The organism is Streptomyces sp. NPDC051109, assembly GCF_044455885.1.
Lineage (GTDB): Bacteria > Actinomycetota > Actinomycetes > Streptomycetales > Streptomycetaceae > Streptomyces.
Window position 1 is genome coordinate 54,937 of the sequence record NZ_JBITFF010000004.1, and the last position, 228,804, is coordinate 283,740.

Here is a 228,804-nt window from a genome sequence, read left to right on the forward strand (position 1 = left end):
CCTCGGCGGTCATCGCGCGCGCCGCGTGCAGGGCGGCGTGCGGGCCGAAGGCGTCGCGCCCGTAGTCGGCCGTACGGAACAGGGCCCGCTCCCAGAAGTCCGTGATCCGGGGCAGGTGGGCCTCCAGGTCCGTGCCGGCTATCTCGGTGAAGAACGGCCCTATCCGCCGGTCGGCGAAAGCGGCGGTGTAGAAGCGGCGCAGCACGACGGTGAGGTCGGCGCGGCCGGAGATGTCGTTGTCCGCGGCGAACTGGTTCATGGCTTCACCATCCTGGCGCACGCACGGGTGTTCCAGGGCGGAAAGTCCCGCCGTTCGTCACTTCGTGCGGATCGCGGGCGAACCGGTCGCCCGCGCGGGCGACCGATCGTACGACCGGTCCGGGGCCCTCGTCGGCGGCATCGGCCGGCCGGCCGGCCGATGCCGCCGGGTCAGGAGGCCACTGCTCCGCCCCTCAGCAGCGCGGCCCCCAGCGGGGTCACCGTGTGCAGAACGGCGTTGCCCCGGCGCAGGGTGGTGACCAGGCCCGCCTCGCGCATCACGCAGGCGTGCTGGCTGGCAGAGGCCAGCGAGACCCCGGCCCGGCGGGCCAGCTCGCTGGTGGTGGCGCCGTCGCCGATGGCCCGCAGCACCACCGAGCGGGTGTGCCCGACGAGCTTGCCGAGCGTGCGCTGGCGCTGCTCCTCCAGGGGCCGAATCGATTCGCCCGCCGCGGACGCCGAGGCCAGCTGCGCGGCAGCCGGGTAGACCAGTACCGGGGGCAGCTCCGGGTCGTGCAGGGTCACGGCGGTGCGCCGGCAGAAGAACGACGGCTGGAGCAGCAGCCCGCGCCCCCGCAGCCGCACGTCGCGGTCCACGGGGTAGTCGCACTCCAGGACCGGCGCCCGCCAGCGCAGCATCGGCGGCAGTGAGGCCAGCAGCTCGTCCGCGCCCCCGTCCAGCAGGGCCCGGCCGCGCGCGGCCCGCTCGGCCTCGATCTGGGCCTGGATGTGGGTCCAGTACGGCTCCACGGCCGCCCGGTGGTAGCCGCGCAGCTCGCCCAGCAGCCTCGGCAGGTGCTTGGTACCGCCCTCCATGAAGTCCCGCAGCCGCCGCGGGACCGGCGCGTCGACGCCTCCGCTGACGGCCGCGGGCATGCCGAACGCGGCCCCGACGCCGGCGCCCGCGCCCAGCAGCGCGAGCTCGCGCCGCATCCGCTCGGGGCGGATCCCGCGCAGGGCGTCCAGACCCACGTCCCACCCGTACTGCCCCTCCACAGGGGTCAGGAAATCGGGAAAATAACCACGACTCGGTATGAGCGCACCGAGCAAGCGTGTTTCACTATTCAACCTGCTCCGGGTTTCCGTACGCCATTCACCGAAGAGCCGCGCATCACGCCGGTCTCTTAAGCGGTGAAAACTCAGAATCGTTTCCCACAACGCATCGGGACGCCCTGCCATCCGTACGCGTGCCAGGTCCACTCCAGTGAAATGGATACGCAGCACCGAACCCCCACCTGTGCAACCGCAATCCCCCCGCCCCATGAGTATGCATGCCGTCACACGACGTCACCACGCCCTTTCAGCCACAGTTGAAACCCCTTTCGGCGGGGGCGTGACAACCGAAATCCTGTACTCCGCCAGGCACACTCCGGTGCGACCGAAACGCTCCGTGAAGGCCGTGGGGGGCTTTGCGGGGCCTGGCGGTCGGTCGCACCGGGAAGCGCCGACGTGTCTGGCAGATTGGCAGCAGGCGGTGGACGGGTGGGGATCCGTCCACCGCCTGCTGGCGTAAAGATTTGTTGAACACAAAAAGTGGCGCGTCCGCCCTCGGGGGTCAGGGAACCCGGGGGCGGACGCGCAGTCAGCGGGCCTTGTCAGGCCTGGAGGGACTCAGCGGCTGTCGCTGCCCTTCGCCTCGGCGGCGGCACGGCCGGCCTCCAGGCGGGCCACCGGAATCCGGAACGGCGAGCAGGAGACGTAGTCGAGCCCCACCTCGTGGAAGAAGTGGACGGACTCGGGGTCACCACCGTGCTCGCCGCAGACGCCGAGCTTCAGGTCGGGGCGGGTCGCCCGGCCGGCCTGGGCCGCGCTGCGGACCAGCGCGCCGACGCCGTCCTTGTCGATGGTCTCGAACGGCGAGACACCGAAGATGCCCTTCTCCAGGTACGCGGTGAAGAAGCTGGCCTCGACGTCGTCGCGGGAGAAGCCCCACACCGTCTGGGTCAGGTCGTTCGTACCGAAGGAGAAGAACTGCGCGGCCTCGGCGATCTGCCCGGCCGTGAGGGCGGCGCGGGGCAGCTCGATCATCGTGCCGATGGTCAGCTTGAGGCTGGTGCCGGTGGCGGCCTCGACCTCGGCGATGACCGCGTCGGCCTCCTCGCGGACGATCTCCAGCTCCTGGACGGTGCCCACGAGCGGGACCATGATCTCGGCGCGCGGGTCGCCCTTGGCGTTCTTGCGCTCGGCCGCGGCCTCGGCGATCGCCCGGACCTGCATGGCGAACAGACCGGGGATGACCAGGCCGAGGCGGACACCGCGCAGACCCAGCATCGGGTTCTGCTCGTGCAGCTTGTGCACGGCCTGGAGCAGGCGCAGGTCGTTCTCGTTGGCGTCCTTGCGGGCCTCGGCGAGGGCGACGCGCACCGACAGCTCGGTGATGTCGGGCAGGAACTCGTGCAGCGGCGGGTCGAGGAGGCGGACGGTGACGGGCAGCCCGTCCATGGCCTCGAACAGCTCGACGAAGTCCTTCTTCTGGAGCGGCAGGAGGGCACTCAGTGCCGCCTCGCGCTCCTTGTCGGTGTCCGCGAGGATCAGGTGCTCGACCAGCTCGCGGCGCTCGCCGAGGAACATGTGCTCGGTGCGGCACAGGCCGATGCCCTGGGCGCCGAAGCGGCGGGCGCGCAGCGCGTCCTCGGCGTTGTCGGCGTTGGCGCGCACCCGCAGCCGGCGGACGCGGTCCGCGTAGGCCATGATCCGGTGGACGGCCTGGACCAGCTCGTCGGCGTCGTCGGCGCCGGCGTGCATGCGGCCCTCGAAGTACTCGACGACCGGGGACGGTACGACGGGTACCTCACCGAGGTAGACCTTGCCGGTGGAGCCGTCGATGGAGACGACGTCGCCTTCCTCGATCACCGTGCCGCCGACCGTCATGCGGCGGCGCTTGGTGTCGACTTCGAGGTCCTCGGCGCCGCAGACGCAGGTCTTGCCCATACCGCGGGCCACGACGGCGGCGTGCGAGGTCTTGCCGCCGCGCGAGGTCAGGATGCCCTCGGCGGCGATCATGCCGTCCAGGTCGTCCGGGTTGGTCTCGCGGCGGATCAGGATGACCTTCTCGCCGGAGCGCGACCACTTGACGGCCGTGTACGAGTCGAAGACGGCCTTGCCGACGGCCGCACCCGGGGAGGCGGCGATGCCGCGGCCGAGCAGCTCGGTGGCGGCGCCCTCGTCGAAGCGCGGGAACATCAGCTGCGCCAGCTGGGCGCCGTTGACGCGCTGGAGCGCCTCGGCCTCGTCGATCAGGCCCTGGTCCACGAGCTGGGTGGCGATGCGGAAGGCGGCGCCGGCCGTGCGCTTGCCGACGCGGGTCTGCAGCATCCACAGCTGGCCGCGCTCGATCGTGAACTCGATGTCGCAGAGATCCTTGTAGTGGGTCTCCAGCGTCGTCATGATCGTCATGAGCTGGTCGTACGAAGCCTTGTCGATCGACTCCAGGTCCGCCAGCGGGACCGTGTTGCGGATGCCCGCGACGACGTCCTCGCCCTGGGCGTTCTGCAGGTAGTCGCCGTAGACGCCCGCGTGGCCGCTGGCCGGGTCGCGGGTGAAGGCGACGCCGGTGCCGGAGTCGGGGCCGAGGTTGCCGAACACCATGGAGCAGATGTTGACCGCGGTGCCCAGGTCGCTCGGGATGCGCTCCTGGCGGCGGTAGAGCTTGGCGCGGTCGGTGTTCCACGAGTTGAAGACCGCCTCGACGGCGAGGTCGAGCTGCTCGCGGGCGTCCTGGGGGAACTCGCGGCCGGCCTGCTTGGCGACGATCTTCTTGAAGCGGGTGACCAGCTTCTTGAGGTCGGCGGCGTCGAGGTCGGTGTCGACGGCGACCTTCTTGGCGGCCTTGGCCTCGTCGAGGGCTTCCTCGAAGAGCTCGCCCTCGACGCCGAGGACGGTCTTGCCGAACATCTGGATGAGGCGGCGGTACGAGTCCCACGCGAAGCGCTCGTTGCCGGCCTGGGAGGCAAGGCCGGCAACGGACTCGTCGGAGAGGCCGATGTTGAGGACCGTGTCCATCATGCCCGGCATGGAGAACTTGGCGCCGGAGCGCACGGAGACCAGCAGCGGGTCGTCCGACTGCCCGAGCTTCTTGCCCATCTTCGCCTCAAGGGCGGCCAGGTGGGCGCTGACCTCGTCGCGCAGGGCGGCCGGAGCCTCACCGCTCGCGAGGTAGACCTTGCAGGCCTCGGTGGTGATGGTGAAGCCGGGAGGGACCGGCAGACCCAGGTTGGTCATCTCGGCGAGGTTGGCCCCCTTGCCGCCGAGAAGGTCCTTGAGGTCGCGGTTTCCCTCGGTGAAGTCGTAGACGAACTTCTGATCTTTGTTTTCCGACACGGGTCTCGACTCCTCGAGGACTCGGTGGCTGCCCTGACGGCCAGGAACATACCCAGATCGAAGGCTTCTGGGTACGTCCACTTGGCCGTCATGTGGCTGTAACCACTCGTGCGCCACCAGATCGAAAGTAACCAATGAGTAGCCAGAACATACGAAGAGCGTTCACCTCCCGAAGACGGAAGGGCCCCTTGAGGCCTGTTCCCGCTCGGATGAGCGATCATCGATACATTTGCGTTCAACTCTTGAACGAACAAAGGGTGGCACCCAGTGCCACCCTTTGGAAGTCATACCCGTGATTTTCGCGCTCATGTGAGCGCAACCCCACCCATGCGTGGCGTATGTCACGCCGCCCACGGCACAATTTGTCAGCTGATTCTCAGCCCCCGGACGTGTCCAGTTCGGCATCCTCGCTCACGCCCGCGCAGTCGTACGGATCCTTCAGCCAGCCATCCGGGAGGACAACTCGGTTGTTTCCGGACGTCCGGCCGCGCGGGCCGTCCGCGCTCTCCGGCCACGCCTGGTCCAGGTCGAGCTCGCTCAGATGAGCGTTCAACTCGGCCAGCGACGACGTGACCGCAAGCCTCTTCCGCATCTCGGAACCCACCGAGAAGCCCTTGAGGTACCAGGCCACGTGCTTACGGAAGTCGATCACCCCGCGCGCCTCGTCGCCGATCCACTCCCCCAGCAGCTGGGCGTGCCGGTGCATCGTGGCCGCGACCTCGCGCAGCGTGGGCTTGTGGAAGTCCTCGGGGCGCCCCTCGAAGGCCGCGACCAGGTCGTTGAACAGCCACGGGCGGCCCAGGCAGCCGCGCCCGACGACCACGCCGTCGCAGCCGGTCTCGCGGACCATGCGCAGCGCGTCCTCGGCGCACCAGATGTCGCCGTTGCCGAGCACGGGGATCTCCGGCACGTGCTCCTTGAGCCGCGCGATGGCGTCCCAGTCGGCCGTGCCGCCGTAGTGCTGGGCCGTGGTGCGCCCGTGCAGGGCGATGGCGGTGACGCCCTCCTCCACGGCGATGCGGCCGGCGTCCAGGTAGGTGAGGTGGTCGTCGTTGATGCCCTTGCGCATCTTCATGGTGACGGGCAGGTCGCCGGCGCCCGCGACCGCCTCGCGCAGGATCGCGCGCAGCAGGTTCCGCTTGTACGGGAGGGCGGAGCCGCCGCCCTTGCGGGTCACCTTGGGCACCGGGCAACCGAAGTTGAGGTCGATGTGGTCGGCGCGGTCCTCTTCGACGATCATTCGGACCGCCTTGCCGACCGTCGCCGGGTCGACTCCGTACAGCTGGATCGAGCGGGGTTTCTCGGTCTCGTCGAAGTGGATCAGCTGCATGGTCTTCTCGTTGCGCTCGACCAGGGCGCGGGTCGTGATCATCTCGCTCACGAAGAGGCCCTTGCCGCCGCTGAACTCCCGGCAGAGGGTGCGGAACGGGGCATTGGTGATGCCGGCCATGGGGGCGAGCACCACGGGGGGCTGCACGGTGTGAGGGCCGATCGCGAGCGGCGGAGGGAGCGTGGTCATCCCCCCATTGTCGCCCAGCCGAACCGGAGCACACATCTCTTTAGTTAGGCGTACTATCGGAACCATGCCGGAGTTGAGCCGCCGACGGAGGATGCTGGTCCTGGCGATCTGCTGCATGAGCCTGCTCATCGTCAGCCTCGACGTGACCGTCCTGAACGTCGCCCTGCCCTCGATGCGCCGTGAGCTGCACGCCTCGGTCTCCGGGATGCAGTGGACGCTCGACGCGTACACGCTGGTCCTGGCCTCGCTGTTGATGCTGGCGGGTTCCACGGCGGACCGGATCGGGCGCCGCAGGGTCTTCACCGCGGGCCTCGTGGTCTTCACGGCGGGCTCGCTGCTCTGTTCGCTGGCGCCGACGCTGGAGTGGCTGATCGCCTTCCGGATGATCCAGGCCGTGGGCGGCTCGATGCTCAACCCGGTCGCCATGTCGATCATCACCAACACCTTCACGGACCCGCGCGAGCGGGCCCGCGCCATCGGCGCCTGGGGCGCGGTGGTCGGCATATCCATGGCCGTCGGGCCGCTGATCGGCGGGCTGCTGGTGGAATCCGTCGGCTGGCGGTCCATCTTCTGGATCAACCTCCCGGTCGGACTGCTGGCCCTGGTGCTGGCCCTGCGCTTCGTCCCCGAGTCGCGGGCCGCGCGCCCGCGCCGCCCCGACCCGGTGGGCCAACTGCTGGTCATGGCCCTGCTGGCCTCCGTGACGTACGGGATCATCGAGGCCCCGAGCGCGGGGTGGACCGCTCCGGTCATCCTCGGCTGCGCGGCGCTGGCGGTGGCCTCGCTGGCGGGGCTGCTGCTCTACGAGCCGCGGCGGGCGGAGCCGCTGATCGACCCGCGGTTCTTCCGGAGCGCTCCGTTCAGCGGCGCCACGCTGATTGCGATCAGTGCCTTTGCCGCGCTGTCCGGGTTCCTGTTCCTGAACACCCTGTACCTGCAGGACGTACTGGGGCTCAGCGCGCTCGACGCCGGGCTGTACATGCTGCCGATGGCGCTGCTGACCTTCCTCTGCGCCCCGCTGTCGGGCCGGCTGGTCGGCAACCGGGGGCCGCGGCCGTCACTGCTGATCGCCGGGACCGCGATGGGGGCGAGCGGGGTGCTGTTCGCCGCCTTCTCGGCGCAGACCTCGACGCCGCTGCTGTTCACCGCGTACGTGCTGTTCGGGCTGGGCTTCGGCATGGTGAACGCGCCCATCACCAACACGGCGGTCTCCGGGATGCCCCGGGCCCAGGCGGGCGTGGCCGCCGCGGTGGCCTCGACCAGCAGGCAGACCGGCGGCACGCTGGGCGTGGCCGTGATCGGCGCGGTCCTGGCCTCGGGGACGGCGGCCGGCGCCGGTTTCGTCGAGGCGGCGCGTCCGGCCTGGTGGATCATCGCGGGCTGCGGGCTGCTCGCGCTCGTGGTGGGGGCCGCGACCAGCGGCCGGTGGGCCATGGGGACGGCGGTGCGGACGGCCCGCACGCTGGAGCAGGCGGCGGGGCCGTCACGGGCCGCGGCTCCCCCGCGCGGCTGAGGCCAGGCGGGCGGCGGTGCGGCTCCGGAGGGTGCCGTCCTCTACTCGCCGCACTCGAAGTGTTCGGGGTTCGAGTCGATCCGGCCCAGCAGTCCGCGCAGCGCGTCCTGGTCCTGCTGCGAGAAGGCGGAGAACAGCGAGAGCTCGACCTCGTCGAGCGCCGCGTTCGTCTTGGCGAGGGCGGCCGATCCCGCCTCGGTGATGGCCACGTTGTGGCGGCGGCGGTCTGCGGGGTCCCGGCGGCGGACGGCCAGGCCCTCGCCCTCCAGGTCGTTGAGGATGCCGACCAGCACGCTCGGATCCACCTCCAGCCGCTCGGCGAGTACCCGCTGGCCGAGGGGGCCGTCCTCCAGGTGCATCAGCGTCATCGCATGCCGGGGGGTGAGTCCGGCCGTGCTGAGCGCCTTCTTCATGAGGGTCTCGGTGATCGAGCCGTGCCAGGCCAGCAGCAGGCCCAGCCGCTGCGGGGGGTGCGGGGATTCCTGAGCTGCCGTCATATCGGACATCGTAACAATCAGGGAATGGTTGCAGAGTTTCGATCGTTGACGCGATTCAATGATTTGAAGCCTTCGATCATTGGAGTTCATCATGTTCATTGCGTACGCCGTCGTCGCCGGCCTGCTCGCACTCGTCCTGGCCGCGTCCGCCACGTTCACGCTCCAGCGGAACGAGGCGGTCATGGCGAGCATGCGGAGGGTCGAGGTCCCGGATGCCTGGCTGCCCCGACTGGCCGCGCTGAAGGCGGCGGGGGCGATAGGCCTGGTCGCGGGCCTGTGGGTGACTCCTCTGGGGGTGGCCGCCGCCCTCGGCGTGACCCTCTACTTCATCGGCGCGGTCGTCAGCCACCTGCGCGTCAAGGACTTCGAGCTGGCCCCGGCGGCCGTGCTCGCCCTGGTCGCGGCGGGGGCGCTGGTCCTGCGCGTGGCGGCGTAGCACCCTGACGGGTGACAGATATTGAAATCTGTCACCCGTCATGCCATGGTTGTCCCATGACCACGAATGAGAACACCCGCACCCTTGGCTCGACCGGCCCCTCCGTCTTCCCCCTGGGGCTGGGCTGCATGGGCATGTCCGCCCTGTACGGGGAGGCCGACCGCACCGAGTCCATCGCGACCGTCCACGCCTATCTGGACGCCGTCCCCGACGGCGCGGGCGCGCTGCTCGACACCGGCGACTTCTACGGCATGGGGCACAACGAGATGCTCATCGGCGAAGCCCTGCGCACGGCGCCGGCCGCGGCCCGCGAGCAGGCGCTGATCAGCGTGAAGTTCGGCGCCCTGCGCACCGTCGAGGGCGGCTTCACCGGCTACGACGGCCGCCCCGAGGCCGTCAAGAACTTCCTGGCCTACTCGCTCCAGCGCCTGGGCCGGGACCACATCGACGTCTACCGGATCGCCCGCGTCGACCCGTCCGTCCCGATCGAGGAGACGGTCGGCGCCATCGCCGAGGCCGTCGAGGCCGGGCACGTACGGCACATCGGCCTCTCCGAGGTCGGCGCGGACACCCTGCGCCGGGCGGCGGCGGTGGCGCCGATCGCGGACCTCCAGATCGAGTACTCGCTCATCTCCCGCGGCATCGAGGCGGAGATCCTGCCGGCCGCCCGCGAGCTGGGCATCGGGGTCACGGCGTACGGGGTGCTGAGCCGCGGCCTGATCAGCGGGCACTTCAGCCGCGACCGGGAGCTGGCTCCGGGCGACTTCCGCGGGATGAGCCCCCGCTTCCAGGGCGAGAACCTGCAGCGCAACCTCGACCTGGTCGACGCCCTGCGCAAGGTGGCGGAGGACAAGGGGGTCAGCGTCGCCCAGACCGCCATCGCCTGGGTGCTCTCGCGCGGCGAGGACATCGTGCCGCTGGTGGGCGCCCGCCGGCGGGACAGACTGGCCGAGGCGCTGGGTGCCATGGCGGTGGAGCTGACCGCTGCGGACCTGGCGGCCATCGAGGAGGCGGTCCCGGCGGGAGCCGCGGCCGGAGAGCGGTACCCGCAAGCGCAGATGGCCCACCTCGACAGCGAGCACTGAGCGGGCGGTACGGTCGTACTCATGCCCCCCGCTGCTGCCGAGCCCCTGACACCCGAGCGCATCCTTGAGACCACCGAGGAGGTGCTGCGCCGCTACGGCCCCACCAAGGCGACCGTGGTGGACGTGGCCCGGGCCCTGGGCGTCAGCCACGGCAGCGTGTACCGGCACTTCCCGTCGAAGGCGGCGCTGCGCGAGGCCGTCACGGATCGCTGGCTCGCCAAGAGCGTGGTGCGGCTGGAGGAGATCGCCTCCGCCCCCACGGGCACCGCGCCCTCCAAGTTGGAGGCTTGGCTGGAGGCGCTCTTCGAGGCCAAGCGCCACAAGGCGGGTGACGACCCGGAGCTGTTCGCGACGTACACGGTGCTGCTCGCCGAGAACAGCGGCGTGGTGGACCACCATCTGACCCAGCTGATCGAACAGCTGGGCCGGATCATCGCCGAGGGCGTGGAGGCGGGCTCGCTCAGCGCGCCCGATGTACCGGCCGCGGCCCGTGCGGTGTTCGATGCCACCGGCCGTTTCCATGATCCGCAGTACGCGGCGGAATGGCTCAAGCCCACGATCATCACGGAGTTCGAGGCGGTCACCGCGCTCGTGATCCGGGGCCTGCGCGCCTGACCGGGGCCGCACCGTCCGGAACGAGCCACTCCGCACAGTTTGATGATCATTTTGGGTGTGGCTTACTTGTCCGTACCCCGTCAAACTCCATACGGTCCCCCTACCGCACTTCATCAGGCACGTTCCAGGGGGAACCTTGTCCGCTCAACCAACTCAGGCAGCGCAGCCCGCGCCTCCGGCCCGCTCCGGCGGCGCCGCTGCGATCGGCTGGATTCTGACCATCGGCCTCAACGTGGTCGCGCCGATCCTCACGTACAACCAGCTGCACGACCACGGCTGGAGCGAGTTCGGCGCGCTGCTGGTCAGCAGTGCCTGGCCAGTGCTCGACAGCGTGATCAGCCTGGCCTGGCGCCGCAAGCTCGACGAATTCGCCGTCGTCACCCTGGTGTTCCTGGTGATCACGGCCGTCGTCTCGCTCGTCGGCGCCCACTCGGCCCGCGCCCTGCTGATCAAGGACTCTGGTGTGACCGGGCTGTTCGGGCTCCTGTGCCTCTCCACCCTGCTCGCGCCGCGGCCGCTGATGTTCTACTTCGGCCGCAAGTTCGCCACCGACGGCACTCCCGAGAGCACCGCCTGGTGGAACGGCCTGTGGCAGTTCGACGGCTTCCGCCGCACGATGACCGTGATGACCACGGTGTGGGGCGTGGCCTACCTCGCCGAGGCGGCGGTGCGGGTCGTCCTGGCGTACGTTCTTCCCACCGACACCATGGTGGCCGTCAGCCCGATCATGATCTACGGCGTGCTCGGCCTGCTGGCCGCGTGGACCACGTTCTACGGCAAGCGCTCGAAGGCCGAGGGTGAGCGGCGCGCCGCCGTGGCGGCCGCCGAAGCCCAGGTGGCGAGCGCCTGAGCAGCGCCGCAAACGACGGTGGCCCGGTGCGCGGGACGCGCACCGGGCCACCTGCCGTTCAGCCCCGGTCGGGGCCGGCGCCTAGCAGCCGAGCAGGCGGCTGCCGAGGTAGCTCTGGATCTGGTCCAGGGAGACGCGCTCCTGCTTCATGGTGTCGCGCTCGCGCACGGTCACCGCGTTGTCGTCCAGGGTGTCGAAGTCGACGGTGACGCAGAACGGCGTGCCGATCTCGTCCTGGCGGCGGTAGCGGCGGCCGATGGCGCCCGCGTCGTCGAACTCGATGTTCCAGTTCTTGCGCAGGTCGGCGGCCAGGCCCTTGGCCTTCGGCGACAGCTGCGGGTTGCGGGACAGCGGCAGGACGGCGACCTTGATCGGGGCCAGGCGCGGGTCGAAGCGCATCACGGTGCGCTTCTCCATGGCGCCCTTGGCGTTCGGGGCCTCGTCCTCGACGTACGCGTCGAGCATGAAGGCGAGCATGGCGCGGTTCACGCCGGCCGCCGGCTCGATGACGTACGGGGTGTAGCGCTCACCGGCTTCCTGGTCGAAGTAGGTGAGGTCCTGGCCGGAGGCCGCGGAGTGCGCCTTCAGGTCGAAGTCGGTGCGGTTGGCGATGCCCTCCAGCTCGGAGAACTCGCTGCCGCCGAAGTTGAAGCGGTACTCGATGTCGGCGGTGCGCTTCGAGTAGTGGGACAGCTTCTCCTTCGGGTGGTCGTACCAGCGGATGTTCTCCTCGCGGATGCCGAGGCCGCGGTACCAGTTCCACCGCTCCTGCATCCAGTACTCCTGCCACTGCTCGTCCTCGCCCGGCTTGACGAAGAACTCCATCTCCATCTGCTCGAACTCGCGCGTGCGGAAGATGAAGTTGCCCGGAGTGATCTCGTTGCGGAAGGACTTGCCCATCTGCGCGATGCCGAACGGGGGCTTCTTGCGCGAGGTGGTCTGCACGTGGGCGAAGTTGGTGAAGATGCCCTGGGCGGTCTCGGGGCGCAGGTACGCCTTCGAGCCGGTGTCCTGGGTCGGGCCGAGGTGGGTCTCCAGCATGCCGGAGAACTGCTTGGGCTCGGTGAACTGGCCCTTCACACCGCAGTGCGGGCAGTTGATGTCGGCGAGGCCGTTCTCGGGCGGACGGCCGTGCTTGGCCTCGTACGCCTCTTCCAGGTGGTCGGCGCGGTGGCGCTTGTGACACGAGGTGCACTCGGTCAGCGGGTCCGAGAAGGTCGCGACGTGGCCGGAGGCCACCCAGACCTCGGGGGCCAGGATCACGGAAGAGTCGAGGCCGACGATGTCCTCGCGCCCGGTGACCATGGCCTTCCACCACTGGCGCTTGATGTTCTCCTTGAGCTCGACACCCAGCGGACCGTAGTCCCAGGCAGCCCTGGAGCCGCCGTAGATGTCACTGCACGGGAAAACGAAGCCACGGCGCTTGCTCAGGCTGACGATGGTTTCGATCTTGTCGGCGGCCACGGTGCTCTCTTCATTACGAGGACGAACGGCGAAGGCTTTAGGTTACCGGCGCCCGCACCCCCCCTATCAAATCGGTTCCCCGTTCACGGTGCGGTCCCCGGGCTCCTCACCTGGGTTTTTGACAATCGTTTCCATCTTTGATGAAAATGGATGTCATGAACGTACGACGCCTCATACCCGCCGCCGCCCTCGCCGGAGCCATGGCCCTCGGCGCCACGGCCCTCACCGCCTGCTCCGCAGGCGCCGCCGGAGGCGGCAAGGACGGCAAGCTCGACGTCATGTCGTCGTTCTACCCGATGCAGTTCCTCGCCGAACAGATCGGCAAGGACCACGTGAAGGTCGGCACCCTGACCAAGCCGGGCGTCGAACCGCACGACCTGGAGATCACCCCGAAGCAGACCGGGCAGCTGGGCGAATCCGATGTCGTCCTCTACCTCAAGGGCCTGCAGCCCGCCGTCGACAAGGCCGTCGCCCAGTCCGGCGTGAAGCACGTCGTCGACGCCGCCAAGCTCACGAAGCTCGAAGTCCACGGCTCCTCCGGCCATGATCACGCCCACGAGGGCGAGGAGGGCCACACCGAAGGCGAGGCCGGGGGCCACGACCACGGCCACGGCGAGGCCGGCGAGGACCCGCACGTCTGGCTGGACCCGGTGAAGTACGCCGAGGTCGCCAAGGGCGTCGGCGCGGCCCTGGAGAAGGCCGACCCCGACCACGCGGCGGAGTACCGCAAGAACACCGACGAGCTGCTCGGCAAGCTGACCGCGCTCGACACGGAGTTCAAGGACGGCCTGCGGAACTCCGCCTCCAAGACCTTCATCACCACGCACTCCGCCTTCGGCTACCTCGCCGAGCGCTACGGCCTCGACCAGGAGGGCATCTCCGGCGTCGACCCCGAGTCCGAGCCGAGCCCGGCCCGGATGAAGGAGCTCCAGGCCCTCGCGAAGAAGGACAATGTCTCGACCGTGTTCTTCGAGACCCTGGCCAGCGACAAGACGGCCAAGACGCTCGCCACCGACACGGGTCTGAAGACCGACGTCCTCGATCCGCTTGAGGGAATCACCGACAAGTCCCAGGGCGCTGACTACTTCGAGGTCATGCGGTCCAACCTGAAGAACCTGCAGAAGGCGCTCGGTAGCAAGTAATGGCAGTAACGGAGGCGCGTGCCATGGAGTCCCAGCCCGCGGAGGCGGCGGACCAGCCCGTCATATCCCTGCGCGGGGCCACGGCCTCGCTCGGCTCGCGCCCCGTGCTGCGCGGGGTCGACCTCACCGTCCGGCGCGGGGAGGTCGTCGCCCTGCTCGGCGCCAACGGCTCCGGGAAGTCCACGGCCGTGCGCGCGGTCGTCGGGCAGGTCCCGCTCTCCGACGGCGAGCTGGCGCTGTTCGGCACGGACTTCAAGCGCTTCCGCGCCTGGTCGCGCATCGGGTACGTCCCGCAGCGCACCACCGCCGCCAGCGGCGTCCCGGCCACCGTCCGCGAGGTGGTCTCCTCCGGCCGGCTCGCCCGCTCCCGCTTCGGCATCCTGCGCAAGACCGACAAAGCGGCCGTCGAGCGGGCCCTTGACCTCGTCGACATGGGCCAGTACGCCGACGCCTCCGTCAACGCCCTCTCCGGCGGCCAGCACCAGCGCGTGCTCATCGCGCGGGCGCTCGCCGTGGAGCCCGAACTCCTGATCATGGACGAGCCGATGGCCGGCGTGGACCTCGCCAACCAGGAGGTCCTCGCGAACGCCCTGCGCGAACAGGTGGCCGCCGGCTCGACCGTCCTGCTCGTCCTGCACGAGCTGGGCCCGCTGGAGCCGCTGATCGACCGCGCGGTCGTCCTGCGCGACGGCTGCGTGGTCCACGACGGCCCGCCCCCGGAGGCCGTGGGGCAGCACGCCCTGCCCGGCCACGACCACGTACACCCCCACGCGGCGCACGACGCCGAGCCGCTCCGGACGGGACTGCTGAGCTGATGGACCTCCTCGACTACGCCTTCATGCAGCGGGCCCTGCTCGCGGCCGTCCTGGTCGGCGTCACCGCCCCGGCCATCGGCACGTACCTGGTGCAGCGCCGCCAGGCCGTCATGGGCGACGGCATCGGGCACGTGGCCATGACCGGTGTCGCGCTCGGCTTCCTGTTCAACGCCAGCCCGGTGTGGATGGCGACCCTGGTCGCGGTCGTCGGCGCGGTCGGCATGGAGCTGATCCGCTCCCGCGGCAAGACCAGCGGAGACATCGCGCTCGCCATGCTCTTCTACGGCGGCCTGGCCGGCGGTGTGATGATCATCAACCTGGCTCCGGGCGGCTCGACGGCCAATCTGACCAGCTACCTCTTCGGCTCGATCACCACGGTCTCCGCCGAGGACGTCACCGCGGTCGTGATCCTCGCGGCCTTCGTCCTCGCCGTCACCCTCGGACTGCGCCGCCAGCTGTTCGCCGTCTGCCAGGACGAGGAGTTCGCCCGGGTCACCGGCCTGCCGGTGCGCTTCCTGAACCTGCTGATCGCGGTCACCGCCGCCGTCACCGTCACCGTGGCCATGCGGATCGTCGGCCTGCTGCTGGTCAGCGCCATGATGGTCATCCCGGTCGCGGCGGCGCAGCGCGTCACCCGCGGGTTCACCGCCACCCTGTCGGTGGCCATGGTGATCGGCGTACTGGTCTCGCTCTCCGGCACGACCCTCACGTACTACATCGACGCCCCCTCCGGCGGCACCATCGTGCTGCTCGCGATCGGCGTCTTCATGGTGATGACCGCACTGTCCACGCCGCTGGCCCGGCGCCGGGCGAACGCGGCCCGCGCCGCCGAAGGGGTCTGCACGCGCGATGATGTGAAGGTCTAGGAGGTACGGCCGCCTGGCACAATGGGCCGAGGCCGATACGAGGAGGAACCGGTGGCGACTGCGCCTGGCGAGATGAATACCGCGCCAGTACGAGGACGATCCACCCGGCAGCGGGCAGCCGTCGCCGCGGCGCTGGACGAGGTGGACGAGTTCCGCAGCGCCCAGGAACTCCACGACATGCTCAAGCACCGCGGTGACTCGGTGGGCCTGACCACCGTGTACCGCACCCTCCAGTCGCTCGCCGACGCCGGCGAGGTCGACGTGCTGCGCACCAGCGACGGGGAGTCGGTCTACCGGCGCTGTTCCACCGGGGACCACCACCACCACCTGGTCTGCCGCAAGTGCGGCAAGGCGGTCGAGGTGGAGGGCCCGGCGGTGGAGAAGTGGGCGGAGTCCATCGCGGCCGAGCACGGCTACGTGAACGTCGCCCACACCGTCGAGATCTTCGGCACCTGCGCCGACTGCGCGGCCGCCTCCGCCTAGATCGAACCAGGTCGAAGGGGCGGCCTAGAGCCGCCTCAGGTTCGCGTCCAGGAGCCCGCGCAGGCGGTCGACGTCCGCCGGGGCCTGGGCGCCGCGCTTGGGCAGGACCGTCATCGACACGGCTCCCTTGCCCTCGCTCAGCATGACGAACAGCTCGTCCGTCTCCGCGTACGTGGGCTGCACGGCCCAGCCGATGCGGGTGTCGCAGCCGGCCGCCGTCACGCGGACCCCGGAGCCGTCGACGACGGCCCGGGTCTCCCCCGCCTTCTCCAGCAGCCCGCGGAAGGCCCGGGCCTGCAGCCGGTGGCCGAGCGGCCCGAAGACCCACAGGAACGCGCCGCCCGCCAGGAAGCCCGCGGCCCTCGCGACATCCGGCGCCTCCCCCGTCAGCAGCAGGACGCCGCCGATCAGGGACAGCGTCCCGACGGTGCGGAACAGCCACGTCTTGCGGCGCACGGCCGCCGTGCGGCGGTTGCGGGCACGCAGGGCTCCGGCGAAGTCCGTCTCGGTCGTCCGGTAGACGAGCTCGACCGACGGGACGTCCACACCGCCGGTGTCCTGCCCCCTGCCCATTTCAGCCATGTCCATGACAGCCGACCCTACCGCCCGGCCGGGCCGGCTGTGCGCGCCGGCCCGGCCCGGCGGGGTCACGCCGAGGCGCCCGGCTCGGCCTGGTTCGGGACGGCGCCGCCGAAGCGGCGGTCGCGCTGGGCGTACTCCAGGCAGGCCGCCCACAGGTTGCGGCGGTCGAAATCCGGCCACAGCACGTCCTGGAAGACCATTTCGGCGTACGCGCTCTGCCACAGCAGGTAGTTGGAGGTGCGCTGCTCGCCGCTCGGCCGCAGGAACAGGTCCACGTCCGGCATGTCCGGGTAGTACATGTACTTCGCGAAGGTCTTCTCGTTGACCTTGGACGGGTCCAGCTTGCCCGCGGCCACGTCCCGCGCGATCGCCTGCGCCGCGTCCGCGATCTCGGCGCGGCCGCCGTAGTTCACGCAGAAGTACAGGGTCATCGCGTCGTTGTCGACGGTCTGCTCCTGGGCGACCTGGAGCTCCTGGACGACCGACTTCCACATCTTCGGCATACGGCCGACCCAGCGGATCCGGATGCCCAGCTCGTTCATCTCGTCGCGGCGGCGCCGGATGACGTCCCGGTTGAAGTTCATCAGGAAGCGGACCTCGTCGGGTGAGCGCTTCCAGTTCTCCGTCGAGAAGGCGTACAGGGAGAGGTTCTTGACGCCCATCTCCAGGCAGCCCTTGAGCACGTCGAGCACGACGCCCTCGCCGACCTTGTGGCCCTCGGTGCGCGGCAGGCCGCGCTCCTTGGCCCAGCGGCCGTTGCCGTCCATGACCACCGCGACGTGGTTGGGGACGAGCTCGCCGGGGATCTTCGGCGGGCGCTCACCGGACGGGTGCGGCTCGGGAACCTTGTACTCCCGGCGAGAGCGTCCCAGAATCCCGCGTCGTGCCATGTGTCCAGCTCCTATTTCTCGACGTATCGCAGGGAGCGTAGCCCGCGCTCCAGATGCCAGTGCAAATAGGCGGAGACGAGCCCGCTGCCCTCCCGCACGTACCGCGCCTCGCAGGCGTCCGCATGCCCCCAGTCGCCCGTCAGCAGCGCGCTGAGCAGGGCGATGGCCTCCGACGAGGGTACGACGCTGCCGGCCACCCGGCAGTCCCCGCAGACGACCCCGCCCGCGGCGACCGAGAAGTGCCGGTTGGGGCCGTGGATCCCGCACTTCGCGCAGTCCGTGAAGCTGGGCGCGTAGCCGTTGACGGCGAGCGAGCGCAGCAGGAAGGCGTCGAGGATCAGGTTCGGCTCGTGCTCGCCGCGCGAGAGCGTGCGCAGGGCGCCGATCAGCAGCAGGTACTGCTGTACGGCGGGCTCGCCCTCGTTCTCGGTGAACCGCTCGGCGGTCTCCAGCATCGCGGTGCCGGCGGTGTAGCGGGCGTAGTCGGTGACGATGCCGTTGCCGTACGGGGCGATGATCTCGGTCTGGGTGCAGAGCGGGAGGCTGCGGCCGACCAGCTCGCTGCCCCGGGCGAAGAACTGCACGTCGGCGTGGGAGAAAGGTTCCAGCCCGGCGCCGAACTTGGACTTCGTGCGCCGCACCCCGCGGGCGACGGCCCGCACCCGGCCGTGGCCGCGGGTGAGGAGCGTGATGATGCGGTCCGCCTCACCCAGCTTCTGGGTGCGCAGCACGATGCCGTCGTCGCGGAACAGACTCATGCGCCCATTGTCGCCTGTGCGGGCACGGTGGAAGGCCCTCCGCCCGGACACGCGTCCGGGCGGAGGGCCTTCGCCCCTTGGGAGGGTCAGGAGGCGGGCGCGGTCTCCTCGTCCGCACCGGCCTTCACGGCGGTGGCTGCGACCGTGCTCACGGCGGTGCCGACCGTGGCCTCGGCCACCGTCTCGGCCTCGGCCGAAACGGCCGCGCCGGTTTCCGCCGCGGCCGGGGCCGGGGCAGGGGCCGCAGGCGGGGCAGGGGCCGCAGCCGGGGCAGGGGCCGCAGCCTCGGCCTGCGGCTCGGCCGGAGCCGCCGCCTGGGCCGGCACCACGGCCGGGGCGGCGCCGTGCGCATCGTCCTTGGCCAGGCCGTTGAAGATGAGGTTGAGCACGATCGCGGCCGAGGCACCGAGCGTCACACCGCTGTTGAGCAGCGAGGAGAGGTCCGCGTTCATGTGGTCCTTGAAGAAGACCGGGACGGTCGCCGGGAGCAGCGCGAAGGCCAGGGAGACACCCACGACCAGAGCGTTCTTCTCTTCCTTGAGGTCGACCTTGGCGAGGGTCTGGATACCGGCCAGGGCCACCATCGCGAACATCACCGTCGCCGCTCCGCCGAGCACTCCGTGCGGGACGGCGGCGACGATCGCGGCCGCCTTGGGGATCAGCCCGAGCACGATCATGAAGACGCCCGCGGCGACCACGACGAAGCGGCTCTTGACCTTCGTCATGCGGACCAGGCCGACGTTCTCGGCGAAGGCCACGTAGGGGAAGGAGTTGAGGACGCCGCCGAGGGCGGTCGCGGCGCCGTCGGCGCGCAGGGCGCGGGCCACGGTCTCGCTGTCGATGTCCTTGCCGACGATGTCGCCGACGGCGTACGTGTCACCGGTCGTCTCGACCATGGTGATCAGCATGACGATCAGCATCAGCAGGATCGGGAACCAGGCGAACTTCGGCGCTCCGTAGTGGAACGGGGTGGTGACGCCGATCCAGTCCGAGCCGCTCACGCCGCCGAACTCGGCGTCTCCGAGGAGGAACGCGACGGCGGTGCCGCCGACCAGGCCGAGCAGGATGGAGATGCTGGAGAGGAAGGGCTTGCCGAGCTTCATCAGGACGAGGATGAAGAGCATCGTGCCGCCGGCGTACGCGAAGTTCTTCGGGTCGCCGAAGCCGGGGCTGCCGACACCGCCCGCGGCGTCGTTGAGGCCGACGGGGATCAGCACGATGCCGAGGACCGTGATCACCGTGCCGGTGACGACCGGCGGGAAGAGCCGCATGACGGCCCGGAACGCCTTGGGGGGCAGCCACGCGAAGGCGAAGGTCGCGATGCCTGCCGTGATGACCGCTCCGTAGATGACGAGCAGGCCCGCCGTACCGCCGCCGGCTCCGAGCCCGATGGCGATCATCGGGGAGACCGCGGTGAAGGTGACGCCCTGGATGAGCGGCAGGCGCGCGCCGATCCGGCCTATGCCCCACGCCTGGATGATCGAGGCGATGCCGCAGGTGAAGAGGTCGGCGTTGATCAGGTAGACCAGCTGCTCGGTGGTCAGGCCGAGGGCACCGCCCACGATGATCGGAACGATCACCGCACCGGCGTAGAAGGCGAGTACGTGCTGGAAGCCGTACAGCGCGAGCTTGGGGAGGGGGAGCACCTCGTCGACCGGGTGCGTGCTCTGCTCTCCGTTGGCGGAAAGCCGGGCGGCGACACGTGCCATCTCTGCCTTGCCCTTCAAGAGGTAGGTGAACGAGAGGAATCTGGTTATCCCTGGTGAAGTGGGTCGCTATCCCGTTGGTTCGCCAGGGTTGTCAGCGCGTTCACGTGAATCGAAGCCCCGCTGTGTTACCGGCGGCGTCTCGTCGTGTGACCGGAATTGAACGCCTGTGGGGGCGCTCACAGGTATCGTGGACTTCCACAAAGTGTTGAGCTCTGGAGAGCCGAGGTCTGTAGGTATCTCCAGTGGCGGAATGTCTCCGCAAGGGCGTAACGCCGACGGCCACGGAGTCCGTACGCGCAGGTCACGGGCCCGTCCGGGTGTCCAATGGGTGGACGGCCGAGGCCGGAACGCGCGAATCCCCCCTTCACGCGGAGTGTGAAGGGGGTGGATTCGGTCGCGCGAGGCCGGATCGTTACCCCGCCGAAGGCCTACCGAGCCCGTACCGAGCCCGTACCGAGGCCGAACCGAGGCCGTTTCGGCCGGCGTTACGGCGCCCGTACCGCCGACAGCAGGCGGGACACGTCTTCGGATGCGATCCGCAGGGCCGCACCCACCGTGGCGAGCACCTCGCGCTCGGCCGGGGTGTACGGACCGTCCGCGAGGGCGATCCGCGCCCCCTGCAGCAGGATCGACTCCCGCCCGGGCCCGGCCAGGTGCGGGGCCAGCGGCTCCAGGGCCTCGTGCAGCTCGATCGCCAGCGCGGCGCCGCAGCACTCGGGGACGTCGTACAGCCCGAGCCGGCCCTCGTCGGTGGCCAGCGCCTCCACCAGGGACTCCAGCTGCTCCTCCGTGCAGTCCTGGAAGCCCGCCGTCCGTACGGCCGACACGGCGGCCTCCAGCGCGCCGCGCGAGGCGGTACCGCCGGCCGCGAGCACGGCCAGCGTCACCGTGTGCACGGCGTCGCGCAGCATCGCTGAGAAGCGGGTGGTGGTCAGGTGGTCGAGGACCTCGGTGTCGAAGCGCTCCCGGCAGCCCTGGCACTCGATGACGGGCCCGGCCGCGCCGCGCGGCAGCAGCGGGACTCCGAGGACCGTGAACCGGCGGCGCCCGGTGCGCCGGCGGTAGTTGCGGTCGCCACCGCAGTCGGGGCAGAAGAACTCCCCGTCACCCACGGTGCTCCAGGTGGTACGGATGCCCCAGACCGTCAGCTTCCGGCCGTCCCCACCCCGAACTGGCAGCACGTCGCACCTCCGTCACGCCCCTGTGGTCCTTCGGACACGGGCGGGGCCCTCAGCCGGCAGCGGCGCCGGTTTGGCGTGATGTTAGCCACATCGGTGAGGATCCGTCAGTCGTGTGACAAGACAACCTGCGCCACCCAGGGGACTTGGCCGAACTGCGCCCCCGCCGGCCTCCGTTTTTCCCTACGCTCTGCCGCGTGAACGAGAAGTCCTGTCTGGTGACCGGGGCCGCGAGCGGCATCGGCAAGGCCACCGCCCGGTTGCTGGCCCGCTCCGGGGCCCGCGTCACCGCGGCTGACATCAATGGCCCCGGGGTGGCGCAACTGCGTACGGAACTGGCCGCCGAGGGCATCGGCATCACCGTGGTGGCGGGTGACGTGGCCGATCCGGAGGCCAACCGGGCGATGGTCGACGCGGCCGTGGAGGCGTACGGGAGGCTCGACGTCGCCGTGGCGAACGCCGGGGTGCTGCCTCTTTCGGACGTGAACGAGACCGGCCCCGAGGACTGGGACCGGGTCATGGCGATCGACGGCCGGGGCATGTTCTTGACCTGCAAGTACGCGATCGAGGCGATGACCGCGCAGGAGCGGCCCGGTGGGGCGCTGGTCTGCGTGTCCTCGGTCTCGGGGGTGGCCGGGCAGGCCCGGCAGGCCGCGTACGGGCCGGCGAAGTTCGTGGCGTCCGGGCTGACGAAGCACCTGGCGGTGGAGTGGGCGGCGCGCGGGATCCGGGTCAACGCGGTGGCCCCCGGCACCATCCGTACGGAGCGGGTGCTGGCGCTGAAGGACGAGCCGGGCGGGCCGGAGTACCTGGCGGAGGTCTCCGCGGCCCATCCGATGGGCCGCCTCGGCGAACCGGAGGAGGTGGCCCGGGTCATCGCCTTCCTGGCCTCCGACGCGGCCTCGTTCGTGACGGGCGCGATCGTGCCGGTGGACGGCGGCTACCTGGCCCGCTGACTCCGCGAACGGCGGAACCCCGCCCCTCCGCGGGGAGGGGCGGGGTTCCCGTACGAGGGGTCAGCGGCCCGCGCGGTTGACGGCGGAGATGACCGCCTTCAGGGAGGCGCGGGTGGTGTTGGCGTCGATGCCGATGCCCCACAGGACGCGGCCGTCGATCGCGCACTCGATGTACGAGGCGGCCACGGCGGAGGCGCCCTCGCTCATCGTGTGCTCGGTGTAGTCCAGCAGTCGGGCGTCGACGCCGATGCCGGCCAGCGCGTCGAAGAAGGCCGAGATCGGACCGTTGCCGGTGCCGTTCAGGACCGTCTCCACGCCGTCCACGACCGCCTCGACGGTCAGCGTGTCCGTGCCGTCCTTGTCGGTCGCCGTCGAGCCGGAGCGCAGCTGGATGCGGCCCCACGGGTTCTCGGGGTTGGGCATGTACTCGTCGGAGAACACGTCCCAGATCGCCTTCGGCGTGACCTCGCCGCCCTCGGCGTCGGTCTTGGCCTGGATGATCCGCGAGAACTCGATCTGCATGCGGCGCGGCAGGTCCAGCTTGTGGTCGTTCTTCAGGACGTACGCGATGCCGCCCTTGCCGGACTGCGAGTTGACGCGGATGACCGCCTCGTACGAGCGGCCGACGTCCTTCGGGTCGATCGGCAGGTACGGGACCGCCCACTCGATGTCGTCCACGGTCTTGCCCTGGGCGGCCGCGTCGGCCTCCATGGCGTCGAAGCCCTTCTTGATGGCGTCCTGGTGGGAGCCGGAGAAGGCGGTGTAGACCAGGTCGCCCGCGTAGGGGTGGCGCGGGTGGACCTCCATCTGGTTGCAGTACTCGCTGGTGCGACGGATCTCGTCGATCTGCGAGAAGTCGATCTGCGGGTCGATGCCCTGCGAGAACAGGTTCATGCCCAGCGTGATCAGGTCGACGTTGCCGGTGCGCTCGCCCTGCCCGAACAGGCAGCCCTCGATGCGGTCGGCGCCGGCCATCAGGGCCAGCTCGGCGGCCGCCACGGCGGTGCCGCGGTCGTTGTGCGGGTGCACGGAGATGCAGATGTGCTCGCGGCGGGTCAGGTTGCGGGCCATCCACTCGAAGCGGTCCGCGTGGGTGGAGGGCGTCGAGCGCTCCACGGTGGCGGGCAGGTTCAGGATGATCTCGCGGCCCTCGGACGGCTGCCAGACGTCGCAGACGGCCTCGCAGACCTCCAGGGCGAAGTCCAGCTCGGTGTCGGTGAAGATCTCCGGGCTGTACTGGTAGCCGAAGGTGGTCTCCGGGCCCAGCAGCTTCTCGGCGTACTCCATGACCAGGCGGGTGCCGTCGACGGCGATCTGCTTGATCTGCTCCTTGGAGCCGCGGAAGACGACCCGGCGGAAGGTCGGGGCGGTCGCGTTGTACAGGTGCACGGTGGCGCGCTTGGCGCCGACCAGCGACTCCACGGTCCGCTCGATCAGGTCCTCGCGGGCCTGGGTCAGGACGGAGATGGTCACGTCGTCCGGGATCGCGCCCTCTTCGATGATGGAGCGTACGAAGGCGAAGTCGGTCTCGCCGGAGGAGGGGAAGCCGACCTCGATCTCCTTGTAGCCCATGCGCACCAGCAGGTCGAACATCTCGCGCTTGCGGGCGGGGGTCATCGGGTCGATCAGCGACTGGTTGCCGTCGCGCAGGTCGGTGGAGAGCCAGCGGGGGGCCTTGGTGACGCGAGCGTCCGGCCAGGTGCGGTCGGGGATGTCCACCTGCTCGTACCGGCCGTACTTGTGGATCGGCATCCCGGAGGTCTTCTGGGTGTGGGTCGCGTTGGTGATGGGCGTGGGGCGACCGACAAAAGGCTGCTGGCTCATGGCGTTGGGCTCCTCGCGTGTCCGCGTGTAGTTCGCTGGAACGGCCGACGGCGGTCGTAAAAACCGCAACACCAAACTCCGCGGGGAGGGGGTCGGCCTACGACTACAGACCCTCGCCGCGGCAGCTAAGGAGAAGCAGCCCGAAACGCATGATGGGCCGAGCCTAACCGAGCCGCGCCGTAACGCGAGGACCTGTTTCAGTATGCGGGACCGCCCTGTCCGATTTGTACCTAATGTGAGCTACATCGCTTTTCTCGATACAGGTCCGGCCGATCCGTCAACGCGGTGTGACCGCTTTCAGACAACCGAATGAATCATGGTTGCGGGTAGTGACACAGTCGTGACCCACTGCCACATTGCCGGGATGGATGCCTCCCACGTTCACCGCCACCCCGTCTTCTGCACGGTGGTCCCGCCCCACCTGCTCGACAAGATCGCCCAGTCCGAGGTGCTCCGGCGCGCCGACGCCGCCCAGCGCACCCTCGAACACGACGCCCTGCTGCGCACCCGGCGCAGCGTCACCACCCTGCGCGGGATCGCCCCCGCTGCGGCGGCGCCCGTCCCCGACGAGCCCCGCCGGACCGTCTACGACGCCCAGCACCGCACCCGGCTGCCCGGGAAGAAGGTGCGCGGGGAGGGCGACGAGGCCGCCGGCGACGCCACCGTCAACCGCGCGTACGCGGGGCTCGGCGCCACGTACGAACTGTTCCTGAAGGGCTTCGGCCGACACTCGATCGACGACTCCGGGCTGGCCCTGGACGCGAGCGTCCACTACGGCCAGGACTACAACAACGCCTTCTGGGACGGGCAGCAGATGGTGTTCGGCGACGGGGACGGGGACATCTTCCTCGACTTCACCGTGTCGATCGACGTCATCGGGCACGAGCTCACCCACGGGGTAACCCAGTACACGGCGAACCTCGACTACCACGGGCAGTCCGGCGCCCTGAACGAGTCGATGTCCGACGTCTTCGGTTCGCTGATCAAGCAGTACTCGCTCGACCAGACGGCCCAGGACGCGGACTGGCTGATCGGCGCCGGGGGGCTGCTGGGCCCGAACGTCAGCGGGGTCGCGCTGCGCTCGATGAAGGCACCGGGCACGGCGTACGACGACGACGAGCTCGGCAAGGACCCGCAGCCGGCGACGATGGACGACTACGTGAGGACGTCGCAGGACAACGGCGGGGTGCACATCAACTCCGGCATCCCGAACCACGCCTTCTACCTCGTGGCGACCGAGCTCGGCGGCAAGGCGTGGGAGCGGGCCGGGCGGATCTGGTACGACACGCTGACGGGCGGCGAGCTGGCCTCGGACGCGGACTTCAAGGACTTCGCCCGGCTGTCGGTCGCGGCCGCGGTGGCCCGGTACGGGGACGGCGGAGCGGAGCACCAGGCCCTGCAGAAGGCGTGGTCGGCGGTCGGCCTGGGGTAGAAGGCAGGGCATGCGGATTCTGGTGGTGCGGACGGGCGGCTTCGCGGGCATCGAGCGGCGGGCCGAGGTGGACACCTCGGGCCGGCCCGATGAGGACGAGTGGCGGGCCCTGGCCAAGCTGGCGCTGCGGCCCGTCCCGCCCGCACCCGGGTCGGACCGGATCCGGGACGGGTTCTCGTACCGGATCACCGTCGACGGCCGGACGGTCTCCTGCCAGGAGCCCAACCTGTCGGAGGCGCAGCGGACGCTGATCTCCCGGCTGCTGAAGGAAGGCGCCTGAGCCGTGCCGTGCCTTCCGGCGTGTTGCCGGAACGGCAACGATGTTTGTCTGGCGGCGGGCCGCGGCGGAGCATCGGAGGACAGGCAGCCGCACCGGAAGAGGTCCCCATGTCACAGCAGCAGCGCCCGCAGCAGCACGCAGCCGCGCCCGAGTCCGCGCCCGAGTCCGCGCCCGAGTTCGTGGGCGAGGAGTTCTGGGACTCCCGCTACCGCGAGAGCGGCCGGATCTGGAGCGGGGAGCCCAACGCCGTGCTGGTCCGGGAGGCCTCGGACCTCGCGCCCGGGCGCGCCCTCGACCTCGGCAGCGGCGAAGGCGGCGACGCCGTCTGGCTGGCCCGCCGCGGCTGGCGGGTCACCGGGACCGACATCTCGGGCGTGGCCCTGGAGCGGGCCGCCGGGCACGCCGCCGGGGCGGGCGTCGCCGACCGGATCGACTGGGAGCGGCACGACCTCGCCGAGTCCTTCCCCGCCGGGGAGTTCGACCTCGTCTCCGCGTGCTTCCTGCACTCGTTCGGCGACTTCCCCCGCGCCCGGATCCTGCGCCGCGCCGCCGCGGCGGTGGCACCCGGCGGGACCCTGCTGATCGCCGGCCACGCCGGCTGGCCGGCCTGGCAGCAGGAGACCCGCCCCGAGGTCCACTTCCCGACCCCGGACGAGGTCGTGGCGCAGCTGGAGCTGCCCGACGGCGCGTGGGAGGTCCTGCTCGCCGAGGAACACGAACGGGTCCAGAACCTGCCTGACGGCACGCCCGGGACCCGTACGGACAACGCGGTGAAGGTACGCCGGCTCGTCTGAGGCCCCCCGGCCCCGCCGGACGGGATCCGGCGGCGCGGCGGCCCGGAGCCCCTGGGGCGCCCCCGTGCACCGGGCGGTGCGGGGGCGCCGAAGGATCAGAACCCCAGCTTGCGGAGCTGCTTGGGGTCGCGCTGCCAGTCCTTCGCGACCTTGACGTGCAGATCGAGGAAGACCGGGGTGCCGAGCAGCGCCTCGATGTGCTTGCGCGACTTCATCCCGACCTCCTTCAGCCGGGAGCCCTTCGGGCCGATGATGATGCCCTTCTGGCTGGGCCGCTCGATGTAGACGTTCGCGTGGATGTCCAGCAGCGGGCGGTCCGCCGGGCGGTTCTCCCGGGGGATCATCTCCTCGACCACGACGGCGATCGAGTGCGGGAGCTCGTCCCGTACGCCCTCCAGCGCGGCCTCGCGGATCAGCTCCGCGACCATCACCATCTCGGGCTCGTCGGTGAGGTCGCCCTCCGGGTACAGCGGCGGGCTCTCCGGCAGCAGCGGCGCGATCAGGTCGGCCAGGAGCTGGACCTGGGTGTCGCCGACCGCCGAGACGGGGACGATCTCGGCCCACTCGATGCCGAGCTCGGCGCCGAGCTGGTGGATCGCGAGGAGCTGCTCGGCCAGGGCCTTGGAGTCGACGAGGTCCGTCTTCGTCACGATGGCGATCTTGGGGGTCTTCTTGATCCCCGCGAGCTCCTTGGCGATGAACTTGTCGCCGGGGCCGAGCTTCTGGTCGGCCGGCAGGCAGAAACCGATCACGTCGACCTCGGCCCAGGTGGTCCGCACGACGTCGTTCAGCCGCTCGCCGAGGAGCGTGCGCGGCTTGTGCAGACCGGGCGTGTCGACCAGCACGAGCTGGGCGTCGGGGCGGTGCACGATGCCGCGGACGGTGTGGCGGGTGGTCTGCGGCCGGTTGGAGGTGATCGCGACCTTGGTGCCCACGAGTGCGTTGGTCAGGGTCGACTTCCCCGCGTTGGGGCGGCCGACGAAGCAGGCGAAGCCCGCACGGTGCGGGGCGGTGGACTCGGGGGAACGATCGCTCATACGGGCCATTCTCCCCGATGCGGGTCCCAGCGCCGACCAGCCCGCCGCGAGAGGGCGCGGACGGCCGCGGGAACGGCCGCGAGCGGGGGCCGGGAGGCTGGCCGTAGGCCTCCCGGGCGACGGCCGAAGCCGCCGTCGCGGGCGGTGTCGTAGGCGTCGGCGACGTAGAGGCGGAAGGTGCGGGGGCGGCGGGACGGCGCCGGCGTCCCGGGCACCAGGGCCGCGGCCCTGCCCGCGGGCCGGGTCGGGAGCCGCGGAGCGCGGGTCACGAGAGCGTGAGGGCCAGCACCGCCCGGTACGCGCCGGGCGGGGTGTACGGCGGCAGCGTGAGGGTCACCGCCGCGTCGATCGTGAACGTCCCGCCCGCCGGGGCCCCGCCCCGCGCGGACGCGAGCACCGCCCCCTCCGGCCCGACGACCCCGGCACTGCCCGCCACGCAGCGGCTCGGGCTGCCCGGCGCGGGCGAACACCTCGGGGTCCAGCGCAGCGAGGCCCCCGGGATCCGGACCCCGCCCGGGCCGGTGAATTCCGTGACCTTGCCGATCAGCGTCCATCCCGCCGGTCCGCCGCGGGCGTCCTCGACCGTGACCGTCCCGATCCGGCCGGCGACCGCGCCGCGCTCGCCGTACGGGACCGCGCCCAGCGTGATCGACCCGCCGGCCTGGGTCATGGTCAGCGCGCCCGGCTCGACCACCGCCGTCACCTTCTGCGTGCCCGGCGCCGTCACCTTCTGCGTGCCCGGCGGCGTCTGCGCCGCGGCGACGACCGTGTACGCCGCGGGGCCCGATCCCTGCTGCGCCGACCAGGCCGTGCCCTCGTACGCCACCACCGCCGTCGTCGCCCCGTCGGTGACCGGAAGCTCCGCCACGACCGCGCCCCGCGCGTCCGCCGTGGCCGCCACCCGGTCCGCGGTCTCGGCGGCGCCCGCGCGCCCGGCCACCGTCACGGCCGCGCCCGGGGCGAAGCCGGTGCCGCTGACCTCGACCGCGGCGCCCGGCTTCCCGTACGCCGCGCCGAGCGCGACCGACCGCAGGTTGGCCCGGGGCAGCGGGCTCGCGGTGAGCCGTTCGGAGACCGGTGCCCCGGAGACGGCGCAGGCGGTGTCCAGATCCAGCAGGTGGCTGGTGTGCAGCGCGTAGCCGCCCGGGGCCAGGGTGATCGCACCCGCCCCGGTGATGGTGAACGTGCCGGTCATGGTGACGGCCGGCAGCTCCGCCCCCGCCTCGACGGGGTCATTCCGCTTCGCTCCCACGACGGTGACCTCACCGCTCTGCGCACCCCCCAGCTGGATCCGCCCGGTCGGCGTCAGCACGTCGGCCGGGAGCTCGGCGGCGATCGGGTTCACGGCGGGGGTCCGGGCCACCTGGTACGTCACGGTGACCGTGTCGCCGACCTCCGGCGCCGGGTCGTCCACGGTGATCCGGGCCGTGGTCGGCCCGTCGGCGGGCGGTAGACCGGCCTCCCGCGGCGGCACGCAGTGCGTGGGGAACTCCACCTGCCCGGACGGCGCCTCCCCTTCGGCCGCGGCGGGCGGGCTCAGCGCGCCCCCCGTCGTCGCGGCGAGCGCGGCCACGCCGAGGGCCACCGACCATCTCCTGCTGCCCGCCCGTGTTCGCACGGCCCGCCCCCTGGGTTCCCTCGCGCCGACAGGGGGCCATTCACGAGCGGGCGGCGGGAGAAGTCAATGCGCGGACCCGGCATCAACTGATGGCCCATCAGGAGCTGGCAGGCTCCCCGTGCCCGGCGGCCGCACGGAACGTGCGGCGGTACGCCGTCGGACTCACCCCCAGTGCCGCCTGCACGTGCTTGCGCAGCGACTGCGCCGACCCGAACCCCGTCTCCCGCGCCACCTGTTCCATCGGCAGATCCGTCCGCTCCAGCAGCCGCCGGGCCCGTTCCACCCGCTGGCCGACGATCCACTCGCCGGGACTGACCCCGGACTCCTCCCGGAACCGGCGCGTGAACGTCCGTACCGACATGGCCTCCTGCCGCGCCAGGTCGACCAGCCGTACCGGCTCGTGCAGCCGGTCCAGCACCCACGCGCGGGCCGCCGCCGTACTGGCCAGCTGCGGCTGCGGCACCGGCCGGTCGATGAACTGGGCCTGCCCGCCCTCCCGGTGGGGCGGTACGACGGTCCGCCGGGCGACGTCGTTGGCGACGGCCGCGCCGTGGTCGCGGCGCACGATGTGCAGGCACAGATCGATGCCGGCGGCGACCCCGGCCGAGGTCAGCACGTCCCCGTCGTCGGTGTAGAGCACCCCGGCGTCCACCCGCACGGCCGGGAAGAGCCGCTGGAAGTGCTCGGCGTGAGCCCAGTGGGTGGTGGCCGGACGGCCGTCCAGGAACCCGGCGGCGGCCAGCACGTACCCGCCCGTGCAGATGGAGACGAGCCGCGTCCCGGGCCGGATGCGGGCGAGCGCCCCGGCGAGCTCGCCGGTCAGCCGGCCCTCCTCGTACACCGGCCCCAGCTCGTACGAGGCGGGCACCACCACGGTGTCCGCCGTGGCCAGCAGCTCGGGACCGTGCTCGACGTGGACCGCGAAATCGGCGTCCGTGCGCACCGGCCCGGGGGCGAGTGCGCAGGTGAGGATCTCGTACAGCGGCGCTCCGGCGGGATCCTTGGCGCGGCCGAAGATCCGGTGCGGGATGCCGAGCTCGAAGGGCAGCAGCCCGGTGAGCGCGAGGACGACGACGCGGTGAGGGGCCATGGCCCAATCGTATCGAAGGGTGTCGGTCAGGCCACTGTCGTACGGGGTCCTCCCGGCCGGAAGCTGTCTGCGTGACGCAGACAGCACCCAAGCCCCAGCCCTCCCCCACCTCCACCCCCACCCCCACGAGTCCGGCCCCGGCCGCGCCCGGGCGCATCCACCGCGCCTGGTTCGTCGCGGCCGTCGCGTTCGTGACGATCATCGGGGCCGCCGCCTTCGCCTCCCTGCCCGGACTGCTCATCGAGCCGCTGCACGAGGAGTTCGACTGGTCGCGCGGCACGATCGGCTTCGCCGTCTCGGTGAACCTCGCGCTGTACGGGCTCACCGCGCCCTTCGCCGCCGCGCTGATGGACCGCTTCGGCATCCGCAAGGTGGTGGCCCTGGCCCTGCTGGTCATATCCGGCGGCACGGTGGCCACCCTGTGGATGACGCAGTCCTGGCAGCTGGTGCTGTTCTGGGGCGTGCTGGTCGGGCTGGGCAGCGGCTCCATGGCGCTGGCCTTCGCGGCGACGGTGACCAACCGCTGGTTCACCGCCCGGCGCGGACTCGTCACCGGCATCCTGACCGCGGCCGGCGCCTCGGGTCAGCTGATCTTCCTGCCGCTGCTGTCCTGGCTGGTGGAGCACCACGGCTGGCGTCCGGCGGCGGTGACGGTCTCGCTGGCGGCCCTGGTCGTCGCCCCGTTCGTGTGGCTGCTGCTGCGCGACCACCCGGCGGACACGGGACTCGCCCCGTACGGGGGGACGTACGCGGAAAGGCCCGTCCCGGTGACGGGCGCGGCGCGGCGGACGGTGACGGTGCTGTTCAAGGCGGCCCGCACCGGCCCGTTCTGGCTGCTGGCGGGGACCTTCGCGATCTGCGGGGCCTCGACGAACGGGCTGGTCAAGACCCACTTCGTACCCGCTGCGCACGACCACGGCATGCCGGTGACCATGGCGGCCGGGCTGCTGGCGGTGGTCGGTGTCTTCGACGTGATCGGCACCATCGCCTCCGGATGGTTCACCGACCGCTTCGAGGCGCGCCGCCTGCTGGCGGTGTACTACGCGCTGCGCGGGATCTCGCTGATGTTCCTGCCGATGCTGCTGGCGCCGTCCGTGCACCCGCCGATGATCTTCTTCATCATCTTCTACGGGCTGGACTGGGTCGCGACCGTCCCGCCGACCATCGCGCTGTGCCGCGAGCACTACGGCGAGGACAGCGCGATCGTCTTCGGCTGGGTCCTGGCCTCGCACCAGGTGGGCGCCGCGGGGGTGGCCTTCCTGGGCGGCCTGGCCCGCGACGCCTTCGGCTCGTACGACCTGGTCTGGTACGCCTCGGGCGCGCTGTGCGCGATGGCGGCGCTGATGGCGATGGTGATCCGCCGCCGCCCTGCCGCGATCGCCGCCGCAGCGTAGGCGGCGGCGCGTGGGCGGCGGTGCGCTAGGCGGCGGCGCGTCAGGCGCCTGCCGGGGTGGTGGACTTGAGGCTGCCGTCCGGGCCGGCCAGCAGCACCGGGGTGGCCGGGCCGCCGAGGTCGCGGACCGCCGCGCGGTCGGCGTCGGCCACCGCCTCCGCCGAGCTGACCACGGCCGCGGCCTCCAGGGACTCGGCCCCGCTCGCCACCGCCATCGCGACCGCCGTCTGCAGCGCACTCAGCTTCAGGGAGTCCAGCTCCACCGTCCCGGCGACGTACGTGCGGCCCGTCTCGTCCCGCACCGCCGCGCCCTCGGGCACCCCGTTGCGGGCCCGGGCGCTGCGCGCCAGCGTGATGATCTTGCTGTCCTCGGGGTTGATCCCGGTGCTGTCGGTCATGGGCGAAAGCATATGGAGCGTCTCGGCGGGGCCGCACGACGGCCCCGCCGAGACGCTCTCCCCTCCGTCCCCCGCGGCCCCCTGGCTCTTGTGGCACGCGGGACCAAACCCAAGCGCCGGATGAGCGGATCCAGTGATCCGAAGGTCACGGAGACCCGGGACCTTCGCCCCCGCTGCGTACCACCCTCACGGCCGGTCGAGCCGCAGCCGCTCCGCCCTCGGCAGACCCGCGACCACCAGGTCGTACGAGTCCTCGACCAGCTCCCTCACCAGCGCGTCCGGCAGTCCGCCGACCGTCACCGTGTTCCAGTGCCGCTTGTTCATGTGCCAGCCCGGCACGATCGCCTCGTGCTCCGCCCGCAGCCGCACCGCCAGCTCCGGCTCGCACTTGAGGTTGACCTTCAGCGGGTCGGCGTCCAGCGCGCTCAGCGCGAACACCTTCCCCAGCACCTTGAACACCGAGGTCTCGGGCGTGAAGGGGAACTCCTCCACCGCCGCGTTGAAACCCAGGCAGAACGCACGCAGCTCCGCCGGCGTCATGCGCCCTCCCCGTCCTCGCCCGCCGCCTGGGCCAGCGGCTCCACCAGCACCGTCACGATCTTGTTCCGGCGGCCCGCCGGGGATTCGGCCGTCAGCCGCAGCGGGCGCCCGTCCGGCAGCTCCACGACAGCCGAAGCGCCCGCGATCGGCACCCGGCCCAGCGCCTTGGCCAGCAGGCCGCCGACCGTCTCCACGTCCTCGTCGTCGTAGTCCTCGACCTTGAACAGCTCGCCGAGGTCGGTGATGTCGAGCCGCGCCGTCACCCGGTAGCGGTCCTCGCCCAGCTCCTCGACGGGCGCGAGCTCGCGGTCGTACTCGTCGGTGATCTCACCGACGATCTCTTCGAGGATGTCCTCGATGGTGACGATGCCCGCCGTGCCGCCGTACTCGTCGATGACCACGGCCACGTGGTTGCGCACCTGCTGCATCTCCCGCAGCAGATCGCCCGCGTTCTTGGTGTCCGGTACGAACACCGCGGGCCGCATCGCCGTCGTGACCAGGTCGGCCTCCGCCTCACGGCTGATGTGCGTCTTGCGGACCAGGTCCTTCAGGTACACGATGCCGACGATGTCGTCCTCGTTCTCGCCGGTCACCGGGATGCGCGAGAAACCGGACCGCAGCGCCAGGGTGGTCGCCTGACGGATCGTCTTGTACCGCTCGATGCAGACCAGGTCGGTGCGCGGCACCATCACCTCGCGCACCAGCGTGTCGCCGAGCTCGAAGACCTGGTGCACCATCCGGCGCTCGTCGTCCTCGATCAGCGACTCCTTCTCCGCCAGGTCGACCATCGCGCGCAGCTCGGCCTCGGAGGCGAACGGCCCCTTGCGGAAGCCCTTTCCGGGCGTGAGCGCGTTGCCGATGAGGATCAGCAGCTGCGGGACGGGCCCCATGACCCGGGCGAGCGGGACCAGGACGTACGAGGCGGCCGTCGCCGTGTTGAGGGGGTGCTGGCGGCCGATGGTGCGCGGGGAGACCCCGACGGCCACGAAGGACACCAGCACCATCACGGCGATCGCGATGAGCAGCGCCTTCCAGTTGTCGCCGAACTCGTCGAGACAGACGTAGGTGACGAGCACGCCGGCCGCCATCTCGCAGGTGACCCGCACGAGCAGCGCCACGTTCAGGTAGCGGGTCGGGTCGGCGGCGACCTGCGCGAGCTTCTCGCTGCCGCGCCGGCCCTCCCGTACGGCCTGCTCGGCGCGGAAGCTGGAGATCCGGGCGATTCCGGACTCGGCGCACGCCGCGAACCAGGCCACCACCACCAGCAGCACCGCGCCGGTGATCAGCTGCGGGGCGGTCACGAGACGGTCGGGGCCGGGGACGGACCGGTCATGCCGCGCTCACCGCGCCAGCCGTCGACGATGGCCGCCTGGAGGCCGAACATCTCGGCCTTCTCGTCCGGCTCCTCGTGGTCGTAGCCGAGCAGGTGCAGCACCCCGTGGACGGTCAGGAGCTGGAGCTCCTCGTCCATGGAGTGCTGCGTCGGGGCTTCCTCGCCCTGCTTCTTCGCGACCTCGGGGCAGAGCACGATGTCGCCGAGGAGCCCCTGCGGGGGCTCCTCGTCGTCCTTCGCCGGCGGACGGAGCTCGTCCATCGGGAAGGACATGACGTCGGTGGGACCGGGCAGGTCCATCCACTGGATGTGGAGCTGCTCCATGGCGTCCTCGTCGATGACGATGACGGAGAGCTCGGACAGCGGGTGGATCCGCATCCGGGTGAGCGCGTAGCGGGCGATGTCGAGGATCGCCCGCTCGTCGACCTCGGTTCCGGACTCGTTGTTGACGTCGATCGACATGGTGCGCTGGGTTCTACTTCCGCTGGTAGCCGTTCCGGGACTGCTGGGCGTCCTGGCTGTCGTCGTACTTCTCGTACGCATCGACGATACGGCCGACCAGCTTGTGCCGGACGACATCCTCGGACGTGAGGCGCGAGAAGTGGATGTCCGGAACCCCTTCGAGGATCGCCTGGACCTGGCGCAGACCGGACTTGGCGCCGCCGGGCAGGTCGACCTGGGTGATGTCACCGGTGATGACGATCTTCGAATCGAACCCGAGCCGGGTCAGGAACATCTTCATCTGCTCGGTGGTCGTGTTCTGCGCCTCGTCGAGCACGACGAACGCCTCGTTGAGGGTGCGGCCGCGCATGTACGCGAGCGGCGCGACCTCGATCGTGCCCGCCGCCATCAGGCGGGGGATCGAGTCCGGGTCGATCATGTCGTGCAGTGCGTCGTAGAGCGGGCGCAGGTACGGGTCGATCTTGTCGAACAGGGTGCCCGGGAGGAAGCCGAGGCGTTCGCCCGCCTCGACCGCCGGACGGGTCAGGATGATCCGGCTGACCTGCTTGGACTGCAGTGCCTGGACCGCCTTGGCCATGGCGAGGTACGTCTTGCCGGTACCGGCGGGGCCGATGCCGAACACGATCGTGTTCTTGTCGATCGCGTCGACGTACCGCTTCTGGTTGAGGGTCTTGGGACGGATGGTGCGGCCGCGGCTGGAGAGGATGTTCTGCGTGAGCACCTCCGCGGGCGTCTCGTCCGGCCCGTTGCCGTTGCCGCTCGCCTTGAGCATGGCGATCGAGCGTTCCACTGCGTCCTCCGTCATCGGCTGCCCGGTGCGGAGCACCAGCATCATCTCGTCGAACAGGCGCTGGACCAGGGCGACTTCCGCCGCATCTCCGACCGCGCTGACCTGATTGCCCCGAACATGGATGTCGGCCTTCGGGAAGGCCTTCTCGATCACGCGCAACAGGGCGTCACCCGAGCCGAGCACCGCGACCATCGGGTGCCTGGCCGGAACGGTGAAGTGGGCTCGCGCCTGCCCCGGCGCCGGTGTCTGGGCTGTGGGTGTCTGAGTCATGGGCCGGCACTGTGGCCTGCACATACCTCCCGCTGAGGGGCCGCGCCGATCGACGACCTCCGGAGTACCAAGGGTACGACTCCGCAGCGCCATCCCCGAGGGGTTTTCCCCCGCCCCCTCCCGGCCCTTGCGCCGCCCCCTCCCGGCCCTTGCGCCGCCCCCTCCCGGCCCTCCGGCGGGCCCGTCCCCCCAAGGGGGTCGGAAGCCCTAGACCGGGTGGCGGAAGCCGATGGTCGGGACCGCCCTGCGCCGGGAGGCCGGCTCCGCGCGCGGCGGGACCAGCTCGTCCAGGAACCCGTAGCGCGGCCGCAGCGCCTCGGGGGCCGTGCGCCACCAGTGGGCCACCTCCGGCCAGCCCGGGGCCGAGAGGGAGCCGCCGAACTCCTGGACCGACAGGGCCGCCGTCAGGCCCGCGAAGGCCAGCCGGTCCGCCAGCGGCCAGCCCGCCAGGGTGCCGGTGACGAAGCCCGCCACGTAGACGTCCCCCGCCCCCGTCGGGTCCAGCTCCTCCACCGCGATCCCGGGGACCTCCGCCGTCTCCCCGGTCCGCCCGTCCACCGCGTACGAGCCCTCCGCGCCCATCGTCACCACCGCGACCGGCACCTTCTCGGCCAGCGCCCGGGCCGCGGCTCTCGGACAGTCGGTCCGCGTGTACCGCATCGCCTCCCCCGCGTTCGGCAGGAAGGCCTCGCAGTGCTCCAGGTCGGGCAGTGCCCCGAGGTCCCAGCGGCCGCTCTCGTCCCACCCGACGTCCGCGAAGATCCGCGCCCCGCACCGCGCCGCCTCGGCGATCCACGGCTCCGTCCGCCCCTGCGCCAGCGAGGCCACGGCCGCCCGGGTGCGCGGTGGACACTGCGGGAACGGCCCCGGGCCGGCCGGGGGCGGTGCCTCGTGGCCGTGCGAGACCATCGTGCGCTCGCCCTCGTACGCCATCGAGACCGTGACCGGGCTGTGCCAGCCCGCGATGGTCCGCGACATCGACAGGTCGATGCCCTCCCCCTGCGCCAGTGCGTCCCAGCAGTACTCGCCGTAGTGGTCGTCGCCGAACGCCGCGGCCAGCGAGGTGCGCAGGCCGAGCCGGGCCAGGGCGGTGGCCATGTTGGCCACTCCGCCCGGGCTGGAACCCATGCCGCGCGCCCAGGACTCCGTACCGCGCACCGGGGCCGAGTCGAGGCCGGTGAAGATGATGTCGAGGAAGACCGTGCCGGTCAGGTAGACGTCGAAACCCGGTTCCAGGGGGCTGCGCAGCGGACCGAGCGGGTCCACGGCCGCGGCGGCGCTGTCGAGCGGGTCCAGGGCTGCGCTGCGGCTGGTGCGGCTGTCCCGACTGGTCACGGTGATCTCCCCGGCTGGTGCGAAGGCTCGTTTCTGCAAGCGGGCGTGCAGTGGAAAGCTGCCAGCCTTGCCCGCCCCAGGCAGGGCCAAAACACAGTGTGGCGCACATCACTCTCGTGGCGCTCTTCTCCGGGTCGTTGAGCACTTGATAGACATGGGGACCGCGGCCTCGCGGAACATCCCGCCCCACCTGCGCACCACCGGGAAAGAGCCGTGTCCGACAACACCTCCGCGCCGCCCGCCGCCTGGCCCCTGGTGGCCCTCTTCACGGCGGGGTACGTCGCCCCCTACCTGCTTCCCACCGTGGTCGGACGCCTCGACTCCCATCTCCCGCTGAGCCCCGCCCAGGCCGGGCTCGTCGGCACGGCCCTGCTGCTCGGCTCGGCCACGGCCGGGTTCACCCTGGCCTCCCGCATCCCCCGCCGCGGTCCGCGCTCGCTGGCCCGGCTCGGGCTGCTGCTCGCCGCCCTGGGCTACGGCACCGCGGCCTCGACCTCGCTGCTCCCGCTGGTGGTCGCGGGCGTGGTGGTCGGCGGCTTCGGCTCCGGCAGCGCCACCGCCGTGGCCGCCGCCGGGATCGCCGGGCACCGCGATCCGCACCGCGTCTCGTCCCTCGGCCTGCTGTCGGTCTCGGCGACTGTGGGGGCCCTGTACCTGACCCTGCCGCACCTCGGCGGCGGACACGGGCTGCCGTTCGCGGCCATCGCCCTGGTCGCGGCACTGGCCTGGCCGGCCACCGGCCGGCTCGGCGGGCCCACCCGCCCGGGGCCTGCCGTACGGGGCTCCGGACGGCCTCCGTACCCGCGCGCCGGGGCGGTGCTGGCGGGCTGCCTGCTGTTCTGGTCCCTGACCCAGGAGGCCCTGTGGGGCGTCAGCGGCCGGATCGGCGCCGAGCAGGCCGGGCTGTCCGAGGCCGCGCTGGGCGCCGTCTTCGCGGTGGCGCTGGGCGCGGGACTGCTCGGGGTCACGGGCGCTTCCGCGTTCGGCACCCGGCTGGGGCGGGCGGTCCCGATCGGCGCGGGCACGGCGGCGATCGCGGGCTGCGTGGTGCTGACCTCCTCCGCGGACGGGCTCACCGGGTTCGCGGCCGGGGAGATCCTGTGGAACGCGGTCTACCCGGTCGTCCTCTCGTACGTGATCGGCCTCGCGGCCGCCTTGGACCCGCGCGGCCGCTGGGCGGTCTTCGCCGGGGCCGCCTCCTCGCTGGGCACGGCCTGCGGCCCCGTGGTGGGCAGCCTGCTCGCCGAGGCGTTCGGGTTCCCGGGCATGGGGCTCGTGCTGGGCGGGCTGCTACTCGCGGTGGCCGGGCCGCTGACCGTCGTCGCCCTGCACGCGGGCCGGAGCGCGGCGGACGGGACCGGGGTGCCGGACCTCCGCATCGAAGCCCCGGCCGCGGCGGTGCTTCCCGCTCCCGGTCCCGGGAAGCCCCGCCGGGTGCTGCTGCTCTCTCCGGCGGCCCGCCGCTCCCGCGACCGGCGCCGCGACGCCTCCGGGGTCTAGCTCCGCTTCGGCAGGGGCACCCGTACGAGGTCCGCGGCGATCGTCAGCTCGCCGTCGAAGCCGGCTGCGCGGGCCTGGCGTTCGAACTCCTGCGGGTCCGAGTAGCGCTGCGAGAAGTGCGTGAGCACGAGGTGCCGTACGCCCGCGTCCCGCGCGGTCCGGGCCGCCTGGCCGGCGGTCAGGTGCCCGTGGTCGGTGGCGAGCGCCTCGTCCTCGTCGAGGAACGTGGACTCGATCACCAGCATGTCGCAGCCCGCGGCGAGCTCGTCCACGCCGGGGCACAGCCGGGTGTCCATGACGAAGGCGAAGCGCTGTCCCGGCTTGTGCTCGCTGACGTCGTCGAGCGTGACCCCGCCCAGCTGCCCCTCGCGCTGGATCCGGCCCACGTCCGGCCCCTTGATCCCGTGCCGCGCGAGCAGTTCGGGCACCATGCGGCGCCCGTCCGGCTCGGTGAGCCGGTAGCCGAAGGACTCCACCGGGTGCGAGAGCCGGCGGGCTTCCAGGACGTACGAGGACCCCCGGGCCAGAGCCCCGTCCGCGGCCACGGGCTCCTCGCGGAGCGCGACGGTCTCCCGGTAGGCGGTGGCGTACCGGAGCCGGTCGAAGAACCTCTGTCCGGAGGCCGGGTAGTGCGCGGTGACGGGGTGCGGGACCCGGTCCAGGTTGATGCGCTGGATCACCCCGGCGAGCCCGAGGCTGTGGTCACCGTGGAAGTGGGTGACGCAGATCCGGTTGATGTCGTGCGCGGCCACCCCGGCGCGCAGCATCTGGCGCTGGGTGCCCTCGCCGGGATCGAAGAGGATGCCCTCGCCGTCCCAGCGCAGGAGGTAGCCGTTGTGGTTGCGGTGGCGGGTGGGCACCTGGCTGGCGGTGCCCAGCACCACGAACTCTCGTACGGACACGGTGTTATCCGGGGGGCCACTGGAGGCCGCGGCCGCCGAGGAGGTGCGCGTGCGCGTGGAAGACGGTCTGGCCGGCGCCGGCGCCGGTGTTGAACACGACGCGGTAGCCGTGGTCGTCGAGCTTCTCGTCGGCCGCGATCCGCCCGGCCTCGCGCAGCAGGTCGGCGGCGACGGCCGGCTCGGCGGCGGCGAGCGCGGCGGCGTCGGGGTAGTGCACGCGGGGGATCACGAGGACGTGCGTCGGCGCCTGCGGGTTGATGTCCCGGAAGGCGAACGTCGTCTCGGTCTCCCGGACCACGGTCGCCGGGATGCTCCCCGCGACGATCTTGCAGAACAGGCAGTCCGCCTGCGGTTCCCCGGCCATTGCTTCGCCTTCCGTGACAGCGGCGTTGACGGGCCGTCGACGCCGACGTTGATCAGTCCGGGCATCGTATCCGGCGCCGTCGGCGCCCTCATGTGCGTTTCAGGACCAGCGGCCGGTACGCGCCAGCAGGACCGCCGTCGCCGCGGTGCCGGCGGTGGAGGTGCGCAGGACCGAGGAGCCCAGCCGGTAGGGGTGGGCCCCGGCCTCCGCGAAGACGGCGAGCTCCTCCGGGGAGACCCCGCCCTCGGGTCCGACGACCAGCACGATGGAACCGCCGGCCGGGAGTTCGGCCGTGGCCAGGGCGCCCGAGGGGGTGTCCCGGTCCTCGTGGAGGACCATCGCCAGGTCGGCCCCGGCCAACAGCGCCGCGACCTGCTTGGTGGTCATGGCCTCCGCCACCTCCGGGAAGCGGACGCGGCGGGACTGCTTGCCCGCCTCCCGGGCCGTGGCCCGCCACTTGGCCAGGGACTTGGCGCCGCGGTCGCCGCGCCACTGGGTGATGCAGCGCGAGGCCTGCCAGGGGACGATGGCGTCCACGCCGGTCTCGGTCATGGTCTCGACGGCGAGCTCGCCGCGGTCGCCCTTGGGCAGGGCCTGGACGACGGTGATCCGGACCTCCGGCTCGGGTTCCTCCGCGATGGAGTGCAGGTCCATGACGACCAGCCGGTCCTTGCCCTCGGCGGCCTTGACCACGCCCTCCGTCCAGTGACCGCGCCCGTCGGTGAGGACCACGTCCTCGCCCGGGTTCAGCCGTTTCACGGAGACCGCGTGCCGGCCCTCCGGGCCGTCGAGCACGAACTCCGGCCCCGCGGGGACCTCTTCGACCACGAACACGGGGGCGGTCATGACGTACTCCTGTCGTTCATCGACTTCAACGCGGATCGGGCCTCGGCCAGTTCGGCCGCCAGCACCTCCACCAGCTCCCCCGCGGGCAGCGCCCGCGCCAGCCGGTGCCCCTGGCCCGCCCACAGGGCCATGCCCTGCGGGTCCCCCGCCGCGGCGGCCGCCTTGCGCAGTCCGCTGGTCATGTGGTGGATCTGCGGGTAGGCGGCCGGGGCGTACGGCCCGTGCTCCCGCATGAACCGGTTCACCAGGCCCCGGGCCGGCCGCCCCGAGAACGCCCGGGTGAGCTCCGTGTGGGGGAACAGGGGGTCCGTCAGGGCCTGCTTGTGCAGCGGGTGCGCCCCCGATTCGGGGCAGGCCAGGAACGCGGTGCCGAACTGCGCCGCCTCCGCGCCCGCCGCCAGCAGCGCCGCGATCTGCGAGCCCCGCATCAGCCCGCCCGCCGCGATGATCGGGAGCGCCACGGCCTCCCGTACCTGCGCCACCAGCGCGAGCAGGCCCACGCCCGCCGTGCCGTCGGCCTGCGGGTCGTCGCGGTGGGTGCCCTGGTGGCCGCCCGCCTCCACGCCCTGGACGCAGACGGCGTCGGCGCCCGCCGCCTGGGCGGCGCGTGCCTCGTCGGCCGAGGTCACGGTGACGACGGTGTACGTGCCCGCCTTGCGCAGGGCGGCCAGGACGGCGGGCGCGGGCACGCCGAGGGTGAACGAGACGACGGGGACCGGGTCTTCGAGGAGGATCGCGAGCTTGGCGTCGTAACCGTCGTCGCTGGTGCCGATGATGTCCTCGTCGGCCAGGGACAGCTCGTACCAGCTGGCCTCCCCGGCCAGCTGCCCGCGGTACGCCTCCACCGCGGCGGGGTCCACGTACCCGGTCTGCGGCATGAAGAGGTTCACGCCGAACGGGCGCCGGGTGAGCGCGCGCAGCTGCTTGATCTCCTGGTACATGCCGTCGGCGGTCTTGTAGCCGCCGGCCAGGAAGCCCAGGGCGCCCGCCTCGCACACGGCGGCGGCGAGCGGCGGACAGGAGGCGCCGCCCGCCATGGGAGCCTGCACGATCGGGTGGGGGGAGAGACCGTACGGTGCGGAGGACATGCCCTGCATCGTGCCACGTCCCGCTCACCGGGCCGAATCACGGCATTCGCCTGGCATAGTCCGCTTCCCCGGCGTCGTCCGGATCCATGCGGCGAGCCCGGTCCGGGGCTTCCCCGGACCGGGCTCGTACGTCTGCCGAAGGGCCGGTCAGCGGCCGTTGAAGGCGTCCTTCAGGCGGCTGAACAGTCCCTGCTGGCCCGGCGCGAACTGGCCCATGGGCCGCTCCTCGCCGCGCAGCTTGGCGAGCTGTCGCAGCAGCTCCTCCTGCTGGGCGTCCAGCTTGCCGGGGGTGGTGACCTCGACGTGGACGATCAGGTCGCCGCGGCCGCCGCCCCGCAGGTGCGTGACGCCGCGCCCGTGCAGCGGGATCGACTGGCCGGAGCCGGTGCCCGGGCGGATGTCGATCTCCTCCATGCCGTCCAGGGTCTCCAGCGGGCACTTGGTGCCCAGGGCCGCGGCCGTCATGGGGATGGTCACCGTGCAGTGCAGGTCGTCCCCGCGCCGCTGGAAGGTCGGGTGCGACAGCTCGTGGATCTCCACGTACAGGTCGCCGGCGGGGCCGCCGCCGGGGCCGACCTCGCCCTCGCCCGCGAGCTGGATCCGGGTGCCGTTCTCGACGCCGGCCGGGATCTTGACCGTCAGGCTGCGGCGGGAGCGGACCCGGCCGTCGCCCGCGCACTCGGGGCACGGGGTCGGGACCACGGTGCCGAAGCCCTGGCACTGCGGGCAGGGCCGCGAGGTCATGACCTGGCCCAGGAAGGACCGGGTGACCTGCGAGACCTCACCGCGCCCACGGCACATGTCACACGTCTGCGCCGAGGTGCCGGGGGCGGCGCCCTCGCCGGAGCAGGTGGTGCAGACGACGGCCGTGTCGACCTGGATGTCCTTGGTGGTGCCGAAGGCGGCCTCGTCCAGCTCCAGGTCGAGGCGGATCATGGCGTCCTGGCCGCGGCGGGTCCGCGAGCGCGGGCCGCGCTGCGAGGCCTGGCCGAAGAAGGCGTCCATGATGTCGGAGAAGTTGCCGAAGCCGCCCGCACCGAAGCCGCCCGCGCCCGCGCCGCCCCCCGAGGAGGACAGCGGGTCGCCGCCGAGGTCGTAGACCTGCTTCTTCTGCGGGTCCGAGAGCACCTCGTACGCCGCGTTGATCTCCTTGAAGCGCTCCTGCGTCTTCGGGTCCGGATTCACGTCCGGGTGGAGTTCACGCGCGAGGCGGCGGAAGGCCTTCTTGATCTCGTCCTGCGATGCGTCGCGGCGCACGCCGAGAACGGCGTAGTAGTCCGTGGCCACTTACGACTCCGCCAGGATCTGTCCGACGTAACGTGCCACTGCGCGTACCGCTCCCATCGTTCCGGGGTAGTCCATGCGGGTCGGTCCGACCACGCCGAGTTTGGCGACAGTCTCGCCGCCCGAACCGTAGCCGACCGAGACGACGGACGTGGAGTTCAGTCCCTCGTAGGCATTCTCATGCCCGATCCGTACGGCCATTCCCGACTCGTTGGCCTCGCCCAGCAGCTTGAGGAGCACGACCTGCTCCTCCAGCGCTTCGAGCACCGGCCTGATCGTCAGGGGAAAATCGTGTCCGAAGCGCGTGAGATTGGCGGTTCCGCCGATCATCAACCGCTCCTCGGCCTCCTCGACCAGCGTCTCCAACAGGGTGGAGAGCACGGTCGACACCGTGCCGCGGTCCTCCGGGTCGAAGGACTCCGGCAGGTCCTGCACGAGCTGCGGCACGTCGGTGAACCGGCGGCCGACCACCCGGCTGTTGAGCCGCGCCCGCAGATCGGCGAGCGAGGTCTCGCCGAACGGTGACTGGCAGTCGACGAGCCGCTGCTCGACCCGGCCCGTGTCGGTGATCAGCACGAGCATGAGCCGGGCCGGGGCCAGCGACAGCAGCTCCACGTGCCGGACCGTGGACCGGGTCAGGCTCGGGTACTGGACGACGGCGACCTGCCGGGTCAGCTGCGCGAGCAGCCGCACGGTGCGGCCGACGACGTCGTCGAGGTCGACGGCGCCGTCGAGGAAGTTCTGGATGGCCCGGCGCTCGGGCGTCGACAGCGGTTTGACCCCCGCCAGCCTGTCGACGAAGAGCCGGTAGCCCTTGTCCGTGGGGATCCGTCCGGCGCTGGTGTGGGGCTGGGCGATGTAGCCCTCGTCCTCCAGCACGGCCATGTCGTTGCGCACGGTGGCGGGCGAGACGCCGAGCCGGTGCCGCTCGGTGAGCGCCTTGGAGCCGACCGGCTCCTCCGTCCCGACGTAGTCCTGGACGATGGCGCGCAGCACCTCGAGTCTGCGTTCGCTGAGCATCGCGCACACCTCCAGCTGGTCGTCGTCGCTCGTCACGGTCGGTTTCATCGGCTTCGTTGGCACTCCGGGCGTTCGAGTGCCAGAGATCCCCCGGCCAGTGTACGGCCGGGTAGTCAGGCCCTGGCAAGGGCGGCCCGCCAAGGTAGCGTCGCGGCATGGACGTGCGTTGGGAAGAGGCGGGCTGGGAGCGGCTGACCGGGCGGACCGGACGGCGCCGGCTCCCGGTGTGGGACTGCACCGTGGGACTGGTGGTGGGGGACGATTCCGTGCTCCTCGTGGATCCGGGTTCGTGCGTGCGCGAAGGCGCGCAGCTGCGGGCCGAGGCGGAGCGGCTGACGGGCCGGCGCGTGACGCATATCGCATTCACGCACGGACATTTCGATCACGTACTGGGCGTGGCCGCGTTCGCCGGGGCCGAGGTGTTCGGGGCGGTCGGGCTGGACGCCGAGCTGTCGACCGGCCGGGAGGAACTGCGCGCCAGTGCGGTCCTGCAGGGGCTGGCGGAGGACGAGGCCGCCGAGGCGGTGGACCTGCTGGTGGTGCCGAAGCACTCCGTGTCGGGCGAATGGACGCTGGAGCTGGGCGGGGTGCAGGTGCTGCTGGCCAACGTCGGGCCCGGGCACACCCCGCACGACCTCGCGGTGTTCGTACCGGGCGAGCGCGAGACGGTGTTCTGCGGGGACCTCGTCGAGGAGTCGGGCGAACCGCAGGCGGGCGGCGACGCGGTGCCCGCGCAGTGGCCGGCGGCGCTGGACCGGCTGCTTTCGCTGGGCGGGGACGACGCGCTGTACGTGCCGGGTCACGGAGCGGTGGTCTCCGCGGGCTTCGTCCGTGAGCAACGCGACACACTGGCACGGCGGTTCGGCGTGTCGGGCCCGTGAGCCCGCGCTCTCTCCTACGCTCGGCCGGATGCGCGAGTACTCCCCCGACCTGACCCCGCAGTGGAAGCGCCCCAAGCCGGTGCCGGAGGTGCCGGCGGACACCGACCTGGTGGTCGAGGTGGCGGGTACGGACTTCTGCGGCGCGGTGGTGGCCTGCGAGGCGGGCACCGTGACCCTGGAGGACCGCTTCGGCAAGCGGCGGGTGTTCCCGCTGGAGCCGCGGGGGTTCCTGCTGGAGGGCGCCGTGGTGACCCTGACCCGCCCCTCACGGGCCCCTGCGGCGCCCTTGCGCACGGCGTCGGGCTCGGTGGCGGTCCCCGGGGCGCGCGCCCGCGTGGCGCGCGCCGGGCGGATCTACGTCGAGGGGCGGCACGACGCGGAGCTGGTGGAGCGGGTCTGGGGCGACGACCTGCGGATCGAGGGCGTGGTGGTGGAGTACCTGGAGGGCGTCGACGACCTCCCGGCGGTGGTCGCGGACTTCGCCCCGACGGCCGGCGCCCGCCTGGGCGTCCTGGTGGACCACCTGGTCCCGGGCTCGAAGGAGTCCCGTATCGCGGCGTCGGTGACCTCGTCGGACGTCCTGGTCGTCGGCCACCCGTACGTGGACGTCTGGCAGGCGGTGAAGCCGTCCGCGCTGGGCATCGCCGCGTGGCCGGTGGTCCCGCCGGGCCAGGACTGGAAGACGGGCGTCTGCAGGGCGCTGGGCTGGCCGGAGAACACCGGGGCCGCCTGGCAGCACATCCTGTCCCGCGTGCGGTCCTACAAGGACCTGGAGCCGGTGCTGCTGGGCCGCGTGGAGGAACTGATCGACTTCGTCACGGCGCCGGCCTGAACTACGGCAGCGTGCCGAACTCCGCGATCGTCCACGGCGGTCACCTCCGCGCCCTCCACCTCTGTCGCCGGGCATGCGGCAGAAGACGATGGACGGCCAGGCCGCACCTGCCCGCATGCGCAGCGATTCACCCCGTGGAGTGATCAGTCCACCAGGTCACGGACCACGGCGTCCGCCAGGAGGCGCCCGCGCAGGGTCAGGACCGCGCGGCCCGCCTCGTACGGGGCGGCCTCCAGCAGGCCGTCGGCCAGGGCGCGGCGGGACGCCGCGAGGCCGGCCGGGGCCAGCAGGGACAGCGGGACGCCGTCCACCAGGCGCAGCTCCAGCAGGATCCGCTCCACCCGGCGGTCCTCCTCGGACAGGAGCTCTCGGCCCGCGCCCGGGGAGCGGCCCTCCGCGAGGGCGGCGGCGTAGGCGCCGGGGTGCTTCACGTTCCACCAGCGGACCCCGCCCACGTGCGAGTGGGCTCCGGGGCCCGCGCCCCACCAGTCGGCCCCGCGCCAGTACAGCTCGTTGTGCAGGCAGCGGCCGGCCTCCGAGGTGGCCCAGTTCGAGACCTCGTACCAGGAGTACCCGGCCTCGGCCATCACCGAGTCGGCGATCAGGTACCGGTCGGCGTGCACGTCGTCGTCGGTCATCGGGACCTCGCCGCGGCGGATCCGTCGGGCCAGCTGGGTGCCCTCCTCCACGATCAGCGCGTACGCGCTGATGTGGTCCGGGCCGGCGCCGAGCGCGGCGGCCAGGGAGGCCCGCCAGTCCTCGTCGGTCTCACCGGGCGTGCCGTAGATCAGGTCCAGGTTCACGTGCTCGAAGCCCGCCGCCCGCGCCTCCGCGACGCAGGCTTCCGGCCGCCCGGGGGTGTGCGTGCGGTCGAGCACCTTCAGGACGTGCTGCTTGGCGCTCTGCATGCCGAAGGAGACCCGGTTGAAGCCCCCGGCCCGCAGCTCCGCCAGGTATTGCGGGTTCACCGACTCCGGATTGGCCTCCGTGGTGACCTCGGCGTCCTCGGCCAGCCCGAACTCGTCCCGGATCGCCGCGAGCATCCGTACGAGGTCCGCGGCGGGCAGCAGGGTCGGCGTACCGCCGCCCACGAACACCGTGCGCACGGCGCGCGGGTCGTCGCCGAGCACCTTGCGGGCGAGGCGGACCTCGTCGATCAGGGTGTCGGCGTAGTTCTCCCGGGAGGCGAGCACGCCGCCGGTACCGCGCAGCTCGGTCGCGGTGTAGGTGTTGAAGTCGCAGTACCCGCACCGCGTGGCGCAGTACGGGACGTGCAGGTAGAACCCGAGCGGCCGGTCTCCGCCGCCCGCCAGGGCATGCGACGGCAGCGAGCCGTCTTCGGGCATGGGTTCACCGTCGGGCAGTGCGGAAGGCATGCCCCCATTGTCCCGCACCCGGGCCGGGGGCCCGGCCGCTCGCCGCCGCCCCCGGGTCCCTCGTACCTCCCGCTGCCGCCCGCCGCCGCGCTACGCCTCGCGCGAGCCCTCGTACATCTCGTCGATCAGGTGCTTGAACTCACGCTCGACGGCCGGCCGCTTCAGCTTGAGGCTGGGCGTGAGGTCGCCGTGCTCCACGTCGAGGTCGCGGGGCAGGATCCGGAACTTCTTGATCGTCTGCCAGCGCTGGAGGCCCTCGTTGAGGGTCTGGACGTACGTCTCGATCAGCCGGTTCGTCTCCGCCGCGGCCAGGACCTCGGCGTACGTCTTGCCGTCCAGCCCGTTCTCGGCGGCCCAGACCATGATCGACGGCTCGTCGAGCGCGACCAGGGCGGCGCAGAAGTTCCGGTCGGCGCCGTGCACCACGATGCTCGACACGTACGGGCAGATCGCCTTGAACCGGCCCTCGATCTCGGCCGGCGCGACGTACTTGCCGTTCGAGGTTTTGATCAGGTCCTTCTTGCGGTCCGTGATGCGCAGGTAGCCGTCGGGCGAGAGCTCGCCGATGTCCCCCGTGTGCAGCCAGCCGTCCTCTTCCAGCACCTCGGCGGTCTTCTCGGGCTGCAGGTGGTAGCCCTGCATGATGCCGGGGCCGCGGAGCAGGATCTCGCCGTCGTCGGCGATGCGGACCTCGGTGCCGGGGAGGGGCTTGCCGACGGTGCCGGTGCGGTAGGCCTCGCCGGGGTTGACGAAGGAGGCCGCGCTGGACTCGGTGAGCCCGTAGCCCTCCAGGATGTTGATGCCGGCGCCGGCGAAGAAGTAGCCGATCTCGGGGGCCAGGGCGGAGGCGCCGGAGACGGCGGCGCGCAGCCGGCCGCCGAAGGCCTCGCGGAGCTTGGAGTAGACGAGCGCGTCGGCGATCTTGTGCTTGGTGGCCAGGCCGAAGGGGACCGCGGCGCTGCCGGTGCGCCGGTAGTTGTCCTGGGTGGTCTTGGCGTACTCGCGGGCCACGCCGACCGACCACTGGAAGATCTTGTACTTGGCGCCGCCGCCGGCCCGGGCCTTGGCGGCGACCCCGTTGTAGACCTTCTCGAAGATGCGGGGGACGGCCGCCATGTAGGTGGGCTGGACCACCGGCAGGTTCTCGATGATCTTGTCGATGCGGCCGTCGACGGCGGTGACGTGCCCGACCTCGATCTGGCCGGAGGTCAGGACCTTGCCGAAGACGTGCGCGAGCGGCAGCCACAGGTACTGGACGTCGGTGCTGGAGATCATGCCGGTGGCGACGGTGGCCTTGGCCATGTACGACCAGTTGTCGTGGGGGAGCCGTACGCCCTTGGGGCGGCCGGTGGTGCCCGAGGTGTAGATGAGGGTGGCGAGCTGCTCGGCGCCGATGGCCCCGATCCGCTCCCTGACCGCCTCGGGATGCTTGGCGAGGTACTCGTTGCCGCGCGCCTCCAGGTCGGCGAGGGAGAGCACCCAGCCCTCAGGATCGCCGGCGGCCGGTACCGCGTCGGCCGCCTCCAGGACCACCACGTGGGCGAGCTCGGGCAGGTCGGCGCGGCGCTCGCGGGCCTTGGCGAGCTGGGACGCGTCCTCGGCGATCAGCACGCGGCTGGCAGAGTCGGAGAGGATGAACGCCGACTCCTCGGCGTTGGTGCTGGGGTAGATCGTGGTCACGGCACCGCCGGCGCACATGACGCCGAGGTCCGAGAGGATCCACTCAACGCGGGTGTTGGAGGCGAGCGCGACCCGGTCCTCGGGCTGCAGGCCCAGGTCCAGCAGGCCGGCGGCGATGCCGAAGACCCGCTCGGCCGCCTGTCCCCAGCTCATCGACTTCCAGTCGTCGGGGCCGCTGCCGCCGGCCGCGGGCACCGGGAACCGGTAGGCCTCGGCGTTCGGCGTGGCGGCGACACGCTCAAGGAAGAGGGCCGCCACGGTGGGCGGGCGGTTCTCGATCAAGGTCTGTGTGTCGCTCACGGACGTCCTCCGGACCACGCGGCAGGGCCTGCCATTCAGGGGCTTGTAACTGGCGAGTAACCATCGAGCAGTGATCAGACTAGGTGCCCTCCGGCCAGGGCGTAAGAGTCCGCGAGCGGCCGATTCATAACGAAACAGGCCCCCGCGCTCTTGCGCGGGGGCCTGTTTCGCACGGCGTCGGTCGCAGCGGCTACTTCTTCTTGCCGGCGGACTCGTCGCTGGAGAGGACGGCGATGAAGGCCTCCTGGGGCACCTCCACCGAGCCGACCATCTTCATGCGCTTCTTGCCTTCCTTCTGCTTCTCCAGCAGCTTCCGCTTACGGGAGATGTCACCGCCGTAGCACTTGGCGAGGACGTCCTTGCGGATGGCGCGGATGGTCTCGCGGGCGATGACGCGCGAGCCGACGGCCGCCTGGATCGGCACCTCGAAGGCCTGCCGCGGGATGAGCTCGCGCAGCTTGGCGACGAGCCGCACGCCGTACGCGTACGCGGCGTCCTTGTGGGTGACGGCGGAGAAGGCGTCGACCTTGTCGCCGTGCAGCAGGATGTCGACCTTGACCAGGCTGCCGGACTGCTCGCCGGTGGGCTCGTAGTCGAGGGACGCGTAACCGCGCGTCTTGGACTTCAGCTGGTCGAAGAAGTCGAAGACGATCTCCGCGAGGGGCAGGGTGTAGCGGATCTCGACCCGGTCCTCGGAGAGGTAGTCCATGCCGAGCAGCGTGCCGCGGCGGGTCTGGCAGAGCTCCATGATCGCGCCGATGAACTCGGTGGGCGCGAGCACGGTGGCCCGGACGACCGGCTCGAACACGTCCGAGATCTTGCCCTCGGGGAACTCGCTCGGGTTGGTGACCTGGACTTCCTTGCCGTCCTCCAGGACGACGCGGTAGACCACGTTCGGCGCGGTGGCGATCAGGTCGAGGCCGAACTCGCGCTCCAGGCGCTCGCGGACCACGTCCAGGTGCAGCAGGCCGAGGAAGCCGACGCGGAAGCCGAAGCCCAGCGCCGCCGAGGTCTCCGGCTCGTAGACGAGCGCGGCGTCGTTGAGCTGGAGCTTGTCCAGGGCCTCGCGCAGGTCGGGGTACTCGGAGCCGTCGAGCGGGTAGAGGCCCGAGAAGACCATCGGCTTCGGGTCCTTGTAGCCGCCGAGGGCTTCGGTCGCGCCGTTGTGCAGGCTGGTGATCGTGTCACCGACCTTGGACTGACGGACGTCCTTCACGCCGGTGATGATGTAGCCCACCTCGCCGACGCCGATGCCGTCGGCCGGGGTCATCTCCGGGGAGGAGACGCCGATCTCCAGCAGCTCGTGGGTGGCGCCCGTGGACATCATCCGGATGCGCTCGCGCTTGTTGAGCTGGCCGTCGACCACTCGGACGTACGTCACGACGCCGCGGTACGAGTCGTAGACCGAGTCGAAGATCATCGCGCGGGCGGGGGCGTCCTTGACGCCGACCGGGGCCGGAACGGTGGCGACGACCTTGTCGAGCAGGGCGTCCACGCCGAGGCCGGTCTTCGCGGAGACCCGCAGGACGTCCTCGGGCTGGCAGCCGACCAGGTTCGCGAGTTCCTCGGCGAACTTCTCCGGCTGGGCGGCCGGCAGGTCGATCTTGTTCAGGACCGGGACGATCGCGAGGTCGTTCTCCATCGCCAGGTACAGGTTGGCGAGGGTCTGGGCCTCGATGCCCTGTGCGGCGTCCACCAGGAGGATCGTGCCCTCGCAGGCGGCGAGGGAGCGCGAGACCTCGTACGTGAAGTCGACGTGCCCGGGGGTGTCGATCATGTTGAGGATGTGCGTGTTGCCCACGCCCTCGCCCGTGGTGGGCGCCCAGGGCAGACGGACCGCCTGGGACTTGATCGTGATGCCCCGCTCACGTTCGATGTCCATGCGGTCGAGGTACTGGGCGCGCATCTGCCGCTGGTCGACGACACCGGTGAGCTGGAGCATCCGGTCGGCGAGCGTCGACTTGCCGTGGTCGATGTGCGCGATGATGCAGAAATTGCGGATCAGCGCCGGGTCGGTACGGCTCGGCTCGGGCACGTGGCTGGGGATCGCGGGCACGCAGTGTCCTGATTCTCGGGTCGCAGTCGGAAGCGTTTCCGGCTCTCGTCGGATCTGTACGCAGGCTCCCATGGTCCCATGGACGGGGCGATGCGCTCGGTTTGGGCCGGTCGGAGCGCGCCTGGTAGCCTGGGCAGCTGTGTCTCGTATGCCCTCTCAGCTGTCGGGACACAATCCGAAGATCAAACTCTGAACCTGAAAAGGCTCTTTCGTGGCGAACATCAAGTCCCAGATCAAGCGGAACAAGACGAACGAGAAGGCGCGCCTGCGCAACAAGGCCGTCAAGTCTTCGCTCAAGACCGCGATCCGCAAGGCCCGCGAGGCCGTGGCCGCGGGTGACGTCGAGAAGGCCACCGTGGCTTCTCGCGCCGCCGCGCGTGCGCTCGACAAGGCTGTCTCGAAGGGTGTCATCCACAAGAACGCCGCCGCCAACAAGAAGTCGGCGCTGGCCATCAAGGTTGCCACCCTCCAGGGCTGAGCTCTGATGTGATCGCCGGAACGGACCCAGCGGGCCCTCTCTCCCGCTCCTGACCGGCCCCCGCGCCGCACACGAAGCGTTCGCCACGCGGGTGCGGTGCAACAAGAAGTAACCGAAGGCCCCGAGAGCCACCCTTCCCCAGGGCGGCCCCCGGGGCCTTCGTCTTGCCCGGGCCGGCCCGGGCCGGGCCGGGAGGCCCGGGACGGTCGGCCGGCTGGATGGCCGGGCCGGCGGCTACCGGCGCTGGGGGCGCGCTGCGCGGGCCACGGCCACGACCGCCTTCTCCAGGGCGTACTCCGGGTCGTCGCCGCCGCCCTTGACGCCTGCGTCGGCCGCGGCCACGGCCCGCAGGGCGTCCGCGACGCCGTCCGCCGACCAGCCCCGCATCTGCTGGCGGACCCGGTCGATCTTCCACGGCGGCATCCCGAGGTCCCGGGCGAGGTCGCCCGGGCGCGCCCCGCGAGGGGCGGAGGCCAGCTTGCCGATGGCCCGCACCGCCTGGGCGAGCGCGCTGGTGATCAGCACCGGCGCCACCCCCGTGGACAGCGACCACCGCAAGGCTTCGAGGGCCTCCGCCGCCCGCCCCTCGACCGCCCGGTCGGCGACCGTGAAGCTGGAGGCCTCGGCCCGGCCCGTGTAGTACCGGCCGACCACGGCCTCGTCGATCGTGCCCTCGACATCCGCGCACAGCTGCGCGGCGGCACTCGCCAGCTCCCGCAGATCGCTCCCGATCGCGTCGACCAGCGTCTGGCACGCCTCGGGGGTCGCCGACCGGCCCAGCGTGCGGAACTCGCCCCGCACGAACGCCAGCCGGTCCGCCGCCTTCGTCATCTTCGGGCAGGCGATCTCCCGGGCCCCGGACTTGCGGGCCGCGTCCAGCAGCCCCTTGCCCTTGACCCCACCCGCATGGAGGAGCACGAGGATGATCTCCTCGAACGGCGCCGCGAGGTACGCCTTGACCTCCTTGACCGTGTCCGCGGACAGGTCCTGCGCATTGCGTACGACCAGCACCTTGCGCTCGGAGAACAGCGAAGGGCTGGTCAGCTCGGCGAGGGTGCCGGGCTGGAGCTGCTCGGGTGCGAGGTCGCGCACGTCCGTGTCGGCGTCGGCGGCCCGGGCGGCCGCCACCACCTCCCGTACGACGCGGTCGAGCAGCAGGTCCTCCTGCCCCACCGCGAGGGTGAGCGGGGCGAGCGGATCGTCGGTGGAGTTCTTCCTGGTGGCCATCGCCTCCAGCATCCCACGCCGCACTGACAGCCCCCCGCACCGCGGGCTCCCCCACCGCATCCCCGAGAATGTCCGGGTGAACGTGCGACATGTACTGGTGCTGCCCGACCGCGACGCCGCCGAGGAGGTGGCCCAGGAGGCGGTCGACCGCTTCGGCCTCCCCGAGGAGCCGCAGCTGTTCCGCGACGCCCTCGCCGGTGAGGACGACGCCGAGGACGCCCAGTGGCTGGTGGTCGTCGAGGACCCGCAGGAACGGCTCGACACCACGGTGCTGGACGGCCTCGCCGCCGAGTACGAGGGCTGGTTGGAGACCCCTTAGCCCTCGCAACGCCTAGCTAGGCCTTGTGCACGATCTGGACGTCCAGCACGACTTGCACGCTCGAACCGATCGCCGCTATCCCCTGGGCCAGCACGGACTGCCAGTTCAGGCTGAAGTCCTCGCGGTGCAGTTCGGCGGTCGCCCGGCAGGCCGCGCGCGGTTCGCCCTCCAACCCGGTGCCGAGGCCCAGGTACTCCGTGTCCAGCGTCACCGAGCGGCTGACCCCGTGCAGGGTCAGGGCCCCCGCGACGGCCCAGCGGCTGCCGCTGCGGTGGATGAACCGCTCGCTGTAGAACTCGACCGTCGGATGCCGGGCCGCGTCCAGGAAGTCGGCGGACCGCAGGTGGTCGTCCCGCATCCGCAGGCCGGTGTCGATGCTCGCCGCGTCGATGATCACGTGCATGGAGGAGTCCTCCATGCGGTCGGCTATCCGCACCCCGCCGGCGAAGGTGTTGAACCGGCCGCGGATCCGGGCGAAGCCGATGTGCTGCGCGGTGAAGGCGATGGACGAGTGCGCCGGGTCGAGCTCCCAGTGTCCGGGTGCCGGCAGCAGCGGCGGCTCCACCGCGTCGAGCACGATCTCCCCGGTGCCGGGCTGCGCCGGGTCCCCCACCAGCGTCGCCCCGTGGAAGGGCGCATAGCCCTCGGCGGTGACGGAGAGCCGGTACTCGCCCTCCGGCACGGCCGCGGTGAACCCGCCGTACGGGTCGGTCTCGCCGCTGACGACGCGCCGGCCGATCGGGTCCGTCACCTCGAACCTTGCCTGTCTGACCGGCTGGTGGACCGTGTCGAGAACACGACAACTGAGCAGCCGTGCCGTATGAGGCAGCGTCAGTGTCGCGGATGTGTGCTGACCGGCGTTTCCGGCCGTCTCCATCCCCCTTCGGCGACCGAACATGGTTGATGCACCCCCGTGCTGTGTGGACTTGTACCGCTCTGGCGAAGACGCATTCGATCATGCTGTCGGGTTGCGGGCAAACGGAAAGACGGTGTCCGGTATGCCCGTGTCGGCGCCGCCGCCGGCGCGAGGGGAACGCCCACACCCCCGGACCGCTCCCGGCCACCGCGATCGAACCGTCGGTATCGGTGCGCAGCACGGTCGCGCCCATGGCCCGCAGTCGGCCGAGCGTGCCCGGTGCGGGGTGCCCGTACCGGTTGCCCTCACCGACCGGGACGAGCGCGAGCCGGGGCCGGATCCGGCCCAGGAGGCCGGGGTCCTGGTGGGCGGAGCCGTGGTGGGCGACCTTGAGGACGTCCACCGGTCCCAGCTCCGGATGCGCCCTCAAAAGGGCTTCCTGCGAAGGCGGTTCGAGATCGCCGAGCAGCAGGAGGGTCAGGCCGGCGGTGCGCACCAGCAGGGCGACGCTGGCGTCGTTGGGCCCCTCCGGCCGCGGGCCGTCGGGCGAGGGCCACAGCACCTGCCAGTCCAGCGGCCCGGCCCGCCGCCGCTCCCCCGCCGAGGCCGCCACGACGGGGACGCGCGCGGCCGCCGCGGTCCGCCGGACGAACTCGGCTTGGGCGCTCGGCTCTTCCAGCGTGGTGGTCTGAATCACACCCGTGGTCCGGCCCCGCAGCACTCCGGACAGGCCGCCGACGTGGTCCGCGTGGAAGTGCGTCAGCAGGAGCAGCGGCACCCGGCGCACCCCGAGGGCGGTCAGGCAGGCGTCCACCGGGCCCGGTTCGGGGCCGGCGTCCACCACGACAGCCGTGCCCGGGCCGACGGCGAGTACGCCGGCGTCGCCTTGGCCCACCGCGCACTGCACGTAGCTCCAGTCGGGGGGCGGCCAGCGGGTGAGGGTACGGGTCAACTGCGGCGGCCGCAGTACCGCCAGGAGCAGCAGCACGGCCAGTGCGGAGCACACCCACGGCCGGCGCCGGATCCGCGCGCCGAGCCCCGCGACGGCCAGGGTGGCGGCGGCCAGCAGCAGCCCCCCGGTGAGCCCGCCCGGCCAGGCCACTTCCGCGCCCGGCAGCCGCGCCCCGGCCCGGGCCACGCCGGCGATCCACCCGGCCGGCACCCCCGCGCACCGGGCGAGCAGCTCGGCGACGGGCATGCACAGCGGGGCCGCCGCGAGCGCCGCGAAGCCGAGCACGGTCGCCGGGCCCGCCGCGAGTTCGGCGAGCAGGTTGCAGGGCACCGCGACCAGGCTCACCCGGGCCGAGAGCACGGCGACCACCGGCGCACAGACCGCCTGGGCGGCCGCGGCGGCGCCGAGCGCCTCGGCGAGCCGCGGCCGCGTCCCGCGCCGGCGCAGGGCCTCGCTCCAGCGCGGGCCCAGCGTGAGCAGGGACCCGGTGGCCAGGACCGAGAGCAGGAAGCCGGGGCTGCGGGCGAGCCACGGATCGTAGAGCACCAGCAGCAGGACGGCCGCCGCCAGGGCGGGGATCAGGGATCTGCGCCGCCCGGTGGCGATGGCCAGCAGGGTGATCGCCCCGCAGGCCGCGGCCCGCAGCACGCTCGGCTCCGGCCGGCACACCACCACGAACGCCAGGGTCAGCGCCGTCCCGCACAGGGCCGTCGCCCGCAGGGACAGCCCGAGGCGGGGTGCCAGGCCGCCCCGCTCGGCGCGCTGCGCGGCGGCGGGCGGGCCGATGAGCAGGAACAGCACCACCGTCAGGTTGGACCCGGACACGGCCAGCAGGTGCAGCAGGTCGGTGGCCCGGAACGCCTCGTCCAGATCGGGCGGGACCCGGTAGGTGTCCCCGACGACCAGCCCCGGCAGCAGGGCCCGGGCGTCCGGGGCGAGCCCCCCGGTGGCCTCGCGCAGCCCGGCCCGCAGCCTCCCGGCGATCCGCTGGACGGTGTCGGGCCCGCCGGTCACCCGCGGCGGGGTGTCCCCCGCGGGGCGCAGCAGCGCCACGGCCCGCTCCCCCGCCCGGCCCGGGGCCAGCCGGGCGACGACCACGACCCGGGTGGAGGGTTGCAGCCGGGCCCACTGCGGATGCCCGGCCAGCACCCGTACGGGGGTCTCGACCCGGGTCTGCGCCCCGTCGGGCCCGGTCACCCGGGTCAGCACCGCGTCCAGGGCCACCACGGGCGGCCCGCTCCCGCCGCGGGCGGCCCGCGGGTCGGAACCGACGGTGAGCTCGGCGAGGACCCGGGCGTGCTCCCCCGCGAGGCCCACCACCGGCCCGGCCCGCGCCTCGGCCCGCTGGAGGCCCGCCACCCCGGCCCCGGCTGCCCCGCAGAGCAGGGCGGCGGCCGCGGCCGTGCCGATCCGCCACAGCGGCTCGGGGCGCCGGCAGGCGGCCAGGAGCAGCAGCCCCGCGCCGAGGACCCCGAGCCCGGCCCCGGCCGCCGCCCAGCCGGCCGATGCGTCGAGGGCGAGGGCGGCAGCCGCCCAGGCGGCCAGCGCCGGCAGGACCAGGCGCAGGTCCAGCGGGCCCGGCCCCTCGGGGCGCTTCACGGCCGGACCAGCTTGCGCAGATCGGCGAACCGCCGCTCGCCGATGCCGGCGACCTGCCGGAGCTCCTCCACCGAGCGGAAGCCGCCGCGGGCGGTCCGGAACTCCACGATGTGCTGCGCCAGTACCGGGCCGACCCCGGGCAGGCCGTCCAGCTGCTCCACGGTGGCCGTGCCGAGACTCAGCGGCCCGGCAGCGCCGCCGGCGCCCGCCCCCGGCCCGGCGCCGGAACCCGGCCCGCCCACGGCGGGCTGCGCCGGGGCGCCCACCACCACCTCCTCGCCGTCGACGAGCACCCGGGCCCGGTTGAGCCCGCTGGTGTCCGTACCGGGCCGCACTCCCCCCGCGGCGGCCAGCGCGTCCTCGACCCGCGATCCGGCGGGCAGCCGCCGCACACCGGGGTCACGCACCTTGCCGCTGACGTCCACCACGATCCGCGCACCGCCACCTCCGGCAGCGGCGGCCGAGGCCCCGGGGCTCGGGGCCGGTGCCGGTGCCGTCGCCGGGGTGACCACCGCGGGCGCGGTCACCGGCTGCGGCCGGGCGGTCCAGAACTGCTGCGCCCCGAAGGCGACGGCGGCGGCCAGCACCACCCCCACGGCGGCCACCGTGCGCGGCTCCACCGCACACCGGGCCTGCAGCCACACCGGCAGCCGCTCCCGCACGGCGAGCCGCAGCACTGCTCCCCCGGACAGCGGGGTCGGCCCGGGCAGCGGGATGATCCCCACCGGGGTGTCGCCGGGCGGCGGGTCGGCCACGGACCGGATGGCCGGTCCCGGGCCGGGCGGCGTCTGCGGCACCGCCCCGACCGGTGGCGAAGGCGGTGGCGAAGGCGGTGGCGCGGGCGGTGGCCCACCGGCGCCGCCGAGCAGGGCTTCGGCCCGGCGGCGCACCACGGCGGGCTCGGGGTGGTGCGGTCGCGGACGTCCCCGGCGGTGGCGCAGCCGCCCGTCCGAGAGGCGGGACCGGCCGGGGCCGCCGGTGGCTCCGGAGGAGGGCGAGGTACGTGTGCGTAGAGTCATGGCACGACGGTAGGGGCGAATCCCGACCGCGGTTCGGACTTGTCAATTCCGGTGGAAATCCCAGCCGTGTGGATAACTCAGCCACTCGTTCCGGTGATCAGCGAGGTGATACGACCGCCGCCAGCAGCCCCGGCCCGGTGTGCGCGCCGATCACCGCGCCGACCTCGCTGACGTGCAGTTCGACCAGGCCGGGGATGCGTTCGCGCAGCCGCTGCGCGAGCTTCTCGGCCCGTTCGGGCGCAGCGAGGTGGTGCACGGCCACGTCGACGCTGCCCGCCCCGGCCCGCTCCACGGCCAGCTCCTCCAGGCGGGCGATGGCCTTGGAGGCGGTGCGCACCTTCTCCAGCATCTCGATCCTCCCGCCCTGCAGGGTGAGCAGCGGCTTGACGGCGAGGGCCGAGCCGAGGAGGGCTTGGGCGGCCCCGATGCGGCCGCCGCGGCGCAGGTAGTCGAGGGTGTCGACGTAGAAGTACGCGGACATGTCGGCGGCCCGCTTCTCGGCGGCGGCCACGGCCTCGTCGACGGAGCCGGCGCTTTCGGCCACCTCTGCGGCGGCGAGGGCGCAGAACCCGAGGGCCATCGCGACCATGCCGGTGTCGACGACGCGGACGGGCACGGGAGCGGTCTTGGCGGCGACGACGGCGGCGTCGTAGGTGCCGGAGAACTCCGCGGACAGGTGCAGGCTGACGATGCCGGTCGCCCCGGCCTCCGCGGCCGCCTGGTAGGCCCGTACGAACTCCTCCGGGCTGGGCCGGGAGGTGGTGACGGGGCGGCGCTTCTGCAGCGCCAGGGCGAGGCTGCGGGCCGAGATCTCGGTGCCCTCTTCGAGGGCTTCGTCGCCGAGGACCACGGTCAGCGGGACGGAGGTGATTCCGTGCCGCGTCATGGCCGGTTGGGGCAGGTAGGCCGTGGAATCGGTGACGATCGCGACATGGCGGGACATGAGCCGGAGGTTACCGCCCGTGGGGGCGTGACGGCAGCCCGACCCTGGCCAGGGGGACAGGAAGGGTGCCGCGCCGCCGCCGCTCAGCGCCCGCGGCTCAGGTCGTCGTTTCCGGCCGCGGCGCCTTCTGCCACGGGTAGCCGGCCTTGGGGGACGTCGGGTTCAGGGCCGCCGGGGGCTCCGGAACCCGCCCCGCGGACCCGGCGGAGCCGGGACGCCCCGCGGGCCCCGCGGGCGGCTGCTGTGCGTCCCACGCCGCAGCCGCGGCCGCCAGGTCGTCCACCGATTCCCGGGACCAGTCCCGCAGCGCCCCCGATTCGACCTCGATCTGCGCCGACAGCGCCGACAGCTCGTCCTCCGCGAAGCGCCGTGCCCGCTCGCGGGCGGCCCACCGCAGCGAATCCGCCGCCTCCGTGATCTTGGCGGTCCGTACCTTCAGCTCGGGCAGCATCGCGCCGATCCGGCCCCGGTCCGGCTCCTGCTCCAGCCGCTTCAGCTCGTCGTCCAGCTCGTGTCCGTGCGCGCTCAGCCGCTCGAACAGCCCGATCGACTCCTTCAGCGAGGCGTCCGTCTGGACCCCCTGGTACAGCGCCTGCTGCGTGGCCCGCATCGACGTCCGCAGGTCCAGCCGCAGCTGCGCCAGCGCCCCCGCCACGCCCACCTGCCCGAAGCTCTTCGCCTTCAGCGCGGTGTCCTCCACGGTCCGGCGGGCCTGCGTGATCGTGCGGTCCACGCCGCGCTTCGCCGCTCCGACCGCCTTCACGGTGGCCCAGGCACCCAGCCCCAGGAAGGCGAACAGCACCAACAGGGCAAAGATGATGATCAACGCGCCCGCCTCCATAAGAGGCTCCCTTCCCCTGCCGTTTCCGTCCCCTCCACCGTAAACGCCACGGGCAGGTCGGGGGTTCCAATCGAACCCCCAACCTGCCCGTACGGGACAACCCCTAGACCCCGGCCGGCAGGGTCATACGTGACACGGATCTGTCACACGCCCTGCTCACACGCCCTGTCACGCCCTGCTCACGCGACCTGTCACAGGGCCGGCCTCGCGGCCCGGTCTCGCGTCCGGTCTCGCGGCCGGTCTCGCGGCCCGGTCTCGCGGCCCGGTCTAGCGGCCAGTCGCCAGAGCGTCACACGACGATGTTCACCAGCTTCGGCGCGCGCACGATCACCTTGCGGATCTCCGCTCCGCCCAGCGCCGCCACGACCGCCTCGTCGGCCAGCGCCAGCTTCTCCAGGTCGCCCTCGGAAATCGTCGGCGGCACCTCCAGGCGGGCCTTGACCTTGCCCTTGATCTGGACCACGCAGGTCACGCTCTCGTCCACGACGTACGCCGGGTCCGCGACCGGGAAGTCCTGGTGGACGACCGAGTCCGTGTGGCCCAGGCGGTGCCACAGCTCCTCCGCGATGTGCGGGGCCAGCGGGGCGATCAGCAGCACCAGCCGCTCCGCGACCGAGCGCTCCAGCGGGCGGCCGGCCTTGGTCAGGAAGTTGTTCAGCTCGGTGATCTTCGCGATGGCGGTGTTGAACCGCAGCCCCGCCATGTCCGCACCGGCCCCGTCGATGGCCTTGTGCAGCGCGCGCAGGGTGTCCTCGCCCGGCTCGCCGTCCACGACGGTGACCGCGCCGGACTCCTCGTCCACGATGTTGCGCCACAGGCGCTGCAGCAGCCTGTACTGGCCCACCACGGCCCGGGTGTCCCACGGACGGGAGACGTCCAGCGGGCCCATCGCCATCTCGTACAGGCGCAGGGTGTCCGCGCCGTACTCCTCGCAGATCTCGTCCGGCGTGACGGCGTTCTTCAGGGACTTGCCCATCTTGCCGTGCTCGCGCTTGACCGGCTCGCCCTGGTAGAAGTAGCCGCCGTCGCGCTCCTCGACCTCGGCCGCCGGGACGTAGACGCCGCGCGCGTCGGTGTAGGCGTACGCCTGGATCATGCCCTGGTTGAACAGCTTGTGGAACGGCTCGGCCGAGGAGACGTGGCCCAGGTCGAACAGCACCTTCGACCAGAAGCGCGCGTACAGCAGGTGCAGCACCGCGTGCTCGGCGCCTCCCACGTACAGGTCGACGCCGCCGTGCGGCGCGCCCTCGCGCGGACCCATCCAGTACTGCTCGATCTCCGGGTCCACCAGCGCCGTGGCGTTGTTCGGGTCCAGGTAGCGCAGCTCGTACCAGCAGGAACCGGCCCAGTTGGGCATGGTGTTGGTCTCGCGGCGGTACGGGCGCACCCCGCGCCCGTCACCGAGGTCCAGCTCGACGTTGACCCACTCTTCGTTCCGCGACAGCGGGGTCTCCGGCTTCGACGCGGCGTCGTCCGGCTCGAAGGTGCGCGGCGAGTAGTCCTCGACCTCGGGCAGTTCCAGCGGCAGCATCGAGGCGGGCAGCGCGTGGGCCACGCCGTCCTCGTCGTAGACGATCGGGAAGGGCTCGCCCCAGTAGCGCTGGCGGCTGAACAGCCAGTCGCGCAGCCGGAAGTTGACCGTCCCCTCGCCGATGCCCTGCTCGGCCAGCCAGGCCGTGACGGCGGCCTTCGCCTCGACGACGCCCAGGCCGTCCAGGGAGATGCCCTCGCCGGTCGAGTTCATGAGGGTGCCGTCGTACGAGGAGAACGCGTCCTCCCACTCCGCCGGGTCGGCGTCGCGGTCGTCCGAGGGCTCCACGACGCAGCGCATCGGCAGCTCGAAGGCGCGCGCGAACTCGAAGTCGCGGCCGTCGTGCGCCGGGACGGCCATGATGGCGCCGGTGCCGTAGCCCATCAGTACGTAGTCCGCGATGAAGACCGGGACCAGGTCGCCGCTGACCGGGTTGACCGCGTACGCGCCGGTGAAGACACCGGTCTTGTCCTTGGCCTCGGCCTGCCGCTCGACGTCCGACTTCGCGGCGGCCTGCCTGCGGTACGCGTCCACGGCCTCGCCGGGGGTCGCGGCGCCGCCGGTCCACAGCTGGTGCGTGCCCTCGGGCCACGCGGCCGGGACGATCTTCTCGACCAGGCCGTGCTCGGGCGCCAGCACCATGTAGGTGGCGCCGAACAGGGTGTCGGGGCGCGTGGTGAACACGGTGATGGCGTCGTCGCCGACCGCGAAGTCGACGCGCGCGCCCTCGCTGCGGCCGATCCAGTTGCGCTGCTGCAGCTTGATGGCCTCGGGCCAGTCCAGCGCGTCCAGGTCGTCCAGCAGGCGGTCCGCGTAGGCGGTGATCCGCATGTTCCACTGGCTCAGCTTGGCCTTGAAGACCGGGAAGTTGCCGCGCTCGGAGCGGCCGTCCGCGGTGACCTCCTCGTTGGCCAGTACGGTGCCCAGCCCGGGGCACCAGTTGACGGGCGCGTCCGAGGCGTACGCCAGTCGGTACTCGTTGAGCACGTCGGCCCGCTCGCCCGCGGTCAGGGCGGCCCAGGAGCGGCCCCCGGGGACCTCGCGGGAGCCGTCCTCGAAAGCGGCGACCAGCTCGGCGATCGGGCGGGCCTTGGCCGCGTCCGCGTCGTACCAGGAGTTGTAGATCTGCAGGAAGATCCACTGGGTCCACTTGTAGTAGTCCGGGTCGATCGTCGCGAACGAGCGGCGCTTGTCGTGGCCCAGGCCCAGCCGGCGCAGCTGGACCTTCATGTTCTCGATGTTCGCCTCGGTGGAGACGCGCGGGTGCGTGCCGGTCTGCACGGCGTACTGCTCGGCCGGCAGGCCGAAGGCGTCGAAGCCCAGGGTGTGCAGGACGTTGTGGCCGCTCATCCGCTGGTGGCGGGCGAAGACGTCGGTGGCGATGTACCCCAGCGGGTGGCCGACGTGCAGGCCCGCACCGGACGGGTACGGGAACATGTCCATGATGAACTTCTTGGGGCGCGCGACGACCGCCGCGTCACCGGCCAGGTCACCGGTCGGGTTCGGGGCCTCGTACGTGCCCTGCGCGTCCCATACGTCCTGCCAGCGTGCCTCGATGTCGGCGGCCATGGCAGCCGTGTAACGGTGCGCCTCGGCCGCCTCGGGGGCCGGGGTGTTCGTCTCGCTCATGATTTCTGAAGCTCCATCGATCGTCTCTGCCGTCTCTGCCTGCCCAAACGAAAAAACCCCTCGCACAGGAGGGGGCGCCGCGCCGATGCCGACCGTCTCGGAGGGTCGGTACTGATCAGCGCGGCTCGGTAAGCAGAAGGCGTACGGCACGCATGGCGCCAGGGTACCGCAGCGGCCCAGACCGGCGCTCGACCGTTCCGCACAACGAGAAGCGGGCCACCCGATCCGGGTGGCCCGCTTCTCTTCTGTGGAGCTAAGGAGAATTGAACTCCTGACCTCCTGCATGCCATGCAGGCGCTCTACCAACTGAGCTATAGCCCCTTGCTTCTCTGCCGCCGGGCCCCTGCTCGGTTTCCCTTGCCGGTTCCCCCTGGCGACATCGAGAACATTACACGGTCATGGCCCAGGTCCAAAAATCGGTTTCCGGGCGCTCGATCTCGCCCGGTTCGTCCCTCTTCCGTGCAGTGGCTCCGCGCCCCGGACGCCGTCGCTACGCTCTCGCGAACTGGTAGAACCGCTTGAGCGTGCAGTGCTCGTCGAGCAGCCGCCCGTAGATCGGCTCCCCTTCCAGCTCGCGGTACGTCTCGATCGGGTCGCCTTTTATGATCAGCGCCCGCGCGCATTCCTCGCACCAGTACTGGTAGTCGGGGTTGACCGGGTCCATGTCCCGCACGATCGGCGTGCCGTTGTTGCACCAGTCGCACCGCCGCCGGTGTGCACCCATCCGTCAGCGACTCCCTCCCACGTCGGGCCGTCGACTCCCCCTCCGGCGGTCCCGATTCTGCCACGCGGGTACGGGCCAGGTCAGCAGGCACCGAAGGAACAAACGGAAGGATCCCGCCCCCTGTTGGGGACGGGATCCTGATTGTGGAGCTAAGGAGAATTGAACTCCTGACCTCCTGCATGCCATGCAGGCGCTCTACCAACTGAGCTATAGCCCCGCTCTCCGCCGCGCTCCCCCCGTTTCCGGTGTTCCGCGCTGCGAACAAGAAGAACTCTAGCCTGTGACCAGCCGGAAAGTGAAATCCGGGTGGGAGCCGCCCTGAGGCGGGCTCAGTCGTCGTCGCCGAGCACCGGTTCCGGCAGCGTGCCGGCGTTGTGCTCCATCAGACGCCAGCCGCGGGCGCCCTCGCCGAGGACCGACCAGCAGCAGTTGGAGAGCCCGCCCAGGCTCTCCCAGTCGTACGCGTCCAGGCCCAGCAGCCGGCCGATCGTCGTACGGATGGTTCCGCCGTGGCTGACCACGACGAGCGTGGCACCGTCCGGCAGCCTGTCGGCGTGCTCCAGCACCACCGGCGCCGCCCGGTCGGCGACCTCGGTCTCCAGTTCGCCGCCACCGCGGCGGACGGGCTCGCCGCGCTTCCACGCCGCGTACTGCTCGCCGTACTTCGCGATGATCTCTTCGTGCGTGAGGCCCTGCCACTCACCGGCGTACGTCTCGCGCAGCGCGGCGTCGTGCGTCACGGGCAGGCCCGTGACGGCGGACAGCTCGGCGGCCGTGGCGGAGGCCCGCCGCAGGTCCGACGCGACGATGGCGGCCGGCTTCAGGGAGGCGAGCAGCCGGGCGGCGCGGCGCGCCTGCGCCACACCCGTCTCGGTCAGCTCGATGTCCGTGGAGCCCTGGAAGCGGCGCTCCAGGTTCCACGAGGTCTGACCGTGGCGCCAGAGAACGATCTTCCGGCCCGTCTTGCGGGTGGCGGTCGCGCTCAGAACAGATCACCGTCCAGGTCCTCGTCGCCCGCCGCCTCGCGCAGCTTGGCGTGCTCCTCCGCCTTGCCCTTGGTGAGCTTGGCGTCCTCGGGCAGCTCGATCTCGGGGCAGTCCTTCCACAGGCGCTCCAGCGCGTAGAAGACCCGCTCCTCGCTGTGCTGCACGTGGACGACGATGTCGATGTAGTCGAGCAGGATCCAGCGGGCGTCGCGGTCGCCCTCGCGGCGCACCGGCTTGGCGCCGAGCTCCTTGAGCAGGCGCTCCTCGATCTCGTCGACGATCGACTTGACCTGGCGGTCGTTGGGCGCCGAGGCGAGCAGGAAGGCGTCGGTGATCGACAGCACGTCGCTGACGTCGTACGCGATGATGTCGTGCGCGAGCCGGTCGGCCGCGGCCTGGGCGGCGGCGGTGATGAGCTCGATGGAGCGGTCCGTGGCGGTCACTGGCCATGCTTTCGGGTTGGCGGGCAGATCCATACAAGGGTCTCATGTACCGCCGACCCCGCCCGCGCGGAACGTCCCGCGCGGGCCGGGGCACCGCCCGAGAGCCGGATCAGGCCCGGCCCCGGGCCTGGTCAGGACGGTTTGTAGTCCTTGCCGAGGGTCACCACGACGTCGGCGTTGACCGCGTTCTCGCCCTTCTTCACGACGGTCTCCGGCAGGCCCAGCGTCTTGGCGACGTCGACCGCCTTGGTCCGCTGCGCGTCGTCCTGGTACGTGATCTGCGTGGCGGACTGGGCCTTGTCGGCCTTGCCGCCGTCCACGAAGGTGTAGCCGCCGTTCAGCAGCGCCGCCTTCGCCGCGATCTGCGTCTTGTCGTCGCCGGTGGCGTCCTTCAGGCCCACGCGCGGCGCGGTGCCGGCCTGGGCCGCCGTGAAGCTGCCGCCGAGCACCTCCTTGACGACGTTCTTGTTGGCGTCGTCGGTGAGCGTGCCGTCCGGCTTCACCGCGAGGACGTCCGTGCGGTACGCGCCCTCCTTGGCGTGCTCGCCCAGCTTGGCCAGCAGCGAGCCGAGGGTCTGGGCGTTCAGGGAGGGGTCGAGGATCTGGCCCATGCTCTCGACGGTGACGGTCGCCGACTTCGCGTCGCCGGGAACCTTGCGCAGCACCCCGTAGAGCACCTTGCCGAGCCGGTCCAGCTGCTTGGCCTCGGGCTCGCCCTGGCCGCGGTACGTGGCGTACGCGACGGCCATCGCCCCGCTGAGGTGCTGCTTAGGGCCCTGCCCCACGGCCGGGACCTTGGCCGCGTCGTCGGCCGGGACCGCGACGTCGGTGTCGGTCTCGATGCCGCCGACCAGCTCGACCAGGTTCTCCAGGAAGGGGGTGTCCAGGCGCCAGGTGCCGCCGATGCGGGTGCCGAGCACCGAGTCGAGGGAGTCCTTGACGCCCAGGCCGCCCTCCTCGACCGCCTTGCCGAGGGCCGTGCCGGTCCCGTCGTCCTTCGTGACGCCCAGCGTGTTCGGCAGCAGGACGGTGGCGCCCTTCTCGGTGGTGACGTTGTCGACGAGCAGCGCCGTGGAGGTGCCGCCCTTCTTGGTGTTGTGCAGGTGGACGACGATCATGTCGCGCTTCTGCGGGCCGGCGGCGGCCGCCGCGCCCCCCTTCTTGCCGGGGCCTTCGAGGAACGGCAGCTTGCCCGCGTACCAGAGGTAGCCGGCGCCCGCGACGACGAAGAGGGCGAGGACGACGATCAGGGCGACGACCCGGTTGCGGCCGCGGCGCCGGGCCTCCTCGCGGCGCTCGGTCCGGCTCTCGGTGAACTTGAGCCAGTCGATGACGTCCTCGGAGTCCTCGTCCGGCTGGTCGATGAACGCGAACTGCTCGGTGCGGTAGTCCGGGTCGGACGTCCCGCCCTCGGGCCGGCGCGGCTCGGGGACCCGGTCGGGGCGCGGCGGCTCCGGCTCGGCCTCGCGGGCCGGGGCGGGGGCGGGCGGCTCGGGGGCGGCCTGCTGCGGGACCCACTGCCCGGTCTGCTGCGCCTCGTACCCGTAGGCGGGGGCCTGGGGGTACTCCTGCTGCCCGTACTCCGGGGCGGCCGGCTGATGCGGCTGCTGGTAGTACGCCTGCTGTGCCTGCTGACCGTAGCCCTGGGGGTCGTAGCCGTACTGCTGCTGCTCGTACGCCTGCTCGTACTGCTGCCCGGGGGCGGGCTGCGCGGGCACCTGGCCGTACACCGGCCGCCCGTACGGGTCGTAGCCGATGAGCTGCTGCTCCTGGGCTGCGTGCGGATCGTACCGGTCGTACTGATCCTGTCGGTCGTTCACCGCGGGGCCCCTCTCTCCGGAAGCTCAGGCTCCCCGGTACAGCTCACGCTTGTCGATGTAGCGCACCACACCGTCGGGCACCAGGTACCAGACAGGATCCCCCTGGGCGACCCGGGTGCGGCAGTCCGTGGACGAGATCGCCAGCGCGGGCACCTGTACCAGGGAGACGCCGTCCTCCGGGAGCCCGTCGTCGCTGAGCACGTGGCCCGGCCGGGTGACTCCGATGAAGTGGGCGAGCGAGAAGAGCTCGTCGGCGTTGCGCCAGGTCAGGATCTGGGCGAGGGCGTCGGCACCGGTGATGAAGAAGAGGTCGGCGTCTTCGTTGAGGGCGCTCAGATCACGCAGGGTGTCGATCGTGTACGTCGGCCCGCCGCGGTCGATGTCGATGCGGCTCACCGAGAACTGGGGGTTCGAGGCCGTCGCGATGACCGTCATCAGATAGCGGTCCTCGGCGGGGGACACGGCGCGCTGCGACTTCTGCCACGGCTGGCCGGTCGGTACGAACACCACCTCGTCGAGGTGGAACAGGGCGGCCACTTCACTGGCGGCCACCAGGTGTCCGTGGTGGATCGGGTCGAATGTCCCGCCCATCACGCCGAGCCGGCGCTTGACCGGGCCGGTAGGCATCTCCTGCTCTCCCATGAGCGCAGAGCCTACTGGCCCGGCGGAGCGGTGCCGACCCGCGATCGAGCGGGTGCGTGGCGACCGGTTCAGCGGTCGCGGTTCAGGCGCGTGGTCACCCAGAGCATCAGGAGCAGGATGAACAGCGCGCCGCCGCCGGTCAGGTACGGGTTCAGGCTGTCGTGGTTGCCGCCGTGCTGCTCGGCGCCCTCCGACGCGAGAACGACCAGGTTGTGGGCGGTGGAGGAGAGGCTCATCAGGCAGATACCTATCGAGTCGGGGAGCGAGCGGAGACTTCGCCCACATCGTATGCGGGGGCCTGGGGCACGCTCACGCCGACTCAGGCGTTGGAGAGGATAGACGCAGAAGCACTCAGGCCGATCAAGGGGGAGGGCGTTATGACGGAGACCGGGTTCGAGAAGGTGCCGGCGAGGGACCGCAGGAGGTTCCCCGGTATTTCCTCACGCGCGTACGAGCACCCGGCGGACCGCTCGGCGCTGGTGGCGCTGCGCAAGCTGACCGGGTTCGACACCGTGTTCAAGGCCCTGAGCGGACTGCTTCCGGAGCGGAGCCTGCGCCTGCTCTTCCTGTCGGACTCCGTCCGGGTGGGCGAGACCCAGTTCCCGCACTTGTACGCGATGCTGCGCGACGCCTGTTACATCCTGGACCTGGAGAAGGTCCCGCAGATGTACGTGCAGCAGGACCCGAGGCCGAACGCGATGTGCATCGGGCTGGACGAGCCGATCATCGTGGTGACGACGGCCCTCGTCGAGCTGCTCGACGAGGAGGAGATGCGGGCGGTCGTGGGCCACGAGGTGGGCCACGCCCTGTCGGGGCACGCGGTGTACCGCACGATCCTGCTGTTCTTGACGACCCTGTCGCTGAAGGTGGCGTGGATCCCGCTGGGCAATGTGGCGATCATGGCCATCGTGACCGCGCTGCGCGAGTGGTTCCGCAAGTCGGAGCTGTCGGCGGACCGGGCGGGGCTGCTCGTCGGGCAGGACGTGACCGCCTCGATGCGCGGCCTGATGAAGCTCGCGGGCGGCAACCACCTCCACGAGATGAACGTGGACTCCTTCCTGGCCCAGGCCGAGGAGTACGAGGCGGGCGGCGACCTGCGCGACTCCGTGCTGAAGATCCTCAACATGCTGCCGCGGACGCACCCCTTCACCACCGTGCGGGCGGCCGAGCTGAAGAAGTGGTCGCAGAACCGGGACTACCAGCGGATCATGGACGGCCACTACCCGCGGCGCGAGGAGGACAAGGACACCTCGGTGACGGACTCCTTCCGGGAGTCGGCCTCGCACTACGCGGACGCGGTGCGCAACAGCAAGGACCCGCTGTTCAAGCTGGTCGGCGACATCGCGGGCGGAGCGGCCGATGTCGGCGGCAAGCTGCGCGACAGGTTCACGGGCGCGGCCGGCGGGGGCGCGAACGGGGCCGGCGAGGCCAAGGGCGGGGCTACGGAGCAGGGCTGACGGGGGCGGTACCGGCGGGCGTGGGCGGCGCCAGTACGCCGCACAGCCCGGCGGTGCGCCTCGGGGTGCCGCTGGCGTACGGGTCGCTCGCGGCCGGGCCGACCGTGGTCGGTCCGGCCCCGGCCAGGACCGGGCGGAAGCCCTCGGCGGGCTCGGTGGAGCAGGCCTGCGGCCCGGCCATCACATAGGCCGAGACCAGCTCCGCGCGGCGGGTCGTGAGGTCTTCCGCGTCGAAGCGCATCCGCAGCTCGCGCCGGATGGTGAAGAGCGAGGCGCCGTCGGCGGCGGCGGGGGATCCGGTGGCCGGGCGCACGGCGTACACGAAGGTGTGGTCGGTGGTCACTTCGAGGACGTCCGCGGAGATCTCCTCGAAGGCGAGGGTTCCGCTGACCCGGACCCGGGTGTCGGCCACGGTGGCCGTGCCCGGATCGAAGCGGACCAGCCAGCCGGTGGCGGCGTGCCGGCCGTCGCCGGCCGGCGAGGTCATGCTGCGGTCGAACTGCGCCAGCTGATCGGGGTCGAGCAGGACCCGCACGGGCCGGGTGGCGGCCCCGGCGAGCACGTCGGGGTCCAGCGAGGACTGCACGAGGTAGTCCTTGGCGATGGACAGCGCGGTGACGACCTGCCCCTCGGTGAAGTGGTGGGTGCGGCGCGCGGCGGGCAGGCTGATCCCGGCCGCCCCGACGCGGTAGTCGGCTGCGGGGCTGCTCGCGTACAGGTCGACGGGACGTCCGCCGGGTACGGCGGCGGCGGGCGCGAGCGGCACGATCGTGCTGGTCAGCGGATCGGTGCGGCCGGCGTCCACGGGCATGGTCGGGTTGCTCAGGCCCATGTAGACGGCCACGGCGAAGGCCGTGGCGATGAGCAGCACCAGCAGCATGCCCTGGCGGGCGCTGCGGCCGGGCGTGCTGGTCCCGGGCTTGCCGGGGCCGCCTCCGGACCAGATGGACCGGCTGCGTACGGCCCGTGCGTGTTCGCCCATGCGCTCCTGGGCGGAGAACTCCTGGAGCCGGGCAGCCCGGACGAAGTCCTCGTCGAACACCACCGACCGGTACTCGTCCGACCGGAATTCCTCGTCGCCCCCGCCGATGCCCTCGGGGGTGCCGTCGGGTGGATCTCCTGGCACGGCCATCGCTTCTCCCCGCTGTCCCCGCTTCAGAGAAGCCCCCTGGCTCCGGTGAACGCGAGAGGGGTCGTACCTTCAGGGTTGGCGGCCGACGGGGTACGTAAACGCTCCGGCGCCACTGACTTCCGTGAGCGGGGTGGTGGCGGGAGCGGGCGTGTGGTCCGCGTCGCTCGATGCGCTGCGGTAGACGGCGCTGAAGGCCAGGGCGACCATGCCGAGGCCCATCACGAAGGCGAGCACCCAGGCGACCGGACGCAGCCAGGGAGAGCGGCCGCGATAGGGCCGCAGCGCGCCGCCGTAGGCCCCGTAGGGACCCTCCGCGTAGCCGGGGCCGTGGTCCCAGCCCGGTTCGTCGATGCCGTACCCGCCGGGGCGGCCGTAGCCGTAGCCGTCGTAGTCGTCGTCGGAGGTCCAGCCGCCGGCGACGGCGCGGGCGGCTTCCGCCTCCGCGCGCGCCCGGTCGGCGGCCCGCTGGCGTTCCACGGCGCTCGGCTCATGGATCTCGGCGCTCCGGACGAAGTCCTCGTCGAACACCACGGAGGCGAAGTCCTGATCCGCGCCTCCGCGGTCGTCGTTGTCGGGCTCCCCGTCGTCCGGGAACTTGCCCCCCACGTCGTCCGGCACGGCACCAGCGTAGACCGGGGGAACCGCTTTGGGCAGGGTGTGCGAGAAATCCGGCCACCCGGTGTGTGGGGTCCGACTACCGGACGTGACCGTCGCCCGTGACGATGTACTTGGTGGAGGTCAGCTCCGGAAGGCCCATCGGGCCCCGGGCGTGCAGCTTCTGGGTGGAGATTCCGATCTCGGCGCCGAAGCCGAACTGGCCACCGTCCGTGAACCGGGTGGACGCGTTTACGGCGACCGTGGTCGAGTCGACCAGCTGGGTGAAGCGGCGGGCGGCGGCCTGCGAGGTGGTGACGATCGCCTCGGTGTGGCCGGAGGTCCAGCGGCGGATGTGGGCGACGGCGTCGTCGAGGGAGTCCACGACCCCGGCGGCGATGTCGTACGAGAGGTACTCGGCGGCCCAGTCCTCGTCGGTGGCGGGCAGAGCGGTGGCCTTGGAGTGCTCGGCGGCCGCGAGGACCCGGGCGTCGCCGTGGACGGTGACGCCGGCGTCGGCGAGGGCGTCGAGGGCGCGCGGCAGGAAGGCGTCGGCGATGTCGCGGTGGACGAGGAGGGTTTCCGCGGAGTTGCAGACCGAGGGCCGCTGGGCCTTGGAGTTGACGAGGATGTCCACCGCCATGTCGAGGTCGGCCTGGGCGTCCACGTAGACGTGGCAGTTGCCGGTACCGGTCTCGATGACCGGAACGATGGACTCCTCGACGACGGTCTTGATGAGGGAGGCGCCGCCGCGCGGGATGAGGACGTCGACGAGGCCGCGGGCGCGCATCAGCTCGCGGACGGAGTCGCGGGACTCGCCGGGGACGAGCTGGATCGCGTCGGCGGGCAGGCCGGCGCCTTCGACGGCGTCGCGGAGGATGGCGACGAGGGCGGTGTTGGAGGCGTAGGCGGAGGAGCTGCCGCGCAGCAGGACCGCGTTGCCGGACTTCAGGCAGAGGGCGGCGGCGTCGACGGTGACGTTGGGGCGGGCCTCGTAGATGATGCCGACGACGCCGAGGGGGACGCGGATCTGGCGGAGGTCGATCCCGTTGGGGAGGGTCGAGCCGCGGACGACCTCGCCGACGGGGTCGGGGAGGGCGGCGACGTCCCGGACGTCGGAGGCGATGGCCGCGACGCGGTCGGGGGTGAGGGTGAGGCGGTCGATGACGGTCTCGCTCGTGCCGGCCTCGCGGGCCTTGGCGGTGTCGGCGGCGTTGGCCTCGACGATCTCGGCCGTACGGGCCACCAGCGCGTCCGCGATGGCCAGCAGCGCGGCGTCCTTGGCGGACCGCGGGAGTGGGGCGATGGCCGCGGCGGCGGTACGGGCGGCTTGCGCGGTGGCGATCACGGGCGAGGCGGGGGCGTCGAGCGAGGTCATGCCGCCCAGGGTAGTCCCCGGCCCCGCCGGGGCGGACGGGGTTCCACCCCCCGAGACGCCCCCACGACCCGGCGTTCTCGCCTCGGACGCCTGCCGACCCGGTCCGGGGATCGTGCGCACCCGACCCCGCCGGCCAGACCGGACTGACGACACCCCCTAGTACGGGTGGACTCCCACGGGGTGCGCCGGGGGCGGCCCGTACCCCTCCGCGACCCGGAGGTGGTAGGTCGCGCGGTCGATGACCTCCAAGCCGACGATCTCCCACGGCGGGAGCTGCGCCGAGGAGCGGTGTTCACCCCACAGGCGCAGGGCGACGGCCGCGGCGTCGTGGAGGTCGCGGGCCTCCTCCCAGTACCGGATCTCCGCGTGGTCGTCGGCGTACCGGCTGGTCAGGAGGAAGGGGTGGTCGTGCGCGAGCTGTTCCAGGCCGCGCCGGACCTCCGACAGCGGCGCCGGCTTGCCGGAGACGCTCAGGGTGACGTGCCAGAGACGGGAGGCTTCGCCCTGCTCGTCGTCCCCGCCGCCGCTGATGCTGGTCAGCGCTCGTCTCACCAGCCCGCCTCCTGTCTGCGCCATGCCTGTCCGCCCCTCACAGTTGACCAGTCCCCGGGCCGCCGCGCGGCGGTTTTACCGAACCTCAGCCCTCCAGCAGGACCAGATCGTCGCGGTGTACGACCTCGCGCTCGTACGCCGGGCCGAGTTCCTTCGCCAGCTCCCTGGTGGAGCGGCCCAGCAGCTGCGGGAGTTCCTTGGCGTCGAAGTTGACCAGCCCGCGGGCCACGGCGCGGCCGTCGGGCCCGCGCAGCTCCACCGGGTCGCCGGCGACGAAGTCGCCCTCGACGGCCGCGATCCCGGCGGGCAGCAGGGAGCTGCCGCGCTCGGTCACCGCGCGTACGGCGCCCTCGTCCAGGACCAGGTGCCCCTGCGGGGTCGAGGCGTGCTGGAGCCACAGCAGCCGGTCCGCCGAGCGCCGGCCGGTGGCGTGGAAGTGCGTACCGGTGAGCCGGCCCGCCAGGGCGTCCGCCGCCTGGCTCGCCGAGGTGAGGACGACCGGGATGCCGGCCGCGGCCGCGATCCGCGCCGCCTCGACCTTGGTGACCATGCCGCCGGTCCCGACGCCCGCCTTGCCGGCGCTGCCGATCGAGACGTGCGCGATGTCCTCGGGGCCGCGCACCTCGTCGATGCGGGTGGTGCCGGGCAGCGACGGGTCGCCGTCGTAGAGGCCGTCCACGTCGGACAGGAGCACCAGGAGGTCGGCGCGGACCAGGTGGGCGACGAGGGCGGCGAGCCGGTCGTTGTCGCCGAAGCGGATCTCGTCCGTGGCGACGGTGTCGTTCTCGTTGACCACCGGCAGGGCGCCCATGGCCAGGAGCTGGTCCAGGGTCCGGTACGCGTTGCGGTAGTGGGCGCGGCGGCTGGTGTCGTCGCCGGTCAGCAGCACCTGCCCGACGCGGACCCCGTACCGGGCGAAGGAGGCCGTGTAGCGGGCGACCAGCAGGCCCTGTCCGACGCTGGCGGCGGCCTGCTGCCGGGCCAGGTCCGTGGGGCGGCGGCGCAGGCCGAGCGGGGAGAGCCCGGCGGCGATGGCGCCGCTGGAGACGAGGACGATCTCCTTCTCGCCGCCGCTGCGCGCCTTGGCCAGTACGTCGACCAGGGCGTCCACCCGGTCGGCGTCCAGTCCGCCGGCCGCGGTGGTCAGGGAGGAGGAGCCGACCTTGACCACGATCCTGCGGGCGTCCACGACACCTTGCCTAGCCGCTGACACGTCTGTCCCCTTGCCCCTTGCCGGTACGTCTGCCCACCTCAATCTACGGGGTGGTGCGCCGCGACCGCGCAGGGGTTTCAGACGGTGGACTCAGGCCCCTGAGCCGCTGCGGGCCGGCTCCGGGTCCTCGGCGGCGGCGGCCGCGCCCGGGACGAGGATCTTGCGGGAGAGCAGGTACGTGAAGGGGATGGCCACGACCGCGGCGACGAGCGGGGCGATCCGGGTGTCGAGTCCGGCCCAGGTGACCAGGGCGTAGAGCCCGACCGACTGGATCACGTAGTTCGTGATGTTCGTCAGCGGGAAGAGCAGGAACTTCTTCCAGGTGGGCTTGGTCCGGTAGGTGAAGTACGTGTTCATGAAGAACGAACCGACCATCGCCAGCAGGAAGGCGAGGGTGTAGGCCAGGAAGTACGGCATCCACGGGTGCAGCAGCAGGTAGATGACGAAGAAGGTGCCGGTGTTGACGGCGCCTACGAGGCCGAAGCGGAAGATCTGGCCGAGCTGGCTGCGCATGGTTCAGCGCACCTCGTGCTCGGCGGAGACCGTGGGGCGCGAGGCGGACAGGCCGCCTCGCTCGCGGGCGCCGGGCCGGACCCCGGGGGCGTCGGGCCGGGCCTGCGGGTCCGCGCCGTGCGCCTCCTTCACCAGGAAGTGCGGGCGGCGCTTGGTCTCGTAGTAGATCCGGCCGATGTACTCGCCGATCAGACCCAGCATGATCATCTGGACGCCGCCGATGCCGGTGATGATCGCGACGAGGGTGACGTAGCCGGGTGCGGTGACCCCGTTGGTCATGGCCATGATGGCGATGACCATGGCGTACAGGACGGTCAGCCCCACCAGCGACACGCCCGCCCAGATCCCGATCCGCAGCGGCCGGTTGTTGAAGGAGATCAGCCCGTCCATGGCGTAGTTCAGCAGCGAGCCGAACTTCCACTTCGTCTCGCCCGCCTCGCGCTGGGCGTTGCGGTAGTCGAAGTGGACGGTGTCGAAGCCGATCCAGGAGAAGAGCCCCTTGGAGAAGCGGTTGTACTCGGGCAGGGACAGCAGCGCGTCCACGGCCGGCCGGGACAGCAGGCGGAAGTCCCCGACGCCGTCGGTGAGCTCCACGTCGACCCAGCGGTTGACGCCGCGGTAGTAGAGGCGGCTGAGCGCGGAGCGGACCTTCTTGTCGCCTTCGCGGGTGCGGCGGGCGATGATCTGGTCGTGGCCCTGCCGGTAGTAGTCGAGCATGGTGGCGATGAGCTCCGGCGGGTGCTGGAGGTCGGCGTCCATGATCACGACTGCGTCGCCGGTGGCCTCGCGCAGGCCGGCGAGCATGCCGGCCTCCTTGCCGAAGTTGCGGCTGAAGGAGACGTACCGGGTGCGGTCGCCGTGCTCGGCGGCGATCTCGCGGAGCTTGGCGAGGGTGCCGTCACGGCTGCCGTCGTCGACGTAGCAGACCTCGTACTCGACGGGCAGGGAGTCCAGGACCCTGCGGATCTCCAGGTCGAAGCGGTCGATCACGGCTTCTTCGTTGTAGCAGGGGACTACTACGGACAGCTTCGTCATGAACACTTCCTGCTGGGTCCGAACGGGTGATTGTCGGCGACCGGACCCGCCACACACCTCTACCTCAGAAGTATGCACGCCGGGGGTCGGTCTGCCGGATCCGCACGCGGCACACGGTAGCTTTGACGGGTTAAGCGGAATGGAACAAAGGGATCGAGGTGCACGTGCCTGACGTCTCCGTGGTCGTCATCGTCTACAACGACGCAGAGCGTCTGCCGACAGCCGTCCAGTCGGTTTTGGACCAGACCCTGCACGGGGTCGAAGTCGTGATCGTCGACGACTGCAGCAAGGACCGGTCGTACGCGGTCGCCCAGGAGCTCGAAGCCGCACACCCGGGGAGAGTGCGCGCCTTCCGGCTGCCGGAGAACAGCGGCGGCTGCGGTGCCCCGCGCAACCACGGCATCCAGCAGGCGACCGGTACGTACGTCATGTTCCTGGACAGCGACGACGTGCTGGAACGAAACGCCTGCCGGAACATGCTGGCCGCGGCCGAGCGGACCGGGTCCGACCTGGTCTCCGGCATGTGCGTGCGCGTGCACCTCGACAACCGGTGGGGCAAGACCACCGAGTGGTACCCGTGGATCTACTCGCGCACCCGCACGCTGGAGTCGATCACCGAGGACCCGGACCTGCTGGTCTACGACACCCTCTCCACGAACAAGTGCTACCGGCGCGCGTTCCTGCTGGAGCAGGGCCTGGAGTTCCCGGTCGGCATCCACTACGAGGACCTGCTCTTCTCCGCGCAGGCCTACGTCGCCGCCCGGCGCATCACGCTCATCCCGAACCACGTCTACTACTGGAACGTGATCGAGAAGGCCGCGTCGAAGTCGATCAGCAACCGGCGCCACGAGATCGCGAACTTCGTCCACCGGATGGAGATCCACCGACGCGTCGACGAGCTGCTGGCCGCCAAGGGGCACACGGACATCAAGTCCGCGAAGGACGCCAAGTTCCTCAAGCACGACCTGGTGCTGCACCTGCGCGACCTGCCCCTGCTGGGCGACGCGTACCGCCAGGAGTTCGCCCGCCTCGCCAACGGCTACCTGGCCGGCATCGACCCGGCCGCGTACGAGAACGTCACGTACCTCCAGGCGATCTGCGCCTACCTGCTGGGCAAGGAGGACTGGGACAACCTGCTCCCGGCCGCCGACGCCATGACCAACAAGGGCCGGCTGTCCTCGCCGCTCGCCGAGCGCGACGGCCGCGTCTACTGGTGTGCGGCGCACATCGACGACGAGCGCGACGGCGAGGAGGCCCGCCGGATACTGGACGTCACCGAGCAGGGCTTCCACACCGCCCCGCTCTCCTCGCTCGCGCTGGGCAACCGTCTGACCTCGTACGAGGACGACGGGCGCGGCACCGTCACGCTCTCGGGCTCCGTGGTGAACCCGCTGGGCCGGATCAGCCCGGAAAAGGAGCTGACGGCCACGCTGGAGTTCCGGGCCCGCCGGCAGATCGGCGTGCGGTCCTTCAGCTTCCCGGTGGCAACCGTGCGGCACGCCGGGCACACGATCGAGTGGACCGCCACGGCCGACATCGGCAGCACCGTGCGCCCCCTGGGCATCATCGACGCCGTCTGGGACGTCCGCCTGAAGCTGACCGCGGGCGGCAACCGCATCACCACCCGCGTCTCCGTGGGCGGGGTCGACCTGGATTCGGCGGCCCGCCTGCGCGTACGCCCGCGGCTGACCCGGCTGGTCTCCGACCGCTTCGCGCCGGAGGTCACCAAGAAGGGGAACCTCTCCTACGTCCTGACCGCCGAGGGCGCCGCCTCCGTCCGCACGCAGACGCTGATCACCAGCGCGATGCACGGCAAGGCGGCCGGCGTGGTCAAGCGGGGCCTGCGCAAGGCCCTGCGGGCCCGCCGCAACCTCGGCTCGGGCGAGCAGAAGGTGAAGGTCTACCACGAGGTCTTCTCGAAGCTGCCGATCAAGAAGGGCACGGTCGTCTTCGAGAGCCACATGGGCAAGCAGTACAGCGACAGCCCCAAGGCGATCTACGAGGAGATGGTCCGCCAGGGCGTCCCGTTCGAGGCGATCTGGTCGTACGCGGGCGGCAAGCCCACCGGCTTCCCCCAGGACGCCACCCTGGTGCGCCGCTGGAGCTGGGCCTACCTGCGCGCGCTGGCGCAGGCCGAGTTCTGGGTCGACAACCAGGGCTTCCCCCTGGCCCTGGCCAAGCGCGAGGGGACCACGTACATCCAGACCTGGCACGGCTCCGCGCTCAAGCGCATGGGCTTCCACGAGCCCCGCACCAAGGCCCAGGGCAAGGCAGGCCAGGACCGCTTCCAGGCGGCCGTCAACCGCTTCGACCACTTCCTGATCCGCTCCGAGCACGACGCCCGCACCCTCGCCAAGGGCTTCCGGCTGCGCGACGAGGTGCTGCTGCGCACCGGCTACCCGCGCAACGACGCCCTCGTCGAGGCGCACCGCGCCGAGTCGCAGAGCGGGGAGCGGGTGCGCGGGCCGCTCGCGGCCGAGCTGGGGATCGACCCGGAGAAGAAGGTGCTGCTGTACGCGCCGACCTTCCGGGCGACCGCGGACGGCGCGGTGGAGGGCTTCGAGTTCCCCTTCGACGTGGAGGAGTTCGCCGAGCGGCTCGGCGACCGCTTCACGCTGCTGGTGCGCACCCACTACCTCAACAGCGTCTCGCTGCCGCCGTCGGTCGCGGGCCGGGTCATCGACGTCTCCCGCCACCACGACATCACCCCGCTGCTGGCGCTGGCCGACGGGCTGATCACCGACTACTCGTCCGTGATGTTCGACTACTCGGTCCTGGACCGGCCGATGCTGTTCTTCGCGTACGACTACGAGAAGTACGCGACCGACATCCGCGGCACGTACTTCGACCTGAAGGAGAAGGCGCCCGGCCCGGTGGTGGCCACGGCCGACGAACTCCTCCAGGCGCTCGCCGCCTTCGACGAGGCGGACGTCAAGTACGCGGAGGCGCGGCAGCGTTTCCTCACCGAGTTCGGCGAGTACGACCGCGGGGACGCGGCCCGCCAGATCGTAGAGAAGTTCTTCACCGGGAGCGGCAAGTGAGCCGGGACATCTTCATCGTCTCCAACAGTGTCGACGAGCTCGGCGGCGTGACGACCTGGTCGCACCAGATGGCCAGGCTGTTCACGGACCGCGGGCACCGGGTGCACATCGTCGGCATCGCCCCGGTCGCCGAGGAGATCCGGCAGAAGCTGCCGCAGGACCTGCCGTACGGGATGACCACCCTGTACGACGCGCACCCGCCGAAGGCGCGCCGCCTGCGCGGGATCAAGGGCAGGCTGAACGCCCCCGAGCGGCGCCGCCAGGCGGCCCGGCGGGCGAAGATGCGGGCCAAGGCGGAGCAGTTGAACGAGCTGCTGCGCGCGGCCCGCCCCGGGGCCGTCGTGATCGTCACGCAGGTCTGGGCGATGGAGTGGGTGGCGCTCGCCGACACCAAGGGGATCAGCGTCATCGGCATGAGCCACGAGTCGTTCGAGGCCAGCCAGAAGTCCACCCGCGGCGAGCGGGTCCGCCGCCACTACGGGGAGGTCGACCGGCTGCTCGTGCTGACCCCGGAGGACGCGGACCTGTGGATCCGGGCCGGCATGGAGAACGTGGGCAGCATGCCGAACCCGCTGCCGTTCATGCCGGACTCCCCCGCGCCGCGCTCGGAGAAGGTCGTCGCCAGTGTCGGCCGCCTCGCCTTCGAGAAGGGCGTGGACCTGCTGCTCGACGCGTGGGCCGACGCCGCCCCGCACCACCCCGACTGGGTCCTGCGGATCTACGGGGCGGGCGTCGAGGAGCCGGCGCTGCGGGCGCACGCCGCCACGCTCGGGCTCACCGACTCCGTGGAGTGGATGGGCAGCACCGACGACGTGCTGGGCGCGCTGCGCGGGGCCTCGGTGTTCGCGCAGGCCTCGCGGGCCGAGGGCTTCCCGATCACGCTGCTGGAGGCGATGGCCGCGGGCGTGCCGGTGGCCGCGTTCGACTGCGCGCCGGGCGTACGGGAGATCGTGTCGCACGGCGAGGACGGGCTGCTGGCCCGGCTGGGCAACACGATGGAGCTGGCCGGGCACCTCGACGTGCTGATGTCGGACCGCGAACTGCGCGACCGGCTCGGCGACAACGCCTTCCGCAGCGTGCAGCGCTACTCCAGCGCCGAGATCACCGACCGCTGGGAAGAGCTCTTCGCGTTCCTGGAGCGCTGAGCCGTCCGCGTACGAAGCCGCCCGCCCCGGACGCGTTCCGGGGCGGGCGGCTTCGTACGCGGCACGTGCGGGGGATCAGCGCGCGACGTGGGGCACGGCGCCCTTGCGGTTGGCCTCCCAGCCCGCCCAGGCCGAGGTGATCATCTCGCGGACGTCGTGCTTGGCCTTCCAGCCCAGCTCCGCCGCGATCTTGTCGGCCGAGGCCACGACCTTCGCCGGGTCGCCGGGGCGGCGCGGGACGACGACGGGCTCGTACGTGTGCCCGGTGCCCTCGTTCAGCAGCTGCGCCATCTCCCGTACGGAGACGCCCTCGCCGCGGCCGATGTTGACGGTGAGGTCCTTGTAGTCCCCGGTCGCGCCCCACTCGACGAGCTTGCGGGCCGCCACCACGTGGGCCTCGGCGAGGTCCTCGACGTGGATGTAGTCGCGGATGCAGGTGCCGTCCGGGGTCGGGTAGTCGTCGCCGAAGATCCGGGCGCCCTCACCCATGTCGAAGCGCTCGAAGACCATCGGGACCAGGTTGAAGACGCCGGTGTCCGCGAGCTCGGGGGTGGCCGCGCCCGCCACGTTGAAGTAGCGCAGGCAGGCGGTGGAGATGCCGTACGCCTTGCCGGCGGAGCGGACCAGCCACTCGCCGGCCAGCTTCGTCTCGCCGTACGGGCTCAGCGGCGCGCACGGGGTCTCCTCGGTGACGAGCTCCACGTCGGGCATGCCGTACACGGAGGCGGAGGAGGAGAAGAGGAAGTTGCGGACGCCGGCGGCGGCCACCGCGCCCAGCAGGACCTGAAGGCCCTCCACGTTCTCGTGGTAGTAGTACAGCGGCTTCTCGACGGACTCGCCGACCTGCTTCTTGCCCGCCAGGTGCACCACGCCGGTGATGTGGTGCGCGCGGATGGTCTCGTCCAGGGTCAGCCGGTCCAGGACCGAGCCGATCACCAGCGGGACGCCCTGCGGGACGCGGTCCTCGTTGCCCGTGGACAGGTCGTCGTAGACGACGACCTCCTCCCCGGCGGCGAGCATCGCGCGGACGACGTGGGAGCCGATGTAGCCGGCGCCACCAGTGATCAGAAAAGTCATGCGTATCTCCCTGGGGTCCCCGGACCGGGTCCGGGGTCCTGTCCGAAATCTTAGGCGGCCTGACGGTCGCCGGCGGTCTTCACTCCGATCCGCGGCCTGCCCGGGCCCGGTGGAGACGGTTGCGGACGAGACTCAGCGCGCCCGCGGCGCCCGGCGCGAGCCGCAGGGCCAGTGATCCTCCGCCCGTACGGAACGGCTGCGCCAGCAGAACACCGTACCTGCTGCTCGGCAGCGCGCGGCGGTGCAGGAGGTCTTCGAGGGGGCGCGGGGAGGTGAGCAGGGAGCTCCCGTCGGCGAACTCCACGCCCACCTGGACGCCCCACGACTGCATGCCCCGGCGGCCCTGGCGGCGGCCCGCGGCGGCCACGCCGGTGAGCCGGAACGGCAGTTCGGCGGTCCAGCCGTCGCCGTCGGCGGCGGGGCGCAGCTCCGCCGGCCGGTCCTGGACCGGCTGCCCGCCCGAGCGGGGTACGAAGCTCAGCCGGGCGGTGCGCGGCCCGGCTTCGGCGAGGCGCCCGTACAGGTCGCGCACCCGGATCCGGAGCCGGCCCGCGCCCAGCGGTTCGGCGTCGACGCTGACGGGCAGTTCGGCCACCGGCAGGCCGGCCAGCCCGTCCAGGACGACCGGGAGCTCCTCGCTCCACACGGGCCGCCCCTGCGGGCCGGTCGCGTACGGGGGCAGCAGCCGCGGCGGCTCGGCGGCGAAGCGGGTGAGCCGCTCGACGTCGGCGGGCGGGTTCGCGGTGGCGCGCAGCAGCCGGACGATCCAGCGGGCGTGCGCCCCGGCGGCTTCGACGGCGGCCTCGTCGAACCCGGCGACGTAGTCACGGGTCAGCGTCCACCACGCGGCCTGGTACTCGGGGTCCTTGCCGAGCTCGCGCAGGTACATGCGCAGGTCGTACTCCAGGAACTTCACCTGGCAGGCGAGGCCCAGCTCCGGGGAGGACCCGGTGATGATCCGGCGGGCCTCGCGGTGGGCCTCGATCCGGGAGCGCCAGTTGCCGACGTCCTTGCGGTCCAGGGAGATCGACACCTGGGCGGCGTCGCGGCGCACGTGCCAGACGTAGACGAGGTCGCCGATGACGGCGATGCGCGGGGCGGCGGCCAGCACGCGCGCGGTGAAGACGAAGTCCTCGTAGGTGAACCGGCCGTCGGGGAAGCGGATCGCGTGCTCGTCCAGGAAGGCCCGCTCGTACAGCTTGTTGACGCAGAGGGTGTCCCGGACCAGCTCGGGCCGGTCGGCGGGCCGCTCGATCACGTCGCCCGGGGTGTACAGCCCGGGCATCCACGGCACGTCGTGGTGGAGCGGCAGCTCGCGGCGGACGCACGCGCCGACGGTCACCGGCGCCCGGTGCTCCTCGGCGGCGCGCACGAGGGCGTCGGCCGCCCCCGGGGGCAGCACGTCGTCGCTGTCGAGGAAGAGCACGTACGGGGAGCTCGCGGCTGCGATCCCGTCGTTGCGCGGGGTGCCGCAGCCGCCGCTGTTCTCCGTGCGGTGCACGACCTTCAGGCGGGGGTGGACCGCGGCCAGCTCGTCCAGCACCCGCGCGGTGCCGTCGGCCGAGGCGTCGTTCACGGCGATCACCTCGGCGACGACCGGGCCCTGGGCGAGAGCCGAGGAAACGGCCTCGCCCACGAGCACGGCGTCGTTGTACGCGATCACCACGACGGAAACGCTGGGAGTGTTGGTGCTGCTCACCCGTGGATCCTAGGCGACCGGGGTAAACATCACTTCAACTCCGCCGTCCGGGGCACGGACGCGGCAAAGCAGCAGATCAGAACGGCCGGAACTCGTCGTACTCCTTCTGCGCCGAGTCGCCGCGCTGGGCTTCCCTGTCCTTGCGGCGGGTGGTGGCCGGACGGGGGGCGTCCAGACGGTGGTCCTCGCCGCGGCGGCCCAGCATCTCGGCGCCGGCCATCACGGTCGGCTCCCAGTCGAAGACGACCGCGTTCTCGTCGGAGCCGATGGCCACGCCGTCGCCGGCGCGGGCGCCGGCCTTCTTCAGCGCGTCCTCGACACCGAGGCGGTTGAGACGGTCGGCGAGGTAGCCCACGGCCTCGTCGTTGTTGAAGTCCGTCTGGCGGACCCAGCGCTCCGGCTTCTCGCCGCGCACCCTGTAGACGTCCTCGACCTCGTCGTAGGTGACGGTGAAGCCGGCGTCGTCCACGGCCTTCGGGCGGATGACGATGCGGGTCGCCTCCTGCTTCGGCTTGCGGGCGCGCGCCTTGGCGATGCCCTCGGCCAGGAAGTACGAGAGCTCCTTGAGGCCCGTACGGGCGACCGCGGAGACCTCGAAGACCTTGTAGCCGCGGGCCTCCAGGTCCGGGCGGACCATGTCGGCGAGCTCCTGGCCGTCGGGGATGTCGACCTTGTTGAGGACGACGAGGCGCGGACGCTTCTCCAGGCCGCCGCCGTAGAGCTTGAGCTCTTCCTCGATCACGTCGAGGTCGGCGATCGGGTCGCGGTCGGACTCCAGGGTGGCGGTGTCCAGGACGTGCACGAGGACCGAGCAGCGCTCGACGTGGCGCAGGAACTCCAGGCCGAGGCCCTTGCCCTGGCTGGCGCCCGGGATCAGGCCCGGGACGTCGGCGATGGTGTAGACGGTCGAGCCGGCGGTGACGACGCCCAGGTTCGGGACGAGGGTGGTGAAGGGGTAGTCCGCGATCTTCGGCTTGGCGGAGGAGAGCACCGAGATCAGCGAGGACTTGCCGGCGGACGGGAAGCCGACGAGGGCCACGTCCGCGACGGTCTTGAGCTCCAGGACGATGTCGCCGGTGGCGCCGGGGACGCCGAGGAGCGCGAAGCCGGGGGCCTTGCGGCGGGCGGAGGACAGCGCGGCGTTGCCGAGGCCGCCGCGGCCGCCCTCGGCGGCCACGTACGTGGTGCCCTGGCCGACGAGGTCGGCGAGGACGTTGCCCTCCTTGTCGAGGACGACGGTGCCGTCCGGCACGGGCAGGACCAGGTCCTGGCCGTCCTTGCCGGAGCGGTTGCCGCCCTCGCCGGGCTTGCCGTTGGTGGCCTTGCGGTGGGGGCTGTGGTGGTAGTCCAGCAGCGTGGTGACCGCCTGCTCCACCACCAGGATGACGTCGCCGCCGCGGCCGCCGTTTCCGCCGTCGGGGCCGCCGAGCGGCTTGAACTTCTCCCGGTGAACGGAGGCGCAGCCGTGGCCCCCGTTACCCGCGGCGACATGCAGCTCGACGCGGTCCACGAAGGTGGTCATGGTTGTTCCTCCAGATACATACGGGAATGTCCCGGGCAGGCCTAGCTGCCCATTAAAACGTGGTCTGTATGACAACGCGCCGAGGGCGGACCTCTCTTCCCGGCTCGCGCCGGGAAGAGCTGAGATCCGCCCTCGGGAGGTTACGTACCGCTGATCAGCAGGAGCTGGATCAGGCGGCCGGAACGATGTTGACGACCTTGCGGCCACGGTGCGTGCCGAACTCGACGGCACCCGCCTGCAGCGCGAACAGCGTGTCGTCGCCGCCACGGCCCACGCCCGAGCCGGGGTGGAAGTGGGTGCCGCGCTGGCGGACGAGGATCTCACCAGCGGAAACGACCTGACCGCCGAAGCGCTTCACGCCGAGCCGCTGAGCATTGGAATCGCGCCCGTTCCGGGTGGACGATGCGCCCTTCTTGTGTGCCATGTGTCAGTCCCTCTTACTTCGCAGCCGCGGGGATACCGGTGACCTTGATCGCCGTGTACTGCTGGCGGTGACCCTGGCGACGGCGGTAGCCGGTCTTGTTCTTGTAGCGCAGGATGTCGATCTTGGCGCCCTTGTGGTGGTCCACGATCTCGGCCGTGACCTTGATACCGGCCAGGACCCACGGGTCGCTGGTCACGGCGTCGCCGTCGACAACGAGCAGGGTCGAGAGCTCGACCGTGTCGCCAACCTTGGCAGTGGAAATCTTGTCAACCTCAACGATGTCGCCGACAGCAACCTTGTGCTGGCGACCACCGCTGCGCACGATGGCGTACACGCGGATCTCTCTCTCACTCGGGACGGATGCTCCTGAAGCCAGCCGCTCAGGCAGACCCCTCTTGCGGGGGGACCGAACTGATCCGGATTGGACGAGCGGCCTCTCCGGCGGGCGGGGCCCGGCCGGAGGAAGGTGCTCAGGAGCGCGACGCGCACTAGACGTATTCATCTAGGACATGCCGACGGTCTAGGTTACGGGGCCGGTTCCGGAGGGTCAAACCGGGCCCCGCACAGGCCGTGGGCCCCGCCTCTGAGCGGGGTCCACGGCCGTGCGGCGGATCAGGCTTCGGTCGGAGCCGAGACGGAGGGCAGCGACTGCTGCTCGGCCGCCGCGGTCTTCTTCGTCGCCCGCTTCGCCACGGTCTTCTTGGCCGTCGCCTTCTTCGCGACGGTCTTCTTGGCTGCCGTCGTCTTCTTGGCGGCGGTGGCCTTCTTCGCCGGGGCCTTCTTGGCGGCCGTCTTGCGGACCGCCTTCTTGGCCGGCTTCTCGGCCTCCTCGGGGGCCTCCGCAACCTCGGCCGGGGCCGGGGAGGCCTCGGGCTCGGCGGCGGCGGTCTCGACGACCAGGACGGCGGCCTCCGCCGCGCCGGCCGGGGAGCCGGCGGGTGCGGTGGCCTTACGGGTGGCACGCCGGCGGGGGCGGGCCGGTGCGGCCTCGGCCGCGGGGGCCTCCTCGACCGGGGCCTCGACGACCGGGGCCGGGGCGACCGGGGCCTCGGCCACCGGGGCCGGGGCGACGGCCTCGGGCTCCGGTGCGGACTCCGGCTCGGCAGGGGCCTCGGCCACCGGGGCCGGGGCCGTGGCCTTGCGGGTGGCCCGGCGACGGGTCCGGCCCTTGGGCGCGGCCTCGACCGTCTCGGCGGCCTCCACGGCCTCCGCGACGACCTCGGTGGCCGGCTCCAGCACCGTGTCGGCCGGCTCGGTCACCGGCTCCGCCTCGACGACGGGCTCGACGACGGCCTCCACCACGGGCTCGGCCACGGGGGCCGGAGCCGGGGCGGCCGCACCGCGCGGGGCACCCGCCGGGGCGGTCGCCTTGCGGGTGGCACGGCGGCGGTTGCGGCGGCCGCTCAGGCCGGCCGCGGCCTCCGCCTCCGCCGGGCTGCTGTAGAGCTCCTCGTCCGCGACGAACGCCGGCTCGGGCAGCGCCACGGGCGCCGCCAGCTCGGCGGCCACCTCGGCCTCGGTCTCGGTCTCGATCTCGGCTTCGAGGACCTCGCCAGTCAGGGCGCCCTCGATCTCGTGGTCGTGCTCGTGGCCGCGGCCGCCGCGGCGCTTGGCGCGCTTGCCGTTGCCACCGCCGCCGACCGCGGTCGGCGTCTCCATGTGCACGATCACACCGCGCCCGTTGCAGTGGACACAGGTCTCGGAGAAGGACTCCAGCAGACCCTGGCCCACGCGCTTGCGGGTCATCTGGACCAGGCCGAGCGAGGTCACCTCGGCGACCTGGTGCTTCGTACGGTCGCGGCCCAGGCACTCCAGCATCCGCCGCAGGACCAGGTCGCGGTTGGACTCCAGGACCATGTCGATGAAGTCGATGACGACGATGCCGCCGAGGTCGCGCAGCCGCAGCTGGCGCACGATCTCCTCGGCCGCCTCCAGGTTGTTCCTGGTGACGGTCTCTTCGAGGTTGCCGCCCTGACCGGTGAACTTGCCGGTGTTGACGTCGATGACGATCATCGCCTCGGTCTTGTCGATCACGAGGGAGCCGCCCGAGGGCAGCCACACCTTGCGGTCGAGCGCCTTGGCGAGCTGCTCGTCGATCCGGTACGTCGCGAAGACGTCGACCTCGGAGGTCCAGCGCGACAGCCGGTCGGCCAGGTCCGGGGCCACGTGGTTCACGTAGCCGTGGATGGTCTCCCAGGCGGTGTCACCGCTGACGATGACCTTCGAGAAGTCCTCGTTGAAGATGTCGCGCACGACGCGGACGGTCATGTCCGGCTCGCCGTACAGCAGGCTCGGCGAAGAGGTCGAGATCTGCTTCGACTTCTTCTGGATGTCCTCCCACTGGGCCTGCAGACGCTCGACGTCGCGGCGCAGCTCGTCCTCGCTCGCACCCTCGGCGGCGGTGCGCACGATGACGCCCGCGTCCTCGGGGACGATCTTCTTGAGGATGGTCTTCAGGCGGGCGCGCTCGGTGTCGGGCAGCTTGCGGCTGATACCGGTCATCGAGCCCTCGGGCACGTAGACCAGGTAGCGGCCGGGCAGCGAGACCTGGCTGGTCAGGCGGGCGCCCTTGTGGCCGATCGGGTCCTTGGTGACCTGCACCAGGACCGACTGCCCGGACTTGAGGGCGGACTCGATGCGGCGCGGCCCGTTGGCCATGCCGAGCGCCTCGAAGTTGACCTCGCCGGCGTACAGGACCGCGTTGCGGCCCTTGCCGATGTCGATGAAGGCGGCCTCCATCGACGGCAGCACGTTCTGGACCTTGCCCAGGTAGACGTTGCCGACGTACGAGGTGGCTTCTTCCTTGTTGACGTAGTGCTCGACGAGCACGTTGTCCTCGAGGACGCCGATCTGGGTGCGCTCGCCGGCCTGGCGGACGACCATCACGCGCTCGACGGCCTCGCGGCGGGCCAGGAACTCGGCCTCGGTGATGATCGGGACGCGGCGGCGGCCCTGCTCGCGGCCCTCGCGGCGACGCTGCTTCTTCGCCTCCAGACGGGTCGAGCCCTTGATGGACTGCACCTCGTCGGACGGCTCGGCCTTCTCCCGGGCCGGGCGCGGCTCGCGGACCTTGACGACGGTGCGTACGCCGTCGTCCTCGCCCGCTTCGCCCTCGGTGCCGCTGTCACCGCTGCGGCGGCGACGGCGACGGCGGCGACGGCTGGAGCTGGAGCCGAGGGCGCCGGTCTCCTCGTCGTCCTCCTCGGCGGAGTCCTCTTCCTCCGCCTCCTGCTCGGCGGCCTCGGCCTCCTCCTCGGCGGACTCGTCGAGGTCGGCGGCCTCACCGCGGCGGCGGCGACGGCCACCGCGACGGCGGCGGCGGGACGGGCGCTCGCCCGACTCGTCGCCCTCTTCGAACTCGGCGCTCTCCTCGTCGAGCTCCGCGGCCTCGGCCTCGTCCTCGACGCGCTCCACGTCGGCCAGGGACACCGGCGCGGATTCGGCGGCCGGGGCGGCCTCGACCGCACCGCGGCCACGGCGACGGCGACGGCCGGCCGGCTGCGCGGCGGGGGCCTGGACGACCTCGGCCTCGGCTTCGAGCTCTTCCTCTTCCTCGACCTCTTCCGCCTCGACGGCTGCGGCGGCGGCCGCGGCGGCCATGGCGGCGGTCTCCGGGGTCTGGAACATCGGCTCGGCGAACACCGGAGCCTGGAAGACGGCGACGGCGGGGCGTACGGCGCGACGGCCGCGAGCCGGAGGGGCGGGCTCTTCCGCGGCGGGCTGCACCGGCGCGGCGGCCGGGGCCGCCGGGGCGGCGGGCGCGGCGGAGCGGGTGGCGCGGCGGCGGCCGCCGCGCTTCGGCGAGTCCACGGCGTCGGCGACGGTGACCGTGGCCTTCGGCGCGGGCTCCTCCACGACGGGCTCGGCGGCGGGCGCCTCGGGAGCGGCCACGGCACGGGTGGCACGGCGACGGGCACGCGGCGCCGGAGCAGCAGGCTCCTCGGCAACCGGAGCAGCGGCCTCCACGACGACCTCGGCGGCAGCCGGGGTCTCCGGAGCGGCCACGGCACGGGTCGCACGGCGACGGACACGCGGCGCCGGAGCAGCAGGCTCCTCGGCAACCGGAGCAGCCGGAGCAGCGGCCTCCACGACGACCTCGGCGGCGGCCGGGGTCTCCGGAGCGGCCACGGCACGGGTCGCACGGCGACGGGCACGCGGCGCCGGAGCAGCGGGCTCCTCGGCAGCCGGAGCAGCGGCCTCTACGACGGCTTCCGCGGCGGCCGGAGCTTCCGGAGCGGCGACGGCACGGGTGGCACGACGCCGGGCACGCGGCGCCGGAGCAGCGGGCTCCTCGGCCACCGGAGCAGCAGCCTCCACGACGACCTCGGCGGCAGCCGGGGTCTCCGGAGCGGCGACGGCGCGGGTCGCACGGCGGCGGGTACGGGCCGGGGCGGCGGCCGGGGCGGCCTCCTCGGCGGCGGGTGCGGCCGGGGCGGCCTCGGTCACCTCGGCAGCGGGTGCGGCGGCGGCCGTCGCACCGGGCGGTCCGGCGGGTCGCGACGCGGCACGGCGACGCCTGCGCGGAGGCAGGTTGTCGCTCGGGCTGCCGCTGTCGGCGCCACCGGTGGTGTTGTTGGTTTCGTTGTTGAGCATGCGGGCGGTTCTCCCGTCACGCTCCCGGGCGCCGCGGCTGACTTCCGGTCCGGCACGGCTTCGCGCGTCAGCGCGGATCCGGCCTCCGGGGCGCGTTCGCCACACGGGAGCTCTGGTCCATGGCCGCCGGTTCCGTACGTCTTGTCCGTACGGCCTGGCGGAAGTCTTCAGGTCTGTGCGCGGCCCGACCCAGGTGGCTCCGAGTGCCAGGGCTGCGCGACGACGACGATCCCTACGCGGCGGGACCTTCCGGCGCCTTCGCGTCGGCTGCTACGGCGGCCGTGGGTGGGGCGGCCGTGACAGCCTCGCGGTCGGGCGCGAGCGGGTCGGTCACCGTGCCGGACTCCTCGTCGAAGAGCCCCTGCGCCAGCCTGGTCACCGCTGCGGGGACCGGCGGCGCCAGGTCGGCCACAGCGTGGAGACCGGACAGGACGTCGTCGGGTCGTACGGCAGGTGTCAGATGCCGAACAACCAGCCGCAGTATCGCACAGGCATTGTCCGGCGTCCTATCAGCCGGAGCAGGAACTGCTTCGAGGCTGACCACGGCGCCGCGGGTGTCGAAGGTGCGCATGCCGTTCTTGGTGCGGCGCTGCACCTCCACCGCCTCGGCGGCGAGGAAGGCCTCGACCGCCCGCTGGGCGTCGGCGCCCTCCACGCCCTCCAGCCGCAGCTCCCACACGGAGGCGGTCAGCCGGTCGGCGAGTCCGGAGGTGCGGGCCTCGACGGCCTCGGTGATGTCGAGGCCGACCGGCATCGACTCGTCGAGCAGCTCGCGGAGCTTCTCGGGGTCGCGGGGCTCGGCGAGGGCGATCTCCAGGTACTCGGCCTCGCTGCCGGTACCGGTCGGAGCGGCGTTCGCGTAGGACACGCGGGGGTGCGGGGTGAAGCCCGCCGAGTACGCCATGGGCACCTCGGCGCGGCGCAGGGCCCGCTCGAACGCGCGTTGGAAGTCTCGGTGGCTGGTGAACCGGAGGCGGCCGCGCTTGGTGTAGCGCAGTCGGATGCGCTGCACCACCGGTGCGGGGGGCGGGCCTTCGGGCTGTCGCTTGCCCAGTGGTTCTTCTCCTTGTGCGGGGCTCCGCGGCTCGCGCGTCGCCCTGAGGTCTGGTGAGCCGGCGCTCTCCGGCTCACCCTCGCTTGCGCCAGGAGATCTCGGGAGCGGAGGGCGTCTCGCCCACGGCTGTCGTACTACCCAGAGTACGCGCCCGTGACCTCGCCGGTTCCCGGGCGGGGCCCCCGAGCAGCGCCTTTCGCACCTCGGCCCGGACCTCGCGGACGGTGGTGCGGACGGTCCGCCACACGTCCCGTACGACATGTCCGACAGGTGTCAGCACGTGCCGGTACACCTGCGCCGCGGGCCAGCCGACGAGCACCCACCCGACCAGCCGGACTGCGCGCCACACGGCCCGCACGATCCGCCCGGCGACGTGCCAGGCCCAGGCGAGTGCCTGCCCTAGCGGCGCGAGCAGGTACCGGTACAGGGCGGTGGCCAGCCAGGCGGCGCCGAGCCCGACGGGCCGCAGCAGGTACCGGTACAGGGCGACCACGAGCCAGGCGAGACCCAGCCCGACGGGCCGCAGCAGGTACCGGAACACCGCGATCGCCAGCCGTACGAAGCCGTGCCCGATGGGGGTCAGCACGTACCGGTAGACCGTCTCGGCGAGCCACGTCACCCCGCGGCCGACCGGATCGAGCACGTAGCGCCACAGCGCGACCCACGGCCAGACAAACAGCGTCATGCCGAGGACCCACCCGATCCACAAGGCGCCCTTGGCGAGGGGCGCGAGCAGGTAGCGCACGCCGCCGCGGCCGAGCCAGGCCAGCGCCTCCCCGAGCGGACGCAGCACGTACCCGGTCACGAACCGTCCGGCCGGCGCCAGCACCTGGTCGCACAGGCCGCGCCACACCAGTGCCACCCCCTGCCCGACCGGAACGAGCAGGTACCGCCACAGCCCGGCCCAGGGCCAGACGAACACCAGCTTGAGCAGCACGGTCAGCACCCGGCCGATGCCGCGCAGCACCGGCTGGAGCACGTACACGGAAAGGGGCCCCAGCACGTGCCGCCGAGCGGCCCGGCCGAACGCGACGAGCAGCTCCCAGACCACCCGTACGGGCAGTACGACGATCAACGCCACGATCTTGACGGGTACCCGGACGACGCCCACCAGGCATCCTTCGCCGCCGTCGCCGGGAGGCCGCTTGTCGAGTTCCATACCCGTAGGACACGAGCGAGGCCCCCACCCGTTGCGGGTGGGGGCCTCTCGTGACTCAAGGGTTACTTCTCACTTCACGACCGTGAGGGGGAGGAGCTTCTTGCCCGTGGGGCCGATCTGGATGTGGGTGTCCATCTGGGGGCAGACGCCGCAGTCGAAGCACGGGGTCCAGCGGCAGTCGTCGACCTCGGTCTCGTCGAGGGCGTCCTGCCAGTCCTCCCAGAGCCAGTCCTTGTCGAGACCGGAGTCCAGGTGGTCCCAGGGCAGGACCTCCTCGTACGTGCGCTCGCGCGTGGTGTACCAGGCCACGTCCACGCCGTAGGCCGGCAGCGTCTTCTCCGCGGCCTCCATCCACCGGTCGTACGAGAAGTGCTCGCGCCAGCCGTCGAAACGGCCGCCCGACTCGTACACGGCGCGGATGACGTCGCCGATGCGGCGGTCGCCCCGCGAGAGGAGGCCCTCGACGATGCCCGGCTTGCCGTCGTGGTAGCGGAAGCCGATCGAGCGGCCGTACTTCTTGTCGCCGCGGATCTTGTCGCGCAGCTTCGCCAGGCGCGCGTCCGTCTCCTCGGCGGACAGCTGCGGCGCCCACTGGAACGGGGTGTGCGGCTTCGGCACGAATCCGCCGATCGACACCGTGCAGCGGATGTCGTTCTGGCCGGAGACCTCGCGGCCCTTGGCGATGACGTTGACCGCCATGTCGCCGATCTGGAGCACGTCCTCGTCGGTCTCCGTGGGCAGGCCGCACATGAAGTACAGCTTCACCTGGCGCCAGCCGTTGCCGTACGCGGTGGCCACCGTCCGGATCAGGTCCTCTTCCGAGACCATCTTGTTGATGACCTTGCGCATGCGCTCGGATCCGCCCTCGGGGGCGAAGGTCAGACCGGAGCGGCGCCCGTTGCGGGTCAGCTCGTTCGCCAGGTCCACGTTGAACGCGTCCACGCGGGTCGACGGCAGGGACAGGCCCACCTTGTCGTCCGTGTAGCGGTCCGCGAGGCCCTTGGCGATCTCGGCGATCTCGGTGTGGTCCGCGGAGGACAGCGAGAGGAGGCCGACCTCCTCGAAGCCCGTCGCCTTCAGGCCCTTCTCCACCATCTCGCCGATGCCGGTGATGCTTCGCTCCCGCACGGGGCGCGTGATCATGCCGGCCTGGCAGAAACGGCAGCCGCGGGTGCAGCCGCGGAAGATCTCGACGGACATCCGCTCGTGGACGGTCTCGGCGAGCGGGACCAGCGGCTGCTTCGGGTACGGCCACTCGTCGAGGTCCATGACCGTGTGCTTGGACACGCGGTACGGGACGCCCGACTTGTTCGGCGCGACGCGCGCGATGCGCCCGTCGGGCAGGTAGTCGACGTCGTAGAAGCCCGGTACGTAGACCTGGCCGGTCTTGGCCAGGCGGAGGAGGACCTCCTCGCGCCCGCCCGGACGGCCTTCGGCCTTCCACGTGCGGATGATCTCGGTCATGTCGAGGACGGCCTGCTCGCCGTCGCCGATGACCGCGCAGTCGATGAACTCCGCGATCGGCTCGGGGTTGAAGGCCGCGTGGCCGCCCGCGAGGACGATGGGGTGGTCGACCGTGCGGTTCCTGGCCTCCAGCGGGATGCCCGCCAGGTCCAGCGCCGTGAGCATGTTCGTGTAGCCCAGCTCCGTGGAGAAGGACAGGCCGAACACGTCGAAGGCGCCCACGGGGCGGTGGCTGTCCACGGTGAACTGCGGCACCTTGTGCTCGCGCATCAGCTCTTCGAGGTCCGGCCACACGCTGTAGGTGCGCTCCGCGAGCACGCCCTCGCGCTCGTTCAGCACCTCGTAGAGGATCATGACGCCCTGGTTGGGCAGCCCGACCTCGTACGCGTCCGGGTACATGAGCGCCCAGCGGACGTCACACGAATCCCACGGCTTGACGGTGGAGTTGAGTTCACCGCCGACGTACTGGATGGGCTTCTGCACATGCGGGAGCAGAGCTTCGAGCTGTGGGAAGACCGACTCGGACATCACGCGACTTTCGTGAAGCTGGCAGGGGGCGACTCTCAAGCGTAACCCGAGGCGCAGCCGCCGCCTGCCGCCGTGATCGCCCGGCTAGGAGCGGAGCTCCGCCCGGAGAGCGGGGTCCGCGGCTTGCCCCCATACGTCCGGAAGCTCCCGCTCACCCTGTGCGGCCAGGGCTTCCTCGCGGGCGTAGAGCACGCCCCAGGTGAAAGCGGACTCCCCCGCTCCGGCCGCCTGGGTGCCGAGACCGAGCAGGGCCTCGCGCGCGACGACGCTGTCCTGGTGGTCGCCGAGCAGGCTCTGGACCGACTTGATGGCCTTGGCCAGGTGTTTTGCCGGTTTGCCGAGCTCTGGGGTGGCCGCCTCCGCCGCGTAGCGGGCCCGTTTGGCGGCCTTGCGCGCCCCGTGGAGGGCCAGATCGCGGGATTCGCCCGGCTCCAGGTCCAGGGCGCCGGCGACCCGGGTGGCGAGCCGCTCGTAGTCCTTGAGGACGGCCTTGGGCAGGGCCCGGGCGGCAGGCTTGGCCGCGCCGGGGCGCAGGGGCGGGTCGGCCAGCAGCGCGTCGAGGGCGTCGAGCAGGGCCGCGTACCGCTTGCCGTCGAGGGCGGCGAGCGCGCGGCGCCGGGTCGCCGAGCGGCGGGCGTTGTTCCACGTCCGCAGGCGGCCGCGGACGGGCCCGACCACGAGGGTGCGGGGGAGCTCGGTGAGGTGGGTCTGGATGCGGTCGAACAGGACCTCCTGGTCCCGGTCGAGACCGAGCTCGGCGGCCAGCCAGCGGAGCTCCTCGCCGAGCGGGTCGGTGGCGGCGCGGTCGAGGACCTTGCGGTACGTCTTGAAGGCGCTGCGCATCCGGCGGCAGGCGACCCGCATCTGGTGGACGGAGTCGGGCAGGTTGCGCCGGACGGCGGGGTCCTGGGCGACGAGTGCGTCGCGCTGTTCGTGCAGGTACGAGAGGACCAGCGCGCCCGCGGTGCCCTCGGCCGCGGCGGGTCCGGGCCGGGCCGGCGGCTCGGTGCCCGTCTCGGTGAGGGCGCGGGCGAGTTTCGAGGGGGCGTCGGAGACCTTGAGCCCGGCTTTGCGGAACTTCTTCTCGACGGCGTCGAGGAGGCCGGGGTCGACGCCGTCGGCGAGTTCCACCTCGACCTCGGTCCAGGCCGCGGCGGCCTCGTCCCGTTCGGCGCGGACGGCGTCGGTGGAGAGCTCGGCGAGGAGGGCGCCCTCGGCGTCGAGGAGGTGGCTCACGCGGCGGGAGGAGACCAGCCTGACCTGGGGTTCCAGGGCGAGGTCGCGGACGCGGGAGCGGACGAGGGCGGCGAGGGCGCGCGGGACGGTGTCGCTGAGGGGGGCGGCGACCTCGTCGCGTACGCCCGGGGAGACGGGCAGTTTGAGGTGCCAGCCGGCGTCCGCGCCGCCGGTGCGCCGCCTGAGGGTCAGGCCGTCGGCGGCGAGCCGCTGGTCGGGGGTGTCGTAGTAGACCGCGTCGAGGTCGACGGTGCCCTGGTCGGCGACGGCCGCGATCGCGGCCGTGCCGGTCAGGTCCGGGACTCCGCGGCGCGCGGCCTTGCTCGTCGTGAACTCGAATTTGCGCTCGATCTCGCGTTTCGTGTCCGCCATGCATCGAACTTAATCCTGAACGGATCACCACGGCACGGTGAACGGGGAATCAACGGCGGAACCGGCCGAAGATCGGCCCCGCTAGGCCGACATCGGCCGTTGCACCCTGATCGATTGCAGCAGTCCGACCGCCACCCACACCGCGAACATGGACGAGCCTCCGTAGGAGACGAACGGCAGCGGGAGCCCGGCCACCGGCATGATCCCGAGGGTCATCCCGATGTTCTCGAAGGCCTGGAAGGCGAACCAGGCGATGATCCCGGCGGACACGATCGTCCCGTACAGCTCGGTGGTCTCCCGGGCGATCATGCAGGCCCGCCAGAGGATGATGCCGAGCAGGACCAGGATCAGCCCGGCGCCGAGGAAGCCCAGCTCCTCCCCCGCCACCGTGAACACGAAGTCGGTCTGCTGCTCGGGCACGAACTGGCCGGTGGTCTGCGAGCCCTTGAAGAGCCCGGATCCGGTCAGCCCGCCCGAGCCGATCGCGATCCGCGCCTGGTTGGTGTTGTAGCCGACGCCGGCGGGGTCGAGTTCGGGGTTGGCGAAGGCCGCGAAGCGGTTGATCTGGTACTCGTCGAGCACGCCGAGCTGCCAGATCAGGACGGCCCCGGCCGCGCCGGAGCCCATCAGGCCGACCACCCAGCGGTTGGAGGCACCGGACGCGAGCAGGACCCCGAGCACGATGACGACCATGACCATGACGGAGCCGAGGTCGGGCATCAGCATGACGATGCCCATCGGCGCGGCGGCCAGGCACAGCGCCTTGACCACGGTGCGGTGGTCGGGGTGGACGAGGTCGCCCGCGTCCACCCGGGTGGCCAGCAGCATCGCCATGACCAGGATGATCGTGATCTTCACGAACTCCGAGGGCTGGAGCGAGAACCCGCCGCCGATCACGATCCACGCGTGGGCGCCGTTGATGGTGGCGCCCAGCGGGGTGAGCACGGCGAGGATCAGCACCAGGGAGAGCCCGTACAGGATCGGCACGGCGCCGCGCAGGGTGCGGTGGCCGAGCCAGACGGTGCCGATCATCAGCACGAGGCCGATGCCGGTGTTCAGGGCGTGCCGGACCAGGAAGTAGTACGGGTCGCCCTGGTTGAGCTGGGTGCGGTTGCGGGTCGCCGACCAGACCAGCAGGGCGCCGATGAAGGACAGGGCGAGCGCCGAGAGGAGGATCGGCCAGTCGAGCCGGCGCAGCACCGAGTCGCGCGAGGTCAGCTTGGCCATCGCGCCGCGCTCGGGCGCGTACCGGGATACGGAGAACTTGTTCGCGGTCTGCATGTCGGTTTTCGGTCCTCAGTCGTGCCGTGCGGGAGACGCGGCGGGCGGCCCGGCGAGCGGGGGGGCCGGCTCCTCCGGCGACGGCGGCACGTACGGCCGGATCTCGGGGGATTCGATGGAGCCGTCGGCGTCGATCTTGGGCAGTTCGGTCTCCGGTCCCAGCAGCAGGGCCTTTTTCAGGTCCTGCTTGCCCTCCATGTCGAGACCGTAGATGGCGTTGTAGAGGTTGCGGACGGCGGGGCCCGAGGCTCCGGAGCCGGTGCCGCCCTGGGAGATCGTCATGACGATCGTGAAGTCCTTGGTGTAGGTCGCCAGCCAGGACGTGGTCTGCTTGCCGTAGACCTGGGCGGTGCCGGTCTTGGCGTGCATCGGGATCTTGTCCATCGGCCAGCCCGTGAACCGCCAGGCGGCGGTGCCGCCGGGCTCGACGACCATGCGCAGGCCCTTGTCCAGGTTGCCGATGGTCTTGGCGTCGATCGGCAGCCTCCCGTGCGCCCGCGGCTTGATCATCTCCACGCGCTTGCCGTCGGGGCTGATCACGGCCTTGCCGACCGTGGGGTTGTAAAGGGTGCCCCCGTTGCTGATCGCGGAGTAGGCGGTGGCCATCTGGATGGGGGTGACGAGCACGTCGCCCTGCCCGATGGCGAAGTTGATGCTGTCGTAGGCCTTCAGCTGATTGCCTTCGAGGCAGCTCTCGTAGGCGATCTGCTCGACGTAGGTGCCGCCCTTCTTGCCCTGCTTGCACCAGGAGTCCTTGTTGGCCTTCCAGAAGCTCTGCTTCCACCTGCGGTCGGGGATACGGCCGGTGACCTCGTTCGGCAGGTCGACGCCGGTCTCGGCGCCGAGTCCGAACTCCCGGGCGGTCCGGTAGAACCAGTCGTGGGCGTCCTTCTTGGGCGAGAGGCCGCCGTCGCGCTGCCACTCCTTGTGCCCGAGGGCGTAGAAGACCGTGTTGCACGAGAACTTGAGGGCTTCGCCCAGGGTGATGGGGCCGTGCCCCTTGGACTCGAAGTTCGCGAAGCTCCGGCCGCCCATGTTGTAGGAGGCGCTGCAGTTGTACTTGCCGTCGAAGTCGTAGCCGGCCCGCACGGCGGCGCTCGCCGACACCACCTTGAAGATGGAGCCGGCGGGGGCCTGGCCCTGGATGGCCCGGTTCAGCAGCGGGTAGTTGGAGTTCTTGCTGGTGAGCCTGGCGTAGTCCTTGCCGGAAATGCCGCCGACCCAGGCGTTGGGGTCGTAGTCGGGCTGGGAGGCCATGGCGACGATCCGGCCGGTCTTGGCCTCCATGACGACGACGGCGCCCGAGTCGGCCTCGTACTTGCGGCCGGTGATGTTGTCGGTCTCGTTGCGGACCACCTTCATCGCCTGCTGGAGCTCGTACTCGGCGACGGCCTGGACCCGGGCGTCGATGCTGGTGACGAGGGTGGCCCCGGCAATGCCCGGATCGGACTTGGTCTGGCCCATGACCCGGCCGAGGTTGTCGACTTCGTACGAGGTGACTTCCGCCTTGCCGCGCAACTGCTTGTCGTAGGTGCGTTCGATCCCGGAGCGGCCGACCTGGTCGGAGCGCAGGTGCGGCGAGTCGGTGTCCTTGGCCTTCTGGATCTCGTCGTCGGTGACCGGCGAGAGGTAGCCGAGCACCTGCGCGGTGCGGGCCCCGCCGGGGGCCGGGTAGCGGCGGACGGCGGTGGGCTCCGCGGTGATGCCGGGGAACTCCTCGGGGCGTTCGCGCAGCTGCAGCGCCTGCTGCGTGGTGGCTTCGAGGGTGACCGGGATCGGCTGGTACGGGGAGCCGTTCCAGCAGGGCGCGGGGGTCTGGGAGTCGCAGAGCCGGACCTTTTCCATGACCTCCTTGGGGCTCATGTCCAGGACGTCGGCGAGACGGGTCATGACGCCCTTGCCCTTGTCCTTCATCTTCATGAGCTTGGTGCGGCTGGCGGAAACGACCAGGCGGGTCTCGTTGTCGGCGAGCGGGATCCCGCGGGCGTCGAGGATCGAGCCGCGCACGGCCGGCTGGACGACCCGCTGGACGTGGTTGCTCTTCGCCTCGTGGTAGTACTCCGCGCCGTCGCGGATCTGGAGGAACCAGAGCCGGCCGCCGAGGGTGAACAGCGTGGAGAAGACGAGGACCTGGATCATCATCAGCCGGATGTGCACCCGCGGGGTGCGGCCGGTTTCCGGATTGTTGGTCACGCCTGCTCCTCCCTCACAGCTTCTTGACGCTCTTCACACCCTTGACCGGCTTGACGCCCTTTATCCGGCCGGCCTTGTTGGCGCGGCTGCGGGCCGTCTTCAGCCGCAGGCCGCCGCGCTGGCTGCCGATGCGCAGGCCGGTGCCGCCGGAGAGCCAGCCGGAGGACACGTCGGCGGTCTTGGCCTGTCCGCCGTTCGCCTCGACGGCCATCGGGTCGTTCTCGGCGCGCCGGGCCAGCGCCATGATGAACGGCACGGTGAACGGGGCGAGCAGCAGGTCGTAGAGGGTCGCCGTGAACAGCAGCCCGGTGAGGCCCACGTGGCGGGCGGCGGTGTCTCCGACGAGGGCGCCCACGCTCGCGTAGAGCAGGGTTGAGCCGATCGCGGCGGCGACGACGGTCAGCATCGGGCCCCAGGCGGAGCGGAACCGCCCCGAGTCGGGGCGGGCCAGCCCGGCGGCGTACCCGATGACGCAGAGCACCAGCGCGTACCGCCCGGCGGCGTGGTCGGCGGGCGGGGCCAGGTCGGCGAGGAGTCCGGCGGCGAAGCCGATGAGCGCGCCGCTGAGGTGCCCGTACACGAGGGCGAGCGCGACGACGGTGAGCAGGACCAGGTCGGGTACGGCGCCGGGCAGTTGCAGCCGGCCCAGCACGGAGACCTGGACGACGAGGGCGACCACGACGAGCGTGGCCGAGAGCAGGATCCGGTTGAAGCGCATGACGGTGGGCTCCTACTCGTCGGCCGGCTTGGCGGGCACACTGGCGGACGGCGACGGCGTGACCGTGACGGTGACCGTCGGGGTGGGCTTCACCTCGGGCTTGGGCGGCAGTACGGCGTCGCGCGGGTCCTCGCGCGGGGGCATCACGACGACGCCGACGATGTCCAGGCGCGAGAAGCCGACGAACGGACGCACCCAGATGGTGCGGGTCAGGTCGCCGCGCGAGGGGTCGACCTTGACGACCTCTCCGATCGGGACTCCGGGCACGAACGGCTTGTTGCCGCGGGAGCCGAAGGTGACGAGCCGGTCGCCGGGGCTGACCTTGGCCTTGCCGTTGAGCATCTGGACGGACAGGGCGCGGTCGCCCTGGCCGGTGGCGAAGCCGAGCTCGCCGGTCTTCTCCAGGCGGGTGCCCACGGTGAAGTCGGGATCGTTGGCGAGGACGACCGTGGCGGTGTCGGGGCCCACGGTGGCGACCCGGCCGACGAGTCCCTCCCCGTTCAGCACGGTCATGTCGCGCTCGATGCCGTCCTTGCTGCCGGCGTCGATGGTGACGGTCCAGGAGAAGCCCTGGGCCGCTCCTATGGCGATGACCTCGGCGCCCTTGATGCCGTACTGTCCGGCGCCGGCCCGCTTGAGCATCTCGTCGAGCTCGTGGATCCGGCTGCGGGTCTGGTCGTCGCTGCCCAGCTTCGCCTTCAGGGCGGCGTTCTCGCGCTCCAGCGTGGCGATGCGGTTGTGGCGTTCGCCGGAGTCCCGTACGGCCCCTATCGCGTTGGCGACGGGGTCGACCGCGGTCGCGACGCTCTTCTCGACCGGGCCGAAGACCGCTGCGGCGGCCTGCCGGGCGCCGTCGACCGGAGACTCCTCGCCTGCCCTGATGTCCACCGTGATCAATGCGAACGCGATGGCGATCAGGAGCACCAGGAGCAGCCGGCTTTCTCGTGTGTCCCTCACGTGCGGCGGCCGTGCCTTCCTCGTCGGAAACTTCTTGGTCTGTATATCAACGATCCGCCGCACGGGTGCGGCAGCACCCGTACGGCGGATCCTTGTGTTCCGCATGGCCCCCTGACGGGGGTCTGTATCAGCGCCGGGGCTGGGCGTCCAGAACCTGCTGGAGCGCCTCGAACTCCTCCACGCACTTGCCGGAGCCGAGGGCGACGGAGTCGAGCGGATCCTCGGCGATGTGGATCGGCATGCCCGTCTCGCGGCGCAGCCGCTCGTCGAGGCCGCGCAGCAGGGCGCCGCCGCCGGTCAGCACGATGCCGCGGTCCATGATGTCGCCGGAGAGCTCGGGCGGGCACTTGTCGAGGGTCGTCTTGACCGCGTCGACAATGGCGTTGACCGGCTCCTCGATGGCCTTGCGGACCTCGGCGGCGGAGATCACGACCGTCTTCGGGAGGCCGGAGACCAGGTCCCGGCCGCGGATCTCGGTGTGCTCGTCCTTGTCGAGGTCGTACGCCGACCCGATGGTGATCTTGATCTGCTCGGCGGTGCGCTCACCGAGGAGGAGCGAGTACTCCTTCTTGATGTGCTGGATGATCGCGTTGTCGAGCTCGTCGCCGGCCACCCGGATGGACTGCGCCGTGACGATTCCGCCGAGGGAGATGACGGCGACCTCGGTGGTGCCGCCGCCGATGTCCACGACCATGTTGCCGGTGGCCTCGTGGACGGGCAGGCCCGAGCCGATGGCGGCGGCCATGGGCTCCTCGATGATGTGCACCTGGCGGGCGCCGGCCTGCGTGGACGCCTCGATGACGGCGCGGCGCTCCACTCCGGTGATGCCGGAGGGGACGCAGACCACGACGCGCGGACGGGCCAGGTAGCGGCGCTTGTGGATCTTGAGGATGAAGTAGCGGAGCATACGCTCCGTGATCTCGAAGTCGGCGATCACGCCGTCCTTGAGGGGCCGTACGGCGACGATGTTGCCGGGCGTCCGGCCGATCATCTTCTTCGCCTCGGAGCCGACCGCCAGAATGCCGCCGGTGTTCGTGTTGATGGCGACCACGGACGGCTCGTTCAGGACGATCCCCCGGCCCCTCACGTACACCAGCGTGTTGGCGGTCCCGAGGTCGATCGCCATGTCACGGCCGATGAACGACATGTTGTTCCCCTTGTTCCCCATGAGGAGCGTCTGGCCTTCCAGTTGATAGCGGCTGCTGTCAGGTCGGCGAGGTGGGTGTGTGGGTGGAGGCCCCATCGTAGTGCCGCAAGTATGAACACCGCGCGACGGGACTCCGGCAATCCCGCCGGAACGGAAACCCGCCCCCTAGTGGTGACGACGTGTCCTGCACATGCGTTCCCGCTCGCGACCGGTAATACCGAGGGGCGACCGAAATTACTTCGGTCGCCCCAGGTCATGAGCGCTATTCGGCTGATGTTACGTCAGGAAGGACTCATCACAGGGAGGGGAAGAACAGCTTCAGCTCGCGCTCGGCGGACTCCTCGGAGTCCGAGGCGTGGATCAGGTTCTCCCGGGTGATGGTGCCGAAATCCCCCCGGATGGAGCCGGGCGCCGCGGCGATCGGGTCAGTGGGTCCGGCCAACTGGCGGACACCCTCGATCACGCGTTCCCCTTCCACCACGAGGACCACGACCGGGCCGCTCGCCATGAAGCCCATGAGGGGCTCGTAGAAGGGCTTGCCCTTGTGCTCGCCGTAGTGCGCCTCCAGGGTCTCCTGGTCCAGCGTGCGCAGCTCCAGCGCGGGAACGGTCCAGCCGGCCTTCCGCTCGATGCGGCCGATGATCTCGCCGATCAGGCCTCGACGGACGGCGTCGGGCTTGAGGATGACGAGCGTGCGCTGGGTCATGTTGCGGCTCCTTGCGGCATACGGGTGCGGTCCGACGAGGCTACAGGGAGTCAGCGGGGCCCTTGCGCGGAGCCCCGTGCCCCCGGCGGCAGGGGCCGGGGGTCGGGGTCGGGGGTCGGGATCCGCGTGCGCCGGGACGGCCTCGGGGCTCGGGCCGGGGAGAGCAGGGCAGGGCAGGGCAGGGCAGGACTTCGGGGATGCCCCCTCAGGCCTGGGCCTCGCTCTGGGCCGCCCAGCGGGCCTTGATCGCGTCGATCTTGGCGCCGTAGTGCACCGAGCACCACCACAGAGCCGCGAACACCGCGCCGAGGAAGAACATCATCGGGACGACGAACCCGCTCAGGATCAGCCCGATCTGCAGCGCCCAGCCGATCTGGACCGCGCCCGGACGCGAGAGCATCCCGCACAGCAGAACCGACAGCAGCATGGCGATCCCGCAGACCGTCCACACCGTGGCCTGGGTCAGATCCGGGTTCTTCATGGCCACCAGCCCCGCGAAACCGATCACGAAGAACTCGCCGATCAGCGTCGAAGCACACAGCGTGCGCATCCCTCAGCCCCTCTTCAGCAGCAGGCGGGCCTCGCCCACCGTGATCACGGAACCGGTCACCAGGACCCCGGCCCCTCCGTACTCGGCCTCTTCCTCCGCGAGGGTGATCGCCGCTTCCAGGGCGTCGTCCAGCCGCGGCTCCACCTGCACCCGGTCCGGCCCGAAGACCTCGACCGCCACGGCCGCCAGCGCGTCCGCGGACATCGCCCGGTGGCTGGAGTTCTCCGTCACGACGATCTCCGCGAAGATCGGCTCGAAGGCCTCCAGGACCCCCTTGACGTCCTTGCCCTCGCTCGCGGCCACGACCCCGACCAGCCGGCTGAAGCCGAAGGCCTCGGTCACCGCCTCCGCGGTGACGCGTGCGCCCGCCGGGTTGTGCGCCGCGTCCAGGACCACCGTCGGGCTGCGCCGTACGACCTCCATCCGGCCCGGCGAGGTCACCGAGGCGAAGGCCCTGCGCACGGTCTCCAGGTCCAGCTCCCGCGACTGCTGCGCGCCGACCCCGAAGAAGGCCTCGACCGCCGCCAGCGCCACCGCCGCGTTGTGCGCCATGTGGGCCCCGTACAGCGGCAGGAAGATGCCGTCGTACTCGCCGCCCACGCCGCGCAGCGTCAGCATCTGCCCGCCGACCGCCACCTCGCGCGAGACGACGCCGAACTCCATGCCCTCGCGGGCCACGGTCGCGTCGACCTCGACGGCCTTCTTCAGCAGCACCTGCGCCGCGTCCACCGGCTGCTGCGCCAGGATCACGGTGGCGTCCTGCTTGATGACGCCGCCCTTCTCCTGGGCGATCTCCGCGGGCGTGGAGCCGAGCCGGTCCGTGTGGTCCAGGCTGATCGGGGTGATCACCGCGACCGCGCCGTCGATCACGTTGGTCGCGTCCCAGGTGCCGCCCATGCCGACCTCGACGACGGCCGCGTCCACCGGGGCGTCCGCGAAGGCCGCGTAGGCCATTGCGGTGAGCACCTCGAAGAAGGACAGCCGGTACTCCTCGGAGGAGTCGACCATCTCCACGTACGGCTTGATGTCGTAGTACGTCTCGACGAAGCGCTCGGCGCTGATCGGGGCCCCGTCGAGGCTGATCCGCTCGGTGACCGACTGCACGTGCGGGCTGGTGTAGCGGCCTGTGCGCAGCTCGAAGGCGTTGAGCAGGGCCTCGATCATGCGGGCGGTGCTCGTCTTGCCGTTGGTGCCGGTCACGTGGATGGAGGGGTACGCGTGCTGCGGTTCGCCCAGGACGTCCATCAGCGCGGCGATCCGCGTGACGGAGGGCTCCAGCTTGGTCTCGCCCCAACGGGTGGAGAGTTCCTGCTCCACCTCCTGGAGCGCCCGCGCCACCTCAGGGTCGAGGGGCTGCGACAGTACCGGGTCGCCCTGGGGCGGTCCGGCCTGGGCGCGCAGGGTGCGGCTGCCGGCCTCGATCACCGCCAGGTCGGGGTCGCGGTCGGACTCTTCGGCCACGATCCGTTCGAAGAGATCGGAGGTCTCGTCGCGGTCGTCGGGTCCGTTGCTCTCGGGCTGCTGCTCACTCACGGGCCCAGTCTACGGACGGGGGGCCCGGGGACTTTCGACCCGGCCGTTTCAGGACGTTCGGCGGCCAATGCGACCGGATCGTTATGCAAGCCTTGCGGGCAGGAGATAGGGGAACAAATGCCGCAGGCCAGCACCAACAAGTCCGCTTCCAGCCGCGACATAGGGATCGACTTGGGGACCGCGAACACCCTGGTCTACGCCCGGGGCCACGGAATCGTCCTCAATGAGCCGTCCGTGGTCGCCGTGAAGGCGGGCACCACCACCGCCCTGGCCGTGGGGACCGAGGCCAAGGAGACCATCGGCCGCACCCCCGGCTCCATCACCGCGATCCGCCCCCTGAAGGACGGGGTGATCTGCGACTACGAGGCCGCCGAGGAGATGCTCCGGCACTTCGTCCGCAAGGCCGTGCCGGGGCGGCGGCCGCGCACCCGGATGGTGATCTGCGTGCCTTCCGGGGTGACCCCCGTCGAGCGGCGGGCCATCGTCCACGCCTCGACGCGGGCGGGGGCCAAGGCCGTCCACCTGATCGAGGAGCCGATGGCGGCGGCGATCGGCGCGGGGCTGCCGGTGGCCGAGCCGCGCGGTTCGATGGTGGTGGACATCGGCGGCGGCACCACCGAGGTCGCCGTCATCTCGCTCGGCGGGATCGTCACGTCCCGGTCCCTGCGGGTCGGCGGGGACCGGCTGGACGGCGCGATCATGGACTACGTGCGCAAGGAGCACGGGCTGCTCATCGGGGAGCGCACCGCCGAGGACGTCAAGGTCGGCGCCGGATCGGCCTGGCCGGTGCCGGACCGGCCGGAGCTGGAGACGCGGACCTTCACGGTGCGCGGCCGGGAGCGGGTCGGCGGCATGCCGAAGACGCTCTCGCTGGGCGCCTCGGACGTACGGGCCGCCCTCGACGAGCCGATCGAGGCGATCATCGCCGCGGTGCGCACCACCTTGGAGGAGTGCCCGCCCGAGCTGTCGGGCGATGTGATGGAGCACGGCATCGTGCTGACCGGCGGCGGGGCGCTGCTGCCGGGGCTGGACCTGCGGATGGCCTCCGCGACGGGGATCCCGGTCTTCGTCGCCGACGCCCCGCTGGACTGCGTGGCGCTGGGCTCGGGCAGGTGCGTGGAGGACCTGGACACGCTGAACGGCCTGCTGGTCCCGGCGAAGGCCTGAGGCCAAGACACCCCCTAGCCGCGGGGGAGGACCGCCACCACCGTGTAGGAGTCCTCCGTGCGCGTCGCCGTCAGGGACCCGCCCAGGCTGCGCACGCGCTCGGACATGCTGGCCGTGCCCGAGCCCGCCGAGACGGGGGCCCGCACCGGCGTCCGGACGGGCAGGCCGTTGCGCACCTCGATCCGCAGCTGCGCACCGTCCGCCGCGATGGACACCTCGATGGTCTCGCCGCAGGCGTGCTTGGCCGCATTGGTCAGGCATTCCTGCACCACCCGGTAGACCGCGGCCTGGCGCAGCGGGGACAGCCCGTGCACGTGCGGATCCAGGTTCAGCCGTACGGGCGAACCCGCCCGTCCGCTCTCCTCCGCGAGGGCCGGCAGCCCGTCGACCCCCGGGGTCGGGGCCCGCTCCCCGCGCTGCACGATGATCTCGTTGAGCACCAGGTGGGCGCGGCGCGCGGTGTCGGCGAGCTCCTCGAAGTCCTTCGCGTACGCCGTCTCGCGCGCCCGCGTCGACAGCACCTCGGAGCGCACCGTCAGCAGGGTCAGCTCGCGGCCGACGAAGTCGTGGACGTCGCGGGCGACCGAGGTGCGCTCCTGCTGGACGGCCTGGAGTACGGCCGACTCGGCGCGCCCCGCGGCCAGCTCGCGCACCAGGTCGTGCCGGTAGGCGGCGATGCCGACGGCCGAGGCGAGCACCCCGATCGGCACGACGAGCCCGAGGAAGGCGCTGAGCGTCTGGGCCCGCGGTTCGGGCCAGCCCGGCACACTGAAGACGATCAGCGCGAAGGCGATGTACCCGAGGGTGGCCAGGACTGCGGGCCGCCGCCCCCGGTGGCGGCCGACCGAGTAGAGCGCGAACTGGATCAGCGTCAGCTCGTGCAGCCAGCCGATGAAGAGCAGGGCGGTGAGGTACGCGACCCAGGGCGCCCGGCGCCGCACCACCAGGGTGGAGCACCCGGCGGCCAGGACGACGGCGGCCATCGGCCCGCTGAGCGAGTTGTCCGCGGCGGCCAGGCCGGGCAGGTCCAGCGCCATCAGCGCCAGGCAGCTGAGTGCGGTGAGCACGTCAAGCGCGCGGGGTGACCCGGCCCAGCTCGCGGCGAGCCGGCGACCGGCGGCCGCGGCCCGGTGGAGCGCCGAGGCGACGGGCGGGACGTACATGCCTCCCATCATCCGTGCTCGGCATGCGCTATCGGATCAGCTGACCCGACCGAAGACGTGATGTGCGACACTCCGGACAACTCGGGACACAGCGGGTCAGGGCATGGAAGCGGCGCCCGGCCCCGCGTAGTCGGATCCGAAGCAGGCCCGGATCTCCCGCTCCGAGTCCGGGCGTCCCGCGAAGTTCAGCCGGGAATCGTGTTCCTTGGGAGCCGCCTTGGGGTCGGCGTCGAAGGTGACCGACCACCAGTAGACGCCCGTCATCTTCCGCTCCCGGACGACCTGGCAGACCGCCTTGTACCAGTTCGCCTGCACCGTGGGGTTGAGCCTGCGCCGCGCATAGAAGTCGCCGGGCGCGTGATACGCCCCGTCCATGGCGCTGATGCCCGCCTCGGCGAGCACGATCCGCGGCAGCGGCCCCTTGCTCTTCTTGTCCAGCCAGGTGTTCCAGCCGTCGACGAGCTGGTCGACCGGTGCGTCGTCGGGAACCTTCACGGGGAAGTACGCGTCGACGCCGAGCCGCTCGACGGGCACGTCGATGCGGCCGCCCACGTAGTTGTCCCAGTTGGCGTCGTAGGACACCTCGCCCTTGAACCGCTTCTCGGCCGCCGCGATCAGGGCCTTCCAGCCCGGATGGCCCTCCATCGAGTTCAGCTCCGTGCCGATCACGAACGTCGCCGCCTGCTGCCGCTGGGCCACATCGAGGTACGGGACGAGCAGGGCCTCGTACGCATCGAACCAGGCCTCCTTGTCGGTCGGCTTGATGTTGCCGCGCCAGCCCTCCGGCGGAACGAGCACCGCCTCGTCCAGCGTCGGGCGGACGGTGGTGCGCAGTCCGGCCTCGTGGAAGACGCGCAGCACCGTTTCGATGTGCTCGGGCGTGGGGGTGCCGGGGCCGGCCGCCAGCTTCGTCGACGTGCGGCCCTCCGTGTAGAAGGGGAAGGAGACGGAGACGGCGTTCGCCTTCAGCCCGACGAGGTAGGCGGCCTGCTTGTGCGCCTGCTTCTCGATGTACGCGTCGTCGTGGTCCTTCTTGTCCTCCCAGAAGATCTGGACGCCCCACTCGGGCATGCCGGCCTTCCAGGGCTTGTCCACCTTCGGCGCGGGCCCGGCGGGCAGGGCCTGCTCGGTCTCCTCAGCCGCTGCCCCGCCGGCGGCGGGGGCGGTGGCGGAGCCGTGGGCCGCGGTACGGGTGGGGTCGGAGGCGGAGTCGCGCAGGACCAGGGCCGGCTCCAGGGAGCCCGGCCGCCAGCGCAGCGGATGGTCCCCGACCACGAACGGCAGGCCTATGACCAGGGAGGTCACGGTCACCGGCAGGATGGCGAGCAGAGGGACCTTGGAACGCCGGGCCGCCTTCCCCTTCTTGCTCCCGCTCCCGCTCTCCCTGTTGCTCTCGTTCTCGTTTTCGTTCTCGTTGTTCATCTCGTCGTTCACGAGGGACTCTCGGCTTCTCACGCGGGCTTGGCGATGACGACGAACTTGTTCTCTTCGCGCTTGATGAACTTGATCAGCCCGCGCAGGCCGCCGAGTCCTTCCATCACGGAGAAGACGGGGATGAGGCCCAGCACGACGATCGGCTCCCACCAGCGGCGCCGACCGTTCGCGGAGACCAGTGCGTTGAGCCGCAGCCCCTCCCAGTACGTCCAGATGACGTACGCGAAATTCAGCGCCCACATGATCACGACGGTCTGGGCCACGGGGGAGGTGTTGAAGTCTCCGATGAGCCAGGCCACGAAGAGCACCGTCGCGACGTGCTGGAGCGGACCGAAGACCCAGGTGGCCACGCAGAGCAGCAGGAACCAGCGGTAGCGGAAGGGCACCGTGCGGTTGAAGCACAGCGCGACGAGCCCCCAGGCCCAGCGCTCGCGCTGCTTGATGAAGTCCCTGGTGGTGGCCGGGGAAGCGCCGTAGCAGCGGCCGTTGAACCAGTCGCTGCGGCCGGGGTACGTACGGCAGAACGTCAGCGCCAGCTGCGCGTCCTCGACGATGGCCTTCGGGCCGAAGTCCCAGCCGATCGTCGCCTCGATGGAGGCGCGGAGCAGCAACAGCTCCCCGTGCACGCCGGCGACCGGGGTCCCGAGACCGGTGAGGGCGCGGAACCGGGCTATGTCGTCGGCGGGGCGGACCGCGTCGGCCAGCCAGGTGAAACGGTTCACGGCGTTCTCGCGCGGGTAGGCGAGGATGCCCTGCGCCATGTGCTTGCCCTCGTCCCCGGCCCGCCGCTGGCGGTTGACGAACTGGGCCATGGAAGCGGCGGTGTCGGGGCCGACCCCGGTGTCGTCGTCCATGTGCAGGACCCAGATGTCGTCGAGGGCCTCGCCCTCGTCGATCCGCAGTTCGTGCGCGTAGTGGTTGGCGCGGGCCTTGAACCGGGTCCCGTTCGCCGTCTCGTACGCCTTCGGCACCGTGACCACGCGGATCAGCGGATGCATCGCGGCCAGTTCGTCGATCTGCTCGGTCGCCTCGCAGCCCTCCTCGGTGAGGACGTCGACCCGCATCAGCGGGAAGTACGGGGGCAGGTGCTCCACGTAGCTCAGGACCGAGCGCTCCAGCGCCGGGTACGTGTCGTGGCGGCCGATGGTCGGCACGAGCACGATGAGGAAGTCCTCCTCCACCGGCGTCGGCGGGACCATCTCGTGCGACTTCCGCAGCCTGCGGCGGATCAGCAGAGCGCCCTGGAGACCGACCATCACGCCGACGCCGGGCAGTGACCAGACGACCGACAGGGTCCAGCCCAGCGGGGTCGGATTCGGCTTGTACGCCCACAGGCCGAATCCGGCGAGGAGCAGGAAGGGCAGCAGGAAGGGCAGCACGCCGGGCTTCCACTCGGCATGGCGCTGCACCAGTTTCGCATCGCGCCGGGTGGCGGGCGCGACCTCTTGTACGGAGGCGGAGGTCATGGAAGAGGTCCTTCGGGGTTCCTACTACTGCTGTTGCTGCGGCGGCGGCGACTGCCGGGGCTGCTGGGGGTGCTGAGGCTGCGGCTGGGGCTGCGGCTGTTGCTGCTGCTGGGGCCAGGCGGGCTGATGGCCGTACGGCCCGGGCCCGTAACCGGGCTGGGGCTGCTGCGACTGCTGGGGCGGGTAGGGCTGGGGCTGGGGCTGCGGCTGCGGCTGCCCGTAACCCGTCTGCGGCAACTGAGGGCCGGGCTGCGCCTGGTAGACCGGCGCACTCCCGAACCCGTTGGCCGGCTGCGGCGATTGCTGCTGCGGCAGCTGCTGTGCCTGCCGGGCCTCGTTGGCCTGCCGGGTCCAGGGGTTCGCCGGCGGCTGCCACGCCTCGTACACCGCGAAGTCCCGCAGCAGCAGGACGATGAGGGTGCAGGTCACCAGGGCCCCGACGGCGAAGGTCGCCAGCTTCAGGCCGCCCTGGACGGTCGTGGTGAAGTACTCGGCCTGCTTGTCGTCGAAGAGCGCACCCGACAGGCTGCGCACCCGGTTGTAGCCCTCGATGGCGGCGCCGCCGATGATGATGCCCCGCCCGAGGGTGTTCCCGCGCAGGACCAGCAACCCGCCCGCCACATAGACGACACCCCAGTTGAGGTTGAACGTCTCTGCGGTTCCGGATCCGTCACCGGTGCCGTAGTACACGATGCCCTGGAGGAAGTCGGCGACGCCGACCTGCCAGAAACAGTTGTACACGGCCCAGAGGAGCAGGATGCCTGCCCAGCCCATGGCCACGAAGGCGGCCACACGGTGGGGGCGTGGCGTTGACGCGCTCAACTTCACTCCTATTCGAATGTTCCGTCGTGCAGGGCGGGCCACTGCACGCCCACGGGGCCGGATTCACGGCCACCGGTGATCGTCTTGGGGTCGTCGTACGTCTGTCGCACATCGGCGTCCGAGTTCTTCGCCGTGAGTCCGTCGCCCCACACGGTCCACAGGACCCACGGGGCCTGGTCGAGCGTCGTGCGCTGCGCCGAACCCAGCGGTACGTGGAAGGACTCCGCGAGGATCCGCGGCTTGCCGTAGTCCGCGAGGCCGCGGTGCCAGGTCGTGGTCCAGCCGCCGGGGTCGAAGGGCCGGTCCGGCGTTCCGCTGTAGTCGTCGACCCCGACCACGTCCACGTACTCGCCGCCCGGGTAGAAGTCCCAGGGCTCGCTGCCGTGGACGCCGTCCCAGGCGGTGGGGGCCCACACGAAGATCAGGTTGTGCAGTCCGCGAGAACCCACCAGGTAGTGGTGGAGCAACTCCCACAGCGCCGTGTACTGCTGGGGCTTGAGCCCCGCCCACCAGAAGCTCTGCTCCCCTCCGAGCGAGTTCATCTCGTGGTACGGGCGCAGCAGTACGGGGACGTCGTACGCGGCCAGGTAGCCGAGGTGGTCCGCGAGGAAGGAGAGGTCGAGCAGGAGCGCCGCGTGTTCCGGGGTCCCGGGGGTGAGCACCCGGTCGATCCAGCCGGGGTCCTTCGCGGAGGGCGCGTTGCGGCGCAGCGTCTGGTCGTAGCTCTTGACGGGGCTGCCCGGCCACGGCTGGTGGAACGACATGCCGACCAGGCCCGCGGGCGCTCCCCCGTTCTCCGGCAGCACGGTCTTGGTGCCGTTCCAGAGGCGTTCCGTGCCGGTCGGGTTGTACGAGCCGTCGTCCTCGCGGGGCAGTCCGTGCCAGACGCCGAGGGCGAGGTCCACCACGTCGTTCGTGTAGGTCCAGAACTCGCGGCGGGCGGGCCAGGCGGCGCGCGAGTAGTCCCGTGCCTCCCCCACGCCCCAGCCCTGCTGCTGGTAGCCGGGGCCCAGGTCGAGTTCGAGGAAGGCCGGCAGCTTGCCGGTGATGTCCCGGGGTTTGCGGTAGTAGTAGCCGGGCGGTTTGGGGCCGGTGTGGTCGCCGTACTCGGGGTTGTACCGCTCGTTGTGGACCTCGGCGTGCTGGCCCATGAGGGTGCCTCGGCGGCGGCCCGCCCGGGCGTCCGTCTCCAGGGCGACCAGGAGCCGGTACACGGCCTGGGCCGTCTTGGAGGCCTTGGGATCCCGGCCCAGCAGATCCTTCTGGAGGCCGGTGGCCGGCGCGCGCGAGGTGTTCAAGGCGGCAACTCCGGCGAGGGCACCGCCGGTCGCGACCGTGGCAGCCGCGCCGAGGAGGAGGTTGCGGCGGTTCAGCTCGCGGCTTAACCCGCGAGTCCGCAGGTCACGACCCCACACTCCGAGACCCCCCTCGGTCGACAGCCGGCAGGCTTTCGGCCCCTGTGGGTTGCGCGGAACCTCTGGGGCCGGATTCACCCTACGCGTCGGCCCCCGGGCGATGTGCCCGGGGGCCGATGGTTCACAGTTTGTTACACGTCACGTGGTGCGCGATACGCGCTACGCGGCGGGCAGCGTGTCCAGTTGGGCCTGGATCCGGGCGATGTCCGCCTCGGCCTTGGCCAGTCGACCCTTGATCTTGTCCACGACGTTGTCGGGGGCCTTGGCCAGGAAGGCCTCGTTCCCGAGCTTCGCCTCGGCCTGCTGCTTCTCCTTCTCCGCGGACGCGAGGTCCTTGGAGAGGCGCTTGCGCTCGGCGGCCACGTCGATCGTGCCCGACAGGTCGAGCGCGACCGTGGCACCGGCGACCGGCAGGGTGGCGGTGGCGGTGAAGCCCTCGCCCTCCGGCTGGAGGCGGAGCAACTGGCGCATGGCCGCCTCGTGCGCGGCGAGCGCCGTACCGGTCAGGTCCAGGCGGGCCGGGACCTTCTGGCCGTCCTGGAGGCCCTGCTCCTTGCGGAACCGGCGGACCTCGGTGACGACGGCCTGGACGCTCTCGATCTCGGCCTCGGCGGCCTCGTCGCGGAAGCCGCTGTCCTTGGGCCACTCGGCGATGACCAGCGACTCGCGCCCGGTCAGCGTGGTCCACAGCGTCTCGGTGACGAACGGGACCACCGGGTGCAGCAGCCGCAGCATGACGTCGATGACCTCGCCCAGCACCCGGCCGGAGACCTTGGCCTGCTCGCCGCCCGCGAAGAACGTCGTCTTCGACAGCTCGACGTACCAGTCGAAGACCTCGTCCCACGCGAAGTGGTAGAGCGCCTCGCTGAGCTTGGAGAACTGGAAGTCCTCGTAGTACCCGTCGACCTGGGCGACCGTCTTGTTGAGGCGGGACAGGATCCAGCGGTCGGTCGCGGACAGCTGCTCGACCGGGGGCAGGTCTCCCTCGATCGTGGCGCCGTTCATCAGCGCGAAGCGCGTGGCGTTCCAGATCTTGTTGGCGAACTTGCTGGAGGCCTGGACCCAGTCCTCGCCGATCGGCACGTCGGTGCCCGGGTTGGCGCCCTTGGCGAGGGTGAAGCGGACGGCGTCGGAGCCGTACTTGTCCATCCAGTCCAGCGGGTCGACGACGTTGCCGAAGGACTTCGACATCTTCTTGCCGCGCTCGTCGCGGACCAGGCCGGTCAGCGCGATCGTCTTGAACGGCGCCTCGCCGTCCATGGCGTACAGGCCGAACATCATCATCCGGGCGACCCAGAAGAAAATGATGTCGTGGCCGGTGACCAGGACGTCGGTGGAGTAGAACTTCGCCAGGTCCGGGGTCTTCTCCGGCCAGCCGAGCGTGGAGAACGGCCACAGGCCGGAGGAGAACCAGGTGTCGAGGACGTCGGTGTCCTGGTGCCACCCCTCCCCGCTGGGCGCCTCGTCGTCCGGGCCGACGCAGACGATCTCACCGTCCGGGCCGTACCAGACCGGGATCCGGTGGCCCCACCACAGCTGCCGCGAGATGCACCAGTCGTTGAGGTTGTCGACCCAGTCGAAGTAGCGCTTCTCCATCTCCTTCGGGTGGATCGTGACCCGGTCGTCGCGGACCGCGTCGCCGGCGGCCTTGGCAAGGGTCTCGACCTTGACCCACCACTGCAGCGACAGGCGCGGCTCGACGGTGGTGGAGCAGCGGGAGCAGTGCCCGACGGAGTGCAGGTACGGGCGCTTCTCGGCGACGATCCGGCCCTGCTCGCGCAGCGCGCCGACGACCGCGGAACGGGCCTCGAAGCGGTCCAGGCCGAGGAAGGGGCCGTGGACGGTGATGGTGCCGTGCTCGTCCATGATCGTCATGTGGGGCAGGCCGTGGCGCTGCCCGATGGCGAAGTCGTTCGGGTCGTGCGCCGGGGTCACCTTGACGCAGCCGGTGCCGAACTCCGGGTCGACGTGCGTGTCCGCGACGACCGGGATGGAGCGGTCGGTGAGCGGCAGCTTGATGAGCTTGCCGACGAGGTGCTTGTAGCGCTCGTCGTCCGGGTGGACGGCGATGGCCGTGTCACCGAGCATCGTCTCGGCGCGCGTGGTGGCGACGACGAGGGTGTCCTCGCCCTCGCCGTACTTGATCGAGACCAGCTCGCCCGCGTCCTCCTGGTACTCCACCTCGATGTCGGAGATGGCCGTGAGGCAGCGGGGGCACCAGTTGATGATGCGCTCGGCGCGGTAGATCAGCTCGTCGTCATAGAGCTTCTTGAAGATCGTCTGGACGGCCTTGGAGAGGCCCTCGTCCATGGTGAACCGCTCACGGGACCAGTCGACGCCGTCGCCGAGGCGGCGCATCTGGCCGAGGATCTTGCCGCCGTACTCTTCCTTCCACTGCCAGACGCGCTCCACGAACTCCTCGCGGCCCAGGTCGTGGCGGGACTTGCCCTCCTCGGCGAGCTGCTGCTCGACCTTGTTCTGGGTGGCGATGCCGGCGTGGTCCATGCCGGGCAGCCACAGCGACTCGTAGCCCTGCATCCGCTTGCGGCGGGTCAGGGCGTCCATGAGCGTGTGCTGGAAGGCGTGCCCCAGGTGCAGGGAGCCGGTGACGTTCGGCGGCGGGATGACGATGGTGTACGCGGGCTTCTCGCTCGCGGGATCCGCCGTGAAGTACCCACGCTCTACCCAGCGCTCGTAGAGCTTCCCCTCTACCTCGGCCGGAGCGTACGCGGTCGGCAGTTCGGAGTTGGGGCTGCTGGGTGTCTGCGTGTTCTCGGTCACGAGACACAGTTTAGAGCCGTAACAGTCCAGTCATGAAACCGGTAATCAGGGGGCCCGGCGCCGTGCGCGACTCCGCCTTCCGTCAGGATGTCTGAAACGCATAAGGGATTCCTGAAGGGGGACGCGGGCATGAGCTACAACCAGCCGGGACCGTACGGAGGCCAGCAGCCGCAGCAGCCGGGACCGTACGGGGGCCAGCAGCCGGGACCGTACGGCCAGCCCGCGCCGCAGCCCGGCTACGGCTACCCGCAGCAGCCCCCGCCGCCGGGCATCCCCCCGCAGGGCTACCCCCAGCAGCCCCAGCTGGGCTACGGCTACCCGCAGCAGCCGCCGTACGGCATGCAGCCGCAGCAGCCGAAGAAGTCCAAGGCGGGCGTGGTGATCGCCGTGATCGTCGCGGTGGCGGCCATCGCGGGCGCCGGCTGGTACTTCACGAAGGGCGGCGGCGCCTCGGGCGCGGTCTCGTCCGCCACCAAGGGCTACAAGCTGGTCGCCCCGGAGACGGTGGACGACTTCAAGAAGAACCCGAATTACAAGGAGAAGCCCCTCGCCGACAAGGACCGCCAGGAACTGGAGGCCATCGGCATCAAGAACCCCACCAGGGTCGCCATGGACTACAGCTCCGGCGACCCGGCCAACCCGCTGACGACCAAGGGCCTGAGCTTCCAGGGGCTGTACGGCGAACTCGCGGATCCCGAGAAGTCGGTGGACGCCTACTTCGCCACCGCCAAGCTCAACGCCGGCAAGGACAAGTCCGCGACGGTCGAGATGCTCGGCAGCCCGAAGTCGATGTCCCCCTCGGGCTTCAGCGGCGCCGTGATGAAGTGCCAGGAAATGAAGATCTCGTCGACGAGCACCACGGCGTCGAAGGGTCCGAAGGAGCTGACGCTGCCGATCTGCATCTGGGGTGACTACAGCACCCTGAGCATGGTCAGCGCCTCGGACGCCGCCTCCATTCTGGCGGGCAAGCCGGGCTACACCCTGGAGCAGACCGCCGACCTGACGGCGAAGCTCTACAACACCGCCCGCGTCAAGAAGTAGCGGCCGGTCCACCTCGTGCAGAAGGGGTGCCCCCTCGGGGGCACCCCTTCTGCACGAGCGCTGTTCAGGCGGCCGTCAGGCCGACTTCTCCTGCGGGCCCTGGTCCTTCGGGACGATGCGGGGGACCAGCGTCGGGTTCACGTTCGAGCGGACGACGTCCGCGCTGATGACCACGCGGGCCACGTCCTTGCGGGACGGGACCTCGTACATCACCGACATCAGGACCTCTTCCATGATGGCGCGCAGTCCTCGCGCACCCGTCTGGCGGAGGATCGCCTGGTCCGCGATGGCTTCCAGCGCCTCGCGCTCGAAGTCCAGCTCCACCCCGTCGAGTTCGAACAGCCGCTGGTACTGCTTCACCAGCGCGTTCCGCGGCTCCACCAGGATCTGCAGCAGCGCCTCGCGGTCCAGGTTGTGCACCGAGGTGATGACGGGCAGGCGGCCGATGAACTCCGGGATCATCCCGAACTTCACCAGGTCCTCCGGCATGACCTCCTGGAACTGGTCGCTCGCCTCGATCTCGCGCTTCGAGCGGATCGTCGCGCCGAAGCCGATGCCCTTGGCGCCGGCCCGCGACTCGATGATCTTCTCCAGGCCGGCGAACGCACCGCCCACGATGAACAGCACGTTCGTCGTGTCGATCTGGATGAACTCCTGGTGCGGGTGCTTGCGGCCGCCCTGCGGCGGGACCGACGCCGTCGTGCCCTCCAGGATCTTCAGCAGGGCCTGCTGCACGCCCTCGCCACTCACGTCGCGGGTGATCGACGGGTTCTCGCTCTTGCGGGCGACCTTGTCGATCTCGTCGATGTAGATGATCCCGGTCTCGGCCTTCTTGACGTCGTAGTCGGCCGCCTGGATCAGCTTGAGCAGGATGTTCTCGACGTCCTCGCCCACGTACCCGGCCTCCGTCAGCGCCGTCGCGTCGGCGATGGCGAACGGGACGTTGAGCATGCGCGCGAGCGTCTGGGCCAGCAGCGTCTTGCCGGAGCCCGTCGGGCCCAGCAGCAGGATGTTGGACTTCGCGAGCTCGATCGCGTCGTCGCGGCCCTGCGCGCCGCCGTTCTCGCCGGCCTGCACACGCTTGTAGTGGTTGTACACCGCCACCGAGAGGGCCTTCTTCGCCGGCTCCTGGCCGACGACGTAGCTCTCCAGGAACTCGTAGATCTCACGAGGCTTGGGGAGTTCCTCCCACCGGACCTCGGAGGTCTCCGCGAGCTCCTCCTCGATGATCTCGTTGCAGAGGTCGATGCACTCGTCGCAGATGTACACACCGGGTCCTGCGATGAGCTTCTTCACCTGCTTCTGGCTCTTTCCGCAGAACGAGCACTTGAGCAGGTCGCCGCCGTCACCGATGCGTGCCACGAGGTGCTTCCCCTTCGCCTGGGAGACGCCTGGTTCAGCGCTCCTGGTGCCTCATATCCGACGGTACCTTGCCGGGGGCCCCGTACGGGGCCCCCTTGACGTGGTTCACATCGCCGATTGTGACGACGTGCCCACGCCAACTGGTGGCAAGGATCAGTGGGAGTTCTTGCGGGTCGAGACGATCTGGTCGATCAGGCCGTACGCGAGCGCGTCCTCGGCCGTCAGGATCTTGTCGCGCTCGATGTCCTCGCGGATCTTCTCGATCGGCGTGGTCGAGTGCTTGGCCAGCATGGTCTCCAGCTGGTCACGCATGCGCAGGATCTCCTTGGCCGCGATCTCCAGGTCGGAGAGCTGCTCGCGGCCGGTGCCGCCGGAGGGCTGGTGGATCAGCACGCGGGCGTTCGGCAGCGCCATGCGCTTGCCGGGGGTGCCGGCGGCCAGCAGGACGGCGGCGGCGGAGGCCGCCTGGCCCATGCAGACCGTCTGGATGTCCGGCTTCACGAACTGCATCGTGTCGTAGATGGCCGTCAGCGCGGTGAAGGAGCCGCCGGGGCTGTTGATGTAGATCGAGATGTCCCGGTCCGGGTCCATCGACTCCAGGCACAGCAGCTGCGCCATGACGTCGTTGGCGGAGGCGTCGTCGATCTGCACGCCGAGGAAGATCACGCGCTCCTCGAAGAGCTTGGCGTACGGGTCGTACTCGCGCACGCCCTGCGAGGTGCGCTCGACGAAGCGCGGAACGACGTAGCGGTTGTCCACCGGCGCGCCGGTGTAGAGGCCGCTCGCGGGAGAGAGGTTGTTCATGTGCATCTGGGTGTTCACCATCCTGGTGGCGTTCTGCGGGCTGGGGCTTGCCGGGTGCGGGCGGGCGTACGGGGCCTCGTACGAGGCCCCGCGCGCCGGGGCCGGGGTCAGGCCCCGGTGCCGCCGCCGCCCGGGACCAGCGACGCGGCGGAGATGATCTCGTCGATGAGGCCGTACTCCTTGGCCTCCTCCGCGGTGAACCAGCGGTCGCGGTCGCCGTCGCGGATGATCGCCTCCACGGTCTGGCCGGAGTGGTGCGCGGTGATCTCGGCCATGCGCTGCTTCGTGCGCAGCAGGTACTCGGCCTGGATCTTGATGTCCGAGGCGGTGCCGCCGATGCCGGCGGAACCCTGGTGCATCAGGATGTCGGTGTTCGGGAGCGCGAAGCGCTTGCCCTGGGCGCCGCCGGTGAGCAGGAACTGGCCCATGGAGGCCGCCATGCCCATGCCGATGGTGACGACGTCGTTCGGGATGTACTGCATGGTGTCGTAGACCGCCATGCCCGCCGTCACCGAGCCGCCCGGGCTGTTGATGTACAGGTAGATGTCCTTCTCCGGCTCCGCGGCCAGGAGGAGGAGCTGCGCCGTGATCTTGTTCGCGATGTCGTCGTCGACCTGCTGGCCGAGGAAGATGATGCGCTCGCCGAGCAGCCGGTTGTAGACATGGTCGCCGAGGCCGCCACCGATGGACGGCTCACCCGCGGCGTAAGGCTTCAGATTCGTCACGTATCCACCTGCTCGTCTCCGACGGCCACTTGCCGTCTCAGCGTCTCGTTCTGGGGCGCGGACCGGTCGGGGCGGCGGTGGCCGCCGCGTCCGGGTACTCCCGTGCCCTCGTATTCATGGACCCTAACGCGCAGGTCGGACAACGCCATCCCGCTTCCCGAACTGTTCGCTCGGAGCGCAAGGTCCGCGGGGGCTCCGAGACGTGCGGAGAGGCCCGCACACGGCTGTGTGCGGGCCTCTCCCGATGCTGCTCAGCGGGTGCCGCGCAGGGCGGCACCCAGGGTGTTACTTGGCCTCGTCGGCCTGCGCCTCGGCGTCACCGTCGACGGCGGCCTCGACGGTCTCGGCGGCCGTCTCCTCGTCCTCGTCGGACAGGTCCACGACCTCACCGTTGGTGTCGACGACCTTGGCGGCCTCGACGACGACCGCGAGGGCCTTGCCGCGGGCGACCTCGCCGACGAGCATCGGCACCTGGCCACCCTCGACGACGGCCTGGGCGAACTGGTCGGGGGACATGCCGGAGGAGGCGGCACGGCGCATGAGGTGCTCGGTGAGCTCCTCCTGGTCCACGCCGAGCTTCTCCTTGTTGACGAGCGCGTCCAGGACGAACTGGGTCTTGATGCCCTTGATCGCCTGGTCCTTGGTCTCGGCGTCGAACTCCTCGACCGTCTTGCCCTGGAACTCCAGGTACTTCTCGATGGTCAGGCCCATCTGGCCGAGCTGGTGGTGCTCCAGGTTGTGCTTGCGGGTGTTGACCTCGTCCTCGAGCAGCTTCTCGGGGATCGGCACCTCGACGAGCTCCAGCAGCTTCTCCAGGACGCGCTCCTGGGCCTGCGTGGCCTGGTCGTACTGCTTCATGTTCTCGAGGCGCTTGCGGCTGTCCGCCTTGAGCTCCTCGAGGGTGTCGAACTCGCTCGCCATCTGCGCGAACTCGTCGTCCAGCTCCGGGAGCTCCTTGGCGGAGACCTTGGTGACCTTGACGGTGACCTCGGCGTCCTTGCCCTCCGCGGAGCCGCCCTTCAGCTGGGAGGTGAAGGTGGCCTCGCCACCGGCCTCCAGGCCCTTGACGGCCTCGTCGATGCCGTCGAGGAGCTCGCCCGAGCCGATGGTGTACGAGACGTCGGAGGCGACGCCGTCGGGCAGCACCTCGCCGTCGACCTTGGCCTCCAGGTCGATGGTGACGACGTCACCCTCGGCGGCGGCGCGCTCGACGTCGTTCGTGGACGCGAAGCGGCCGCGCAGCTGCTCGACCGACTTGTCGACGTCCTCGTCGGAAACCTCGACCGCGTCGACCTCGACCTCGATGCCGGAGTAGTCCGGGATCTCGATCTCGGGGCGGACGTCCACCTCGGCGGTGAAGGCCAGCAGCTCGCCGTCCTTCAGCTCCGTGATGTCGACCTCGGGCTGGCCCAGCGGGTTCAGGTCGGCCTCGTTGACCGCCTCGGTGTAGAACTTCGGGAGGGCGTCGTTGACGGCCTCCTCCAGCACCGCACCGCGACCGAAGCGCTGGTCGATGACCCGGGCGGGGATCTTGCCCTTGCGGAAGCCCTTCACCGTGACCTGCTGGTTGATCTTCTTGTACGCCGCGTCGAGGCTGTCCTTGAGCTCCTCGAAGGGCACCTCAACAGTGAGCCGAACCCGAGTCGGGTTCAGGGTCTCCACGGCGCTCTTCACGGTTCGGTCTCCTTGTGGCTGACTGCTTGGGGTCTGCGTCCACGCTGCGATTCAGCGGTTCTGCGGATTCGGCCCGGTACATCAGACACACGGGCACGCAGCTTGCATAGTAACCGCAAGCGGCAATCAGCCCACAACGCGATCTTGTGATGGCGGTGGTGGTGGTCGGGGTGGCCGGATTCGAACCGACGACCTTCCGCTCCCAAAGCGGACGCGCTACCAAGCTGCGCCACACCCCGTCGGTGCGACACGTAGGGTACATGGCCGGGGACACTCTGATGCGCGGGGTTTTGAGCGAACGTTTCCGGACGCCGCGCCGCGACCCCTCAATGGGGTGTGCGCTCCCCCGGCCCGACCCGCTAGGATGCTGTCCGTGCCGCGGTCCCCGGACCTGCGGCGCACGCGTTGCGGGCGTAGCTCAATGGTAGAGCCCTAGTCTTCCAAACTAGCTACGCGGGTTCGATTCCCGTCGCCCGCTCTGAACGACGAAGGGCCAGGTCAGAGGACGTTTCCTCCGCCTGGCCCTCAGTCATTCCCGGGGCCTGCGATCAGTCCTGCATGCCGCTTGCCTTTGCGCGTGCCCTTCCGCGCGCCCCACACGAGCTTGCTCAGCGCGTCGGCGATCAACCAGTCCCGATCGGCGCTCGCATGCTGGTAGATCACTGCGGCGCCGGCGGTGCTGTGACCCATCCGGGCCATCAACTCCCGCGTACTCGCGCCGGTTGACGCGGCCAAGGTGTTCCCCGTGTGCCGAAGATCATGGAAATGCAGCCCTTGATCCCTGCTTCCCGGCAGGCCTTCTGCCACAGCCGGAGTAGCCCCTTTGACCCCGGCGAACACCCGCCGGTCGGCGCCGGCCTCTGCATACGTGTCCAGGTGCTGCCGGATTTCCTGGACGATCACCTCGGGAATGGAGACGGCACGCCGGACCCGCACTGCCCGGTGGTCGAGATCAATCGAGGTCCCGGCGTTGCAACCCGATCAGCTCACCCCAGCGCAGCCCGAGGAACCCGGCCATGCGCACGAGCACCCGGTACCGCGGCTGAACGGCCCCGGCCAGGGCGTAGACCTCTTGCACGGTGGCGGTCGACCGCTCCGGGGCGTGGACCGTACTGGCTCCCTTGGTCGGGCACGGGTTCCGCCTGATCATCCGGTCAGACAGCGCCGTCCCGAGAATGGCCCTGAGCAGGGCGTACGCCTTAACCACGGTGGTCGAACCCGGGAACCGTACGAACTCACCGCGGGCACGCTCGTCGTGCTGCCGGAGGGCGGGCCGCATGCGGGGGTCGGCGTCGTGAACCCGATGGCCGCGATCGGGATCGCCGTCAGCCATGCCGTGGAGCAGCCGGGGCCGCGGCAGGCGACTGCCGGGGAAGCATCGCTCCTCGGGATCCAGAAGGCCGCTCTGGTCACGCACATCCGGCGGACGTACTACACCGACGAGGGACGGCCCGTGGAGACGGCTGACATCGTCATCTCCGCCGCACTGTGCGAAATCGTCTACGAAGATCCCGGTCGGTCGCCAGAGCGGTCGGTGGAGGAGGGGGTACCGCCATGGACGCGGAGCGAGAGGCTCACATAGCCGAGGTGGCTGCGAGGGCGCGGCCTGTTTGGGCGGAGCACCACGACGGCGGGGTACTTCAGGAGTTCCTGAAGGAGATCGGCTGTGACGGCGTGGACGCGGTCATGGTGACCAGGCAGGTGGTCGGGTGCAGTCTCCTCGGCGAGGCTCAGGCGACACCTGATCCGTCGGTCGCACTCCCTACTGCTGTGGGATCCCGTCCGACCTGCGTACGCCGGCACAGGCCACCAGTTCGCCGCTGTCTGCCGTGAGGAAGAACGTGTAGACCCATGACCTGTCGGACGTTGCAACGCTGCCTCCAGGACTCAGAGGGCCGAACGGGTGCGGTTGTGCGGGGGCTCGGGGAACGTCGGGGACCCGAGCGGGAACGTGCAGGTCAGGGGCTTGACTGATCGTGGGTGGCGGCACGTACGCGATCTTCCAAACCAGCTACGCGGGTTCGATTCCCGCGCCTGCTCTGAGCATCAGTAGTGGACCGATGCGCAGGTGACGGTGGTTTTGCCGTCGGCCGTCTTGACCACGTACTTGGACCCGCTCAGGCCGCCGAGGTCGAACCTTCCCGACTTGTCGATGGGGACCGAGCCCGAGGTGGAGCCGGAGTAGGTCACCGTCGTGCCTGCCGGGAATCCCTCTCCCCAGACGTGGTACTTGCCGGCCGAGTCCACCTCCACGTTGCACTTCGCGGCCGCGGGGGCCGCGGCGTGTGCGGCGACCGCAGGGCCCAGTGCGAGAGCGGGGGCCACGAGGAGTCCGAGTGCTGCCAGGCGACGTGTTCGGTTCATCATTCAACCTGCCTCGAATGCTGCCCCCCATGCCCCTTTCAGCCTATCGGCCGGCTTCTCGGGCGGCATCTTGGCGGCGGGCGAGGGAGGTTGTGCACTCACATCCGCTTCGAGACCTGCACCGGCCCGTACGCCGGGCGGTCAGGTGAACTCGGACCGGGAGTACCGGAGCGCTCCCGGCACCCCTTGAGCGGGTTCCGGCTAGAGCTTGATTCCCGCGATGGTGTCCGCGAGGGAGTTGAGGAAGCGGTTGACGTCCGGTGCGATGGAGCTGGACGCCAGGAAGAAGCCGAAGAGGACCGCGACGATCGCGGGGCCGGCCTTGATGTGGTTGCCACGGATCAGCACCACCAGGATGACCGCCAACAGAACCACCACTGACAGCGAAATGGCCACTACTGATCACACCTTCGGTCGTCCCCTGGTCGGCCTGGGGCACACGGCCACGCGCACCCCCACATGGACCATCCTCCCACCAACGGGCGTCGGCTATCCGTCCCGTGGCGAATCGACGTCGGCGCTTTCCCGCCAACCGGCGATGCGCCGGGCATATTTCGGGCATGGGGCCCGGGTCATGGCGCGGTGAGGCCGAGGAGGGAGCGGACATACGCGTACTTCGCGGACAGCCGTTCCCGGGTGGGGTCGTCCAGGACGGAGAGCCGCACGGGGTCCGCGTTGTGCGCCAGATCCGCCTCCTTCACCAGGAGGGCGCCCGGGGTGGCGAGGATCCGGGCCGCGTACTCCTCCACCGGCTCGCCGGCGCGCTTGGTGACGGCCAGCACCATGTCCTTGACCGACTGGGGCAAGGCGGCGGAATCCAGCCAATCCCGGCTGAGCGCATCGTCCTCGACGGCGTCGTGCAGCCAGGCCGCCGCCTGCTGGTCCGGGCTGCCGCCGCGGGCGCGGACTCCCTCGGCGACGGCCGCGAGGTGCTCGGCGTACGGCCGGCCGGCCTTGTCGGTCTGGCCCTCGTGCGCGGAGCGCGCCAGTGCCTCGACCTCCATCAGGGTCAGCGGTTGCTGCTGCGTCATACCGTCCCCTTCGCCGCCGTGCGGAGGGCCTGCGCGGCCCGGCGCACATCCGCCTGCGTCGTACGCCAGTTGCAGAACGCCGCGCGCAGGCCGGGGGTTCCCGCGTGGACGGTCGGGGTGACGAAGACCTCCTCCTGCGCCGCCTCGCGCAGGGCCGCCAGGCGGGCCGGGGTGGGATCGCCGGCGAGGGTGAAGCAGACGACGTTCAGGCGGACCGGGGCGAGGAGCCGGAAGGAAGGGTCCTGCTCCAGCGCCACGCCCAGCGCCCGGGCGCAGGCGATGTCGCGTTCGACGATCTCGCGGTGGCCTTCTCGGCCGTACGCGCGAAGGGTGAATCAGGCGGCGAGGGCGCGCAGCCGGTGCGAGTTCTCGGGGGTGAGATGGACGAGGTCGGGGTGGTCGCCCAGGGGGCCGAGGTAGGCGGCGGCGTTCTGGAAGACGCGGGCCTGGAGGTCCTGGCGGCGGGTGAACTGGACGGCGCTGTCGTAAGGGACGTTCAGCCATTTGTGCAGGTCGACGCAGACGGAGTCGGAGGCGTCGAGGCCCTCGACGAGGTGGGCGTGGTCCGGGGAGAGCGCGGCGAAGGCGCCGAAGGCGGCGTCGGTGTGGAGCCAGAACGCGTGGCGTTCGCGGAGGGCGGCGATGGCGCGGAGGTCGTCGAAGTCCACGGTGTTGACGGTGCCGGCGTTGGCGACGACGACGGCCGGGCCGGGCGTGTCGGCGAGGGCCCGGTCGAGGGCGGCGGGGTCGACGGCCTCGCGGCCGGGGAGGGTGGGGACGGTGACGAGGGAGCTGCGGCCGAGGCCGAGGACGGAGAGGGCCTTGGCGATGGAGGAGTGCGGGGCTCCGGACAGGACGCGGACCGGGCCGAGCGCTGCCGCGCCGTCCTCGGAGGGGGAGACGCCGAGGCGTTCGCCGAGCCACTCGCGGGCGATGGCGAGGCCGGTGGTGTTGGACATGGTGGCGCCGCTGACGAAGGTTCCGGTGTGGGCGTCGGTGAGGCCGAAGAGGTCGCGGAGCCAGGTGACGGTTTCGCGTTCGAGTTCCTGGCCGGCGCCGTCCAGGGCGGAGTTGGAGTTCTGGTCGTGGACGGCGGTCAGCCAGTCGCCCGCGAGGGCGGCGGGGGTGGCGCCGCCGGTGACGAAGCCGAGGTAGCGGGGGCCGGCGGAGGCCGACAGCCGGGGCGCCCAGCGCTCCGCGAAGGCGGTGAGGGCCGATTCCGCCCCGGCGGCGCGCTCCGGCAGGGGCTCGGGGTCCCGCGCAGGCGCGGCGGACGGTACGACGGGACGGGCGTCCAGGGCTCCGAGGGTGTCGGCGGCGGTGCGGCGGGTGGCCTCCAGGAGCTCGGGGAGGCGGGCGAGGTCGGTGGCGAGCGTGCGGTCCATGGGGGCACGGTAGGGACCCCGCCGGGCCCGGCGGACCGGCCAATCGGGGGTGATTGGCCCGGCTCGGCTCCCGGGGTGCCGTGGGTGCGGCGCGGCTGCGCCTGGGCCCCTGAGCTCCGCCCCGGATCCCACGCCTCAGGCGCCGGCGGGGCCGGGCTGTGACGAGGGGGACTCGGCCGGAGTCGGCATGCGCTGGGGCCGGAGTCGGTGCCCCGGGCCGGAGCCGCCGTGCGCGGGCGGGTCCCGGGTCGGAGTCGGTGTGCCCGGGCCGGAGTCGGTGCCCCAGGCCCGGAGTCGGTGTGCGAGCCGAGTCGGTGTCCCGGGGCCGGAGTCGCCGTGCGCGGCCCGGGTCGCCGAGTCGGAGTCGGTGCCCCGGGCCAGAGTCGCCGTGTGCGGGCCGGGTCGCCCGGTCGGAGTCGGTGCCCCGGGCCGGAGTCGCCGTGCGCGGGCGGGTCCCGGGTCGGAGTCGGTGTGCCCGGGCCGGAGTCGGTGCCCCAGGCCCGGAGTGGGTGTGCGAGCCGAGTCGGTGCCTCGGGGCCGGAGTCGCCGTGCGCGGGCCGGGTCGCCCGGTCGGAGTCGGTGTGCCGGGCCGGAGTCGCCGTGCGCGGGCCGGGTCGCCGGGCCGGAGTCGGTACCCCGGGCCGGAGTCGCCGTGCGCGGGTCGGGTTGCCGGGTCGGAGTCGGTGTGGCGGGCGCCGGGATCGGGCCGTGCGGGGCCGGAGTTGGGCGGCGTAGGGTCGGGGGATGACTCGGTCGGTGGTGGGGGTTGTTGTCGGGGCGGTCGTGGCGGGGGGGCTGGTGGGGTGCGATGTGCCGCCTGCGCCTGCTGCTGCGCCGGGGCCCAGTGGGGTGCGGTCCCCCGCGCCCGCCGTGGTCGCGTCCCCGCCCGCGACGAAGGCGCCCGCGTGCCCCGAGGGCGGGGTACGGCTGCTCGAAGGGGCCGGGGACGCCGCCATGGGGCTCCGCGTCGCCGACATCCAGCTGGTGAACTGCGGTACGCAGCCCTACGTACTGGAGGGCTATCCCGAGATCCGGTTGCTGGACGGGAAGCGGGCACCGGTCGAGGTGGCCGTCGTGCACGGAGCGGACGGGATCACCAGCGCGCCGACCGGCGTGGAGGGCGTCCCGCAGAGACTGGAGCTCCGGCCCGGCCAGGCGGCCGCCGTCGCCCTGGTGTGGCGGAACCTGGTGACCGACTCGACGGTGCCCGCCGCCGAGGGGTGGGTGCTGGACGTGACCCCGCGTGCCGGTGCGCCCCGCGTGGAGCTGGAGCTCCGCCACTCCGTCGACCTCGGGAACACCGGGAAGCTCGGCATCAGCCCCTGGAAGGCGGCCGCCCGGTGATCATCTGGCTCAACGGGCCCTTCGGGGGCGGGAAGACGCAGACCGCGTACGAACTGCACCGGCGGCTGCCCGGCAGCGTCGTGTGCGATCCGGAGCACGTCGGGTTCGGGCTGCACCGCATGATGCCGCCGTCGCTGCGCGGGGACTTCCAGGACCTGCCGGCGTGGCGGCAGGGCGTGTTCGAGGTGCTGGAGCTGGCCGCGGAACGGCACCCCGGGCCCGTCCTGGTGCCGATGACCGTCACGGAGCCGCGGTACTTCGCCGAGACGGTGGGGCGGCTGCGCGAAGCGGGGCACGACGTACGGCACTTCGCGCTGCTGGCCGAGCGGGGGACCGTACTGCGCCGGCTGAGTGAGCGCGGGCTCGGGCGCGGGCTGAAGCGGGAGAGCTTCGCCGTGGCCCGGCTCGACGGATGTCTGGAGGCATTGCGCGGACCGGAGTTCGCCCACCACCTGGTCACCGACCACCTCACGGTGCCCCAGGTCGCGGGCCGGATCGCGGCCATGACCGGTCTGCGGGCCGCCCCGGACACCGACGGCCCGCTCCGCGCAAGGCTGCGGCGCGCGCTCGTCGGTGTCCGGCACATCCGGTTCGACTAGTTCGACTGGTTCGACTGGTTCGACTAGAGCGACTGGGCCCCGCGGCGGAGCGACCAGCGGGCCGGGAGGGCCGTGGCCGTCAGGCCCAGGGTCAGGGCGGCCGCCGCGAAGGAGGCGTACAGCATCGGCGGGATGTGCGGGGGCGCCCCCGTAACAGCCTTGGTCAGCGGGAACAGCGTGGCCAGGGCGATCGCGCTGCCCAGGGCGACGCCCGCGCCGCCGATCAGGAGGGCCTCCCAGCGGAGCATCCGCAGGACCTGGCGCCGGGTAGAGCCGACCAGGCGCAGCATCCGCAGCTCGCGGCGGCGGTCGAGGACGGTCATCACCAGGGTGTTGGCCGCGGCGACGGCCGCGAAGCCGCCGAGGACGGCCGCCATGACGGCATTGGCCCAGGCGTTGACCTCGCGGTCCGTGTTCTGCGCGGTGGTCCAGTCCGAGGGGGACATCGCCGGCCCCAGTCCCGCCGGGAGCGGGCCGCGGACGAGGAGTTCGGTGGCGCGCCCCGCCGTGGTGTGGCCGGTCAGGTCGGACGCCGGGAGGGTGACCTGGCCGAGGCCCAGGCCCCGGGTGTAGACGGCCACGATCTCGGGGTTCGCCGGGGCCCCGTCGGGGAGGCGGAGTTCGACGTGGTCGCCGACGCCGAGCCGGGCGGACTCCGCCACGCTGCGGTCCACGGCGATCGTGCCGGGGCGCAGCGCGCCGAGGCTGCCCTCCCGTACGCCCAGGTCCTGGACGGTGGTGACGTCCCCCGCGACGCCCTGGGCCGAGGTGGACTGGAAGCGCCGCTCGGCGCCCTTGCCGAACACCGCCAGCACCGAAGTGCGGGTGACCGCGACTCCCCCGCGCGCGTCGGCCGGCGGGTCGCTGATCACGTGGTCGGCCAGAAGACCCGCGCTCTGCTGCCGGCGCGTCGCGTCTTCCTCGCTCGTCTGCAGGAAGACGAGGGTGGAGGAGAAGGCCATGGCGAGCACGATCGGGGTGATCGCAGAGGCGAGCCGGCGGGCGTGGGCCCGGGAGTTGGCGGCGGCGAGGGAGCCGGCCGCGCCCGCGGCGCGCAGCGGGAGGCCGAGCAGGCCGGCGCAGCCGCGGGCGATCAGCGGCCCCAGCAGGGCCACGGCCAGCATGAAGAGCATGACCACGCCCAGAGCGGCGTTGGCGGCGTCCTCCCCGCCGGAGGTGGCGGCCAGCCCCGCGCAGGCGGTCCCGCCGGCCAGGGCGGCGATGCCCAGCGGTGTACGGATCCATCCCGGCCGCACGCGTTCCACGGCGGCCGCGGCCAGCGCCTGGCCGGGCCGGATCCGGGCGGGCCGGCGTGCGGCGGCCCAGCCGGCGAGCAGCGCGGTGACCAGACCGATGCCGGCGGCCGAGACGAGCGGGATCCAGGAGACGGCGAGTTCCACCCCGTCCGGGATCGCACCCTTGGCCTTCAGCTGTCCGAACCACCATGCGGCGAGGCCGAGGCCGGGTACGCAGCCCAGCACACCCGCGGCGGGCGCGACGAGCAGCGCTTCGGTGGCGACGATGCGCCGGATCTGCCGCGGGGTGGCTCCGACGGCGCGCAGCAGGGCGAACTCGCGGGAGCGCTGCGCGACGCAGAGGGCGACCGTCCCTGCGGCGGTGAAGACGGCGACGAGGGTGGCGATGCCGCCGAAGGAGCCGCCGAGGCCCGTCAGCAGATCCCGGGCGCCCGCGAGCCGCGGGTCCACGGCGCGGGCGCCCCCGGTCAGCACCTGGGCGCTGCCGTCGACGGCGGCGCGGACCCGCTCCGGGTCGGCGTCGAACAGCACGACCGCGTCGAGTGCGCCGGGGTGCCCGGACAGGGCGCGGGCCTCGGCGTCTGAGAACCAGACTCCGGTGCCCTCGGCCCGTCCCACGACCCGGAATTCCCGCTTCCCGACCGGGGTGTCGAGCGACACCCGATCCCCCGCGAACCCCGCACCCGCACCCAGGACGACCTCCCCCGGAGCCCCCGGGGCCCGGCCTCCCGCGAGCGCCGCACCCGTGAAGGCGGACGCGCCCCAGCCGGAGGCCTCCACGGAGCCGGAGCCCGCACCGCCCCGTACGGGGAACACCACGTCGGGGACGGCCCGGCCGAGCGGGGCCAGCCGCTCCAGCAGGGCGGCGTCGACCCTGGCCCGCTCCGGGACCCGTACCGATTCCTCGTAGGCGCCCTCCCCGCTGCCCGCCTCCCAGTGGATCTGCTGGTCGGCGGCCACGACGACGGGCGCCTGCGCGTAACGGGCCGGCGGGAGGCTCGCCCGGACCCCGCTCTCCAGCAGGATCCCGCAGGCGGAGACGATGGCGACGGTCATGAGCAGGGCGACGAAGGTGCCGGCGAAGGCGGCGGGGCGGAACCGCACGGCGGCCCGGGCCAGGCCATTGGGGTGGAGCAGCATCAGGCGGCCGCTCCTGCGTAGGCGGGGGCCGTGAGGGCGGTCATCCGGGCGGCGATGGCCGCGGCGGAGCTCTGCGGCAGCCGGTCGGCGATGAGGCCGTCGGCGAGGAAGAGCACCTGGTCGGCGGCGGCCGCGGCGGCCGGGTCGTGGGTGACCATGACGATGGTGGCGCCGAGCGAGTCCACGGCGGACCGGAGCAGTCCGAGGACCTCGGCGGCAGTGGTGGTGTCGAGGGCGCCGGTGGGTTCGTCGGCGAAGACGACATCGGGCCGGGTGACCAGGGCCCGCGCGATGGCGACGCGCTGCTGCTGGCCGCCGGAGAGCTCGGCGGGGCGGCGGCCGCCCTTGCCTTCGAGGCCGACGCGGGCGAGCAGGTCGGCGGCCCGGTCCCGGCCCTGCCGCGAGGATCCGGCGCCGGCGAGCCGCATCGGGAGCAGCACGTTCTGCTCCACGGTGAGGGAGGGCAGCAGGTTGAAGGCCTGGAAGACGAAGCCGAGGCGGCTGCGGCGCAGTTCGGTGAGCTCGTTCTCGTTCATGCCGGTGATCTCGGTGCCGCCGAGGCGGACGGAGCCCGCGGTGGGCACGTCCAGTCCGGCCGCGCACTGGAGGAAGGTGGACTTGCCGGAGCCGGAGGGCCCCATCACGGCGGTGAAGCTGCCGCGCGGCAGGCTGAGGTCGATCCCGCGCAGCGCGTGCACGGTGGCGGCCCCCCGGCCGTACTCGCGCCGTACGCCGCGCAGCTCGACCGCGGCCGTGCCGTCGTACCCCGCCTGGGTGCCGCCGTACCCCGCCTGCCCCGTGCCGCCGGACCCCGCCGGCCTGCTGCCGCCGTACCCCGCCCGCCCCGTGCCGCCGTACGCCGCCGGCCCGGTGCCGTCGTACTCCGCCCGCGTGCTCTCGCGCTGCCGCCTGCTCCGCCGGAGCCCCATGGTGTGCCGCCTTCCGTACCCGTCGGTGATCGTGGTCCCGACGCTACGGACGGGGGTACGGGTGCGGACATGGCGGAGCCAGGCGGATCGGTGGTGGGGAAAACCCCCGTACGAAGGTCAGGGGGAGCGGCGGATGAGCAGCAGGGCGCGGTCGTCGTTGACGTCCTTGGCGACCTTTTCGATCAGGTGCCAGGCCGCGCCCTCCCACCCGGCGGCGACGTAGCGGTCGGCCTCGCCGGTGAGGCGGTCGATGCCCTCGCTGATGTCGCGGTCGGCGGTCTCGACCAGCCCGTCCGTGAAGAGCATGAGGACGTCGCCGCGGCGGAGGTTGCCGCGGGCGGGTTCGAACTCGGCGCCGTCGTACACGCCGAGCAGCGGGCCCTCGCCGGACCGCTCCTCCCAGCGGCCGGTGCCCGCGGAGAGCTGGAGGGCGGGCAGGTGGCCTGCGGAGAGGAGCTCGTAGTCGCCCGTCTCCAGGTCCAGGACGAGGTGGATGGAGGTGGCGAAGCCCTCGTCCCAGTCCTGGCGGAGCAGGTAGCCGTTGGCGGCGGGCAGGAAGCCGTGCGGGGGCAGGGCGCCGAGCAGGCCGCCGAAGGCACCGGAGAGCAGCAGGGCGCGGGAGCCGGCCTCCATGCCCTTGCCGGAGACGTCGGTCAGGACGATCTCCAGGGTGCGGCCGCCGTTCGTACGGGCGGCGACGACGAAGTCGCCGGAGAAGGACTGGCCGCCGGCCGGGCGCAGGGCCATCTCGCGGTGCCAGCCGCGCGGCAGGGCGGGCAGCTTGCTCTGGACCCGGATGCGTTCGCGAAGGTCGAAGAGCATCGTGCCGCCGCGCCGCCAGGGCACGCCGACGCGGCTGCGGAACTGCGCGATGACCAGTCCGAAGAATCCGCAGGCGGCCACGACCAGGACGGTGCCGGGGGTGACCCGGGCGGGGCCCTGGGTGTACGGCCCGAGGACCAGCGCCTCGACGATGAGGGCGGCCGCGGAGGCCGCGTACAGCGCGAGCAGGCTCGCGGGGCGCAGCAGCAGGCCGCCCGCGACGATGGGCAGGACGAGGGCGGAGGGCGAGAACCAGACGGGCAGCATGAGCGTGCCGCAGGCGATCGCGGGCACGGTCAGGAGGAGTCCGGCGAAGGCGAGCCAGTCGGAGGCGTCGCCGCGGAAGTAGTCGACGGCGGATTTGCGCAGGGCGGTGCGGGCCCGGTGCGACAGCATGCGCGTCCGGGCCATGAGCGTCTCCATGCGTGCTCCGGCCATTGCTTCGGGACCCTATCCATCCTGGCTGTGCGCGCGCAGGGGGACCCCCGGACCGGGGGCCCGGGCGGCGGCCGAAAAGGCTTCGACTGGGACGGAAGGCCCTGATAGGGATGGCCGTATGGCTCTTGAGATGCGCGAATTGCAAGCCAATGAGTGGGATGTCTGGTACGACCATCTGGAACTGGCGTTCGGCGGCGTGCCCGACTCCCCTGCGGAGCGGAAACTCTACAAGTCACTGACCGAGACGGAACGTTCCCTCGGGGTCTGGGACGGCGAGAACTGCGTGGGCTCGGCCGGGGCCTTCAGTTTCCGGATCTCCGTTCCGGGCGGCGCGCTGGTTCCGGCCGCCGGGGTCACGACGGTGGGCGTCTCCCCCACCCACCGCCGGCGCGGGGTGCTGACCTCGATGATGCGCCGCCAACTGGACGACATCCGGGCGGGTGGCGAGCCGATCGCGGTGCTGACGGCATCGGATCCGGCGATCTACGGGCGTTTCGGCTACGGCACCGCGACGTACGCGATGTCCGTGGACATCGACACGACGCGGGTACGGCTGTCCGTGCCGCCGGGGACGGACGACGTACGGCTGCGGCTCGTCGATCCGGAGAAGGCGCTGGCCGACTGCGAGCGGGTGTACGCCGGGCTGGTCGCCGGGCGCCCCGGGATGCCGGCCCGCCAACCGGGCTGGGAGCGGCAGGGTCTGCTGGACCCGCCGGCCGTGCGGGACGGCGCGTCCCCGCTGAAGTGCGTGGTCGCGGAGGCGCCGGACGGGGAGGTCGTCGGGTACGCGCGCTACCGGGTCAAGCCCGACTGGGACCAGAGCGGTTCGGACGGCAAGGTCAGCGTCCTGCAGCTGGAGGCGCTGGAGCCGACGGCGTACGCGGCGCTGTGGCGGTACCTCTTCGGCATCGACCTGACCTGGCGGGTGCAGGCGTACGGGCGGCCCGTGGACGATCCGGTGCTGCACCTGGTCAGTGACGTCCGGCGGGCCCACGCCCGGCAGCGGGACGCCCTGCACGTACGGCTGGTGGACCTGCCCGCGGCGCTCCGGGCGCGGGCGTACGGGGCCGGGCTGGACGTGGTCATGCAGGTCGAGGACGCGTTCTGCCCGTGGAACGAGGGCCGGTGGCGCCTTGCGGCCGAGGCCGGCGGCCCGGTCGCCTGTACCCGGTCGGACGCGCCGGCGGACCTGGAGCTGTCGGTCCGGGAGCTGGGCTCGGCGTACCTCGGCGGGGTCACCCTGACCTCCCTGGCGGCGGCCGGCCGGGTGCGCGAGCTGCGTCCGGGCGCCCTGGCGGCGGCCTCGCGGGCCTTCACCGGCGATGTGGCGCCCTGGCTCCCGCACGGCTTCTGAGCCGGCGTCCGGCCTGAGGGCCCCGCGGCCTCAGCGGGTCTGGCAGGAGGGGCACCAGAAGAGGTTCCGCGCCGCCAGGCCGGCGGTGCGGACCTCGGTCCCGCAGATGTGGCAGGGCATGTTCGCCCGGCGGTAGACGTACACCTCCCCGCCGTGGTCGTCCACGCGCGGCGGGCGGCCCATGGCCTCGGGCAGGTGCTCGTCGCGGACCGTGTCGATCCGGTTGTTCCGCACGCCCTCGCGCATCAGCGCCGCCAGGTCCGCCCACATGGCGTCCCACTCGCCGCGCGTGAGGTCCTTGCCCAGCCGGTACGGGTCGATGCCGTGACGGAAGAGGACCTCGGCGCGGTAGACGTTGCCGACGCCGGCGATCACCTTCTGGTCCATGAGGAGGGCGGCGACGGTGGTGCGGGAGCGGGAGATCCGCTTCCAGGCGCGGTCCGGGTCGTCGGCCGGGCGCAGCGGGTCGGGGCCGAGCCGCTCGTGTATCGCCTTCTTCTCGGCTTCGCCGATCAGTGCGCAGGCGGTGGGGCCGCGCAGGTCGGCCCAGTGCTCGGGGTTGAGCAGCCGCAGCCGGACCGTGTCCGTGGCCGGGGGCGCCGGGGCGGGGCCGAAGCCGAGCTTGCCGAACAGGCCGAGGTGGATGTGGATCCAGGCGTCGCCGAGTTCCAGGAACAGGTGCTTGCCGTGCGCCTCTGCGCTCTCCAGGTCCCGCCCGTCGAGCAGGGCGGCGCTCTCGGCGAAGCGGCCCTGCGGGCTGCTCACCCGGACCGGCTGCCCGGCGAAGCGCTCGGTGTGGTCCTGGGCGAGGCGGTGGATCGTATGCCCCTCGGGCACTGCACTGCTCCTACCTCTGGGAACGGCCGTGCCGCCGGGCCCGAGGCCGCGGCGGCACGGTGAAGCGGAAGATCAGCCCTGCGGGTGGTGGGCCGGGATCGGGGGGAGCTCGCCGGTCTGCTCGTACGCGGAGAGCATGTCGATGCGGCGGGTGTGGCGCTCCTCGCCGGAGTACGGGGTCGCCAGGAAGGCCTCGATGAAGCCGACGGCCTCGTCCTGCGTGTGCATGCGGCCGCCGACGGAGATCACGTTGGCGTTGTTGTGCTCACGGCCGAGCTTCGCGGTCTCGACGCTCCAGGCCAGGATGGCGCGGACGCCCTTGACCTTGTTCGCGGCGATCTGCTCGCCGTTGCCGGAGCCGCCGATGACGATGCCGAGGCTGTCGGCGTCCGCGGCGGTCTTCTCCGCGGCGCGCAGGCAGAACGGCGGGTAGTCGTCCACCGCGTCGTAGATGTGGGGCCCGCAGTCGACGGGCTCGTGGCCGTTGTTCTTGAGCCAGTCCACCAGGTGGTTCTTGAGCTCAAAGCCGGCATGGTCGGATCCGAGGTACACGCGCATGGCACGAGTGTGGCACGGGCACCCCCCGCAGACCGCGGCAGGGTGTCGCGTAAGTCACTTCTAAAGCTCAAGTAAACCCAAAGAACGCAGATGGGACACGGCGGGACCCAGGTCCTGGACGTTCGTCCCAAAGCAACGATCCGGATTGAGGTCTTCCGTCCTGCGTTCATCTCAGGTTTGAATGCCCGGGCTCGCAACCCGAGAACCTAAGGATCCGTCCATGAGCTCCACGACGACCCTTCAGAAGGCAGGCGACCCGTCCGGTAACTCCGGCGACACGCAGCCCTCCGACGGTCTGAAGGCCGGTCTCAAGAACCGCCACCTGTCCATGATCGCCATTGGCGGCGTCATTGGCGCCGGTCTCTTCGTCGGCTCCGGTGGCGGCATCGCCAAGGCCGGCCCCGCCATCCTGATCTCGTACCTCCTCGTCGGCGCGATGGTCGTCTTCGTGATGCGGATGCTGGGCGAGATGGCCGCCGCCAGCCCGAACTCCGGCTCTTTCTCCGCGTACGCCGACCGCGCGCTCGGCCGCTGGGCCGGCTTCTCCATCGGCTGGCTGTACTGGTTCTTCTGGGTCGTCGTGCTCGCCGTGGAGGCGACCGCCGGTGCGAAGATCCTCGAGGGCTGGATCCCGGCCGTCCCGCAGTGGGGCTGGGCCCTGATCGTGATGGCCGTCCTGACGATCACCAACCTCGGCTCCGTCGCCTCGTACGGCGAGTTCGAGTTCTGGTTCGCCGGCATCAAGGTCGTCGCCATCGGCGCCTTCGTCATCGTCGGCATGCTCGCCGTCTTCGGCGTGCTGCCCGGTTCGGACAACCCGGGCGCGGGATTCGCCCACCTCACCGACGCCGGCGGATTCATGCCGAACGGCTGGGGCTCCATCCTCACCGGTGTGCTGATGGTCGTCTTCTCCTTCATGGGCAGCGAGATCGTCACCCTGGCGGCCGGCGAGTCCGAGGACCCGCGCCGCGCGGTCACCAAGGCCACCAACTCGGTGATCTGGCGCATCGGCGTCTTCTACCTGGGGTCGATCTTCATCGTCCTCACCCTGCTGCCGTGGAACGACAAGTCGATCGTCGACAAGGGCTCGTACGTCGCCGCCCTGGACTCCATCGGCATCGCGCACGCCGGCCAGATCATGAACGTGATCGTCCTGACGGCCGTGCTGTCCTGCCTGAACTCGGGCATGTACACGGCCTCCCGCATGGCGTTCTCGCTGGGCGAGCGCGGTGACGCGCCCAAGGTCTTCGCCAAGGTCAACAAGAAGGGCGTGCCCACGGCCGCGATCCTGGGCTCGGTGGTCTTCGGCTTCGCCGCCGTCTACTTCAACTACACCTCCCCGGACACGGTCTTCAGCTTCCTGCTGAACTCCTCGGGTGCGATCGCGCTCTTCGTGTGGCTGGTCATCTGCCTGACCCAGCTGCGGATGCGCAAGATCCTGGTGCGCGAGGCGCCGGACAAGCTGACGGTCAAGATGTGGCTCTTCCCGTACCTGACGTGGGCCACCGCCGCGATGATCACCTTCGTCCTGGGCTACATGGTCTACGACAAGGACAACCGCGAGACGGTCACGCTGTCGCTGCTGGTCGCCGCCGTCGTGCTGGTCATCGGCGTGGTGCGCGACGTGCGCCGCAAGGCCGCCGAGCGCGCCTAGGCACGCATGCGCGAACACGGCAGCCCCGGACCACTTCACGTGGTCCGGGGCTGCCGTGTCTGCGGTGTCTGCCGTGTCTGCCGTAGGGGGGCCTCCGGCTACTTGCGGCCGACCAGCTTCCACGTGGCGGGCAGCAGGCCCATCGCCAGCGCCGCCTTGAGCGTGTCGCCGATCAGGAACGGGGTCAGCCCCGCCGCGACGGCCGCGCCGAAGGACATCCCGGTGGACAGCGCGAGGTACGGCACGCCCACGGCGTAGATCAGGGCCGAGCCCAGCGCCATCGTGCCCGCCGTACGGAGGACCGAGCGGTCGGCGCCGCGGCGGGCCAGCGCCCCCACGACGGTGGCGGCGAGGAGCATGCCGAGCACGTAGCCGAACGAGGCACCGCCCGCGCCGGAGGTACCGCCGGCGAACCACGGCACGCCCGCCATGCCGACGAGGGCGTACAGGGCGAGCGAGAGGAAGCCGCGGCGGGCGCCCAGCGCGGTACCGACCAGCAGGGCCGCGAAGGTCTGGCCGGTGACCGGGACCGGGGAGCCGGGGACGGGCACGGCGATCTGCGCGGCGAGGCCGGTGAGCGCGGCCCCGCCGGTGACGAGCGCGATGTCGCGGACGCGGCTCGCGGGCAGCAGGTCGGCCAGGACGGCGCCGGGGCGGAAGGAGACGGAAGCAGTGCTCATCGGAGGCTCCGCGGGGTGAGGGTGACGGGACGATCACCGACGCTAGTGCGCGGCCGGGCGCCGCCCCACCTCCGGCCGGGACAAAGCCCTGCTCACCGGTTTGGTGGGGAGTGCACAAAGAGGCGGTTCCACACCCGAGGGGGAGTGATCCGCGTCACGAGCCAGATTCAGACAACACGTCCGTTTTGCGCGGATGGGCGCCGTCCGGCGAGACTGTAGGGTCCCGCCAATCCGAATGCGGAGCCCCCACCGCCGCTGCCGAGCACGAGAGTACGAGCACCCACTCATGCGCGACCGCTTGCCCACCAACCCTCCAGCAGGACCGACGGGACCGGCCGGGCCGAACCCTCCCGGCGGGCCCGAGTTGCCGGCGGAACCCCTCAGCCACAGCCTCAAGCAGCGCCACCTGACCATGCTCGGCCTCGGCGGCGTGATCGGCGCCGGGCTGTTCGTCGGCTCCGGCGCGGGCATCGGCATCGCCGGCCCCGCGATCATCTGCTCGTACCTGCTCGCGGGCGCCCTCGCCATGCTGGTGATGCGCGCGCTCGGCGAGATGTCGGCGGCGATGCCCGCCTCCGGCTCGTTCTCCGTGTACGCGGAGAAGGCGCTGGGGCGCTGGGCCGGGTTCACGGCGGGCTGGCTCTACTGGTTCCTGCTGGTCGTGGTGTTGGCGGTGGAGGCCACCGGCGCGGCGAAGATCGCGAACGGCTGGCTCCCCTCGGTCGACCAGTGGGTCTGGGTGCTGATCTTCATGGTGGTCTTCACCGTGAGCAACCTGGCCGCCGTGAAGAACTTCGGCGAGTTCGAGTTCTGGTTCGCGGCCCTCAAGGTCGGCGCGATCATCCTCTTCCTGATCCTCGGCACCCTGGCGATCTTCGGTCTGCTGCCCGACACCGATCCCATCGGCACGGCCAACCTGACCGGCCAGGGCGGGTTCTTCCCCGAGGGCATCGGCGGGGTGGTCGCCGGCATGCTCGCGGTCATCTTCGCCTTCGGCGGCCTGGAGGTCGTCACCATCGCGGCCGCCGAGTCCGACGACCCGGCCAAGTCCGTGGCCCGCGCGGTGCGCAGCGCCGTGTGGCGCATCCTCTTCTTCTACGTCGGCTCGATGGTGGTCATCGTGACCCTGCTGCCGTGGGACTCGCTGGAGCCGGGGCAGAGCCCGTACGTCGCCGTCCTGGACTCGATCGGGATCCCCGGGGCCGGCCAGATCATGAACATCGTGGTGTTCGTGGCGCTGCTGTCGGCGCTCAACGCGAACCTGTACGGCTCCTCGCGCATGGTGTTCTCGCTGGCCGAGCGAGGCGAGGCGCCCAAGTCGCTGCTGAAGGTGTCGGGCGGCGGCGTGCCGCGCCGGGCCGTGTTCGCCTCGGTGGCCTTCGGCTTCGTGTCGGTGGTGCTGAACCTGCTGTGGCCGGACACGGTCTTCCTCTACATGCTGAACGCGGTCGGCTCGGTGCTGCTGTTCGTGTGGGCGCTGATCGCGGTCTCGGAGCTGAAGCTGCGGCGGATGCTGGAGCGGGAGATGCCGGAACGCCTGACGCTGCGGATGTGGTGCTTCCCGTACCTGACGTGGGCGGCGCTGCTCGGCATGGCGGCGGTACTGGTGCTGATGCTGTTCGACGACGCGGCGCGGCCGCAGCTGCTGTGGTCCACGGGTGCGGCCGGGGCGGTCCTCGTGGTGGCGTGGGTGCGCGAGCTGCGGGCGCGCCGGGCGGCCTGAAGTCCGCGCCCACCGCCCACTGTCCGGATATTGGACAAGAAATGTTCGATAAACGGACGGTGGGCACTATGACCCCATGAGTCAGAGCACCATCACACCCCCTGAGCAGCAGCACGGCACGGCGGCGCGGGCCGAGGGCGGATCCCCCCTCGGCAACGGCCTCAAGCAGCGCCACCTCTCGATGATCGCCCTCGGCGGTGTCATCGGCGCCGGCCTCTTCGTGGGCTCCGGCGCCGGCATCGCCGCCGCGGGTCCCTCGATCGTCATCGCGTACGCCGTGTCCGGTCTGCTCGTGATGTTCGTGATGCGGATGCTCGGCGAGATGTCCGCCGCGGACCCCGCCTCCGGCTCCTTCTCCGTGCACGCGGACCGGGCGATCGGCCCCTGGGCCGGCTTCACGGCCGGCTGGATGTTCTGGACCCTGCTGTGCGTGGGCGTGGCCATCGAGGCGATCGGCGCCGCCCACATCATGACCGGCTGGTTCCCCGGCACCCCGTCCTGGATGTGGGTGCTGGCCTTCATGGCGCTGTTCTGCGGCACCAACCTGGCCGCCGTCTCGAACTTCGGCGAGTTCGAGTTCTGGTTCGCCGCTCTCAAGATCGGTGCGATCGCGCTCTTCCTGGGCCTGGGCGTGCTGGCCGTGCTCGGCCTGCTGCCCGGCACCTCCTCCCCCGGCACCGCCAACCTGCTGCACGACGGCGGGTTCCTGCCCAACGGCATGGACGGACTGCTGGTCGGACTGCTCGCCTCGGTCGTCGCGTACGGCGGCCTGGAGACGGTGACCATCGCGGCCGCCGAGTCGGAGGACCCCGTCAAGGGCGTGGCCAGGGCGGTGAAGACCACCATGTGGCGGATCGCGATCGTCTACGTCGGCTCCATGCTGATCATCGTCACGCTGCTGCCGTGGAACGACCCGGGGGTGACCGAGGACGGCCCGTACGCGGCCGCCCTGGACCACCTGGGGATCCCGGCCGCCGGCGAGATCATGAACGTGGTCATCCTGATCGCCCTGCTGTCGGCGATGAACGCCAACATCTACGGCTCCTCGCGCATGGCCTACTCGCTCGTCTCCCGCGGCCAGGGCCCCAAGGCGCTGGGCAAGGTCAGCGGCCGGGTGCCGCGCCGCGCGGTGCTCGCCTCCTGCGGGTTCGGCTTCGTCACCGTGCTGCTGTCGTACTGGTACCCGGACACACTGTTCGCCTGGCTGCTGAACATGGTCGGCGGGGTCATCCTCGTCGTCTGGGGCTTCATCGCCGTCTCGCAGTTCGTGCTGCGGCGCCGTCTGGAGCGGGAGGCCCCGCAGAAACTGGTCGTGAAGATGTGGGGCTTCCCGTATCTGACGTGGGTGGCACTGGCCGGGGTGGCCGGGGTCCTGGTCCTGATGGTCCTGGACCAGGACACCCGGGTCCAGGTGGTCTTCACCGGCGGCCTCACCGTCGCCCTGGCGGCGACCGGCTACGTGGCGCAGCGCCGGGCGGCGGCCGCCCGCTGACATCCGCTCCGTCCCCAGCTGGGCCCCGTGCGTTCGCACGGGGCCCAGCTGCGTTGTACAGAGGCGACCCTTACGTGATCACTGGAATAGATACTGCTAGCGTGCAGTTGCGCATTGATTGCAATAAGCAGTTGGCACGCTGAGGGGACCGGATAACACGCATGGCCATCTACACGCTTCCTGAGCTTCCGTACGACTACGCGGCGCTGGAGCCGGTGATCAACCCGCAGATCATCGAGCTGCACCACGACAAGCACCACGCGGCCTACGTCGCCGGCGCCAACACCACGCTGGAACAGCTGGCGCAGGCGCGCGACGACGAGAACTGGGGCGCGCTGAACGGCCTGGAGAAGAACCTGGCCTTCCACCTCTCCGGCCACATCCTGCACAGCATCTACTGGCACAACATGGCCAGCCCGAAGACCGGCGAGGGCGGCGGCGAGCCCACCGCGGCGGACGGCGTCGGCGAGCTCGCGGACGCGATCACCGAGTCCTTCGGCTCCTTCGCCAAGTTCAAGAAGCAGCTGACCTTCGCGTCCTCCGCGACGCAGGGCTCCGGCTGGGGCGTCCTCGCGTACGAGCCCGTCAGCGGCCGCCTGATCGTCGAGCAGGTCTACGACCACCAGGGCAACGTGGGTGCGGCCAGCACGCCGATCCTGGTCTTCGACGCCTGGGAGCACGCCTTCTACCTGCAGTACAAGAACCAGAAGGTGGACTTCATCGAGGCCATGTGGAACGTCGTCAACTGGCAGGACGTGGCCAAGCGCTACGCCGACGCCAAGGCGAACACCCCGCTGCTGATCCCCGTCAAGGGCTGATCGCAGCTCCACCGAGCCGTCCGCCTCGTGATCGTCTTCTCAACCTTCGCGTGCGGGCGTGTCCAACGGAAGACCCCCGCAAGGACGTGACTTGCGGGGGTCTTCCGTATGCGCCGGACAGTCCGCCGGAAGGCAAGGCCTACTCGAAGGACGGGCCCTTGGTGCGGGTGCGCTTGATCTCGTAGAAGCCGGGGGTGGAGGCGACCAGCAGGGTGCCGTCCCACAGCCGGGCGGCGGCCTCGCCGCGCGGGGTCGGGGTGACGACCGGACCGAAGAAGGCCACCTCGTCGCCCTCGGCGCCGGGCACGGAGATCACCGGGGTGCCGACCTCCTGGCCGACGCGCTCGATGCCGTTGTTGTGGGAGTCGCGCAGCACCTGGTCGTACTCGTCGGAGTCGGCGTAGGCGAGCAGCTCGGCCGGCAGGCCGACCTCCTCCAGCGCCTCGGCGATGACCTCGCGGGTCGCGCCCTTGTCCTCGTTGTGGATCCGGGTGCCGAGCGCGGTGTAGAGCTTGCCGGTGATCTCCTCACCGTGCTTCTGCTGGGCCGCGATGACCACGCGGACCGGCGCCCAGCCCTTGGGGCCGAGCAGTTCGCGGTAGCGCTCGGGCAGCTCGTCGAGCTTGTTCTCGTTCAGGACGGCGAGGCTCATCACGTGCCAGCGCACCTCGACGTCGCGGACCTTCTCGACCTCCAGCATCCAGCGGGACGTCATCCAGGCCCAGGGGCAGAGCGGGTCGAACCAGAAGTCGACCGGGGTCTTCTCGCGCACCTGGGTGTCGGCCATGTCTCTCCTAGAGTCGCTTGAGCATCACTGGTCGTGTTCCCCCTCGCCAACCAGGCCGGGCCCGCCCGCATTCCCCCGTGCGAGGATTCCGTCAGGTATCGCGATCACGCACGAAGGAGTGCACGTGCCCGGAGAGAATCTGTCCCGTGACGAGGCCCGCGAGCGGGCCGAGCTGCTGTCCGTCGACGGGTACGAGGTGGTCCTCGACCTGAGGTCCGCCGTGGACGAGGCCGAACCGGCCGAGGGGCCCCGGACCTTCCGCTCGGTGACCACGATCCGCTTCCGGGCCGCGGCCCCCGGCTCGGCCACCTTCGCCGACCTCGTCGCCCCGTCGGTGAACTCCGTCACCCTCAACGGGCGGGAGCTGGAGCCGGCCGCCGTCTTCGACGGGGCGCGGATCGCCCTGGCCGATCTGGCCGCCGAGAACGTCCTGGTGGTGGACGCGAACTGCGCCTACAGCCGGACCGGCGAGGGCATGCACCGCTTCGTCGACCCGGAGGACGGCGAGGTCTACCTCTACACGCAGTACGAGCCGGCCGACGCCCGCCGCGTGTACGCGAACTTCGAGCAGCCCGACCTGAAGGCCCCGTACCGCTTCGAGGTGACCGCGCCCGAGGGCTGGCACGTCTGGAGCAACGGCGCCGAGGAGTCCCGCGAGGGCCAGACCCGGCGCTTCGCCGAGACCGCGCCGATCTCCACGTACATCACGTGCGTGGTGGCGGGCCCGTACCACTACGTGACGGACACCTACACGCGCGGGGACCTGACGATCCCGCTGGGCGCGATGTGCCGCAAGGGGCTGGCGAAGCACTTCGACGCGGACGACGTCTTCCTCGTCACCAAGCAGGGCTTCGACTTCTTCCACGAGCACTTCGACTACCCGTACCCCTTCGGGAAGTACGACCAGGCCTTCGTGCCCGAGTACAACCTGGGCGCGATGGAGAACCCGGGGATGGTGACCTTCCGCGAGGAGTACATCTTCCGCGGCAAGGTGACGCGGGCCGCGTACGAGCGCCGCTGCAACACGATCCTGCACGAGATGGCCCACATGTGGTTCGGCGACCTCGTCACCATGAAGTGGTGGGACGACCTGTGGCTCAAGGAGTCCTTCGCGGACTTCATGGGCTCCTTCTCCCAGGTGGAGGCGACCCGCTTCGACCAGGCGTGGGTGACCTTCGCCAACAACCGCAAGGCGTGGGCGTACCGGGCCGACCAGCTCCCCTCCACGCACCCGATCACGGCCGACATCCGTGACCTGGAGGACGCGAAGCTCAACTTCGACGGCATCACCTACGCCAAGGGCGCGGCGGTGCTCAAGCAGCTCGTCGCGTACGTGGGCCGGGACGCGTTCCTGGAGGGCGCGCGACGCTACTTCAAGGCCAACGCGTACGGGAACACCACGCTGGACGATCTGCTGTCGGTGCTCGGCGAGGTCTCCGGGCGGGACATGGCCGAGTGGTCGCGGGCGTGGCTGCAGACGGCCGGTGTGAACGTGCTGACTCCGGTGGTGACGTACGACGCGGGCGGGCGGGTGACCGAGCTGTCGGTGGTCCAGGAGGGAGACGAACTGCGCCCCCACCGGGTGGCGGTCGGCCTGTACCGGCTGGAGGAAGGCGCGCTGGTCCGCTACGCGCAGGCCGAGGCGGACGTGGCCGGCGCCTCGACGGTCGTGGCGAAGCTGGCCGGGCAGGAGCGGCCCGACCTGGTGCTGGTCAACGACGACGACCTCACGTACTGCAAGATGCGCTTCGACGAGGGCTCGCTGGCGACGCTGCGCCAGCGGCTCGGGAGCGTGGCGGACCCGCTGGCGCGGGCGCTGTGCTGGTCGGCGCTGTGGAACCTGACGCGGGACGGGCTGATGCCGGCGCGCGACTTCATCTCGATGGTGCTGGCCCACGCCGGCCGCGAGAGCGACGTCGGCGTGCTCCAGATGCTGCACTCGCAGGCGCTGGCCGCCGTCACGCACTACGCGGCCGCCGACTGGCGCGAGCAGGGCGGCCGGGCGCTGTCGGCGGTCGCGCTGCAGGAGCTGCGGCTGGCGGAGCCGGGCTCGGAGCACCAGCTGACCTGGGCTCGCTTCTTCGCGGCGGGTGCGGCGACGGAGGGCGACTTCCAGCTGCTGCTGGGGCTGCTGGACGGTTCGGCGCGGATCGACGGACTCGACGTGGACCAGGAGCTGCGGTGGGACTTCCTGCTGCCGCTGGCCGCGCACGGCGCGGTGGACGAGGCCGTGCTGACGGCGGAACTGGCGCGCGACGACACGGCGTCGGGCAAGCGGCACCAGGTGCGCTGCCTGGCGGCGCGGCCTTCCGAGGCGGTCAAGGACCAGGCGTGGGCGGCGGTCGTCGAGTCGGACACCCTGTCGAACGCGCTGGTGGAGGCGACGATCGCGGGCATGCAGCAGCCTTCGCAGCGGGCCCTGCTGGCGCCTTACTCGGGGCGCTACTTCGAGGTGATCGAGCGCATCTGGGCGGACCGGTCGATCCAGATCGGCATGCACGTGGTGAAGGGGATGTACCCGTCGCTGGAGGACTCGGAGTCGACCCTGGCCGCCACGGACGCCTGGCTCGCCGCGCACGCCGACGCCGCTCCGGCGCTGCGCCGACTGGTGCTGGAGGCCCGTGACGACCTGGCGCGGGCGCTGCGCGCGCAGGCCTGCGACGCAGCCGCCGCCGCAGGTTCGGCCGCGGTCTAGGAGTGTCGTCGGCGGGGCCGGTCCGCCTGGGCGGACCGGCCCCGCCGAACAATGCGAACAGCGCTATCGGCTTTCGAACGGCCGTACTTTAGTGCGGTCTTGTCCGGATTTGTCGACGGCTGCGTAACAGGGGTTAGCGGGGCCGGGGCGGGCGGGAATCTCCGCCGCATGAACCACAACGCGCCCCTCCCCCTCGCCCACCTCACCGGCAGCCGCCCCCGCGTCATGAGCCTCGCCCAGCTCCGCGAGCACGGTGTCAGTGCCTCCGAAGCCGCCGAGCGGCCCTGGCAGGAGATCCTGCCGGGGGTGTTCCTGCTCCACCCCGGCGCCGCGACCAGCGAGGAGCGCCTGCACGCCGCGCTGCTGTACGCGGGTCGCCGCGGCGGCGAGGCCATGGTCACCGGGCTCGCGGCCCTCGCGCTGTACCGGTTCGCCTCCGCGCCCGCGCTGCTCGCCCTCACGCAGATCGACGTACTGGTGCCGCACACCCGCCGGCTCCGCTCCGTCGGCACCGTCCGGATCGTGCGGACGCACACCCCGCCCCGCCCGCAGCAGGTGACCGGGCTGCCCGTCGCCCCCGTGGCCCGGGCGTTGGCCGACGCGGTCTCCCAGCTCTCCGACGCGGGCACCGTACGCCGCCTGCTCAGCGAGGCCGTTCGCGGCGGGCACTGCGAACCGGCCGCCGTCGTACGGGAGCTGACGGTGGCCCGGCTGCTGAACCGCCCCCACGTCGTGGACGCCGTCGAGTCCCTGCTCGCGGAGGGCCGGTCCATCGCCGAGGACCGGCTGTACCGGCTCGTACGGGGATACGACCTTCCCGAGCCGGTCTGGAACGTGGACCTGCGCCTGCCCGGCGGCCCGCACCTCGGCGGCGTCGACGCGTACTGGCCCGAACAGGCCGTCGCCGTGGAGATCGACACCCGTGCGCCCCGACAGGGCGAGGACGAGCAGTTCTCGGAGGCCGTCCGCAAGCGGGAGGCCCTGGAGCGGCTCGGGGTGACCGTCCTGCACATCACCCCGCGCAAGCTGCGCGACTGGCCCGAGCAGCAGGCGGCGGTGGTCCGGACCGCGCTGACGGCCTCCGCCGACCGCGAGCCCGCCGCCTACCTGGTCGTCCTCCCCCGGTGAGAGGGCAGCGCCGGATTGGCCGGCGAGTACTCCGGGGCGCTCCAGCGCAGCCGCCCGGGGTGCAGGCCCTCCACCACCGACGCGACCCGGAAGCGGACGCTCCGGCTGCCGTCGGGCCCGTACTCGGTCCGGGCAGTGCCGCTGAGCTGGAGCACCGCCCCGCTCTCCCAGTCCGGGAACAACAGTCCGGCCCGCGGGTCCACGGCCAGGTTCCCGAGGGTCAGGAACATGGCGTTGCCCGCATAGTCCGGCCAGGACAGCTCGACGGGCGAGAGCACCTCGACGAAGCCCGGCATTCCGCCCCGGTGGCTGGCGTCCACCCCGTTCCCCGCGGTGGTGGCGACGAAGAAGGTGTCGGCGGCCCGGACGGCCCGTTCCTGCGCGGGTGTGAGCGCGCCCCCGCGCCGCAGGACACCGCCCCCCTCGGCGACCAGCTCCAGCGGCTGCCGCTTCTGGATGTACTTGGGGCAGTTGGCGAAGACCCGCTCCGCCTCGACCGCGAACCCCCGCGCGGTCACCTCCAGGGTCCCGCCCAGGCGCATCCGGCGCCGGGTGCGCGGGTCGAGGGAGATCGTCCCGACCCGGGTACCCGCCGTGGCGAGCGCCTCGGCGAGGGGGTCCCCGGCCGGCACTCCGCCGGCGACCGCCATCCGGTGCGGACCCGTGGCCCGGACGAAACCGGGCGGGCCGGTGAGCAACGAGGCCCACACGCCCCCCGCCCCGTCGGCGGCGCCGACGACCAGGTGCGGCTGCAGCTCAAGGAAGGCCGCGGCGACGTCCTTGATCCCCGCACCGATCGAACGGCCGACGTGATCGGCGAGCTCGCGCACCCCCACGCGTTCCTGCACGGCCAGCGAGCCCTGGTGGTACCGGTCCATGATGCCGCCTCCTGACTGAGCGCCTAGAAGAACCCGCAGGTCGGAGCCCCCGAGACAGGGACGGGCGCCCCCTCGGCGCCGACCGGCGCGGAGATCTCCAGGCGGGTGCCATCGGGGTCGTGGAAGAAGATGCCGCCGGAGGCCCTGCCCTCGCCGTGGGCGACCACCCCTTCGTAGGCGAACTCCACACCCAGCCCGCGCAGCCGCTCCTCGTACGCGCGGACCTCGTCGCCGGTGCCGGCGGAGAGCGCCAGGTGGTGCAGTCCCGCGGCCGCCGGGGCGTACGCGCCGTCGGCCTGCTGCCAGAGCGTGAGGACGAGCTCGCCGTCCTGTCCGAGGAAGGCGAAGCGGCGGCCCTCTTCCTTGCCCTCGCCCAGCAGCTCGAAGCCGAGGGCGTCCCGGTAGAAGGCGAGGGAACGGGCGAGGTCGGTGACGTTCAGACCCACGTGCCCGGTGCGCAGCTTGCTGATGACAGCCGTCACGGCTGCCCCCTTTCATCGGTTCCACTACTCATGTCTAACCTTCTAAATCGAACTTAAAGGTTACAGCCGAAGGTGTCAACCGGTCACGTACCCTTGAGGGGTTAGCGGGCGCGTGCGGAGGGAGCGGCGAGATGGCGACAGCGGCGGCGGATCCCCGCCCCCTGACGGGCGAGCCGGTCTCACTGGACCTGCTGAACACGCGCTGGATGCGGGACGGCGAGATCGCCGACCTCTTCGCCGGCGCCTTCGGGCTGACCCGGGTCGAGGGGCTCGCGATCTGGCTGCGCAGCACCGGTCTGGCCGACCGCTTCCGCGCCGACGCGGCCACCCTCGTCCACCTGCTGACCGCCCGCGAGGCACTCGCCCGTACGGTCGCGGACCCGGCCGACGAGGGCGCGCGCGCCCTCGTCGACGCCGTCCTGGAGCACGGCCGGATCCGGGCCACCCTGACCCCTGAAGGCCCGGGCGAGCGCGCCGAGTTCGAGGACCCGACCTGGGGTCCGGCCTGGACGGCCGCCCGCGACTACCTGGAACTGCTGGGGACGGCACCCGAACGGATCCGCAAGTGCGCCTCGGAAACCTGCGTGCTGCACTTCCACGACACCTCGCGCAACGGCACCCGGCGCTGGTGCTCCATGTCCGTGTGCGGAAACCGGGCGAAGGCCTCGCGGCACTACGCGCGCACGCGCGTGCGCTGACGGCCCGAAAGTTGTCACACCCGATCTGAGACCGAACTCCGGACCATCCGCGCAACGAGGTCGGGAAGTCGACAAAGCAACTCTTCAACCCCTGTGATTCGTACGAGTACGCCCCGGTACGGCCTCGATGGCGCATGATCCGACCTGGCGAGAGTCCGCCATGTCAGGTCTCGGTCAATGACAAGCCTCCCCAAAGAGCGGTCGGTTGCGCAAAGCTGACCGGTCATCCGGCACCGAAATCCGGACCGTATCTTTCACTTATCCAGGGATGCTGATGACCCTCGAATCCCCCAGCTCCATATCCGGGGCCAGACGCGTCGCGCGCGTCGCGGCCGCGGCCGGCCTGGTCGCCGCACTGGCGACCGCGGGCGCGGCGCCCGTGTTCGCGGCGACCGGCCCCGCCGGCACCCCGGGCACGAGCCCGGCCGTCAAGTCCGCCGACGAGAAGATCGGCTCGGCGGACGCCGAGCTGCTCCAGCAGGCCAAGGCCAAGGGTGACGCGACCGTCACCGTCATGGTGGCCACCGCGCCCGGCCAGACCAAGCAGGTCGCGGACCAGCTCGGTGCGGTCCAGGGCGCCTCCGTCGGCCAGACGAACGACAAGCTCGGCTACGTGCGGGCCACGCTGCCGACCGCCAAGGCCGAGGCCGCGCTCAAGGCGGCCGCGAAGCTGTCCTCGGTGCACGCCCTGGACCTCAAGCACGAGATCCAGCTCTCGGACCCGCGTCCCGACGCGGGCAAGGACTCGGGGTCGGCGGGGAAGACCGCCTCCGAGACCTACCCGGGGCCGGACAAGAACACCCCCGCGAAGAACCCGTACAACCCGTCCTTCGAGACGGGCGCGGTGGACTTCGTCGCCAAGAACCCGCAGGCCGACGGCCGCGGCGTGACCATCGGCATCCTGGACTCGGGCGTCGACCTCGGCCACCCGGCGCTCCAGAAGACCACCACCGGCGAGCGCAAGATCGTCGACTGGGTCACCGCGACCGACCCGATCACGGACAACGACGCCACCTGGCGCGCGCAGATCACCCCGGTCACGGCCGCGGGCGGCACCTTCAGCGCGGGCGGCCAGAGCTGGAAGGCCCCGGAGGGCTCGTACCAGTGGAGCCGGTTCAGCGAGTCGATCACCGCCACCGGTGACGCGAAGGGCGACGTCAACCGGGACGGGGACACCACCGACCGGTTCGGCATGCTCTACGACGCCGCCGCCGGCACCGTCCGCGTCGACACCGACCAGGACGGCGACTTCACGAACAACGAGCCGATGAAGCCGTACAAGGACGGCTACCAGATCGGCTACTTCGGCACGGACAACCCGGCGACCGACGTCGCCGAGCGCATTCCGTTCGTGATCCAGATCCGCAAGGACGTCCCGATGGACCCGCTGGGCGGGGACTGGGTCGGCAAGAAGGCCGACTTCGTCAACATCGGCATCATCGAGTCCGAGCACGGCACGCACGTCGCCGGCATCACCGCCGCCAACAGCCTCTTCGGCGGCAAGATGAACGGCGAGGCGCCCGGCGCGAAGATCGTCTCCTCGCGCGCCTGCTCCTGGTCCGGCGGCTGCACCAACGTCGCGCTGACCGAGGGCATGATCGACCTCGTCGTCAACCGCGGTGTGGACATCGTCAACATGTCCATCGGCGGCCTGCCGGCGCTGAACGACGGCAACAACGCCCGCGCCGAGCTCTACAAGAACCTCATCGACACCTACGGTGTCCAGCTCGTCATCTCGGCGGGCAACGAGGGCCCCGGTGTCAACACCATCGGCGACCCCGGTCTCGCGGACAAGGTCATCTCCGTGGGTGCCGCGGTCTCCAAGGAGACCTGGGCCGCGAACTACGGCTCCGGCGTGACCAAGAAGTACGACATGTTCCCGTTCTCCTCGCGCGGTCCGCGTGAGGACGGCGGCTTCACGCCGACCATCACCGCCCCCGGCGCGGCCATCAACACCACGCAGACCTGGCTGCCCGGCTCCCCGGTGAAGGAGGCCGGCTACAACCTGCCGGCCGGCTACTCGATGCTGCAGGGCACCTCGATGTCCTCGCCGCAGGCGACGGGCGCCAGCGCCCTGCTGCTCTCGGCCGCCAAGCAGCAGCACATGACGGTCACCCCGGCGAGCCTGCGCGTGGCGCTCACCAGCACCGCGAAGAAGATCGCCGACGTCCCGGCGCACGCCCAGGGCGCGGGCCTCATCAACATCGTCGACGCGTGGGAGTCCCTCCAGCGCGACGCCAAGGCCAACGAGTTCACCGTCAAGGCACCGGTCGACACCGCGCTCGACCAGTTCCTGAAGACCCCGGGCTTCGGCACCGGCCTCTACGACCGCGAGGGCGGCCTCAAGGTCGGCCAGAAGAAGGTCTACGACGTCGTCGTCACCCGCACCACGGGCGTCAAGTACGGCACCCGGCACAACCTGAGCTGGCGCAACAACGACGGCACGTTCAAGGTCGTCGGCGGCTACGACTACGTCACGCTGCCGCTGAACAAGCCGGTCACCATCAAGGTCGAGGCCAACCCGAAGTCGGCCGGCGTCCACAGCGGCATCCTGCAGCTGGACGACGAGACCACCGAGGGCATCGACAAGCAGATCCTGACCACGGTCGTCGCCTCCACCCCGCTGGCGAAGCCGTCGTTCACGCTGTCGGACACCTCCTCCGTCCAGCGCAACAGCCACAAGTCGTACTTCGTCACCGTGCCGCAGGGCGCGAAGTCCCTTGAGGTCGCCCTCGGCGGTCTCGCGGCGGGCAGCCAGACGCGCTTCATCTCGATCCACCCGTACGGCACGGGCGTCGAGGACAGCGCGACCACCCAGTGCTACCCGAACTACGACAACCCGGCCAACAAGTGCCGCCCCGACCTGCGCTCGTACGAGAACCCGACGCCGGGCGTCTGGGAGATCGAGGTCGAGTCGCGCCGTACGTCGCCGCTGCTCGACAACCCGTTCAAGCTGGACGTCAGCGTCCTGGGCGCGGGCTTCGACCCAGCGGTCAAGGTCCTTCCCGAGGTCAAGCAGGGCACCCCGGCCCCGGTCCAGTGGACCGTGAAGAACGACGGTGCGGCCATCGCCGGCGGCAAGCTCCAGGGCGGCCCGCTCGGCTCCGCGAAGGTCGCCAAGCCGACCATCGCCAACGGCGAGACCCAGACGAGCACCGTCACCATCGGTGAGGGCGTCTCCCGCCTGGACGTGGCCATCGGCGGTGTCTCCGACACCGGTGCCGACCTCGACCTCACCGTCCTCAAGGACGGCGTGAAGGTCGGCTCCTCCGCCGACGGCGACTCCGAGGAGGCCGTGACCCTGCTCAACCCGGCCGCCGGCACCTACACGATCCAGGTGGACGGCTACGCCGTTCCGTCCGGGTCCACCACGTACGACTACCGCGACGTGTACTTCTCGTCCTCCCTGGGCGCCGTCCAGGTCGACGGGGCCGCCGCGGTGAACCTCGCCAACGGCGCCTCGGCGTCCGTCACGGCGAACGTCCTCGCCACCGCTCCGGCCCCCGAGGGCCGTCAGTTCTTCGGCGAGGTCAAGCTGCTCAACGCCCGCGGCACCGCCGCCGGCACCGGTAGCGTCCAGATCGAGAAGGTCCTCCCGTAACGGGTGACCGGCTGATCGCATGACGGAGGGGCGGGCGCCCGGATCGGGCGCCCGCCCCTTCGCCGTTCCCCCCGCGGCACCGCGCGCCGGCTAGGCGCCCAGCGAGCTCAGGTCCTGGGCGTACGTGCCGACCGCGTGGGCGATGACGTCCAGGTTGGTGTCGAAGGCCTTCAGGTCCAGGTTCTTCAGGGTGTCGCCCGCCCCGTGGTAGTTCGGGTCGTACGGCGCCCCCGCCGTGCCGCCGTACCGCCTGGCCTGCTCGGCGGTCTTGACGCCCTCGGCGCCGGTGAAGGTGCCGCCGGCCGGGATGCCGTGCGCGATGAACGGGCCGTAGTCCGAGCGGCCGTCGAAGTCGCTGCCCTCGTGCGGCTTGCCCTTCTTGTCCAGGAAGCCGTTGATGAGCGCCTCGATCTGCGCCGAGCCGGCCGGACCGGCGCCCTCGCCGACCCTGTCCGAGTCATCGCCGTCGTAGACGAACTGGACCGGGTTCGGCGAGGCGATCATGTCGAAGTTCAGGTAGAGCGCGATGTCCTTCCTCTGCCTCTCCGACAGCTGTGCCACGTAGTGCTCGGAGCCCAGCAGGCCGAGCTCCTCGGCCGACCACCAGGCGAAGCGGACCTTGTTCGCGGGGCCCCTGCCCTTCCTGTTGGCCCCCTCGTCCGCGAGCTTGAGGGCCACTTCCAGCAGGCCCGCCGAGCCGGAGCCGTTGTCGTTGACGCCCGGGCCCTCGGGGACCGAGTCCAGGTGGGCGCCGACGGTGACGACGCGGTCGGAGCGGCCGCCCCTGGTCTCGGCGATCACGTTGCGGGTGGTCTTCTTCACGTGCTCCTGGTCCAGGTCCAGGCGTACGGTCACCTCGCCCGCGGCGGCGGCCGCGGCCAGCGCCTCGCCGTCGGCGCGAGTCAGTCCGGCGCTCGGGATGATCCCCTCGGCCGGGGAGGAGAACCCGCCGCGGACCGGAGTGGTCCCGCTGTGGTTGTAGACGATCACGCCGACGGCGCCGGCCGCGGCGGCGGCCTTCTGCTTCTCGACGAAGGTGCAGGCTCCCCGCTTGACCAGAGCGATCTTCCCGGTGAACGCGCCGGCCGGATAGTCGGCGGCGTCGCAGCCCGGGGTCTCGTCGACCCGGGCGAGGGCGACGGGGGCGGTCAGGCCGCCCGCCGGCGTGGACTTGGTGAAGGTGAAGGCGGCGGTGGGCAGCTCGCGCGGCTCCGCGCCGAGGACGGTGGTCCTCTCCGTCCTCGTGTGCGCCTCGAAGATGTCGAAGTCCTGGTAGGCGACCTGGTACCCGGCCTTCTTGAGGGCGTCGTGGACGTACGCGGCCGAGGCGACGTGGCCGGGGGTGCCGGCGGCCCGGTTCCCTCCGTTGGCCTCGGCGATCTGCTGGAACCTGGCCAGGTGGCGGTAGGCGCCGCGGGCGGTGACCTCCGACACCAGCTCCTCGGCGAGCCGGCCCTCGCGCGGACGGGCGGCCGCCGGGGTGGCGGCCAGCAGGACGGGTGCGGCGACGGCGGCGGCCGCGAGGGCGGCGAGCGCCGGTATGGACCGGCGGCGGTGGCTGTGGCGAAGGGCGCGCACGGCGGTTCTCCCCGAGTTCGATATACGGAACGCCCGTCCGGCGAGCGGACGCGACAGACCGGACCGTAACCGGCCGCGATCTGGCAAAAGGGGCGTTCGGCGGGGGTGCAACACAGCCGCCACGAACGTGTCACGGGGGTTCACAATCGGGACACTGTCCGTTCCTCGGACAATGGATTGGACAAGGCTCGTGGGGTCGAACGCATGATGGTTTCACGCGCGCCCGCGTCGTACGGAGCAGAAGGAGTCACCGTGAGGGTCGGAATCGTCGGAGCCACCGGTCAGGTCGGCGCAGTCATGCGCGGCATCCTCGCCGAGCGCAAGTTCCCGGTGGACGAGCTGCGGCTGTTCGCCTCGGCCCGTTCCGCGGGCTCGACCCTCGACTGGGAGGGCCGGGAGATCACCATCGAGGACGCCTCCACCGCGGACTACTCCGGCCTGGACATCGTCCTCTTCTCCGCGGGCGGCGCGACCTCCAAGGCCCTCGCCGAGAAGGTCGCCTCCCAGGGCGCGGTCGTGATCGACAACTCCTCCGCCTGGCGCCGCGACCCCGACGTGCCGCTCGTCGTCTCCGAGGTCAACCCGCACGCGATCAAGAACCGCCCCAAGGGCATCATCGCGAACCCGAACTGCACCACCATGGCCGCGATGCCCGTGCTGCGCCCGCTGCACGACGAGGCCGGCCTGACGTCGATGGTCGCCACCACCTACCAGGCCGTCTCCGGCTCGGGCCTGGCCGGTGTCGCCGAGCTCAAGGGCCAGGCCTGCGCGGTCTCCGAGGCCGCCGACCAGCTGACCTTCGACGGCGGCGCGGTGGACTTCCCCGAGCCGGCCGTCTACAAGCGCCCGATCGCGTACAACGTGGTCCCGCTCGCGGGCAACCTGGTCGACGACGGCTCCTTCGAGACCGACGAGGAGCAGAAGCTCCGCAACGAGTCCCGCAAGATCCTGGAGATCCCGGAGCTCAAGGTCTCCGGCACCTGCGTGCGCGTGCCGGTCTTCTCCGGCCACAGCCTCCAGGTCAACGCCCGCTTCGCGAACCCGATCAGCGTGGAGCGCGCGTACGAGCTGCTGAAGGACGCCCCGGGCGTCGAGCTCTCGGAGATCCCGACCCCGCTGCAGGCGGCGGGCAAGGACGCCTCGTACGTGGGCCGCATCCGCGTCGACGAGACGGTCGAGAACGGCCTCGCGCTGTTCCTCTCGAACGACAACCTCCGCAAGGGCGCGGCCCTGAACGCGGTGCAGATCGCCGAGCTGGTCGCCGAGGAGCTCCGCGGCTGATCCCGATCGCATGCGGAAGGGGCGGCACCGGCCGGTGCCGCCCCTTCCGCGTTCCCGCCGGCCGTCAGGGCCGGCGGGCCTCGAAGAGGAAGCAGCCGAACTCGGTGGCGCGCACGTGCACGAGCGCGACCTCCGGGTCCGCGAAGGCCTCTTCCAACGCCTCCTCCAGGACCGCGTCCGCATCCTCGGCGGTGGCGCCCGGGGGCAGGGCGCGGCCGCCGAGGATGCGCCCCGCGGCGTCGTAGCGGCGGACCGTGCGCAGTGCCCCGGGGTGGGCGAAGGGGTAGCCGGGGGCCTCGGCCGGGCCTCCGCAGTCGGCGGCGTGGACGAACACCGGCCCCTGCTCGTCGTACGCGCCCGGGTCGGCGCCCTGCTCGGCCGCCCAGCGGCGCAGCGGCGCGTACGAGACGAGGGCGATCCGCTCGCCGGGGCGGCTGCCGCGCAGGCAGCAGCGCAGCGGGGCGCCGCCCTCGGGGTCCTCGTACGGCAGGCAGGGCCGGCCTGCGTCGTCACGGGCGCGCAGCCCCGCGAGTGCGGCGGGGGCGATGGGACGTACCGCGGGGAGCGCCGTTCGCGGCGCGGATCGTGTGGTCATGGCGTCCAGGGTGCGCGCCCGGAACCGGCGAAGCTGGCGGAAATCGGACGTCGCGTTTCGCCTGTGGATTACTCAAGGGCGTCCGGCGGGCCCACGTGGAAGGATGGCGGGGCAACGTCACCATCAAAGGAGATGACCGCGTGCCTGGCACGAATCTCACCCGTGAAGAGGCTCAGCAGCGGGCGAAGCTGCTCACCGTCGACTCGTACGAGGTCGAACTCGATCTCAGCGGTGCGCAGGAGGGCGGCACGTACCCGTCCGTGACCACCGTGCGGTTCCAGTCGGCCGAAGCCGGCGCCGAGACCTTCATCGACCTGGTGGCCCCGGCCGTGCACGAGGTCGTCCTGAACGGCAAGTCGCTGGACGTGGCCGAGGTCTTCCGGGACTCGCGCATCGCGCTGCACCACCTCGCGGCCGGCGCCAACGAGCTCCGCGTCGTCGCGGACTGCGCCTACACCAACACGGGCGAGGGCCTGCACCGCTTCGTCGACCCGGTCGACCAGCAGGCCTACCTGTACACCCAGTTCGAGGTGCCGGACGCACGGCGCGTGTTCGCCAACTTCGAGCAGCCCGACCTGAAGGCGACGTTCCAGTTCACCGTGACGGCCCCCGAGGGCTGGACGGTCATCTCGAACTCCCCCACGCCGCAGGCCGCGGACGTCAAGGACAACGTCTGGCGCTTCGAGCCGACGCCGCGCATCTCCACCTACATCACGGCCCTGATCGCCGGCCCGTACTACGCGGTGCACAGCTCGTACGAGGGTCCGAACGGCCAGTCGGTACCGCTGGGCATCTACTGCCGGCCGTCGCTCGCCGAGTTCCTGGACGCCGAGGCGATCTTCGACGTGACCCGCCAGGGCTTCGACTGGTTCCAGGAGAAGTTCGCTTACGACTACCCGTTCGCCAAGTACGACCAGCTCTTCGTCCCCGAGTTCAACGCGGGCGCGATGGAGAACGCGGGCGCGGTCACCATCCGCGACCAGTACGTCTTCCGCTCCAAGGTGACCGACGCGGCGTACGAGGTGCGCGCGGAGACGATCCTGCACGAGCTGGCGCACATGTGGTTCGGCGACCTGGTCACCATGGAGTGGTGGAACGACCTGTGGCTGAACGAGTCCTTCGCCACCTACACGTCGATCGCCTGCCAGGCGTACGCGGAGGGCTCGAAGTGGCCCCACGCGTGGACCACGTTCGCCAACTCCATGAAGACGTGGGCGTACCGGCAGGACCAGCTGCCCTCCACGCACCCGATCATGGCCGACATCCGTGACCTGGACGACGTCCTGGTCAACTTCGACGGCATCACGTACGCCAAGGGCGCCTCGGTGCTCAAGCAGCTCGTGGCCTACGTCGGCATGGAGGCCTTCTTCAAGGGCGTGCAGGCGTACTTCAAGGCGCACGCGTTCGGGAACACGCGCCTGTCGGACCTGCTGGGCGCCCTGGAGGAGACCTCGGGCCGGGATCTGGCCGCCTGGTCGAAGGCGTGGCTGGAGACGGCGGGCATCAACATCCTGCGCCCCGCCGTCGAGACGGACGCCGCCGGGAACATCACCGCGTTCGCGGTACGCCAGGAGGCCCCGGCGCTGCCCGCGGGCGCCAAGGGCGAGCCCACGCTGCGCCCGCACCGCATCGCGATCGGCCTGTACGACCTGGACGGCGGCAAGCTCGTCCGTACGGACCGCATCGAGCTGGACATCGACGGCGAGCTGACCGCGGTTCCGGAGCTGGTCGGCCGCGCCCGGCCGGCCGTCGTGCTGCTGAACGACGACGACCTGTCGTACGCCAAGGTCCGCCTGGACGAGGTCTCCCTCGCCAACGTCACCGCGCACCTCGGCGACTTCACCGAGTCGCTGCCGCGGGCGCTGTGCTGGGCCTCGGCGTGGGACATGACCCGCGACGGCGAACTGGCCACGCGCGACTACCTCGCCCTCGTCCTGGCCGGCATCGGCAAGGAGTCGGACATCGGCGTGGTCCAGTCGCTGCACCGGCAGGTGAAGCTGGCCGTGGACCTGTACGCCGACCCGGCGTGGCGGGAGCAGGGCCTGGCGGCCTGGACCGAGGCCACGCTGGAGCACCTGCGCGGCGCCGAGCCGGGCAGTGACCACCAGCTGGCGTGGGCGCGCGCGTTCGCGGCGACGGCCCGCACCGAGGGGCAGCTGACGTACCTGTCCGCGCTGCTGGACGGTGCGGCGGAGATCGAGGGCCTGGTCGTGGACACCGAGCTGCGGTGGGCGTTCCTGGAGCGCCTCGTCGCGACGGGTGTCCTGGGCGACGCGGCCATCGACGCGGAGCTGGAGCGCGACCGTACGGCCGCGGGCGAGCGCCACGCGGCCACGGCGCGGGCCGCGCGCCCGACGGCGGAGGCCAAGGCGGAGGCGTGGGCCTCCGTGGTGGAGTCCGCGGACCTGCCGAACGCGGTGCAGGAAGCGGTGATCGGCGGCTTCGTCCAGACCGACCAGCGCGAGCTGCTGGCCCCGTACACCGAGAAGTTCTTCGCGGTGGTCAAGGGGATCTGGGAGAACCGCAGCCACGAGATCGCCCAGCAGATCGCGGTGGGCCTGTACCCCTCGCTCCAGGTCTCCCCGGAGACCCTGGCGGCGACGGACGCCTGGCTGGCCTCGGCCGAGCCGAACGCGGCCCTGCGCCGCCTGGTCTCGGAGTCCCGCTCGGGCGTGGAGCGCGCCCTGAAGGCCCAGTCCGCGGACGCGGCGTCGGCTTCCTGACCCGCCCCGCAGCCTGACCGTCCGGTGCCCCGGCTCCCGCTCCCGCGGGGCCGGGGCGCCGGCTTTCCGGTCAGCGAGCGCGGTGCTCGCTCACGGGGTGCGCCGCGCGGCCACCGCGCGCAGGGCGGCCAGGACCCCGGACACGGCCGGGGCGCCTTCGCCGCCGCGGCGGGTGGCCGCCAGGACGTGGCGGGTGGGGCGGTCGTGGGCCAGGACCCGCACCGCCACCCCCGAGGCACGGCCCGACACCATGCGGGGGACCAGGGCCACGCCCATCCCCGCCTCGACCATGGCGAGGATCGCGGTCCAGCCGGATGCCGAGTGCGCCTGTTCCGGGACGAAGCCGGCCGCCTCGCAGGCGTTGCGGGCGATCTCCTGCCAGGGACCGCTGCCCCCGTAGATCCACGGATCGCCGGACAGGTCCGCCAGCCGCAGGGCCGGGGCCGCGGCGAGGGGGTGGTCCGGCGGCAGGGCCACGTCGAGGGGGTCCTCCAGCAGCGTGATGCGGGTGAACCGCGGGTCCCGGGCGGTGGGCGCGTGCGCCGCCAGCGAGAGGGCCAGGTCGACGGCGCCGGCCGCCAGCAGCTCGTACGCCTGCGCCGCCTCGGTCTCGCGAACCCGTACCTCCACCCCCGGGTGGCTGCGGCGCAGCTCCGCCACCGCCGGGACCACCAGTACGGGCACGGCCGTGGAGAACGCCCCGATCCGGACCTCCCCCGCGTCCCCGGCCAGGTATCCGGCCAGCTCGGCGTCCGCCCGCTCCAGCTGCGCGAACACCGCCTCCGCGTGCCGCAGTACGAGGTGCGCCGCGTCCGTGAGCCGGACCCGGCGCCCCTGCGCCTCCAGCAGCGGCACCCCCAGCTGCCGTGCGAGATTGGTCAGCTGCTGCGAAACGGCCGAGGGCGTCATGTGCAGCGCCTCGGCCGTCGCGGTCACGGTCTCCCGGTCGGCCAGGGTCCGCAGGATGCGCAGCTTCTTGATGTCCCACTCGGTCATGGGACCGAACCTACCGGCGGGCGCCCAGGCCCACGCCGCCGAGGATCAGCGCCATGCAGAACAGCTCTGCCGGGCCGGTCCGCTCGCCCAGGAGCAGGAGGCCGAGGCCTGCGACGCAGACCGGCTGGAGGTAGTAGACGACTCCCGCGCGGGCGGCGCCGATGAGCGAGATGGCCTTGTTCCAGGCGAAGAAGGCGACCGCGGAGGACATGACGCCGACGTAGAGCAGCATGCCGCCGGTGCCCGCGGTGAGCTCGAAGCCGCCCTGGACGGAGACGGACACGGCGTACGCGGGGGCCAGCATCAGCGCGCCGAGCACGAAGGTGCTGATCAGGAAGGCCAATCCGCCGAGCTCGGCGGGCTTGCGCTTGAGCAGCGCGCTGTACGTGGCGAACGACAGGGCGGCGGCGAGCATCCACAGGTCGCCGGCACCGAAGTCGAAGCCGAGCGAGCCGTCCCCGACGAGCAGCAGCACCCCGAACGCGGCGAGCAGCAGCCCGAAGGTCCGCCGGACGCCGAGCCGTTCACCGCCGAGGCGGGCGTACAGCGCCATGACGACCGGCGAGGCGGCCATGATCATGCCCATGTTGGAGGCGGAGGTGGTCAGTCCGGCCTGGTGCACGAGCGTGTTGTACAGGGCGACGCCGAACAGCGAGGCGAGGGCGATGAACCCGAGGTGGCGGCGGATCAGCGCCCGCTGCTGCCAGGCCTGGCGGGCCGCGAAGGGGGCGACGGCGAGGGCCGCGATGACCCAGCGCCAGAACACGGCCTGGACGGGCGGGACGCTGTCGGCCATCCCCCGGGTGGCGACGAAGCTCCCGGACCAGACGACCGTCGCGACCAGGGCGAGGAGGAGGCCGAGTCCTGCGGGCCCCTTCGGCCCCCGGCCGCCGGGCCCGGCCTCGGGCTGCTGCTGCTGCTGCGTACGGACCCTGTCCATGACGGCCACGGTGTGTCTCCCCCTCGGGTGCCGGTCTGATCAGGTCTCGCCTGAAGTGGCTCTACCGTCGCACCGGGGCATCCGTCAGGTCCATCGAAATATTCTGACCATTCTGTTCAGTAGAACTGAACGGTTCCACCTTCGTCCCGGCGGCGAACAGCTGGCCCGCGACCGTGGCCCCGAAGGCGATCGCCATGCCCAGCAGCTGTACGGGGGACAGAGCCTGACCGAGGGCCGCCCAGCCGATGACCGCCGCGGTCAGCGGCGAGAGCGGGCCGAGCAGGGTGACCGAGGTGGCGGTGAGCCGGCCGATCCCGCGGAACCAGAGCCAGTACGCGATACCGGTGTTGATCAGCATCATGTACCCGTACCCGAGGAAGGCCTTGCCGTCGAGCGCGGGCGGGGCCCCCTCGACCAGGGCCGCGACGGGGATGATGACCAGCCCGCCCGCGGTGAGCTGCCAGCCGGTCAGGGCCAGCGGGCCGACCCCCTCCGGGCGCCCCCAGCGCTTGGTCATGACCGTGCCCGCGGCCATGGAGGCGGAGGAGACCACGCCGGCGATGATGCCGACGAGGTCCAGCCGGGCCGCGGCCGTCAGGACGACCATGCTCACGCCGAACGCCCCCGCGACGGCGGCGAGTACGGTCCGCAGCCGCGCCCGCTCCCCCAGGACGAGGGCGGCGAGTCCGACGACGAACAGCGGCCCGGCGGAGCCGAGGACGGCCGCCACCCCGCCGGGCAGCCGGTACGCGGAGAGGAACAGCAGCGGGAAGAAGGCGCCGATGTTGAGCGTGCCGAGGACGGCGGACTTCCACCACCACGCGCCGCTCGGGATCCTGCGGGCCAGGGCGGTGAGCAGGAGGCCGGCGGGCAGGGCCCGCATGACCCCGGTGAACAGGGGCCGGTCGGGCGGGAGCAGTTCGGTGGCGACGGCGTAGGTCGAGCCCCAGGAGATCGGGGCGAGGGCGGTCAGTGCGACGGTGGCGAAACGCTTCATGGCAGGTGGCTCCCCCAGTAGGCTGCTTACGAGAAAGTAGCTTACTCCTAAGCTACTTTTAGGCAAGCTACTTTCTTGCGAACGATCGGAGAAAGGCCGGATACTGCGCTTCATGACCGAGGCCAAAAAGGACGCCGTCGACAGGGGACCCGTCCCCGCGGACGCCGTCGACGCGATCATCAACCAGTGGCACGTGGTGCGACCGGACCTGGACACCGCCCCCATGGCCGTCTTCGGCCGCATCTACCGGATCGCCCGCGCCATGGGGGACGCCGTGGAGCAGGCCTACGCCCGGTACGGGATCTCGCGCGGCGAGTTCGACGTCGTCGCGACGCTGCGCCGCTCCGGCTCCCCGTACACGCTCTCGCCGCGCCAGCTGTCGGCCACGCTCATGCTCACGACGGGCGGCATGACCGGACGCCTGGACAAGCTGGAGAAGGCCGGCCTGCTCGGCCGCAAGCCCGATCCGCACGACCGGCGCGGGCTCCAGGTGACGATCACCGACCGCGGGCTCGCCCTCGTCGACGAGGCCGTTGCCGCCGGGCTGGAGGTACAGCGGGCCGCGCTCGCGGGACTCGGCGACGAGGAGGTCGCCGTCCTGACGGGCCTGCTCCGCAAGCTGATGGCCGAGGTCTAGGGAGACGCCCCCGGGCCGAGGTCTAGGGAGACACCCCCGAGGGGCGCGGCGGCCCCGGGAACGCACGACGGGGCGCCGGGGGTCCGCACCGAAGCCGGGAAGGCATCGATATGCGGACCCCCGGCGCCCCGGAAGCCTGACGGGGACCGACCCGGTCGGGTCGGTCGGTCAGTCTGTTCAGTTGGTGGGCTGCGGCCTGTCCGACTTGTCGAGGACCATCACCAGGCCCGCGATGATCAGGAACAGCACGATCGGCGTGGCCACGTAGAGGCCGAGGGTCTGGGCGATGCTCAGACCGTTGCCCGGGTCGTCGCCGTCGTCGCGGGTCACCGCGAGCGCGGGAGACGTCATGAGCAGCATCATCAGCGTCGATCCGGCCGTGACGGCGCCGGCGCGCAGAGCGTTCTTCTTGTCCACGGTGCAAACGTAGCGAACACCTAAACGGGGCGCGCGCCCGGGGGTGCCGTACGGGCACCCGCCCCCTCCCGCACCGCGCTCAGCAGGGCGTTCGCCCGGGGCGAGGCGGCCAGCGCCTCCAGGGTCAGCGGCCGTCCCGCCGAGTCCGCGAGCGGCAGCCGCCAATTGGGGTACTGGTCCCAGGTCCCGGGCAGGTTCTGCGGCCGCCGGTCCCCCACCGCGTCGGGCAGCCAGACGCCGACCATCCGGGCCGGGGTGCGCAGCAGGAAGCCGTACAGGGCCCTTACGGCGGCCTCCTCGCCCTTGGTGTCCAGGCCGAGCCCCTCCAGTACGTCCAGCCAGCGGGCGGTGTCGGCGGCGTCCTGGGCCCGCTCCTCCTCCACCGGCTGGGTCAGCAGACCCAACCGGTCGCGCAGTTCCACATGGCCGCCGGCCAGCTTGGCGGCGGTGGGCGGCAGGTCGTGGGTGGTGGCGGTGGCCAGGCAGTCGGCGCGCCAGGCCCCGGGGGCGAGCGGCTGTCCGTCGCCCGCCCAGTCGCGTTCGAACCAGAGGACCGAGGTGCCGAGCACCCCGCGCCGGGCCAGTGCCTTGCGGACGCGCGGCTCCACCGTCCCGAGGTCCTCGCCGATGACCGGGGCCCCGGCCCGGTGGGCCTCCAGCACCAGGATCGCGAGCATCGCCTCGCCGTCGTAGGAGACGTACGTGCCGTCGGCGGGCGGGGCGCCCTCCGGGATCCACCAGAGCCGGAACAGGCCCATCACGTGGTCGATGCGCAGGGCGCCGGCGTAGCGGAAGACCCCGCGCAGCAGGGCCCGGAACGGCTCGTACCCGGTGGCCGCGAGCCGGTCGGGCCGCCACGGCGGCAGCCCCCAGTCCTGACCGCGCGCGTTGAAGGCGTCGGGCGGGGCGCCGACGGAGACGCCGGTCGCGTAGAGGGGCGGACCGAGGGTGTCCGAGCCGTGGGGGTGCACGCCGACGGCGAGGTCGTGGACGATGCCGACCGGCATCCCGGCCTCACGGGCGGCCCGCTGGGCGGCGGCGAGCTGGGCGTCCGTCAGCCAGACCAGCCAGCGGTGGAAGTCGGTCCCGCCTCCGGAACGGCCCGCGCACCAGGCGGCGTGGCGGTCGAGCGCCGCACCCTGCTCGGCGCAGAACCGGCGGTAGTCGGCCTCGCGTTCGGGGGTACGCGCAGTGGCGTACAGGAGTTCGAGGGCCTGGCGCTTCAGCTCCCAGACGGCGTCACGGTCGATCAGCGCCCCCTTTTCGAGCACCTCGCGGCGCAGCTCGGCGCCTTGGCCGGCGAGGTCGCCGAGGGCCTCCTGGTCGGGGCAGTCGGCGTACTCGGGCACGTCCTCGATCCGCAGGTGGACGGGGTCGGGGAAGCGGCGCGAGGAGGGCCGGTACGGGGAGGGGTCGGTCGGCGCCCCGGGCACGGCGGCGTGCAGCGGGTTGACCTGGACGAAGCCGGCCCCGTGGGCCCGGCCCGCCCACCGGGCGAGCGCGGCGAGATCGCCGAGGTCCCCCATGCCCCAGGACCGCTCGGAGAGCAGGGAGTACAGCTGCACGAGCACCCCGTGCACCCGGCCGCCCCCACCGGGCGCCCGCTCAGGGGCCACGATCAGCGTGGCGTCCCCGGTGCGCCCCCCGGGGGTCTCGGCGACGAGCCGGTGCACCCCGAACGGGGGCACCGCCCCCGAGCCCCGGTCCCACACCCCGCCCGTGTCGCGAGCGGTCTCCGCGCTCGGCCCGCGGCCCTCGGCCCCTCCGGCGTCGGCCTCTTCGCCCTCCAGGCGGATCCGCGTACCGGGAGGGAGCGCGGCCAGCTCGGCGGGCGGCTCCGACCCGGCCCACCACACCAGCACGGGCGGCAACAGCCGGCGCGAGGCCTCGCGCTCGGCTTCGGCCAGGTGCCGCCGTACGGCTTCCGGGGTGTCGCAGTCCACGCCCAGCTGGCGCAGCACGGCGGCGACGGTGGTCTCCGGGACCCGGACCGTAACGTCCTCGGCGGGCTGGTAGGTGGTGGCGACGCCGTGCAGCGCCGCGAGCCGGGCGAGGTCGTCCATGCGAGTACCTGTCCCTGTGTCTAGTCGCCTGCGGCAGCGGCCGCGGCGGGCGTGGTCGGTTCGCTCGTCAGCGGGGCCTCTTCGGCGAGCGGGGGCTCGCTGGTCAGCGGCGCGTACGCGGAACCGGCGAGCGGGGGCTCGCTGGTGAGGGGCCCCTCGGCGGACCCGGCCTGCGCGGGCAGGTGGGCGAGCAGAGGGGTGTGACGGGTGCCGGGTTCGGTGTTCACGGGCGGTTGCTCCTGTGTCCGTAAGGGGTGTGAGGGTGGGTCAGGAACATGGAACACCGCCGGGGAACATCGCAGCCATACCCCGTGGACAGCGCCGCATTCCTGGCGCATCCGGGTCAGAACCCCCGTGGCCCCGGAACGGACGCCGCCCGCGGCGGCACGGGTCGGCAGGCGCGGGCGGCGGAGCAGGCGCACGGGCAGGGGGCACGGGCAGGCGGCCGGACGCACGCGCCGACTTTCGGGGCGGGGCGAGGTGGGCAGGGGCTGGTCGGGAGCACGGGAAACCGCCCCCGGACACCCCCTGGTCCCGGGGCGGGCTCGGTCCTCTACGGCGCCGCCGCTACGACGCCGCCGCGCCGATGCGGTCCAGGGCCGCTTCCGCGCCGTACGGTTCCAGGTACGGCATCCAACGGGGGTCCCGGTGGCCCGTGCCGATGATGCGCCAGGCCAGACCCGATGGCGGAGCCGGCTGGTGGCGCAGGCGCCAGCCCAGCTCCAGAAGGTGCCGGTCCGCCTTGACGTGGTTGCACCGCCGGCATGCGGCGACCACGTTGTCCCACACGTGCTGCCCACCCCGGCTGCGCGGGATCACGTGGTCGACGCTGGTCGCGACCCCGCCGCAGTACATGCAGCGTCCGCCGTCGCGGGCGAACAGCGCGCGGCGGGTGAGAGGAACGGGCCCCCGGTAGGGGACCCGCACGAAGCGCTTGAGCCGGACCACGCTGGGAGCGGGGACGGCTCTCGTCGCGCTGTGCAGAAAGGCGCCGGATTCCTCCAGGGAGACAGCTTTGTTCTCCAGGACGAGGACGAGCGCGCGGCGGAGCGGTACGACGCCGAGCGGCTCGTACGACGCATTGAGGACCAGGACGTGCGGCACGGACTGCCTCCTTGTACGCCGGCGGCGCGTGGCTCGCGCCGGGACGATCTGCTCTCCAGTCTCCCCTTACGGCTGGTCGAAGCGCCACCACGCGCCCGTAACGGGTCCGAGGTGTTTTCAACCACACCCGCTTCATCCCCAGGTGAGCCCGGTCTCTCCCTCGAACACGGCAACGGGGTCACCCGAATGCCCCGTTAGTGTGGATGACCTGCCCCGCACATCCCTTTCCGCGGGCAGACCGCTATACCTGGAGGTTCCCGTCGTGCCCTGGCCTGCCGCCCTGCTGCCCCTGGCAGCCGACACCCCGGACCCGGCCGCTTCCGTCAAGGAGGCCCACGAGAGCGTCACGAACGCCGCCAGTTTCATCGAGGAGAACTGGGCCGGATGGCTGTACCTCGGCCTGAAGATCCTGCTGATCCTGGTGATCGCGGCCGCGCTCCGCTCGCTGGTCCGCAAGTCGCTGACCAAGCTCATAATGCGCATGAACCGGGGCGCCGAGGCCGTCGAGGGCATGGCGCTCGGCGGGCTCCTCGTCAACGCGGAGCGGCGGCGGCAGCGCTCCGAGGCGATCGGCTCGGTCCTGCGTTCGGTGGCCTCCTTCCTGATCCTCGGCACGGCCGGGCTGATGGTGCTCGGCGCGCTGGGCATCAACCTGGGCCCGCTGCTCGCGAGCGCCGGTGTGGCCGGTGTGGCGATCGGTTTCGGCGCGCGGAACCTGGTGACGGACTTCCTGTCCGGCGTGTTCATGATCCTTGAGGACCAGTACGGCGTCGGCGACAAGATCGACGCGGGGGTGGCCTCCGGCGAGGTCGTCGAGGTGGGCCTGCGCGTCACCAAGCTGCGCGGCGACAACGGCGAGATCTGGTACGTCCGCAACGGCGAGATCAAGCGGATCGGCAACCTCAGCCAGGGCTGGGCGACGGCGGGCGTGAACGTCCACGTCAAGCCGTCGGAGAGCCTCACCCGCATCCGTGAAGTGGTCAAGCACGTCGCGGAGGGCCTGGCCAAGGAGTCCCCGTGGGACGAGCGCCTGTGGGGCCCGGTGGAGGTGCTGGGCCTGGACGAGGTGCTGCTGGCCTCCATGACGGTGAAGGTGTCGGCGAAGACGATGCCGGGCCAGCAGTTCGCCGTGGAGCGCGAGCTGCGCTGGCGGATCAAGGAGGCCTTCGACGAGGCCGGCATCCGGATCATCGGCGGCATGCCGGCCGCCGAGGACGAGGAGGACGCCGCCTCCGCCGACCCCTCGGCCGCCGTGGCCGCGCCGTCGGCGCTCGCGAACCCGGCCTCCCCGCAGTCCCTGGCCACCGCCCCGATCCCGGCGCCGGCCTCCGGCGCCCCCCGGATCACCAAGTAGCCCCCTTCCCCCTCCCCTCCCTCCCGCACCACCCCGCTGCCCCCGCAGGTTCATATCTGCGGGGGCAGCGGCATTGACACAGCTCAAACCGCGATAGGAAACTTACCTAACAGTTTCTGAAGGACACGGCCACGGCACGGACGCGGCCAGGTGAGCGGAGAGCGCCCATGACCGGCACCACCCCCGGTACCCCCAGCCTGCTGCGGGTCATGAACGACCGCGCCGCACTGGACCTGCTGCTGGAGCACGGGCCCCTGTCCCGCACCCGGATCGGCCGGCTCACCGGGCTCTCCAAGCCCACCGCCTCCCAGCTGCTGGCCCGCCTCGAAGCCGCCGGGCTGGTCGTGGCCTCCGGCACCGCCGGCGGCCGCCCCGGCCCCAACGCCCAGCTGTACGGGGTCAACCCGCGCGCCGCCCACGTCGCCGGACTGGACGTCACCCCGGGCGGCATCGTCGCGGCCGTCGCCGATCTCACCGGCGAGGTGATCGGCAGCCACGAGCTCCCGTACGCCGAGGGCACCGGGGCCGTCGACCGGGTCGCCCTGGCCCTCGGCGGGGCCGTCAAGGACGCCGGGCTCCAGCACTCCGACATCCACCGGGTCGTCATCGCCACCCCGGGCTCCTTCGACCCGAGGACCGGGGCGCTGCGCTACGCCGACCACCTGCCCGGCTGGCACTCCCCCACCCTGCTGGAGGAGCTGGCGGCGGCCCTGCCGATGCCGGTCGAGTACGAGAACGACGTGAACCTGGCCGCGGTCGCCGAGCAGCGGCTCGGCGCGGCCCGCGGCCACGGGGACTTCGTCCTGCTGTGGAACGAGGAGGGCCTCGGCGCCGCCCTGGTGCTCGGCGGCCGGCTGCACCGCGGGTGGACCGGCGGCGCCGGGGAGGTCGGGTTCCTGCCCGTGCCGGGCCATCCCCTGGTCCGGCACGTCACCCAGGTCAACTCCGGCGGCTACCAGGAGCTGGCCGGCGCACAGGCGGTGGCCGGAATGGCGGCCGCGCTGGGCATCGGGGCGCCGCCCGGGACCGCCGCCGCGCAGCCCTCCGGGCCCGGCGCCGGACCGGCGGCCACGCCGGTCACCGCACCCGTCGCCACCGCGGTCGCGCTGCTGGCGCAGGCCGCCGAGCACCCCGACGGGGCGAACCTGCTGCTGCTCCGGCAGTACGCCACGGCCCTGGCCACCGGCATCGCCTCGCTGGTCGCCGTACTGGACCCCGAGATCGTGGTCCTGTCCGGCGCGGTGACCGCCGCCGGCGGGGACGTGCTGCGCGAGCTCGTCGAGGCCGAGCTCGCCGACCTCGCCCCCTCCCGGCCGCGCCTGGTGTCCGGCACCGTGTGCGACCGGCCCGTACTGCGCGGCGCGCTGGAGAGCGCCCTCGCCACCACCCGCGACGAGGTCTTCGACACCTCGCGCCGCTGACCGCCCCACCCCCGCACGACCAGCACCCCCGGCACCACCCCCGGCACCCCCTCCTCGTCGCACCCCTGGCACCCGTCCGGAAGTTCCTCCCGCAGAGAGCGAGCCCCGCCATGCCCAGAACCAGCCGTCTGACCGCCGCGGCCACCGCCGTCGCCGCGCTGTCCGTCCTCGCCACCGCGTGTACGGGCCAGAGCGGCTCCGCGGCATCCGACGATCCGAACAAGGAGGTCACGCTCAACTTCTGGCACGGCTGGTCCGCGCCGAGCGAGGCCAAGGCGATCGAGGAGAACATCGCCCGGTTCGAGAAGGCGCACCCGAACATCAAGGTCAAGGTCACGGGCAACATGACCGACGACAAGATCAACCAGGCGCTGCGGGCGGGCGGGGACAAGGCCCCCGACGTGGTCTCCTCCTTCACCACCGACAGCGTCGGCAAGTTCTGCAACTCCGGCGCCTTCGCCGACCTGAACCCCTTCCTCCGGAAGTCCGGCATAGACAAGGCGAAGGTCTTCCCCAAGACGCTGCTGGAGTACACCCAGTTCAACGGCAACCAGTGCACGCTGCCGCTGCTGAACGACGCGTACGGCCTCGTCTACAACAAGGACGCCTTCAAGGCGGCGGGCATCACCGAGCCGCCGAAGACGTGGAGCCAGTTCGCCGAGGTCGCGCAGAAGCTGACCAAGCCCAACGGGGACTCGTACGACCAGCTCGGCATCATGCCGACCTACCACGGCTACGAGACCACCCCCGTGCGCCTGGCCGCGCAGTGGAGCCCGAAGTACTTCGACGCCGACGGCAAGTCGAACCTGGCCAAGGACCCGGCGTTCGCGAACATGCTGACGGCGCAGAAGGACCTGGTGGCCAAGCTCGGCGGCTACGAGAAGCTGGAGAAGTTCCGCAGCACCTTCGGCGACGAGTGGAGCGCCGAGCACCCCTTCCACAAGGGACAGGTCGCGATGCAGATCGACGGCGAATGGCGGGCCGCGATGGCCAAGGAGGCCGGGGTCGCCTTCGAGATCGGCACCGCGCCGCTGCCGGTGCCGGACGACCAGGCCGGCGACTACGGCAAGGGCTACCTCTCCGGCACGATCATGGGCATCGCGTCGGGCAGCAAGAAGCAGAACGCCTCCTGGGAGCTGGTGAAGTACATGACCACCGACACCGGGGCGGTCGTGGCGTTCGCCAACGCCATCCACAACGTGCCCTCCACCCTGGCTGCCCTGGAGTCCCCGGACCTCCAGGTCACCCCCGAGTTCAAGACCTTCATCGACATCGCCCGGCACCCGAAGTCGAACACCACCCCGGCCCAGGCCGACGGCGGCACCTACCAGCTGACCTTCCAGGACCTCGCGTACGCGGTCGAGAAGGGCGACGTCGCCGACGTCCCGGCCGGCCTCGCCAAGACCGGCCTGCAGATCGACACGGACATCGCGAAGGCGAAGTAGCCCCGATGACCAGCACCGGCACCAGCCCCGTCGCACCCCCGCTGCGGGTGAAGCGCCGGCGGTCCGCCCTGCGGACCGCGGCCTTCATGTCGCCCTGGCTGATCGGGTTCGCGGTCTTCTTCGCGTACCCGCTCCTGTCCACCGTGTACTTCTCCTTCACGAAGTACGACGGTTTCCGCCCGCCCGTCTTCAACGGCCTCGACAACTGGTCGTACGTCTTCACGGACTATCCGCTGTTCTGGCCGGCCATGCGCAACACCCTGTGGCTGGTCGTGGTGATGGTCGCCTGCCGGGTCGTCTTCGGCCTCGGCGTCGGCCTGCTCATCACGAAGATCAAGACGGGGGCGGGGATCTTCCGGACCCTGTTCTACCTTCCCTACCTCGCCCCGCCGGTGGCCGCGACCCTGGCCTTCGTCTTCCTGCTCAACCCCGGCACCGGCCCGGTCAACACCCTGCTGGAGGCCGTCGGCCTGCCCGCCCCCGGCTGGTTCACCGACGCCGACTGGTCCAAGCCCGCGCTCACCGTCCTGGCGGTGTGGGGGGTCGGCGACCTCATGGTCATCTTCATGGCCGCGCTGCTCGACGTACCGAAGGAGCAGTACGAGGCCGCCGAGCTGGACGGGGCCGGCGCCTGGGCGCGGTTCCGGCACATCACCCTGCCGAACATCTCGCCGATCATCCTGTTCGCGGTGGTCACCGGAGTCATCCAGGCCATGCAGTACTACACGCAACCCCTGGTGGCCGGGAAGGTCGCCGCGGGCGTCATCGGCGGCTCGGGCCAGCAGTTCGAGCCGGGCTACCCCGACAAGTCCACACTGACCCTCCCCCAGGTCGTCTACAACGTCGGCTTCCAGCGCTTCGACTACGGCACCGCGTGTGTCGTCGCGCTGGTCCTCTTCGCCCTCTCCATGGCCTTCACCGCACTCCTGATGCGCCGCCGTGGCGGGCTGATCGGAGCAGGTGACTGAGATGGCCCAATTGACCGACACGAAGGCGCCCCGAGCCGTGCGGCCGTCCGGGGCGGCCTCACGGACGACCGGACCGCGCCGCAGCGGCAGCGCCGGCGCCGGCCGCAAGGCCCTCCTGCACTGGATCGGCGTGCACGCCCTCGGCGTCGCCGCCGCCCTGTTCTTCGTCCTCCCGTTCGTCTTCCTCTTCCTGACCTCCCTGATGAGCGACCAGCAGGCACTGACCCGCGACCTGGTGCCCGACACCTGGGAATGGGGCAACTACGCCAAGGTGTGGAACACCCCCGGCTTCCTGACCTGGTGGCGCAACACCCTGCTGTACGCGGGGCTGGGCACGCTGCTGACCGTGGTCTCCTCGGTGCCCGTGGCGTACGCGCTCGCCAAGTTCCGCTTCCGCGGGCGGCGGCTGTCGCTGCTGCTGGTGATCGCCATGATGATGCTGCCGCCGCAGGTGGTGGTCATCCCGATGTACCTGTTCTGGGCCAAGCAGCTGGACCTGTCCGGCACCCTGTGGCCCCTGATCATCCCGATGGCGTTCGGCGACGCGTTCTCGATCTTCCTGCTCCGCCAGTTCCTGCTGACCATCCCCGACGAGTACCTGGACGCGGCCAAGGTCGACGGCTGTGGCGAGGTCCGCACCCTGCTGCGCGTCGTCCTGCCGATGGCCAGGCCGGGGATCGCCGCCGTCGCGCTGTTCCAGTTCTTCTCCGCCTGGAACGACTACTTCGGCCCGCAGATCTACGCCTCGGACAATCCCGCCGCCTGGACCCTCAGTTACGGACTGGAGTCCTTCAAGGGGGCGCACCACACCAACTGGAACCTCACCATGGCCGCGACCGTGCTGGTCATGGCGCCGGTGATCGTCCTCTTCTTCTTCGCCCAGAAGGCGTTCGTCGAGGGCGTCACCCTGACGGGAGTGAAAGGCTAGTGACCATGAAACTCGCAGTGGTGGGCGGCGGTTCCACCTACACGCCCGAGTTGATCGACGGCTTCGCTCGGCTGCGCGACACCCTGCCGGTCAGCGAGCTGGTGCTGATCGACCCCGCCACCGAGCGGCTGGATCTGATCGGTGCGCTGGCACGGCGGATCTTCGCCAAGCAGGGGCACCCGGGGCGGGTCACCACCACCGCCGATCTGGACGCGGGAGTCGAGGGCGCCGACGCTGTCCTGCTCCAGCTGCGCATCGGCGGGCAGGCCGCCCGGCTCCAGGACGAGACCTGGCCCCTGGAGTGCGGCTGCGTGGGGCAGGAGACCACCGGGGCCGGCGGCCTCGCCAAGGCGCTGCGGACGGTGCCGGTGGTACTGGACATCGCCGAGCGGGTCCGGCGGGCCAACCCGGACGCGTGGATCATCGACTTCACCAACCCGGTCGGGATCGTCACCCGCGCCCTGCTGCAGGCCGGGCACAAGGCCGTCGGACTGTGCAACGTGGCCATCGGCTTCCAGCGGAAGTTCGCGGCGCTGCTGGACCTGGCCCCGGCCGACATCCACCTGGACCACGTGGGCCTCAACCACCTCACCTGGGAGCTGGGGGTGCGCAAGGGCGGCCCCGAGGGCGAGGACCTGCTGCCCCTGCTGCTCGCCGAGCACGGCGCGGCCGTCGCCGAGGACCTGCGGCTGCCCCGCGCGGTGCTGGACCGCCTGGGCGTCGTGCCCTCGTACTACCTGCGGTACTTCTACGCGCACGACGCCGTGGTGCGCGAGCTGGGCGGCAAGCCCTCGCGGGCCGCCGAGGTCGCCGCGATGGAGCGGGAGCTGCTCGCCCTGTACGCCGATCCGGCGCTGGACGAGAAGCCCGAGCTGCTGGCCAGGCGGGGCGGGGCCTTCTACTCGGAGGCGGCCGTGGACCTGGCGGCGGCGCTGCTGGGCGACGGCGGGCCGGGCCCGGCCGCCGTGCAGGTGGTCAACACGCTCAACAACGGCACCCTCCCGTTCCTCCCGGACGACGCGGTGATCGAGGTGCAGGCCCGGGTGGACCGCGCCGGCCCGGTGCCGCTGGCCGTGCCCCGGCTGGACCCGCTGTACGCCGGACTGGTCGCGCACGTGACGGCGTACGAGGACCTGGCGCTGGACGCGGCCGTACGCGGCGGTCGCGAGCGGGTCTTCAAGGCGCTGCTGGCGCACCCGCTGGTCGGCCAGTTCGACCTCGCGCAGGGGCTGACCGACCGGCTCCTCGCGCACAACAAGGAGCACCTGGCATGGGCGTGACCCCAACCGCCCCAGTCGGCCCAACCGCCCCAGCCGGCCCAGCCTCCCCTCCCACCCGGCCCGCCGTCCTGGCCATCGACGCGGGCAACAGCAAGACGGACGCGGCACTGATCGCCGCGGACGGCACGGTCCTCGGCACCGGGCACTCCGGCGGCTTCCAGCCGCAGCGCACCGGTGTCGAGGAGGCGGTGGACGTCCTGGGGCGGGCGGTCGCGGAGGCCGCCGGGGCAGCCGCGCTGCACCTGCCGGCGCCCGGGCCCGGGTCAGGGGTCCGGTACGCCGACCAGGTCTCGGCGTGCCTGGCCAATGCCGACCTCCCCGTGGAGGAGCGCCAACTCGCGGAGGCGATCGGCGCGCGCGGCTGGGGCTCGGCCACCCGGGTGTTCAACGACACCTTCGCGATCCTGCGCGCGGGGCTCTCCGGGGGCGAGCCGCCGCGGGGGGTCGCGGTGGTGTGCGGGGCCGGCATCAACTGCGTGGGGATGCGGCCCGACGGGCGCACGGCCCGCTTCCCGGCCCTCGGGCAGATCTCCGGGGACTGGGGCGGCGGGGGCGGCCTGGCCGCGGAGGCCCTGTGGTGGGCGGCGCGGGCGGAGGACGGTCGCGGCGGCCCGACGGAGCTGGCGGCCGCGCTGCCGGAGCACTTCGGACTCGGTTCGATGGCCGAGCTGATCGAGGCGCTGCACCTGGGGACGCTTGCGCCCGGGCGGACCCACGAGCTGGTGCCGGTGCTGTTCTCGGTGGCCGCGGCGGGCGATGCGGTGGCCTCGGCGATCGTGGAGCGGCAGGCGGACGAGGTGGTGGCGCTGGCCTCGGTGGCGCTGGCCCGGCTGGAACTGCTGGAGGAGGAGGCTCCGGTGCTGCTCGGCGGCGGTGTCCTCACGGCCGGCCACGAGCAGTTGCATGAGCGGATCTCGGCCGGGCTGGCCCGGCGGGCACCGCATGCCCGGGTGTCGGTGGTCTCGGCCCCGCCCGTACTGGGTGCGGGACTACTGGGGCTGGACGCGCTCGGGGCCCCGCCCGAGGCCCATGGGAAACTCCGTGCCCATTTCGGGTGAACCCGCCCCTGGAGGCCGCGCGTCTGGAACCGTGGCGGCCGTGGAGACGTATTCACGGTGAAGGGGTGGGGGTCGGCGCACACCGGTGGGGATCGCCAAGATCCAGCACCGGGTGCTGTGGTTGACCTCCACTACGGCCATACTGCTGCGGAGCAGTCAGGACCGAGGGGGAGGTCACGGTGGCCATCACATCACGCGCGCCCGCGCCCGGGGGCGCTGTCGCCGTGCCGCCCCCGGGGCCGCCGGAGGTGCCTCCCCGGCCGGGTACGGCCTGGGCCGAGGGCCTGGAGCGGCTGCGCGCGGCCGCCACGACCGAGCCCGGCCGGCTGCGGATCATCGGGGCGGTGCTGGCCGGCCTGGTGCTGCTGTTCGGCATGGTGACCGTCTGGCAGATCTCCTCCCGGGTCGACGCCGCGGACGACGTGGTGGGCCGCAGCCAGCCGCTGAGCGCGGACGCGGCGAGCATCTACCGCTCCCTCGCGGATGCCGACACGGCCTCCTCCAGCGGTTTCCTGGCCGGCGGCGACGAGCCGCGCGAGGTCCGCGAGCGGTACGAGAAGGACATCGCCAACGCCTCGAAGCTGTTGGTGAACGCGGCCGCCAACACCGGCGCGGCGAACGAGGACTCGCGCAAGCAGATCGCGCTGCTGGGCGAGCAGCTGCCCCGCTACACGGGCCTGATCGAGCAGGCCCGCGCCACGAACAAGCAGGGCCTGCCGCTGGGCGGCGCCTATCTGCGGTACGCCAACGAACAGATGAGCACGCAGCTGCTGCCCGCCGCGCAGCGGCTGTACGAGGCGGAGACCGACCGGCTCTACACGGACTACGACGACGCCCGCTCGCTGCCGCTGGCCTCGCTCGGCACCGGCCTGCTCGCGCTGGCCGCGCTGGCATGGGCTCAGCGCCGCGACCACCACCGCACGAACCGGGTCTTCAACCACGGCCTCGCGGCGGCGACGGCCGCCTCTCTGGTGGTGCTGCTGTGGCTGGCCGTGGGGCACACGGTCGCCCGGTCGGGGCTGGCCGAGGCCCGGGCGGAGGGGCAGGAGTCGCTGAAGGTGCTCAACGACGCGCGGATCGCCTCGCTCCAGGCGCGCGCCAGTGAGAACCTGACGCTGATCGCGCGGGGCGCCGTACTGGCCGCGGACAACAAGTCCGACAAGTACGACGTGGACTTCACGGCCGAGATGAAGGAACTGGACGCGGGGCTGGCGACGGCGCGGAAGCTGGCCGACGACAGCAGCGGGCGGGAGCCGGTGGCCCGCGCCGAGGACGGCGTCAAGGAGTGGAAGCAGCGGCACGCGGCGGCCCGGGAGACCGACTTGCGCGGCGACTACCAGGCCGCCCTGCCCCAGGTCATCGGGGACAAGGACCACAAGGACAGCAGCGGGGCCTCGTTCGACACGGTGGACGCGTCCCTCGAGCAGGCGGTGGCCCATGAGCAGAAGGAGTTCACCCTGGCGGCCCGGGGCGGGCTCGGTGCGCTGGGCGGTTTGGTGACGGGTTCGGCCGCCCTGGCGGTCATCGGCGCGGCGGCGGCACTGCTCGGCATCGGGCGCCGGCTTTCGGAGTACAGGTGACAGCGATGCGGATACGCGTGAAGTCCCACGACGAGGGCCACGACGGCGGAGCACCCGGTGCGGCCGGGACGCCCGGCCGCGTGCCCCGTGCCTCCGGGCCGCGGCGCGTGGCTGCGCGGCTGCGCGGCTGGGGCGGGGTGAGCGCGATGGCCGCCGCCTGCGCGGTGACAGCCGCGGCCGTCCTGCTGCCGCTGGCCCAGGCGGCCCCGGAGAGCGGCCACCCCGCCCTGGTCCGCGAACCCGCCTCGATGGCGGCCGCCCCGGCCCCCTGGTCGCTCACCGACACCTGCCAGGACCCGGAGGCCAGCCTGCGCCCGAACGGCGTGGACGGGCCGGCCATCGAGCGGATCCGCAAGGCGGGCAAACTCGTCGCCGGCGTGGACCAGAACAGCTTCAAGTGGGGCTACCGCAACCCGGTCGACGGCCGCCTCGACGGGTTCGACATCGCCCTGGTCAAGGCCATCGCGAAGGACATCCTGGGCGATGAGAACGCGGTCATCTACCGGGCCATCCCCACCAGCCAGCGCGTCCCCGCGCTCCAGGACGGCCGCGTCGACGTCGTCGTACGGACCATGACGATCAACTGCAAGCGGCTGGAGGACGTCGCCTTCTCGACGGCGTACTTCGAGGCCGGGCAGCAGGTCCTGGCCCCCAAGGGCTCGCCGATCACCGGGTACGACGCCTCTCTGAAGGACCGCCGGATCTGCACCGCGGCCGGCTCCACGGCCGAGGCGGCGCTCAAGGCCCAGCCGTACGGCTCGGTGCCGGTCAGCGTGCCCAACCAGCTCGACTGCCTGGTCCGGCTCCAGCTGGGCGAGGTGGACGGCATCATCACGGACAACGCGCTCGCGGCCGGCCAGGCCGCGCAGGACCCGTCGGTGCGCCTCGTCGGCTCCCCGTTCACCAGGGAGTTCTACGGGGTGGCCATGAACAAGGACGCCTCCGACCTGGTGCGCCGGGTCAACAAGGTGCTGGAGGGCTACCGCGCCGGCGGTGACAACAGCCCCTGGATGCAGGCGTACGTCACGCACCTCAAGCCCGTGCTGCCCGGCGTGGCCGGACCGCCCGCGCCGAAGTACCGGGACGGCTGAGACAGGTGGCAGAGTCGGAGCCCGAACTCAGGGAAGCGGAGGCGGGGCCTGTGGAGGCGCAGTCGGCAGTGATGGACCGGGACGACGTCGACCGCGCCCTGGCCCGGCTCGGCGCGGAGCACGAGGCCGTCGAGACCTCGCTGCTCGCCCTCCAGGACCACGCCGGGCGCCGGCTGCTGGAAGGGGCCGGGCTGACCGGCGTCACCAAGGAGCGGTGGGCGGCGGCCGACGCCGCCATCACCCGGCTGTGGACGTACTTCGACGCCTACAGCGGGGCGCTGGACGCCGCCCGGAAGATCCGCGAGCGGCGCCGCTGGCCGGGCCGCGAGGAGCTGATCGAGCTCACCGAGCGGCTGCGCGGACCCGGGGTGCTGATCGCCGGTGCCGGTGCGGAGGGCGTCGCGCTCGCGGAACGGCTCTCGCTCGCCGAGCTGGTGTCGCGGATGAACGAGCTGTACGCGAGTTCGCTGGACGTGGTGGTGGCCGCCGACTCGGTGTGGTCGGCGCTGCCCGCCCGCATCGACCTGCTCGCGGCGGAGCTGCACCGGACGCGCTCCCTGGCCCACTCGGTGGGGGTCCGACCGGGCGAACACCCCTCGGGCGACGACCTGGAGGCGATCACCGCCGAGCTGACCGGGCTGCGGGAGCAGGTGATCGCGGACCCGCTGGCGTTCTGGCAGCCGGTGGCGGGCAGTTCCGCGCCCGGCGGCGGCCGTCCGGACACCACCCGGTACGACCGGGCCGCGGTCGCGCTGGAGGAGGTACGGCGGGAGATCGAGGCGGTCCTCGCCGTTCGGCAGGACGCCGAGCAGCGGCTGATCAGCCTGCGGGACGTGCTCTCGCGGGCGGACCGGACCCTGGCGGAGGCGCGGACGGCGCGCGGCGAGGTGCTGGCGAAGATCGCGGCGTCGGAGGTGCCCGTGGTGAGCGGGCCTCCGACGGCGCTGCAGGAGCAGCTGGCGGCGGCGGCCGAGTACCGCCGCCAGGCCCAGTGGCACCGGCTCTCGCCGCTGCTGGAATCGCTGGAAGAGCGGGCCGAGGAGGAACTGCGCCGGGCCCGCGAGTCGTTGACGGCGGTGACGGCGCCCTTGGCGGTACGGGCGGAACTGCGCGGGCGGCTGGACGCGTACAAGGCGAAGGTGGCCCGGCACGGCATGGCGGAGGACCCCCTCCTGATCGAGCGGTACGACACGGCCCGGCGGATGCTGTGGAGCGCGCCCTGCGATCTGCGGGCCGCAGAGCAGGCCGTGCTGCGCTACCAGAAGGCGGTGGCCGAGTCGCTGGCACCGCCGCAGCCGCAGTACCGGCCCGAGGGGCCGGGGAAGGAGGAGGACGCATGAGTCTGGCCGGAACCGCGTGCGTTCGCCCCGGCTGTCCGGGATCGTACGAGGACATGGGCGACGGCGAGCTGTACTGCGACACGTGCGGTCTGGCGCCGATCGGCGCCGTCGCGGCGGGCGCGGAGGAGCTGGTCTCGCCGCCGACGGGGATGACGAGCGCGGCCCGCCACCCCGACTCGCACGGGTCACAGGGGTCGCACGGCTCGGCCCGCTCCGGCCGCTCGGGGTCGACGTCGGCCTCGGCGCGCTCTTCGAGGTCCTCGCGCTCCTCGTCCTCGCGCCGCTCGGTGTCGGGGCGGCTCTCCCGCTCCCTGCCGGGCGCCGCGTCCAGCCGCTCGGTGTCGGTGCGCAGTTCGGGGTCGGCTTCCGGGCCCTCGGGGCGCAGCCGGCTGGGCGCCGGGCTCGTCAACATCCCTGAGGTGCCGCGTCCGGACCCCTCGGCGGCGGTGCTGGAGAACCCGGAGGTGCCCGAGCGCAAGCGGTTCTGCTCGCGCTCGGACTGCGGGGCTCCGGTGGGCCGCTCCCGCGGCGACCGGCCGGGCCGGACCGAGGGCTTCTGCACCAAGTGCGGGCACCCGTACTCCTTCGTGCCCAAGCTGCGCGCGGGGGAGGTCGTCCACGGCCAGTACGAGGTGGCGGGCTGCCTGGCGCACGGCGGCCTCGGCTGGGTGTACCTGGCGGTGGACCGGGCCGTGTCGGACCGGTGGGTGGTGCTCAAGGGCCTGCTGGACACCGGGGACCAGGACGCGATGGCCGCGGCGATCTCGGAGCGGCGCTTCCTCGCGGAGATCGAGCACTCCAACATCGTGCGGATCTACAACTTCGTGGAACACCTGGACCAGCGGACGGGTTCGCTGGACGGGTACATCGTCATGGAGTACGTCGGCGGCAAATCGCTCAAGGAGATAGCGAACGAGCGGCGGCGGCCCGACGGCCGGCGTGATCCGCTGCCGGTGGAGCAGGCCTGCGCGTACGGGATCGAGGCGCTGGAGGCACTCGGGCACCTGCACAGCAGAAACCTGCTGTACTGCGACTTCAAGGTCGACAACGCGATCCAGCAGCAGGACCAGCTGAAGCTGATCGACATGGGCGCGGTGCGCCGGATGGACGACGAGGAGTCGGCCATCTACGGCACGGTGGGCTACCAGGCGCCGGAGGTGGCCGAGCTCGGCCCCTCGGTCGCCTCCGACCTGTACACGGTGGCGCGGACGCTGGCCGTCCTGACCTTCGACTTCCAGGGCTACACGAACGTGTTCGTGGATTCGCTGCCCGACCCGGAGCACATCGAGGTGTTCGGGCGGTACGAGTCCTTCTACCGGCTGCTGGTCCGGGCGACGGATCCGGATCCGGGCCGGCGGTTCTCGTCCGCGCAGGAGATGGCGGACCAGCTGACGGGCGTGCTGCGGGAGGTCGTCGCGCTGCAGACGGGCCGGCCGCGGCCGCAGCTCTCCACGCTGTTCGGGCCGGAGCTGCGGGTTCCGGACACCCGGTTGTTCGCCGACGCGGCCGGGGCCGAGGTGTCCCGGCTGGGGGCGCGGGCGCTGCCGGGGCGCACGGCGGGCGGGCACCGGCCCGGGCGCCGGTCCGGGCTGTCGGCGATCCTGCCGGCTCCGTCTGCGGGTTCGGCTCCGGCGGCCGGTTCGGCTCCGGCGGCCGGTTCGGCTCCGGCGGCGGGTTCGGCTGCCGGCCCGGGCCGGGCTGCGGGTTCGGGGGCGGCCGTGGTCCCCGGGGCGGCCGCCCTCTCGGCGCCGCTCGGAACCACCGCGACGCACCGGGTCGGCCGTCCGGCCGGAGCCGTCCCGGCAGCGCGCCGGGCCCCGGAGCAGGCCGCAGGACGGCACGGGGCCCCGGCGGCGGCGCCCGTGCCCTCGCCCGGCGTGCGCGCCACCGAACTGGCCGCGCTGGAGGCCCGGGACATGGCACTGGCCCTGCCGGTGCCGCTGGTGGACTCGGGCGATCCCAACGCAGGCTTCCTGGCCGGACTGCTGGCCTCCGCACCGGGCGACCTGCTGGGCGCACTGCGCTCGGCACCCGCCGACTCGGCCGAGCTGCGGCTGCGCGAGCTGCGGGCCCGCCTGGAGCTCGGCGAGCTCGCCGCGGCCGGAACCGCCCTGGCCGATCTGGAAGGCCGGCATCCGGACGACTGGCGGGTGGTGTGGGCGCGCGGGATCGCCTCGCTGGCCACCGGCGAGGACGAGATGGCGGCCCTGTCCTTCGACGCCATCTACGACGCCTTCCCGGGCGAGCCCGCTCCGAAGCTGGCGCTGGGCCTGTGCGCCGAGATCCTGGGCCAGTTGGACAACGCCGCCGAGTACTACCGGCTGGTGTGGAGCACCGACCCGGGGTTCGTGAGCGCCGCCTTCGGGCTGGCCCGCGTCCAACTCGCCGCGGGCGACCGGACGGGGGCGGTGGACACGCTGGAGTCGGTGCCCGAGGCATCGATCCACTACACCGCCGCACGGGTGGCGGCGGTACGGGCACGCCTGCGCGACCGGTCTCCCGAGGAGGCTCTGCTTCCGGATCTGACGGCGGCTGCCGCGCAGGTGGAGGCCCTGGAGCGGTTCGGCCTGGACGCGGTGCGGCACGAACGGCTGTCAACCGAGGTTCTGGGCTCGGCCCTGGACTGGGTACTGTCGGGTAGCCGGGGTTCCGACCCCGGTCGGACCTCGCTGCTCGGCAGTCAACTGGACGAGCGGGGCCTGCGCTTCGGCCTGGAGCGCTCGTACCGCGTGCTCGCGCGGCTGGCGCAGCGGGGCGAGGACAGGATCGAACTGGTGGAGCGGGCAAACCGTTTCCGTCCCCGGACGTGGGTGTGAGTGATGTCGATGCATCGGCCGTCTGGCTGCCCCAGCTGTGCGGAGCCCCTTGAGGAGGGTGACCGTTTCTGCGGCGTCTGCGGCGCTCCCGTGTCCGCCGCGCCCCCTTCCCCGTCCCGGGACGATCCGACGCTCCCGATCCCCACGCTCCCGGCTGCGCCGAGCGGTCCTACGGGGGGCTATGCCCTCGCGGAGCCGGCGCCCGGGTGGGGCAGTGTCGCCGCCGGTGCGGCGCCGACGCTGGCCGGGGACACCGCAGGGTGGTCCGCCCAGGCGGAGCCGGCCACCGCCGGGCCCGCCGCCGAGCCGGCGGCACGACCCGGGCCGGCTCCGGAGCCGGCGCCCGCACCGGCGCCTCCCCCCGCCCCCGCCGCGGCTCCCGTACCGCCGCAGGGCTCTTCGTACGGCGCGCCCGACCCGGCGTACGGCAGCGCGCCCGATCCGGTGCCGGGCGGCGGCGAGATCCGCCACGACCGGCCCGGCAGCACCCCCACCCCGCCCGAGGGGACCCCCTGGAGCGCACCCGAAGCCCCGTACGGCGGGGTCGGCCCCGGCCACGGGGACCCGTACGCCTCCGGCACGCCGCAGGGGAGCGCTCCCGCGGGCGGCGACGGCGGGAAGACCTGCGTGGCCTGCCGGGCCGGGCGGGTGGACACCGACGGGTACTGCGAGCACTGCGGGCACGCCCAGCCCCGCGAACGGGACCACCTGGAGGAGGAGCTCGGCAGCGTGGCCGCCGTCAGCGACCGGGGGCTGCGCCACCACCGCAACGAGGACTCGTTCGCGGTCGCGGCCACGGCCCTGCCCGACGGCTCGGCCGCCACCGTGGCCATCGTCTGCGACGGCGTCTCCTCCGCCAGCCGCCCCGACGAGGCGTCGGCCGCCGCGGCCGGCGCCGCCAACGAGGCCCTGCTCGACGCCCTCCCCCGCGGGGCCCACCCCCAGGAGGCCATGCACGACGCCATCCTGGCCGCGGCCGCCGCCGTGAACGCCCTGGCCCCGGAGGTCCCGGGCGCCCAGAACGCCCCCGCCTGCACCCTGGTCGGCGCCGTCGTCAGCGGTGAGCTGCTGACCGTGGGCTGGGTCGGCGACAGCCGCGCGTACTGGGTCCCGGACGACCGGGAGGCGCTGCCGCGCCGCCTCACCGAGGACGACTCGTGGGCCGCCCAGATGGTCGCGGCCGGGCTGATGGGCGAGGCCGAGGCCTACGCCGATGTCCGCGCCCACGCCATCACGGGCTGGCTCGGGGCCGACGCGTACGACCTGGAGCCGCACACCGCCACGTTCAAGCCGGACCACGCGGGCGTGGTGGTCGTCTGCACCGACGGCCTGTGGAACTACGCCGAGTCCGCGCAGGACATGGCCCAGGTGCTGCCCGCGGACGCCGCCGCCCGGCCCCTGCACAGCGCGCAGGTCCTGGTGGGGCACGCCCTCGACGGGGGCGGCCACGACAACGTCACGGTGGCCGTCGTCCCGTTCGCCGCACCGGCCGGGCCGGGAGCGGCGACCGCAGCGGCAGCGGTTGCGCGCGCGGAATCGGAAACGGAAGGGCAAGTGGAACCGGAAGCACGCCGTCAGGCCTGATCCACCCGCCCGTACCCCCGTCTTCTCCTAGGAGTCCAGTCGATGGCGAACTTCGCCAAGCCGAGCGCCCCGCGCTTCAGCGTGGAGGTGTACCAGAACGAGTTCCTCCCCGAGGGCGGGCGGGACGTCCACGCCATCGTCACGGTCACGTCCACCGGCGGCGCCACCGCCACCCGCGCGGCAGCCGCCCGGGGCTCGGCCGCCGTCGTGATCATGGTGGACTGCTCGGGATCCATGGAGTACCCGCCGGACAAGATGCGCGGGGCCCGCGAGGCCACCGCCGCCGCGATCGACACCCTGCGCGACGGGACCGCGTTCGCCGTCGTCGCCGGCACGCACGTGGCCAAGGAGGTCTACCCCGGCCAGGGCCGTCTCGCCGTCGCCGACCCGGCCACCCGCGCCCAGGCCAAGGAGGCCCTGCGCGGCCTGAGCGCCGGCGGCGGCACCGCCATCGGTACCTGGCTGCGCCTCGCCGACGGCCTGCTGCGCCAGTCCTCCGCCGCCATCCGGCACGGCATCCTGCTCACCGACGGCCGCAACGAGCACGAGGACCCGGCCGTGCTCCGCGCCACCCTGGAGGCGTGCGCGGGCCGCTTCACCTGCGACGCCCGCGGGGTGGGGACCGACTGGGAGGTCAAGGAGGTCACCGGCATCGCGAGCGCGCTGCTCGGATCGGCCGACATCGTGGCCGATCCGGCGCACCTCACCGAGGACTTCACGCTCATGATGGAGAACGTCATGGGCAAGGAGGTCGCGGACGTCGCACTGCGCCTGTGGACCCCGGTCGGCGTGGAGATCCAGTACGTCAAGCAGGTCGCGCCCACCGTCCAAGACCTCAGCGACCGCCGCACCGAGGCGGGCCCGCGCGCCGGCGACTACCCGACCGGGTCCTGGGGCGACGAGTCCCGCGAGTACCACGTGTGCGTCCGGGTCCCGGCCGCCTCCGTCGGGCAGGAGATGCTGGCCGCCCGGGCCACGCTCCTGCTCCCCGGAGCGCCGGGCGAGCCGCCGGCCACGCTCGCGCAGGGACTCGTACGGGCGGTGTGGACGGACGATCTGGCCGCTTCCACCGCCATCAATCCGCAGGTCGCCCACTACACGGGGCAGGCGGAGCTCGCGCAGGCTATCCAACAGGGGCTCGAAGCGCGCAAACTGGGCGATGTCGACGGCGCCACGGCCAAGCTCGGCCGTGCCGTGCAACTGGCCAGTGCCTCCGGAAACGCGGACACGGCCAAACTGCTCGCGAAGGTGGTGGATGTCGTCGATGCGGCGGCGGGTACTGTGCGGCTGAAGGCGAAGGTCGCGGATGCCGACGAGATGACCCTCGAAACGCGTTCGATCCAGACCGTCCGTGTGAAGAAGTCCTGAGACCATCTGAGAGACCTGAGAAGACCTGACGCGATGACGCAGGCTGAAGGGGGAAGAGCCGCCATGCCGACCTGCCCGAACGGGCACCAGTCCGCCTCCGACGACTGGTGCGAGGTCTGCGGCCACCGCATGGCTGCCGCCGCGGGCGCGCCCGCGGCGCCCTCCTACGGCTACGGCTACCCTCCCACCGCCGGTGAGCCGACCGCCCAGGCGGAGCTCTGCCCCCAGTGCCGGACCCCGCGCGAGGCCATGGCCCCGTTCTGCGAGGAGTGCCGGTACAACTTCCTGACGCGCTCGGCGACCTCGTACACGCCGCTCACGCCGCCGGGCACGGACGCGGGGGCCGCGGGCGGGAACGGCTCCGGGGCCACCCCGCCGCCTCCGCCGCCGCCACCCGCTCCGCAGGTGCCCGCCTCGCCGCCGTTCTCCCAGGACCACTTCGACTACCAGGGCTCCCGGCCGTCCCGGGTCAACCGGCCGGCCGAGCCCCTGCAGCGCGAGGACGACTGGCTGCTGCCTCCGCCGTCGTCGCCGCCGCACGAGCAGCACCGGTCGCCGGCACATCAGCAGCCGCAGTACCCGCAGCAGCCCCCGCCGCCCCTCCGGGAGTACCAGCAGCCGGAGTACCAGCAGCAGCCGCACGAGTACCAGCAGGCGCCCCAGGCCCAGCAGCAGCAACACCAGCAGCCCCAGCAGCCGTTCCCGCCCCAGAACACCGGCGCGTGGAGCGCGACGATCGGTCCCGACCGCTCGTACTTCATGGCGATGATGCAGCGCAGCGGCCCCGAGGCGGCCGGGCTCAACCTGCCCGCGTACTCCCCGGAGCAGCATCTTCCGCTCTCCGGCGGCCAGATCACCATCGGCCGCCGCCGCGCCTCCACGGGCGAGTCCCCGGACATCGACCTGTCGGTGCCCCCGGAGGACCCGGGCGTCTCCCACCAGCACGCGGTGCTCGTCCAGCAGCCCGACCTCAGCTGGGCGGTCGTGGACCAGAACTCCACCAACGGCACCACCATCAACGGCGGCGAGGAACCGATCCAGCCCTACGTCCCGGTGCCCCTCACCGACGGCGACCGGGTCCACGTGGGCGCCTGGACCACGATCACGATCCGCCGGGGCTGACGGCCGGGGGCAACTCCCCCATCACTCCCCCAGAGGCCATACGTACGGGCCCTGGGGGTCGTCGAGCCAGGACCACTGCCCCTCGGCGCTGACCGTCACCCCGAACCGCTCGCGGCCCGGCCGGCCCTCGCCGCGCCACAGGTCCAGGGCCTCGCGCGGGTGCAGCGCACCCGCGGTCAGAACGAGCATGAACTGGAACCGCTCGTTCTCCACCAGCTCGTACGGGAGCCCGTTCGGCATCCCGGGCGCGGTCGGCGAGGCCGTGGCCCCGCGCAGCGGGACGAAGTACGCCGAGGTGTGCAGGAAGCGGCCCTCCGCGAAGTCGGCGTCCCGGACCGTCAGCGCGATCAGCCCGGTCGACAGCGGGGCCAGGATCCGTGCCCCGGGCCGGCACTGGCCGAGCCAGGCGTGCGGGATCAGCGGCAGCGTGCAGGTCACCAGGATCCGGTCGAAGGGGGCGCGGGAGGGGCAGCCGCGCGCCCCGTCCCCGGTGACCACGGTCGGCCGGAGGCCGAGCAGGGCCAGGTGCGCCCGGGCGGACTCGGTGATCTCCTCGTCCAGGTCGATGGTGGTGACGTGCTCCTCGCCGAGCCGGTGGCTGAGCAGGGCGGCGGTGTAGCCGGTGCCGGTGCCGATCTCCAGCACGTCGTCCCCGTCCCGGACGTCCAGCGACGCCAGCATCTTCGCCATCAGGGACGGCTGGCTGCTGGAGGAGACCAGCTGGCCGTCGCGCAGCCGGGTGGCGAGCGGGGCGTCCGTGTAGACCCCGCGCAGCCAGCGGGCCCGGTGGGCCGGGTCCGGGTCCTCGCCCCAGAGCCGCTCGTGGCCGGCCCCGCGGCCGGTGAAGAAGTACGGGACGAAGAGGTGCCGGGGCACCGCTGCGAAGGCCGCCCGCCAGGCGGGATCCTCCAGCACCCCGGCGGCGGTCAGCTCCCGCACCTGCGCGGCGTGGGCGGCGCCCCGCAGGTCCCGCGCCTCGGTGTGCGCGTGCGGGGAACGTGCGGGACGTGCGGAGTGAGCGGCGTGTGCACCCATGGCTCCACTCTCCTGCGACCGGGCCCGGGAGGCGAACGGGGGTCCTAAGACCTCCGTCCTCCGTCCGGGCGTCTGAGACGATGGTCGGGTGAATGAGATTCCGCGGGGCACGGTTCAGGAGCAGACGTTTTACGAGCAGGTGGGCGGCGAGGAGACGTTCCGCCGTCTGGTGCGGCGCTTCTACCAGGGGGTCGCGGAGGACCCGCTGCTGCGCCCCATGTACCCGGAGGAGGACCTCGGCCCGGCCGAGGAGCGGTTCGCCCTGTTCCTGATGCAGTACTGGGGCGGCCCGAACACGTACAGCGAGAACCGCGGCCACCCGCGCCTGCGGATGCGGCACGCCCCGTTCCAGGTGGACGCGGCGGCGCACGACGCGTGGCTGGGGCACATGCGCGTGGCGGTCGACGAGCTGGGCCTGGCGCCGGAGCTGGAGGCGCAGCTGTGGCGGTACCTGACGTACGCCGCCGCCTCGATGATCAACACCGCGGGGTAGCCGGTACGCGTTCCGCTCCGCGGAATCCCGGCCGGAGGGGCGGACCCGGGGTGGGCCCGGACTAGACCGGCCGGACCTGGAGGGCGCCCAGGCCCCCGACGCCGCCGGGGCGGCGCATCGCGATCGAGCCGTACGGGGTGCGCAGCCGGAGCCAGCCGCCGGAGGCGAGCAGGACCACCGGGTCGGGAACGGCGCCCGGGGCGCCGCCGCCGCTCGCCACCGCCGACCGGACCGGCCGCAGGAAGCCCAGGGACTGCGCGGCGTGCACGGCGCGCAGCGGGAGCTCGGTGTCGCCCAGCGTCCGGGACCAGATCTCGCGGCCGATGCGGTCCCGCTCGGACCGGGTCCGGTGCTGCGGGGGCAGGGCCCCGTCACGGGCCCGGAACTCGGCGACGGAGGCGCTCACGGCGGCCCGTATCGCCTCGGGGCCGGGCAGCCCGGGCAGCTGCCGCCAGCCACCGCGGGGCGGGAGCACCCCGGTCCACGGCGGGCCGGTGACCGGCGCGGGGACGGCGGCGCTCGCGGCGGCCTCGTCCACGGATTCCAGCAGCTCGCCGGCGGACACCGTCACGTCCAGCGGGCGGGAGACGGGTACGGCGAGGCGTACCGTGCGGACGGCCAGCACCTCGAAGGAGGCCGGCCGTCCGAAAACGGCGAGCGCGCCGCCGCCCGCCTGCGCCTGCAGGCGGACCGCGGCGGCGCGGTCGTAGTGCACCAGCCGGCCCAGGAAGGCGGCGAGGTCCGCAGCCTCCCCGGAGTCGGCGAAGCGCAACTGCTCGTTCATGCCGCCAGGCGCCCTTCGGCGGCCTTGGCCTTGCCGGCCGGCTGGGCCGGCTCGTCGAGGTACTCCTGGAGGAAGCGCCTCTCCTCCGCCGTGATGCGGCGGGGCCGCCCCTCGGCGAGGTTGTACGGCACGACCACCGTCTCGGCGCGCACGTACACCGTCTCGGGTGCGTCCTCGGTCGCCTCGTCCTTGACCTCGTAGCGAATGGTCAGGGACGCAGCGCCTATCCGGGTCACCCAGGACTCGATGAGGACGGGCTCGTGACGGTGGACGAGGGGCAGCTTGTAGTCGATCTCGTGGCGGGCCACGACGGAGCCGCCCGTGAAGGACTCACTGCCCTCCCCCGGCGCGAGGCGGAACATGAAGTCGATCCGCGCCTCCTCCAGGTAGCGGAGGAAGACGACGTTGTTGACGTGCCCGAAGGCATCCATGTCCGCCCAGCGCAGGGGGCACCGGTAGTGGTGTCTGGCCATGATGTCGGCCTCAGCCTCGCGTGAGCTTCTTGTAGGTGGCACGGTGCGGACGGGCCGCGTCCGGGCCGAGACGCTCGATCTTGTTCTTCTCGTACGACTCGAAGTTGCCCTCGAACCAGTACCACTTGGAGTCGCCCTCGTACGCCAGGATGTGCGTGGCGACCCGGTCGAGGAACCAGCGGTCGTGGGAGATGACCACGGCCGCACCGGGGAACTCCAGCAGCGCGTTCTCGAGCGAGGACAGGGTCTCGACGTCGAGGTCGTTGGTGGGCTCGTCGAGGAGGAGCAGGTTGCCGCCCTCCTTGAGGGTCAGCGCCAGGTTGAGGCGGTTGCGCTCACCACCGGACAGGACGCCGGCCGGCTTCTGCTGGTCCGGGCCCTTGAAGCCGAAGGCGCTGACGTACGCGCGGGACGGCATCTCGACCTGGCCGACGTTGATGTAGTCCAGCTCGTCCGACACGACCGCCCAGAGGGTCTTCTTGGGGTCGATGTTGGCGCGGCTCTGGTCGACGTAACTGATCTTGACGGTCTCGCCGATCTTGACGGAGCCGGAGTCCGGCGCCTCCAGACCCTGGATCATCTTGAAGAGCGTGGTCTTGCCGGCGCCGTTCGGGCCGATGATGCCCACGATGCCGTTGCGCGGCAGCGTGAAGGACAGGTCGTCGACCAGGACCTTGTCGCCGAACGCCTTGGAGAGGTTGTTGACCTCGACCACGATCGAGCCCAGACGCGGGCCCGGCGGGATCTGGATCTCCTCGAAGTCCAGCTTCCGCATCTTGTCCGCCTCGGCCGCCATCTCCTCGTAGCGGGCGAGACGGGCCTTGGACTTGGTCTGGCGGCCCTTGGCGTTGGAGCGGACCCACTCCAGCTCTTCCTTGAGGCGCTTCTGGCGCTTCTCGTCCTTGCGGCCCTCGACCTTGAGGCGGGTGGCCTTCTTCTCCAGGTACGTGGAGTAGTTGCCCTCGTACGGGTGGGCGCGGCCGCGGTCGAGCTCGAGGATCCACTCGGCGACGTTGTTCAGGAAGTAGCGGTCGTGGGTGACGGCCACGACGGCACCCTTGTACTGCGAAAGGTGCTGCTCCAGCCAGTTCACCGACTCGGCGTCGAGGTGGTTGGTGGGCTCGTCGAGGAGGAGCAGGTCCGGGGCCTCGATCAGCAGCTTGCAGAGCGCCACGCGGCGCTTCTCGCCACCGGAGAGGTTGGTGACGGGCCAGTCGCCGGGGGGGCAGCCGAGGGCGTCCATGGCCTGCTCCAGCTGGGCGTCGAGGTCCCAGGCGTTGGAGTGGTCCAGGTCGTCCTGGAGCTTGCCCATCTCGTCCATGAGGGCGTCGGTGTACTCGACGCCCATCAGCTCGGCGACCTCGTTGAAGCGCTTGAGCTTCGCCATGGTCTCGGCGGCGCCGTCCTGGACGTTCTCCAGGACGGTCTTCGACTCGTCGAGCTTGGGCTCCTGCATGAGGATGCCGACGGTGAAGCCGGGCGAGAGGAAGGCATCGCCGTTGGACGGCTGCTCAAGGCCCGCCATGATCTTCAGAACGGTGGACTTACCGGCACCGTTCGGGCCGACCACACCGATCTTCGCGCCGGGCAGGAAGTTCAGGGTGACGTCATCAAGAATCACCTTGTCGCCGTGCGCCTTGCGCGTCTTGCGCATGGTGTAGATGAACTCAGCCAAGAGAAACCGTCCGGCAGATCGATGGGTGGGCAGATACACCCCATCTTGCCGTACGTCCATACCCGCGGGCGAATGGGTAGGTCAGGGCCCCTGAGCTGGGGCACGGCCGGAGGCAGGCCCCACCCTCCGGTCACCGCCTGTCGCCACTGGTGGACGCCTGCGGCCCTGTGACGGCCCACGGGCGGCCCTGGGAGAGGGACCATGAGGATCCGGCCTCGGAGCGCTTACCGGCGAAAGGGATGGCGTCATGCCCAAGCAGCAGAGCTTCACCACCTGGTTGCAGACCCACAGCAAGGACCGCACCGCCATCGGTGACCTGGCACGGGACGTCTCCGCCGACCCGGGCTGGCCATCGGGCAAGGGGCTTTCCGGGCAGCGTGCGTACCTGGAAGACCTGGGAGCCATCCCCGCGGCCATCGACACCCTGGAACGCGCCTGGGAGGCGTACACCGCGCACCGGGCCGCCGAGGACACCCGCGCCTGAGAAGGTGCTCGGCGCCGTGCGAGCCGACCGGCGCGGGTCGGCATGCCCCCGGCCAGGACGCCCTCCGGCGGCGTGAGCGCGTCAGCGGAGCGCGTCAGCGGAGGCGGAGGGCGCCCGGGGCCTGGTTCTCGATGATCTCCGTGAGGATGCAGAACAGAGTCGGGCCCCGGCCGCCGCGCGCCTGCGCGAGCTCCTCGGCGACCCGGGCCCGGTTCGTCGGATGGCAGCGCGCCAGCACCCCCTCCAGGTGGCGGGCGGTCTCCGGGTGGCCCAGGGCCCGGCGGGACGACTCGTGGTCGCGCCAATCGATCGCGAAGCCGTCGTCGTCAGGGGTCCCGAAGCCGCCCCGGAGGCAGTCCGCGAAGCTGTCCAGGTTCCGGCCGAAGTAGCCCCCGGGGCCGTTGACGGCTTCGCCCATCAGCATCCAGAACTCGTCCAGCGTCCCGATCCGGCCGCCGTCCAGCACGTAGGTCGTCACACTGCCCGAGCCTAGGGGGTGTCCGCACAGTCGTGCCGGGCGCCCGAAGGGTGCCACCCGCGGCGTCTGGCGCCGTGCATCGCCACGCGGATGGGCGCCCGTGCACGTGACCGTACTCGGGCGCTCCGACCACGCGGCGAGGCGCGGCACCGGACGCCGCGGGCCAGGCGGGACTTCGCGGACACCCCCCGGCCAGGGGGTGTCTTGTCGATCAGGCCGGATCAGGGAGCGGCGGCGGGCGCCGTGGATCGCAAGGCGGACGAGGGAGGCGACGCGGTGGCGGCACCTCCCAGCGGTAGCTGGGGCACGTCGGCGACCGAGGAGACGCCGCAGGACAACGCGGCGAGGCACGGCGCCCGCCGCCGCGAGCCCCGCATGATCGCCGAGACGCGTGGGGGCGCTGGGTCAGTGGGGGCGGTAGACCGTCAGGGCGTCCGGGAGGGTGTCGAGGACGAGGGCGGGCGGGGCGGGGGTGTATTCGCCGTCGTACGCGAGCGGGGTGTCCGGCGGGATGTCCCCGATGCGGAGACTGCGCAGACGGGTGGCCGTGTGGATGGGGGAACGGCTCAGCGGACCGGTGAGCGCGGCGGCGAGCAGGCGCGAGCCGGGGCGGCCGCCGCCGTGGACGAGACGGACGTCGAGCAGGCCCTCGCCGAGGCCGTCGCGGCGGCGCGGGGTCGGCCCGGTGCCGTGGTAGGTGCCGTTGCCGGCGAAGAGGAGCCAGACGCTCCGGGGTCGTCCGGCCAGCCGGAGCCGTACGGGGCGCTCCGCGCGCAGGACCTTCCACGCGGCCAGCAGCGCGGCCGGGCCCCCGCCGATCCGCGGCGCCCAGTGCAGGCGGTGCCGCAGCAGCTCGGGGTAGGCGCCGATGCTGAAGGTGTTCAGGAAGTACCCGGAGCGGCCGTCCTCGGGGTCCGGGCCGGGGGTGAAGCGGCCCGCGCTGACCCGGACCGCGCTGCCGGCGGCGACGGCGCGGCAGGTGTCCTCGACTCCGCCGAGGCCGAGGTCCAGCGCGAAGTGGTTGAGCGTGCCGCCGGGGAACACGGCCAGCGGCACTCCCGCCCGCAGCGCGGCGGTGGCGGCGGCGTTGACCGTGCCGTCGCCGCCGCACACTCCGAGCACGGTGGACCGGGCGGCCGCCTCCGCCAGCTGCGCGGCCAGCTCCGGGCCATCGCACTCGACGACCTCGGCCTTGGGCAGCCGGGCGCGCAGAACGTCGAGCCCCGCAACGGCGGCCGTCCCGGACCCGGTGTTGACCACGACGGTGAGCCCGGAGCCGTCCGGCAGCGCGGGCGCCTCGGTGTCCTTCCGCTCGTCGCCGGGAACGAGCCGCGCTTCCTCCACTCCGCGTGCGAGGCGGCGTACGACGAGACCCGCGGCCACGCCCAGCGCCGCCCCGGCGGCCACGTCGGACGGGTAGTGGACGCCCGTGTACACGCGGGAGAACGCCACCGACACCGCCACCGGGGCGAGCACCGCACCCCAGCCCGGCGCGCCGAGCGCCAGACCGGTGGTGAACGCGAACGCGGACGCCGAGTGGCCGGACGGGAACGAGGTGGTCGTCGGCTGCGTCACGAGCCGCCGCACCTCGGGCACCCCTTCCAGCAGCGGCCGGGGCCGGCGTACGGACCACTTGCCGATGGTGTTCACGGTCGCCGAGGCCAGCGCCAGCGAGGCGGCCCCGCTCAGCGCCGCCTTGCGGGCCCGGGTCGAGCCGAGGACCGCGATCGCCGCGGCGGCCCCGCCCCACAGCACCCCGTGGTTGGCGGCGCGCCCCAGCCTCGGTAGCACCCGATCGGCCGCCGGCCAGTGCCGGCGGGCCACCCCGTCGAAAAGCACCCGGTCCCACCGTGCGGCGGCGCCCCGCCAGGTCAACTCCTGATCAGCCATTTCCCACGTTTACCCACACCTCCGCTCCGGAATCGCACCGACCGCCGAGCGGGCGTATGGCCGACATGCCGGGGCCCGTGGGCCCCGGCACCGAGGGGATGCCGGCGTGCCCGAGGGGATGCGGACGCCCCTACGCCTCGTCCTCCTCGTCGAGCGGGCGCTTGCGGAGGAGGAGGACCACCAGCCCGCCCAGGACCACGAGGCCCACCGCCAGCGAGGCGATGACCGGGGTCGCGGCCGAGCTGCCGCTGGTGGCCAGCCGCTCGTCGTCAGGGCTGGACTCCGACGAAGCGGCGGCAGCAGCCGCGGCGGCGGCAGCCGCGGCCTGCGTCACGGCCGGCCCGTCGCCCGTGGTGCCGGTTTCCGCGACGACCACCGGCTGCGGCCAGACCGCTTTCGCCGTGGCCGCCAGGGCGGAGTCGCTGGACCCGGCCACGATCTGGGTCTGGCTCGGCACCTCACTGGTGAAGACCCGACCGACCGGCACCTTCGTGGAGCCCTGGACGGTGACCGACGCAGAGCCGTCCGGGGTGCCGGCGGGCACCTCGAAGTACAGCCGGCTCCCGTTCGCCGCGGTGGTGACCGGACGCCCCTCGGCGTCCACCACCCGCACCCCCATCGCCGCAGCCGCCGCGTCCGGGGTGACCGTCACGCTCTGCGCCCCCGTCCGGACCGTGACCGGCCCGAGGCGGGTGCCCACCGGCCCCGACACGCTCCCCGGGTCCAGCCCCAGCGAGGCCGGCGGCTCCGGCAGCTTGCCCGCCGAGCGCTGGAGGTAGTCGGCCAGCTTCTGCGCCGCCGGGTCGGCGGCCTCCACCTGCGCCCCGTCCGCCAGCCGCCAGATCGCGACCTGCGTCCCGGCCGCCGCGCTCTCCGCGGTCAGGGCCCCGGCCCCGGCCGCCTTCGCCAGTCCGGCGAGATCGTTCAGCTGCGGATACGAGTGCTCCAGGACCCAGCGGATCCGGCCCGCCTCCCCGTTCCCGGCGAGCGGACTGCCGCTCCAGCCGCTCTCCGCGTACCGGGCCTGCGGCTGGGCGTTGCCCGCCACGCCGACCCCGTAGGTCTGGAGCATCCCGCCGCCGTCGACCCGCATCTCGTACAGCCCGGCCGGAATCTGCCGGACCGAGCCGTCCTTGGCGTGCAGGACCGCCTGTCCGTACGTCTTCAGCCCGTCCAGCACGGCGCGCGCGCCCTCCGGTGTCCGGGGCGCCGGTGTCCCGGAGTCGGCGGCCGCCCGCGCGCCCGGGGCTGCGGCCAATGCCGCGGCCAGCAGCGCCGCCGCCAACGGCCGCCGCGTAGAGGCCCGTACAGGCGCCACCCCCGCCACAGGCGCGGCAGGAGTAGCCGCAGCGGCAGGCGGTGCGCAAGCGACGGAAGGAGTGGCAGAAGGAGCGGCGGAAGGACCAAGCGAAGAAGGAACGGGATCAGGAGCGGAATCAGGAGCGGAGGATGCGGGAACGGCAATCGACACAGTCTTCCCCTTCGGGCCAATGACCCAGGTGCCCGTGAGTACCGGGGAATCCTAACCGCCTCGAACACTCAGACCACCGCCGCCTTCTGAGTGGCCATCAGTGGGGGGTCCGCCTTGACCACCCGGCGGAACGCCGCCGTCCCCCGGTTCAGGTCGTGCCCGATGGCCGTCGCGTCGATATCCGCGGAGAACCACCGGTTGCCCTCCCCGTCGGGCGGATCGTCCCGCACCCGCAGCCGCCCGTGCACCACCAGCGGCTCTCCCACCGCGACGGAACCGGCCAGGTTCACCGCGAGCGCGCGCCGCGCCCACACCGTGTAGAAGCTGGTGGGTCCGTCCGCCCACACGTCCTTGCGCCGGTCGAAGTACCGCGGCGTCACGGCGAACCGGAACCGCGCCGACGGCCCGGTCGCCGTCTCCTTGTAGTCGATCTGCGTGGCCACGTAGCCGACCAGCGTCACCAGGGTGTCGTTCATCCCGGCGGCCCTCCCCCACATCCGGACCCGCACGGACCATCCGCACGAGGTACGACCCATGCTGGCGCGACCCCCCGAATCCCGCTCCGGCCTGTGGACTACTCGCGGGTTGTGGACAACCTCGTCCCCCCTGCGGCGACGGTCGCGTACTGCTCGCGCACCTCCCGGTAGCGCAGCAGCTCCGCCGCCACCGGCTCCAGCACCCGGGCCCGCCCGCAGCCGGCCGCCGCCTGCCGCAGCCGCCGCTCCGCGTCCTGCCCGTACCGCCTCGCCGGGCCCCGGGCCGCGATCGAGCAGGCCCACTCCACCAGCGGCCCGCCGACGATGCCCGCCACCATCAGCAGCACCGGCGGCATCAGGCGCGGCTCCAGGACCCCGACGATCTGCCCCACCAGCCACAGCCCGCCGTAGATCTGAAGCAGCGTCATCGCCGCCTGCGCCAGCACCGCCGCCGGCCACCACGCCGGCCGCGGCGGCCTGGCGCTCGGCACCGCGACCGCCGACCCCAGCGTCACCGCGATCTCGTCCAGCGCCTCCGGGAGCTGTTCGGCTCCGCGCACCGCGGTCTCCCGTACCGCCTGCGCCCAGGCGTCGGGCAGCCCGTCGGCCGCCGCGTCGGCGACCGCCCGTACGGCCTGCTCCACCCGCTGGCGCGCGGTCACCTCCTCCTCGGCCGGCGCCTGCGCACCCACCTGGCCCCGGCCACCGCCGATCACCGCCAGGGCGGCCAGCCCGGCCAGCGTGCGCGGGGCGCGCCGGCTCTCGTACCACCGCCACAGCCGCAGCCACGGCGTGCCGCAGGCCTTCCCGGCATTGCGCCGCCAGGCCCGCTCGGCGGCGAGCCCGGCCGCGTACGCCCCGACCGCCTCCGCGAGCCGGTCCTCGAACTCGGCGCGCGCCGCTTCCCCGATCTCCGGCGATGGATGGCCGTCGGCCACGTACAGCGGGCGCAGGCGCCCGGCGGCCCGGTCGACATCGGCGGAGATCCTGCGGGTCGCGGCGCCCTTCTCCTGGGTGAACTGTGCGAGCAGGTCGCGGAGTTCCCCGACGCCCTCGCCGGTCAGCGCGGACAGCCCGAGGACGGTGGCCCCGGGTTCGCCGTGCTCGCCGAGGGCGATTCCGTCGTCGTCGAGCAGCCGCCGCAGGTCGTCCAGTACGAGGTCGGCCGACTCGCCGGGCAGCCGGTCCACCTGGTTCAGCACGACGAAGGTCACCTCGGCGTGCCCGGCCAGCGGCCGCAGGTACCGCTCGTGCAGGACGGCGTCGGCGTACTTCTCCGGGTCGACCACCCACACGACCGCGTCGACCAGGGCGAGTACCCGGTCCACGTGGTCGCGGTGGGCGCCGACCGCGGAGTCCAGGTCCGGCAGGTCCACCAGGACCATGCCGCGCAGCGCTCCGGCCTCGGAGGTCTCGCGGGGCCGGCGGCGCAGCCGGCCCGGGATCTCCAGGCGGTCGAGCAGCCCGGCCGCGCCGTCGGACCAGCTGCACGCGATGGGCGCGGCGGTCGTCGGCCTGCGCAGCCCCGTCTCCGAAATCTGCACTCCGGCGAGTGAATTGAAGAGCGTGGACTTGCCGCTTCCGGTGGCTCCGGCGATCGCGACGACCGTGTGCTGCGCCGACAGCCCGCGCCGGGCGGCCGCCTCGTCGAGCACCCGGCCGGCCTCGGCGAGGGTCTTGCCGTCGAGCCGGGTCCGCGAGAGCCCGACCAGCTGGCGCAGCGCTTCGAGGCGGGTGCGCAGGGCCTGTCCTTCGGGGCTGAGCGGCGGCGAGGGCGCCTTGCCCCCGTCGTTTCCGGCTCCGGAGACGGCGCGGATGAGCGCGTCGTCACTCCCGTCACCCCCGTCGTCCCCGTCCCCGCGGTCCCGCGCGTCGACGTCGATGCCCGCGCCCGCGCCCGGGCGGCGCGAACGTGCGATGAATCCGTCGTCCCAGCGGTCCTCGGTGCGGTCGCGGTCGGTCAAAGCGGTCACCGCGTCACCTCTCCTTCTGCAGTAGGGACAGCGCGGCGATCAGCTCGGCCTGCGGTTCCGGCGTCACTTCGAGCCCCTCCAGCGGGGCCAGCCGGCGGTCCCGTTCGGCGCGCAGCACCTGCTCCAGGTGTTCGGCGACCAGTTCGCCGCCGCGGTCGCGCAGTCGAACGGCGGCCTGTACGCCGATCCGCTCGGCGAGCTTCTCCCCGGCGGGCCGGGCCCGCTTGCCGCCGAGGAGGGCCGCGACGAGGAGGGCGGCGATCCCGTCGGGGTCGGGCGCGGGCTGCTTGTCGAGCCGGGCGACCTCTTCTTCGGCGAGTTCCTCCAGTACGCGCCGCCAGCGCCGTACGGCCATGCCGATACGTTCCGCCGCCTCCCGGTCGGGCGCGGGCAACTGCACCGCCCCGGCAGCCGGCTCGCGCCGCCATGCCTGGGCGATCCGTTCGTCGGCCGCGGCCACGGCGCACTGGAGCAGCGCGGCGAGCGACTCGGCGAGCGAGTCGAGCAGTTCGTCGGTGCTCGTGTCGAGGGGGTAGCCGCGCCACCGCGTCAGCGCGTCCCCGGCCAGTACGGCGCCCTGGTCGAGCCGGTTGCGGACCCGCTTGCCCTCCCTCCTGTACGCGTCCTCGACGGCCGAGGTCAGCCGTACGGCGGCGGCGTGCTGGGCGGCGACGGCGGAAGCCAGCTCGGGCATGCGGCGCCCGAGGGAGTCCAGCGCGCCGAGCGCGGTCCGCCCCACCGCGTACTGGCGGGCGGCGGGGTCCTGCGCGTGGTGGGCGAGCCAGGCGAAGAGCGGGGCGACGGCGCTGGCGGGCAGCAGCCCGCCCCCGCCGGCCGATTCGGGCAGCTCGGGCACCGTGAAGCGCGGCACGTCGCCCAGCCCGGCCCGCGTGAGCAGGGCCCCGTACTGGCGCGAGACCTCGGCGAGCACCTGGTGCGGGACCCGGTCGAGGACGATGCAAAGGGTGGCCTTGTACTGCTTGGCGGTGCGCAGCAGGTGCCAGGGGACGGCGTCGGCGTACCGCGAGGCGGTCGTGACCATGACCCAGACGTCGGCGGCGCAGATGAGCTGCGCGGCGAGCGTCCGGTTCTCGACCACGAGGGAGTCGATGTCGGGGGCGTCGAGGATGGCGAGCCCGCGCGGGAGGCCGGATACGGTCTCGATGCGCAGTTCGCGGGTGGCGGCGGAGTGCCCGGATCCGCGGGGGGAGCCGCGGTGGGGTCCGGGGAGGGGGTCGTCCTCGCCGGGCGGGGCCCAGACCCGCATGAGGTCGGGGAGCACCCGCATGCCGGCGAACCAGTGATGGTCATCCGGATGGCAGACGAGTACGGGGATGCGGGTGGTGGGTCGCAGGACGCCGGCCTCACTCACTTGGCGTCCTACGAGGGAGTTGACGAGAGTGGACTTACCGGCCCCGGTGGACCCGCCGACGACGGCGAGCAGCGGCGCCTCGGGCGCCTTCAGCCGGGGTACGAGGTAGTCGTCGAGCTGCGCGAGCAGCTCGGCTCTGGTCTGGCGGGCGCGCGGGGCACCGGGCAGGGGCAGCGGCAGACGCACGGACGCGACCCGGTCGCGCAGGGCGGACAGGGCATCGAGCAGCTGAGGCCGAACATCCAAGGTCACCACATGCGAAGAATGCCCAATTTAAGGCCATTTTTGAAGCTTATACGCCCTCTGCGCGCCGATCGCGAGTCCAGTACGACCTTTCGGGCACACCGGACGAGTGGGACTCAGGCATAACGAGTGCACAACACCAGGGGCGCCGCGGCGCAAAAGCGGTGCGAGAATCGCACCTGCCTGCGATTATCGGGACCGCTTCACCGAACCTCCACATCGTGGCACGCGGGTGAAGCAACCGGGACAAGGCGGCCGGAGCCCTATCCTTGACCCGGTCCGGACGGCAGTCCCACCCCTACCTCGGGGCTCCAGGCCACCACGGCCACCTTCCGGCCCCCGTAGCTCAGTGGATAGAGCAGGTGCCTTCTAAGCACTTGGCCGCAGGTTCGAGTCCTGCCGGGGGCACTCTCCACGCCTCACCCCAAGCCCTCCCTCCGGGGAGGGCTTCCGTGCAGGTCAGGGGCACTTTAGCGCGGGCGCCGCAGCGGAGGCGTAAGCCCCTGCACCGGCCCTGGCGGCGAGGCCGGCAGTCCGGCTGGGCCCGGCTTCGGACGGCTCTTGACGGGTACTCTTCCCGAAAACCTCCCGAAGATCCGCCGCGACCGGTCCGCGGACGGGGGGCACGCCGGGCAGTTCCTGCGGACCCTCGATGCGCTTCTGGAGATCGGCCAGTTGGCCAGTCACACATCGGGCGTAAGTAGCGAGGAGGACAGGGACGCTGTTGCCGGCCCGTGCGGCCACCTGGGCCCGCGGGACTCCGTTGTTCAGCCAGGAGACGGCGCGAAGTACCGGGTGCGGCCGCCCCGGAGACCGTCCCCTCGGCGAGCCACAGCGCGGGCCTTCCTGCGTCACAGACCGGTCACAGGGCCCACGCAGTCACCCGAACCCCGCCAACATGGCGCGATGCGCACACACCGCACCATCACCCTCCTGGCTGCCGCGAGCGCCCTCGCCCTCACCGCGTGCGACCCGCAAGTCGCCGACAGCGGGAAGCCCGCAACGACCGGCACCCCGAATACCACCACCCCGGCGGCGTCCGGCCCCGCCCCCTCCGCCAAGACGGCTACCCTGCCCGACCTCGTCGGCAAGGGCCTCCAGACGGCCCAGGACGAAGCTCAGCGGGCCGGCTTCTTCATCCTCACGTCGCACGACGCCCTCGGCCGCGAGCGGCTCCAGGCCCTCGACCGGAACTGGAAGGTGTGCAGCCAGACCCCAGGGCCGGGCGCGGGCCTCGACACCAAGACCACCGTGGACTTCGGCGCGGTCAAGCTCGAAGAAGTCTGCCCCGCCACGGACGCGCCCGCCCCGAAGCCTGCGGGCGACGTCATGCCGAACTTCGTCGGCCAGGGCATGAAGGCCGTCCGCTCCGCGCTTCCCGGCAATGCGAGCATCACCGTGAAGGACGCGGTGCAGAGCCGCATGGTCCTCCAGGAGTCGAACTGGAAGGTCTGCACACAGGACCCGAAGGCCGGCGCCGCGCTCACCGGCCAGCCGTTGACCTTCACCGTCGCCAAGACCGGAGAATCCTGCCCCTAGCCCTCTGCACCGCCGTCATGGCTCCTACACGCGCTGTCCGTAGCCACTGACAACGCGAGTGATATGCCCCTGACCTGCACGAACGGCTGCCACCCGCGACTGGGGTCCCGCACCCTCGGAAATCTTCGGAAGGGGACGAGACCGGCCACGGCCCCGGTGCGCCCTGGTGTGGGACGGGGCGGGTGCGGGAGGGTGGAGGGGTGACGGGCGGATCTGTTGAGCGGGCGCGGTCGTTCGGGTCGGCGGCCGGGCGGTACGGGGAATACCGGCCCTCGTACCCCGACGCGCTGCCGGATGCCTTGGAGGAGCTCTCCGGGGTGGCGCTGGACGGGGCCCGGGTGGCCGATGTGGGGGCGGGGACCGGGATCGCCACCGGGTTGCTGCACGCCCGCGGGGCGCGGGTCGTGGGGGTCGAGCCGGCGGCCGGGATGGCCGCGGAGTTCCGGCGGCGTCACCCGCGCGTTCCGCTCGTACGGGGTGAAGGGGATCGGCTGCCCTTCGCTTCGGGCTCCCTCGACCTGCTCGCGTACGCCCAGTCCTGGCACTGGACGGATCCGGCCCGGTCCGGGCCGGAAGCCCTGCGCGTGCTGCGCCCCGGCGGGGCGCTGGCCGTCTGGTCGAACGACCCCGACGTCGGCGTCGAGTGGATCGCCGGCCAGCAGGCGCGGATCGAGAAGAGGTTCGGTCCCGGTTGGTACGTCAATGAACATCCCCGGTCACAGAGCGGCTTGGAGTTCACCACCCGGCTGTTGCGCTGGTCCCGCCGGATCACGATCGACGCCCATCTCGCCAAGTTGGCGACGCACTCCCTCTTCCTCATCGGGCTGCCCGGGACCGACGAGTTCCTGGACGGGGAGAGGGAGCGGCTGCGCGCGCTGTTCCCCGGCGGGAGCGTCCACGAGCACTACCTCGTCGACCTGCGGGTCGCCCGGGTGGCGGCTCAGCCGAAGCGGTCCTGGACGTAGTCCGGTGCGCGGCGGTCCGTCCGGGTGGAGAACGCCGCCTCCGCCGGGCCGTGTTCGGCCGATGTGGCCCGGGGTGCCCCTGCTGCGCGGGGAAGGAGCTAGCGGCGCCGCCGCGGGAGTCGCGGTCCCGCCCGAGGGGGGTCGGGCGGGACCGGAGGCCAGGGGGCGACCGGGTCGGTCACGGGTGGGCTCAGGGGGTGGGCACGTCCTGCGGGGAGACGCCGAAGGCCTTGACGGCCTGGTAGTAGGTCCACGCCGTGCTGTCGCAGGAGCCCTTCTTCACACCCGAGTACGCCGAGCAGACCCGCTTGAGGTCGGCGTAGAGGGAGTCGTCCAGTCTTGCCTTGTTGGCCGAAAACGCACCTGCGGCCTTGTAGTTGCGGTAGCCGAAGTCGTGGCGGGCGCAGGACGTCTGGAAGGGGAATCCGAAGGGGTTGTCGGGCGAGGAGGAGCAGTAGTCGGTCGACCAGTCGAACCCGTACGCCCCCCACTTGGCCTGGTTGCCGCGCGCGGCTACCCAGGCGTTGTAGCTGGTGGCACTGGTCTGCGTCCAACTGCCCAGGATTTGCGGCTTGTCGGCTGGAACGGCCGACGCGGGGGTGGCGGCGACGAGCACACCGGCCGCGGCCGCCGATGCGAGGAGGGGAGCGAGACGACGGCGCATGACAGTCCTCCAGGACGGGGTGGGGGCCGCCCGGAGGTACCCCCGGTACGGCGTCGGGTCCCACCCTCGGGGCACGTCCTATCGGCGCCGCTTAACGCCGCTATAACGGCGCTCGCCGGGTACGGGTGTCGGGTGAGGGGCGGACAAGGAAGGCGGCGCCGGGGCCGGTTGCCGCAGGGTGCAGCTCTCAGGTAGCACGCGGTATCAGACTTCCGGCAGAGAAGCGGTTCGTCCTACGGAGGGACGCGCGAGGGGGCTGGAACCGCCGAGACTGGATCACATGAACCGCCGTCCCCTCGTCATCGCCGCCGCCACCGTGGGAGTCGTCGCCACCGCCGCCCTGGCGCTGCCCAACCTCCCGCCCAACCCGCTGACCGACTCCATCAACGACCGGGTCTTCGAGGAGAAGAGCAAGCACTACGAGACCGCCGCCGACGCGCCCATCCGCGGCAACTCGGCTTTCACGCTGCCGTCCTGGGTGCCCAAGGACGCCACCGACATACGCATACGGGTGCGCACCACCGGGGAGGCGAGGCTGATCCGCTTCACGCTCGGCGCGACTCCGCTGGACGGCCCGCAGTGCACGGCGGGCACGGCGAAGGACCTGGGCGGGCGGCAGCTGAACGCCAAGTGGTGGCCGAACGGCACCCGGGCCGAGGAGCGGCCCGAATGCCGGGACGTCCACCAGTACCAGGTGGCGGTGCGCGGCAAGCGCGTCTACGCCTGGACCGACGGCACCCCGTCACCGGGCGCTCAGCCGCAGGGCGGCCCCCCGGCCACGGCAGGCGGCCGCGGCTAGGAGGTCCGGCGGATCATGGCCGGGCACCCCCTGGCGCGGGATCGGCGCTCGTCTACGCTCGTCCGGTGAGTACGTACGTGAACCGACTCGGCGAGGACGTCCCGCGGATCGGCGCGCCCCCGACGGGGACGGCCGTGGAGGTGTGGTCCCTGGACACCACGCTCGACGTGGTCGGCGGCCACCGGATCGACGACGCGCTGTCACTCCTGGACGCAGGCGAACGGGAGCGGGTAGGGCGGCTGCTGCGGGCCGCGGACCGGCAGCGGTACCTCGCCTCCCACGTGGGGCTGCGGGTGCTGCTCGGCGGCTTCCTCGGGCTGGCCCCGCAGGACGTCGTCATGGTCCGGGAGGACTGCCCGTGCTGCGACGGCCCGCACGGGCGGCCCGCGGTGGCGGGGGGCGCGGTGCAGTTCTCGCTCTCGCACAGCGAGGACCTGGCGTACCTCGCGTTCGCGGCGGTGCCGGTCGGCGTGGACGTGGAGGCGCTCCCGAGCGCGGCGGCGGTGAAGGACGTGCTGAACGCCCTGCATCCGGCGGAGACGGCGGAGCTCTCCGCGCTGCCCGCGGAGGAACGGCCGGAGGCGCTGGCCCGCCTGTGGGCGCGCAAGGAGGCCTACTTCAAGGGCACGGGCACCGGCCTGGCCCTGGGCCTGGCCGAGCCGTACGTCGGGTCGGGCCCCGCCCCGTCCCAGGTCCCCGGCTGGCACCTCGCCGATCTCCCGGCCCCCTCGGCGTACGCGGCGGCCCTGGCGCTGCGCACCTGACGCGGCCACCCCGGCGCGGCTCGCCACGCCGGGGCGAAAATCAAGGTCGCCGCTCGCCGCACGGCCCTATCGTGACCGCCATGGACATCCGCCCCGCCCGTACCGTCGCCGAACTCCAGGCCGCGGAGGGGCTCTTCGACGGCCCCGCCCGACTCGACTGGTCCGAGCGCTTCCTCTCCGCTCCGGGACACCTGATGCTCATCGCCTACGTGGACGACATCCCTGCCGGCATGGTCTCCGGGGTCGAGATGAGCCACCCCGACAAGGGCACGGAGATGTGCCTGTACGAGCTCTCCGTCGACGAGGGCTACCGTCGTCGCGGTATCGGCCGCGCCCTGACCGAGGCCCTCGCCGACGAGGCGAAGGCGCGCGGCTGCTACGGCATGTGGGTGGGGGTGGACACCGACAACGAGGCCGCCCTGGCCACCTACGCCTCCGCCGGCTCCCACGACGAGGGCGTCTTCGCCATGCGCGGCTGGCCCCTCTCCGGCTAGGCCGTCTTCCCGATCATGCGGGGGACCCGTTAGGCGGCGTGTCGTGGGGCCAGTCGGCGCACCCTCCGCGCGGGCGGGTCGCGCCTCGCCGAGCATCGGGCGCATGACCGCATTCACCGCGCTGCTCCCGGCCGCCGCCGCCCTGCTGGCGGCGGCCACCGCCCTGCCGCCGCACGCCGCACCCGCTCCCGTACGCGCCGCCGACACCGCGACCGCCCCGTACGTCGTCGTCCTCAAGGACACCACCTCCCGCGCCCCGACCCACGCCCTGGCCGCCGAGGCCGCGGGCTCCGGCGACCAGGTCGGGGACGTCTACGACACCGTCCTCAGCGGCTTCGCCGTCCGGACGACCGCCGCCCGCGCCAAGGCCCTGGCCGCCGACCCCCGGGTGGCCTCGGTGGAGCCGGACGCGGAGTTCCGCATCAGCGACGCGCAGAGCCCGGCGCCCTGGCCCCTGGACCGGATCGACCAGTCGGCGCTCCCGCTCGACGGCTCGTACACGTACGCCACCACCGCGCAGGGCGTCACCGCGTACGTCGTGGACACCGGGATCTACGCGAGCCACCAGGAGTTCGGGGGCCGGGCCCGGGTCGGCTACAACGGGGTGTTCCTGGAGACCTCCAGCGACTGCAACGGCCACGGCACGCACGTCGCCGGGACGCTGGGCGGGGCGACGTACGGGGTGGCGAAGGGGGTCTCCCTCGTCGGCGTCAAGGTCGCCAACTGCAAGGGTTCCGCGACCCTGACCTCCATCCTGGGCGGTCTGGAGTGGATGGTGAAGGACGCCGCCAAGGCCCCGGGCACACCCGCCGTCGCCAACATGAGCATGGGCGGCACCCGCAGCTACGCCCTCGACGCGGCGGTGACGCGGGCGGTCGCCGCCGGGATCACCTTCACCGTCGCGGCCGGCAACTCCGCCGACGACGCCTGCACCGGCTCCCCCGCCGCCGCCCCCTCGGCGCTCACGATCGGCGCGGCCGACGCCGCGGACCAGTGGGCCCCGTTCTCCAGTTACGGCAGCTGTGTGGACCTCGTCGCGCCGGGTGTGTCCGTCACCTCGGCCTGGAAGGGCTCGGCGACCACCCTCGCCCGCGCCTCCGGTACGTCCATGGCGGCCCCGCACGCGGCGGGCGTCGCCGCGCTGATCCTGGCGGAGGGGATCGCGGCGGGCGGAACGGCGAAGACCCCCGCCGAGGTCTCCGCCGCGCTGCTGCAGGATGCCGTACGGGACCGGCTCACCGGGGTCCCGGCCGGCACGGCCAACCTGCTCCTGCACCACGCGTCGGCCGCGGGTTAGGGGTGTCGTCAAAGTCCCGTCCGGCACGCCACGGCTTTGCGCACGTCCCCCAGCCCGCCTCGCCCGGATCACGCCGGTCAAGCCCGCGGAGTTGACCGGCGTCTTGGCCGGCGGCTCGGCCGGTGGCTTGGCCCGCGGCTGGGACGGTGGCTCGGCCCGCGGAGTTGGCCGGCGGCTTGGCCCGCGGCTTGGCCGGTGGCTCGGCCCGCGGGGTTGGCCGGCGGCTTGGCCGGCGTGATCCGAGAGACCCGTACGCCCAGGTCAACCCCCGGCTCCACGCCCGGGTTCGGCCCCCGCCCGTACCCCACCCATCCCATCCGCCCCGCACCCCGGCGACCCGGCCTGATGGGACATCAATTTCTGTGTGCTTCGGGCGAAAGCAAGTCATTGACTTCTCATCACCGCGACGCGTCAATGTCGGCCACCGCACCGGCTCGGCCTCCCCCACACAGCGGGTGGGGGGAGGGGTTCGTCTGACGAAGGAGTCGCGACCCAGTGAGTACAACGTTCCGACGAAGAATTCTGGCCGGGGCGGGCGCCCTGTCCCTCGCGCTGACGGGCGGCGTGGTGGGCCTGACCGGCACCGCCCAGGCGGCGACCGTGACCACCCCCGTCTTCGAGAACTGCGACGCCCCGGCACCGCAGCCGGACGGTTCGGGCAACCAGAACTACACGATCACCCTGCCCGACACGGCCAAGGCCGGGGACGTCGTACCGATCACGATCGACCCGGGTGCGAGCCCGCTGATCCCCGGCTTCTCCGTCACGACGGTGAACACCACCAAGATCACCCTCAAGGTGGGCACGACCACCCAGGTCGTCACCAGCCCGCCCGAGACCGTCAGCGTCGTCGCCGGTACCCCGCTCGACCCGAAGTCCTTCTCCGGAACCATCAAGATCCCAGACGGCACCGAGGGCACCGCGGTCGGCGTCAAGCTCGACTTGGCGGTCACCGACGCGGACCTCAGCGGTTCCGTCTTCACCACTACGTGCACCCCGGCGCCCCGCCCGAGCGCCACCCTCGGCTCGGTCGCCGTCGAGGCCCTGCCCAAGGACCCGGTCACCACCAAGCTGACGCCCAACAGCGGCAAGGCCGGCACGGCCGTCGTCGTGGGCGGCGCCAACTTCCCGGCCGGCCCGGTCACCTGCTCCGCCCTCCTCGCGGGCGCGGCGACCGGTGACACCGGCACCGGTACGGCGGACGCGAGCGGCGCCGCCACCTGCAACATCACGGTCACCAAGAAGGCCGACGCCATCAAGATCGACGGCTCGGTCACCCCGTACAAGTCGTTCGTGTACCTGGAGGACCAGGCGGGCGTGAAGAACCCGGTCGACATCGAGGTCCTCCCCGGCCCGCTGGCGCTCGGCCCGAAGGACGGCCAGCCGGCCGTCGCCTTCCCCTCGGTCACCATCAACGGCAAGGCCCAGTCGGTGGTCGGCGTGTTCAACGCCGCGACCGTCCAGGACTTCCGCGGCGGCACCCTCGGCTGGGACGTGACGGCGACCCGTACGCCCTTCCTGAACCAGGCGACCGGCCACTCGATGGCGAAGGCGCAGATCGGCATCCAGCCGTCCTGCACCGTGACCAACCCGGACAGCCCGAGCACCTGCACCGCGGGCACGCCCGGCGCGATCTCCGAGACCCCGATGAAGGTGGCCTCGCAGGCGGCCGGCGGGGACGAGCTGACCGGCGGTGAGTTCGCCGTCGGCGGCGCCGGGATGATCCAGCTCCCGCCGTTCATGTTCGCCGACACCTACCAGACGGTCGTCACCTTCTCGATCGCCTGACCCGGCAGGAACAGCGCACCCAGGGTGGTGCGGCGCCACGGCGCCGCACCACCCCTTCGCCTTCCCGCCCTTCGCCCCCTCTCCCCCGCCTCCCCGCGCCGACTGGAGAACCGCCCATGCGCCCCCGCCCCCGCATCGCTCCGTACGGTCCGCTCCTCACCCTGTTGCTGCTGGTCGCGGGCCTGCTCCTGCCGTCGGCCACGACGGCGACGGCTGCGGACAACGGCACGTGGGGGGTGTTCCCGACGCCCCCGGCCGGCGCCGCGATGACCGACCGCGCCTACTTCTTCCACCAGGGCGCGGCCGGGACCACGGTCAGCGACAGCGTGACCGTCCTGAACTCCTCCGACCGGGAGCTGACCTTCCAGATCTTCGCCACCGACGCCGTGAACACCCCGGCCGGCGGCGCCTTCGCGCTCCTGCCGGTGGACCAGAAGCCCAAGGACGTGGGCGCGTGGACGGTCCTGGCGCCCGAGGCGGCGACCGCGGTGACCGTCCCGCCCAAGGGCCGCAAGGACATCCCGTTCACGGTGAAGGTCCCGCAGGACGCCACCCCCGGCGACCACGTCGGCGGGATCGTCGCCCTCAACACCGCCGTGGAGGGCATCCGGCAGGAGGGCAAGGTCCAGGTCGGGGTGAAGCGGCAGGTCGGCTCACGGCTGTACTTCCGGGTGCCGGGGCCGGTGACACCGGGCCTGAGCGTGGAGGACGTGAAGGTCAGCCGGTCCGCGCCGCTGCTGCCGTGGGTCGAGCACGCCCGGGCCACGGTCTCGTACGCGCTGGTCAACCGCGGCAACGTGGTCGTCGAGCCCAAGGTGGCGGTGTCCGCCGAGGGGCTGTTCGGCCGCCGGGTGCTGGACCGGCCGGCCCGCGAGCTGAAACTGGTGCTGCTGCCCGGCCAGCGGATCGAGCTGACCGAACCGTGGGCGGACGCACCGCAGTCGGACTGGGTGACCGTACGGATCTCGGCCGGGGCGACCGCCTATCCGGACCTCACCTCGGCGTCCGAGGCGCAGTTCATCGCCGTGCCCTGGCCCGCCCTCGGCGCGCTGCTCGTACTGGCGGGCGCCGCGCTCACCTACCAGGTCCTGCGGCGCCGGCGCTGGCCCCCCGTGGAACCGGCCGAGCCCGCACCGGACTTGGCCGGGGCGCACTGACGGGCAAGGGTGTCCCCGGGTGACGGCGTCCGGCCGCCACCCGGCAAGGGGGAGACGACCGATGGAACGACGGCACACCGAGACCGGCGCGGGCCTGCTGCCCCGCATCGAGCGCGCGCTGGGCACCGGCCCCGCCGCCCGCACGTCCGGCTCCGGCTGGACCCGCCTCACGCTGCGGCTCTCCGACGGCGGTCCCACCGTGGACGTGGTCGCGGACACGCAGCGCCCGCCGCGCGGGATCGCGTACCTGCTGCCCGGCGGCGGGCTGAACTTCGCCGCCGACTTCTTCACCCCGGGCGGTCCGGGCGCTCCGGGCGCTCCGGTCTACGCGGGCGGCTCCGGCGGCTCCGGCGACCTCAACCTCGCCCACCGGCTACGCCGCCAGGGCCTGCTGGTCGTCGGCGTCACCCCGCGCGAGGACGCCGCGACCGCCGCCGAGATCACCGCCTCGTGGGGGCTCGCGGCGCACCGCCGGGACCTGGCCGGGGTGGTGAGCGCGCTGGATCCCGTACTCGGGCTGCCGTACCAGTACGCGGGCCACTCGGCCGGGGCCGCCCTGGCGCTCGATGCGGCCTCGCACGACGATTCGCCGCGGCTGCGCCGGGTGGTCGTCCTGGACACGACCGGACCGTACACCGGCGACCTGGCGCTCCGGGCGGCCGCGACGCGGGACGCGTACGCAGGCCAACTCGCGCAGGGCACGTACGCGACCGACCCGGGACTGGCGGCCCTGATCGCCAGGGCCGTCACCGACCCCTCGGCGCCCTCCCCCGTCCCCTGGCCGCCGAACCCCGCCCTCCGCTTCACCTACGCCGGGCTCGCCCACTTCGCGCTGATCCGCACGGCCGCCCTTCCGGGGCCCGCGAACTGGATCTACACCCAGGGCCACAGCGCGGGCGAGTACGCCTTCGGCGCCACCCCGGCCGAGGACCGCTTCCTGCTGACCCACACGGCGCTCGGCACCTGGCACGCCGCCACCGCCGCGCTCGGCAGCGGGCTGGTCCCGACCGCCCTGATGCGGGACCTGGCCGCGATCTGGGCCGGCGTACCGGATCGCCTGGGACCGTATCCGGGCCGAGGTGGTGTGGGTCAACACCGCGCTGGGCCGCGGAGACCACCCGTGCGGCGCGGACCTGATCCGCGCGGCCGGCAACGACCGGGTCACCTTCACCGTGGTCCCCGGCTACGGCCATGGCGACGCGGTCTGGAGCCGGACGGCGGCCAGCGACGTCTGGTCCCTGTTCTAGAGCGGCCAGGACCCCCGAAACGGAGCTCGCCCCCCGCGTGAGGGTGCGGGGGGCGAGCCGGTCCTGCGGTACTGCGGTCCTACGGACCTGCGCGGTCAGTGGTTGCGGGGGAAGCCCAGGTCCACGCCCACCGGGGCCTCGGACGGGTCCGGCCAGCGGGTCGTGACGACCTTGCCGCGGGTGTAGAAGTGGATGCCGTCGTTGCCGTAGATGTGGTGGTCGCCGAAGAGCGAGTCCTTCCAGCCGCCGAAGGAGTGGTAGCCCACCGGCACCGGGATCGGCACGTTGACGCCGACCATGCCCGCCTCGATCTCCAGCTGGAAGCGGCGGGCCGCGCCACCGTCCCGGGTGAAGATCGCGGTGCCGTTGCCGAACGGCGAGGCGTTGATGAGCGCCACGCCCTCCTCGTAGGTCTCGGCGCGCAGCACGCACAGCACCGGCCCGAAGATCTCGTCGCGGTACGCGTCGGAGTCGGTCTTGACGTTGTCCAGCAGCGACAGGCCGATCCAGTGGCCCTTCTCGAACCCGTCGACCGTGTAGCCCGTACCGTCCAGGACCACGTCCGCACCCTGGTCGGCCGCGCCCTTCACGTACGACGCGACCTTGTCGCGGTGGGCCGCCGTGATCAGCGGGCCCATCTCGGAGTCCGGGTCGTTGCCGGGGCCGATCTTGATCTTCTCGGCGCGCTCGCGGATCTTCTCCACCAGCGCGTCGCCGATCGAACCGACGGCCACGACCGCCGAGATCGCCATGCAGCGCTCGCCTGCCGAGCCGTACGCGGCCGAGACCGCGGCGTCGGCGGCCGCGTCCAGGTCGGCGTCCGGCAGCACCAGCATGTGGTTCTTGGCGCCGCCCAGCGCCTGGACCCGCTTGCCGTTCGCCGAAGCCGTGGTGTGGATGTGGCGGGCGATCGGCGTCGAGCCGACGAAGGAGACGGCCGCGATGCCCGGGTGGGCGAGCAGCGCGTCGACGGCGGCCTTGTCGCCGTGGACGACGTTGAGCACACCGTCCGGCAGACCGGCCTCGGAGGCCAGCTCGGCCAGCTTGTTGGCGGCCGACGGGTCCTTCTCGCTCGGCTTGAGGATGAAGGTGTTGCCGCAGGCCACGGCCAGCGGGAACATCCACATCGGCACCATGGCCGGGAAGTTGAACGGGGTGATGCCCGCGACCACGCCCAGCGGCTGGCGGATGGCCGCCACGTCCACGCGGTTCGAGACGGAGGTCGACAGCTCGCCCTTGAGCTGCGTGGTGATCCCGCAGGCCAGCTCGACGATCTCCAGGCCGCGCGCCACCTCGCCCAGCGCGTCCGAGTGGACCTTGCCGTGCTCGGCGGTGATCAGCTCGGCGATGGCGTCGCGGTTGGCGTCCAGCAGGGCGCGGTAGGCGAAGAGCACCTTGGTGCGGGCGGCCAGCGAGGACTGGCCCCAGCTCTGGTAGGCCTCCTGGGCGACCCGTACGGCCGCGTCTACCTCGTCGGCGGACGCGAGCGCGACCTGCGTGGTGACCTCGCCGGTGGCCGGGTCGGTGACCGGGCCGTAGTTGCCCGACGCGCCCTCGACGGTCTTGCCACCGATCCAGTGGTTGACGGTCTTCATGCCTATTGCTCCTTCACAGATGGCGACGTCGCTGCGCGGCTTGCCGGTCGTACTCTTCGCGGGCCGCGGCCGCGGACTTGCGTGTCGCGGTCTCGGCCACAGGAACATCCCACCACGCCTGTGCCGGGGGCGGGCCCGACACAGTGTCGGGTGTTCGGGTCTGTGCGTAGACACATGTGGGACGGTCTGCCGCACGCGCCTCTGCGAGGGCTTTCCGCAGGTCACCGATGGTGCGGGTACGGATCACCGCCATCCCGAGGGAGGCCGCGTTGGCCGCGAGGTCCAGCGGCAGCGGCGCGCCGGTGTACGAGCCGTCGGCCGCCCGGAAGCGGTACGCGGTCCCGAAGCCCTCCGCGCCCACGGCCCCGGAGAGGCCGCCGATGGAGGCGTATCCGTGGTTGTCGAGGATCACCACCTTGATCGGGACGCCCTCCTGCACGGCCGTGACGAGCTCGGTCGGGTTCATCAGGTACGTCCCGTCGCCGACCAGCGCCCACACCGGGCGCCCGGGGGCGGCGAGCGCGACCCCGATCGCGGCCGGGATCTCGTAGCCCATGCAGGAGTACCCGTACTCCACGTGGTACTGGTCGGCCGAGCGGGCCCGCCACAGCTTGTGCAGGTCGCCGGGGAGGGAGCCGGCGGCGTTGATCAGGATGTCGTCGGCGCCGACGACCGCGTCGAGCAGCCCGAGCAGCTGCGCCTGCGTCGGGGCGGCGTCCTCGTCGGGGGCCGTGTAGGCCCGGTCGACCAGCCTCTCCCAGTCCCGTTTCCTTTCTTTGTACGCCGTCTCGTACCCGGGGTCCACGCGGTACCCGGCGGCCGCGGCCCGGAGGTCTTCCAGGCCCACCCGCGCATCGCACACCACCGGCTGACCGGCGAGCTTGTGGGCGTCGTACGGGTCGAGGTTGAGCCCGAGGAAGCGGACGGCGGGGTTCTGGAACAGGGTCCCCGAGGCGGTCGTGAAGTCCGTCAGCCGGGTCCCGGCGGCGATGACCAGGTCGGCGCCGCGGGCGAGCCCGTCGGCGGTGGCCGTGCCGGTGTGCCCGATGCCGCCGACATCGGCGGGGTGGTCGTACGGGAGCACCCCCTTGCCCGCCTGCGTGCAGGCGACCGGGATGCCGGTCGCCCCGGCGAACTCCGCCAGCGCGGCCTGGGCCGCGCTGTGCCGGATCCCGCCGCCGGCGACGATCAGCGGGCGCGCCGCGCCCCGTACGGCTTCGGCGGCCCGTGCGAGCTCGTCCCGGTCGGGCCGGGGCCGGCGTACGGCCCACACGCGCTCGGCGAAGAACTCGGGCGGCCACTCGTACGCCTCTGCCTGCACGTCCTGCGGCAGCGCCAGGGTCACCGCGCCGGTCTGCACGGGGTCGGCGAGGACCCGCATCGCCTGGAGGGCGGCCGGGATCAGGGCCTCGGGCCGGGTGATCCGGTCGAAGTGGCGGGAGACGGGCCGGAGCGTGTCGTTGACGGAGACGTCGCCCGCGTAGGGCACCTCCAGCTGCTGGAGGACGGGATCGGCGGGCCGGGTGGCGAAGGTGTCGCCGGGCAGGAGGAGTACGGGAATCCGGTTGATGGTGGCGAGGGCGGCCCCGGTGACGAGGTTGGTGGCGCCGGGCCCGATGGAGGTGGTGACGGCGTGCGCCGAGAGCCGCCCGCACTGGCGGGCGTAGCCGACGGCGGCGTGCACCATGGCCTGCTCGTTGCGCCCCTGGAGGAACGGCATCCCGCCGGGCACCTCTCCCGGCGTCCCGCCCGGTCCGCTCTCCAGGAGGGCCTGCCCGATGCCGGCGACGTTCCCGTGCCCGAAGATCCCCCAGGTGGCGGCGATCAGCCGCTGTCTGCGCCCGTCCCGTTCGGTGTACTGGGCGGCCAGGAACCGTACGAGGGCCTGGGCGACGGTGAGCCTCATGGGGTCTGGTCCTCCGCTCGGTAGAAGGGCAGCCGGGGGTCGGGGTCCTGCCCGGGCCAGGTGTCCCGGATCCAGGCGTGGTCGGGGTGGTCCCGGATCAGCCACTCGCGGGGCTGGCCCGGGGGGCCGGCCATGACGTTGAGGTAGTACATGTCGTGCCCGGGGGCGGCGATGGACGGCCCGTGCCAGCCGTCCGGGATGAGCACCGCGTCCCCGGTCCTCACCTCGGTGAGGATGTCGGTCTTCCCTGCCGGGGACGGGGTGACACGCTGGTAGCCGAGGCCGGGGGTGTCGCGGCCGTCGCCGCCCGGGGCGTGCGGGGCGGTGTGCGGGGCGATCTCGAAGTAGTAGACCTCTTCGAGGCGGGACTCGTGGCCGGGGTCGGACTCGTCGTGCTTGTGGGGCGGGTACGAGGACCAGTTCCCGCCCGGAGTGAGCACCTCCACGGCGATGAGGCGGTCGCAGTCGAAGACACCGGCGGCAGCGAAGTTGTTGACCTGGCGCGTGCAGTGGCCGGCCCCGCGGATCTCCACGGGGACGCTCCGGGCGGGCCCGTACCGGGCGGGCAGGATCCGTTCGCACCGCGCCCCGACCAGTGCGAACCGCCCTCCGGCGGCGGACCCGATCTCGGCCTGCCCGTCCCGGGGCAGATACGCGAAGTCTGTCACCCCGCCGAACACGCTCTCGCGCCCCCGCAGTTCGAACACCTGGGGCCCCGGCGGCGCTTGGGGCCGGGGAGCCGGCTCCGCGCAGCGGACCGCGCACGCCCCGGCCAGCGGCAGGACGATCCACTCCCGGTCCCCGCACGCGTGCGCGTACGCCTCCCCCGGCGCGAGCTCCAGCACCCGCAGCGCGGCGAACTCCATCTCGTGCGACCCGGTCACCGGCACGACTCCAGCACCTCCTCCACTTCCTTGGCGTACGGCATCGCCGACGAGCACGCCAGCCTCGAAGCCACGATCGCGCCCGCCGCGTTGGCGAAGCGGAGCACGCGCTCCAGGTCCCACCCCGCCAGCAGCCCGTGGCACAGGGCGCCCCCGAACGCGTCCCCCGCCCCCAGCCCGTTCACCACGTCCACCGGGACCGCCGCGGCTTCCACCACGGTTCCGTCCCGCCGCATCCCCAGTACCCCTTCCGGCCCCCGTTTCACCACCGCCAGCTCCACGCCGGCCGCCAGCAGGGCACGCGCCGCGGCCCGCGGGTCGCACTCGCCGGTCGCGATCGCGCACTCCTGCACGTTCCCGACCGCCACCGTGGCCAGACCCAGCGCCCGTGCGTACGCCTCGCCCGGCTCCTCCTCCCACAGCATCGGCCTCCAGTCGAGGTCGAAGACCGTGATCCCGGACTTCGCGCGCGCCTCCAGCGCGGCGAGGGTCGCCGACCGGCTCGGCTGCGCGCTCAGGCCCGTCCCCGTCATCCAGAACACCCGCGCGGCGCGTACCGCCGCAAGGTCCAGCTCCTCGGGCCCGATCTCCAGGTCGGGGGCCTTCGGCAGCCGGTAGAAGTACAGCGGGAAATCGTCCGGCGGGAAGATCTCGCAGAACGTCAGCGGGGTCGGGTAGCGCGCCACCGCCCCGGCCCACCGGTCGTCCACCCCGAATCCGCGCAGTTCAGCCCGTAGATAGTCGCCGAAGGGATCCGCTCCGGTCCGGGTGATCACCGCCACCCGTCGGCCGAGGCGGGCCGCCGCGACGGCGACGTTGGTGGGCGAGCCGCCCAGGAACTTCCCGAAGGTGTCCGCTTCCGCCAGCCGTACACCCGTTTTCAGCGGGTAGAGATCCACCCCGATCCGCCCCATGGTGATCACGTCGAACGCGACATCGTCCGCGGTCGTCACAGGCAGTCCTCCCACTCGTCTCGCACCCTAAGGTGGCCGTCATGACGTCCTCCCCGCCCGCGTTGACCCGTATCCGCATCGGTTCGGCTCCGGACTCCTGGGGTGTCTGGTTCCCCGACGATCCGCTCCAGACCCCGTGGGAGCGGTTCCTCGACGAGGTCGCCGAATCCGGGTACGAGTGGATCGAGCTGGGCCCGTACGGCTACCTGCCCACCGACCCCGCCCGCCTCACCGAGGAGACCGCCAGGCGGGGCCTGCGGGTCAGTGCCGGCACCGTCTTCACCGGACTCCATCACGGGCCCGCCGTCTGGGCGCAGACCTGGGAGCACGTGTCGCGGATCGCGGCGCTCACCCAGGCCATGGGCGCGGGCCACCTCGTCGTCATCCCGTCCTTCTGGCGCGACGACAAGACCGGCAAGGTGCTGGAGGACCGCACCCTCACCCCCGCGCAATGGCGTGAACTGACCAGGCAGACCGAGCGCCTGGGCCGCGAGGTGCAGGACAGGTACGGGCTGCGGATCGTCGTCCACCCGCATGCCGACACGCACATCGACACTCCTTCGAACGTGGCCCGCTTCCTGGACGCCACCGACCCGGACCTGGTCTCCCTGTGCCTGGACACCGGGCACTACGCCTACTGCGGCGGCGACAGCGTCCAGGCCGTCGAGACCTTCGCCGAGCGGATCGGCTACCTCCACCTCAAGCAGGTCGACCCGCGGATCCTCGCCGAAGTCCTGGCGGAACAGCTGCCCTTCGGGCCGGCCGTGGGCCGCGGGGTGATGTGCGAGCCTCCGTCGGGGGTGCCCGCGCTGGAGCCCGTCCTCGCGGCCGCCCAGCGGCTCGGCGTGGACCTCTTCGCCATCGTGGAGCAGGACATGTACCCGTGCCCGCCCGAGCGGCCGCTGCCGATCGCCCGCCGCACCCGCGCCTACCTGCGCTCCTGCGGCGCCCGCTGACTCCCGGGAGGGAACACGACATGAGCACGCTGGGGATCGCCGTCATCGGGACGGGGAAGATGGGCGTCGACCACGTCCGCCGGATCGGGCGGACGGTGGGAGGGGCCCGGGTGGTGGCCGTGGCCGATCCGGACGGGGACCGGGTGAAGGCGGTCGCGGCGGGTCTGGACGGCGCGAGCGCGCACACGGATCCGGCGGCGGCGATAGCCGCTCCCGGAGTCCAGGCCGTACTGATCGCCTCCCCGGGACCCGCCCACGAGGAGGCGATCCTGCACGCCCTGGGGCGGGAGTTGCCGGTGCTGTGCGAGAAGCCGCTGACCCCGGATCCGGCCGGGGCGCTGCGGGTGATGGAGGCGGAGCAGCGGCTGGGTCGGCGCCTGGTGCAGGTGGGGTTCATGCGGCGGTTCGACGCCGAGTACGAGCGGTTGAAGGAACTGCTGGACGGGGGCGGGATCGGCCGGCCGCTGTTCCTGCACTGCCGGCACCGCAATGCCTCCTCGCCCTCCTTCTTCACCAGCGACATGCTGATCACCGACTCCGTCGTGCACGAGGTCGACGCGGCGCGCTGGCTGCTCGGGCAGGAGGTCACGGCGGTGTCCGTGCTCTCCCCGACGCCCAGCTCGGCGGCCCCCGAGGGGCTGCGCGATCCCCGGCTCGTCCTGCTGGAGACCGCGGGCGGGGCCATCGTGGACGTGGAGATCTTCGTCAACTGCGGCTTCGGCTACGAGGTCCGGTGCGAGGCGGTCGGTGAGTGGGGCAGCGCCCAGATCGGTGAGGGGCAGGGGATGGTCGTCCGCTCCGCGGGCCGCAGCTCCGGCGAGATCGCGCAGGACTTCACCGTGCGCTTCGCCGATGCGTACGACCGCCAGCTGCGGCGCTGGGTGGCCGCGGCCGCGCAGGGCCGGGTGGCCGGGCCCGACGCCTGGGACGGTTACGCGGCGGCCTCCGTCTCCGCGGCGGGGCTCGCCGCCGCACACAGCGGCGCACGGACCCCGGTCGAGCTGGTGGAGCGCCCCGCCCTCTACCGCTGAATCCTCCTCCCACTCCTCGCCGTTGTGCCGCATGTGTCGCAAGCGTCCCTCTGATGTCACACATATCACCATGACGCGGGTATTTCGTCACAGTCGGTCGACAAGGCCTCCCGCGCCTTCCCCCTCTGTCGTTCTCCGGGCACAACCCGAGTGATCGTCACTGTCCACGCGTCGGCTCCCCCGACGGCCTCCCGGCCGGCCCCGCCCCGTGGACAAGGAGGTGTCGTGGATGAGCGACCGACAGCTGTGGTCGTACAAGGAGATCGCCGCCCATATCCGGGTCCAGCCGGACACGGTGCGCTCGTACCGCAAGCACGGGCTGCTCCCCGCTCCCGACCACGTGGAAGGCGGCAAGCCCTACTGGTACGCCGACACGATCCGCACCTGGGTGGCCCGCCGCCCCGGCAACCGGGGCCGGCGCGAGGACTGACCCCGGGGCCCACGGCCTCCCGGCACCCTCGCCTCACGCGCATACCTGCATACGCGCATACGCACATACGCGCCATTCACCGGCACGTCGCCCCGGCCGTCGCTCCGCACACTCGCGTTCATACCCCCTAGGGGTATAGTCTTCCATTGTCGGGAGGACGGTGGAGCGACAGCACCTGGCACCGCCGCCCCCGGCGACCGGACACGCCCTTGAAGAGGAGAACGACATGACCGCCGAGACGGACACCCAGACCACCACCGTCTACCGGGTGACCGGCATGACCTGCGGCCACTGCGAGGGCGCGGTGACCACCGAGATCTCCGCCCTGCCCGGCGTCAGCTCGGTCAAGGCCGTCGCCGCCACCGGCGAGGTCACCGTGGTCTCCGCCACCCCGCTCGCCGAGGAGGACGTGCGCGCCGCCGTGGACGAGGCCGGGTACGAGTTCGCCGGCCAGGCCGGCTGAGCTCCCTCCCCTCCCTCCTTCGCAGTGCCCCGCCGGGTCGTGCCGGCCAGCTCATACTGGTTCCGTACGACCCGGCCCTCCCACCTGGAGCCGGACATGAGCAGCAGCACAGTGCACGACGGGCCCATAGCGGCGGCCGAGGCCGCCGAGGTCGAGCTGACCATCGGCGGGATGACCTGCGCCTCCTGCGCCGCCCGCATCGAGAAGAAGCTGAACCGGATGGACGGGGTCACCGCCACGGTGAACTACGCCACCGAGAAGGCCCGCGTCTCATACGGAGGCGGCACCCAGGTCTCCGACCTGATCGCGACCGTCGTCAAGACCGGGTACACCGCCGAGGAGCCCCCGCCGCCGGAACCGGAACCGGAGACCGCGCGCCCCGAGACCGGGGCCGACGCGGGGGCCGGAGCCGAGGCCTCGCGCGACCCCGAACTGACCGCACTGCGCGTGCGCCTGCTGGTCTCCGCCGCCCTGGCCCTCCCGGTCGTCCTGCTGTCGATGATCCCGGCACTCCAGTTCGACAACTGGCAGTGGCTTTCGCTGACCCTGGCCGCCCCCGTGGTCGTCTGGGGGGCCCTCCCCTTCCACAGGGCCGCCTGGACCAACGCCCGGCACGGCGCCGCCACCATGGACACCCTGGTCTCGGTCGGCACGCTCGCGGCCTTCGCCTGGTCGCTGTGGGCCCTGTTCTTCGGCCACGCCGGGATGCCGGGCATGCGGCACGAATTCGACTTCTCGGTCTCCCGTACGGACGGCTCCTCCTCGATCTACCTGGAGGTCGCCGCCGGGGTCGTCAGTTTCATCCTGCTCGGCCGCTACCTGGAGGCCCGCTCCAAGCGGAAGGCCGGCGCGGCCCTCAAGGCCCTGCTGGAGCTCGGGGCGAAGGACGTGGCCGTCCTGCGCGGCGGCACGGAGGTGCGGATCCCGGTGGCGCGGCTCGCGGTCGGCGACCGGTTCGTCGTCCGGCCCGGCGAGAAGATCGCCACCGACGGCACCGTCATCGAGGGCGCCTCCGCCGTGGACGCCTCGATGCTGACCGGCGAGTCCGTCCCGGTCGAGGTCGCCGCGGGCGACCGCGTCACCGGCGCCACCGTCAACACCTCGGGCCGCCTCGTCGTCGAGGCCACCCGGGTCGGCGCCGACACCCAGCTCGCCCGCATGGCCCGGCTCGTCGAGGACGCGCAGAACGGCAAGGCCGAGGTGCAGCGGCTCGCCGACCGGATCTCCGGGGTCTTCGTCCCGGTCGTCCTGGTGCTGGCACTCGGCACCTGGGTCACCTGGCTGCTGATCACCGACAACCCCACCGCCGCCTTCACCGCCGCCGTGGCCGTCCTGATCATCGCCTGCCCCTGCGCCCTGGGCCTGGCCACGCCGACCGCGCTGATGGTCGGCACCGGGCGGGGCGCGCAGCTCGGCATCCTGATCAAGGGTCCCGAGGTACTGGAGTCCACCCGCCGTGTGGACACGATCGTGCTGGACAAGACGGGTACGGTCACCACCGGCCGGATGACCCTGACCGGCGTGCACACCGCCGAAGGCGTGGACGAGCGCGAACTGCTGCGGCTCGCGGGCGCGCTGGAGCACGCTTCCGAGCACCCGATCGCGCGGGCCGTCGCCACCGGGGCGGTCGAGGCGGCGGGCGCCCTACCGGTCCCGGAGTCCTTCGACAACCTCTCCGGGCTCGGCGTCCAGGGCGTCGTCGGCGGACACGCCGTCCTGGTCGGCCGCGAGCGGCTGCTGGCCGACCGGTCGATTCCCCTGCCCGCCGGCCTCGCGAGCGCCAAGGCGGCCGCCGAGGCCGAGGGCGGGACAGCCGTCCTGGTGGCCTGGGACGGGGCGGCCCGCGGCGTCCTGACCGTGGCCGACGCGGTCAAGGAGACCAGCGCCGAGGCGGTGTCGCAGCTGCGGGCACTGGGCCTGGCCCCGGTGCTGCTGACCGGCGACCACAAGGCGGTCGCCGAGACGGTGGCCCGCGCGGTCGGCATCGAAGAGGTGATCGCCGAGGTCCTCCCGCAGGACAAGGTGGACGTCGTACGCCGACTGCAGGCGCAGGGCCGTACGGTCGCCATGGTGGGCGACGGGGTCAACGACGCGGCCGCGCTGGCCCAGGCGGACCTGGGCCTGGCCATGGGCACCGGCACCGACGCCGCGATAGAGGCGGGCGACCTGACCCTCGTACGGGGGGACCTGCGGGTGGCGGCGGACGCGATCCGGCTCTCCCGCCGGACCCTGGCCACCATCAAGGGCAACCTGTTCTGGGCCTTCGGCTACAACGTGGCGGCCTTGCCGCTCGCGGCCGCAGGCCTGCTCAACCCGATGATTGCGGGGGCCGCGATGGCGTTCTCCTCCGTTTTCGTGGTGAGCAACAGCCTCCGCTTGCGAACCTTCCGCTAATGGATCTTCTCCCCAGTCTGCGCACACTTCCTTCACGGGAGACGCAGATCACAGTGATTGCAACGTAACCATCCGGCACTGCAGTGGGTCTAATGGGGCGATGCCAGGAACGTCTTGGGGGACGTTCACGGGGGTCTTGGGGGACGTCCGGGGCATCAGCCGGCCGGGACGCGTGCCCAACGGGGTGCTTTGAGCGGCCCTCCCGACCCGGACGGGTCCCGGCAGACACCCACTGGAGCGCACCGCGCGTGCACTCCTCGCCGACGCCCCGGCTCGGGTCCCGTGGGGGGAATCCGTTCCGGGGAAAGGAAAGCGCCCCGACCGTCGACCCGTGGGGGGATCGACGGCGGGGCGCTTTTCGCAAGCTTCGAGGTACCTCGGGTCAGCGGGCCTCGACCGGGACGAAGTCGCGCAGGACCTCGCCGGTGTAGATCTGGCGCGGGCGGCCGATGCGGGAACCCGGCTCCTTGATCATCTCGTGCCACTGGGCGATCCAGCCGGGAAGGCGGCCGAGCGCGAACAGCACGGTGAACATCTCGGTCGGGAAGCCCATGGCCCGGTAGATCAGACCGGTGTAGAAGTCCACGTTCGGGTAGAGGTTGCGCGAGACGAAGTACTCGTCGGCCAGCGCGTGCTCTTCCAGCTTGAGCGCGATGTCGAGCAGCTCGTCGCTCTTGCCGAGCGCCGACAGGACGTCGTGCGCCGCAGCCTTGATGATCTTCGCCCGGGGGTCGAAGCTCTTGTAGACGCGGTGCCCGAAGCCCATGAGGCGGACGCCGTCTTCCTTGTTCTTCACCTTGCGGATGAAGGCGTCGACGTCGCCGCCGTCGTTCTTGATGCCTTCGAGCATCTCCAGAACGGACTGGTTGGCGCCACCGTGCAGCGGACCCCACAGGGCCGAGATGCCGGCGGAGATCGAGGCGAACATGTTCGCCTGCGAGGAGCCGACCAGGCGCACGGTGGAGGTCGAGCAGTTCTGCTCGTGGTCCGCGTGCAGGATCAGCAGCTTGTCGAGCGCCGAGACCACGACCGGGTCCAGGTCGTACTCCTGGGCCGGCACGGAGAAGGTCATGCGCAGGAAGTTCTCGACGTAGCCGAGGTCGTTGCGCGGGTAGACGACCGGGTGGCCGACCGACTTCTTGTACGCGTAGGCCGCGATCGTCGGGAGCTTGGCCAGCAGGCGGATCGTCGAGAGGTGGCGCTGCTTCTCGTCGAACGGGTTGTGGCTGTCCTGGTAGAACGTCGACAGCGCGCTGACCACGGAGGACAGCATCGCCATCGGGTGCGCGTCACGCGGGAAGCCGTCGTAGAACCGCTTCACGTCCTCGTGCAGCAGCGTGTGCTGGGTGATCTCGTTGCGGAACGACGCGAGCTGGTCGACGGTCGGCAGCTCACCGTTGATCAGCAGGTACGCGACCTCGATGAAGGTCGAACGCTCGGCCAGCTGCTCGATCGGGTAACCGCGGTAGCGCAGGATGCCCTGCTCACCGTCGAGGTAGGTGATCGCGGACTTGTAGGCGGCGGTGTTGCCGTAGCCGCTGTCCAAGGTGACGAGCCCGGTCTGGGCCCTCAGCTTCGAGATGTCGAAGCCCTGGTCACCGACGGTGCTTTCGACCACCGGGTAGGTGTATTCACCGTCCGCGTACCGGAGTACTACAGAGTTGTCGCTCACGTCATCCCTCACCGACGTAGTGCCTCTTCTTCGAGGTGCCCTGACTGCCTCTACCTTCCCCCATTTGGCGCAGGAGAGTGCACTCGGGGTCGGCCTTTGGTCCTTTTGACGGCACTGAGTGCCTTCAACCAGCTCATCCTGCCCCCTCCGCACCGGTGCGTGAACCCCAAATGATCGATCATCTAGGTGATGTTTCCCACCGGTATCCGGCCGGACAGCCTGGGCGCGACCGCCGTGTACCTCCTGCCTGCGGAAACGGTACGCACAGCCTGGCCGAGGGCCTTGCGGGACCCGACCAGCACGACCAGTTTCTTCGCCCTGGTCACCGCCGTGTAGAGCAGATTTCGCTGGAGCATCATCCAAGCACCGGTGGTGACGGGGATCACCACGGCCGGATATTCACTCCCCTGGGAGCGGTGGATGGTGACGGCGTACGCGTGCGCCAGCTCGTCCAGCTCGGCGAACTCGTAGCCGACCTCCTCATCCTCCTCCGTCCGCACCGTCAGCCGCTGTTCGTCCACGTCGAGGGCGGTGACCACGCCGACCGTGCCGTTGAAGACGCCGTTGGCGCCCTTCTCGTAGTTGTTCCGGATCTGGGTGACCTTGTCGCCGACGCGGAAGACCCGGCCGCCGAACCGCTTCTCGGGCAGGTTCGGCCGGGCAGGCGTGATGGCCTGCTGGAGCAGCCCGTTGAGGTTTCCGGCGCCGGCCGGGCCGCGGTGCATGGGCGCGAGCACCTGGATGTCGCGGCGCGGGTCCAGCCCGAACCTGGCCGGAATCCGCCGGGCGGCGACGTCCACGGCGAGCCGCCCGGCCTCCTCGGTGTCCTCCTCCGGGAACAGGAAGAAGTCCGGCAGCCCGTCGGTGAGCGGCGGCAGGCCGGTGTTGATCCGGTGGGCGTTGGTGACCACGCCCGACTGCTGGGCCTGCCGGAAGATCCGGGTCAGCCGGACCGCGGGGACGGGGCCGCCCTCGGCCAGCAGGTCCCGCAGCACCTCGCCGGCGCCGACCGAGGGCAGCTGGTCCACATCCCCGACCAGCAGCAGGTGCGCACCCGGCGCCACCGCCTTGACCAGCTTGTTCGCCAGCAGCAGGTCCAGCATCGAGGCCTCGTCCACGACGACCAGGTCCGCATCCAGAGGGCGCTCCCGGTCGTACGCCGCGTCCCCGCCCGGCTTGAGCTCCAGCAGCCGGTGCACGGTGGAGGCCTCGGCCCCGGTGAGCTCCGAGAGCCGTTTCGCGGCCCGGCCGGTGGGTGCGGCGAGCACCACCTTGGCCTTCTTGGCCCGGGCCAGCTCCACGATCGAGCGGACGGTGAAGGACTTCCCGCAGCCCGGCCCGCCGGTCAGGACGGCCACCCGGCGGGTCAGCGCCAGGGTGACGGCGTCCCGCTGCTCGGGGGCCAGCTTGGCCCCGGTGCGCCCGGCCAGCCAGCCGAAGGCCTTGTCCCAGTCCACGTCCTGGAAGCCCGGCATCCGGTCGTCCTCGGCGTTCAGGAGCCGCCGCACCTGCCCGACCAGCGACAACTCCGCCCGGTGGAAGGGCACCAGGTACACGGCGGTCAGCGGCGGCCCGCCCTGCGGATCGGGCACGGCCTCCCGCACGACCCCCTCCGGATCGGCGGCGAGCTCGGCCAGGCATTCGATGACCAGCCCGGTGTCCACTTGGAGCAGCTTGACCCCGTCGGCGATGAGCCGCTCCTCGGGCAGGAAGCAGTGCCCCTGGTCGGTGGACTGGGACAGGGCGTACTGGAGCCCGGCCTTCACCCGCTCGGGGCTGTCGTGCGGTATGCCGACGGCCTGGGCGATCCGGTCGGCGGTCAGGAAGCCGATGCCCCACACGTCCGCGGCGAGCCGGTACGGCTGGTTCTTGACCACTGAGATGGAGGCGTCGGCGTACTTCTTGTAGATCCGGACCGCGATGGAGGTGGAGACGCCCACGCCCTGGAGGAAGACCATGACCTCCTTGATGGCCTTCTGCTCCTCCCAGGCGGCGCCGATCAGCTTGGTCCTCTTGGGGCCGAGTCCGGGCACCTCGATCAGCCGCTTCGGCTCCTCCTCGATCACGTCGAGCGTGTCGGTGCCGAAGTGCTCCACGATCCGGTCGGCGATCTTCGGGCCGATGCCCTTGATCAGGCCGGAGCCGAGGTAGCGCCGTATGCCCTGGATGGTCGCGGGGAGCACGGTGCGGTAGTTCTCCACCGTGAACTGCTTGCCGTACTGGGGGTGGGATCCCCAGCGGCCCTCCATGCGCAGCGATTCGCCGGGCTGGGCCCCGAGCAGGGAGCCGACGACCGTGAGCAGGTCCCCGCTGCCGCGGCCGGTGTCGACGCGGGCGACCGTGTACCCGCTCTCCTCGTTGGCGTAGGTGATGCGCTCAAGCACCCCCTCGACCACCGCAAGTTGCACCGCCCCGTTGGTTGCCATGGCACGAAGCTACCGCCCGGCGCCGACAGCCCGTCATCCCTGTGGACAACCCGCGGCCACCGGCGACGACCCGGAAGGCGCCCGACGACCCCGACCACCGAGAAGGGGGTCCGGCCTCGCGGCCGGACCCCCCCACGGTTACCCCTCCCGTGTCGGACTTCCCGATCCCCCCAGATCCCTCCCCGGAAGTGCCGACGCACCATACGACCCGCTGCCCCGCTCCGGGGTTGCACGCGGAATCGGAACTTTACGTTTCCATTACCTCAACGGGCTCGGGAGCTGATCCGAAGTGCCGGTGAATCACTACAGAAGTAGCGTTTCGGGCATGAGCGAACCCTCAGTGCAGGATGACGTGCTCGGCGAGCTGGGCCCGGACCGGCTGAACGAGATCGCCGGCCTGCTCGGCACCGACGCGGCGGGTGCCCGCGAGACCGTCGCGACCACGGTCGGCGCCATGACGGGCGGCCTCCAGCAGAAGGCCGCCGCCGATGACGACGACGGCGTCGAGGTCCGCCAGGCCTTCGCCGAGGTGGCCGAACCCCCGCTGCAGGGCGTGGCCACGCTCGGTGGCGGGCTGCTCGGCGGTGGCCTGATGGCCGGGGTGCTCGCCAAGGTGAGCAAGCCGGTCGCGGCGGCGGTGTCCAAGAAGACCGGCATCCCTGCGGCCACCGTCGCCCGCGTCATCGAGATGCTGATCCCGGTGCTGCTGGCGGTCTTCGCCAAGCGCGCGGCGGCCGGCGAGGGCGCCGCCGGATCCCGGGGCGCAGCTCCCGGAGCGGCTCCGTCCGCCGCCCCGGCGGGGGGCGGCGGGCTCGGCGACCTGCTCGGCCAGATCCTGGGCGGCGGCAAGAGGTAGCCAGCTACCCTCGAGCGCCATGGAGCCCCCTGCTGACAACTCCGCCGCTTCGGTACGGCTGCGGGAACCCGAGCCCGGGGAGCTGGGCTGGATCGTCCAGCGGCACGGCGCGCTCTACGCCGCCGAGTACGGCTGGAACACCGACTTCGAGGGCCTGGTGGCCCGGATCGTCGCGGACTTCGCCGAGGACCACGACCCGCATCTGGAGCGGGTGTGGATCGCCGAGCTGGACGGCCGCCCGGTCGGCTCGGTGATGTGCGTCCGCGAGGACGGCTCGCCCGGCACGGCGCGGCTGAGACTGCTGCTCGTGGAGCCCGAGGGCCGGGGCCACGGCATCGGGTCCCTCCTCGTCGACGCGGTCGTCGCGTTCGCCCGCTCCGTCGGCTACCGCGAGCTGGTGCTGTGGACCAACGACGTGCTGACCTCGGCCCGTTCCCTCTACGAGCGCGCCGGGTTCACCCTGGTCGCCGAGCGCCCGCACCGCTCCTACGGCGTCGCCCTCACGGGGCAGGACTGGCGGCTGCCGCTGCAGGCGGACTCCCCGCGCTGACCTCCGCTGCACCGCTGCCCGCCCCACCGCCCTCCGCCGCGCCGCCGCCCGCCACCGTCGTCGTACGGGTGGTGCCCGCGCGGGCGGGGGCCAGCGAGGTCATGCCCACCCCGCCGACCAGCAGCAGCGCCGCCACCCACCGCAGCCCCGAGATGTCCTCGCCCAGGACCAGCGCGGCCGAGGACATCCCGAACACCGGCACCAGCAGCGAGAACGGCGCGACCGACGAGGCCGGGTAGCGCTTCAGCAGGTGGTTCCAGGCGCCGAACCCGAACACGGTGGACACCCAGGCGACATAGGCGATGACCGCGGCCCCCGACCAGTCCAGGGCGCGCAGTGCCGCCAGGTCCCGCCCGGGCCCCTCCAGCAGCAGCGAGAGCGCGAACAGCGGCAGCACCGGGACGGTGCACACCCAGACCATGAAGTTCAGCGCGTCGGGCGGGGACGCCTTGCGGGTCAGCACGTTGGACACGCCCCAGCAGGCGGCGGCCGCGACGACCAGGGTGAAGCCGAGCACCGGCCCGGAGGTGCCCCCGTCCACGGCGGCGACGGCGATCCCGGCGAGCGCGACGGCCATGCCGGCCACCCGGACCCGACCCGGCCGCTCGCGCAGGAGGAGGGAGGCGAGGACGGCGGTGAAGACGGACTGCACCTGGAGCACGAGCGAGGACAGTCCGGCCGGCATCCCGGCGGCCATCCCGGTGAAGAGGAGCCCGAACTTGGCGACGCCGAGGGCCACTCCGACCGCGATGATCCACTTCCAGGCCGTCTTGGGCCGGCCGACGAAGAACACGGCGGGCAGCGCGGCGACGAGGAAGCGCAGGGCGGACAGGAGCAGCGGCGGGAAGTGGCCGAGTCCGATCTCGATGACGACGAAGTTGAAGCCCCAGACGGCGGCGACGAGTACGGCGAGTGCGGTGTGAACGGGACGCATGCTTCGAGCATCGACGCGGCGACCATGTAGCACCAGCGCGGATCCCTTCCGGGATGGATGAAGCATCGCTTACGGGTGCCCCGCGGGCCGGGGATGCCTACGATGGGCCGCATGCTCGACCTCTCCCGGCTGCGCGCCCTGCACGCCGTATCCGTCCACGGCTCGGTCGCGGGCGCGGCGGCCGCCCTCGGATACACCCCCTCCGCCGTGTCCCAGCAGATCGCCAAGCTGGAGCGGGAGACCCGGACCACGCTGCTGGAGCGGCGCGGGCGCGGGGTCGCGCTCACCGAGGAGGCCCGCCACCTCGCCGAGACCGCCCAGGAGTTGCTGGCGATCGTGGAGCGCGCCGAGACCACCCTGGAGGAGCGGCGCGGGCAGCCGGGCGGGCTGCTGACCCTGGCCGCCTTCGCGTCGGCGGCGCGCGGGCTCATGCCGGGGGTGCTCGCCGATCTCGCGCGCCGCCACCCCGCGCTGGACGTACGCCTCACCGAGGTCGACCCCCACCTGTCGGTGGACCTGGTGGCCCGGGGGGTCACCGATCTGGCGGTGGCCCACGACTGGGACATCGCCCCGCTGCCGGCGCCGGAGGGCGTCGAGCAGGCGGTCATCGGGGACGACCGCTGCGACCTGGTGGTACCGCGGGACCACCCGTTCACCGGGCGGGCGGTCATCCGCCGGGCGGACCTCGGCGGCCAGCGCTGGGTCTGCCAGCCGCCCGGCCGGGTCTGCCACGACTGGCTGATGCGGACGCTGCGCACCGCCGGGTTCGAGCCCGACATCGCGCACGTGGCCGAGGAGAACCACACCATCGTCGCGCTGGTCGCGGCCGGGCTCGGGGTGGCCGTCGTGCCCAGGCTGGGCACCGGGGCGCTGCCGCCGGGCGCGGTGGCCGTACCGCTGGAACCGGGCCCCGTACGCAGGTTGTACGCCGTGTGGCGGACGGGGGCGGCCCGCCGGCCGGCGATCACCGAGGCCGTGCGGACCCTGCAGGAGCACTGGGCGTACGCCGCACCCCTTCCGGGGGACCCCCCGAGTGTCCACGGCGGCGTTGGGGCGGCCCGGCAGTAGGGTCCGGCCCGTGTCGTACCACGCGTCCCGCAGGTCCCTGCTCACCGCAGCCGCCATGGCCGCCGTCTCGGCCGCCGGGGTGGCTTCGTACGCCGCTGTCGGCGGCCCGGGAGGCGAGGGCGCCGCGCCGCGCCCGGACGCCGGCCCCTCCGACGACGCCCGCCCCGCCGACCGGCCGCCGGGGCGGGCGCCCGACCGGGCCGCGCTGCTCCGCCTGGTGGCCGGGATGAGCCTGGCCGAGAAGGTCGGGCAGCTCTTCGTGTCCCGCGCGTACGGGCATTCGGCGACCGATCCGGATCCGGCGGACGCCGAGCAGAACCTGAAGCTGTTCGGGGTGCGCACGGCCGCCGAGCTGGTCTCCCGCTACCACCTCGGCGGGATCATCTACTTCTCCTGGGCCCACAACACCCGTGGCCCGCAGCAGATCGCCGAGCTGTCGGCCGCCCTCCAGCGGGCGGCGGCCGGGACCGGCTCCGGCGTCCCGCTGCTGCTCTCCACGGACCAGGAGCACGGCGCCGTGGCGCGCATCGGCAAGCCCGCGACGCTGCTGCCGGGGGCGATGGCCCTGGGAGCCCGGCACGGCGCCGGCGGTACGGACGGCGCCGGCGGTACGAGCGGTACGAGCGGAAGTGCCGGTGGCGGCACGGGTCCCACCGATACCGGCTCCGATTCCGCGGCCGCCGCCGAGGCCCGCCGGGCCGCGCGCATCGCGGGCGCCGAGCTGGCCGCGATGGGCATCCGGCAGGACTACGCGCCGGTGGCCGACGTGAACGTCAACCCGGCCAATCCGGTGATCGGCGTACGGTCGTTCGGCTCCGACCCGCGGGCGGTGGCGGCCCTCGTCGCCGCCCAGGTCCGCGGCTACCAGGGCGCCGGAGTGGCCGCGACCGCCAAGCACTTCCCGGGCCACGGGGACACCGAGACCGACAGCCACGTCGGGCTGCCGGTGATGCGGCACAGCCGGGCCCAGTGGGAGGAGCTGGACGAGCCCCCGTTCCGGGCGGCGGTGGAGGCGGGCGTGGACGCCGTGATGACGGCGCACATCGTCTTCCCCGCGCTCGACCCCTCGGGGGACCCGGCGACCCTCTCCCGGCCGATCGTGACCGGCATCCTGCGCGAACGCCTGGGCTTTCGGGGAGTGGTGGTCACCGACGCCCTCGACATGGCCGGGGTACGCCAGAAGTACGGGGACGACCGGGTCCCGGTACTGGCCCTGAAGGCGGGCTGCGACCAACTGCTGAACCCGCCGGACCTGGGCCTCGCGCACCGCAGCGTGCTCGCGGCCGTCGAGGCGGGGGAGCTGACACAGGCCCGGATCGAGGAGTCGGTGCTGCGGATCCTGGAACTCAAGTCCCGCCGCGGACTGTTCGACGCGGCGCACACCGCCGCCGGGCGGACGGACGCGCTGGTGGGGATCCCGGCGCACCTGGCGGCCGCGGACGAGATCGCGGCGGGTACGACGACCCTGCTGGCCAATCCCGTCAAGCTGCTGCCTCTGGACGCGTCGGCCGCGCCCCGGGTGCTGGTCACCGGAACCGACCCCGCCTCCCCCAGCGGTACGACAGGGCCCCCTACCGCGGTACTGGCCCGGGAGCTGACCGCCCTGGGCTGCCGGGCGACGGCCGTGCCGCCCGCCCGGGCGGTGGCCGCGGCCCCCGGCAACGCGGCGGTGCTGGTGTGCACGTACAACGTCCCCGAGGGGGACGATCCGCAGCGCACGCTGGTCACGGAGCTGCTGGCCACCGGGGTGCCGGTGGTCGTGGTGGCGATCCGCAATCCGTACGACCTCGCCCGACTGCCCGCGTGCGCGGCGGAGCTGGCGACGTACACCTGGACGGACGTGGAGATGCGGGCGGCGGCCCGGGTGGTCACCGGGGCGGTACGGCCCTCGGGCCGCCTCCCGGTCCCGGTGCCGGGCCGCTACCCGCTGGGCCACGGGCTGTCGTACGACTGAGTACGACCGGGTACGACCGTTCCGGCCGTACTGCCTCTCCCGTGGCCCCTCGGGCCCTACCGGGGAGCTACGGCCGCAGCTGCGGCTCGCGCTCCACGTCCTTCTGGTCGAGCACCGCGTCGGGCTTCGCCAGCGGCGTCGCCCGGCCCGCGTCGGCGAGCGCGGCCGCCGGGGCGACCCCGGCCCACTGCAGGATCTTCTGCGTGGCCAGCGCCTTCTCGCCGTCCATGAGCTTGGCGACGTTGGCCCCGTGGTTGGCGCCCGGCGCGATCATCACGTAGCTGTCGCGCACTCCGTAGCCGAGGTGGAACGGTTCGGCACCCCACGGGTCGTTCTGCCCGTACACGAACAGCATCTGGTTCGCGTTGTTCTTCACCCAGTTGTCGACGTCCGCCATGACCCCCGGCTGGAAGGTCATCGGGATGTCGCGGGGCACGAAGTTGCGCGGCGGCTGGTAGCCGTAGCGGCTCAGACCCCCCAGGTGCGGCTGCTTGATGTCGGGCGAGCCGAGCTGCGTACCCGCCTGGTAGTAGTACGGCGTGTACGTCTCCAGGCCCTGGTCGGCGTAGGCCGAGAAGCCGGAGATCGTGTCGATCGAGTCCCAGATCTCCTGGTCGCTCGCGGTGGCGGCGGCCGGGATGGAGGCGCAGTCGGCCAGCAGGCTGTACTGCCAGAAGGCCCACACGTAGTCGAGCACGACGGCCTCGTAGGCCTTGTCGAGATTGCCGACGGTGGTGAAGGTCCAGCCGTTCTCGGCCGCGGCGGCCGCGTACTTGGCCTCCAGCGGCTCACGGCGTACGAGCGCCTCGCGCTGCACCGCGTTCAGCTTGTCGCGGCACTCCTTGGTGCCGACCTTGTTGAAGAACCGGTCGTACGCCGAGTCCTCCTTGTTGACGACGTCGTTGGGCGCGACGTACGCGACGACACCGTCCATGTCGCGCGGGTAGTAGCGCTCGTAGTACGTCGCCGTCATACCGCCCTTGCTGCCGCCCGTGGCCAGCCAGTTCTTCTTGTAGACCTTCTTCAGGGCGGTGTAGATGCGGTGCTGGTCGCTGGCGGCCTGCCAGATGTCCAGGTTCGCCCAGTTGGCCGGGTCGGGCCGGGAGGGCGTGAAGAACCGGTACTCCAGCGACACCTGGTTGCCGTCGACGATGGTCGTCGGCTCGCTGCGGCGCGGGCTGGTGTTGACGTTGTAGCCGGAGGTGTAGAAGACCGTGGGCCGGGAGACGTCCTTGTGCAGCAGGGTGAGGCGCTGCTTGAAGGTGCCCTTCGACGGGTTCCGGTGGTCGACCGGCTGCTCGTAGTTCAGTACGAAGAAGCGGTACCCGGGGTACTCCTTCTCCTCGATCAGACTCATCCCCGCAATGGCGAGGATCTCGTCCTTGATGTCCGTCGCGGCGGACGGCCCTGCGGCGGTGGCCGCCTGAGCCGTGAAGCCGGCTGCGCCCATGGTGCCGATCAGCACCACGAGCGACAGCAGCCAGCCGAGCGTCTTGCGCATTCACCCTCCCCTGAGTTCACTTCGGTCGCCCGTGAACCTAGCGGGGTCAATGCGCCGCTGACCAGACCTAGTTGGGACGCTCGTTCAGCACAGGATCCAGCCGGAATCGACGGATCCGGCCTCGATGCCCCCCTTTACATACACGCAGCGGGTGATCGCACCGACAGTGACAGGTCCGGCATATCGGGTGAATTGCCCGGCGTCGCGGACCGGGACCCCGCCGCGCGGCTGGATGCTGACCGCCATCGCCCGGCGCCGGCCCGGGTCGTCGGCGACGGTCACCGCGCAGGCCTGCGTACGGCTCTTGTAGACGCGCACCTCGCCCGTCGGCAGCGGCAGCGTCCTGACCAGGTCGCCCCCGCAGCCACCGGTCGCCGCGTGCGCCTGCGGCGCCGCGAGCAGCCCGCCGACGCACAGCATCAGCCCCGCCGCGCACGCCCTCGCCGACGCGGCCCCCCGGCCCCGCCCCTTCCGCCCGTGCTCCACGCTGTCCCCCGATCGGTCGTACGCAACACGTACGCACGTACGACGCGCAGACCCCCCGGAAGGTTGCGTACAGCAAGATCCGGGGGTCGCCGGGCCTCGGGCCGGGCCCGAGCGCCCGCAGGCGGCGCGGTCAGGCGGCGGCGCGCTCGTCCTCGCCCACGAAGGTGCGCCACAGCTCGGCGTAGCGGCCGCCGCGGGCCAGGAGTTCGGCGTGGGTCCCGTCCTCCACGACCCGGCCGCGGTCCATGACCACGACGCGGTCGGCGCGTGCGGCCGTGGTCAGCCGGTGCGCCACCACGAGGGTGGTGCGCTTGCCGGCGAGCCGGTCGGTGGCCTGGTTGACCTGGGCCTCGGTGGCCAGGTCGAGTGCCGCGGTGGCCTCGTCGAGCAGCAGCACGTCCGGGTCGACGAGCTCGGCGCGGGCCAGTGCGATCAGCTGGCGCTGGCCGGCCGAGAGGTTGCGGCCGCGCTCGGCGACGGTGTGCAGGTAGCCGCCGTCGAGGGTGGCGATCATCTCGTGGGCGCCGACCGCGCGGGCGGCCGCCTCGACCTCGGCGTCGCCCGCCTCGGGCCGCCCGTAGGCGATGGCGTCGCGGACCGTCCCGGGGAAGAGGTACGGCTCCTGGGGGACGACCCCGAGCCGGTGGCGGTACTCCGTCAGGTCCAGCTCCCGCAGGTCGGCGCCGTCCGCGGTGACCCGGCCGGAGGTCGGGTCGTAGAACCGGGCCACGAGCTTGACCAGCGTGGACTTGCCGGCACCGGTCTCGCCGACGAAGGCGACGGTCTGGCCGGCGGGTATCCGCAGGCTGATTCCGGCCAGCGCCTCGCCCTTCTCGCCGCGCTCCTCTGCGGTCCCGTACGCGAACCGCACGTCCTCGAAGGCGATCTCGCCGCGCAGTTCCTCGACCGCGCGCGGGTCGGTCGGGCGGGGGGTGCTGGTGGGCTCGCGCAGCAGCCCCTGGATCCGGCCGAGCGAGACGGTCGCCTGCTGGTAGCCGTCGAAGACCT

At 72.1% G+C, this 228,804-nt stretch carries 192 protein-coding genes, 5 tRNA genes and 4 pseudogenes (2 of these 201 cut by a window edge); 75 read left to right on the top strand and 126 right to left on the bottom strand.

Annotated elements, in window-relative coordinates; all coding sequences use genetic code 11:
- From ACIBAD_RS09060 to dusB, 4 genes are all read right to left on the bottom strand, one after another.
- Positions 1-259, bottom strand: partial view of a group III truncated hemoglobin gene (locus tag ACIBAD_RS09060; protein WP_134075414.1) — the 5' portion only. 206 nt of this gene lie to the left of the window's left edge; the window shows 259 of its 465 coding nt (coding positions 1-259); its start codon is at positions 257-259; its stop codon lies off the left edge, out of view.
- 170 nt (positions 260-429) lie between these two features.
- On the bottom strand, positions 430-1,482 hold the full coding sequence (locus ACIBAD_RS09065; protein WP_134075415.1) for a winged helix-turn-helix domain-containing protein: 1,053 nt from the start codon (positions 1,480-1,482) through the stop codon (positions 430-432).
- 387 nt (positions 1,483-1,869) lie between these two features.
- Positions 1,870-4,578: a pyruvate, phosphate dikinase gene (gene ppdK / locus ACIBAD_RS09070; protein WP_134075416.1), complete on the bottom strand. Its 2,709-nt coding sequence runs from the start codon at positions 4,576-4,578 to the stop codon at positions 1,870-1,872.
- Between the two features lie 376 nt (positions 4,579-4,954).
- A complete protein-coding gene (dusB, locus tag ACIBAD_RS09075; RefSeq protein ID WP_134075417.1) occupies positions 4,955-6,097 on the bottom strand; it encodes a tRNA dihydrouridine synthase DusB in 1,143 nt (380 codons plus the stop codon).
- A gap of 64 nt (positions 6,098-6,161) precedes the next feature.
- Here dusB and ACIBAD_RS09080 point away from each other — a divergent pair, with 64 nt between their 5' ends.
- A complete protein-coding gene (locus ACIBAD_RS09080) occupies positions 6,162-7,610 on the top strand; it encodes an MFS transporter (RefSeq protein WP_398905495.1) in 1,449 nt (482 codons plus the stop codon).
- Between the two features lie 41 nt (positions 7,611-7,651).
- Here the strand turns inward: ACIBAD_RS09080 and ACIBAD_RS09085 are convergent, their stop codons facing one another.
- Positions 7,652-8,107: a MarR family winged helix-turn-helix transcriptional regulator gene (locus tag ACIBAD_RS09085; RefSeq protein WP_398905497.1), complete on the bottom strand. Its 456-nt coding sequence runs from the start codon at positions 8,105-8,107 to the stop codon at positions 7,652-7,654.
- Between the two features lie 91 nt (positions 8,108-8,198).
- On the opposite strand from ACIBAD_RS09085, the gene ACIBAD_RS09090 reads away from it, so the two are divergent.
- From ACIBAD_RS09090 to ACIBAD_RS09105, 4 genes are all read left to right on the top strand, one after another.
- Positions 8,199-8,543, top strand: a complete 345-nt coding sequence (locus ACIBAD_RS09090) for a DoxX family protein (RefSeq protein WP_398905499.1) — start codon at positions 8,199-8,201, stop codon at positions 8,541-8,543.
- Between the two features lie 56 nt (positions 8,544-8,599).
- Positions 8,600-9,628, top strand: a complete 1,029-nt coding sequence (locus ACIBAD_RS09095; protein ID WP_134075420.1) for an aldo/keto reductase — start codon at positions 8,600-8,602, stop codon at positions 9,626-9,628.
- Between the two features lie 21 nt (positions 9,629-9,649).
- The gene (locus ACIBAD_RS09100) at positions 9,650-10,243 is read left to right on the top strand and encodes a TetR family transcriptional regulator (RefSeq protein ID WP_134075421.1); all 594 of its coding nucleotides are present in this window, start codon (positions 9,650-9,652) and stop codon (positions 10,241-10,243) included.
- A gap of 136 nt (positions 10,244-10,379) precedes the next feature.
- Positions 10,380-11,093 carry a VC0807 family protein gene (locus ACIBAD_RS09105; RefSeq protein WP_134075422.1) on the top strand — a complete coding sequence of 238 codons (714 nt, stop codon included), beginning with the start codon at positions 10,380-10,382 and terminating at the stop codon, positions 11,091-11,093.
- An 81-nt stretch (positions 11,094-11,174) separates the two neighbouring features.
- Here the strand turns inward: ACIBAD_RS09105 and ACIBAD_RS09110 are convergent, their stop codons facing one another.
- Complete coding sequence (locus tag ACIBAD_RS09110) at positions 11,175-12,557, bottom strand: glycine--tRNA ligase (RefSeq protein ID WP_134075423.1); 1,383 nt, start codon at positions 12,555-12,557, stop codon at positions 11,175-11,177.
- A gap of 155 nt (positions 12,558-12,712) precedes the next feature.
- Here ACIBAD_RS09110 and ACIBAD_RS09115 point away from each other — a divergent pair, with 155 nt between their 5' ends.
- The 4 genes from ACIBAD_RS09115 to ACIBAD_RS09130 are packed head-to-tail and all read left to right on the top strand — an operon-like array spanning position 12,713 to position 15,863.
- On the top strand, positions 12,713-13,699 hold the full coding sequence (locus ACIBAD_RS09115) for a metal ABC transporter substrate-binding protein (protein WP_398905502.1): 987 nt from the start codon (positions 12,713-12,715) through the stop codon (positions 13,697-13,699).
- Positions 13,700-13,722: 23 nt separating this feature from the next.
- Positions 13,723-14,514 carry a metal ABC transporter ATP-binding protein gene (locus ACIBAD_RS09120; RefSeq protein ID WP_134075425.1) on the top strand — a complete coding sequence of 264 codons (792 nt, stop codon included), beginning with the start codon at positions 13,723-13,725 and terminating at the stop codon, positions 14,512-14,514.
- Positions 14,514-15,380 (top strand): metal ABC transporter permease, encoded by an 867-nt coding sequence (locus ACIBAD_RS09125; protein ID WP_398905505.1) that lies wholly within the window; start codon positions 14,514-14,516, stop codon positions 15,378-15,380. The genes ACIBAD_RS09120 and ACIBAD_RS09125 overlap by 1 nt, the downstream gene beginning before the upstream one ends.
- Positions 15,381-15,431: 51 nt before the next feature.
- Positions 15,432-15,863: a transcriptional repressor gene (locus ACIBAD_RS09130; protein WP_134075427.1), complete on the top strand. Its 432-nt coding sequence runs from the start codon at positions 15,432-15,434 to the stop codon at positions 15,861-15,863.
- 24 nt (positions 15,864-15,887) lie between these two features.
- Here ACIBAD_RS09130 and ACIBAD_RS09135 read toward each other — a convergent pair whose 3' ends face one another.
- From ACIBAD_RS09135 to ACIBAD_RS09155, 5 genes are all read right to left on the bottom strand, one after another.
- Positions 15,888-16,451 carry a YcxB family protein gene (locus ACIBAD_RS09135; protein WP_134075428.1) on the bottom strand — a complete coding sequence of 188 codons (564 nt, stop codon included), beginning with the start codon at positions 16,449-16,451 and terminating at the stop codon, positions 15,888-15,890.
- Positions 16,452-16,510: 59 nt separating this feature from the next.
- Positions 16,511-17,335 (bottom strand): isoprenyl transferase, encoded by an 825-nt coding sequence (locus ACIBAD_RS09140; protein ID WP_134075429.1) that lies wholly within the window; start codon positions 17,333-17,335, stop codon positions 16,511-16,513.
- An 11-nt stretch (positions 17,336-17,346) separates the two neighbouring features.
- A complete protein-coding gene (gene recO, locus ACIBAD_RS09145) occupies positions 17,347-18,093 on the bottom strand; it encodes a DNA repair protein RecO (protein ID WP_134075430.1) in 747 nt (248 codons plus the stop codon).
- Positions 18,094-18,179: 86 nt separating this feature from the next.
- Entirely contained in the window at positions 18,180-19,802 is a 1,623-nt protein-coding gene (locus ACIBAD_RS09150; protein WP_398905508.1) for a nucleobase:cation symporter-2 family protein, read from the bottom strand.
- Between the two features lie 485 nt (positions 19,803-20,287).
- Positions 20,288-20,983 carry a TerB family tellurite resistance protein gene (locus tag ACIBAD_RS09155; RefSeq protein WP_134075432.1) on the bottom strand — a complete coding sequence of 232 codons (696 nt, stop codon included), beginning with the start codon at positions 20,981-20,983 and terminating at the stop codon, positions 20,288-20,290.
- A 194-nt stretch (positions 20,984-21,177) separates the two neighbouring features.
- Here ACIBAD_RS09155 and ACIBAD_RS09160 point away from each other — a divergent pair, with 194 nt between their 5' ends.
- Positions 21,178-21,936 (top strand): SDR family NAD(P)-dependent oxidoreductase, encoded by a 759-nt coding sequence (locus ACIBAD_RS09160; RefSeq protein WP_398905510.1) that lies wholly within the window; start codon positions 21,178-21,180, stop codon positions 21,934-21,936.
- Positions 21,937-21,996: 60 nt separating this feature from the next.
- On the opposite strand, the gene leuA is transcribed toward ACIBAD_RS09160, so the two are convergent.
- On the bottom strand, positions 21,997-23,760 hold the full coding sequence (gene leuA, locus ACIBAD_RS09165; RefSeq protein WP_134075434.1) for a 2-isopropylmalate synthase: 1,764 nt from the start codon (positions 23,758-23,760) through the stop codon (positions 21,997-21,999).
- A gap of 364 nt (positions 23,761-24,124) precedes the next feature.
- On the opposite strand from leuA, the gene ACIBAD_RS09170 reads away from it, so the two are divergent.
- From ACIBAD_RS09170 to ACIBAD_RS09180, 3 genes are all read left to right on the top strand, one after another.
- Positions 24,125-25,192: a M4 family metallopeptidase gene (locus tag ACIBAD_RS09170; protein ID WP_398905513.1), complete on the top strand. Its 1,068-nt coding sequence runs from the start codon at positions 24,125-24,127 to the stop codon at positions 25,190-25,192.
- Between the two features lie 10 nt (positions 25,193-25,202).
- Entirely contained in the window at positions 25,203-25,472 is a 270-nt protein-coding gene (locus ACIBAD_RS09175) for a protealysin inhibitor emfourin (protein ID WP_134075436.1), read from the top strand.
- A 107-nt stretch (positions 25,473-25,579) separates the two neighbouring features.
- Positions 25,580-26,266, top strand: coding sequence for a class I SAM-dependent methyltransferase (locus ACIBAD_RS09180; RefSeq protein WP_398905515.1), 687 nt, complete (start codon positions 25,580-25,582; stop codon positions 26,264-26,266).
- A gap of 95 nt (positions 26,267-26,361) precedes the next feature.
- On the opposite strand, the gene era is transcribed toward ACIBAD_RS09180, so the two are convergent.
- The 3 genes from era to ACIBAD_RS09195 form a co-directional block, all read right to left on the bottom strand.
- A complete protein-coding gene (era, locus tag ACIBAD_RS09185; RefSeq protein ID WP_037837453.1) occupies positions 26,362-27,312 on the bottom strand; it encodes a GTPase Era in 951 nt (316 codons plus the stop codon).
- A gap of 256 nt (positions 27,313-27,568) precedes the next feature.
- Entirely contained in the window at positions 27,569-28,888 is a 1,320-nt protein-coding gene (locus ACIBAD_RS09190; protein ID WP_398905518.1) for a beta-xylosidase, read from the bottom strand.
- Positions 28,889-29,018: 130 nt separating this feature from the next.
- Entirely contained in the window at positions 29,019-30,011 is a 993-nt protein-coding gene (locus ACIBAD_RS09195; RefSeq protein ID WP_398905520.1) for a GlxA family transcriptional regulator, read from the bottom strand.
- A gap of 155 nt (positions 30,012-30,166) precedes the next feature.
- Here ACIBAD_RS09195 and ACIBAD_RS09200 point away from each other — a divergent pair, with 155 nt between their 5' ends.
- A complete protein-coding gene (locus tag ACIBAD_RS09200) occupies positions 30,167-31,405 on the top strand; it encodes an MFS transporter (protein WP_398905918.1) in 1,239 nt (412 codons plus the stop codon).
- A 40-nt stretch (positions 31,406-31,445) separates the two neighbouring features.
- Here the strand turns inward: ACIBAD_RS09200 and ACIBAD_RS09205 are convergent, their stop codons facing one another.
- From ACIBAD_RS09205 to ACIBAD_RS09230, 6 genes are all read right to left on the bottom strand, one after another.
- The gene (locus ACIBAD_RS09205) at positions 31,446-31,802 is read right to left on the bottom strand and encodes a cytidine deaminase (RefSeq protein ID WP_134075440.1); all 357 of its coding nucleotides are present in this window, start codon (positions 31,800-31,802) and stop codon (positions 31,446-31,448) included.
- A gap of 186 nt (positions 31,803-31,988) precedes the next feature.
- Positions 31,989-32,342, bottom strand: a complete 354-nt coding sequence (locus ACIBAD_RS09210; RefSeq protein WP_053689051.1) for an MmcQ/YjbR family DNA-binding protein — start codon at positions 32,340-32,342, stop codon at positions 31,989-31,991.
- Complete coding sequence (locus tag ACIBAD_RS09215) at positions 32,339-33,643, bottom strand: hemolysin family protein (RefSeq protein WP_134075441.1); 1,305 nt, start codon at positions 33,641-33,643, stop codon at positions 32,339-32,341. The genes ACIBAD_RS09210 and ACIBAD_RS09215 overlap by 4 nt, the downstream gene beginning before the upstream one ends.
- Positions 33,640-34,137 carry an rRNA maturation RNase YbeY gene (gene ybeY, locus ACIBAD_RS09220; RefSeq protein WP_053689049.1) on the bottom strand — a complete coding sequence of 166 codons (498 nt, stop codon included), beginning with the start codon at positions 34,135-34,137 and terminating at the stop codon, positions 33,640-33,642. Before ybeY ends, ACIBAD_RS09215 begins: the two co-directional genes overlap by 4 nt.
- 13 nt (positions 34,138-34,150) lie before the next feature.
- A complete protein-coding gene (locus ACIBAD_RS09225; RefSeq protein WP_078988088.1) occupies positions 34,151-35,197 on the bottom strand; it encodes a PhoH family protein in 1,047 nt (348 codons plus the stop codon).
- Positions 35,198-35,404: 207 nt separating this feature from the next.
- The gene (locus tag ACIBAD_RS09230; protein ID WP_134075874.1) at positions 35,405-36,493 is read right to left on the bottom strand and encodes a PfkB family carbohydrate kinase; all 1,089 of its coding nucleotides are present in this window, start codon (positions 36,491-36,493) and stop codon (positions 35,405-35,407) included.
- Positions 36,494-36,745: 252 nt separating this feature from the next.
- On the opposite strand from ACIBAD_RS09230, the gene ACIBAD_RS09235 reads away from it, so the two are divergent.
- Complete coding sequence (locus ACIBAD_RS09235; protein WP_398905524.1) at positions 36,746-38,032, top strand: MFS transporter; 1,287 nt, start codon at positions 36,746-36,748, stop codon at positions 38,030-38,032.
- Here ACIBAD_RS09235 and ACIBAD_RS09240 read toward each other — a convergent pair.
- The 6 genes from ACIBAD_RS09240 to hrcA all read right to left on the bottom strand — a co-directional run bounded on the left by ACIBAD_RS09240 (position 38,029) and on the right by hrcA (position 43,536).
- Positions 38,029-38,934, bottom strand: a complete 906-nt coding sequence (locus ACIBAD_RS09240; protein ID WP_134075442.1) for a ribonuclease Z — start codon at positions 38,932-38,934, stop codon at positions 38,029-38,031. The genes ACIBAD_RS09235 and ACIBAD_RS09240 overlap by 4 nt on opposite strands.
- Positions 38,935-38,938: 4 nt before the next feature.
- Positions 38,939-39,298, bottom strand: a complete 360-nt coding sequence (locus tag ACIBAD_RS09245; protein WP_134075443.1) for a histidine triad nucleotide-binding protein — start codon at positions 39,296-39,298, stop codon at positions 38,939-38,941.
- 99 nt (positions 39,299-39,397) lie between these two features.
- On the bottom strand, positions 39,398-40,144 hold the full coding sequence (locus tag ACIBAD_RS09250; protein WP_134075444.1) for a 16S rRNA (uracil(1498)-N(3))-methyltransferase: 747 nt from the start codon (positions 40,142-40,144) through the stop codon (positions 39,398-39,400).
- Positions 40,141-41,232, bottom strand: coding sequence for a nitronate monooxygenase (locus ACIBAD_RS09255; RefSeq protein ID WP_134075445.1), 1,092 nt, complete (start codon positions 41,230-41,232; stop codon positions 40,141-40,143). Before ACIBAD_RS09255 ends, ACIBAD_RS09250 begins: the two co-directional genes overlap by 4 nt.
- 147 nt (positions 41,233-41,379) lie before the next feature.
- The gene (gene dnaJ / locus ACIBAD_RS09260; protein ID WP_134075446.1) at positions 41,380-42,519 is read right to left on the bottom strand and encodes a molecular chaperone DnaJ; all 1,140 of its coding nucleotides are present in this window, start codon (positions 42,517-42,519) and stop codon (positions 41,380-41,382) included.
- Positions 42,520-43,536, bottom strand: a complete 1,017-nt coding sequence (gene hrcA / locus ACIBAD_RS09265) for a heat-inducible transcriptional repressor HrcA (protein WP_134075876.1) — start codon at positions 43,534-43,536, stop codon at positions 42,520-42,522.
- A 155-nt stretch (positions 43,537-43,691) separates the two neighbouring features.
- Here hrcA and ACIBAD_RS09270 point away from each other — a divergent pair, with 155 nt between their 5' ends.
- Both ACIBAD_RS09270 and ACIBAD_RS09275 read left to right on the top strand, forming a co-directional pair.
- Positions 43,692-44,417 carry an MBL fold metallo-hydrolase gene (locus ACIBAD_RS09270; protein ID WP_134075447.1) on the top strand — a complete coding sequence of 242 codons (726 nt, stop codon included), beginning with the start codon at positions 43,692-43,694 and terminating at the stop codon, positions 44,415-44,417.
- A 28-nt stretch (positions 44,418-44,445) separates the two neighbouring features.
- Positions 44,446-45,249, top strand: coding sequence for a DUF3097 domain-containing protein (locus ACIBAD_RS09275; protein WP_398905528.1), 804 nt, complete (start codon positions 44,446-44,448; stop codon positions 45,247-45,249).
- A 143-nt stretch (positions 45,250-45,392) separates the two neighbouring features.
- Here the strand turns inward: ACIBAD_RS09275 and hemW are convergent, their stop codons facing one another.
- From hemW to lepA, 3 genes are all read right to left on the bottom strand, one after another.
- Entirely contained in the window at positions 45,393-46,625 is a 1,233-nt protein-coding gene (hemW, locus tag ACIBAD_RS09280) for a radical SAM family heme chaperone HemW (protein ID WP_134075448.1), read from the bottom strand.
- Positions 46,626-46,715: 90 nt separating this feature from the next.
- On the bottom strand, positions 46,716-48,605 hold the full coding sequence (locus ACIBAD_RS09285; RefSeq protein ID WP_134075449.1) for an AMP-dependent synthetase/ligase: 1,890 nt from the start codon (positions 48,603-48,605) through the stop codon (positions 46,716-46,718).
- Positions 48,606-48,795: 190 nt separating this feature from the next.
- Complete coding sequence (lepA, locus tag ACIBAD_RS09290; protein ID WP_134075450.1) at positions 48,796-50,661, bottom strand: translation elongation factor 4; 1,866 nt, start codon at positions 50,659-50,661, stop codon at positions 48,796-48,798.
- A 211-nt stretch (positions 50,662-50,872) separates the two neighbouring features.
- Between lepA and rpsT the strand changes: the two genes are divergently transcribed.
- Positions 50,873-51,139 carry a 30S ribosomal protein S20 gene (gene rpsT, locus ACIBAD_RS09295; protein WP_134075451.1) on the top strand — a complete coding sequence of 89 codons (267 nt, stop codon included), beginning with the start codon at positions 50,873-50,875 and terminating at the stop codon, positions 51,137-51,139.
- A gap of 234 nt (positions 51,140-51,373) precedes the next feature.
- On the opposite strand, the gene holA is transcribed toward rpsT, so the two are convergent.
- A complete protein-coding gene (holA, locus tag ACIBAD_RS09300) occupies positions 51,374-52,366 on the bottom strand; it encodes a DNA polymerase III subunit delta (protein WP_208329144.1) in 993 nt (330 codons plus the stop codon).
- 76 nt (positions 52,367-52,442) lie between these two features.
- Between holA and ACIBAD_RS09305 the strand changes: the two genes are divergently transcribed.
- Complete coding sequence (locus tag ACIBAD_RS09305; protein ID WP_134075452.1) at positions 52,443-52,685, top strand: hypothetical protein; 243 nt, start codon at positions 52,443-52,445, stop codon at positions 52,683-52,685.
- 16 nt (positions 52,686-52,701) lie between these two features.
- Here the strand turns inward: ACIBAD_RS09305 and ACIBAD_RS09310 are convergent, their stop codons facing one another.
- From ACIBAD_RS09310 to ACIBAD_RS09375, 14 genes and pseudogenes are all read right to left on the bottom strand, one after another.
- Positions 52,702-53,583: a YceI family protein gene (locus tag ACIBAD_RS09310; RefSeq protein ID WP_398905533.1), complete on the bottom strand. Its 882-nt coding sequence runs from the start codon at positions 53,581-53,583 to the stop codon at positions 52,702-52,704.
- A gap of 136 nt (positions 53,584-53,719) precedes the next feature.
- A pseudogene (locus ACIBAD_RS09315) lies at positions 53,720-56,092 on the bottom strand (ComEC/Rec2 family competence protein); the annotation flags it as partial.
- The gene (locus ACIBAD_RS09320) at positions 56,089-57,111 is read right to left on the bottom strand and encodes a helix-hairpin-helix domain-containing protein (protein WP_398905535.1); all 1,023 of its coding nucleotides are present in this window, start codon (positions 57,109-57,111) and stop codon (positions 56,089-56,091) included. The gene ACIBAD_RS09320 and the pseudogene ACIBAD_RS09315, both read right to left, overlap by 4 nt.
- A 97-nt stretch (positions 57,112-57,208) precedes the next feature.
- The gene (locus ACIBAD_RS09325; RefSeq protein WP_134075455.1) at positions 57,209-58,054 is read right to left on the bottom strand and encodes a DegV family protein; all 846 of its coding nucleotides are present in this window, start codon (positions 58,052-58,054) and stop codon (positions 57,209-57,211) included.
- Positions 58,055-58,151: 97 nt separating this feature from the next.
- Positions 58,152-58,895 (bottom strand): hypothetical protein, encoded by a 744-nt coding sequence (locus ACIBAD_RS09330; protein ID WP_134075456.1) that lies wholly within the window; start codon positions 58,893-58,895, stop codon positions 58,152-58,154.
- 289 nt (positions 58,896-59,184) lie between these two features.
- Entirely contained in the window at positions 59,185-62,055 is a 2,871-nt protein-coding gene (gene leuS, locus ACIBAD_RS09335; RefSeq protein ID WP_398905538.1) for a leucine--tRNA ligase, read from the bottom strand.
- A 248-nt stretch (positions 62,056-62,303) separates the two neighbouring features.
- A tRNA-Ala gene (locus ACIBAD_RS09340) sits at positions 62,304-62,376 on the bottom strand.
- Between the two features lie 169 nt (positions 62,377-62,545).
- A complete protein-coding gene (locus ACIBAD_RS09345) occupies positions 62,546-62,779 on the bottom strand; it encodes a hypothetical protein (RefSeq protein ID WP_008738908.1) in 234 nt (77 codons plus the stop codon).
- Between the two features lie 144 nt (positions 62,780-62,923).
- A tRNA-Ala gene (locus ACIBAD_RS09350) sits at positions 62,924-62,996 on the bottom strand.
- Positions 62,997-63,108: 112 nt separating this feature from the next.
- On the bottom strand, positions 63,109-63,765 hold the full coding sequence (locus tag ACIBAD_RS09355; protein ID WP_398905921.1) for a histidine phosphatase family protein: 657 nt from the start codon (positions 63,763-63,765) through the stop codon (positions 63,109-63,111).
- A complete protein-coding gene (gene rsfS / locus ACIBAD_RS09360; protein ID WP_030159316.1) occupies positions 63,762-64,208 on the bottom strand; it encodes a ribosome silencing factor in 447 nt (148 codons plus the stop codon). Before rsfS ends, ACIBAD_RS09355 begins: the two co-directional genes overlap by 4 nt.
- A 131-nt stretch (positions 64,209-64,339) precedes the next feature.
- Positions 64,340-66,028: an LCP family protein gene (locus ACIBAD_RS09365; protein WP_398905540.1), complete on the bottom strand. Its 1,689-nt coding sequence runs from the start codon at positions 66,026-66,028 to the stop codon at positions 64,340-64,342.
- Between the two features lie 24 nt (positions 66,029-66,052).
- The gene (nadD, locus tag ACIBAD_RS09370; RefSeq protein WP_134075459.1) at positions 66,053-66,670 is read right to left on the bottom strand and encodes a nicotinate-nucleotide adenylyltransferase; all 618 of its coding nucleotides are present in this window, start codon (positions 66,668-66,670) and stop codon (positions 66,053-66,055) included.
- Positions 66,671-66,738: 68 nt separating this feature from the next.
- The gene (locus ACIBAD_RS09375) at positions 66,739-66,906 is read right to left on the bottom strand and encodes a hypothetical protein (protein ID WP_037836848.1); all 168 of its coding nucleotides are present in this window, start codon (positions 66,904-66,906) and stop codon (positions 66,739-66,741) included.
- A 141-nt stretch (positions 66,907-67,047) separates the two neighbouring features.
- Between ACIBAD_RS09375 and ACIBAD_RS09380 the strand changes: the two genes are divergently transcribed.
- Complete coding sequence (locus tag ACIBAD_RS09380) at positions 67,048-68,127, top strand: M48 family metallopeptidase (protein ID WP_134075460.1); 1,080 nt, start codon at positions 67,048-67,050, stop codon at positions 68,125-68,127.
- Here the strand turns inward: ACIBAD_RS09380 and ACIBAD_RS09385 are convergent.
- From ACIBAD_RS09385 to ACIBAD_RS09415, 7 genes are all read right to left on the bottom strand, one after another.
- Positions 68,111-69,259 carry a hypothetical protein gene (locus ACIBAD_RS09385; protein WP_398905543.1) on the bottom strand — a complete coding sequence of 383 codons (1,149 nt, stop codon included), beginning with the start codon at positions 69,257-69,259 and terminating at the stop codon, positions 68,111-68,113. The genes ACIBAD_RS09380 and ACIBAD_RS09385 overlap by 17 nt on opposite strands.
- Positions 69,260-69,328: 69 nt before the next feature.
- Positions 69,329-69,877 carry a hypothetical protein gene (locus ACIBAD_RS09390; RefSeq protein ID WP_134075462.1) on the bottom strand — a complete coding sequence of 183 codons (549 nt, stop codon included), beginning with the start codon at positions 69,875-69,877 and terminating at the stop codon, positions 69,329-69,331.
- Between the two features lie 76 nt (positions 69,878-69,953).
- Positions 69,954-71,231, bottom strand: a complete 1,278-nt coding sequence (locus ACIBAD_RS09395; protein ID WP_134075463.1) for a glutamate-5-semialdehyde dehydrogenase — start codon at positions 71,229-71,231, stop codon at positions 69,954-69,956.
- A 156-nt stretch (positions 71,232-71,387) separates the two neighbouring features.
- Positions 71,388-71,807 (bottom strand): hypothetical protein, encoded by a 420-nt coding sequence (locus tag ACIBAD_RS09400; protein ID WP_078988072.1) that lies wholly within the window; start codon positions 71,805-71,807, stop codon positions 71,388-71,390.
- 61 nt (positions 71,808-71,868) lie between these two features.
- Positions 71,869-72,996 carry a glutamate 5-kinase gene (gene proB, locus ACIBAD_RS09405; protein ID WP_134075464.1) on the bottom strand — a complete coding sequence of 376 codons (1,128 nt, stop codon included), beginning with the start codon at positions 72,994-72,996 and terminating at the stop codon, positions 71,869-71,871.
- A 90-nt stretch (positions 72,997-73,086) separates the two neighbouring features.
- Positions 73,087-73,509: a GtrA family protein gene (locus ACIBAD_RS09410; protein ID WP_134075465.1), complete on the bottom strand. Its 423-nt coding sequence runs from the start codon at positions 73,507-73,509 to the stop codon at positions 73,087-73,089.
- Positions 73,510-73,512: 3 nt separating this feature from the next.
- Complete coding sequence (locus ACIBAD_RS09415; RefSeq protein WP_398905547.1) at positions 73,513-74,544, bottom strand: glycosyltransferase family 2 protein; 1,032 nt, start codon at positions 74,542-74,544, stop codon at positions 73,513-73,515.
- Between the two features lie 158 nt (positions 74,545-74,702).
- On the opposite strand from ACIBAD_RS09415, the gene ACIBAD_RS09420 reads away from it, so the two are divergent.
- Complete coding sequence (locus ACIBAD_RS09420) at positions 74,703-77,585, top strand: CDP-glycerol glycerophosphotransferase family protein (protein ID WP_398905549.1); 2,883 nt, start codon at positions 74,703-74,705, stop codon at positions 77,583-77,585.
- On the top strand, positions 77,582-78,730 hold the full coding sequence (locus ACIBAD_RS09425) for a glycosyltransferase (RefSeq protein WP_134075467.1): 1,149 nt from the start codon (positions 77,582-77,584) through the stop codon (positions 78,728-78,730). The genes ACIBAD_RS09420 and ACIBAD_RS09425 overlap by 4 nt, the downstream gene beginning before the upstream one ends.
- A gap of 75 nt (positions 78,731-78,805) precedes the next feature.
- On the opposite strand, the gene galE is transcribed toward ACIBAD_RS09425, so the two are convergent.
- The 18 genes from galE to ACIBAD_RS09515 all read right to left on the bottom strand — a co-directional run bounded on the left by galE (position 78,806) and on the right by ACIBAD_RS09515 (position 102,943).
- Positions 78,806-79,807 (bottom strand): UDP-glucose 4-epimerase GalE, encoded by a 1,002-nt coding sequence (galE, locus tag ACIBAD_RS09430; RefSeq protein ID WP_398905552.1) that lies wholly within the window; start codon positions 79,805-79,807, stop codon positions 78,806-78,808.
- A gap of 79 nt (positions 79,808-79,886) precedes the next feature.
- Positions 79,887-81,506, bottom strand: a complete 1,620-nt coding sequence (locus tag ACIBAD_RS09435) for a glycosyltransferase family 2 protein (protein ID WP_134075469.1) — start codon at positions 81,504-81,506, stop codon at positions 79,887-79,889.
- 76 nt (positions 81,507-81,582) lie between these two features.
- Positions 81,583-83,028, bottom strand: coding sequence for a GTPase ObgE (gene obgE / locus ACIBAD_RS09440; protein WP_134075470.1), 1,446 nt, complete (start codon positions 83,026-83,028; stop codon positions 81,583-81,585).
- Between the two features lie 169 nt (positions 83,029-83,197).
- Entirely contained in the window at positions 83,198-83,452 is a 255-nt protein-coding gene (gene rpmA, locus ACIBAD_RS09445) for a 50S ribosomal protein L27 (protein ID WP_048480572.1), read from the bottom strand.
- A gap of 13 nt (positions 83,453-83,465) precedes the next feature.
- On the bottom strand, positions 83,466-83,786 hold the full coding sequence (gene rplU / locus ACIBAD_RS09450) for a 50S ribosomal protein L21 (RefSeq protein ID WP_030715748.1): 321 nt from the start codon (positions 83,784-83,786) through the stop codon (positions 83,466-83,468).
- Between the two features lie 278 nt (positions 83,787-84,064).
- A complete protein-coding gene (locus tag ACIBAD_RS09455) occupies positions 84,065-88,045 on the bottom strand; it encodes a ribonuclease E/G (RefSeq protein WP_398905556.1) in 3,981 nt (1,326 codons plus the stop codon).
- Positions 88,046-88,277: 232 nt separating this feature from the next.
- Entirely contained in the window at positions 88,278-89,057 is a 780-nt protein-coding gene (locus tag ACIBAD_RS09460; protein ID WP_134075880.1) for a TIGR03936 family radical SAM-associated protein, read from the bottom strand.
- Positions 89,058-89,172: 115 nt separating this feature from the next.
- A complete protein-coding gene (locus ACIBAD_RS09465; RefSeq protein WP_398905558.1) occupies positions 89,173-90,258 on the bottom strand; it encodes a hypothetical protein in 1,086 nt (361 codons plus the stop codon).
- A 69-nt stretch (positions 90,259-90,327) separates the two neighbouring features.
- Positions 90,328-92,253 carry a TIGR03960 family B12-binding radical SAM protein gene (locus ACIBAD_RS09470; RefSeq protein WP_208329145.1) on the bottom strand — a complete coding sequence of 642 codons (1,926 nt, stop codon included), beginning with the start codon at positions 92,251-92,253 and terminating at the stop codon, positions 90,328-90,330.
- Positions 92,254-92,334: 81 nt separating this feature from the next.
- A complete protein-coding gene (locus tag ACIBAD_RS09475) occupies positions 92,335-93,858 on the bottom strand; it encodes a CYTH and CHAD domain-containing protein (RefSeq protein ID WP_134075473.1) in 1,524 nt (507 codons plus the stop codon).
- 81 nt (positions 93,859-93,939) lie between these two features.
- Positions 93,940-95,139 carry a rod shape-determining protein RodA gene (rodA, locus tag ACIBAD_RS09480; RefSeq protein ID WP_134075474.1) on the bottom strand — a complete coding sequence of 400 codons (1,200 nt, stop codon included), beginning with the start codon at positions 95,137-95,139 and terminating at the stop codon, positions 93,940-93,942.
- A gap of 15 nt (positions 95,140-95,154) precedes the next feature.
- On the bottom strand, positions 95,155-97,332 hold the full coding sequence (mrdA, locus tag ACIBAD_RS09485; protein ID WP_398905561.1) for a penicillin-binding protein 2: 2,178 nt from the start codon (positions 97,330-97,332) through the stop codon (positions 95,155-95,157).
- 13 nt (positions 97,333-97,345) lie between these two features.
- Positions 97,346-98,050 carry a rod shape-determining protein MreD gene (gene mreD / locus ACIBAD_RS09490; protein ID WP_134075476.1) on the bottom strand — a complete coding sequence of 235 codons (705 nt, stop codon included), beginning with the start codon at positions 98,048-98,050 and terminating at the stop codon, positions 97,346-97,348.
- 12 nt (positions 98,051-98,062) lie between these two features.
- Entirely contained in the window at positions 98,063-99,007 is a 945-nt protein-coding gene (mreC, locus tag ACIBAD_RS09495) for a rod shape-determining protein MreC (RefSeq protein ID WP_134075477.1), read from the bottom strand.
- Between the two features lie 127 nt (positions 99,008-99,134).
- Positions 99,135-100,154, bottom strand: a complete 1,020-nt coding sequence (locus ACIBAD_RS09500) for a rod shape-determining protein (protein ID WP_008738981.1) — start codon at positions 100,152-100,154, stop codon at positions 99,135-99,137.
- Between the two features lie 295 nt (positions 100,155-100,449).
- Positions 100,450-100,860: a nucleoside-diphosphate kinase gene (gene ndk, locus ACIBAD_RS09505; RefSeq protein WP_030159364.1), complete on the bottom strand. Its 411-nt coding sequence runs from the start codon at positions 100,858-100,860 to the stop codon at positions 100,450-100,452.
- 205 nt (positions 100,861-101,065) lie between these two features.
- Positions 101,066-101,410: a DUF4233 domain-containing protein gene (locus ACIBAD_RS09510; RefSeq protein WP_134075478.1), complete on the bottom strand. Its 345-nt coding sequence runs from the start codon at positions 101,408-101,410 to the stop codon at positions 101,066-101,068.
- Positions 101,411-101,413: 3 nt separating this feature from the next.
- Positions 101,414-102,943 carry a bifunctional folylpolyglutamate synthase/dihydrofolate synthase gene (locus ACIBAD_RS09515; protein ID WP_398905565.1) on the bottom strand — a complete coding sequence of 510 codons (1,530 nt, stop codon included), beginning with the start codon at positions 102,941-102,943 and terminating at the stop codon, positions 101,414-101,416.
- 117 nt (positions 102,944-103,060) lie between these two features.
- Here ACIBAD_RS09515 and ACIBAD_RS09520 point away from each other — a divergent pair, with 117 nt between their 5' ends.
- Positions 103,061-104,110: a rod shape-determining protein gene (locus tag ACIBAD_RS09520; protein WP_398905567.1), complete on the top strand. Its 1,050-nt coding sequence runs from the start codon at positions 103,061-103,063 to the stop codon at positions 104,108-104,110.
- A gap of 14 nt (positions 104,111-104,124) precedes the next feature.
- Here the strand turns inward: ACIBAD_RS09520 and ACIBAD_RS09525 are convergent, their stop codons facing one another.
- The 6 genes from ACIBAD_RS09525 to ACIBAD_RS09550 all read right to left on the bottom strand — a co-directional run bounded on the left by ACIBAD_RS09525 (position 104,125) and on the right by ACIBAD_RS09550 (position 113,191).
- Positions 104,125-105,273 (bottom strand): sensor histidine kinase, encoded by a 1,149-nt coding sequence (locus tag ACIBAD_RS09525; RefSeq protein ID WP_398905569.1) that lies wholly within the window; start codon positions 105,271-105,273, stop codon positions 104,125-104,127.
- 96 nt (positions 105,274-105,369) lie between these two features.
- Complete coding sequence (locus ACIBAD_RS09530) at positions 105,370-106,707, bottom strand: glycoside hydrolase family 113 (RefSeq protein ID WP_398905572.1); 1,338 nt, start codon at positions 106,705-106,707, stop codon at positions 105,370-105,372.
- Between the two features lie 17 nt (positions 106,708-106,724).
- The gene (locus ACIBAD_RS09535; protein WP_134075482.1) at positions 106,725-108,173 is read right to left on the bottom strand and encodes a glycosyltransferase family 2 protein; all 1,449 of its coding nucleotides are present in this window, start codon (positions 108,171-108,173) and stop codon (positions 106,725-106,727) included.
- 24 nt (positions 108,174-108,197) lie between these two features.
- Positions 108,198-108,995, bottom strand: coding sequence for a hypothetical protein (locus ACIBAD_RS09540; protein WP_398905575.1), 798 nt, complete (start codon positions 108,993-108,995; stop codon positions 108,198-108,200).
- Positions 108,996-109,003: 8 nt separating this feature from the next.
- Positions 109,004-110,293, bottom strand: coding sequence for a glycosyl hydrolase (locus ACIBAD_RS09545; RefSeq protein WP_398905577.1), 1,290 nt, complete (start codon positions 110,291-110,293; stop codon positions 109,004-109,006).
- A 276-nt stretch (positions 110,294-110,569) separates the two neighbouring features.
- Positions 110,570-113,191 carry a valine--tRNA ligase gene (locus ACIBAD_RS09550; protein WP_398905580.1) on the bottom strand — a complete coding sequence of 874 codons (2,622 nt, stop codon included), beginning with the start codon at positions 113,189-113,191 and terminating at the stop codon, positions 110,570-110,572.
- A 129-nt stretch (positions 113,192-113,320) separates the two neighbouring features.
- On the opposite strand from ACIBAD_RS09550, the gene ACIBAD_RS09555 reads away from it, so the two are divergent.
- Entirely contained in the window at positions 113,321-114,232 is a 912-nt protein-coding gene (locus tag ACIBAD_RS09555) for a hypothetical protein (protein ID WP_398905582.1), read from the top strand.
- A 75-nt stretch (positions 114,233-114,307) separates the two neighbouring features.
- Here ACIBAD_RS09555 and clpX read toward each other — a convergent pair whose 3' ends face one another.
- From clpX to ACIBAD_RS09580, 5 genes are all read right to left on the bottom strand, one after another.
- Positions 114,308-115,594 (bottom strand): ATP-dependent Clp protease ATP-binding subunit ClpX, encoded by a 1,287-nt coding sequence (gene clpX, locus ACIBAD_RS09560; RefSeq protein WP_134075487.1) that lies wholly within the window; start codon positions 115,592-115,594, stop codon positions 114,308-114,310.
- A gap of 153 nt (positions 115,595-115,747) precedes the next feature.
- The gene (locus tag ACIBAD_RS09565; RefSeq protein WP_053689005.1) at positions 115,748-116,419 is read right to left on the bottom strand and encodes an ATP-dependent Clp protease proteolytic subunit; all 672 of its coding nucleotides are present in this window, start codon (positions 116,417-116,419) and stop codon (positions 115,748-115,750) included.
- Positions 116,420-116,505: 86 nt separating this feature from the next.
- A complete protein-coding gene (locus tag ACIBAD_RS09570) occupies positions 116,506-117,123 on the bottom strand; it encodes an ATP-dependent Clp protease proteolytic subunit (RefSeq protein ID WP_030862323.1) in 618 nt (205 codons plus the stop codon).
- Positions 117,124-117,408: 285 nt separating this feature from the next.
- Positions 117,409-118,797: a trigger factor gene (tig, locus tag ACIBAD_RS09575; protein ID WP_134075488.1), complete on the bottom strand. Its 1,389-nt coding sequence runs from the start codon at positions 118,795-118,797 to the stop codon at positions 117,409-117,411.
- 162 nt (positions 118,798-118,959) lie between these two features.
- A tRNA-Pro gene (locus ACIBAD_RS09580) sits at positions 118,960-119,036 on the bottom strand.
- 168 nt (positions 119,037-119,204) lie between these two features.
- Here ACIBAD_RS09580 and ACIBAD_RS09585 point away from each other — a divergent pair.
- Positions 119,205-119,275 (top strand) — tRNA-Gly (locus tag ACIBAD_RS09585).
- Positions 119,276-119,322: 47 nt separating this feature from the next.
- On the opposite strand, the gene ACIBAD_RS09590 is transcribed toward ACIBAD_RS09585, so the two are convergent.
- Both ACIBAD_RS09590 and ACIBAD_RS09595 read right to left on the bottom strand, forming a co-directional pair.
- Positions 119,323-119,700, bottom strand: a complete 378-nt coding sequence (locus ACIBAD_RS09590; protein ID WP_398905586.1) for a hypothetical protein — start codon at positions 119,698-119,700, stop codon at positions 119,323-119,325.
- A gap of 49 nt (positions 119,701-119,749) precedes the next feature.
- On the bottom strand, positions 119,750-120,076 hold the full coding sequence (locus ACIBAD_RS09595) for a hypothetical protein (RefSeq protein ID WP_398905957.1): 327 nt from the start codon (positions 120,074-120,076) through the stop codon (positions 119,750-119,752).
- Between ACIBAD_RS09595 and ACIBAD_RS09600 the strand changes: the two are divergent.
- Positions 120,020-120,379 (top strand): annotated as a pseudogene (locus ACIBAD_RS09600) (UTRA domain-containing protein); the annotation flags it as partial. The gene ACIBAD_RS09595 and the pseudogene ACIBAD_RS09600 sit on opposite strands and share 57 nt — an antisense overlap.
- A gap of 464 nt (positions 120,380-120,843) precedes the next feature.
- On the opposite strand, the gene ACIBAD_RS09605 reads toward ACIBAD_RS09600, so the two are convergent.
- From ACIBAD_RS09605 to ACIBAD_RS09620, 4 genes and pseudogenes are all read right to left on the bottom strand, one after another.
- Positions 120,844-121,161, bottom strand: coding sequence for a hypothetical protein (locus ACIBAD_RS09605; RefSeq protein ID WP_398905588.1), 318 nt, complete (start codon positions 121,159-121,161; stop codon positions 120,844-120,846).
- A gap of 201 nt (positions 121,162-121,362) precedes the next feature.
- On the bottom strand, positions 121,363-121,557 hold the full coding sequence (locus tag ACIBAD_RS09610) for a hypothetical protein (RefSeq protein ID WP_030159386.1): 195 nt from the start codon (positions 121,555-121,557) through the stop codon (positions 121,363-121,365).
- A 176-nt stretch (positions 121,558-121,733) separates the two neighbouring features.
- A complete protein-coding gene (locus ACIBAD_RS09615) occupies positions 121,734-122,192 on the bottom strand; it encodes an HD domain-containing protein (protein WP_398905590.1) in 459 nt (152 codons plus the stop codon).
- Positions 122,189-123,577: pseudogene (locus ACIBAD_RS09620) on the bottom strand (pyridoxal phosphate-dependent decarboxylase family protein). Before ACIBAD_RS09620 ends, ACIBAD_RS09615 begins: the two are co-directional and overlap by 4 nt.
- Positions 123,578-124,426: 849 nt before the next feature.
- On the opposite strand from ACIBAD_RS09620, the gene ACIBAD_RS09625 reads away from it, so the two are divergent.
- Together ACIBAD_RS09625 and ACIBAD_RS09630 are read left to right on the top strand one after the other, a co-directional pair.
- Positions 124,427-124,921, top strand: coding sequence for a DUF4232 domain-containing protein (locus tag ACIBAD_RS09625; protein ID WP_166682177.1), 495 nt, complete (start codon positions 124,427-124,429; stop codon positions 124,919-124,921).
- Complete coding sequence (locus tag ACIBAD_RS09630; protein WP_398905592.1) at positions 124,918-125,520, top strand: AAA family ATPase; 603 nt, start codon at positions 124,918-124,920, stop codon at positions 125,518-125,520. The genes ACIBAD_RS09625 and ACIBAD_RS09630 overlap by 4 nt, the downstream gene beginning before the upstream one ends.
- Before the next feature lie 23 nt (positions 125,521-125,543).
- On the opposite strand, the gene ACIBAD_RS09635 is transcribed toward ACIBAD_RS09630, so the two are convergent.
- From ACIBAD_RS09635 to ACIBAD_RS09645, 3 genes are all read right to left on the bottom strand, one after another.
- The gene (locus ACIBAD_RS09635; RefSeq protein ID WP_398905594.1) at positions 125,544-127,916 is read right to left on the bottom strand and encodes an FtsX-like permease family protein; all 2,373 of its coding nucleotides are present in this window, start codon (positions 127,914-127,916) and stop codon (positions 125,544-125,546) included.
- Positions 127,916-128,845 carry an ABC transporter ATP-binding protein gene (locus tag ACIBAD_RS09640; protein ID WP_208329146.1) on the bottom strand — a complete coding sequence of 310 codons (930 nt, stop codon included), beginning with the start codon at positions 128,843-128,845 and terminating at the stop codon, positions 127,916-127,918. Before ACIBAD_RS09640 ends, ACIBAD_RS09635 begins: the two co-directional genes overlap by 1 nt.
- A gap of 117 nt (positions 128,846-128,962) precedes the next feature.
- Positions 128,963-130,078 (bottom strand): PP2C family protein-serine/threonine phosphatase, encoded by a 1,116-nt coding sequence (locus tag ACIBAD_RS09645; protein ID WP_398905597.1) that lies wholly within the window; start codon positions 130,076-130,078, stop codon positions 128,963-128,965.
- A 145-nt stretch (positions 130,079-130,223) separates the two neighbouring features.
- Between ACIBAD_RS09645 and ACIBAD_RS09650 the strand changes: the two genes are divergently transcribed.
- Positions 130,224-131,459: a GNAT family N-acetyltransferase gene (locus ACIBAD_RS09650; protein ID WP_134075494.1), complete on the top strand. Its 1,236-nt coding sequence runs from the start codon at positions 130,224-130,226 to the stop codon at positions 131,457-131,459.
- A 30-nt stretch (positions 131,460-131,489) separates the two neighbouring features.
- Here the strand turns inward: ACIBAD_RS09650 and ACIBAD_RS09655 are convergent, their stop codons facing one another.
- Positions 131,490-132,296, bottom strand: a complete 807-nt coding sequence (locus ACIBAD_RS09655; RefSeq protein ID WP_134075495.1) for a DNA-formamidopyrimidine glycosylase family protein — start codon at positions 132,294-132,296, stop codon at positions 131,490-131,492.
- A 72-nt stretch (positions 132,297-132,368) separates the two neighbouring features.
- Complete coding sequence (locus ACIBAD_RS09660; protein WP_134075496.1) at positions 132,369-132,854, bottom strand: ribose-5-phosphate isomerase; 486 nt, start codon at positions 132,852-132,854, stop codon at positions 132,369-132,371.
- A 220-nt stretch (positions 132,855-133,074) separates the two neighbouring features.
- Between ACIBAD_RS09660 and ACIBAD_RS09665 the strand changes: the two genes are divergently transcribed.
- Positions 133,075-134,508: an amino acid permease gene (locus ACIBAD_RS09665; RefSeq protein WP_134075497.1), complete on the top strand. Its 1,434-nt coding sequence runs from the start codon at positions 133,075-133,077 to the stop codon at positions 134,506-134,508.
- Between the two features lie 98 nt (positions 134,509-134,606).
- On the opposite strand, the gene ACIBAD_RS09670 is transcribed toward ACIBAD_RS09665, so the two are convergent.
- Positions 134,607-135,188 carry a biotin transporter BioY gene (locus ACIBAD_RS09670; protein WP_398905601.1) on the bottom strand — a complete coding sequence of 194 codons (582 nt, stop codon included), beginning with the start codon at positions 135,186-135,188 and terminating at the stop codon, positions 134,607-134,609.
- Positions 135,189-135,474: 286 nt separating this feature from the next.
- Between ACIBAD_RS09670 and ACIBAD_RS09675 the strand changes: the two genes are divergently transcribed.
- The 3 genes from ACIBAD_RS09675 to ACIBAD_RS09685 all read left to right on the top strand — a co-directional run bounded on the left by ACIBAD_RS09675 (position 135,475) and on the right by ACIBAD_RS09685 (position 139,221).
- Complete coding sequence (locus ACIBAD_RS09675; RefSeq protein ID WP_398905603.1) at positions 135,475-136,911, top strand: amino acid permease; 1,437 nt, start codon at positions 135,475-135,477, stop codon at positions 136,909-136,911.
- A gap of 76 nt (positions 136,912-136,987) precedes the next feature.
- Positions 136,988-138,403 (top strand): amino acid permease, encoded by a 1,416-nt coding sequence (locus ACIBAD_RS09680; protein WP_398905605.1) that lies wholly within the window; start codon positions 136,988-136,990, stop codon positions 138,401-138,403.
- A gap of 161 nt (positions 138,404-138,564) precedes the next feature.
- Positions 138,565-139,221, top strand: a complete 657-nt coding sequence (locus ACIBAD_RS09685) for a superoxide dismutase (protein ID WP_134075501.1) — start codon at positions 138,565-138,567, stop codon at positions 139,219-139,221.
- 139 nt (positions 139,222-139,360) lie between these two features.
- Here ACIBAD_RS09685 and ACIBAD_RS09690 read toward each other — a convergent pair whose 3' ends face one another.
- Entirely contained in the window at positions 139,361-140,008 is a 648-nt protein-coding gene (locus ACIBAD_RS09690; RefSeq protein ID WP_134075502.1) for a DsbA family protein, read from the bottom strand.
- Positions 140,009-140,132: 124 nt separating this feature from the next.
- Between ACIBAD_RS09690 and pepN (ACIBAD_RS09695) the strand changes: the two genes are divergently transcribed.
- Positions 140,133-142,703 carry an aminopeptidase N gene (gene pepN, locus ACIBAD_RS09695; protein WP_134075503.1) on the top strand — a complete coding sequence of 857 codons (2,571 nt, stop codon included), beginning with the start codon at positions 140,133-140,135 and terminating at the stop codon, positions 142,701-142,703.
- 168 nt (positions 142,704-142,871) lie between these two features.
- Positions 142,872-143,831, top strand: a complete 960-nt coding sequence (locus ACIBAD_RS09700; protein WP_134075504.1) for a hypothetical protein — start codon at positions 142,872-142,874, stop codon at positions 143,829-143,831.
- Here the strand turns inward: ACIBAD_RS09700 and ACIBAD_RS09705 are convergent.
- Both ACIBAD_RS09705 and ACIBAD_RS09710 read right to left on the bottom strand, forming a co-directional pair.
- Complete coding sequence (locus ACIBAD_RS09705; RefSeq protein ID WP_398905609.1) at positions 143,807-144,709, bottom strand: pyridoxamine 5'-phosphate oxidase family protein; 903 nt, start codon at positions 144,707-144,709, stop codon at positions 143,807-143,809. The genes ACIBAD_RS09700 and ACIBAD_RS09705 overlap by 25 nt on opposite strands.
- A gap of 23 nt (positions 144,710-144,732) precedes the next feature.
- Positions 144,733-145,191 (bottom strand): VOC family protein, encoded by a 459-nt coding sequence (locus ACIBAD_RS09710; RefSeq protein WP_398905610.1) that lies wholly within the window; start codon positions 145,189-145,191, stop codon positions 144,733-144,735.
- Positions 145,192-145,322: 131 nt separating this feature from the next.
- Between ACIBAD_RS09710 and ACIBAD_RS09715 the strand changes: the two genes are divergently transcribed.
- Positions 145,323-145,889 carry a CGNR zinc finger domain-containing protein gene (locus tag ACIBAD_RS09715; RefSeq protein WP_398905612.1) on the top strand — a complete coding sequence of 189 codons (567 nt, stop codon included), beginning with the start codon at positions 145,323-145,325 and terminating at the stop codon, positions 145,887-145,889.
- A 274-nt stretch (positions 145,890-146,163) separates the two neighbouring features.
- Positions 146,164-149,490 carry a S8 family serine peptidase gene (locus tag ACIBAD_RS09720; protein ID WP_398905614.1) on the top strand — a complete coding sequence of 1,109 codons (3,327 nt, stop codon included), beginning with the start codon at positions 146,164-146,166 and terminating at the stop codon, positions 149,488-149,490.
- Positions 149,491-149,580: 90 nt separating this feature from the next.
- Here the strand turns inward: ACIBAD_RS09720 and ACIBAD_RS09725 are convergent, their stop codons facing one another.
- Positions 149,581-151,068 (bottom strand): M28 family metallopeptidase, encoded by a 1,488-nt coding sequence (locus ACIBAD_RS09725; protein WP_398905616.1) that lies wholly within the window; start codon positions 151,066-151,068, stop codon positions 149,581-149,583.
- A 252-nt stretch (positions 151,069-151,320) separates the two neighbouring features.
- Here ACIBAD_RS09725 and ACIBAD_RS09730 point away from each other — a divergent pair, with 252 nt between their 5' ends.
- On the top strand, positions 151,321-152,349 hold the full coding sequence (locus ACIBAD_RS09730; protein ID WP_134075507.1) for an aspartate-semialdehyde dehydrogenase: 1,029 nt from the start codon (positions 151,321-151,323) through the stop codon (positions 152,347-152,349).
- A 64-nt stretch (positions 152,350-152,413) separates the two neighbouring features.
- Here ACIBAD_RS09730 and ACIBAD_RS09735 read toward each other — a convergent pair whose 3' ends face one another.
- Positions 152,414-152,944: a DUF1203 domain-containing protein gene (locus ACIBAD_RS09735; RefSeq protein ID WP_398905618.1), complete on the bottom strand. Its 531-nt coding sequence runs from the start codon at positions 152,942-152,944 to the stop codon at positions 152,414-152,416.
- 140 nt (positions 152,945-153,084) lie between these two features.
- Between ACIBAD_RS09735 and pepN (ACIBAD_RS09740) the strand changes: the two genes are divergently transcribed.
- Positions 153,085-155,667, top strand: a complete 2,583-nt coding sequence (gene pepN, locus ACIBAD_RS09740) for an aminopeptidase N (protein WP_134075509.1) — start codon at positions 153,085-153,087, stop codon at positions 155,665-155,667.
- Between the two features lie 90 nt (positions 155,668-155,757).
- Here the strand turns inward: pepN (ACIBAD_RS09740) and ACIBAD_RS09745 are convergent, their stop codons facing one another.
- From ACIBAD_RS09745 to ACIBAD_RS09755, 3 genes are read right to left on the bottom strand one after another with little or no spacing between them, the layout of a single operon-like run.
- Positions 155,758-156,663, bottom strand: a complete 906-nt coding sequence (locus ACIBAD_RS09745) for a LysR substrate-binding domain-containing protein (RefSeq protein ID WP_134075510.1) — start codon at positions 156,661-156,663, stop codon at positions 155,758-155,760.
- Between the two features lie 10 nt (positions 156,664-156,673).
- Complete coding sequence (locus ACIBAD_RS09750) at positions 156,674-157,612, bottom strand: DMT family transporter (RefSeq protein ID WP_398905621.1); 939 nt, start codon at positions 157,610-157,612, stop codon at positions 156,674-156,676.
- A 52-nt stretch (positions 157,613-157,664) separates the two neighbouring features.
- Complete coding sequence (locus tag ACIBAD_RS09755) at positions 157,665-158,600, bottom strand: EamA family transporter (protein ID WP_134075512.1); 936 nt, start codon at positions 158,598-158,600, stop codon at positions 157,665-157,667.
- Between the two features lie 112 nt (positions 158,601-158,712).
- On the opposite strand from ACIBAD_RS09755, the gene ACIBAD_RS09760 reads away from it, so the two are divergent.
- On the top strand, positions 158,713-159,237 hold the full coding sequence (locus tag ACIBAD_RS09760) for a MarR family transcriptional regulator (protein ID WP_134075513.1): 525 nt from the start codon (positions 158,713-158,715) through the stop codon (positions 159,235-159,237).
- 177 nt (positions 159,238-159,414) lie between these two features.
- Here ACIBAD_RS09760 and ACIBAD_RS09765 read toward each other — a convergent pair whose 3' ends face one another.
- The 4 genes from ACIBAD_RS09765 to ACIBAD_RS09780 form a co-directional block, all read right to left on the bottom strand.
- Positions 159,415-159,654 (bottom strand): hypothetical protein, encoded by a 240-nt coding sequence (locus tag ACIBAD_RS09765; RefSeq protein ID WP_134075514.1) that lies wholly within the window; start codon positions 159,652-159,654, stop codon positions 159,415-159,417.
- Between the two features lie 20 nt (positions 159,655-159,674).
- Positions 159,675-161,717 carry a 4-alpha-glucanotransferase gene (locus ACIBAD_RS09770; RefSeq protein WP_398905623.1) on the bottom strand — a complete coding sequence of 681 codons (2,043 nt, stop codon included), beginning with the start codon at positions 161,715-161,717 and terminating at the stop codon, positions 159,675-159,677.
- Positions 161,718-161,737: 20 nt separating this feature from the next.
- Positions 161,738-161,944 carry a hypothetical protein gene (locus tag ACIBAD_RS09775; RefSeq protein WP_398905624.1) on the bottom strand — a complete coding sequence of 69 codons (207 nt, stop codon included), beginning with the start codon at positions 161,942-161,944 and terminating at the stop codon, positions 161,738-161,740.
- A 340-nt stretch (positions 161,945-162,284) separates the two neighbouring features.
- Positions 162,285-162,821: an HNH endonuclease gene (locus ACIBAD_RS09780; RefSeq protein WP_134075515.1), complete on the bottom strand. Its 537-nt coding sequence runs from the start codon at positions 162,819-162,821 to the stop codon at positions 162,285-162,287.
- A 262-nt stretch (positions 162,822-163,083) separates the two neighbouring features.
- Between ACIBAD_RS09780 and ACIBAD_RS09785 the strand changes: the two genes are divergently transcribed.
- The 14 genes from ACIBAD_RS09785 to ACIBAD_RS09850 all read left to right on the top strand — a co-directional run bounded on the left by ACIBAD_RS09785 (position 163,084) and on the right by ACIBAD_RS09850 (position 182,176).
- A complete protein-coding gene (locus ACIBAD_RS09785; RefSeq protein WP_398905626.1) occupies positions 163,084-164,175 on the top strand; it encodes a mechanosensitive ion channel family protein in 1,092 nt (363 codons plus the stop codon).
- A 167-nt stretch (positions 164,176-164,342) separates the two neighbouring features.
- Positions 164,343-165,596: an ROK family protein gene (locus ACIBAD_RS09790; protein ID WP_398905628.1), complete on the top strand. Its 1,254-nt coding sequence runs from the start codon at positions 164,343-164,345 to the stop codon at positions 165,594-165,596.
- 110 nt (positions 165,597-165,706) lie between these two features.
- Positions 165,707-167,041: an ABC transporter substrate-binding protein gene (locus ACIBAD_RS09795; RefSeq protein WP_398905630.1), complete on the top strand. Its 1,335-nt coding sequence runs from the start codon at positions 165,707-165,709 to the stop codon at positions 167,039-167,041.
- A gap of 5 nt (positions 167,042-167,046) precedes the next feature.
- A complete protein-coding gene (locus ACIBAD_RS09800; RefSeq protein ID WP_053690343.1) occupies positions 167,047-168,009 on the top strand; it encodes a carbohydrate ABC transporter permease in 963 nt (320 codons plus the stop codon).
- 1 nt (position 168,010) lies between these two features.
- The gene (locus ACIBAD_RS09805) at positions 168,011-168,937 is read left to right on the top strand and encodes a carbohydrate ABC transporter permease (protein WP_134075518.1); all 927 of its coding nucleotides are present in this window, start codon (positions 168,011-168,013) and stop codon (positions 168,935-168,937) included.
- Between the two features lie 5 nt (positions 168,938-168,942).
- Positions 168,943-170,217 (top strand): 6-phospho-beta-glucosidase, encoded by a 1,275-nt coding sequence (locus tag ACIBAD_RS09810; RefSeq protein ID WP_134075519.1) that lies wholly within the window; start codon positions 168,943-168,945, stop codon positions 170,215-170,217.
- Positions 170,208-171,275: an N-acetylglucosamine kinase gene (locus ACIBAD_RS09815; protein ID WP_398905633.1), complete on the top strand. Its 1,068-nt coding sequence runs from the start codon at positions 170,208-170,210 to the stop codon at positions 171,273-171,275. The genes ACIBAD_RS09810 and ACIBAD_RS09815 overlap by 10 nt, the downstream gene beginning before the upstream one ends.
- Positions 171,276-171,523: 248 nt before the next feature.
- Positions 171,524-172,855 carry a hypothetical protein gene (locus ACIBAD_RS09820; protein ID WP_134075888.1) on the top strand — a complete coding sequence of 444 codons (1,332 nt, stop codon included), beginning with the start codon at positions 171,524-171,526 and terminating at the stop codon, positions 172,853-172,855.
- Between the two features lie 5 nt (positions 172,856-172,860).
- The gene (locus ACIBAD_RS09825; protein WP_134075521.1) at positions 172,861-173,946 is read left to right on the top strand and encodes a glutamate ABC transporter substrate-binding protein; all 1,086 of its coding nucleotides are present in this window, start codon (positions 172,861-172,863) and stop codon (positions 173,944-173,946) included.
- Positions 173,947-174,017: 71 nt separating this feature from the next.
- Entirely contained in the window at positions 174,018-175,286 is a 1,269-nt protein-coding gene (locus tag ACIBAD_RS09830) for a hypothetical protein (RefSeq protein WP_398905924.1), read from the top strand.
- Positions 175,283-178,102, top strand: a complete 2,820-nt coding sequence (locus tag ACIBAD_RS09835; RefSeq protein ID WP_398905635.1) for a tetratricopeptide repeat protein — start codon at positions 175,283-175,285, stop codon at positions 178,100-178,102. Before ACIBAD_RS09830 ends, ACIBAD_RS09835 begins: the two co-directional genes overlap by 4 nt.
- Positions 178,103-178,105: 3 nt before the next feature.
- Positions 178,106-179,686 (top strand): protein phosphatase 2C domain-containing protein, encoded by a 1,581-nt coding sequence (locus ACIBAD_RS09840; RefSeq protein WP_398905637.1) that lies wholly within the window; start codon positions 178,106-178,108, stop codon positions 179,684-179,686.
- A 42-nt stretch (positions 179,687-179,728) separates the two neighbouring features.
- Positions 179,729-181,054: a VWA domain-containing protein gene (locus tag ACIBAD_RS09845; protein WP_134075523.1), complete on the top strand. Its 1,326-nt coding sequence runs from the start codon at positions 179,729-179,731 to the stop codon at positions 181,052-181,054.
- A 63-nt stretch (positions 181,055-181,117) separates the two neighbouring features.
- Positions 181,118-182,176, top strand: coding sequence for an FHA domain-containing protein (locus ACIBAD_RS09850; RefSeq protein ID WP_398905640.1), 1,059 nt, complete (start codon positions 181,118-181,120; stop codon positions 182,174-182,176).
- Between the two features lie 21 nt (positions 182,177-182,197).
- Here ACIBAD_RS09850 and ACIBAD_RS09855 read toward each other — a convergent pair whose 3' ends face one another.
- Positions 182,198-183,211, bottom strand: a complete 1,014-nt coding sequence (locus ACIBAD_RS09855; protein WP_398905642.1) for a methyltransferase domain-containing protein — start codon at positions 183,209-183,211, stop codon at positions 182,198-182,200.
- A gap of 88 nt (positions 183,212-183,299) precedes the next feature.
- On the opposite strand from ACIBAD_RS09855, the gene ACIBAD_RS09860 reads away from it, so the two are divergent.
- Entirely contained in the window at positions 183,300-183,704 is a 405-nt protein-coding gene (locus ACIBAD_RS09860; RefSeq protein WP_134075526.1) for a globin, read from the top strand.
- A gap of 61 nt (positions 183,705-183,765) precedes the next feature.
- On the opposite strand, the gene ACIBAD_RS09865 is transcribed toward ACIBAD_RS09860, so the two are convergent.
- From ACIBAD_RS09865 to ettA, 3 genes are read right to left on the bottom strand one after another with little or no spacing between them, the layout of a single operon-like run.
- On the bottom strand, positions 183,766-184,488 hold the full coding sequence (locus tag ACIBAD_RS09865; protein ID WP_134075527.1) for a hypothetical protein: 723 nt from the start codon (positions 184,486-184,488) through the stop codon (positions 183,766-183,768).
- Positions 184,485-184,961 carry a thioesterase family protein gene (locus tag ACIBAD_RS09870; protein WP_134075528.1) on the bottom strand — a complete coding sequence of 159 codons (477 nt, stop codon included), beginning with the start codon at positions 184,959-184,961 and terminating at the stop codon, positions 184,485-184,487. The genes ACIBAD_RS09865 and ACIBAD_RS09870 overlap by 4 nt, the downstream gene beginning before the upstream one ends.
- Before the next feature lie 10 nt (positions 184,962-184,971).
- Complete coding sequence (gene ettA / locus ACIBAD_RS09875) at positions 184,972-186,636, bottom strand: energy-dependent translational throttle protein EttA (protein ID WP_134075529.1); 1,665 nt, start codon at positions 186,634-186,636, stop codon at positions 184,972-184,974.
- Between the two features lie 247 nt (positions 186,637-186,883).
- Between ettA and ACIBAD_RS09880 the strand changes: the two genes are divergently transcribed.
- Positions 186,884-187,120 (top strand): YozE family protein, encoded by a 237-nt coding sequence (locus ACIBAD_RS09880; protein ID WP_134075531.1) that lies wholly within the window; start codon positions 186,884-186,886, stop codon positions 187,118-187,120.
- 94 nt (positions 187,121-187,214) lie between these two features.
- Here ACIBAD_RS09880 and ACIBAD_RS09885 read toward each other — a convergent pair whose 3' ends face one another.
- The 6 genes from ACIBAD_RS09885 to ACIBAD_RS09910 form a co-directional block, all read right to left on the bottom strand.
- On the bottom strand, positions 187,215-187,598 hold the full coding sequence (locus ACIBAD_RS09885; protein WP_398905646.1) for a barstar family protein: 384 nt from the start codon (positions 187,596-187,598) through the stop codon (positions 187,215-187,217).
- A gap of 405 nt (positions 187,599-188,003) precedes the next feature.
- On the bottom strand, positions 188,004-189,488 hold the full coding sequence (locus tag ACIBAD_RS09890; RefSeq protein ID WP_398905648.1) for a bifunctional phosphatase PAP2/diacylglycerol kinase family protein: 1,485 nt from the start codon (positions 189,486-189,488) through the stop codon (positions 188,004-188,006).
- 130 nt (positions 189,489-189,618) lie between these two features.
- Positions 189,619-190,773: a thioester domain-containing protein gene (locus tag ACIBAD_RS09895; protein ID WP_398905650.1), complete on the bottom strand. Its 1,155-nt coding sequence runs from the start codon at positions 190,771-190,773 to the stop codon at positions 189,619-189,621.
- A gap of 254 nt (positions 190,774-191,027) precedes the next feature.
- Positions 191,028-191,435 carry a single-stranded DNA-binding protein gene (locus ACIBAD_RS09900; protein ID WP_030161538.1) on the bottom strand — a complete coding sequence of 136 codons (408 nt, stop codon included), beginning with the start codon at positions 191,433-191,435 and terminating at the stop codon, positions 191,028-191,030.
- 98 nt (positions 191,436-191,533) lie between these two features.
- Complete coding sequence (locus tag ACIBAD_RS09905) at positions 191,534-193,408, bottom strand: GTPase (RefSeq protein ID WP_398905652.1); 1,875 nt, start codon at positions 193,406-193,408, stop codon at positions 191,534-191,536.
- A 4-nt stretch (positions 193,409-193,412) separates the two neighbouring features.
- Positions 193,413-195,026, bottom strand: a complete 1,614-nt coding sequence (locus ACIBAD_RS09910) for an ATP-binding protein (protein ID WP_398905655.1) — start codon at positions 195,024-195,026, stop codon at positions 193,413-193,415.
- Positions 195,027-195,358: 332 nt separating this feature from the next.
- Between ACIBAD_RS09910 and ACIBAD_RS09915 the strand changes: the two genes are divergently transcribed.
- The 3 genes from ACIBAD_RS09915 to ACIBAD_RS09925 all read left to right on the top strand — a co-directional run bounded on the left by ACIBAD_RS09915 (position 195,359) and on the right by ACIBAD_RS09925 (position 197,527).
- Positions 195,359-195,431, top strand: a tRNA-Arg gene (locus ACIBAD_RS09915).
- Positions 195,432-195,929: 498 nt separating this feature from the next.
- Entirely contained in the window at positions 195,930-196,562 is a 633-nt protein-coding gene (locus tag ACIBAD_RS09920; protein ID WP_134075535.1) for a PASTA domain-containing protein, read from the top strand.
- Between the two features lie 200 nt (positions 196,563-196,762).
- On the top strand, positions 196,763-197,527 hold the full coding sequence (locus ACIBAD_RS09925) for a class I SAM-dependent methyltransferase (RefSeq protein ID WP_208329148.1): 765 nt from the start codon (positions 196,763-196,765) through the stop codon (positions 197,525-197,527).
- Positions 197,528-197,717: 190 nt separating this feature from the next.
- Here ACIBAD_RS09925 and ACIBAD_RS09930 read toward each other — a convergent pair whose 3' ends face one another.
- A complete protein-coding gene (locus ACIBAD_RS09930; protein WP_134075537.1) occupies positions 197,718-198,191 on the bottom strand; it encodes a phospholipase in 474 nt (157 codons plus the stop codon).
- A 280-nt stretch (positions 198,192-198,471) separates the two neighbouring features.
- On the opposite strand from ACIBAD_RS09930, the gene ACIBAD_RS09935 reads away from it, so the two are divergent.
- The 7 genes from ACIBAD_RS09935 (at position 198,472) to ACIBAD_RS09965 (ending at position 205,778) form a co-directional block, all read left to right on the top strand.
- Positions 198,472-198,990 (top strand): hypothetical protein, encoded by a 519-nt coding sequence (locus tag ACIBAD_RS09935; RefSeq protein ID WP_398905658.1) that lies wholly within the window; start codon positions 198,472-198,474, stop codon positions 198,988-198,990.
- A gap of 65 nt (positions 198,991-199,055) precedes the next feature.
- A complete protein-coding gene (locus ACIBAD_RS09940; protein ID WP_398905660.1) occupies positions 199,056-199,754 on the top strand; it encodes a 4'-phosphopantetheinyl transferase family protein in 699 nt (232 codons plus the stop codon).
- 80 nt (positions 199,755-199,834) lie between these two features.
- A complete protein-coding gene (locus ACIBAD_RS09945; RefSeq protein ID WP_134075539.1) occupies positions 199,835-200,248 on the top strand; it encodes a GNAT family N-acetyltransferase in 414 nt (137 codons plus the stop codon).
- Between the two features lie 103 nt (positions 200,249-200,351).
- Positions 200,352-201,545 carry a S8 family serine peptidase gene (locus ACIBAD_RS09950; protein WP_398905663.1) on the top strand — a complete coding sequence of 398 codons (1,194 nt, stop codon included), beginning with the start codon at positions 200,352-200,354 and terminating at the stop codon, positions 201,543-201,545.
- Positions 201,546-202,040: 495 nt separating this feature from the next.
- Positions 202,041-203,333, top strand: coding sequence for a hypothetical protein (locus tag ACIBAD_RS09955; RefSeq protein ID WP_134075541.1), 1,293 nt, complete (start codon positions 202,041-202,043; stop codon positions 203,331-203,333).
- A 116-nt stretch (positions 203,334-203,449) separates the two neighbouring features.
- Entirely contained in the window at positions 203,450-204,490 is a 1,041-nt protein-coding gene (locus ACIBAD_RS09960) for a WxL protein peptidoglycan domain-containing protein (RefSeq protein WP_398905665.1), read from the top strand.
- 61 nt (positions 204,491-204,551) lie between these two features.
- Positions 204,552-205,778: a hypothetical protein gene (locus ACIBAD_RS09965; protein ID WP_398905667.1), complete on the top strand. Its 1,227-nt coding sequence runs from the start codon at positions 204,552-204,554 to the stop codon at positions 205,776-205,778.
- Positions 205,779-205,832: 54 nt separating this feature from the next.
- On the opposite strand, the gene ACIBAD_RS09970 is transcribed toward ACIBAD_RS09965, so the two are convergent.
- The 4 genes from ACIBAD_RS09970 to iolC are packed head-to-tail and all read right to left on the bottom strand — an operon-like array spanning position 205,833 to position 211,036.
- Entirely contained in the window at positions 205,833-207,332 is a 1,500-nt protein-coding gene (locus ACIBAD_RS09970) for a CoA-acylating methylmalonate-semialdehyde dehydrogenase (RefSeq protein ID WP_134075544.1), read from the bottom strand.
- Between the two features lie 13 nt (positions 207,333-207,345).
- On the bottom strand, positions 207,346-209,238 hold the full coding sequence (gene iolD / locus ACIBAD_RS09975; RefSeq protein WP_134075545.1) for a 3D-(3,5/4)-trihydroxycyclohexane-1,2-dione acylhydrolase (decyclizing): 1,893 nt from the start codon (positions 209,236-209,238) through the stop codon (positions 207,346-207,348).
- On the bottom strand, positions 209,235-210,104 hold the full coding sequence (gene iolB, locus ACIBAD_RS09980; protein ID WP_398905926.1) for a 5-deoxy-glucuronate isomerase: 870 nt from the start codon (positions 210,102-210,104) through the stop codon (positions 209,235-209,237). Before iolB ends, iolD begins: the two co-directional genes overlap by 4 nt.
- A gap of 14 nt (positions 210,105-210,118) precedes the next feature.
- The gene (gene iolC / locus ACIBAD_RS09985) at positions 210,119-211,036 is read right to left on the bottom strand and encodes a 5-dehydro-2-deoxygluconokinase (RefSeq protein WP_398905928.1); all 918 of its coding nucleotides are present in this window, start codon (positions 211,034-211,036) and stop codon (positions 210,119-210,121) included.
- Positions 211,037-211,116: 80 nt separating this feature from the next.
- On the opposite strand from iolC, the gene ACIBAD_RS09990 reads away from it, so the two are divergent.
- The 5 genes from ACIBAD_RS09990 to ACIBAD_RS10010 all read left to right on the top strand — a co-directional run bounded on the left by ACIBAD_RS09990 (position 211,117) and on the right by ACIBAD_RS10010 (position 216,349).
- Positions 211,117-212,031: a sugar phosphate isomerase/epimerase gene (locus tag ACIBAD_RS09990; protein WP_134075547.1), complete on the top strand. Its 915-nt coding sequence runs from the start codon at positions 211,117-211,119 to the stop codon at positions 212,029-212,031.
- 20 nt (positions 212,032-212,051) lie between these two features.
- On the top strand, positions 212,052-213,062 hold the full coding sequence (locus ACIBAD_RS09995; protein WP_398905670.1) for a Gfo/Idh/MocA family protein: 1,011 nt from the start codon (positions 212,052-212,054) through the stop codon (positions 213,060-213,062).
- Between the two features lie 229 nt (positions 213,063-213,291).
- Positions 213,292-213,492: an AlpA family transcriptional regulator gene (locus ACIBAD_RS10000; RefSeq protein ID WP_030297784.1), complete on the top strand. Its 201-nt coding sequence runs from the start codon at positions 213,292-213,294 to the stop codon at positions 213,490-213,492.
- 226 nt (positions 213,493-213,718) lie between these two features.
- Positions 213,719-213,955 (top strand): heavy-metal-associated domain-containing protein, encoded by a 237-nt coding sequence (locus tag ACIBAD_RS10005; protein ID WP_030161570.1) that lies wholly within the window; start codon positions 213,719-213,721, stop codon positions 213,953-213,955.
- Between the two features lie 96 nt (positions 213,956-214,051).
- On the top strand, positions 214,052-216,349 hold the full coding sequence (locus ACIBAD_RS10010; RefSeq protein WP_398905673.1) for a heavy metal translocating P-type ATPase: 2,298 nt from the start codon (positions 214,052-214,054) through the stop codon (positions 216,347-216,349).
- Between the two features lie 382 nt (positions 216,350-216,731).
- On the opposite strand, the gene ACIBAD_RS10015 is transcribed toward ACIBAD_RS10010, so the two are convergent.
- Positions 216,732-218,021 (bottom strand): citrate synthase, encoded by a 1,290-nt coding sequence (locus ACIBAD_RS10015; protein WP_030229520.1) that lies wholly within the window; start codon positions 218,019-218,021, stop codon positions 216,732-216,734.
- Between the two features lie 182 nt (positions 218,022-218,203).
- Positions 218,204-220,447 (bottom strand): ATP-dependent RecD-like DNA helicase, encoded by a 2,244-nt coding sequence (locus tag ACIBAD_RS10020; protein WP_134075549.1) that lies wholly within the window; start codon positions 220,445-220,447, stop codon positions 218,204-218,206.
- A gap of 325 nt (positions 220,448-220,772) precedes the next feature.
- On the opposite strand from ACIBAD_RS10020, the gene ACIBAD_RS10025 reads away from it, so the two are divergent.
- Together ACIBAD_RS10025 and ACIBAD_RS10030 are read left to right on the top strand one after the other, a co-directional pair.
- Positions 220,773-221,303 (top strand): DUF937 domain-containing protein, encoded by a 531-nt coding sequence (locus ACIBAD_RS10025; RefSeq protein ID WP_134075550.1) that lies wholly within the window; start codon positions 220,773-220,775, stop codon positions 221,301-221,303.
- Positions 221,304-221,355: 52 nt separating this feature from the next.
- Positions 221,356-221,853, top strand: a pseudogene (locus ACIBAD_RS10030) (GNAT family N-acetyltransferase); the annotation flags it as partial.
- Here the strand turns inward: ACIBAD_RS10030 and ACIBAD_RS10035 are convergent.
- A complete protein-coding gene (locus tag ACIBAD_RS10035; protein ID WP_398905680.1) occupies positions 221,804-222,787 on the bottom strand; it encodes an EamA family transporter in 984 nt (327 codons plus the stop codon). The pseudogene ACIBAD_RS10030 and the gene ACIBAD_RS10035 overlap by 50 nt on opposite strands.
- A 111-nt stretch (positions 222,788-222,898) precedes the next feature.
- Between ACIBAD_RS10035 and ACIBAD_RS10040 the strand changes: the two genes are divergently transcribed.
- Both ACIBAD_RS10040 and ACIBAD_RS10045 read left to right on the top strand, forming a co-directional pair.
- Positions 222,899-223,855, top strand: a complete 957-nt coding sequence (locus ACIBAD_RS10040) for a LysR family transcriptional regulator (RefSeq protein ID WP_398905682.1) — start codon at positions 222,899-222,901, stop codon at positions 223,853-223,855.
- 55 nt (positions 223,856-223,910) lie between these two features.
- Entirely contained in the window at positions 223,911-225,809 is a 1,899-nt protein-coding gene (locus ACIBAD_RS10045) for a glycoside hydrolase family 3 protein (protein ID WP_398905930.1), read from the top strand.
- 67 nt (positions 225,810-225,876) lie between these two features.
- On the opposite strand, the gene ACIBAD_RS10050 is transcribed toward ACIBAD_RS10045, so the two are convergent.
- The 3 genes from ACIBAD_RS10050 to ACIBAD_RS10060 form a co-directional block, all read right to left on the bottom strand.
- The gene (locus ACIBAD_RS10050; protein WP_134075554.1) at positions 225,877-227,310 is read right to left on the bottom strand and encodes a S28 family serine protease; all 1,434 of its coding nucleotides are present in this window, start codon (positions 227,308-227,310) and stop codon (positions 225,877-225,879) included.
- 84 nt (positions 227,311-227,394) lie between these two features.
- Positions 227,395-227,796, bottom strand: a complete 402-nt coding sequence (locus ACIBAD_RS10055) for a hypothetical protein (protein WP_398905684.1) — start codon at positions 227,794-227,796, stop codon at positions 227,395-227,397.
- A gap of 130 nt (positions 227,797-227,926) precedes the next feature.
- Positions 227,927-228,804 carry the end of an ABC transporter ATP-binding protein gene (locus ACIBAD_RS10060; RefSeq protein WP_398905686.1) on the bottom strand. 2,992 nt of this gene lie beyond the right edge of the window, so only the last 878 of its 3,870 coding nucleotides appear in the window; its start codon lies beyond the right edge, outside the window; its stop codon occupies positions 227,927-227,929.

Excerpts from the sequence above, each read along its gene's own strand:
- dusB (WP_134075417.1), bottom strand. The coding sequence starts at position 6,097 with ATGACCACGCTCCCTCCGCCGCTCGCGATCGGCCCTCACACCGTGCAG.
- ACIBAD_RS09080 (WP_398905495.1), top strand. The coding sequence starts at position 6,162 with ATGCCGGAGTTGAGCCGCCGACGGAGGATGCTGGTCCTGGCGATCTGC.
- ACIBAD_RS09085 (WP_398905497.1), bottom strand. The coding sequence starts at position 8,107 with ATGACGGCAGCTCAGGAATCCCCGCACCCCCCGCAGCGGCTGGGCCTG.
- ACIBAD_RS09090 (WP_398905499.1), top strand. The coding sequence starts at position 8,199 with ATGTTCATTGCGTACGCCGTCGTCGCCGGCCTGCTCGCACTCGTCCTG.
- ACIBAD_RS09095 (WP_134075420.1), top strand. The coding sequence starts at position 8,600 with ATGACCACGAATGAGAACACCCGCACCCTTGGCTCGACCGGCCCCTCC.
- ACIBAD_RS09100 (WP_134075421.1), top strand. The coding sequence starts at position 9,650 with ATGCCCCCCGCTGCTGCCGAGCCCCTGACACCCGAGCGCATCCTTGAG.
- ACIBAD_RS09115 (WP_398905502.1), top strand. The coding sequence starts at position 12,713 with ATGAACGTACGACGCCTCATACCCGCCGCCGCCCTCGCCGGAGCCATG.
- ACIBAD_RS09120 (WP_134075425.1), top strand. The coding sequence starts at position 13,723 with ATGGAGTCCCAGCCCGCGGAGGCGGCGGACCAGCCCGTCATATCCCTG.
- ACIBAD_RS09125 (WP_398905505.1), top strand. The coding sequence starts at position 14,514 with ATGGACCTCCTCGACTACGCCTTCATGCAGCGGGCCCTGCTCGCGGCC.
- ACIBAD_RS09135 (WP_134075428.1), bottom strand. The coding sequence starts at position 16,451 with ATGGACATGGCTGAAATGGGCAGGGGGCAGGACACCGGCGGTGTGGAC.
- ACIBAD_RS09140 (WP_134075429.1), bottom strand. The coding sequence starts at position 17,335 with ATGGCACGACGCGGGATTCTGGGACGCTCTCGCCGGGAGTACAAGGTT.
- recO (WP_134075430.1), bottom strand. The coding sequence starts at position 18,093 with ATGAGTCTGTTCCGCGACGACGGCATCGTGCTGCGCACCCAGAAGCTG.
- ACIBAD_RS09150 (WP_398905508.1), bottom strand. The coding sequence starts at position 19,802 with ATGGCACGTGTCGCCGCCCGGCTTTCCGCCAACGGAGAGCAGAGCACG.
- leuA (WP_134075434.1), bottom strand. The coding sequence starts at position 23,760 with ATGAGCCAGCAGCCTTTTGTCGGTCGCCCCACGCCCATCACCAACGCG.
- ACIBAD_RS09170 (WP_398905513.1), top strand. The coding sequence starts at position 24,125 with ATGGATGCCTCCCACGTTCACCGCCACCCCGTCTTCTGCACGGTGGTC.
- ACIBAD_RS09175 (WP_134075436.1), top strand. The coding sequence starts at position 25,203 with ATGCGGATTCTGGTGGTGCGGACGGGCGGCTTCGCGGGCATCGAGCGG.
- ACIBAD_RS09180 (WP_398905515.1), top strand. The coding sequence starts at position 25,580 with ATGTCACAGCAGCAGCGCCCGCAGCAGCACGCAGCCGCGCCCGAGTCC.
- era (WP_037837453.1), bottom strand. The coding sequence starts at position 27,312 with ATGGCCCGTATGAGCGATCGTTCCCCCGAGTCCACCGCCCCGCACCGT.
- ACIBAD_RS09195 (WP_398905520.1), bottom strand. The coding sequence starts at position 30,011 with ATGGCCCCTCACCGCGTCGTCGTCCTCGCGCTCACCGGGCTGCTGCCC.
- ACIBAD_RS09205 (WP_134075440.1), bottom strand. The coding sequence starts at position 31,802 with ATGACCGACAGCACCGGGATCAACCCCGAGGACAGCAAGATCATCACG.
- ACIBAD_RS09210 (WP_053689051.1), bottom strand. The coding sequence starts at position 32,342 with ATGACGCCGGCGGAGCTGCGTGCGTTCTGCCTGGGTTTCAACGCGGCG.
- ybeY (WP_053689049.1), bottom strand. The coding sequence starts at position 34,137 with ATGTCGATCGACGTCAACAACGAGTCCGGAACCGAGGTCGACGAGCGG.
- ACIBAD_RS09225 (WP_078988088.1), bottom strand. The coding sequence starts at position 35,197 with ATGACTCAGACACCCACAGCCCAGACACCGGCGCCGGGGCAGGCGCGA.
- ACIBAD_RS09245 (WP_134075443.1), bottom strand. The coding sequence starts at position 39,298 with ATGGCCGGGGAACCGCAGGCGGACTGCCTGTTCTGCAAGATCGTCGCG.
- ACIBAD_RS09250 (WP_134075444.1), bottom strand. The coding sequence starts at position 40,144 with ATGACCGCCCCCGTGTTCGTGGTCGAAGAGGTCCCCGCGGGGCCGGAG.
- ACIBAD_RS09255 (WP_134075445.1), bottom strand. The coding sequence starts at position 41,232 with ATGTCCTCCGCACCGTACGGTCTCTCCCCCCACCCGATCGTGCAGGCT.
- hrcA (WP_134075876.1), bottom strand. The coding sequence starts at position 43,536 with ATGCTCAGCGAACGCAGACTCGAGGTGCTGCGCGCCATCGTCCAGGAC.
- ACIBAD_RS09270 (WP_134075447.1), top strand. The coding sequence starts at position 43,692 with ATGGACGTGCGTTGGGAAGAGGCGGGCTGGGAGCGGCTGACCGGGCGG.
- ACIBAD_RS09275 (WP_398905528.1), top strand. The coding sequence starts at position 44,446 with ATGCGCGAGTACTCCCCCGACCTGACCCCGCAGTGGAAGCGCCCCAAG.
- hemW (WP_134075448.1), bottom strand. The coding sequence starts at position 46,625 with ATGCCTTCCGCACTGCCCGACGGTGAACCCATGCCCGAAGACGGCTCG.
- holA (WP_208329144.1), bottom strand. The coding sequence starts at position 52,366 with ATGGCCACCAGGAAGAACTCCACCGACGATCCGCTCGCCCCGCTCACC.
- ACIBAD_RS09310 (WP_398905533.1), bottom strand. The coding sequence starts at position 53,583 with ATGTTCGGTCGCCGAAGGGGGATGGAGACGGCCGGAAACGCCGGTCAG.
- ACIBAD_RS09320 (WP_398905535.1), bottom strand. The coding sequence starts at position 57,111 with ATGACTCTACGCACACGTACCTCGCCCTCCTCCGGAGCCACCGGCGGC.
- ACIBAD_RS09325 (WP_134075455.1), bottom strand. The coding sequence starts at position 58,054 with ATGTCCCGCCATGTCGCGATCGTCACCGATTCCACGGCCTACCTGCCC.
- ACIBAD_RS09330 (WP_134075456.1), bottom strand. The coding sequence starts at position 58,895 with ATGGAGGCGGGCGCGTTGATCATCATCTTTGCCCTGTTGGTGCTGTTC.
- leuS (WP_398905538.1), bottom strand. The coding sequence starts at position 62,055 with ATGAGCGAGACGAACACCCCGGCCCCCGAGGCGGCCGAGGCGCACCGT.
- ACIBAD_RS09345 (WP_008738908.1), bottom strand. The coding sequence starts at position 62,779 with ATGGGTGCACACCGGCGGCGGTGCGACTGGTGCAACAACGGCACGCCG.
- nadD (WP_134075459.1), bottom strand. The coding sequence starts at position 66,670 with ATGGGAGAGCAGGAGATGCCTACCGGCCCGGTCAAGCGCCGGCTCGGC.
- ACIBAD_RS09375 (WP_037836848.1), bottom strand. The coding sequence starts at position 66,906 with ATGAGCCTCTCCTCCACCGCCCACAACCTGGTCGTTCTCGCGTCGGAG.
- ACIBAD_RS09380 (WP_134075460.1), top strand. The coding sequence starts at position 67,048 with ATGACGGAGACCGGGTTCGAGAAGGTGCCGGCGAGGGACCGCAGGAGG.
- ACIBAD_RS09385 (WP_398905543.1), bottom strand. The coding sequence starts at position 69,259 with ATGGCCGTGCCAGGAGATCCACCCGACGGCACCCCCGAGGGCATCGGC.
- ACIBAD_RS09395 (WP_134075463.1), bottom strand. The coding sequence starts at position 71,231 with ATGACCTCGCTCGACGCCCCCGCCTCGCCCGTGATCGCCACCGCGCAA.
- ACIBAD_RS09400 (WP_078988072.1), bottom strand. The coding sequence starts at position 71,807 with ATGGCGCAGACAGGAGGCGGGCTGGTGAGACGAGCGCTGACCAGCATC.
- ACIBAD_RS09410 (WP_134075465.1), bottom strand. The coding sequence starts at position 73,509 with ATGCGCAGCCAGCTCGGCCAGATCTTCCGCTTCGGCCTCGTAGGCGCC.
- ACIBAD_RS09415 (WP_398905547.1), bottom strand. The coding sequence starts at position 74,544 with ATGACGAAGCTGTCCGTAGTAGTCCCCTGCTACAACGAAGAAGCCGTG.
- galE (WP_398905552.1), bottom strand. The coding sequence starts at position 79,807 with ATGACTTTTCTGATCACTGGTGGCGCCGGCTACATCGGCTCCCACGTC.
- obgE (WP_134075470.1), bottom strand. The coding sequence starts at position 83,028 with ATGACCACCTTCGTGGACCGCGTCGAGCTGCATGTCGCCGCGGGTAAC.
- rpmA (WP_048480572.1), bottom strand. The coding sequence starts at position 83,452 with ATGGCACACAAGAAGGGCGCATCGTCCACCCGGAACGGGCGCGATTCC.
- ACIBAD_RS09455 (WP_398905556.1), bottom strand. The coding sequence starts at position 88,045 with ATGCTCAACAACGAAACCAACAACACCACCGGTGGCGCCGACAGCGGC.
- ACIBAD_RS09465 (WP_398905558.1), bottom strand. The coding sequence starts at position 90,258 with ATGGAACTCGACAAGCGGCCTCCCGGCGACGGCGGCGAAGGATGCCTG.
- ACIBAD_RS09475 (WP_134075473.1), bottom strand. The coding sequence starts at position 93,858 with ATGGCGGACACGAAACGCGAGATCGAGCGCAAATTCGAGTTCACGACG.
- rodA (WP_134075474.1), bottom strand. The coding sequence starts at position 95,139 with ATGCAGACCGCGAACAAGTTCTCCGTATCCCGGTACGCGCCCGAGCGC.
- mreD (WP_134075476.1), bottom strand. The coding sequence starts at position 98,050 with ATGCGCTTCAACCGGATCCTGCTCTCGGCCACGCTCGTCGTGGTCGCC.
- ACIBAD_RS09500 (WP_008738981.1), bottom strand. The coding sequence starts at position 100,154 with ATGTCGTTCATCGGCCGTGACATGGCGATCGACCTCGGGACCGCCAAC.
- ndk (WP_030159364.1), bottom strand. The coding sequence starts at position 100,860 with ATGACCCAGCGCACGCTCGTCATCCTCAAGCCCGACGCCGTCCGTCGA.
- ACIBAD_RS09510 (WP_134075478.1), bottom strand. The coding sequence starts at position 101,410 with ATGCGCACGCTGTGTGCTTCGACGCTGATCGGCGAGTTCTTCGTGATC.
- ACIBAD_RS09520 (WP_398905567.1), top strand. The coding sequence starts at position 103,061 with ATGCCGCAGGCCAGCACCAACAAGTCCGCTTCCAGCCGCGACATAGGG.
- ACIBAD_RS09525 (WP_398905569.1), bottom strand. The coding sequence starts at position 105,273 with ATGTACGTCCCGCCCGTCGCCTCGGCGCTCCACCGGGCCGCGGCCGCC.
- ACIBAD_RS09535 (WP_134075482.1), bottom strand. The coding sequence starts at position 108,173 with ATGACCTCCGCCTCCGTACAAGAGGTCGCGCCCGCCACCCGGCGCGAT.
- ACIBAD_RS09555 (WP_398905582.1), top strand. The coding sequence starts at position 113,321 with ATGAGCTACAACCAGCCGGGACCGTACGGAGGCCAGCAGCCGCAGCAG.
- ACIBAD_RS09565 (WP_053689005.1), bottom strand. The coding sequence starts at position 116,419 with ATGGTGAACACCCAGATGCACATGAACAACCTCTCTCCCGCGAGCGGC.
- ACIBAD_RS09595 (WP_398905957.1), bottom strand. The coding sequence starts at position 120,076 with ATGCGGCCCGCCCTCCGGCAGCACGACGAGCGTGCCCGCGGTGAGTTC.
- ACIBAD_RS09605 (WP_398905588.1), bottom strand. The coding sequence starts at position 121,161 with ATGAACCGAACACGTCGCCTGGCAGCACTCGGACTCCTCGTGGCCCCC.
- ACIBAD_RS09615 (WP_398905590.1), bottom strand. The coding sequence starts at position 122,192 with ATGACGCAGCAGCAACCGCTGACCCTGATGGAGGTCGAGGCACTGGCG.
- ACIBAD_RS09635 (WP_398905594.1), bottom strand. The coding sequence starts at position 127,916 with ATGCTGCTCCACCCCAATGGCCTGGCCCGGGCCGCCGTGCGGTTCCGC.
- ACIBAD_RS09640 (WP_208329146.1), bottom strand. The coding sequence starts at position 128,845 with ATGGGGCTCCGGCGGAGCAGGCGGCAGCGCGAGAGCACGCGGGCGGAG.
- ACIBAD_RS09645 (WP_398905597.1), bottom strand. The coding sequence starts at position 130,078 with ATGGCCCGGACGCGCATGCTGTCGCACCGGGCCCGCACCGCCCTGCGC.
- ACIBAD_RS09650 (WP_134075494.1), top strand. The coding sequence starts at position 130,224 with ATGGCTCTTGAGATGCGCGAATTGCAAGCCAATGAGTGGGATGTCTGG.
- ACIBAD_RS09660 (WP_134075496.1), bottom strand. The coding sequence starts at position 132,854 with ATGCGCGTGTACCTCGGATCCGACCATGCCGGCTTTGAGCTCAAGAAC.
- ACIBAD_RS09665 (WP_134075497.1), top strand. The coding sequence starts at position 133,075 with ATGAGCTCCACGACGACCCTTCAGAAGGCAGGCGACCCGTCCGGTAAC.
- ACIBAD_RS09670 (WP_398905601.1), bottom strand. The coding sequence starts at position 135,188 with ATGAGCACTGCTTCCGTCTCCTTCCGCCCCGGCGCCGTCCTGGCCGAC.
- ACIBAD_RS09675 (WP_398905603.1), top strand. The coding sequence starts at position 135,475 with ATGCGCGACCGCTTGCCCACCAACCCTCCAGCAGGACCGACGGGACCG.
- ACIBAD_RS09680 (WP_398905605.1), top strand. The coding sequence starts at position 136,988 with ATGAGTCAGAGCACCATCACACCCCCTGAGCAGCAGCACGGCACGGCG.
- ACIBAD_RS09685 (WP_134075501.1), top strand. The coding sequence starts at position 138,565 with ATGGCCATCTACACGCTTCCTGAGCTTCCGTACGACTACGCGGCGCTG.
- ACIBAD_RS09690 (WP_134075502.1), bottom strand. The coding sequence starts at position 140,008 with ATGGCCGACACCCAGGTGCGCGAGAAGACCCCGGTCGACTTCTGGTTC.
- ACIBAD_RS09700 (WP_134075504.1), top strand. The coding sequence starts at position 142,872 with ATGAACCACAACGCGCCCCTCCCCCTCGCCCACCTCACCGGCAGCCGC.
- ACIBAD_RS09705 (WP_398905609.1), bottom strand. The coding sequence starts at position 144,709 with ATGGACCGGTACCACCAGGGCTCGCTGGCCGTGCAGGAACGCGTGGGG.
- ACIBAD_RS09715 (WP_398905612.1), top strand. The coding sequence starts at position 145,323 with ATGGCGACAGCGGCGGCGGATCCCCGCCCCCTGACGGGCGAGCCGGTC.
- ACIBAD_RS09720 (WP_398905614.1), top strand. The coding sequence starts at position 146,164 with ATGACCCTCGAATCCCCCAGCTCCATATCCGGGGCCAGACGCGTCGCG.
- ACIBAD_RS09735 (WP_398905618.1), bottom strand. The coding sequence starts at position 152,944 with ATGACCACACGATCCGCGCCGCGAACGGCGCTCCCCGCGGTACGTCCC.
- ACIBAD_RS09745 (WP_134075510.1), bottom strand. The coding sequence starts at position 156,663 with ATGACCGAGTGGGACATCAAGAAGCTGCGCATCCTGCGGACCCTGGCC.
- ACIBAD_RS09755 (WP_134075512.1), bottom strand. The coding sequence starts at position 158,600 with ATGAAGCGTTTCGCCACCGTCGCACTGACCGCCCTCGCCCCGATCTCC.
- ACIBAD_RS09760 (WP_134075513.1), top strand. The coding sequence starts at position 158,713 with ATGACCGAGGCCAAAAAGGACGCCGTCGACAGGGGACCCGTCCCCGCG.
- ACIBAD_RS09770 (WP_398905623.1), bottom strand. The coding sequence starts at position 161,717 with ATGGACGACCTCGCCCGGCTCGCGGCGCTGCACGGCGTCGCCACCACC.
- ACIBAD_RS09790 (WP_398905628.1), top strand. The coding sequence starts at position 164,343 with ATGACCGGCACCACCCCCGGTACCCCCAGCCTGCTGCGGGTCATGAAC.
- ACIBAD_RS09795 (WP_398905630.1), top strand. The coding sequence starts at position 165,707 with ATGCCCAGAACCAGCCGTCTGACCGCCGCGGCCACCGCCGTCGCCGCG.
- ACIBAD_RS09800 (WP_053690343.1), top strand. The coding sequence starts at position 167,047 with ATGACCAGCACCGGCACCAGCCCCGTCGCACCCCCGCTGCGGGTGAAG.
- ACIBAD_RS09805 (WP_134075518.1), top strand. The coding sequence starts at position 168,011 with ATGGCCCAATTGACCGACACGAAGGCGCCCCGAGCCGTGCGGCCGTCC.
- ACIBAD_RS09810 (WP_134075519.1), top strand. The coding sequence starts at position 168,943 with ATGAAACTCGCAGTGGTGGGCGGCGGTTCCACCTACACGCCCGAGTTG.
- ACIBAD_RS09815 (WP_398905633.1), top strand. The coding sequence starts at position 170,208 with ATGGGCGTGACCCCAACCGCCCCAGTCGGCCCAACCGCCCCAGCCGGC.
- ACIBAD_RS09825 (WP_134075521.1), top strand. The coding sequence starts at position 172,861 with ATGCGGATACGCGTGAAGTCCCACGACGAGGGCCACGACGGCGGAGCA.
- ACIBAD_RS09830 (WP_398905924.1), top strand. The coding sequence starts at position 174,018 with ATGGACCGGGACGACGTCGACCGCGCCCTGGCCCGGCTCGGCGCGGAG.
- ACIBAD_RS09835 (WP_398905635.1), top strand. The coding sequence starts at position 175,283 with ATGAGTCTGGCCGGAACCGCGTGCGTTCGCCCCGGCTGTCCGGGATCG.
- ACIBAD_RS09840 (WP_398905637.1), top strand. The coding sequence starts at position 178,106 with ATGTCGATGCATCGGCCGTCTGGCTGCCCCAGCTGTGCGGAGCCCCTT.
- ACIBAD_RS09845 (WP_134075523.1), top strand. The coding sequence starts at position 179,729 with ATGGCGAACTTCGCCAAGCCGAGCGCCCCGCGCTTCAGCGTGGAGGTG.
- ACIBAD_RS09850 (WP_398905640.1), top strand. The coding sequence starts at position 181,118 with ATGCCGACCTGCCCGAACGGGCACCAGTCCGCCTCCGACGACTGGTGC.
- ACIBAD_RS09855 (WP_398905642.1), bottom strand. The coding sequence starts at position 183,211 with ATGGGTGCACACGCCGCTCACTCCGCACGTCCCGCACGTTCCCCGCAC.
- ACIBAD_RS09865 (WP_134075527.1), bottom strand. The coding sequence starts at position 184,488 with ATGAACGAGCAGTTGCGCTTCGCCGACTCCGGGGAGGCTGCGGACCTC.
- ACIBAD_RS09870 (WP_134075528.1), bottom strand. The coding sequence starts at position 184,961 with ATGGCCAGACACCACTACCGGTGCCCCCTGCGCTGGGCGGACATGGAT.
- ACIBAD_RS09880 (WP_134075531.1), top strand. The coding sequence starts at position 186,884 with ATGCCCAAGCAGCAGAGCTTCACCACCTGGTTGCAGACCCACAGCAAG.
- ACIBAD_RS09890 (WP_398905648.1), bottom strand. The coding sequence starts at position 189,488 with ATGGCTGATCAGGAGTTGACCTGGCGGGGCGCCGCCGCACGGTGGGAC.
- ACIBAD_RS09900 (WP_030161538.1), bottom strand. The coding sequence starts at position 191,435 with ATGAACGACACCCTGGTGACGCTGGTCGGCTACGTGGCCACGCAGATC.
- ACIBAD_RS09920 (WP_134075535.1), top strand. The coding sequence starts at position 195,930 with ATGCGCACACACCGCACCATCACCCTCCTGGCTGCCGCGAGCGCCCTC.
- ACIBAD_RS09930 (WP_134075537.1), bottom strand. The coding sequence starts at position 198,191 with ATGCGCCGTCGTCTCGCTCCCCTCCTCGCATCGGCGGCCGCGGCCGGT.
- ACIBAD_RS09935 (WP_398905658.1), top strand. The coding sequence starts at position 198,472 with ATGAACCGCCGTCCCCTCGTCATCGCCGCCGCCACCGTGGGAGTCGTC.
- ACIBAD_RS09945 (WP_134075539.1), top strand. The coding sequence starts at position 199,835 with ATGGACATCCGCCCCGCCCGTACCGTCGCCGAACTCCAGGCCGCGGAG.
- ACIBAD_RS09950 (WP_398905663.1), top strand. The coding sequence starts at position 200,352 with ATGACCGCATTCACCGCGCTGCTCCCGGCCGCCGCCGCCCTGCTGGCG.
- ACIBAD_RS09960 (WP_398905665.1), top strand. The coding sequence starts at position 203,450 with ATGCGCCCCCGCCCCCGCATCGCTCCGTACGGTCCGCTCCTCACCCTG.
- ACIBAD_RS09965 (WP_398905667.1), top strand. The coding sequence starts at position 204,552 with ATGGAACGACGGCACACCGAGACCGGCGCGGGCCTGCTGCCCCGCATC.
- ACIBAD_RS09970 (WP_134075544.1), bottom strand. The coding sequence starts at position 207,332 with ATGAAGACCGTCAACCACTGGATCGGTGGCAAGACCGTCGAGGGCGCG.
- iolD (WP_134075545.1), bottom strand. The coding sequence starts at position 209,238 with ATGAGGCTCACCGTCGCCCAGGCCCTCGTACGGTTCCTGGCCGCCCAG.
- iolB (WP_398905926.1), bottom strand. The coding sequence starts at position 210,104 with ATGGAGTTCGCCGCGCTGCGGGTGCTGGAGCTCGCGCCGGGGGAGGCG.
- iolC (WP_398905928.1), bottom strand. The coding sequence starts at position 211,036 with ATGGGGCGGATCGGGGTGGATCTCTACCCGCTGAAAACGGGTGTACGG.
- ACIBAD_RS09990 (WP_134075547.1), top strand. The coding sequence starts at position 211,117 with ATGACGTCCTCCCCGCCCGCGTTGACCCGTATCCGCATCGGTTCGGCT.
- ACIBAD_RS09995 (WP_398905670.1), top strand. The coding sequence starts at position 212,052 with ATGAGCACGCTGGGGATCGCCGTCATCGGGACGGGGAAGATGGGCGTC.
- ACIBAD_RS10000 (WP_030297784.1), top strand. The coding sequence starts at position 213,292 with ATGAGCGACCGACAGCTGTGGTCGTACAAGGAGATCGCCGCCCATATC.
- ACIBAD_RS10005 (WP_030161570.1), top strand. The coding sequence starts at position 213,719 with ATGACCGCCGAGACGGACACCCAGACCACCACCGTCTACCGGGTGACC.
- ACIBAD_RS10010 (WP_398905673.1), top strand. The coding sequence starts at position 214,052 with ATGAGCAGCAGCACAGTGCACGACGGGCCCATAGCGGCGGCCGAGGCC.
- ACIBAD_RS10020 (WP_134075549.1), bottom strand. The coding sequence starts at position 220,447 with ATGGCAACCAACGGGGCGGTGCAACTTGCGGTGGTCGAGGGGGTGCTT.
- ACIBAD_RS10025 (WP_134075550.1), top strand. The coding sequence starts at position 220,773 with ATGAGCGAACCCTCAGTGCAGGATGACGTGCTCGGCGAGCTGGGCCCG.
- ACIBAD_RS10035 (WP_398905680.1), bottom strand. The coding sequence starts at position 222,787 with ATGCGTCCCGTTCACACCGCACTCGCCGTACTCGTCGCCGCCGTCTGG.
- ACIBAD_RS10040 (WP_398905682.1), top strand. The coding sequence starts at position 222,899 with ATGCTCGACCTCTCCCGGCTGCGCGCCCTGCACGCCGTATCCGTCCAC.
- ACIBAD_RS10045 (WP_398905930.1), top strand. The coding sequence starts at position 223,911 with ATGGCCGCCGTCTCGGCCGCCGGGGTGGCTTCGTACGCCGCTGTCGGC.
- ACIBAD_RS10050 (WP_134075554.1), bottom strand. The coding sequence starts at position 227,310 with ATGCGCAAGACGCTCGGCTGGCTGCTGTCGCTCGTGGTGCTGATCGGC.